Source organism: Acidimicrobiales bacterium (assembly GCA_035547835.1).
Lineage (GTDB): Bacteria > Actinomycetota > Acidimicrobiia > Acidimicrobiales > Iamiaceae > DASZTW01.
In genome coordinates this window covers 173,015-374,769 of the sequence record DASZTW010000007.1, presented here as the reverse complement: position 1 = coordinate 374,769, position 201,755 = coordinate 173,015, and the positions used below count along the sequence as shown (strand labels likewise).

Here is a 201,755-nt window from a genome sequence, read left to right as displayed (position 1 = left end):
CTCCATCCCACCGTTGGAGGTCGACGATCCCGACGGCGATGCCCGGGTGCTGGCGCTCGGCTGGGGCTCGACGTACGGGCCGATCGGTGCCGCGGTCCGCCGGGTACGCCGGGCCGGCTACCCGGTCGCCCAGGCCCACCTGCGCCACCTCAACCCGTTCCCGTCGAACCTGGGCGAGGTGCTGGGCCGCTACGACAAGGTCGTCATCCCCGAGATGAACCTCGGCCAGCTCGCGACGCTGGTCCGCGCACGGTTCCTCGTCGACGCGATCAGCTTCACCCAGGTACGCGGCATGCCGTTCCGTGCCGCCGAGCTCGCCGACATGCTGCAGGGAGTGATCACGCATGACTGATCTGGGGCTGAAGCCGAAGGACTTCAAGACCGACCAGGAAGTGCGCTGGTGCCCGGGCTGCGGCGACTACGCGATCCTGGCCGCCGTGCAGGGCTTCATGCCCGAGCTGGGCGTGCCGCGCGAGAAGATCGTGTTCGTATCGGGCATCGGCTGCTCGTCGCGGTTCCCGTACTACATGAACACCTACGGCATGCACTCGATCCACGGTCGGGCACCGGCGATCGCCACGGGCCTGGCGATGGCCCGCGACGACCTCGACGTGTGGGTCATCACCGGCGACGGCGACGCGCTGTCGATCGGTGGCAACCACCTGATCCACGCGCTGCGCCGCAACATCAACCTGACGATCCTGCTGTTCAACAACCAGATCTACGGCCTCACGAAGGGGCAGTACTCGCCCACGTCGGAGACCGGCAAGGTCACCAAGTCGACGCCGTTCGGGTCGCTCGAGACCCCCTTCAACCCGGTGAGCCTGGCGCTGAGCGCGGAGGCCACCTTCGTGGCCCGCACCCACGACATGGACCGCAAGCACATGCAGGAGATGTTCCGGCGGGCGCACGACCACAAGGGCGCGGCGTTCGTCGAGATCTACCAGAACTGCAACGTGTTCAACGATGCGGCGTTCGAGACGATCACCGGCAAGGCGAACCGCGAGACGATGCTCATCCCGCTCACGCACGGCGAGCCCGTCCGCTTCGGGCCCGACAGTGAGAAGGGGGTCATGCTCGACGGCCAGGGTCATGCGCTGATCGTCGACGTGGCCGACGTCGGCGAGGACAAGATCCTCGTGCACGACGAGTCCCGCCCCGATCCGGCGCTGGCGTTCATGCTGTCGCGCCTCGCACGCGGGCCGTACGAGCCGACCCCCATCGGCGTGTTCCGTGCGGTCGATCGGGTCGACTACGGCACGGCCGTGAACCAACAGCTGGCGGCGGCCCAGCAACAGCGGGGCCCCGGCGATCTCGAGGCGCTGCTGCACTCGCTGCCCACGTGGACGGTCGACTGAAGGGTCGACCTCAGTCGGCGCTGCCGGCGTCGGCGACCACGAGGTCAGACCACCTCGCGAAACACCAGGCCCGTGCGGAGCTTGGGGTGGAAGAACGTCGTCTTCGGCGGCATGCGCTCACCCGTGTGCGCGTTGGTCTGGATCTGGGCGACGGTGGCCGGGCGCAGCAGCACCCCGTACTGCGCGTCTGACCCAGCGACGGCCGCGGCGATCAGGCCGACACCGTGCTGGTAGCGGATCTCGTGGGGCGGGAGGTCGGCCAGCGCGGCATCGAGGCGGCTGGAGTCGAGGTCGGCCACCCCGTCGAACGCCTCGGGCTCTGGCACGAGCAGGCGGGCGCTGCCGTCGGGCCGCACCAAGGCCAGGGCGCCGGCCGCGTCCATCCGGTCGAGGATCTCGTCGTCGACGGGCACGACGTCGCCCAGCGTGAACGACGATTCGAGTGCGGCTTCGAGATCAAACCCATCGGCGAACCCGTCGAGCAGTCGATGGATGGGCCGCACCGTGAGCTCGTCGTCGGCGAGCTCGACCACGAAGCAGAGGAACGCGTCGGCGGGCCCGCCAGGGCCCTCGGTCTCGCGGCGTTCGTCGCGGTACGCGAGCGAGGTCTCGTAGCGGTGGTGGCCGTCGGCGATCACCACCGGGGAGGCGTCGACGGCTTCGCGGATCGCGCCGACGGTGGCCTCGTCGGCAACCCTCCACAGCGTGTGGGTGACCCCCTCGGTGTCCGTGAACTGCAGGTCGGGGTCGCGCTCGATCCGACACGCGTCGGTGAGCCCCTCCGTGAGCGACAACGCCCACACCGGGGAGAGGTTCGCCGAGGTCGCACGAAGCAAGTCGAGACGATCGGACTTGGCCTTCGGCGTGGTGTGCTCGTGAGGCAGGATCTGCCCCTCACCCGGGCGCGACAGCTCGAGGGCGCCCATCACACCCAAGGTGTGGGCGGGACGCTGATGGTCGTCGGAGTAGTCCATCCGGTACACGTAGAAGGAGGGATCGGCGTCGCGGCGCAGGACGCCAGATGCCAGCCATTCCTGGAACGTCGCGGCTGCGGCCTTGTAGCGCCCCGGCCCGTCGGCCTCGTCGGGTAGGTCGATCTGCACCACGTTGTCGGGATGACGGAGGATCAGCGCGGCGCGGTCCGTGGGCGAGATGACGTCGTACGGCGGCGCAGTCACGTCGCCTGCGGGCGCACGGGTGGTGTCGTAACGGACGCCGCAGAACGGTTCGAATCGGGGCACGGGCCATTGCTAGCAGGCCGCATGGTGCGGGCCAACGTGGTGGTCATGCGACGATGAGCCAGTGGTGATCGTGTGCGACCTCGACGGCGTGGTGTGGCTCGCCGACCAGCCCATCGACGGCGCGGCGCAGGCCGTCTCCGCGCTCCGGGCGGCCGGGCACACCGTGGCGTTTGCGTCCAACTTCAGCGACGCGCCGGCGTCGGCGCTGGGCGCCAAGCTCGCCGCGATGGGCATCGAGCCCCGCGAGGACCTCGTGACCTCGCCGATGGCGGCCGCGTCGCTCCTCTCGACCGGTGAGCGGGTGCTGGTCCTCGGTGGGCCCGGCACGCTGGAGGCAGTCGAGCGCGCGGGGGCTTCGGTCGTCGACGCGGTTGCCGTCGCCGAGCCCGAGGGCCCGTTCGACGCGGTGGTGGTCGGCTACCGCCGAGACGTCACGTGGGACCACATCCGCCGAACGTCGACGGCGGTGCGCGAGGGAGCCCGGTTCATCGCCACCGGCACCGACGCCACGTACCCGACGCCACGCGGTCTCGTGCCGGGTAACGGCGCGACGGTCGCCGCGATCTCCACCGCGGCCGGCCGGTCGCCCGTGGTGGCAGGCAAACCGCACGAGCCGATGGCCGGCCTGATCCGGGCGCGCTACGGCCCGACCGGCTGGATGGTCGGCGACCGGCCCGAGACCGACGGTGCGTTCGCCCGCACGTTGGGCTACGGCTGGGCGCTCGTGCTGTCGGGCGTGATCGGCAAGGACGACCTGCCGGTCGACCCCGAGCCCGACACGATCGACCCCTCGCTGACCGACTTCACGGCCCGGGTCCTCGCCGGCGACGCGCCGCCCCCCGGCTGACCCACCGCACCCGGGCCCGGCGAACCCGCCACCCGTCCAGCAACCCGTCCAGGGAGTCTGCATGGTCACCGCAGCGGAGTCCTGACCGGGTGCAAACTTTTGCAAGCACGGGGTCGTGGCCGGTAGCGTCACTGCATGGCCCAGAACGACCTCATCAAGCGATACCTCGACGCGGGGGTGGCGTTCACCGCCCTCACCCAGGCGAAGGCCGAGGGCATCGTGAAGGACCTCGTGAAGACCGGTGAGCTGCAGGCAGGTCAGGCCCAGAAGGCCGCCCAAGAGCTGCTGGACCGGAGCCGGAAGAACACCGAGAAGCTCGTGGAGCAGGTGCGCAAGGAGGTGCGGTCGAGCGTGTCGAGCCTCGGCCTGGCCACCAAGGCCGACATCGCCCGCCTCGAGCGCCAGATCGCGTCGCTGAAGGGCAAGCCCCCGGCCAACAAGGCGCCGGCCAAGAAGGCCACCGCGAAGAAGGCGCCGGCCAAGAAGGCGGCGGCCTCGAAGCGGACGGCGCGCTAACACCTGACTCCCGCCATGGCGGGCGACGCCCGGTCCGGTCGGTGCGGGTGAAGCGGCCGTGAGCGCCCAACCGCGCCGTCGGCTCGACACGGAGCTCGTCCGCCGCGGCCTCGCACCAAGCCGGGCAGCGGCCCGAGCGATGATCGCCGACGGCCGCGTCACGGTGAGCGGAGCACCGTCCTCCAAAGCTGCCCGTCTGGTGGCTGCAGGCGAGCCGGTCCTGGTGGCCGGCCCCGGGCCCCGTTATGTCAGCCGCGGCGGCGAGAAGCTCGCGGCAGCGCTCGAGCAGTTCGGCATCGCCGTCACCGGCACCCGTGCGATCGACGTGGGGTCCTCCACTGGCGGCTTCACCGACTGCCTGCTGCAGTCCGGCGCAACCAGCGTGGTCGCGCTCGACGTCGGCACCCACCAGCTGCACGAGCACCTGCGGAGCGACCCCCGCGTCGAGGTGCACGAGCGCACCAACGTGCGCGACGTCGACCCGGGTGCCTTGGGCGCCCCGTTCGCCGTACTCGTCGCCGACCTGTCCTTCATCTCGCTGACGACGGTCGCGCCGGCGCTGCGGTCGCTTCTCGGTCCCGGTGGTGAAGCTGTGCTGCTCGTGAAGCCGCAGTTCGAGGCTGGACGGGCGATCGTGAGCAAGGGCAGGGGAGTGGTGACCGATCCCGACGTGTGGGCCGACGTGCTCGAGCGGGTCGGAACCCGCTTTGCCGAGCTCGGAGCCGCCATCATGGGGGTCATGAGATCTCCGCTGAGGGGTGCCGACGGCAACGTCGAGTTCCTGCTCTGGCTGCAGCTCCCCGAACCTGGTGCCACGATCCAAGCCCAGCTCACGCCGGGCGATCTGCGGTCGGCCGGGCTGGCCCCCGACGACGGCGACCCGAGGCGACCCCGTGGCTGAGGTCGGTCTGGTCGTCCACCACGAGCGGCCCGCCGCGGCTGACTACGCGCGGGAGGCCCTGACCTGGCTCACCAAGCGGGGTCATGGTGTGCGCCTCCCGGTCGACGACGCGCAGGTGGTCGACCGGCCGGATCTGGCGCGCTCGGGCCTCGACCTGATCGAAGGTCTCGATCTCTGCGTCACGCTCGGGGGCGACGGTACGGTCCTGCGCGCTGTCGAGCTGTTCCGCGAGGCCGGTGTGCCACTGCTCGGGGTCAACGTCGGTCAGCTCGGCTACTTGACCGAGGTCGAGCCCACCGACCTCGAGCATGCGCTCGAGGCGTTCATGGCAGGGGAGCACCGCGTCGAGGAACGGATGTTGCTCGCGGTGCGCGTCGACGCGCCCTCCGGTGCGGTCGACCTCGGTGGCGTCACCCAGTTCGCGCTGAACGAGGTGGTGGTCGAAAAGACGCCCATCGGTCACACGGTGCTGGTCGCGGTCTACTTCGACGGCGAGTTCTTCACGCGGTACGCCGCGGACGGGCTGATCCTCGCGACGCCGACCGGCTCGACCGCTTACTCGTTCTCAGTGCGCGGTCCGATCGTGGCGCCCACCCATCGCGCCACGCTCCTCACGCCGGTGTCCGCCCACATGCTGTTCGACCGGTCGATGGTGTTGGAGCCCGACACGGAGATCCGGCTGGAGGTGGCGGGCCACCGGCCCACGGCCCTGTTCATCGACGGCCGCAACCTCGGCGAGCTGCAAGAAGGCGATGCACTGGTGTGCAAGGCGGCCGACCGTGTTGCCCGGTTCGTCCGCTTCGGTGAGCATGACTTCCACCGCATCCTGAAGGCCAAGTTCGGGCTGAACGACCGTTGAGGACCCGCTGATGCTCGTGGAGCTGGCGGTGCGCGACTTGGGCGTGATCGACGAGCTGCGCCTGATCGTCGGTCCGGGGATGACGGCGCTCACCGGGGAGACCGGTGCGGGCAAGACCATGCTGGTAGAGGCCATCGCGTTGTTGGTGGGTGGTCGGGCCGACAGCGTGCTCGTCCGTCCTGGCGCCGAAGAAGCCACGGTCGAAGGTCGCTTCGCGCTCGACGACGACGACGAGGTGGTGCTCACGCGGCAGATCCCGGCCCAGGGTCGGTCGCGGGCGTACGTCAACGGTCGCATGGCCACCGCCGCGGTGCTGGCCGAGTGGGGAGCGCGCCTGGTCGACCTGCACGGCCAGCACGCGCACCAGTCGCTGCTCGCTGCCGCTGCGCAACGGGCCACGCTCGACGAGTTCGCCGGCGTCGACTCGAGGCCGCTGCACGACGCGCGCGATCGCCTGGCGACCCTCGACGCGGAGCTGGCGACCTTCGGCGGCGACGCAGGTGCACGCGCTCGCGAAGTCGACCTCTTGCGATTCCAACTCGCCGAGCTCCACGAGGCCGCCATCGAAGGTCCCGACGAGGACGACCGGCTCGAGGCCACCGAGGACGGTCTCGCCGACGCGGTGGCACACCGCACGGCTGCAGCCGAGGCGCTGGTGTCACTGGCCGACGACGGAGGCGGGAGCGACCGCTTGAGCGAGGCGTTGCGCGCCATCGACGCCCGCTCGCCCTTCCGCGAGATCGAGGGGCGCCTGCGCGGGCTGGTCGCCGAGCTGGCCGACCTCGCGAGCGAGCTGCGCGCTGCGGCAGAAGCGATCGTCGACGATCCGGAACGGCTGGCCGAGGTTCGTGCTCGGCGCCAACGCCTCCACGAGCTGCGACGCAAGTACGGCACCGCGTCCGTCGAGGGCAGCGCCCACCCGGAACGCACGGGCACGCTGGCCGACACCATCGCGTACGGCGTGGACATCGCTGGTCGCCTCGACGAGCTGGAGCATCACGAGGCACGGGCCGCGGCCCTCGAAGCGTCGCGCGGCCAGGCGGCCGCGGAAGTGGAAGCTGCGGAGACCGCGATCCGCGCCGCGCGCCGCGCGGCAGCCCCGGAGTTGGCGTCGCGGATCCGTGCCGAGTTGCGCGCGCTGGCGATGCCGAAGGTGGAGATCGAGATCGAGGTCGAGGGCCGGGCGGGCGACGACGTGCAGTTCCTCGTCGCGGCCAACCCTGGTACGCCGCCTCTCCCTCTCGCCAAAGTCGCGTCGGGCGGTGAGCTGGCACGCATCATGTTGGCGATCCGGTTGGTCCTCACCAAGGCGCCGCCCACCCTCGTGTTCGACGAAGTCGACGCCGGCATCGGCGGTGAGGCCGCGCGTGCGGTGGGGCGAGCCCTTGCCGAAGTGGGGAGTCGCCACCAGGTGCTCGTCGTGACCCATCTGCCCCAGGTCGCCGCCTGCGCGGACCACCAGGTGCAGGTCACGAAGGACCAGCGCGGCGATCAGACCGCCGCCCAGGCGCGGCCGCTCGACGACGACAGTCGGGTCGGAGAGATCGCCCGAATGTTGTCCGGTGCTTCGGGGAGCAAGACTGCGCACGAACACGCAAGGGAACTCCTTGCGTCTGCCCGACGAGGATCGCGGAAGGAGAGGCGTTGATGTTGTTCCGGCGCGAAGACGCTCCTGACGCGGTCGACCTTCCGATCTTCGGCACGGCGCGGGTCGATCGTCGAACCAAGGATCTGGTGAAGCGGTTGGTGCCTGGGGAGATCGCCGTGATCGACCACGCCGACATCGACCGTGTGGCGGCGGAGACGCTGGTCGAGTCCGGTGTCGTCGCCGTCGTGAACGCGGCTGCGTCGGTGACCGGTCGCTACCCGAACCTCGGACCGCTCCTGATCGTGAACGCAGGCATCGCGCTGCTCGACGGCGTGGGATCCAAGGTGATGGAGCTGGTCGACGACGGTGCCGAGGTCACGATCCTCGGCAACGATCTCGTGGTCGACGGCGCCACTTGCGCGTCGGGCGAGCGCCAGGACGCCGATTCGATCGAGGTCAGCCTCGACGTCGCGCGCCAGCGCGTCAATCGGGAGCTCGAGAAGTTCGCTGCCAACACGCTCGAGTACCTCCGCAAGGAGAAGCACCTGCTGGTCGACGACCTCGACCTGCCCGATGTGCCCGTCGAGTTCCAGAACCGCCATGTGCTCGTGGTCGTGCGCGGCCACGACTACAAGGACGACCTGCGGGTGTTGCAGCGCAGCGGATACCTGGCCGAGATGCAGCCCTTGCTGGTGGGCGTCGACGGCGGTGCCGACGCGTTGCTCGAGATGGGTCGCAAGCCCGATGTCGTGATCGGCGACATGGACTCCGTGTCAGAGGAAGCGCTGCGGTGTGGCGCCGCGCTGGTCGTACACGCGTATCGCGACGGTACCGCTCCGGGGGCCCAGCGCCTCGACGATCTCGGTCTCCGCTACCAGTTGCTGGTGGCCACCGGCACCAGCGAAGACGTCGCCATGCTGCTGGCCGAGAACAAAGGCGCGGAGCTGATCGTGGCCGTGGGGACCCACAACTCGATGGTCGAGTTCCTCGACAAGGGCCGAGCAGGCATGGCCTCCACGTTCCTGGTGCGGATGAAGGTGGGGCCGATCCTCGTCGACGCCAAAGGGGTGAGTCGGCTCTACCAGCATCGGGTCCGCAAGCGCGATCTGACCATGCTCGTGGTGGCGGCGTTCATCGCGCTGTTGGTGATCGTGCTGGTGAGCGAGCCGTTGCGCTTGTTCGTCCGAGGCTTCCTGCTCCAGTTCAAGTGAGGGACGGAACGTCTGCATGATCAACTTGCGCTACCACGTGGTGAGCATCGTCGCGGTCTTCTTGGCGCTCGCCATCGGCATCGCCATGGGCTCGACCGTGATCTCCAAGGCGACGGTCGCCGATCTCCGCACCCGCATCTCCAAAGCCGAGAACGGCATCAGCCAGACGAAGCAGGAGAACTCGCTGCTCCAGAGCCAGCTGAACAGCCTCAACAGCGCGAACGGCAAGGCCATCGACCGGCTCGTGCCGCTCGTGGTCGGCGATCGGCTCACCGATGTCCCGGTCGTGGTGGTGGCCACGCCGGCGGTCGATTCGAGCTATCTCCGTCAGGCGCAGGCGACGCTGGTCGCGGCAGGAGTCCGGCTCGAGGCAACCATCACGATCGACGACCGCCTCGGCGGCATCGGCAGCGATCACGGCAACCGCCAGAAGCTCGCCGATCTCGTGGAGAGCAGTTCGACCACGTCGTCGGGCACGTCCACACCTTCCGCGACCCGGCTCTGGACCCGAACGGCTGACGTGCTCGGCGCCGAGTTGCGAACGATGACACAGGCCCCGCCGCCGCCTGCGGCGCCGGCACCTGGCGACACCACCTCGCCCGACACGTCGTCGACGACCACCACGACTGCGCCAGCCGCGCAATCGTCGTTGCTCGCCGACCTCCAAGAAGCGGGCTTCGTCCATGTCGACCCCACCAACAGCCGGCTCCAGATCGCCCAATTGCTGGCGACGCGCGGCGTGCGCGTCGTCGTGCTCGGCGAGCCGGAGACCCCGCCGGGGTCCGCCACCTCGACGGGGGTCGACGGGCAATTCATCGTCCCCCTGCTGCGCGCGATCACCAGATCGGGCCCGGCACCGCTGGTGGTGGGCTCGTTCGCAGACCCGGACCCCGCCAAGGCCTCGACACCGGACACGGTGCGCGACTGGTTCTTGGGCCCCATCCGTGACGACAAATCGCTCGACGGCCGGCTGTCGACGGTGAACGATCTGGAGCTCTTTGCCGGACAGTTGGCGCTCGTGCTCGCGCTCGCCGACGTCGAGAAGCGGTCCTACGGCCACTACGGCCTCGGCAGCGGCGCGACCGCCCTGGCGCCAACGGGCAGCTGACTGGACGTGGAGCCCGACGATCCGGCCGACGCCGTCGCGTCGGCACTTCCGGCGCCGAGCGAGCTGACCACGACCCCCGACGCCCGAGGCGCGGCCAGGAGCCGCCGCGCAGAGATGGGTCGGGCGGCCGCCACGATCACGTTGTGGAACTCCGTCTCTCGGGTCACCGGCTTCGTGCGCGTCATCGCCATCGCCGGCGCGCTCGGGATCGCGACCTTGGGCGACGCGTACCAGCGAGCGAACGAGGTGTCGAACGTGCTGTTCGAGCTTCTCGCCGGCGGCTTGCTGTTCGCGGTGCTGGTGCCCAGCTTCGTGCAGCTGCTCGGTGACCATGACACCCGCCGGGCGCGCGATCTCGGCAGCGCCCTCGTCGGCCGCGGCCTGGCGGCGCTCAGCGTGGTGGTGGTCGTGGGCATGGCCGGGTCGCACTGGATCATGCGGGTGCTCACCGCCGGCGTGAACGACCCGTCGCGCCCACAGCAGATCGACCTCGGCGCGTTCTTGTTGGTGTTCATCCTCCCGCAGCTGCTGCTGTACGCCTGGGGGTCCGTGGCCAGCGCGGTGCTGCAAGCCGATCACCGCTTCGTGGCCACTTCGATCGCGCCGGTGTTCAACAACATCTTGGTGATCGCCACGATGGTCGCGTTCGCGATCGTGCACGACCCCAGTCGCGGCCTGTCGCTCACCGGCGGGGAGAAAGTGCTCCTTGGCGGTGGGACGCTCGCGGGCACGCTCGTGATGACCGCGGTGCCGTTGTTTGCACTGCGACGGTGCGGGCTCGGCATCGGCGTGCGGTGGCATGCGCCCGATGTCGACCTTCGACCGCTCGCTCGACAAGGTCTGTGGGGCGCGGGCCACATCGGGTTGAACGAGGTGCTGATCGGGGTCACGATCATCCTCGCAGGGCGGGTGGATGGCGGCGTGATCGCCTACCAGACGGCGTTCACGTTCTTCTTGTTGCCACACGCGCTGCTTGCGCACCCGATCTTCACGGCGCTGTTCCCGCGGTTGTCCCGCCAGTCCGCTCCCGACCAACGAGCGCAGTTCGCGGGCGATCTCAGCCTCGGGCTGCGCACCATGCTGGTCCTCTTGCTTCCCGCCGCCGGCTTGATGGGGGCCGCGGCCCCGGCTGCGCTGTCGTTGGTGCGGCTCGGCCAGCTCGACGCGTCGGGCGCCCGGCTGGTTGCGCTGGTGCTCGCCGGCTACCTGGTCGGGCTCGCCGGCTACAGCAGCTACTACCTGCTGACCAGAGCGAGCTACGCGCTCGGCGACGTGCGCCGGCCGACGGTGGTGAACGCCGGTGTCACCAGCGCGTCCATCGTCGGGATGGTCGTCGCCACGTCCCTGGGGCACGGCGTCGCGCTGTTGGTGTCGTTCGGGGTCATCAACGCGGTAGCCGTCACCGCAGGGTCCGTCGCCTTGTTCCTGCTCATCCGTCACGACCTCGCGGTTCCGGTGCCCGTCGCCGCGAGCGTCGGTCGGGCCCTCACAGGTGCACTGATCGCAACCGCTGCTGCGGTCGTCGTCGCGGTATCCATCGGTTGGCGGGGTCGTCTTCATGCGGTCGCAGCGGGCGCGGCCGTGGCAGCACTCGGGCCCGTGCTGTACGTGGGGTTCCTGGTCGTGTCCGGGGCGCCGGAGATCGAGGTCTTCCGACGACGGTTGCCGGCACGGCTGGGCGGGGGGCGCGCGGCGTGAGCATCACACCCTCGAAGCGGCTGGTGGTCGGTGCCGGTGTGGTGGCCACGGTGGCGATCGTCGCGTCGGTGTTCACGAGCCGCACCGCACGCCCCACCGGCGAACCGCTTCGCACCCGTCCCTCCAAGGTGCTGATCTTCGGGATCCCACAGCTGGGGCTCGGTGACGTGCAACCTGACACGATGCCGAACTTGTCTCGCTTGGCGGCCAGCGGCGCCACTGCGGCGTCGAACGTGCGCACCGGCAGCCGCGCGCCCAGCGCGTCGGAGGCGTACGCGACGCTCGGGGCCGGTACGCGGGTGCGGATCGGCTCGCTGGGCACCGAGGCATACGACGCGGCCGAGAGCTACGAGGGGGGTCCCGCAGGACAGGCGCTCGCACGCCGGACCGCGACACCGCTGGACGGCGCCGCGGTCGTCGTGCCGGGCATGCCCGCCCTGGTGGAGAAAGCAGCCGGGCAAGACGACGAGGGGGGCGCGCTCGGCGCCGCGCTGCACGCTGCTGGCCTCCGAACCGGCGCTGTCGGCAACGCCGACTCGCGGACCCTCGACAACGTCTACACGCGGGTTGCGCCGGTGGCCACTGTGGTCGCCACGCCGGACGGGCGGGTGGACGCCGGTGACGTCTCGCGTGACACCGTCCACGCCGACCGCGCCGCGCCGTACGGGCTCACCACCGATGCCGCCGCGTTCACGGCCGCGGTGCGACGGACCCTCGCCCAGGCCGATGTCGTGGTCGCTGATCCCGGCGAGACGCTCCGAGCCAACGCCTACTTGCTCTCGCAGACTCCCCGCGAGGCCAGCGCCAGTCGCAAGGCTGCGCTCGCGCGCACCGACGCGCTGCTCGGCGACGTGGCGCGCCACCTGCCCGCCACGACCCTCTTGTTGGTGGTCGGCATCACACCGCCCAAGTCGGGCTGGCCCCTCGCCCCGATCGTGGCCCACGGAGCGGGCGTGGAACGAGGTCAGCTCGTGTCACCCTCGACCCACCAGCGAGGCCTCGTCACGCTCACCGACATCGCTCCAACAGTGCTGGCGGCGCTCGGCGCCAAACAGCCGGAAGCAATGGTGGGAAGCGCCTTGCGGTACGGCGGCGGGGAACCCGGGTTCACGGCGGCGCGGCAACTGTCCGACGTGTTGGCGACGCGGACGGCGACCGCCGAGCCGATGACCGTGGTGTTCGTGGTCGTCCAAGCGGTGGTCTACCTGGCGGCCGCCGCAGCGTTGCTCTTCCTCGGTGGTTCCGAGCGCCTGGGCCGAGCGTTCATGATCGGCGCGCTGCTCTGCGCGGCGTGGCCGCTCGCCACGTACTGGTTGCGAGTGTGGCCGGCCGCAGTGTCCCGGGGTGCCACGTCGTCCGTGTTGGCGTGGGCGCTCGCGGGTCTGATCGCTTTCGGGGCGAGCCGGTTGCGGCGCCATCCGCTCGATCCGCTGCTGGCGATCTGCGGCGCCACGATCGCCACGTTCCTGCTCGACCTCGCCACCGGTTCGCACCTCCAACTGGGCAGCTTCTTCGGTTACGCGCCGAACACCGCCACCCGGTACACGGGGCTCGGCAACGCGGGCTACGCGCTGCTCGGCGGGGCCACCGTGGTGGGTTGTGCAGCCCTGCTCGATCGGGCAGCCAGTCGGCGCGCCGAAGCATGGATGTCGGCCGCGCTCGTCTGCGTGCTGGTCGTGGTCGCGGACGGCGCCTCGTGGCTCGGCACCGATGTGGGCGGGATTCTGACGCTGATCCCCGTCCTGTCGCTGTTGCTGTGGGTCCTGTCGGGACGGCAACTCCGGCGCCGCACGGTGGGGGTTGCCGTCGGCACCGCCGCGCTGGCCCTGGGCCTGGTGGTGGGGGTGGAGGCACTGCGGCCAGCTGACCAACGAACCCACATCGGGCGGTTCTTCCTCGGCGCCGGGCACGGCAACGGTCAGATGGTGGTGGCGACCCTCCAGGAGAAATGGCGGATGAACGTCGCGGGCAGCTTCAACGCCTGGGCTTGGGTCATCCCGGCGATGGCCGCCTTTGCCTTCTACGTGCTGGTGGTGGCCAAAGGCTGGAGACCGCTGCTGCCAGAAGGGTCGCCCCGTCGCGCGGGCATCGTGGCCGCGATCGCCCTCGCGGTGTTCGGCTGGTTGTCGAACGACTCGGGCATCGTCGTGGCCGCGCTGGTCCTCGTGTACACCGGGCCGTTCTTGTTGCTCCTCGCGCTCGACCGCCCGGACGCGCTGGTCACTGCGCAGCTCGCGCCGAACCGGGAAGTGCCCGCATGACGGTGGTTGCCATCGTGCCGGCCAAGAACCGCGAAGACTCAGTGGCCGCCACCGTCCGCGCGCTCGGAGCGCTGGGGTCCGTCGACCGGGTCCTGGTGGTCGACGACGGGTCGATGGACGGCACCGGTGCGGCCGCGCAGGGAGCCGGCGCGCACGTGCTGCGACTCGCGCGCAACGTCGGCAAGGGGGGCGCGGTGGCGGCTGGCGTCGCGGCTGCACCCGACGCCGACGTCTTCTTGCTCATCGACGCCGACGTGGGCGTCGACGCGTCGCTCGCAGACCGGCTCCTCGAACCGGTGCTCGCCGGGGACGCCGACCTCGTCATCGGCGTGTTGCCACCGGCAGGCCGTCGCGGTGGCTTCGGCAACGTCCGCCGCTTCGCCAGGTGGGGCATCCGGCGCGGCAGCGGGTACGAGGCGAGCGCGCCGTTGTCAGGGCAGCGCGCGGTCCGTGCGGAGCTCCTGCGTGACCTGCACGGCGCCGGTCGATTCGGGCTCGAAGTCGCCATGACGATCGACGCCGTCCGTCGGGGTGCACGCGTCCGTGAGATCGAAGTGGCGATGGAGCACCGCCACACGGGGCGGTCAGCTGCCGGCTTCCGACATCGGGGTGCGCAGGGAGTCGACATCGCGCGGGCGCTGTGGCCGCGACTCGTGTCGCGCCGGGCTCGCCGCATCGGTCTGGCCGGCATCGTCCTCGTCGGCCTTTTCGGGAGCTATGTCACCGGCAGCGCGGCGATCCCTTCGAGCGTGCCACCTGCCGGCGGTGCGTCGAAGGTCATCGTCTTCGGCATCCCGCATGTTGGGTTGGACGACGTCACACCCGAGGTCATGCCGAACTTGTACCGGCTCTCGGAGCGGGGGACGTTCGGCATGGTCACCACCCGCACCGGCGGCAACAGCACCAGCGCGGCTGGCTACGCCACGATCGGAGCCGGCGATCGGGTGGCCGCGAAGTCGGCGAGCGGTTCCGCATACGGACGCAGCGAGATCGTCGAAGGTGATCCGGCCTCGGCGGTGGTGGCGAGGCGCACCGGTGCGGCGCCGCGCGGGGCGGTGTTGGTGCCGACCATGCCGTCCGTGCTCCGCTACGCGGGCTCGCACTTGAACTCGAAGCCCGGTGCCCTCGGCAACGCCCTCCACCGTGCCCACCTGACGACCGCGGTCGTGGCCAACTCCGACACCGTCAATGAGGACGGGACCGTGGCGCGCGCGGCACCCGCTGCTCTTGCGCTGACCACGTCGAGCGGCTCGGTGGACTTCGGCGCCGTCGGGCACGACTTGTTGCAGGCGGCGCCCGCCGATCCTTTCGGGGTGTCGGTCTCGCCTGCCCGCTTCGAGGCAGCGGTCAGGCAGGCGGTGCGGACTTCGGACGTGGTGATCGTCGACCCTGGCGAGACCGAACGGGCGAACGCGTACCAGTCCTCGGCGACCAAGTCCGACGCTGCCTCGGCCCGCGACGCGGCGCTCACGCGGACCGACCGGATCCTCGGGCAAGTGGCCGCGAGGCTGCCCGCCCACACCATGTTGTTGGTGGTCGGCGTCAGCGGGCCCTCCGGCGGCGCGTCGCTCGCACCGCTCGTGGCCAGCGGCGCAGGAACGGTGCCGGGGCGCTTCGAGTCGCCCTCCACCCGCCGCAGCGATCTGGTCACGCTCACCGACCTGGCGCCGACGATCCTCGATGCCCTCGGGGTCGAGATCCCGAAGCCCATGATCGGCCAGGCGCTGCGCTACGCGCACGGCAAGCCCGACCGCGCGTCGATGCAGGCGCAAGACGACCTCGTGCAGCACCGCGACTCGGTGTACACGACCGCGCTCGACACCTTCGTCGGCGTGCAGATCGCGCTGTACCTCGTGGCGTTGGTGGTGCTGTTCCGCCGCGACACGCCCGAAGTGGTGCAGCGCCTGTTCCGCGGCTCGCTGTTGACGGTCGCGGCGTGGCCGATCGCCACGTTCATGCTGCGCGCGATCCCGGCGCTGTACGAGCTCGGCGGTGGCACCCACCTGCTCGTGTGGCTGTTGGCGGCGGGGCTCGCCTGGCTGGCGATGCGCTGGCGCAGCTTCCCCCTCGACCCGCTGTTGGTGGTGAGCACCCTTGGCGTCGGCGTGTTGTGCCTCGACATGGCGCTCGGCGGCCCGTTGCAGGTCTCGAGCCTGCTGGGCTACACGCCAACTGCCGCGGCGCGCTTCGTCGGCATGGGCAACAGCGCGTTCGCCGTGCTGGCCGCCGGCGCGGTCATTGCCTGCGTCGCGCTGGTGGCGAGGAGTGACCGTCCCCGCGACGCCTGGTGGCTCGCTGCAGCGGTTGCGCTGGCGGCTGTCGTGGCCGACGGCGCGCCGTGGCTCGGGTCCGACGTCGGCGGGATCTTGAGCCTGGTGCCCGTGCTCGCAATCGTGTTGTACCTGCTCGGCGGTCGCCAGCTGAGTGTTCGGGTCGTGGCATTGGTGGCCGGGGCCGCCGCACTCGTGCTCGGCGTTGCGGTCGGGTTCGAGGCGCTGCGGGCTCCGGACCAACGCACGCACTTGGGCCGCTTCTTCCTCGGGGGTGAGGGCTCATCGGCGTGGAGCACCATCAGCCGGAAGTGGTCCACGAACATCCGTGTGCTCACGGGCTCGACGTGGAGCTGGCTGATCCCACTGATCGTGGTGTTCCTGCTCGCGGTGCTGGTGGTCGGGCGCGGCTGGCTCCGAGTGGTGCCGAAAGGCTCACCAGAACGGATCGGCCTCGTCGGTCTGCTTCTCCTGGCGTTGCTGGGGTGGGTGGTCAACGACTCCGGCCCAGTGGTCGCGGCGCTCGTGTTGGTCTACACGGGCCCGTACGTGGCCTTGTTGTTCCTCGCTGGTGGACCGGTGGCGCCGGAGTTGCGTGAGCCGTCCGCCGGGCATGCGGCGACCGCGGTGTCGCCATGAGATTGCTGCTCGCCGCACTCCTCGGGCTGGCCGGAGCGATCGCGGCCTGGAAGGCCGCGGCCCCCAACTTCCGGCAGCCGACCTTCTTGCGCCGCAACTACCGCGATGTCGACGTACCCGTGGGTGCGGGCGTGTTGCTCGCGGTCGCCGCGATCGCGGCGGAAGCGCTGTTGAGCCTCGCCGACACGCTGCAGCGCCATCCTTCCGTCGACCGGCCCGCGCGGCTCATGACCTTGCTGGTGGTGGTCGCGTTTGCGCTGCTCGGCTTGATCGACGACCTCGGCGCGCACGGCGACGACCGTGGTTTCGCCGGACACCTCCGCGCGCTCGCGAAGGGCCGCCTGACGACGGGTGGCATCAAGCTGCTCGGTGGCGGCCTGGTTGCGGTGGTCGCAGCGGCCTCGGCCGGCCAACCCGGGCTCGGACGAGTGCTGGTGGGTGCGGCAGTTATCGCGCTGGCCGCGAATCTCGGCAACTTGTTCGACCGGGCGCCGGGGCGCACCATCAAAGTCGGGTTGGTCGCCGCGATCCCACTGCTCGCGCTGGCCAGCGTCACCGACCGCCACGCGCTCAGCGGCGTCGCCGTGATCGTCGGCGCCGCGGTCGGCCTGCTCGGCTTCGACCTCGGTGAGCAGCTCATGTTGGGCGACGCGGGCTCCAACGTGATCGGTGCCGCGCTCGGCCTCGGGTTCGTGCTCACCACCGGTTTCGTGGCCTGGGTGATCGCCGCGATCGTGCTGGCGCTGCTCAATGCGGCCAGCGAGCGGGTGTCGTTCTCTCGGGTCATCGACCGGGTGGCACCGCTGCGCGCGCTCGACCGGCTCGGCCGGCGCCGTTCCTGACCCCGCGCGCATCCCCGGGCTTCGGGAGGGCACGCGGTATGCTGGTGTCCCGTGGCGAAACACATCTTTGTGACAGGTGGCGTCGCGAGTTCGCTGGGGAAGGGCATCACGGCCTCGTCGTTGGGCCTTTTGCTGAAGGCCAGGGGCCTGCGGGTCACGATGCAGAAGCTCGACCCGTACATCAACGTCGACCCGGGCACCATGAACCCGTTCGAACACGGGGAAGTGTTCGTGACCGACGACGGTGGCGAGACCGATCTCGATCTCGGGCATTACGAGCGGTTCATCGACGAGAACCTCACCCGCGACTCCAACGCCACGACCGGCTCGATCTACTCGGCCGTTCTCGCAGCCGAGCGGCGGGGCGAGTACCTGGGCAAGACCGTCCAAGTGATCCCGCACATCACCGACGAGATCAAGCGGCGGATCAACGCGTTGGCCAAAGGCGACGCAGATGTCGTGATCACCGAAGTCGGCGGCACGGTCGGCGACATCGAGATCCTGCCGTTTCTCGAGGCCATCCGGCAGTTCCGTCTGGATGTCGGGCGTGACAACGTCTGCTACGTACACGTCACGCTCGTGCCGTTCATCGGTCCCTCGGGCGAGCAGAAGACCAAGCCCACGCAGCACTCGGTCACCGAGCTGCGCAGCCGCGGCGTGCAGCCCGACGTGATCGTGTGCCGCAGCGAGGCTCCGATCTCCGCCGACCTCAAGGCGAAGATCTCGAACTTGTGCGACGTGCCCGTCGACGGCGTCGTCAACGCGGCCGACGCGCCCAACCTCTACGCCGTGCCGCTCGCCATGCACGACGAGGGGCTCGACGACACCGTCTGCGACCTGCTCCGGCTCGAGACCGACCCGATCGACACCACCGAGTGGCAAGCGCTCATCCAGCGGGTGGAAGCGGCGGACAAGCCCGTTCGCATCGGCATCATCGGCAAGTACGTCAGCCTGATCGACGCGTACCTGTCCGTGGTCGAGGCCACCAAGCACGGCGGGTTCGCGCTCGGGGCCAAGATCGAGCTCGAGTGGATCCAGGCCGAGGACGTGCCCGACTTGATCCCGAGCGGGCAGCTCCGCGAGCTCGACGGGATGATCATTCCCGGCGGGTTCGGCGAGCGCGGGGTCGAGGGCAAGATCCTCGCGGCGGGCTACGCCCGCGAGCACGACATCCCGTGCCTCGGGCTGTGCCTCGGGTTGCACGCCATGACAGTCGATTTCGCCCGCAACGTGCTCGGTCTCGCCGGTGCCCATTCCACGGAGATGGATCCCCAGACGCCGCATCCCGTCATCGACCTGATGGAATCGCAGCGCGCGGTCACCGACAAGGGCGGCACGATGCGGCTCGGGTCCTATGAGGCCCACCTCACGCCCGGTTCGATCGTGGCTGGTGTGTACGGCAGCGAGGTCGTCCACGAGCGGCACCGCCACCGCTGGGAGGTCAACCTCTCGTACCGCGATGCGTTCGAGGCCGCAGGGCTGCGCTGCTCGGGCATGTCACCCGACGGCCGTCTCGTGGAGTTCATCGAGCTCACCGGCCACCCGTATTGGGTGGCCACGCAGGCACACCCGGAGCTGAAGAGCCGCCCGTTGCGTCCGGCCCCGCTGTTTCGCGAGCTGGTCGCGGCCGCCTTGCGCAGGGCCGAGGGCCGCCACCCGCACCTCTTCGAGATGGGGGACCACGCCCGGTCGGAGAGCGCCGAGTCCGAGGGGGCAGGTGCAGCCCCCGCGGCTTCCGCAACGGCCGGCTCGCCCACAACCGGGGCAGCCGACCCTGGCGCGGCGGCGAGCCGCGCGGGCGACGGCGCAATCGACGCGTCGGTCGCCTGACCATGGCCGGCTTCCGCTGGTCCGAGGAGACCGAACTGCACCGGGGGCACGTGATCTCGCTCGTGCAAGTGGGCGTCGAAGGTCCGGCTGGCGAGCGGTTCGATCGAGACGTCGTGCGCCACCCTGGCGCCGTGTCGGTCGTTCCGCTCCACCAAGACGGCACCGTCACGATGGTCCGCCAATACCGCGTTGCCATCGACGGCGACCTGCTGGAGATCCCGGCTGGCAAGCGCGACGTGGCGGGCGAGCCGGCGCAAATCACGGCGCAGCGCGAATTGGCCGAGGAAGTGGGCCTGCGCGCGGGTCGGCTGGTGAAGCTGGCCGAGTTCTACAACTCGCCGGGCTTTTCCGACGAGTACTCCCACGTCTTCCTCGCGACCGAGCTCGAGGAGGTCCCCAGCGAGGCGCAGGGGATCGAAGAGGAGCACATGACGATCGAGCGGGTGGTCCTCGACGAGGTGCCGGCCATGATCGCCGACGGTCGCATCTGTGACGCCAAGTCGATCATCGGCCTCCTCGCGGCCCGCACCGTGGTCGCGGACGTCCACCGTGGCGACGGTGGGCACGCGGGTGGGGGGTCGTGACCACCGATGCCTGGACCTGGTCGCCCCCGGGTTGCGCTGCCGCTCGAAGTCGAGGAGTACCTGACCTGGCTGCGCGTCGAGCGGGGCCGGTCCGCCAACACCTTGGCCGCGTACCGGCGCGATCTGGTGGCCTACTGGACGTGGCTCGCACGCCAGCAGCGGGCCTTGGCCGAGGTCACCGAAGCCGATGTGACCGGGTACGTCGGCTTCCAGAAGGCGCATGGCCGCGCGCCCTCGTCGGTGAAGCGCTCCTTGGTGGCGGTCCGCTCACTGCACCGGTTCCTCGCCATCGAAGGAGCAGCACCGGCGGATCCGGCCGCCGACGTCGAGGTGCCCCGGGTCCCGCAGGGCCTCCCGAAGGCGCTCAGCGAGGAGGAGATCACCTCGTTGATCGACGCGGTGGCGGGCGAGGGCCCGATCGAGCGCCGCGACCGGGCGATCCTCGAAGTGCTGTACGGCACGGGGCTGCGCATCTCGGAGCTCGTGGGGCTGTCGCTCGGCGACGTGAACCTCGACGACGGGGTGCTGCGCGCGTTCGGGAAGGGAGCCAAAGAACGAGTGGTGCCCATCGGCCGAATGGCCCACGACGCACTCGACGCGTGGTTGTCACCCGGCGGCCGGGCCCTCCTCGAGCCGCGTCGGTGGGCGCGGCGCAGCGATGCGGAGGCGATGTTCCTCAACGCCCGCGGCGGCCGCTTGTCGCGCCAAGGCGCCTGGGGGATCGTGCGCAAGTACGGCGCCAAGGCCGGCGTGACGGGACGGCTCACGCCCCACGTGCTGCGCCACTCGTGCGCGACCCACCTGCTCGACCACGGCGCAGACATCCGAACGGTGCAAGAGCTGCTGGGGCATGCCTCGGTATCGACCACCCAGGTGTACACGAAAGTGTCCACCGAGCGGCTCTGGTCGGTGTACCGGGCCGCGCACCCCCGCGCTCACGGGGGCCGCTGACCGGGCGAGAATCGGGGCCGGTGCGGCCGCGTTCCCGACTACCCTGAGCAGATGACCGTGTCCAGCGACGCCGACGAGATCCGCCGCCAGCTCGAAGACGAGCGCGACGACTTGCAGTCGCGTCTCGACGAGTTGAGCCGGACCGAGGTGGCGGGCAGCGAGGGCCCGCTCGCGTACGACGACAACTTCGCCGACTCTGGCCAGGTTGCGGCCGAGCAGGGCGAGAACCAGGCGTTGGCCGGGCAGCTGCGTGAACAGCTCGACGCCGTCGACAAGGCGCTCGCCCGCCTCGCCGACGGGTCGTACGGACGTTGCGAGGTGTGCGGCGAGCCCATTGCCCCGGCCCGCCTCGAGGCGATGCCGGCCGCGACCACTTGCATCAACCACGCCTGAGAGACCGACCGGAGTCGGGGAGCCGTTGGCGCCGCAACTGTTCCACTTGGCGAAACGGTTCGTCGGCTCGCTGATGGCGACCGATCCACCGCCCGCAGATGACGCGTGGGCGCGACGTCACCTCTTGCCAGGCGAGCAGCAGCTGTGGGCTTCCATGCCGGCCGCCGACCGCAGCCATGCCGTGGGTGTCTCGCAGCGGGTGGCGCGCGCGCTCGGTGCGGCGGCGACCCGCCCGGTGCTCGCGGCTGCGCTGTTGCACGATGTCGGCAAGACGGAGGCGGCGCTCGGTACGTTCGGACGGGCCGTGGCCACGGTGCACGCGGCGCTGGCCGGTCCCCGGCGGGCGGGGTCGTGGCGGTCCGCATCCGGCTGGCGGGGTCGGGTGGGACGCTATGTGGCGCACCCCGAGCTCGGCGCCGTGCTGCTCCGGGCGGCAGGGTCCGACCCGCTGACGGTCGCCTGGGCCGCAGAGCACCAGGGACAGGACCGCAGCGGCGTCGTGCCGGCGGAGGTCGCGGCCGCGCTGGCGGCGGCCGACGACGACTGAGGCCCGGCCCGACGCGACATGCGACCCCCGACACCGCCAGGCCGTTTTTCTGGCACGTCTGCTACACCCTGGGAGCTGCAAGCGACGGGTCGAGTGGGGTGTGCGCAGTGAGCAACGAAGCCGAGGGCGAGGCCCGGGAGATGGAGCGACCGACCACGTCGACGCGCGACGTGGGGGAGACGGCCGCCGCGCTGCAGCGCTGGCTGGCCGGCAAGCTCCCCGAGGGCAGCGACCCGGAGCTTGGCGACGTGGTCGTCCCCGAGGGCAACGGCATGTCATCGGAGACGCTGCTGTTCACGGCGTCGTGGCGCCGCGAGGGCAAGCCCGAGTCGCGGCGCTGCGTCGCCCGTATCGAGCCTCCGGATTCAGCTCACCCGGTGTTTCCGTCGTACGACCTCGATCTCCAGTACCGCGTCATGGACCTGGTCGGGCGAGCGACCGCCGTGCCCGTGCCCGAAGTGATGTGGTTCGAGGGCGACCGATCGGTGCTCGGTGTGCCCTTCTTCGTGATGAGCCGCATCGACGGCGAGGTGCCGCGCGACGTGATGCCGTACACGTTCGGCGACAACTTCGTGGCCGACGGCAGCGACGGCGACCGGGCGGCCCTCCAGCGCTCCGCGATCGCCACCTTGGCCGAGATCCACACACTTCGGCCCCACCAGCACGATCTCGGGTTCCTCGCGTACGACGAGCCCGGCGCATCCGCGCTCGAGCGGCATCTGGCCCATTGGCGGGGTTATCACGAGTGGGTCGTGGCGACGCGCCCCTCGCCGCTCTTGGCCGACTGCTTCCGCTGGCTCGAGGACCACTTTCCCGAGGAGACCGGACCCGACGCGTTGTCATGGGGCGACAGCCGGATCGGCAACATGATGTTCGTCGGGACCGACGTCGTCGCGGTGTTCGACTGGGAGATGGCGGGCATCGCTCCGCCCGAGGTCGACGCCGGCTGGATGTCGTACTTGCACCAGTTCTTCCAAGACCTCACGGTCGATGCCGGGATGCCCGGGCTGCCGGGCATGTTCCAACCGAACGAGGTGCGACGCACGTACCAGGAAGTGTCGGGCCGCGAGTTGCACGATCTGCGCTGGTACGTCGCGTACGCCGCGATCCGTCACGGGGTGATCATGCGGCGGGTCACCGAGCGGTCGATCCTGTTCGGCCAGGCCGAGGTCCCTGACGACCTCGACGACCTGATCATGCACCGCCGGACCCTCGAGGGAATGCTCGACGGTTCGTACTGGGCGACGATGGGATGGTGACGAGGGCGATGGCAATGCGGTCGCGCGGTCGCCGCCAGCCGGTGCTCAGCGGTGTCCGCGGGCGTACCAGGCGAGGGATACGACGACCCACAGCCCGCTGACCGCGGCCGGCAGCGGGTAGCCCTTGTGCAGCCACGCCGCGATCACGGCGATCATGGCGAGCGTGTGCAGCACCATCAGCGCACGGCGTCGCTGGCGGACGACCAGCGGCCACTGCATGATGATGACGACCGCCACCACGTAGCCGAGCGCCAGGGCGAGGGTGTCCCTCACGGCGAGGTCACGCGGGAGGCAGCAGGCCGACGGCGGTGACTGCTCGCTCCAACGTGACCGCCGCCGTCTCCCGTGCGCGGTCCGCCCCATCGACCAGGATCTTGGCCACCACCGCGGGATCGGCGGCCAGCTCGGCGTAGCGCGCCTGGATCGGTCGGAGGTACTCGACCACCGCTTCCGCGACGTCGGTCTTCAAAGGCCCGTACTGCTCGTAGCCCGCAGCCAACTCGTCGGGCTTGCCGCCGCGAACCGCGGCGAGGATCGACAACAAGTTCGACACGCCAGGCTTTGCCGCCGGGTCGTAGCGCACCTCGGTGTCCGTGTCGGTGACCGCGCGGCGGATCTTCTTGGTGATCGAGGCGGGGTCCTCGAGCACTTGGATCGTGCCCGCAGGGCTGTCTTCGGACTTCGACATCTTGCGGCTCGGGTCGCTCAGGTCCATTACGCGTGCGCCTGCGGTGCGGATGACGGCCTTCGGGACCGTGAACACCGGGCCGTAACGGCTGTTGAACCGCTCGGCGAGATCGCGGGTGAGCTCGACGTGCTGACGTTGGTCGTCGCCGACCGGCACTTCCTCGGTGTCGTACAACAAGATGTCGGCCGCCATCAGCGTGGGGTACGTGAGCAGGCCACTCGAGACGAAGGTGGCCGACGCCGACTTGTCCTTGAACTGGGTCATCCGGCGCAGCTCGCCGATCGACGCCGTGCACTGCATCAGCCAGGCCAGGGAGGTGTGCTCGGCGACATGGCTCTGCACGAACAACGTGGCCACTTCGGGGTCGATGCCGACGGCCAGCATCAGCGTGGCGAGCTCGAGCGTGCGCCGTCGCAGCTCCGCCGGGTCGATGGGGCGGGTCAGGGCGTGGAGGTCGACCACGCAGTACACCGCGTCGCGGCTCTGGTCGGCCACCCAGTGGCGCAACGCCCCGAGCAGGCTGCCGAGAGTCGCGTCGCCGGTGGGCTGCATGCCCGAGAACACCCGTGTCATGTCCGGCGATCGTACGCGGCGTGCCGGCGGTGCCCGAACGGGTTCTGCGCGGCGCGGGTGGCGGGGGCCACACGGGCAAGCAGCGGTCGGCGCGTAGCCTGACGGCATGACCGGTCGGCCCCAGGTCGTGATCATCGGCGCCGGCTTCGGCGGCTTGGCCTGCGCGGACCGCCTGGCCGGAGCGTCGTTCGACGTGACCGTGGTCGACCGGAACAACTACTCGACGTTCCAGCCGTTGCTGTACCAGGTCGCGACCGGCGGGCTGAACGCTGCGGACGTCGCGTACCCGGTGCGCAGCGCCCTCCGTCGCCGCCCGCGCGTGCGGTTCCGGTGGGCCGACGTCATCGGCGTGGACTGGTCGGCGCGTTCCTTGTCGGTGCGCGACCTCGGCGCCGCGAGCGGAGCGGTCGAGGCATCGCTGCCGTTTGACCACCTCGTCGTCGCGGCAGGCGGTGCAGCCGAGTTCTTCGGCGTCGAAGGCGCCGCCGAACACGCGCTCCCGCTGTACTCGCTCGGCGGGGCCGTGGGCCTCCGCAACCGCGTGCTGCGCCAGTTCGAGCGTGCCGCGGCGTCGCCCGATCGCCTGGGTGCGGGCACCTTGACCGTTGCGGTGGTCGGTGGGGGACCGACGGGCGTCGAGGTGGCCGGCGCCCTGGCGGAGCTCTTCGAGCGGGTGTTCCCGACCGACTACCCGTCACTGGACTTGGCGAAGGCCCGGGTGGTGTTGGTGGAAGCTGCCGACCTGCTTGCCGCGTTCGGCGAGCCGTCGCGACGCCATGCGCGGGACCGGCTGCTCGCCAAAGGCGTCGAAGTCCGGCTCGGTGTCGGGGTGAAGGCGATCCGCGCCGATGGCCTGGCGCTCGACTCGGGTGAAGATCTGGCAGCCGACACGGTGATCTGGGCGGCGGGCGTGCGGGCGGCCCCGGTCGCCGCGCTGCTCGGGCTCGCCAGCGGCAGGGGCGGCCGGGTGGTGGTCGACGAGCGGCTGCGCGTGCCGGACCACGATCACGTGTGGGCGATCGGCGACGTGGCCGAGATCGCCGCAGGCCCGGCCGGCGCCGGTGTCGGCCACCTGCCGGGGTTGGCCCAAGTCGCGTTGCAAGGTGGCAGGTACGTGGCTGCGTCGATCCTGAACGAAGCTGCTGGTCGCCCGCGCCCGGGGCCGTTCCGCTACCACGACAAGGGGATCATGGCGACGATCGGCCGCCGGGCCGCGGTGGTCGAGCTGCCCTCGGGCCTGCGTCTGTCGGGTGGGATCGCATGGTTGGCTTGGCTCGGCCTGCACCTGGTGTTCCTCACGGGACTGCGCAATCGGGTGTCCGTGCTGGTCAACTGGGCGTGGAACTACGTGTGGTGGAATCCCGCTTCGCGGCTGATCCTCGGCGACGCCACGGGCGAGGGCGATGACGCAGCTCGCAGCGCCGGGCACCCGCCGGAGGGCGAAGGCGGGCCTCTGGCATGACTGCTTTCGCGAACTACAACCGTGCAACTAGCATGTGGTCCATGGCGTACGAGGTCCAGACCGCGGTCTTCGCCGGACCGTTCGACCTGCTGTTGCACCTGATCTTGCGCGAGCAGGTCGATCTGTACGAAGTGTCGCTGGTGCGCATCGTCGATGAGTACCTGGCGGCGCTCGACCAGATGGAAGCCCTCGACCTCGAGATCGCCACCGAGTTCCTGCTCATCGCGGCCACGCTCGTCGAGCTGAAGAGCAAGCGCCTCTTGCCCGGCGCCGGCGACCTCGACCTCGATGACGAGCTGTCGCTGTGGGAGGAGCGCGACTTGCTGCTCGCCCGTCTCGTGGAGTGCAAGACCTTCAAGGACGCGGCGGTCGTGCTCGCCAAGCTGGCCGAAGTTGCCGGGCGGTCCGTGCCGCGCATGGTCGGGCTCGACGAGCGCTTCTTGGACCTCACCCCGGACCTGCTTGCCGGCGTCGGGCCCGAGGATCTCCGCGCGGCCTACCTGCGGGCATCGGCACCGAAGCTGCAACCACGCATCGACCTCGACCACGTCGCCCCGATCCGGGCGAGCGTGACCGACGCGGTCATCGAGCTGGCCGACGAGCTGCCTCGCGTGGGCCAGATCACCTTCCGCTCGCTCACCTCGTCGTTCGCCGAGCGGCTCGAAGTCGTGGTGCGCTTCCTGGCCGTCCTCGAGCTGTACAAGCGGGGCCTGGTCGACCTGCACCAGTCGTCGACCTGTGGCGAGCTGTCGATCCAATGGATCGGCGTGGCCGACGACGACGCCTCGGTGCTCGATCTCGCCACGGTCGACGCGTACGACGGCTGAGGGCATGACCATCGACTTGGGCGACCTGCCCGAGCACGAGACCGAGGCGCTACGGGCGATCGAGGCGCTCGTGATGGTGGCCGAGCAACCGGTCGAGCCGCAGCTGCTCGGCCAGCTGATCGAACTTCCGACCAACCGCATCGAGGAGCTGTGCGCGGCGCTGGCCGAGCGCTACGAAGCGCGTGGGCACGGTTTCCAGCTCGTGCGGGTGGCCGGCGGCTACCGCTTCCAGACCCATCCCGACCTGGCACCGTACGTCGAGCGCTATGTGCTCGAGGGTCAGGGTTCTCGCATGTCCGCCGCCGCGCTCGAGACACTGGCCATCGTGGCCTACAAGCAGCCGCTCTCTCGGGCGCAGGTGTCCGCGATCCGCGGCGTCAACGTCGACGGGGTGATGCGCACGCTCCAACAGCGTGGCTACATCGAGGAAGTGGCCCGCGATCCGGGTCCGGGCCAGGCCGTCTTGTACGGCACCACGAGCGCCTTCCTCGAGCGGCTCGGCATCGACGACGTGTCGGACCTTCCGCCCCTGGCCGGGTTCATCCCCGACGCCGACGTCGTCGAGGCGCTCGAGCACGGCTTGCGCGCCGAGCCTCCGGGTGAGCGGCTCTCGGACGACTCGGACGACGGCGGCGATTCGCCCGGCGGCGAGCCGGAGCGGTGATCCGGGCCGAGGGCGGTGGCGCGGAGCGCCTCCAGAAGGTGCTCGCCCGCGCCGGCCTCGGCAGCCGCCGGGCCTGCGAGGAGCTGATCATCGACGGCCGCGTGAAGGTCAATGGCGAGCTGGCCGAGCTCGGTCGGCGGGTCGATGTCGAGCGTGACCGGATCGAGGTCGACGGGGCGCCCGTGTCCGTGCGGTCCGACGACGTCTACTACCTGCTCAACAAACCCGTCGGCGTGGTCACGACCGCCGACGATCCGCAAGGTCGCCCCAAAGTGGTCGACCTCGTTCCCTCCGAGCCGCGCGTCTTCCCGGTCGGTCGTCTCGACTTCGACACCGAAGGCCTGTTGTTGCTCACCAATGACGGTGAGCTCGCCCACCGGCTCACCCACCCGAGCTTCGGCGTCGAAAAGGAGTACCTCGCGCACGTCGACGGCGACCCGAGCCCGTCCGCCTTGCGTCGGCTGCGCGAAGGGGTCGATCTCGATGACGGGCGCACCGCACCTGCGAAAGTCGGCCACCCGGGCCCCGGCATGGTGCGCTTGGTCATCCACGAAGGCCGCAACCGTCAGGTCCGGCGCATGTGCGAGGCCATCGGGTACCCCGTGGTGCGGTTGGTGCGCACGCGCATCGGCTCGGTCACCGACCCGCGGCTCGCGCCAGGGGAGTGGCGGCTCCTCACCGACGAGGAGCGGCGTTCGCTCGAGCGTGCCACGGCCGGGTTGCCCACGCGACCGGGGCGGATTTGGTCGGGCCAGGAGTGGTCAGGCCCTGAGAACCCGGATCGGGGCGGCGAGGAGGACCGGTAGGGTTCCACGGATGCCGAAGTCCGTCCGAGCGCTCCGTGGGGCCACCACCGTCGATCACGACACGCCTGAGGAGATCGAGAAGCGGGTCGTGGCACTGCTGCGCGAGATGTTCGACCGCAACGGCGTCGACCACGACGACCTGGTCAGCATCTTGTTCACTGCCACTGATGACCTGCACTCGACGTTCCCGGCCACGGCGGCCCGCTCGATCGGGCTCGGCGACGTGCCGTTGATCTGCGCCCGCGAGCTCGACATCGAGGGCGGCAAGGCGCGCTGCATCCGGGTGATGGCCCACCTCGAGACGGAGCGGACCCGCAGCGAGCTGCACCACGTGTACCTCGAAGGTGCCCGTGACCTGCGCGACGATCTCCCAGCCTGACGAGCCACGATCGTGAATCTCGACTTGTCCCGGCGCCACGCCAACATCGTCGGCTGTGGTCTGATCGGCGGCTCGATCGGTCTGGCGCTGCGTGCCCGGGGTTGGCACGTGTCCGGCACCGACCTGGATCCAGCGGTCGCCGGCCGGGCACTGGAACTGGGTGCGCTCGACTCGATCGGGAGCGATCCCGACGCGACCATCACGTTCGTCGCGGCCCCGGTCGGGGCCATCCCGGCCCTGGCGAAGGCCAGCCTCGACACGACGCAGGGCGCGGTCACCGACGTCGGCGGGGTGAAAGCGGGGATCGTCGGCGCCGTCGGCGGGGGACGGTTCATCGGCGGCCACCCAATGGCCGGGTCGGAGCAGCTCGGTGTCGACGGTGCCGATCCCGACCTGTTCCAAGGTGCCGTGTGGGTCCTGACCCCGGTCGCGCACACCGACCCGGAGTGCTACGCCTTGGTGCGCTCGGTGGTGAGCGATCTCGGCGCCGAGGTGATCGCGCTGGCGCCCGAACGCCACGACGACCTGGTCGCGGTGGTGTCGCACGTGCCGCACCTGACGGCAACCGCGATGATGCGCCTCGCCGCTGCCCGGGCGGAGGAGCACCAACCCCTCTTGCGGCTCGCGGCGGGTGGGTTCCGCGACATGACCCGGATCGCCGCCGGTAGCCCGTCGATCTGGCCGGACATCTGCGCGGAGAACCGCGACGCGATCTGCACCGTGATCGACAGCCTCATCGCCTCGCTGGGTGAGCTGCGCGACACGGTGGCGAGGTCCGACCGCGACGGCCTCCTCCACGCGCTGACGGAAGCCCAGGCGGCACGGCGCAACCTGCCGTCGCGGGTGAGCGATCTCTCCGAGGTGGCCGAGCTGCGGGTGCCGGTGGCCGACCGCGTCGGGGTCATCGCCGAGGTGACCACGCTTGCCACCGAGCTGGGGGTCAACATCGCCGACGTCGACCTCGCCCATTCGAGCGAAGGCGACGCAGGTGTGGTCGTGGTGCTCGTGGACTCGTCGAAAGCGGAAGCTTTCCGCGAGGGCCTCGTCGAGCTCGGGTACCGTCCGGCACTCCGTTCCTTGGAGTAGCCGCCGATGGATCTCGCCGACCCCACCACGCTGCCGGACCCCTACGAGATCCAGCCGTTCGCCGGCCCGATCGACGCCGTGGTCCGTCCGCCTGGTTCGAAGTCGATCACCAACCGGGCGCTGCTGTGCGCCGCATTCGCCCGGGGCACCACGGAGCTGAGCGGTGTGTTGTGGTCGGACGACACCGAGGCCATGGTGGCGGCGCTCCGCACGCTCGGGATCGACATCGAGGGCGCGCCCGGCGACGACCAGGTGGTCGTGCACGGCGGCGGCGGCGAGCTGGCCCCAGGGCCTCGTGCGCTCGACGGACGGTTGTCCGGCACGACGACCCGGTTCGTCGCCTCGGCATTGGCGCTGGGTCGCGGCACGTACCACCTCGATGCCTCGCCCGCGATGCGAGCCCGGCCGCTCGATGCGACGTTCGACGCGCTGACCCAGCTCGGCGCGTCGGTCGCTCCGGTCGGCGCCGACCCCCTGCCTGCCGCGATCACACCTCCGCGGGAGCCTCGGGGTCCCGCCCGCCTCCGCATGGCCGGTGACGCCACGAGCCAGTCGCTATCAGGTGCGCTGCTGGTGGGACCGTGCCTACCCGGTGGTCTGGTGATCGAGCTCACCACGCCGCTGGTGTCCAGGCCGTACGTCGAGCTCACGCTGGCCGTGATGCGAGCGTTCGGCGCCGAGGTGAACGAGGAACCGGGCGCTCGCTACGTGGTGGCGCCGGGCGGCTACGCGGGCTCGTCCACCGGCAAGTACGACATCGAGCCCGACGCCACCGCGGCCTCGTACTTGTGGTCGGCGGCCGCGCTCACGCGCGGGCGAGTCGTGGTCGAGGGGCTCGGATCGTCGTCGCTGCAGGGCGACGTCGGCTTTGCCGACGTGCTCGGCGCCATGGGCGCCACGGTGGAACGCGAGGGTGGATCCACTGCGGTCTCGCTCGGTGGCGATCTGGCCGGCATCGAAGTCGACATCGGTTCCATGTCGGACACCGCGCAGACACTGGCCGTCGTCGCGGTGCACGCCACCGGTCCCACCCGGATGGACGGCATTGGATTCATCCGTCGCAAGGAGACGGACCGGATCGGCGCGGTCGTGGCGGAGCTGGGGCGCCTTGGTATCACCGCGCACGAGCACGACGACGGATTCACGGTCGAGCCGGGCACGCCGCGACCTGGGGTGGTGCGTACGTACGACGATCACCGCATGGCGATGTCCTTCGCGTTGCTGGGCCTGGTCAGCCCGGGGATCGAGATCGCGGATCCGGGGTGTGTGGCCAAGACGTTCCCCGAGTACTTCGCGGTCCTCGAGTCGCTACGGCCGCCAGGTAGGCTCACGGCCCGATGACCGTCATCTGCATCGACGGCCCCGCCGGGTCGGGGAAGTCGACCGTGGCCAAGGCGGTCGCCGCTCGGCTCGACCTCGCGTACCTGGACACCGGCGCCATGTACCGATCGGTCACGTTCGCGGTCCTGCGGAGAGGCATGGACCCTGCCGACGCCGACGATGTCGCCGCCGTGGCCGAGCAGGTCGAGTTCGACGTGGGCCCCGATCGCGTCACCGTCGAAGGCGTCGACGCAACCACTGCGATCCGGGGACCCGAAGTGACCCGCGCCGTGAGCGCGGTGGCCTCCAACCCGCGAGTGCGCAAAGAGATGCGTCGGCGCCAGCGTGAGTGGATGGCAAGCAAGGGGGGCGGCGTGGCCGAGGGTCGCGACATCGGGTCGGTCGTGTTCCCCGACGCCGATCTGAAGGTGTTTCTCACGGCCGACGCTGGCGTCCGCGCGGCGCGGCGTGCCGGTGAGGTCCGCGACTTGGAGTACGAGACGGTGGCCGCAGATCTCGCTCGCCGCGACGCGCTCGACGAAGGCCGCACCGACTCACCGACCTCCGTCGCCCCCGACGCGGTCGTCATCGACACCACCGACCTCGACGTCGGCGGCGTCGTCGACGCGGTCGTGCGGTTGCTGCCGTGAGCGAGCCGGAGGGCGAGCTCGGCCGGCGTGCGCGACGGGTGCACCAGTCCCGGCCCGCCGACACACCGCCGTCCCGCGGCGAGATGCGGTTCTACACCTTCATCCGGCGCCTGATCTTCGGGCTCTGCCGGCTGTGGTTCCGGCTCGAGATCCGTGGCAGGGAGCACCTTCCCGAGGGGCCGTTCGTACTCGCCCCGATCCACCGGTCGAACCTCGACTTCGCGCTGGTGTCGAGCGTGGTCACCCGCCGCATGCGGTTCCTGGCCAAGGACACGATCTGGAAGGGCGCGTGGGGGCGAATCTGGGATGCGCTGGGTGCCATCCCGGTGCACCGTGGCACACCCGATCGCGACTCACTGAAGGCCTGCGTGGCGGTCGTCGGGGCGGGTGAGCCGCTGGTGCTGTTCCCCGAGGGCACCCGTCAGACCGGTCCGCGCATCCACGAGTGCTTCGACGGAGCGGCCTTCGTGCAGGCCCGCACGGGTGTGCCGATCGTGCCGGTCGGCATCGGCGGTTCCGAAGCGGCGATGCCGAAAGGGTCCAAGTTCCCCAAGCCGCGGCGAGTCGTGGTGGTGATCGGACCGCCGCTGTCCGCGCCCGAGCGCGCGGCGTCGGGCGTGGTGCGCCGCTCATCGGTGCGCCGGCAGACCGAGCTGCTCGCCGCAGCGGTGCAAGCACAGTTCGACGAGGCACAAGCGCTGGCCGGCACGCCGAACACGCCGGAGTCCTAGTGGTGCGTCCCTTGGTCAGTGGAACGTGGTGCCGTGCAGCAGCACGCCGAAGAAGACGGCGGCCAGGGCCGTGAGGCCACCGACCGCTCCGCCGATGGCGAGCGCCTTGCGGTTCGAGGTGCCGGCGTGGACACCCGCCGAGATCCCCGATGCGGCCACGATGACCAGCTTCACGAACAGCGTCGTCCACCAGGCGGTGTCACCTTTGTGCAGGTCGGCTTGCACCGCAACGTTCCAGATGCCTGTCGCGATCAGCGCCGCGAATGCCGGCCAGGCGATGCGCTGAAATGCCCGGGCCGCGGCCTTGGTGGCGTCGGGCCCGAGCTTGCGCATGGCGGGCACCATGCCGGCCAGCGTGATCTGCCCTCCGACCCACACGGTGGCGGCGAGCACGTGGATGAAGACGCGTACGGTCCCGACGTGGATGTCCAACATGGCGCCGGCCGCAGTGGCGAGCTCAAGTGAGGCTCGCGAGCACATCGCTCGCGTGCACGGATCGGTCGTTCAACGCCGGCCGGTCGGGGACCGATCCGCCGAGTGTGAACGTGGCGATTGCATCGATCCCCCCGATGAGCTCGCGGAGGTTGCGCGGCGGCGGGAAGTACTCCTCCTCGTCACGCAAGCGCACTTCTTCGACGCCGTTGGTCGGCGCCAGGCGATCGATCACGGCTTGCACGACCTGCTCGGGGGCCGATGCGCCGGCGGTGACACCGACGGTGCCCGACAAATCGTCGGGAAGCTCCTCAGGGCCGTTGATCCGCAGCACTCGGGGGCAGCCGGCCTCGCGGGCGAGCTTCTCGAGCGCCCTCGTGTTCGAGGAGTTGGCCGAGCCGATGACGACCACGGCATCACAGTGGTGAGCGATCTCGTCGAGCGCGGCTTGGCGGTTGGTGGTGGCGAAGCACAAGTCGCTGCGGTTCGGCATCCACAGTTGCGGGAAGCGGTCGTTGGCCGCGCTGGCGATGCCCGCCCAGTCCCGGTGGCTGAGCGTGGTCTGCGCGACCAGGGCCACCGGTGTCTCGCTTTCGAACTCCGGTAGCGCCTCGACCTCGGCGAGGGTCTCGACGCGGTGGATGGCCTCGGGTGCCTCGGCGATCGTGCCCTCGGCTTCTTCGTGCCCTTCGTGGGCCACGTACACGATCTGGTAGCCCTTGCTCGCACGGGTCTTGACCTCGTGGTGCACCTTGGTGACCAGCGGGCACACGGCGTCGACCACGTAGCCGCCGGCAGCGCGGGCCGCTTCGACGACTTCGGGCGCCGAGCCGTGCGCCGAGAGCATCACGGGCCGGCCGGCGGGTACCTCGCTGATGTCGTCGACGAACACCACGCCCAAGTCGCGGAAGTGCTGCACCACCAGCTGGTTGTGGACGATCTCGTGGTAGCAGTACACGGGCGGGTCGAACGCCCGGACCATCCACGCCAGGGCCTTGATGGCCATCTCCACGCCGGCGCAAAAGCCGCGGGGTGCGGCCAGCAGCACGAGGTCGACATCGGTCACGGCCCTCCACGGTAACGGCGGTCTCAGCCACTTCGCGATTCGGCGATGCGGGCCGGTACCCTTGACGGATGCCCGCGCCCAGCATCGTCGCCGTCGCGGACGGGTCCGCGGCCGCGCGCGCTGGTCTGGCCGTTGGCGACGAGGTCCTCGGCGTCGAGGGCACCAGCCCACGTGACGTGCTCGAGTGGCATCAGCTCGTCGACCGGGCCGACCCCGAACTCGAGATCCGTCGCGGCGGGGTCGATTACACGCTGGTGGTGCCCAAGCCGGAAGGCGAGCCGCTCGGCGCCGAGGTCCACTCCGCCGTGTTCGACCAGGTCCGCACGTGCGACAACCACTGCGAGTTCTGCTTCATCTACCAGCTGCCGAAAGGCTTGCGGCGCAGCTTGTACTTGAAGGACGACGACTACCGGCTGAGCTTCCTGTACGGGAACTTCACCACGCTGACCCGCTTCACCGAGGCCGATCTCGAACGGGTGGTCAGCGAAGGTCTGTCGCCGCTGCACGTGAGCATCCACGCCACCGACCCCGACGTGCGTTCGATGATGCTGCGCAACCGCCGCGGCGCCACGAGCCTTCGGTGGCTGCGTGCGCTGCTCGACGCCGGCGTGGAGGTGCACGGCCAGATCGTCTGCTGCCCGGGCTTGAACGACGGCTCGGTCCTCGACGACACGTTGAGCGGCGTCTTGGACCAGTACCCGGAGCTCGCGACGTTGTGCGTGGTGCCTCTCGGCGTGAGCCGCTTCAACCCCGAGACACGCATGCGGCCGCACACCCGCGACGAGGCGGCGGCTGTCGTGCAGACGGTCCACGACTGGCAAGACGTGTACTTCCGAGCGCTCGGTCGACGGCTGGTGTTCGCCGCCGACGAGTACTACCTGCTGGCCGACCAGCCCTTTCCCTCCGCCGAGACATACGAAGGCTTTCCGATGCACGAGGACGGCGTCGGGATGGCCCGCACGTTCGAAGCGGAGTTCCTGGGCCGGGTCGAGCGCGCCACGGGCGTGCAGACGGGCTTCTTCCACTCGGTCGACGGTGCCCCCGCCGAGGGCTACCGGGCCGCCAGGACCTGCGGCGATGACAGGGCAGTCGAGGGGCTGCGCATCGGCCCGCGGCCCGGCGCGCCGCTCGCGATCCTCACCGGTCCGTACGGCGCCCGCATCCTCGGCCCGCTGATCGACGGCCTCGACCGCGCCGACTTACGGGTCGTGGCCATCGACAACCGGTACTTCGGCGGCAACACCGGCGTGGCGGGCCTGATGGTCGGCGACGACATCGCCCGGGTGTTGGCCGACCAACCGGCCGGTCACCGGTACGTGTTGCCCGACGTCTGCCTCACCGGTGGGCGCTTCCTCGACGGCACCACGCCTGCCGATCTCCCACGGCCGGTCGAGGTCGTGCCCACCGACGGCATCGCGCTGCGCCGCCTGCTGCAACCGGGCTGGACACCCGGCGATGCCTGACCAGCGCGTCCCGGTCGTCGCGATCGTCGGCCGCCCCAACGTCGGCAAGTCCACCTTGATGAACCGGGTGGTCGGCCGACGCGAGGCGATCGTCGAGGAACGACCTGGCGTCACCCGTGACCGCAAAGAGGTCGAGGCCGAGTGGAACGGCCGCGACTTCGTCCTCGTCGACACGGGCGGGTGGCTGCCCGGCGGCGACCACCTCGACGCCAAGGTGTCCCAGCAGTCCGAGCGGGCGGTGCTCGACGCCGACGTGGTGCTGTTCGTGGTCGATGCGTCCATCGGCGTCACCGAAGAAGACGACCGTGCAGCGTCGATGGTGCGTCGGAGCGGCAAACGGGTCCTGTTGCTGGTCAACAAAGTCGACGACACGAACCGCGAACCGCTGATCTGGGACTTCGTGCGCCTCGGGCTCGGCGAGCCGGTGGCGGTCAGTGCGCTGCACGGCCGGGGCACCGGCGACGCGCTCGACGCCCTCGTCGCGCTGCTGCCCGCGCCTGTCGAGGCGCCCGAGCCCGCTGCCGACGGCGAGGCGGCTCGCCGCGCTCGCGACGTCTTGTCGGTGGCGCTGGTCGGGCGCCCCAACGTCGGGAAGTCCACGCTGTTCAACCGGCTCATCGGCGACGAGCGGTCCGTGGTGCACGACATGCCCGGCACCACCCGCGACACGATCGACACGGTCATCGAGACCCCGGGCGGTCCGTTGCGGTTCGTGGACACGGCGGGGATGCGTCGCCGGAGCCGCATCGACCAGGGCACCGAGTACTTCTCGCTGGTCCGGGCCTTGCAGGCCGTCGACTCCGCCGACGTCGCCTTGTTGTTGATCGACGCCACCGAAGGCGTCACCCACCAGGACCAACGGCTGGCGGAACGGGTCGAGGGTGCGGGTTGCCCGGTGATCGTCGTGCTGAACAAGTGGGAGCTGCTCGACGCCGAGGCACGGGCGCTGGTCCAAGCCGACGTCGAGCGCAAGCTCGCGTTCCTGGGACGGGCGGTGGTGGTGAAGACCAGCGCGCTCTCGGGCAAAGGGGTGCACAAAGTGCTGCCTGCGCTGTCAGGCGTGGTCGACGAGTACCGGCGGCGCATCCCCACCCGGCAGGTCAACGAGGTGATCACGCTCGCCCAACAAGCCCACCCGGCTCCTGGCGGAGCGCGGGTGCTGTACGCCACACAGGGCGCCACCGACCCGCCCACCTTCACGCTCTTCGCCAACCGGGAGCTGCCCCGGACGTACCTCCGGTTCCTCGAGAACCGCATCCGCGACGCGTTCGACCTCGGCCAGACGCCGATCAAGTTGCGGGTCCGCAAGCGCACCGACTGACCAGCCCCGCCGACCAGGGCAGGCCAACCAGCCCCGCCCACCACCTCGGGCCGGCACAACCCACCCTGCGGTGAGCAGTTGGGGTCACGGGGGCGCCCTGGGCACGCAACGCTCGGGGCCGGGGGCGGTCTCGTGCCGGCGGTAGCATGGACGGCCTCATGGTGGAACGCCTGATCTTGGCGGCGGTGGCCGTCTCGTGCCTGGCCGCGGTCTTGGTCTGGGGCCGATCCGCCCGCCAGCACCACCGCACGTGGCGCCGCATCGAAGGCGACTTCGGTCCGGCTGCCGAGCCCACGGTGCTCGCGAGGTCGTCGTTCCGCAAGGAGCTGCACGCGACCCTGTTGTACGGCGCCTTGGCGATCTCGTTCGGCATCGGCGCCATCGCCTTGCACCGCTGGACGGTGTCGACGTTCGTGCTCGTCCTGGTGCCCGTGGCGGTCTCGTTGGTGTTCGCCCGCGACTTCGTGCGGGCGGCGCGGCTGTCAGAGGACCGCCTCACGCTCGAGCGGCGCGCCGAAGAGGTCCTGACCCAAGAAGACCTCGCCCCCCGAAGGTGGGCCGCCCGCCTGGCCCCTGAGGAGCTGCCGGTCATCGACGGGTTCGCGATCGGGCGGGTGTACCAGCCGGGCACCGGGATGATGGCCGGCGACTTCTACGACGTGCTGCGCCTGGCCCCGAGCCGCGTGGCAGCGGTGATCGGCGACGTCACCGGGCACGGCATCGACTCGTCGATCACGGCCTTTCAGGCCAAGCACCTGCTGCGCGTGTTCCTGCGCCAGTACCGCGACCCGGCGCAGGCGCTCGAGGAGCTCAACCGCCAGCTGTTCACGTTGGAGCGGGGTGAGGAGTTCATCTCGTGCGCCGTCGTGGTGTTCGACATCACGGCTGGCACGTTGCGCTACGCGTCGGCCGGCCATCCCGCCGCGTGGCTCTGGCACGACCGCGAGGTGCGCCCGCTCCGCTCGACGGGCCCGCTGCTCATGCTCGACCCGGACGGCACGTTCTACAGCCGTGAGATCCCGTTGGAGCCCGGCGACACCACCCTCATGTACACCGATGGGCTCTCCGAGGCCCGCGACGGCGACCAGTTCTTCGGGGAGGAGCGGATCGCCAACACGTTGCGTCGCGACCCCGGAGCCGAGCCGCAAGTGCTGTGCAAGTCGCTGCTCGAAGCTGCCAAGGACTTCTCCAGCGCGGCGCTGAGCGACGACGTGGCGATCATGGTCGTGCGCCGCTCATGAGCACCGACGCGGGCACCAGCGCACAAGTCGGCGGCTCGCACCGCGACCGGTCCTTCGCCGACGCGGCCGATCGCGCGCGGCGCGGCAACTTGGAGCGCGGCGCGGCGAAACTCGAGCTCCAGCACAAGCTGTTCGTCCGCGACCGTCTCGACTTGCTGGTCGACCCCGGGTCCTTCGTCGAGGACGCACTGCTCGCCAATGCCACCGCGCAGGACCTGCCGGCCGACGGCGTGGTGACCGGCGTGGGCCGCATCGAGGGGCGCCCGGTGTGCGTGATGGCCAACGATCCCACCGTGAAGGCCGGGTCCTGGGGCGCACGCACGGTCGAGAAGATCGTCCGTCTCACCGAGCACGCGCTGCGACACGAGCTGCCGATCTTCTGGCTCGTCGACTCGGCTGGCGCCCGGATCACCGACCAGGTGCAGCTGTTCCCGGGGCGTCGCGGTGCCGGGCGGATCTTCTACAACCAAGTGAAGCTCAGCGGGCGGGTGCCGCAGGTGTGCTGCTTGTTCGGACCGTCGGCGGCCGGCGGCGCGTACATCCCGAGCTTCTGCGACATCGTGATCATGGTCGAGGGCAACGCGTCGATGTACCTCGGCTCGCCCCGGATGGCGCAGATGGTGATCGGTGAGCACACCACGCTCGAGGAGATGGGCGGCGCCCGGATGCACGCCACCGTGTCGGGGTGCGGCGACAACTTGGCGGTCGATGACGCCGACGCGATCGCGCAGGCCCGAGCGTGGTTCACGTACTTCCCGCAGTCGTGGCGGGAGCGCCCGCCGGAGTACGCATCGGTTGGGCCCGCGCGCTCCTTCGACACCGACCTCGTGCCGGTCGAGGAGCAGGTCGCGTACGACATGCACCAGGTGATCGACGCGCTCGTCGACGCCGAGAGCTTCTTCGAGTTGAAGGCGTTGTTCGCGCCGGAGTTGATCTGCGGCCTCGGCTTGCTCGACGGCCGCCCCGTCGGCGTCGTGGCGAACAACCCGGCGACGAAAGGCGGGGTGCTGTTCGTCGACTCGGCCGACAAAGCCGCGCGCTTCATCTGGTGTTGCGACGCGTTCAACATCCCGCTGCTGTTCCTCGCCGACGTGCCCGGCTTCATGGTCGGGACGCAAGTGGAGCGCGAGGGCATCATCCGTCACGGCGCCAAGATGGTCACGGCCGTGAGCGAGGCGACGGTGCCCAAGGTGTGCGTCGTGGTCCGCAAGGCGTACGGCGCCGGGTTGTACGCCATGGCCGGGCCTGCGTTCGAGCCCGAAGCCACCATCGCGCTGCCGACCGCGAAGATCGCGGTGATGGGCCCCGAAGCGGCGATCAACGCCGTGTACGCCAACAAGATCGAGGCGATCGACGACCCCGACGAACGGGCCGCCTTCGTGTCGGAGCAGCGCGCGATCTACGAGGAGGACGTCGACTTGTTGCGGCTCGCCTCCGATCTCATCATCGATGCCGTGGTCCAGCCCGCCGACCTCCGCGACGAGCTGATCCGCCGCTTCGAGCTGGCGGCCGGCAAGGACCGCCACTTCTCCGACCGCCGTCACGGCGTCCCACCTGTATGACCACGGCGCGCATGACCGAGGCGCTGCCGACCTCCGTCGACCTCCGCGAGGTCGGCCCTCGCGACGGCCTCCAACCCGAGCGGCCCGTGACCGTCGACCAACGGGTTGCGTTGATCGATGCCTTGGTCGGGGCCGGCGCCACCCACGTCGAAGCCGTGGCGTTCGTGTCGCCCCGTGTGGTGCCCGCGATGGCAGGCGCGGCGGAGGTGCTGGCGCGCATCGCCCGCCCCGAGGGCGTTCGCATCGCCGCCCTGGTGCCGAACGTGCGTGGCGCGGAGTTGGCGCTGGCCGAACAGGTCGACGAGCTCACGGTCACCATCTCGGCGTCCCCTGCCTACAACGAGCGCAACGTCCACATGACGCCCGAGGAGTCCGAGGTGGTGGTGGGGGAGATCGCGGGGCTCGCCGCCGGCTCGTCGGTCCCGGTCGACGCGGTGGTCTCGTGCGCGTTCGGGTCGCCGTACGAGGGCGATCTGCCCCCTGCGCAGGTCGCCGAGCTCGGCAGCCGTCTCCTGGCTGCGGGCTGTGCCTGCGTCACGTACGCCGACACCACTGGCATGGCCACGCCGCGTCGGGTACACGAGCTGCTCGATCGCACCGGATCCGACGTCGGCCTCCACTTGCACGACACCCGGGGCACGGGACTGGTGAACGCGTACGCGGGGCTGCTGCGCGGGGTTCGCCGCTTCGACACGTCGGTCGGGGGGCTCGGCGGGTCGCCGTTCGCAGCCGGGGCCACCGGCAACGTCGCCACCGAGGAGCTGGTCGCCCTGCTCGACGACTTGGGAGTGGCGTCGGGGTTCGACATCGAGCGTCTGTGCGACGCGGCCTCGTTCGCTGGCGAGCTCCTCGGCCACCCCGTGCCCAGCCGGGTGGCGGTCGCGGGCCCTCGCACCCGCCTGGTCACGGCGCAGCACGGCTGAGCCACCATGCCCTGGTGCGACGGTTGCAACCGCTTCTACGACGCCGACTCGGTCACCCCGGCAGGGACGTGCCCCACCTGCGGTGAGCACCTCGATCGGCCGGGCCCTGCCGATCGGGCCGGCGACGGCGACGATGCGAAACGCCCGGTCCCTTGGCACTTCTGGGTCCTCGTCGTCGCGCTCGTCATCTACCTCGGCTGGCGCCTCGTGCAGGGGATCGGTTGGCTCAGCCACCACTTGTGAGGCGGTAAGGTGACCGCCTCACCTCGGGCTGTGGCGCAGTTTGGTTAGCGCGCTTGACTGGGGGTCAAGAGGTCGGAGGTTCGAATCCTCTCAGCCCGACCACACGCAGGTCAGAGCCGGTCCGCAGGGGCCGGCTCTCGCCATTTCGGGCACGGTCGATCCGCGACGGCGCCGTGGCGCGGACATCCCACCTGGTCGGCGCGCCCTGCCGATAGCGTCTCGGGACGAGACGGGTGAGTGCCGGGCGGTCCGGGCCCCGGAGGGACCATTGCCACACACGACACCGCAACGCAGCCTGGACGGTCGCCTCGTCATCGTGCGCGTCATCTCGGTGGCCACCGTCTCGCTGGGCCTCGTCGTCGCGACGGCGGGGGAGCGGCAGTGGGCCTCTGTCCCCCTTGTCGCCCGGCTGGCCGTGCCGACCTCGCTCACCGACCATCGGCTCGCGGCGATGATCATCGGCATCCAGTTCGTGGTGCTCGGTCGCGGCGTGCTGCTCCAGCGCTGGCTGGCACATCGGGCCCTCGCGGTCGTGGTCTTCGTCGGCGCGCTGGTGAACGCCGTCGGCTCGCATCCACACCGGGTGCTCGCCCTCACCGGTCTCGCGATCGGCGTGGTGCTGGTGGCCACACGCGACGCGAGCCCCGTGGAGCCGGATGCAGGTCGGGTGCAGCCGGCACTGGTCGCGGCGCTCGGCATCGTCGTCACGATGGCCGGCGCCACCACCGCGTGGGTTTGGTGGCGCCACCCCGCCACGGGGGGACGCCCGGCCCTCGGGCATGCGGTCCGGGCGGCAGGGGGTGCACTCGTGGGCGCCGACGGCGGGCTCACGCACCTGGCGGGCGGAACGGGGCGCTTGGGTGACCTGCTGTTGGCCAGCACTGCACTGATCGTGTTGGCGGTGTCGGTGGTGATCTTGGCGCCACACGCGGGACCCGAGGTCGACGCGGCCGACTGGCGTCAGGCGGAGGCCCTGGCTGGCGCGCCGAGCGCCGACGGTCTCACTCCGTTCGCGCTCCGCCACGACAAGGTGTATGCGTTCAGTCCCGACGGCCGGGCGGCCATCGGCTACCGGGTGGTGTCGGGCGTCGCCTTGTTCGGCGGCGACCCGGTCGGCGATCCCGCGGCCTTCGACGAGGCCGTCGAGTCGTTCCTCGAGAAGTGCCACGAGAGCGGCTGGCGTCCGGCTGGCATCGGAGCCCGCGGCGACCGTGCCCACCTGTGGCGCGCTCGAGGGCTGGTCACCATCGGGATCGGCGACGAAGCCGCCGTCGACCCTCGGGAGTTCCGCCTCGACACGCCCCGGATGCGCAACGTACGCCAAGCGGTGCAACGGTCCCGCAACTTCGGCGTCACCACCGAGATCCGCCGCGAGGGCGAGGTGCCGTCGGCCGAGCGGGCCGGGCTCCTGGCGCTTGCCCACCGTTTGTGGGGTGGGGAAGGAGAGCGGGGCTTTTCGATGAACCTCGACCACGTGCTCACCGGCGACTGGCCTGAGTGCGTGGTCGTGACCGCTCGCGATGCCGACGGGAACGCGGTCGGTTTCCAACGGTTCGCGCCGACGGGTGGTGGACGGGTGCTGTCGCTCGACACCATGGTCCGGTCGCACGACGCTCCGAACGGCGTGAACGAGCGGATGATCGTCGACGTCATCGAGTGGGCGCGGGCTCGGGGCACCACCTGGGTGTCGATGAACTTCGCGGCGTTCCGCACGTTGTTCGAGACCGAGGATCGCACGATCGTGGAGCGAGTCGGCTACTGGGGCGCCCATCGTCTGGACCGCTACATCAAGGTCGAGTCGTTGTACCGGTTCAACAACAAGTTCCGGCCCGAGTGGGTCCCTCGCAGTGTGGTGCTGCGATCCTGGGTCGACCTCGGCTGGGTGGCGCTGGCGGCCGTGCAGGCCGAGTTCGGCCTCGAGATCCCGTTCGGCTCCGCCGCACTGGCCCGCCGCTCCCGAGAGATCCTTCGCTCGCTGCCGCGGGCTGGTCGATAACGTCGGGCCGATGTGTGGACGATTCGTCTCGGCGGCGCCACCTGACGAGCTCGCCCAGTACTTCTCCGCGCAGCTGGTGGCGGAGCGCGCCCTCGAACCCAGCTACAACGTCGCGCCCACCCGGGACGTCTACGTGGTCACGAGCGACGGCGAGGCCCGCCATCTCGATGCGTTCCACTGGGGGCTCGTGCCGCCGTGGGCGAAGGACCCGTCGGCCGGCAACCGCATGATCAATGCCCGCGCCGAGACGCTCGCCGACAAGCCCGTCTACCGCAAGGCCTTCGCCAAGCGCCGCTGCCTGATCCCCGCCACGGGCTTTTACGAGTGGAAGAAGATCCCGGGTCAGCGCACCAAGCAGCCGATGTTCATCGAGCGGTCCGACGGTGAGCCACTTGCGTTCGCGGGCCTGTGGGAGCGGTGGGCCCCGAAGAAGGCCGACGGCAGCTACGACGAGTCGGCGCGGCTGCGGTCGACCACGATCATCACGTGTGCGCCCAACGAGACCATGGCGCCCATCCACGACCGCATGCCCGTGATCCTTCCGGCCACGGCGTGGGACCGCTGGCTCGACCCCACCTTCGACGACCTCGAGGCGCTCGGTCAGTTCCTGGTGCCGGCCCCACCGGCGCTGCTGGTGGTGCACCCGGTGTCGACGCAAGTCAACAACGTGCGCAACGACGGCGCCGAGCTCATCGACGCCGTCTGACGTTCCCGTTCCGCGCGTGACTTGCGACCGCGACGGTGGGATCTTCTGCGCGGACGCGGGTGTGGCGACCGCGACGGTGGGATCTTCCGCGCGGAAGCGGATGTGGCGACCGCGACGGTGTCAGGTGTCGGCGACCTCGGGGCGTCCGGCCGCCCGCAGGGCCGCACGGAGCTGATCGGCGGCCTTGTCGAGCGCCTCGGGTGCCACGGCCGCGTCGGCGTTGGCGAAGCTCAGCTGGGACTCCGAGTGGAACGGCACCGCGTGCACGTGGACGTGGGGGACTTCGAGCCCTGCGATGATCACCCCCACGCGCGCGGGCCGGAACGCGGCCATCTGGGCACGCCCGACGTGTTGCGTGACGGCCATGAGGTGCGCCACCGCCTCGGGATCGAGGTCGAGCCAGTGGTCGATCTCGCGTCGAGGCACGACGAGCGTGTGACCGGGCGCGAGCGGCGCGATGGTGAGGAACGCCACGCACTGCTCGTCGCGCCAGACGAACCGGCCGGGGAGCTCCCCGTCGATGATGCGGGTGAAGATCGTCGTCATACGGTTTCGGATCGTAGGCTGCCGGCCCGTGGAGCAAGCGACCGCCCTCGACCCGGCCGCCGCGGGCGAGGACCGCATCCTCACCGTCCCGAACTTGATCACGTTCGGGCGGCTGTGCTGCCTGCCGATCTTCTTGTACTTGCTGTTCGGGCGTGACAACCGTGCGGCGGCCGGCTGGCTGCTGGCGGTGCTCGGCATCACCGACTTCGCCGACGGCTACATCGCCCGACACTTCGACCAAGTGTCGACGCTGGGCAAGATCATCGACCCGGTGGCCGACCGCCTGCTGTTCTTCGTAGGGATCAGCGCGATCCTCGTCGACGGCTCGGCGCCGCTGTGGATCGGCATCCTCGTGCTCGCGAGGGAGGCCGCGGTGTCACTGGCCACCTTGGCGCTGGCGGCCCGCGGCGCGCGCCGCATCGACGTCATCTGGTTCGGCAAAGCCGGTACGTTCGCCCTGATGATGGCGTTCCCGTCGTTCCTCGGCAGCCACAGCAGCCTCAGCTATGCCGATGCACTCGGCGTGCTCGCGTGGTGCACGGCCATCCCCGGATTGGTGCTCAGCTACCTCGCTGCGCTGATGTATATCCCACTGGGCCGCAAGGCCCTGGCCGAAGGACGAGCCGCGACTCCATAGGGGGAGAGATGGCAGACCAGATCCCGTTGGTCGACTACCTGGTGCTGGGGGACCAGCCGCACCTCGTGGCTCACGAGTGCACGTCGTGCGGCGCCCGGTACTTCGACCGGCGGAACGCGTGCGCCTCGTGCGAAGGCGACCAGTTCAAGACCGTCGACGTGAGCACGGACGGCGAGGTGCTCGCCTACACGATCGTGGCGTTCGCCGCACCGGGCGTTCCCGTTCCCTATGTGGCGGCCTTGGTCGACTGCGACGGGACGAAGGTTCGCGGCAACCTGCTCAACGTGGAGCCCGACCCCGAGCACGTGTCGCTCGGGATGAGGGTCAAGCTGACCACGACGCTGGTCGGCACCGACAGCGCAGGCACGGAAGCGATCGGCTACGGCTTCGAGCCGGCGGCCTGAAGGGAGCATGACGATGGCTGAAGACGTCTGGATCCTCGGGATCCACATGACCAAGTTCGGCAAGCACCCCGAGCTCGACACCGTCGACCTCGCTGCGGAAGCCGCCCGTGCCGCGCTGGCCGATGGTGGCGTGACCATGAAGCAGATGGGCGTGCTCGCCGCAGGGAACCTGATGGCGGCCGGCGGTGGCATCGGCCAGCAACTCCAAAAGCAGATCGGCCAGACCGGCATCCCCGTGTACAACGTGGCGAACGCGTGCGCCACGGGCGCGACGGCGCTGCGCACGGCGATCATGGCGATCAAGGCCGGCGAGTGCGACATGGGCCTCGCGGTCGGTGTCGAGAAGCTCGCGGGCGCAGGCTTGTTGGCCGGCGGCAGCCGCAAGGCGGACAGCGACACCTGGGAGCCGCACGGTCGGCTTGGTGCGGTGGCCCCCATCGACGGTCGCATCGGCACCGAGACCATGCCCGGTGTGTTCGCGCAGATCGGCATGGAGTACGGCCACAAGTACGGCGGCACGAGCTTCGAGCTGTTCGCCCGCATCAGCGAGAAGAACCACCTGCACAGCACGCTGAACCCGCTGGCGGCTTACAACAAGAAGATGACGCTCGAGCAGATCATGGGCGACGTGATGATCGCTTACCCGAACACCCGGCCGATGTGCTCGGCCAACTGCGACGGCGCGGCGGCAGCGGTGGTGATCAGCGACTCGGCGCTCAAGAAGCTCTCGAAGGAGCAGCAGCGACGTGCCGTGAAGGTGTCCGCGTCGATCCTCACCTCGGACCCTTGGTCCGACGGATGCCAGATCCTGCCCGACGTCAACACGCTCACGAAGCTGGCCGCCAAGCAGGCGTACGAGCAGGCGGGCGTCGGCCCCGAAGACCTCAATCTCGTCGAGTTGCACGACTGCTTCGCGACCGCCGAGCTCGTCCATTACGACAACCTCGGGCTCTGCGAGGAGGGCGGCGCGGTCGACTTCTTCGAGTCGGGCGCGCCGTTCCGCGACGGCAAGACGCCGGTGAACGTGTCCGGCGGCCTCGAGTCGAAGGGCCACCCGATCGCGGCCACGGGCATCGCGAACATCTGGGAGGTCTGCCACCACCTTCGTGGCGAGGCCGGTGACCGTCAGATCGAGGGCGCCAAAGTCGGCCTGGCACACGTGATCGGGCTGGGCTCGGCGTGCGGCGTGCACATCTTGGAGAAGTCCGCCGCTTGACCAACCCGTCGGCCCGAGGATCAACGGACCGGCCGCCGGGCGACGGCGGCTGTCTGACCTAAGGTCGACCCCATGAAGGCCGTGATCATGGCGGGCGGAGAAGGGACCCGTCTCCGCCCGCTCACGTCCAACGTGCCCAAACCGATGCTCCCGCTGGCCAACCGGCCGATGATGGAGCACATCGTGGCGTTGTTGCGCCACCACGGCGTCGACGAGATCGTCGTGACGGTCGCGTACTTGGCGAACGCCATCCGCACGTACTTCGGCGACGGCTCCGAGTTCGGTGTGCGGATGGTGTACGCCATCGAGGAGAACCCGCTCGGCACCGCAGGGTCGGTCCGCAACGCCATGGAGGAGCTCGACGAGCGCTTCTTGGTGATCTCCGGCGACGTCCTCACCGACATCGACCTGACACAGATCGTCGAGTTCCACGACGACCGCGGGGCACTCGCGACGATCGGCCTGGTGGCGGTCGAGAACCCCCTGGAGTTCGGGATCGTCATCACCAACCCCGACGGCAGCATCCAACGGTTCCTGGAGAAGCCCACCTGGGGTCAAGTGTTCTCCGACACGATCAACACCGGCATCTTCGTGCTGGAGCCGCGGATCTTCGAGTACATCGAGGCCGACCGGCCGGTCGACTTCTCGAGTGAGGTGTTCCCGGCGCTGTTGAAGGCCGGCGAGCCGCTGTTCGGGGCGGTCGGCGAGGGTTACTGGGAAGACGTGGGCACGCTCGAGGCGTACGTGAAGGCCCACCAGGACGTGCTCGACGGCAAAGTTCATCTCGATGTGCCGGGCTTCGAGCTCGGGCAGGGGGTGTGGCTCGGAGAGGGGGCCGACGTGCACCCGGAGGCCATCATCGAGGGCAGCGCGGTGATCGGCGACTACTGCCGCGTGGAATCCGGCGCGCGGATCGGTCCGTACACCGTGCTCGGCTCCAACGTGCGGGTGCGGCGAGACGTCGATCTCGAGCGGGCAGTCGTGCACGACAACGCGTATCTCGGAGAGACCGTCCGGCTGCGCGGCTCCGTGGTCGGGCGGGCGTGCGACCTGCGTCGCGGTGCTCGCTGCGACGAGGGAGCGGTGCTCGGCGACGAGTGCTTCGTGGGTGAGAACGCCCACATCGGCACCGGCGTGAAGGTGTACCCGTTCAAGACCGTCGAGGCGGGCGCCACCATCAACTCCTCGATCATCTGGGAATCCAAGGGCGCCCGCTCCCTGTTCGGCCGCCACGGTGTCACCGGTCTGGCCAACGTCGATGTCACGCCCGAGCTCGCCGCGAGGGTCGGCATGGCGTGGGCCACCACGTTGAAGAAGAACGCCACCGTCATCGCGTCGCGCGACTCCAGCCGCTCGGGCCGCATGCTCAAACGTGCGCTGATGACCGGCCTCAACGCGTCGGGTGTCAACGTGCTCGACCTCGAGGTCGCGCCGGTGCCGGTCACCCGGTTCCTGGTGCACCAGCCGCTGCCGTCGGGCGGCGTCACGATCCGTCTGGTCCAAGGCGACACGCAGGCAGTGATCGTGCGCTTCTTCGATGAAGCCGGTCTCGATCTGTCCGAAGACGTCCAGCGCAAGGTGGAACGGCTGTTCAACCGCGAGGACTACCGCCGGGTCCTGCCGGGCGAGATCGGCGACATCGGCTTTCCGCCTCGTGCCCTGGAGCAGTACACCGAGGCGTTGTGCGACACGGTCGACGTGTCGCGGGTCGCCGATGCGGGGCTCAAGCTCGTGGTCGACTACGGCTACGGCTCCACGTCGTTCGTCATGCCCAACGTCTTGGCCAAGTTGGGCGCCGACGTGTTGGGCGTCAACCCGTATGCCGCGACCGTCGGCACGATCGGGTTCGACCGCTTCGAGCACGCCGCGAACGTGGCGAGCGTGGTGCGGGCCTCGGGGGCTCACGTCGGTGCGGTGCTCGACCCCGATGGCGAGCACCTCACGCTGGTCGACGACGAAGGACACATCCTCACCGACACCGAGTCGCTGCTCGCGATGTGCACGCTGGTGTCCGGCCACCTGCTCGGCGACCACGTGGCCGTGCCCGTGTCGACCACTCGCAGTGTCCAGGACCTCGTGAAGCCACGAGGCGTGACCGTGTTGTGGACCAAGACGTCGACGGCGGCACTGATGGCCGCGAGCAGCGAGGAGCGAGTCGGCTTTGCCGCGGGTCCCGAAGGCGGCTTCATCCTGCCCGGCTTCCTGCCCGCTTTCGACGCCGCTGCGGCGCTCGTCAAGCTGCTCGAGTTGCTCGCCAAGGAACAGGTCCGCCTCAGCGAGGTGGTGGCGTCGCTACCTCGCGTGCACATGGTGCACGAGACGGTGGTGACGCCATGGGAACGCAAGGGGCTCGTGATGCGCAGCCTCATGGAGCAGTCGAGCGGCCGACCGATCGACCTGATCGACGGGGTGAAGGTGTGGCACGGCGATGCCTGGGTGCTCACGTTGCCCGACACGGAGGAGCCGGTGACGCACCTTTGGGCCGAAGCCGACTCCGACGCGGAGGCACGACGCCTGGCACAGGAGTACGCGCGCCGCATCCGCCAGCTCGTCCGCTGAGGCGCCGGCAGCCCAGCTCTCTCTACCTCAAGGCGAGGTAGAGGCGGCGCGGGGTCTCGGGGCAGGGCCTCGACAGGTGGGGTAGCGTCGGCGCCATGCACATCCCCGATGACCTTCGGTACTCGTCGGACCACGAATGGGCGCGCCTCGAGGGCAACCGGGTGCGGGTGGGGATCACCGACTACGCACAAGACGCCTTGGGCGACGTGGTCTTCGTGCAGGTTCCCGACGTCGGGGCTTCGGTCGAGGCGGGCGGTGAGATCGGCGAGATCGAGTCCACCAAGTCGGTGTCGGAGCTCTACGCACCCGTCGCGGGGACCGTGGTCGAGGTCAACGCCGACCTCGCGGACACACCCGAGCGCCTGAACGAGGATCCCTACGGCGAAGGCTGGGTGTGCGTGATCGAGGTCGGTGGGCCTGCTGCGGTCGACGGCCTGCTCGACGCGGACGGCTACCGCCAGCTGATCGAGGGGTAGGAGGCCGCGTGTCCGACGTGTACTGCAACAACTGCGGTCATCGGAACCCGCTCGGGTCGAACTTCTGCTCGTCCTGCGGCAAAGCGCTGACCAGCTCCACCTCGGACACGACCGTCACCTTCCAACTCGACCCGAGCGTCGACGACGAGGTGCGGCTCGATCTCGGTGAGGTCCCTCCGGGCGGCGTGCTGGTCGTCACGCGTGGCCCCAACGCCGGCTCTCGTTTCCACCTGGACAAGGATCTGACCACGGTGGGTCGCCACCCCGAGAGCGACATCTTCCTCGATGACGTCACCGTGTCGCGCCGCCACGTCGAGGTGCAGAGGGTGGAGGGCGGCTACCAGGCTCGCGACGTGGGGTCGCTCAACGGCACGTACCTCAACCGCCAGCCGATGGAAGAGGCGGCGATCCGCAACGGCGACGAGCTCCAGGTCGGCAAGTTCAAGCTGGTGTTCTTCGAGGGCGACGCGGGGGGCGACCAGTGACCGACCGGTCCCACCTCTCCATCGGTGAGGTGTTGAGCCTGCTGCAGGACGACTTCCCTGATGTCACCATCTCCAAGATCCGGTTCCTCGAGAGCCAGGGCCTCATGGACCCTGAGCGAACCCCCTCGGGGTACCGGAAGTTCTACGAGGCCGACATCGATCGGCTCCGGTGGGTGCTGCGCCAGCAGCGCGACAACTTCCTGCCCCTGAAAGTGATCAAGGAGCGACTCGACCGCAACGGCGGAACGATCCCGCCCGACGACGACTTCGGTCCCGACCAGCTCGAGCTGATGCCCGAAGAGCGCTTGACGCCGGCCGGCGGTCCCTCCGGCCCGACCACCGGGTCGCAGCCGTTCGTCGATCCCGCAGCGGCCCCGCCGGCTCCGGCTCCGTCGTCTCGCTCGGCACCGCCCGCCGCACCGCCGACCGCGCACGACGAACCGGTCTGGATGCAAGACCACGCACGGCGGGTCGCGGCACGGGGTGGGGACGAAGCCGCGCGCCGTGCCGAACCGGCGGCCACCAGGCCGCCTGCCGCCTCACCATCGACGCCAGTGGGGGCAGAGGTGTCCACCATGAACTTGAATCAGGAGGAGCTGCTGCGGGCTGCCGGCCTCACGGAGGCGCAGCTGCGGTCGCTGGAGCAGTTCGGCCTGGTCAAGGGACGCCAAGTCGGGCCGGAGCTGCTCTACGACGGCGAGACGGTGCTGGTCGCCCAACGCTCGGCGGCGTTCTTGGCGCGCGGCATCGAAGCGCGGCACCTGCGCATGTTCAAAGTCGCGGCCGAGCGCGAGGCCGGGTTCCTCGAGCAGGTGGTCACCCCGCTGCTCAAGCAACGCAACCCGGGCGCACGCCAACAAGCTGTCGACCTGCTCGGGGAGTTGATCGAGCTGGGCGACGCGCTCCACGGAGCGCTGCTGCGCCACTCGCTGCACGACTACCTCCACCCGCCCGTCTGAGGCAAGATCTGGGGTGAGTGGGCGCCCCCCATGGCGGTATGGCGGCAGGGCAGGACGAGCGGACGGCAGCGAGGCGATGGGCATTCATCCGAGGTGGCGGCGGTGGGTCGCGGAGAACCTGGCGATGGGCGCGACGGTGCCCACCTTGGTCGAGGTGCTCGTCGCGCGTGGCGTCGACCCGTTCGAGGCGGCGGCCGAGGTCCGCGAGGCCGACCAGCATCCCTACGTGTTCGGCGCACGCGACGTCCAGGCACAGCGGGCGAAGTTGGCGTCGGTGCTGCGGGCGCAGCAGCAGGTGGCCGCGCTGTCCGGCCATGCGGGCGAGATCGAATGCCGCCCAACCATCGCTGCCGACCTGTTCCTCGAGCGCTACTACTGCCGCAACCAGCCGCTCGTGTTGACCGACATGCTGAACGACTGGCCGGCGATGGCGCACTGGGGGCCGGCGTACTTCAAGAAGGTCGCCGGGGACGCCATCGTCGAGGTGCAACAGGGGCGCGCGTCGGACCCGCTGTACGAGCGCAACCTCGACCACCACCGCACTTCGATGGCGTTGTCGGACTACGTCGACCTGGTCACCTCCGTCGGCGAGAGCAACGACTGCTACATGGTCGCCAACAACAAGAACCTCGACCCCGGCGGCCCGCTGGAGGTGCTGCTCGACGACATCGTGCAGTTCCCGGGGTTGCTCGACCCGGCCAAGGCCAAGGGGCAGGTGTTCCTCTGGTACGGCCCGGCGGGCACGGTGACGCCGCTGCACCACGACGTGGCCAACATCTTGTTGTGCCAGGTCACCGGCCGGAAGGCGATCCGGCTGATCTCGCCGTCGCAGACGCCCTTGCTCTACAACGACATCGGCGTGTTCAGCGCAGTCGACGCCGCGGCCCCCGACCTCGACCGGTTCCCGTCGTACCGGGAGGTGCAGCCGGTGGAGTTCGTGCTCGAGCCCGGCGAGGTGCTGTTCATCCCCGTGGGGTGGTGGCACACGGTCCGCTCGCTCGAGCCGTCCATCTCGGTGTCGTTCACGAACTTCGCGTTCCCGAACACGTTCGAGTGGACGCACCCGACCCGGGAGCAGTGAGGCCCGGCGCCACCTGGATGTGACCCGAGCGGCCTTGTTCGAGCGGGGCGCCGCGGCGACGACGCCCACCGACCTCGGGCGGGTGGGCGGTAGGGTGCAAACCGTGGTCGAGATGGAACTGGTCGGCGTCCGTGTCGAGCTTCCGACGAACACCCCGATCGCGCTCCTCCGCGAGCGTGAGGGTCAACGCAGGATGCTGCCGATCCTCATCGGCGGGCCTGAAGCAGCCGCGATCGCGTTCGCGCTCGACGAGGTCGTGACGCCGCGACCGCTGACCCACGACCTCATGAAGCTCCTGCTCGACGAGCTCGAGACCGCGGTGGAGCGGGTGGTCGTGACGGAGCTCCGAGACGGCACGTTCTATGCCGAACTGGTCCTGCGACGAGCCGACGGCGTGCATGTCGTGTCGAGCCGGCCTTCCGACGCGATCGCACTCGCGGCCCGCACCGGGTCGCCGATCTTCGCCGACGAAGCGGTGATGGACGAGGCCGCATACCTCGCGGCCGACGACGAGGACGAAGAGCCGGAGGAAGCCGAGGAAGTTGTCGAGCAGTTCAAGGACTTTCTCGACTCGGTCAACCCCGAGGACTTCGGAACTGCCTGAGCGCGATCGGGACGTGACCTCCCGTTGACGCCGCGCGCGCGGTGCCGTACGGTTGATGGGTCACAAGCTCGTAGTTTCACTCCTGTCACCCTGAGGCATTCGGGAGCTACCGTGCGCGAAGGATTCAGCGGCCGCCGAGCGGCCGACATCGTCGGCATCACTTACCGCCAACTCGACTACTGGGCACGCACCGATCTCGTCCGTCCGTCGCTTGCCGACGCGCACGGCAGCGGGTCGCGGCGCTCGTACTCCTACCGCGACCTGCTCGAGTTGAAGGTCATCAAGAGCCTGCTCGACGCCGGCATCCGCCTCGAGTCGGTCCGTACCGTCTTCACCATGCTGCGCGACCATCTCGGAGAAGACGTTGCCTCGGCCAACCTCGTCATCGACGGTTCGACTGCCATGCTCGTGCGCGACGAGGAGATCATCGACCTGGTCAAGGAAGGGCAGGGTGTGCTCAACCTGCTGTCGATCGAGTCGGTGAAGGCCCAGCTCGACACCGTGATCGACCTGCGTGAGGCACACGACGGTGAGGCCGACGCGCCGGCACCCACCACCCGCCGCCGCGCCCACGCCTGAGGCAGCCCACGAGCCGTTCCGGGATGACCCGGGGTCGGCCTACGATCGCCGTCCGTGACTGACGACGCGCCTCTCCGCCACTCGCCCCTCGACGCTGCCCACCGAGCGCTCGGCGCCAAGATGGTCCCGTTCGGTGGCTGGGACATGCCGCTGCAGTACGCCGGCGGCACCCTCGCCGAGCATCGCGCCTGTCGGGCGCGTGCCGTCGTGTTCGACGTCAGCCACCTCGGCACCCTCGACGTGTCCGGGCCCGGCAGCCACGACCGGCTGCAGCAGGCGTTCACCAACGACCTCGACAAGGTCGAGGCCGGCCGTGCGCAGTACACGCACCTGCTCGACCCCGACGATGCCTCGGTGCTCGACGACATCATCGTGTGGTGGCTCGACGACGAGTCGTTCCACGTCATGCCGAACGCGTCGAACACCTCGCGCATCCAAGCCGCCCTCGGGGGCGAGGCCCCTGACATCACGGGCACACGAGCGGTGCTGGCACTCCAAGGCCCCTCGGCGCGTGAGCTCCTCCGGCCGGTCGCGCCGGACGCCGCCGACATCGGGCGCTTTCGCGTCGCACGGTTCACGTGGGAGGGGGTCGACGCCATCGTGGCCGGCACCGGCTACACGGGTGAGGACGGCGTCGAGGTCGCCATGCCCGCCGAGGCAGCGCCCGCGTTCTGGGACGCGGTGGTGGCCGCCGGGTTCGAGCCGGCCGGGCTCGGCGCCCGTGACACGCTGCGGCTGGAGGCGGGACTGCCGCTGCACGGCCACGAGCTCGGCGCCGGGATCACCCCGCTGCAGGCCGGACTCGGGTGGGTGGTCAGCTGGACCAAAGGGCCGTTCCGGGGCCGGGAGCCGCTGGAGGCCGAGCGCGAGCGAGGTGTGGCCCGGAAGCTGTGCGGCATGGTGGTCGAAGGCCGTCGTCCCCCTCGCGCCGAGCAGGCCGTGCTGATCGACGGCTCGCCGGTCGGCGTGGTCACCAGCGGCAACTTCTCGCCGACGCTCGAGGCCGGGATCGCGCTGGGGTTCCTTCCGCCGGACACGGCCGAAGGAACCGAGGTCGCCATCGACCTGCGCGGCACCCCGGTGCCCGCCAAGGTCGTGCCGACGCCGTTCGTGGCCAAGCACGCCTGACCCCCGCGCGCCGCCCCGGTGCGTCGCCCAATTCCGGTGGTGTGAGCAGGGAGCCACCGTGTGGGTGGTCAAGTGCTCACAGCACGGGTGGGGGGGACGCGCGGGTGGGTGGTCAAGTGCTCACAGCACGGGTGGGGGGCCGCGCGGGTGGTGGTCAGTCGGCGTAGGCGTCGAGTGGGGGACAGGCGCACACCAGGTTGCGGTCGCCGTAGCCGCCGTCGATGCGGCGGACGGGCGGCCAGTACTTGTGACGTCGCATGCCCGGCAGGGGATACGCGGCTTCCTCGCGGGTGTACGGGTGCGTCCAGTCGCCCGCGAGGCACGCGGCGGTGTGCGGCGCCTGCACCAGCGGGTTGTCGTCGGCAGGCCAGTCGCCGGCGCCCACCCGATCGATCTCGCGGCGGATGGCGATCATCGCGTCGCAGAAGCGGTCGAGCTCGCCGAGATCTTCGGACTCGGTGGGTTCCACCATGAGCGTGCCGGCCACCGGGAAGCTGAGGGTGGGGGCGTGGAAGCCGTAGTCGATGAGCCGCTTGGCGACGTCTTCGGCGGTCACACCGGTGTCCTTGGTGAGGCCGCGGAGGTCGAGGATGCACTCGTGGGCGACCAGGCCGTGGCCGCCCTGGTACAGGACCGGGAAGTGGTCCTGCAGGCGGCGGGCGACGTAGTTGGCGTTCAGAACGGCCAGCCCGCTGGCCCGGGTGAGACCTTCCGCGCCCATCAACCGGATGTACGCCCACGAGATCGGCAAGATGCCGGCGGAGCCCCAAGGCGCGGCCGAGACCGGTCCTGGCCCGGTGGCAGGGCCCGCTTCGGCCACGAGCGGGTGGTTCGGCAGGTACGGCGCGAGGTGGGCGCGCACCGCGACGGGTCCCACGCCGGGCCCGCCGCCCCCGTGGGGGATGCAGAAGGTCTTGTGCAAGTTCAGGTGCGACACGTCGGCGCCGAACTTGCCGGGCTGCGCGAGCCCGACCATGGCGTTGAGGTTGGCGCCGTCGAGGTAGACCTGCCCGCCGGCGTCGTGCACCAGCGCGCAGATCTCGACGATGGCCTCCTCGAACACGCCGTGCGTCGAGGGGTACGTGACCATCAGCGCGGCCACGTCGGCGCGGTGCTCGTCGAGCTTGGCGCGCAGGTCGTCGAGATCGACGTTGCCGTCGTCGTCGCACGCCACCACGACCACGCGCATGCCGGCCATGACGGCGGAGGCGGCGTTGGTGCCATGCGCAGACGACGGGATCAGGCAGACCCTTCGCTCGAGGTCGCCGTTGGCCTGGTGCCAGCCCGTGATGGCGAGCAGGCCTGCCAGCTCACCTTGGGACCCGGCGTTGGGCTGAAGCGACACGGCGTCGTAGCCGGTGACCGCGACCAGCGCGTCGGTGAGCTCGCCGATCAGCGTGCGGTACCCCGCCGCTTGGTCGAGCGGGGCGAACGGGTGGATGGCGGCGAACTCGGGCCACGTCACGGCTTCCATCTCCGCGGTGGCGTTCAGCTTCATGGTGCACGACCCGAGGGGGATCATCGACCGGTCGAGGGCGATGTCCTCGTCGGCCAAGCGGCGCAGGTAGCGCAACATCGCCGTCTCCGAGCGGTGCTGGTGGAACACCGGGTGCGTGAGGAAGGGGCTGGTGCGCCGGTCGGCTCCGTCGAGCGCGTCGGCCGTCGTGGTGTCGAGCGCGTCGACACCGCCACCGGTCTCCACCGCTTCGAGGACACCGAAGGCTTCCCACAGCGCCTCCAGGTGGGCGCGGGTCGTGACTTCGTCCACGGCGATGCCGACGGTGTCCCCGTCGACCAGCCGCACGTTGATGCCGGCCTCCGCGGCGGCCTGCACGAGCGCGGCAGCTCGCCCTGGCGCCGCCACGCAGACCGTGTCGAAGAACCTGGTGTGCCGCACCTCGAAGCCGCCCGCTTCCACACCGGCGGCGCAGACCGTGGCGAGGCGGTGCACCCGCTCGGCGATGGCGGTGAGGCCCTCGGGCCCGTGGTACACGGCGTACATCGACGCCATGACGGCCAGCAGGACCTGCGCGGTGCAGATGTTGGAGGTGGCCTTCTCGCGGCGGATGTGCTGCTCGCGCGTCTGCAGGGCCAACCGGGTGGCGGGCGCTCCTTCGGCATCGACGGACACGCCCACCAGGCGGCCCGGCAGCGACCGCTTCAAGTCGTCGCGGACGGCCATGAAGCCCGCGTGCGGCCCGCCGAAGCCGAGCGGCACCCCGAAGCGCTGCGCGGACCCCACCGCGACGTCGGCGCCGAGCTCACCGGGGGGCGTCAGCAGCGTCAGCGCCAGCAGGTCGGCCGTCACCACCGCCAAGCCGCCGCCGTCTTTCACGGCAGCGATCCACGGCCGCAGGTCGCGCACCGCTCCGGAGCTGCCGGGCAGTGCGAACAGCGCGCCGAACGCCGGCCGGCCCACCAGGGCTGCCAACTCGTCGGGGGAGTGGGCGTCGAGGTCGATCTCCACCAGCTCCAGCCCGAGCGGGGTGGCCCGCGTCTCGACCACGGCCTTCGTCTGGGGGTGACAGTCGGCGTCGAGCACGAAAACGGCATCGTCGGGCGCCTTGGATGCCCGGCGCGTGAGGGTGAGGGCCTCGGCCGCGGCGGTCGCCTCGTCGAGCATCGACGCGTTGGCGACGGGCAGGCCGGTGAGGTCGCCGATCATGGTCTGGAAGTTGAGGAGCGCTTCGAGGCGACCTTGGGAGATCTCGGGCTGGTACGGCGTGTAGGCCGTGTACCAAGCCGGGCTCTCCATCACGTTGCGCAAGATGACCGGCGGGGTGATCGTGTTGCTCCAGCCGAGGCCGATCATCTGCACCATGGGCCGGTTCTGCGCCGCCAGAGCCCGGAGTTCGTCGAGCACCTCTGCCTCGGTGCGCCCGGCCGGCAAGGCGAGCGGGCCCGCGGAGCGGATGTCGCCCGGAACCGCGTCGGCCAAGAGGTCGTCGAGGGTGGCGTAGCCGAGCGCGGCGAGCATCTTCGCTTCGTCCTCGGGCCGCGGCCCGATGTGGCGCTCGGCGAACGGGCTCGCCTGCTCGAGGTCGGCGAGAGGTCGGCGATGGTCGGCCATCGGGGGCTCCGGGTGCGTAGCGGACTTCGGATGGCCTCCCCGCTGTCATCGGCACCTGAGAGGTTCACCCCGGAGGGTTTGCACCTTGGGTGGGGACCCGGCGAACCGGCGACCCGCTTTCCAGCGACACCTCGTCCGTGCGGTTCGGGGGCCTGAGAGATTCCGGGGAGGAACTTGCTCCTTCGGCGCCTCCACGACGCTGTGGAGGACTCTCCCGCACGGCTTCTGCGGCCCCGCCACGCTACACCGTGCCTGCACGCGCCACGCGGTTCACCAGCCTGCCCGGCGCGGCCTCGCAGGTCGCCGACCGCGGGAGTCGGCGATGGCGATAGGTGCGGGAGCCCTCGCCCAGAGGGTCGCGGCCGGACGGGCGCGACGGAGCGCTGAAAGGTCAGCCGGCGTCGGTCGCTTCGCCGCTCCCGGCTGACGCGTCGTCGTGCTCGGCCTGGTGCTTGGCGTAGGCGGCCATGATGGCGTCGGTGGTCTGACCGATGAAGGTGGGGCGGTTGGCAGCCGCCCAGTCGCGCGAGTCGCGCAGCGACCCGGCCGAGCCCTGGAAGCGGGGGAACACCTCGCGGGCCACCAACTCGAAGGAGCGCTTGGTGGCCTCGACGTCGGCCCAGTCGTGGACCATGAACAGCATCGTGCCGAAGCCGCCCGACTGGTCGATCAGCCGCTGGATCTGCGCGGCGACGTCGTCGGGCGTGCCGATCACCGCGAATCCGGCCTCGTTCATCGCGTCGGCGAGCACCTTCGTGTCGTCGCTGTCGGGGGCCAGCGGCAGTGCCGCGACGTTCTTGAAGTAGTCGACCCAGCCGGCCAGCCCGAACTCGACATCGCGGTACGCGTCGGCCTTGGTCGGCGCGCAGTGGATCGGACCCACCAGCCGCCAGTCCTGCCGGCGGACGGAAGTGCCGAACTCCGCGGCACGCTCCTCCATGACGCCCCATGACATGCCGAGCAAGTCGAACCCTTGCGTCTGGGTGGCGCCGATCGACAGCAGCGAGTGCCCGAAGCGGCCTGCCGCGCGGGGGCCCGACGGCGACACCATCGCGGCCACGGCGACCTCGAAGCAGGGCTGGCTGTACGGCCGGAGCTGGAGGCGGGCGTCGCGCAGCGTGAACCAGTCGGTCTCCATCGTGACCGTTTCCCCCGCGAGGAGCCGGGTGATGGCCTCGAGCCCTTCCTCCATGCGGTCGCGCTGGCGAGCGACCTCGATGCCCATCATGTAGGCGTCGCTCGGCAGTGAGCCCGGCCCGCAACCGAGCATCACCCGGCCGCGGGTGAGGTGGTCGAGCAGCACCATGCGATCGGCCAGCATCAGCGGGTGGTGGTAGGGGAGCGAGTTCACCCCTGTACCGAGACGGATGTGGCGGGTGCGCTCGGCGGCCACGGCGATGAACACCTCGGGGGAGGCGATGATCTCGTGGCCCGCCGAGTGGTGCTCGCCGATCCAAGCTTCGTCGTAGCCGACCTTGTCGAGGTGCGCGACGAGGTCGAGGTCGCGCTCGAGGAACAAGGTGGGGTTCGGGCCGGGCGGGTGGAACGGGGCGAGGAAGACACCGAACTTGAGCGGCCAACCGAGATCAGGCATGGCTGGCAGCGTCGTCGGGGCGAAGCCGGTCGTCAAGCGGGGCCGAGCGGTAGGGTGGCGAAGCGCGGCCCGGGCAGGCCGCCAGAGGGGAGGAAGCAATGGCGGAGGCGATTGCGGCGCCCACGCGGGGAGCCGCTGAAGTGGCAGGACCACCGGGCGCTCCGGCAATCGAGCGGCCCGCCTTCGAGATCGTCCCCCGGCGAGGCGTGGTCATCGTTGCGGTGATCTTCGCGTTGTTGGTGTGGGCGATCGCGGCGAACAAGACGTGGCCTGTCGAGCTGGCGCACGTCGGCGGGGGAGCGGCGTGGACGATCCTCGACTTGTTCATGGGCCTGATCATCGGGCCGATCCTGGGCAAGTTGTCGGTGCCGGCGCGCATCGAGCTCACCACCCGCCTGATGCCGAAGCTCCTGCTGATCATGCCGACTGTCGTGACGTTGACCCTCGCCGGCGGCTGGCAGCTCGGCACGATCAAGGGCACCGTCTACTCGGCGTCGCCCGCGCACAGCTGGATCGTGGCGAGCTACATCATCGTGGGGATCATGGCCGTGATCGCCCTGGGGCTGCTGGAGCCGGCGAACGTGGCGGTGCTGTTCGAGCTCAAGAAGCCCCAGCCCAACCCGGAGGTCATCGAGCGGCTGATGAAGCGGTTCATCTTCACGGCCGGCGCGACCGGCCTCATGCAGATCGCCACGCTGGTGATCATGACGAAGGTGGCGGGCTTCCAATGAGCGCCGAGCACGACTCGTTGCCTCCGGTCACCGAGGTCGGGATGGCCTCGCTGGCGCTGATCGTGATCGGCGGGATCTACCTCGCCGCCCACCTGCCCGAGACAGTGCCACTCGCGCCGGCGGTGGGTCTGTTGGTGGCGTCGGCGGTGTTGTTGGCGGTCAATTTGGCGCTGCTCGCTCGCCATCGCGATTTCAACTGGTCGCGTTTCTTCCAAGTGGGCCGTTGGGCCTTGCTGGCGTACTTCATCACGGCAGGGATGATCGAGTACGCGTTCGTGCGAGACCACCTCCGTGGCGGCCCCCTGTGGGTCCTGACTTTGTCGTTGGTGGTCTACGCGGTGCACGTACCCGTGCTCATCGCGTTCACCGTCGCCCGCCACGAGGCGCGCGCGGCCGAGGCGCCGGAGGCGGCTCAGGCGAGTTGACGGGCGATCGTCGCCATGTCGAAGTAGGTCCGGATCCCCACCAGATCGGCCTCGCGGAACTCGAAGAACGACGCGACCCGGCAACGGAACGGCTTGGCGCCGTCGGGCACCTCGTCAACGGTGCCGGTGTACGTGCCGATCAGCCACAGCTCCGCGGCGATGGAGTCGATGGCGTGGTGCAGGGCGATGACTTCCGTGTGGAGATCGGGGAAGGCCTGATGACGCCGGGTGAGGTACCCCCGCACCTGCTCGACGCCCTCGAAGGCCCGCCCGGTGCCTCCGATCAGCTCGTAGCGCGGGTGGGCGAACGTGGCGAGGATGCGGCTGGTGTCCCCGGTGGCCTCGGCGTCGAGGTGCGCTTGAAGCGCCGCTTCGCGCCGGCGGCGCAAGTGCTCGTCGATGGCGACGACAGCCACAGGCCAGGTCAGGAGCCGTCGTCGAGGCAGTCGGGTTCTTCGGTGAGGATCCAGTCGAACAACGGCTGCGCGCCGAACCAGCCGGCGATCGACGATCCGACCTTGCGGTGCGTGTCCTTGGCAACAGCCGGGTCGATCTCGACGGGGTCGCCGGCGGCCATCGCGAGGAGCTCGGCCTCGCAGGTGCGCTCCATGGTGACGAACCAGAACAAGGCTTCGTCGACGGTCTTGCCGACCGTGATCAGGCCGTGGTTTGCCAGCACGGCCGCTTTGGTGTCGCCGACCGCGGCGGCGATCCGCTTGCCTTCCTCGAGGTCGTCGGCCACCCCGCCGTACCCGTCGTACAGGCCGTGGTCCTCGTAGAAGATGCACGCGTCCTGCGTGAGGGCGCGCAGCGGCCGGTGCAGCGACGAGAAGGCCTTGCCGTAGATCGAGTGCGAGTGGGCCGCTGCCACGACGTCCGGCCGTGCGGCGTGGACCTGGGAGTGGATGGCGAAGGCCGCTTGGTTGAGCGGCCAGTTGCCCTCGACGATGTCGCCTTGGTGGTTGACGAGGATCAGGTCGCGGACCCGGATGTGGCGAAAGCTCATCCCGAACGGGTTCACCCAGAAGTGGTCGAGCTGCTCGGGATCACGCGCGGTGATGTGGCCGGCCACCCCTTCGTTGAAACCGAGCCGGCCGAAGATGCGGAACGCGGCCGCGAGGCGCTGCTTGCGGTGGACTCGCTCCTCTTCGGGTGACCGTTCGACGAACGGGTTGAGCGGCTGACGATCGCTGACCATGAGGCCTCCCCTTTGTCGCCCCACCAATCCTACGGTCAGATGAGCAGGCCGTCGTCGACAGCGGCGAGTGAGCCTTCCGCCTCGACCAGTCGCTCGTCGGCGCCAGGCTCGACCTCCACGGGCGCGCGGGCCGGCAGGTACTTGTACGCCACGAACGCCGCCAGCCCCATGAACGCTGCGCCGACGACGACCGCCGTGCGCATACCGTTCAGGAACGCCGTGCTGGCCGCGTCGTGCACTTCCTTCGCCAACCGGAGCCGCTCGGGGTCGGGCTTGCCGTGGGCGGGCCTGGCCCAGTCGCCGACCGCCTTCAGCGCCTTGCCGATCGAGTCGTGAACCTCGGGGCGGAACCGACCCGGCACGCCGTCGGGGACGCGGATCGTCGAGTGGTAGCGAAGGGCGAAGATCGAGCCGATCACGGCCACGCCCAGCGCGCCGCCGGTCTGGCGGGTCGTGTCGTTCACGGCCGAGCCCACGCCGGCCCGGGCGCGTGGCACCGATCCCATGATCGACTCCGTGGCGGGCGCCACCACGAGGCCCATGCCCAGACCGAACACGAACCGCACCGCTCCGCCGCCGATCACCGACGACATCACGGTGTCTGACGCGTACGTGAGCAACACGGATCCCGTGATGACGAGACCGACCACGACCACCCGCTTCGTGCCGATGTGTTCGACCAGCCGGGGCGCTCGAGGCGCCGCGAGCATGATCCCGAACGCCACGGGCGCGGTGAGCATGCCGGCTTCGAGCGGGCTGTACAGCAGCACGAACTGGAAGTACTGGGTCAGCAGGAACGTGGAGCCGAACAGCGCGAAGTACGTCAAGGTGATGGTGGCCGACGCGCCCGAGAAGCGGGGGTTCTTGAAGAAGCTGACGTCGAGCATCGGGTGCGAGGACCGCAGCTCCCAGACCGCGAACGCACCGAGGAGCACCACACCGGCCGCGCCGCCGATGACGACTTCGGGGCTGGTCCAACCCTTGTCCGGAGCTTCGATGATCGCGAACAGGAGCGAGAACAGGCCGAGGACCGACAGCAGCGCGCCGCCCAAGTCGAGCTTCGTCTCGTCGCGATCGCCCGTGTCGGGCACGAGGTAGTGGCCCAACAAGATGGCGGCCGCGCAGAGCGGCACGTTCACCAAGAACACCGACCCCCACCAGAAGTGTCCGAGGAGGAAACCGCCGAGCAGCGGGCCGGTGGCGATCCCGAGTCCCGACACGCCGGCCCAGATGCCGATCGCCCGGGCTCGTTCGGAGGGGTCCGTGAACAAGTTGGTCAGGATCGACAAGGTGCTCGGGAAGATCGCGGCGCCGCCGATGCCTTGCAGCGCCCGCAACGCGATGAGCGTCCACGCGGTTCCAGAGAACGCCGCCAGGCCCGAGAAGAGACCGAACAGGAAGAGGCCGGCGGTGAGCACCCGCTTGCGCCCGAACTTGTCGCCCAATGACCCCGACGTGAGCAACAGGCAGGCGAAGACGATCACGTAGCCGTCGACGATCCACTGCAGCTGCGAGCCCGTGGCACCCACCGTCTCGACGATGTTCGGCAGCGCGACGTTCAGGATGGTGTTATCGATCGAGATGACCGTGAGCGACAGGCACAGCACGCCCAACGACCACCAGCGGCGGGCGTGAACCTGTTCTGCGGTGAGGGTCATGGATGGCACGCCCCGAGGGTGTGGTGTTCGCGCTGGGTGTGGGGCCGCGTGGCGGCCGAAGTCCTCCGACGCTAGTGGCCAGGCCCGTCCGCGACCTCCTGGTCGATGGGGGTGGGCCCGAAGTTGGTGCCGGGATCCGCCGGCTGCGGGGCAGGAGCGTGCACAATTCGTCATATGACGAAAAGCGACGCGGCGACACCGGAGGACACCACCAGCATGGGTTCGACCCGCAGCGCGGCGGGTCGGGATCGATGCCGTTGGTGCGGCCGGCTGCTCCCGACGCCTGCTGGCCGCGGCCGGCCGCGGCGGTACTGCCGCCAAGGCTGTCGCCAACAAGCCCACCTGGCCCGCAAGCTCGCCAACGCCCATGGCCTCGGCGACGACGACGTGATCGTCGACCGGGACGCGCTCGAAGAGCTGCAGGGACTGTTGTACTGCCTGCAGGCGGCGATCGAAGACGTCGACCGGGACCTCGCCGGCACACCCACCAAGGCCGACTATCGCGACGCCGTGCGCTGGCTGCTCGAGAACGGGCGACCGCTCGCATCGACCTGGATCGAGCCCCGCACGACCGCCGATTGATCGCCACCCGAGCATGTATTTCGTCACTTGACGTTACAAGCGAGGGGTGAGCGGTGCGGGGGACTCGACCGGCTTTTCCGTCAAAACGTTCCGATTCGTGCAGAAGTGGTTGCATAGTCGCCACTTCTGCGCGAGGAGTGCGCGAATGCCGGGTCTCAGGGGGATCAGGTCGCCCGAGGTCGCCAGAGGTCGATCCACCTCGGGCCTCGTCGACCACTGGCAAGATTCCGGTTGTCGCGGGGGTGGAGCGGGGACGGCAGCCGGGACTGCCGTCGGTCTTCCGCACGCATAACTTTACGTAACGTAGATTATCGGCGGTGGTGGGAACGGCTGAACGTCCAGCGCTGCGCTGGCGAAGCCGACCAGCGGGGCACGGCTCGGTCGCAGCGCTCCACCTGCGACATCGGTTCCGCCGGCGGGTCGGTCCGAGCCGATCAGCTGGTCTGCTGGATGCGGATGAGGTTGCCGGCGGGGTCCCGCACCGCGCAGTCGCGAAGGCCGTAGGGCTGATCGATCGGCTCCTGGACGATCTCCACGTCGTGACGCTGGATCTCGGCGAACGTCTGATCGAGGTCCTTGGTGGCCAACAGCAACATGGCGTAGGTGCCCTTCGCCATCATGTCGGCGATCATCTGGCGCTCGTCGTCGGTGATGGCCGGGTCGACGGCAGGTGGCGACAGCACGATGTTGACGTCGGGCTGATCGGGCGGGCCGATCGTGATCCAGCGCATGGCCCCTCTGCCGACGTCGAGGCGGACTTCGAACCGGAGGATGTCGCGATAGAACGCGAGCGACGCCTCGGGATCTTCGTGGGGAAGGATGCTCGAGTGGATGGCGATGTCCATGCGCCCGACGCTACGTCCGTCCCTCTGGCCAGACTTCTCGATTCCTGACCGATCCAGCAGTCGCTCGGGCCCGGATCGGGCGGCTGACCTGCTTCACGACGCAGGGCGGGATTCCCTCGCCGTCATGCGCGGCGTTGCGGTACGCGCTCGGCGACATCCCGACGAGCTCGGTGAAGCGGGTGCTGAACGTGCCGAGCGACGAGGAGCCCACGGCGAAGCACACGTCGGTCACGCTCAGCTCCCCCACCCGCAGCAGCGCCATCGCCCGCTCGATGCGTCTCGTCATGAGGTACGAGTACGGGGACTCGCCGTAGGCCTTGCGGAACTCCCGGCTCAGATGACCGGCTGACATGTGGGCTCCTCGGGCCAGCGCCTCGACGTCGAGCGGCTGGGCGTACTCGCGGTCGATGCGGTCGCGCACGCGTCGGAGCCACACGAGTTGTGCCCGGCGACGTTCGTCCCGGGCGGGGTGGGTCACCCCCCGATCGTGCCATGTGCCGTCCACGAGGCCGGTGCCCTGCGCGGGATCTCACAATGAACCCACGCGGGACCGGGGCCGGCAGCACCGCCGGCGGATGCGGCGGCAACGCCCCTGCCGGGTCAGGGCATGGCACCTGTCACGCGGCCCATCGGGACGGAATAGCGACCTGTTGGGTCGGGTTTTCCCCAGTCACCTTTACCCTGACATAACCCCGTCGCGGGACGGGCGAGATCGGGAGGACCGACCTGACCATGGCAGAGCTCACGACACAGACGTATCCCGTCCTGCCGCTCCACACCGGAGTCGTGCTCCCCCAGATGGTGGTCACCATCGCGCTCGAGAGCGCGGAGGCCAAGGCCGCCGCGGCATCGGCCGGCGAGGGAGGCCACCTTCTGTTGGTGCCGAAGACCGACGACCGCTATGCCGCGGTCGGTGTGATCGCGTCGATCGAGTCCACGGTCACGCTCCGCAACGGCCAGCGCGCGGTGGTCGTCCGAGCGCTGCATCGCGCCCGCGTCGGCGTGGGGGTCATCGGCACCGGCGACGGTCTCTGGTTGGAGGCCTCGCCAATCGACGACCCCGAACCCACCTCGCACCATCGCGAGCTGGCTGGCGAGCTGCGCGCCACCCTGCGCGCCCTGTTCGACAGCATCGGCAACCCGCGCCTGATCGACCTGCTCGCTGGCGTCGACGAGCCCGGCGCGCTCGCCGATTCGGCAGGCTGGTGGCCCGACCTGAGCATCGAGCGCAAGGTCGAGCTGCTGGAAGCCGTCGACCTGACGGACCGCCTCGAGCTGGTCACCGATTGGGCCAAAGAGGCCCTGGCGGAACGCGAGCTGGCCGAGAAGATCAGCAGCGATGTCCGCGACGGGATGGAAAAGACCCAGCGCGACTTCCTGCTCCGCCAACAGCTCGACGCGATCCGCAAGGAGCTGGGCGACGACGACAGCGAAGGCGACGCCGCGAGTTACCGCGAGCGGCTGGCCGGCCTCGAACTGCCGGAAGCCACCCACAAGGCCATCGAGCGAGAGCTCGACCGGCTCGAGCGCACGAACCCGCAAGCCGTCGAGCACGGCTGGATCCGCACGTGGTTGGAGACCATCTTCGACTTGCCGTGGAACGTGGTCACCGATGACCAGCTCGACCTGCACCACGCGCGCGGGATCCTCGATGCCGACCACACCGGCCTCGACGACGTGAAGGATCGCATCGTCGAGGAGCTGGCCGTCCGGAAGCTGCGCCGCGAGCGGGCCGGCGAGTTGGAGGCCGAAGCACCACGGGCCACCATCTTGGCCCTCGTCGGGCCCCCCGGGGTCGGCAAGACCAGCCTCGGGCGGTCCATCGCCCGCGCCTTGGGCCGCGAGTTCGTCCGGGTCGCTCTCGGTGGCGTGCGCGACGAGGCCGAGATCCGGGGCCACCGCCGCACGTACGTCGGCGCGCAGCCGGGACGCATCGTCCGGGCCCTCACCGAGGCCGGGACCATGAACCCGGTCTTCCTGCTCGACGAACTGGACAAGGTCGGCAACGACTGGCGCGGCGACCCTGCTGCCGCCCTGCTCGAGGTCCTCGACCCCGCGCAGAACCACTCGTTCCGCGACCATTACCTCGAAGTCGACCTCGACTTGTCCGACGTGTTGTTCATCGCGACGGCCAACGTCCTCGAGACCATCCCCGCTCCCCTGCTCGACCGGCTCGAGATCGTGCAGCTCGACGGCTACACCGAAGACGAGAAGGTCGCCATCGCCCGCGATCACCTGTTGGCGCGGGTCAACGGCAGAAGTGGCCTGAAACCCGGGGAAGTCGAGGTCACCGACGCGGCTTTGCACCGCATCGTCGACGGCTACACCCGCGAAGCGGGCGTGCGTGGCCTCGAGCGCCAGCTCGGCAAGGTCATCCGCAAGGCCGCCACGACCATCGCCAGCGACGTCGAGGGTGACGACGACGGCGCCAGGTCGCTCACCGTCACCATCGACGCGGGCGAGGTCACCAGCTACCTCGGTCGGCCGCGGTTCCACGCCGAGGAGATCGCGGAGCGCACGGCGACCCCCGGCGTGGCGACCGGCCTCGCGGTCACCGGTGCCGGTGGCGACGTGTTGTTCGTCGAAGCCACCGCGCTGCCCGGCGGCGACCAGCCCGGCGGTGAGCCGGGCCTCACCGTCACCGGCCAGCTCGGTGACGTCATGCGGGAGTCGGCTCGGATCGCGCTGTCGTACGTGCGCAGCCACCGCGACGCGATCGGCCTCGCTGAAGGTGCGGACCGCAAGCCGGTGCACATCCACTTCCCCGCCGGTGCCGTCCCGAAAGACGGTCCGTCGGCGGGCATCACGATGACCACCGCCTTGGCGAGCCTGCTCAGCGGCCGCCCGGTTCGACCCGAAGTGGGCATGACCGGTGAGGTCACGCTCCAGGGCCGGGTGCTGCCGATCGGCGGGCTCAAGCAGAAGGTCCTCGCGGCACACCGTGCCGGGCTCACGGAAGTGATCCTGCCGGCCCGCAACGAGGGCGACTTGGAGGATCTGCCGAGCGAGGTTCGCGACGCCATGACCTTCCACCCGGTCCACGACGTGGCCGACGTCCTCCGCCTCGCCCTCGCGGCGCAGGTGGATGCCGACCCCACGCTGTCGACCGCCGCCTGACTGCCGTCCCGCGGTCGCGAGCCTCCCCCATCTCGCGGCTGCGGGGCGGCCAGGGCGTCAGTCCGGCGTGGGATCCAGGAGCCGCTCGCGGGTCGCGTAGTGCACCAAGGCGACGCGCGAGGAAATGCCGAGCCGTCGGTAGATGTGGCTCAAGTGGGTGGTCACCGTCCGCGGGCTGACGAAGAGCCGCTTGGCGACCTCGGCGTTCGTGAGGCCCGTTGCCACCAGGCGGACGACTTCGAGCTCGCGGACCGTCAGAGCGGTTCCGGTCTCCACCCGTGCCCTGCCCCGCGAGGGAACGACGCCGTGTTCCCGCAGCAGCGACCGGGCGCGTTCGGCGTCGGCTGCCGCACCCAGCCGTTCGAACCCGGCGAGCGCAGCCTTTCCTGCCGCGGCTGCAGACACCGGGTCCCTGTCGTGGGTGGCGCCGGCCTCGAACAGCCGACACCGAGCAGCGGCATACGGCATCTTCGCCGCCTCGTAGCCGTCGGCGAGGGCGCGAAACGCATCCGCTGACCACCCCGAAGGGTCGAGGCGAGCGCGGATCCACCGTGCCGTCAGGCCGGCGAACGGGTGCGGGCCACGGACGTTTTCGAGGCGGCCGGCCAGCACCGCCGCCGGATCCTCCTCGCCCCGAGCGAGGTGCAGATCCGCGGCGACGGCAAGCGCCACCAGTGGGGTCCAGCCGAACACCCACTCCACCAGTCGCCCACCGAGCGACGGGGCGTCAGCCGCCCGATCGGTCGCCAGCAGCAGCTCCGCCTCTGCGAGATCGACGAACCCGCCAGCATTGCGATCGTCGCCGTGCGCGGCTTTGCCGGAAGCCGCCAGGGTCAAGGCGGCCTGGGCGTCCTCGTACTTTCCGAGACGGGTCAACACCATGGCCCAGATGGCTGCGAGCACCGGCAGTGCGCGCCGGCTCTCGAGCTCACGCGCGAGGCGCACGCTGTCGTCCGCCAAGTCGACGGCTTCGCTCCACTCACCCCCCAGCAGGAGTCCGAGCGCGAGACGGCCGCGCGGGCGCAGCTCGAGCAGCGGGGCCCCGACGCGGCGAGCCAACGCCAGGCTCGTCCTGCTCACCCTGACGAGGGTGTCGACGTCGGCCACGGTGGCCGCCAGGAGCCCCTGTTGACCCAGGACGTGCTGCTCGATGAGGGGGTCACCGGCGGCGTTCGCGACGACCAGCGCCCGGTCGAGCGTCGCGTGGCTCGCTTCGTACTCACCGTCGGCGATCTCCTGGCCTGCGACGGCCACCAACGCCCGCGCCGTGACGCTCGGCGAGTGGACGGCGCTGGAAAGCGACGACAGGGCGGGCACGTGTCGGCGGACTTCCTCGCGGTCGCCCTGCCGCAACGCGAACGAGACCCGCGTCAGCAGGACTTCCGCTTGCTCCGGCGAGGGGGCTTCGGTGGCCAAGACCGACATGGCGTGGCGGAGGGTCCGCTCGGCCGATGCGAACTCGGCCTGTTCCCACTGGACGAGCGCGAGGCGCCGCAGGGCGCCCGCGCGGGCAACTCGTTCACCGATGTGGCGCGGTGCCGCCGCGGCTCGGAAGTCGCGCGCCGCGCCGAGCAGATCACCCGCGCGTTCGCGCGCGTCGGCCAGGTCGACCAGCAAGTCGGGGTCGGCTCGGCGACGGTCGTGACGGGCGCGGGATTGGTAGGCCTCGAGGTGGGCTACCGCCTGTTCTGGATGGCCGAGCTGAAGTTCCCGGGCTGCGAGCGCTCGCCGTGCGTGCAGCGCTTCTTCGACGCGGCACAGTGGACCAGCGCCGACTTGGTGCTCGGCGAGATGCGGACTGTCCGGGTCCACCGCGGCGAGCGCCCGGGCGAGCGCCAGATGGCGTCGGCGCGTGGCCACCAGCCCCAGTTCGGCCGCGGCCGCCTCACGCAGCAGATCGTGCGCCAGGTGTCGAACGGCGCCGGGCCCCGAATCGACCACGACGAGCGAGCGGCGGCACAGCCGCTCGACCGCGGCTGCTTGCTCGACAGGGGTGACCTCAGCAGCCTCCGTCAGCACCGCGCTCGCCACGCCTTCGGGCGCGACCGCCAACAACGACACGAGCAGGTCCTCGTCGTCGGGCAAGGTGGCGAGCCGCGCGCGCAAGTGAGCCCGGACTTCCTCGGGCACGGGTGGCGGGACGGGACCGGCCAGCTCGTAACGCCCGTTTCGCTCGGCGAGTTGGCCGAAGTCGGCCATCGTGCGGACGAGCGACTCGAGAAGGAAGGGAACCGCACCACCGCGGGCGACGGCCGCCTCGACCACCGCGGGGTGCGCCGGTGCCCGCAGCACCGCCTCGACGAAGGCCGGCAGCGTGGTTGGCGCGAGCGGGCCGAGCGCACAGTGCGACACGTGCCACTCCGAGCTCTGCAACCCTTCGAGCAGCGCCGTCGCAGTGAGCAGTGACGCACTCCCAGGATCTGGAACCGGCCGCGCCCCGACGACGACCAGCAGGGGCACCTCCCGAGTCGCCCGGGTGAGGTGGTGGACCAGCTCCCACGTGGGCCGGTCCGCGAGATGGAGATCGTCGATCAGGAGTGCCACCGGCTGGCGCTCGGCGATCCGCCACAACAGCTGTGCGAGCCCGTCGACGAGCCGGGCACGCTCGAGTTGGGGATCGTTCAGTGGTGGCGGCGTCTCGAGGCCGAGACTCGACAGCACTGCGCCGACATGTGACAGCCCGGCTCCCAGGTGCAGCCGCTCGCTCGCGGTCAGGTCGTGCAGGAAGGGAGCCAACGCCTGGGTGACCGGCGCGAACGCAAGCTGCTGGCCGATCACGTGACCTGCGCCGCGCAACACCGCGAAGCCGGCCGCGGCAGCCTCCGCGAGCACCTCGCCGGCAAGGCGAGACTTGCCGATCCCGCCCTGCCCGGTGATGAGCGCGATACCCGGATGGCCCGCCTCGACCGCCGCGACCAGCGCCCGGAGCGAACGGACCTCGGCGTCGCGTCCGATCAAGTCGGTCGGGCTCGACCTGTCCCCTGTCGCCGCGGTGGACCCACTCTGCACACTCACCGTGTTGCGAGGATACGTAGGTCGTCGGATACCGCGCCGGTCCGTCCGGTCCCATGCTGGTCACAGACGATGCGAAAGGCGGTCAGAGGAGTGGGCGGAACATCTCGGCGGGGGCGGTGGGCGCTGTGGTTCGTGGCGATGTTGGCGGTGGCAGGGCTCGTCGCCAGCGGCTGCAGCAGCGGAGGTAGCTCGAAGGCGGAGACCACCACAGGTGGGAGCGGTGATTCGGGGAGTGGGGCGGCACCCGCCGAGATCGCGCATCGAGCAACGTTCGAGATCGACGGCGCCGACATGGCGTACTCGTTCCCGGAGCCCACCGCCCCCTCCGGCAACGTCACCGTCACGTTCGTCAACAAGGACAAGGCACTCCCGCACCAGGCACAGCTCTTCGTGCTCCACCCGGGGGTGACGGTGGATCAGTTCACCAAGGCACTGCTGTCGCCAGCCGGCGAAGGTGCCGTCGTACCGCTTGCGGACCCTGCGGGTGGACCGAACGCCGTGGGTCCAGGTGAGCGCTCCAGCGTCGTGGTCGACTTGAAGCCCGGTGCGACGTACATGGTCGTGTGCGCCCTCCCCGCGGCCGACGGCAAGCCGCACTACGCACACGGCATGATCGGTCAGTTCACTGTGAGCTCGACCTCAGGAGGTGCCGCCGCGCCGAAGGCTGCGTCGACGATCACCTTGTCGGACTTCGCCTTCCACGTGCCCGAGGGCATCGACTGGTCGAACCCTGTGGCCGTCGTCAACCACGGCTCTGAACCCCACGAGCTGGCCATCTTGGCTCCAGCCCAGGGCAAGACGGTGAGCGACGTGGAGCAGGCCCTCGAGACGGAGCTGCAGGGCCCACCGCCGTTCACCGAGCACGGGGGCGTCGGCGCCATTCCGCCGGGGATGACCCAAGTGTTCACACCCCAGCTCAAACCGGGCTCGTACCTGCTGGCGTGCTTTGTGGTCGACCCCAAGACGATGAAGCCGCACTACATGCTCGGGATGGTCCGCCCGTTCACGGTCGCCTGACCTGCTGCACGGAGGGCGGGTCGTTCGGCCCTGGCCTCCTGGTGTCGCCTTCCCGCCGGCGCCCAGCAGGCCAGGGCAACCCGCGCCCGAGCCCCTCAGAGGGCGACGGCCACGTACTTGGGGCTGAGGTACTCGTGGATGCCCTCGTGGCCGCCTTCGCGGCCGTAGCCGGACTCCTTCACCCCGCCGAACGGGGCAGCAGGGTTCGACACCAGGCCTTGGTTCAGGCCGACCATGCCGACCTCGAGCGCCTCTGACACGCGCACCGCCCGCTCCATGTCGCGGGTGAACAGGTACGCCACCAGGCCGTAGGGGGTGTCGTTGGCTGCGGCGACCGCTTCCTCGTCGGCGCGGAACGTGACGATCGGCGCGACCGGCCCGAAGATCTCTTCGGTGAGCACCCCGGACCCCGGTGCGACGCCCGACAAGACGGTGGGCTCGTAGAACCAGCCGGGCCCGTCGGGCACGGAGCCGCCCACCGCGGCCGTCGCGCCGCGGGACAGCGCGTCGCGGACCAGCCCTTCGACCTTGTCGCGGGCCTTCTGCTCGATCAGCGGTCCGACGTCGACACCGGTTTCGGTGCCCCGCCCGACGCGCAGCGCCTTGAACCGTGCGACGAGGCGCTCCGTGAACGCCGAGGCCACGGACTCGTGGATGTGGAATCGGTTTGCCGATGTGCAGGCCTCGCCCATGTTCCGCATCTTGGCGACCATGGCGGCGTCGACGGCCGCGTCGAGGTCGGCGTCGGGGAAGACGACGAACGGCGCGTTCCCGCCGAGCTCCATCGAGACCCGCAACAGCCCGCCTGCCGCGGCGCGGGCCAGCGCTTTGCCGACCTCGGTCGAGCCCGTGAACGACAACTTGCGCAGGCGCCGGTCGGCCAGCAGCGGCTCGGACACCCGCGAGGCCGACGAGCTCGTCACCACGTTGAGCACGCCGGGCGGCAGCCCGCACGCCTCGAAGATCGCAGCGAGCGCAAGGGTCGACAGCGGCGTGAGCTGCGCGGGCTTCACGACCATCGTGCAGCCGGCCGCGATGGCGGGGCCGATCTTGCGGGTGGCCATCGCCATCGGAAAGTTCCACGGCGTGATGAAAAGGCACGGCCCCACCGGCTGGTGCATCACCAACAAGCGGCCCGAACCTCCCGGCGCGACCGTGTAGCGACCATCGATGCGTACCGCCTCCTCACTGAACCACCGCAGGAACTCTGCTCCGTAGCTGATCTCAGCGAGCGACTGGTCGATCGGCTTTCCCATCTCGAGGGTCATCAACAAGGCGAGCTCATCGGCGCGGGCGGTCACCGCATCGAACGTCCGGCGGAGGATGTCGCTTCGCTCGCGCGGCGCGGTGGCGGCCCACTCGGCCTGCGCCGCAACTGCCGCGTCGAGCGCCGCCGTCGCGTCGTCGGCCGTCGCGTCGGCCACTTGCCGGAGCGGGGCACCGGTCGCCGGGTCGTCCACGGGGAACTCGCCCCGGCCCGTGGCGGCGCGCCACTCCCCCGCCACGTAGAGCCCGGTGGGCGCCAGATCGAGCGCAGCTTGCTCCCGCTCGTCGGTCACTGTGCGCGCCATGGCGACTCCTCTCACGTGTTCCAACGTCGACCGTAGCCACGGAAGGTCGCTGACCGGAGGCTGACGCCCCGTCAGGCCCTTGCACGGGGCACCCCGTGTCGATGAACCTTCTCCGATGAACGACGCAGCCGTGTCATCGTCGCCCGTCTTGCTGGTCAAGCCCGGCACCAGCTGGCCCGACGTCTACGCCCGTGCGCGGGCCGCCGCGCCCGAGGCCTTCGACATCGCCCGGGTGCGCAACTACTGGGGCGGTGAATGGCGCGACGCCGGCCAACCCCAACGTGCCGCGTCACCGGTCGACCGCTCGGCCATCGTCGGTCCGCCGATGCTGAGCGCGCAGGAAGCTGCCGAAGCCCTGCAGGCGTGCGTCGCCGATCACGACGAGTGGGCGACGGTCCCGCTCGACGAGCGCAAGCGTCGGGTCCGCGCCGCGATCGACGGACTGGAGGCCAACCGCGAGCTGCTTGCCCTGCTGCTGGTGTGGGAGATCGGCAAGACGTGGGCACAAGCCCTCGACTCGGTGGATCGCACCATCAGCGGCGCGGCCTGGTACGTCGACCAGATCGACAGCATGCTCGAGGACCGGCGCGCGCTCGCCGGGCCGGTGTCCAACATCGCATCGTGGAACTATCCGCTCTCGGTCCTGGTCCATTCGATGCTGGTGCAGGCGCTGGCCGGCAACGCCGTGATCGCCAAGTCACCGACCGACGGCGGCGTCTGCGCTCTCACGCTCTCGGTCGCCCTGGCCGCACGTGAGGGCCTGCCGTTCAGCCTCGTGAGCGGGGCGGGACGGGAGCTGTCGCCGGTCCTGGTCAACTCGCCCGAGATCGGCTGCCTGGCGTTTGTCGGCGGGCGTGACACGGGCGGCCAGATCGCCACCCAGCTCGTCGATACGAACAAGCGCCACATGCTCGAGCAGGAAGGCCTCAACACCTGGGGCATCTGGGAATACACGGATTGGGACGCCCTCGCGACGCACTTCCGCAAGGGCTTCGCGTACGCCAAGCAGCGTTGCACGGCATATCCCCGCTACGTGGTCCAGCGGAAGCTGTTCGACGAGTTCCTCGCCATGTACCTGCCGGTGCTCGGCGAGTTGCGCTTCGGCCACCCCTTCGCCGTGGCCCATCCCGACGACGACCTGCCCGCGCTCGACTTCGGCCCGGTGATCAACGCCGCCAAGGCAGCGGACCTCAACGCCAAAGTCGACGACGCGATCGATCGGGGCGGCATGCCGCTGTACCGGGGCAAGCTCACCGACGGCTGGTTCTTGCCGGGCCAGGACACCTCGTCGTACGTGGCACCGGTCGCGATCCTCGACCCGCCGCGCTCGTCGCCGCTGTACCACGCCGAGCCCTTCGGCCCGGTCGACACCGTCATCGTGGTCGACACCGAGGCCGAGTTGCTCGCCGGCATGAACGCGTCGAACGGTGCGCTGGTCGCGTCCCTCGCCTGCGACGACGCCAACTTGGCCAAACGCCTGGCCGGCGAGCTGCAAGCTTTCAAGGTCGGGGTCAACAAGCCACGCTCGCGTGGCGACCGCGAAGAGCCGTTCGGTGGTCGCGGGGCGTCGTGGAAAGGCGCGTTTGTGGGTGGCGAGCTGCTGGTGCACGCGGTCACGGAAGGTCCGGCCGACGAGCGCCTGCACGGCAACTTCCCGAACTACCACCGCTACCCCGACACCTGACGCATCGGCGCCATTGAACCGGCGGGACGGACCGTCGGCTGCATCTGGCGTGGCGCATGCCGTGGCGGCTGCCACCTGACGGCGGCGTCAGTAGAGTCGGCGCATGCTGGTCGACGACATCAACTTGTCCGAGCTCGAGTTCTGGGAGCTGCCGTGGGCCGAGCGTGACGCCGCGTTCGCGACGTTGCGCCGCGAGCGCCCGACCGCCTTCTTCGAGGAGCCCGAGCTCGAGGGGATGCCGCGTGGGCCGGGCTACTACGCGATCTGCCGCCACGCCGACGTGATCGAGATGAGCCGCCGACCGGAGCTGTTCTGCTCGGGCAAAGGCGCCACCGCGGTGATCGACATGCCGGAGTTCATGCTCGAGTTCTTCGGCGGCATGATCAACATGGACGACCCCAAGCACGCCCGGCAGCGCAAGATCGTGTCGGCCTCGTTCACGCCCCGGATGCTGGCCCGGGCCATGGACGACGTCGTGGCGATCACCCATCAAGTGCTCGACAGCGTCGACGCGAAACCCCGCGTCGACCTGGTGCAGGAGATATCCGCCAAGCTCCCGCTGGTCTTCATCTGCAACATGATGGGGATCCCTGCCACCGAGCACCAGCGGGTCTTCGAGGCCTCCAACATCATCTTGTCGATGGGCGATCCCGAGTACGTCCCCGACGACGTGAACCCCATCCAGGCGTTCATGGAAGCGGGCGGCGACTTGAACCAGCTCATGGTCAGCCTTGCCGCCGAGCGCATGGAGCATCCCACCGACGACCTCACGTCCGCCCTGATCCACGCGGAGATCGACGGCGAACGGCTCACCCACGAGGAGCTGGCGTCGTTCTTCATCTTGTTGGTCGTGGCGGGCAACGAGACCACCCGGAACGCGATCTCCCACGGGGTGTGGCTGTTCGACCAGCATCCGGATCAGCGCAAGATCTGGCTCGACGACCTCGACGAGGTCACGCCCACGGCGGTCGAGGAGATCGTTCGCTACGCCACACCGGTCATCAACATGCGCCGCACGGTCACCGGCGATGTCGAGGTCGGCGGCCAGCAGTACCACGAGGGCGACAAGGTCCTGCTGTACTACAACTCCGCCAACCGCGATGAAGCCGTGTTCGAGGACCCCGACCGGTTCGACGTGCGGCGCAACCCCAACCCGCACGTCGGCTTCGGCGGGCCCGGCCCGCACTTCTGCCTCGGTGCACACCTCGCCCGCCGCGAGATCACGGTGATGCTCCAGGAGCTGTACCGCCGCTACCCGGACCTCCACGTCACCGGCGAGCCCGAGCAGCTCCGGTCGAGCTTCATCAACGGGATCAAGCACCTCGAGGTCGCGCTGGCCTGATCAGCCTCCGTGGCCTCGGCCGCCGGCGCCCGAGCACGAGGCCCGCCCACCCCTCTGCGCGCTGCTCCAGCAGGACCGAGTAGCCACAGGCCCGGTACGCCCCCTCCACCTCGGCGCACCGATCGGCGAGGAACCCTCCGAGCACGACCCGGCCGCCGGATCTGGTGTGCTGTGCGACCTCGGCGGCGAGCCCGATCAGCGCGCCAGCCCCGATGTTGGCGACGACGAGGTCGTAGCGGGCGGCGACCTGGTCGAGTCCACCGACGATCGCGGTCAGGCGATCCTCGACGTGGTTCAGCGCCGCATTCGATCGAGTCACCTCGACGGCGTCGGGGTCGATGTCGACGGCCGTGGCTTCCGCAGCACCCGACACGAGGGCCGCGATGGCCACCACGCCGGATCCCGAACCGACGTCGAGCACCGTCGATGCGGTCGTGACGTACGGCAGCATCCCTTCGACGGCCAGCACGGTGGTCGGATGGCCGCCATGCCCGAACGTGCGGCCAGGGTCGAGACGTACGGTCTGCAACGTCGTCGCGCCGGCGCCCGGGGCCAGCCACGCCGGCACCACCACGATGCGATCGGCGATCACCACCGACCTCGCGTGCCGCCGCCACTCGTCGAGCCACCGCTCGTCGCCCACCACCTGGAGGTCGACCCACGCGCCAGCGGCACCAAGTTCTCGTGCGGCGGTGTCGGCTGCCTCCCCGCCCTCGAAACCGGCTTCGAGGACCACCGCTGTCTGGTCGTGTTCCATCTCGCGCACCGCGGCGGGCCCGTGGCGCCAGATGACATCGGTGGCCCATCCGCCACGCTCGGCGGGCACGCGGACGGTCAACTGCCACCAGCGGCGCGGGACACCTGGGAAGGTGGCGGGTGCGGGTTCCATGCGAAGTTCCCTGCGATCGGGCCGGTTCGAGCGCTCGGCAGCACGAAGTAGGGTGAGAACCCTATGTCCCGCAGGATCGAAGTCGAGCTCACCAGTTCCCGCGACGACGGAACCTGGACTTGGCGGGCAGCTGGCGCACGCCAGCCGCGAGGCGTGGTCGAGGGCGCCTTGGTGCCGGCCGGCGCCAGTGTGGGCGAGGTCCTGCGAGCCGATGTCGACATCGACATCGAGGGTGTCGCCATCCTCGCCCTGCACGCCGGACCGGCACGCCAGCGCAAAGAACCTGAACGACTCGAGCTGCTGGGCTCTGGCAACGACGAGCCGCTGGTGACGACCAAGCTCGCCGGGCGGCGCGGCGGTGGGCGCGACCGGCGCGGATCCGATCGTGACCGGGGCGACCGGCGTGGCCAGGACGGGCGTGAGCGCGGCCCAGGTCGCCGACCCGACGAACGAGGCGACCGGCGCGAGCGCGGCGAGCGACGGACGGACCGTGGCGACCGCCGGGAGGGCCCGCGCCGCGAGCGGCGGCCGCAAACAGAGCCGTCGGCGGTCCCCGCACGACCCAAGGCCAAGCGCCTCCGGCCCGGTCGGTCGCACCGCAAGGAGATCCTCGCCGGTTTGCCCGCCGAACAACAGCCGGTCGCCGAGCAGGTGCTCCGCGGCGGCATCCCGGCGGTCCGCCAGGCGATCGAGAAGCAGAACGAGCAGGCCCGCACTGAGGGCCGGCCCGAGGTCCAGCCGGGGCCGATCCTGGCGCTGGCGGAGGATCTCGTTCCTCGCCTTCGCGTCGCAGAGTGGCACGACCGCGCCGAGGCCGCGGTCGAGAGCCTCGACGAAGTCGATTTGCGCGACTTGCGGTCTGTCGTGGTCGCGGCGGAGGACAACGCCCGCGACCCCGGGGCCCGCGCGCTGGCCGACAAGCTCCGCGACGGCCTGAACCACCGGCTCGAGCAGGAGCAGCAGCGGTGGCTGACCGACCTGGCCCAGCTGCTCGACGAAGGCCGGACCGTCCGGGCCCTTCGGCTCAGCTCCCGACCGCCGAAGGCCGGCGCGCCGTTGCCTGCCGATCTCGCGACCCGGCTGACCGAGTCCGCGACCGCCGCCCTCACCACCGACGTGGCGCAGGACCGCTGGGCCGCGCTGCTCGACGCCCTGTCGTTCTCACCCGTGCGCCGCCAGGTGCAACCCGCGGAGATCCCCGCGCAGCCCAACGAAGAGCTGCTCACCGTCGTCCGCAAGGTGGCCAGCCGCCTGCCGGAGCTGGCCGCCCGATTCGGCGTGACCGCACCGGCCGAAACCCCGCGAGCCCCTGGGGGGCGGAGCCGTGGGCGCTCCCGCGCCGGCGGTGGCGCGCCCGCTGCTCGTACCCCCGCCGCTCCCACCGGTGCCCCGCGCATCCCTCCCCCGCCACCGCTCGACGGCGGCGCGCGAAGCTCGTCATCGAGTGAGGAGACTCCCCCTGCAGAGGCGCCGGTGGCCGAGGCAGCCCCTGTCGAGGAAGCCCCCGCCGATGCGGCATCCGAGGCGGCGGGCCCGGCGACTTCCTGACCGGGCGCGCACCCCGGGTAGGGTGCCGACCCATGGTCGAATACGAACTGCAAGGTCACATCGCCGTCATCACGATCAACCGCCCCGAGGCGCGCAACGCGGTGAACGGTGCGGTCGCGACGGGCATCGAAGAGGCGATCGACAAGCTCGAGGCCGACGCCAACGCCTGGATCGGAATCCTCACCGGCGCACGCACCGAGAAGGGCTACATCTTCTGTGCCGGCGCCGACCTCAAGGAGATCAACTCCGGTAACGCGGGCGGCCTCCAGACCAGGCGCGGGGGGTTCGGCGGCATCACCCAGCGGGAGCGGGCCAAGCCGATCATCGCAGCGGTCGATGGCCCAGCGCTCGCCGGCGGCACCGAGATCGTGCTGTCCACCGACCTCGTCGTCGCCTCCGACACCGCCACCTTCGGGATCCCCGAGGTGAAGCGCGCCCTGGTCGCCGGCGCCGGCGGTCTGTTCCGCCTGCCACGCAAGATCCCGCGCAACATCGCCATGGAAGCCGCGCTGACCGGCGACCCCATCTCGGCCGAGCGGGCCGCGCACTTCGGCCTGGTCAACGTGCTGTGCAAGGAAGGTGAAGCGCTCGAGAAGGCCAAGGAGCTAGCGGCCCGGGTGACCGCCAACGCGCCGCTCGCCGTGCAGGAGAGCCGCAAGATCGTGCTCGCGGCCACCGACGAGCCGGACGAGGTCGGCTGGAAGCTCTCGGGCGAAGGCATGATGCGGATGATGCAGACCGAGGACATCGGCGAGGGCCTCACTGCGTTCATCGAGAAGCGCGCCCCGGAGTGGAAGGGCCGCTGACCGTCCCCGGACCGGCCCCGTTCGCTCAGGCGATCGTGTCGAGCACGCCGTGCTCGTGCAGGAACTCGGCGAGGCCCGGCACGAGCTGCAGCCCGGCGATCTCACCCAGCGGCACCCAGCGGGCCTCCGCAGCGTCGGACCCGGCCACCGGGTCACGTCCTTCCAACAGCGTGACCCAGAAGTCCAAGATCACGTAGTGGCTGGTGGGCTCGATCACCTCGGTCCAGCCCACCAGCGCACCACAGACCCCTTCGAGCCCGGTCTCTTCGGCCAGCTCGCGCACGACCGCCTCGACGATGCTCTCGCCGACTTCGAGTCGCCCGCCGGGAACCGACCATGCGCCTGCGGCCGGCCCGTGACCCCGGCGCACCATGAGCAGGCGCTCGTCATCGACAACCACCGCGCCGACGGCGAGCTGCGGCACGGGCGGCGCGCTCACGGCGTCGCCTGCTCGTCGTCATCGGAGCTGTCGGGCAGGGCGCGGTGGACCCGGATCGCGCGGGCGGTCAGCCCGTAGCGCTCGAAGAAGTTCTTCCCGATGCGGTTGCCGGGAAGTACCGCTGCGTCGATCCCCGCACACCCAGCCGAGCCGGCCCACGCCACCAGCAGGTCCATCATGGCTTCGCCCACCCCCATGCCACGTGCGCCGGGCTCGACGTAGAGCTCGTCGATGACCGCCAGCGCCACGCCGTCGCGCCCGACCTCGATCCTGGCGACCGCCAGGCCGACGATCACGTCATCGAGGGTGCCGCACCACACTCCGGCGCCGGTCGCGTCGTCGAGGGCATCGCGCAGCCGCTGGTCGTGTGGGGGCGCCGGTGCGTCGCGCGACACCCACATCTCGCCGCCGCGTGCCGGGGCGAGCTCACCGCGGCTGGCCGCCACCAGTTCGGCCAGACGTGCCACATCGGCCGTGGTGCCGGGCCGGGCGCCCTCGGTGACCATCGACGAGCGTGTCAGCTCACGCGGACTGGAGCTGTGCGATCTTGCCGAGGACCGTCTTGCGTCCGCGGTGGCTGGCCTCGTACCTGCGGACGGCCTCGAGCTCTCCGTCGGCGAGGCCTTCGAGGCGTGGCACCACCTGTGATGCAGCGAGTCCGTCGTAGTCGGGGATCGCCAGCGTGTCGACGGCGGGAGCGTCGTCATCGGTGGCAGCGCCGTCGGCAGACGGCGCCGGGGTGGCCGGAGCGGCGGCTTCGCTGGCGGCAGGCGCGGTGTCGGGTGCCGGCCACAAGCCCAACTCGCCGAGAGCGGCCACCGCCTGCTCCTGCACGGCGCCGAAGCGCTTCTGTGCTTCGCTCTTGCCGGTGTTGACCGCGAACTGGCCGACCATCCTTGCCATGTTGACCTGGTTGTCGACTTGGCCGCGCCCGCGCTCGGCGAGCTTCGGGAGCACTTCGCGGGCTTCGAGGAGGAAGCCGAGCGGGGCGTAGACGAACAGGTCCAGGGCCCTGTCGGCGGGCGTCTTGTTGTCAGTCACAGACGCAATGATGACCGATGGCCCAGGCCGGCGAAAAGTGGACGAACCACTCACTTGCCTCGCGAACCCGCCGCAGGGCGGTCGGTCTGGACGACAAGGACATCACACGGGGCATGGTGTGCGACTCGGCTTGCCACGCTCCCCAGCAGGAAGTGCGCCGGTGAGCCGAGGCCTTTCGAACCGACGACGATGAGCTCCGCATCGAACTCCTCGGCCACCTCCAAGATCGCGGTGGCGGGATCCCCCTTCTCCGCGCGAACGATCACTCGACTCGCGCCTTGTTCACGCGCTACTTCTCGGCCTTTGGCGGCAAGGCCCTCTGCCTGCGCGACGTCGGTGAGCATCCACCTGATGTCGTCGGGAAGCCGGTCAGGGTTCGCTGCCGGCTCGGCAGCGGGTTCATAGGCACTGACCACCACCACCGTGCCGTGGTCCGCCGCCGCCAGCTGGGCGGCTTGCAGCACCGCTGCCTGTGCCGTCTCCGAACCGTCCGTCCCGACGACCACTGTCGTGTAGGTCACCCTCGCCCTCCTTTGGAACCGCGCTCAGACGCAGTCCGTGCAGTACTGCAACTTCGCATCAGCGAGCTGACTGGGGTGTTTCACCAAGAAGCACGATTGGCACACGAACTCGCCGGGCTTCTTCGGTTGCACGCGCCCGGTGCCCTCGGCACGGTCGTCACTGCTGCCAGCGTCGTCCTCCTCGTCGTCCTCTTCGTCGTCGGTCGCCGCGATCCGATCCCGCAAGATGGTGTCGAGGTCCTCCTCGACGTCGTCGGCGTCGATGTCGTCTTCGTCTTCGTCTTCGTCGCCCGAGCCGCGGTGACGTGAGGTGGTGGGCGCCGGGCCCGCCTCGTCCTCGTCCCCGCCGCCTTCCTCGACGTCGACGGCAGCGTCGTCTTCGTCACCCTCTGGGACCGTGAGGTCGTCGTCGTCGAGATCCTCGACGTCCTCCTCATCGAGGTCGTCGAGATCTTCGTCGTCCAGGTCTTCGTCGAGTTCGTCGTCGAGCTGGTCGTCGCTCAGTTCGTCGTCAGCCATTTCGTCCTTTGTCTTCGGGCTGAGCCCTGGTGACGTTTCGGGGGATCAGAGGTGGCGGCACAGGTCCGCGGCCGGATCATACGCAAGCGCGGGCACCGTGCAACGCCACATCCGCCCGACCTGACGTGATGGTCGTCACGGCCGGGGTGGCAGATCAGCCAGCTGTGGTCGTGCTGGTCGACTCGCCAGGCACGAGGCCCGCAGCGGAATCGGCCCCTGGGCTGTTCAGCAACTCGACGCTGTTGATCTTCCAGTCGCCGTTCACCTTCACGAGGTGGATGTCGAAGCGCAAGGTGTCCGGGATGGGCTGGGGGTTGCTGTTGTTGGTGTACGTGACGTCGACGACCGAGAAGACTTCGCCGCTCGAGCTGTTGAAGTTCTGCACGAACAGGTCTTTGATCTCGCCCCGGATCTGCGCACGGCCCGACCGAAGCGAATCGCGTGCGGACTTGGGCATGTCCTTGGTCGGCCAGTCCTGCGCGAACTGACCGGTGGCGAGATCGTTGATCTGGTTGAAGATGCGGTCGATGCTCTCTGGGTCGTAGTTCGTGAAATTGGAGGCGAAGGATCGGGCGACGGCCGACATCTCCTTCACGTCCTTCGACCCTGCCGACAGGACGACTTTGCGGGTACGGGAGTGGCCCCACCCGAAACCCCAAGCCAGGGCGAACACCATGGCGATCACGGCGAGCAGCGCGGTGATGCCGACAAGCAAGTTGTAGGACCGTCGGTCGACCACCGCAGCGACCTCGGCGCTGCCCGGCGGCCGGGGTGGAGCGGGTGACGAGCCCGCGGCCGAAACGTCGGTGCCTCGGCGCTCCTCGCTGCGGGATCGGGACCGGATCGAGGACAAGTCGTCGGAACGCCGCCGTTGCCGAGGCCCAGCTCCCCCGACGACCTTCACGTCGTCCGGGGTCTCCTCGTCGTCAGGTGCCATGAACCCTCAGTCTCTCCAGCGATAGCGGAAGTACGGCACCGCGATCACCAACAGGCCGATGGTGACGATACCGAGCAGGAGCAGCGCAAGATCCGCGCCACCGCTCGTGGCACGGGGCGCCGGCGCACCGGTCTGGATCGAAGCCAGCGCCGCCGGGGTGGCGCTGCTCGCCCCAGCCGGGCCCGTGAGAGCTGCCTTGGGCGCTTCCGCGTCGGCTTCGGTGGGCTGGATCACCTGCGCGCCGTACAGGGGCTTGAAGCCGGCTTGGCTCACGGCCGGAGCGCCGTTGCCGTACACGTTGCGGCACGCCGCCCCCATCTTGATCGGCGACACCGGCAACTTCGTCGAGTACGACGCCGCCGGTGGTTGCGCAGGTGGGATCAAGGTCCGGACCCGCAGCCACGTCTGGTCGTCGCGGGTCGGCGCGTTGAGACCCAAGTCCTTCGCGTAGCCCTGCGGGGAGATCTTGTCGACCAACCCGAAGAACTGGAGGTTCAGCCGCAGCCCCGTCGACAGGTTGGCCAGCGTGCTGCCCTGCAGGAACTGGCTGAGGTCGGCGACGTCGGAGAGGATGCAGGTGAGGTTGGTGCGGTTTGCCTGGATCACGCTGTCGCCGACGGTGCCGAGGCTCGTGAGGTCGTCGAACAGCTTGACCAAGTCGTAGCGACGGTTGGCGAGCAGCTGGGTGAGGGCGTGGGTGCGCTCGAGTCCCGACTGGAGCTGCGCGCCGCTGTCGGCCAGCCCGTTCAACAAGGTGGGCGAGGTGGCCAGGAGCTGACGGAACGAATCTTGATGTTGCAGGTACGCGTGGGAGAGCGTCGTCAACGAGTCGACGATCGACTTGAGATCGTCGGCTCGGCCGCTCAATCCCACCGCGGTCTCGTGGATCAGCTGGTTCAGGTCGCCGGTCGGGAGGTTGTCGAGCAGCCCACGCACGTCGTCGAGCACCTGACCGACATCGGGCGGGACGGCGTCGGTCTTGGCAATGGGGATGTCGGCGCCGTTGGGCAGTTCGCCTCTGCCGCCATCGGTCGTGGTGAGGTCGATGCGCTGCTCACCCACGGGGCTCGAGCGGATCACCCGTGCCACGACGTCGGCCGGCACGTGGGTGCCCTTGTCGAAGGACATCGAGACCTTCACGCCGTTCTCGCCGAGCTTGATCGACGTGATCTCCCCCACCGGCACACCCTGCAGGCTGACGAGGAAGTGGGGGTGCAGGCCGCCGGCCGACGGGAACGTGGCGACCGCCTTGCGGTGGTGCTCGAGCGGGTTGCCGAAGAGGTCGACGATCCCGTACAGGACCAAGAGGACCGCGACGATCAAGAACGCGGCCAAGTTGATGGCGATGCGACGGGAGATCACTTGGTGGCTCCCTGATATGGCCCGCAGCTGTTCACGGGATCGTTGGGATCTTCGCCGCCGCCGGGAAGGCCGCAGATCACGAAGTCGTTCATGGTCTGCGCGAAGTCCTGGCCGTCGACGCCCTTGATCAGCGTCTGGTTGTGGGCGGGCAGGTACTTCAAGATGTTGCCGAGGGCGTCTTGTTGCTTGGCGACCTCGTCGGTGAGCACCCGCAAGGTGTGCGTCTGGAGGACGATCCGATCGAAGTTGTCGCGGATGAGGCTGGTGCTCTGGCGGGCCAAGTTGTTGAGCGATGACAGCAGATCGAGGAAGTGGTTCGACTGGTCCGACAGGATCTGGGTGGTCTGTGCGAGGTTGGTCAACAGCTGGGCATTGGCCGCGGAGTTGGGCGCGAGCGAGTCCGTCAACGTCTTGACGTCGTGAACGAGGTTGGTGATCGTGCCTGTGCGCGTCACGTAGCCCTTGGCCACGGTGTCGAAGTCGTCGAGGATCTGGCGGAGCTGCGGTCCGCGCCCACCGAACGCCTTGGCGCCCTCGTCGATGAGGACGGCGATCTGGTCAGCGGACAGGGCGGCGAACAGGTCGGTCCCCGAGGAGACCAGCTCCTCGACGTCGGGGACGGCGACACCCGAGAGCTCCTGCCCGTCGTGCAACAGCTCTGAGCCGGCGCCGTTGGCCGGCACCAGCTCCACGAACTTCTCGCCCAGTGGAGTGGAGCGGCGGATGCGGACGCTCACGTCAGCAGGCACCTTCGCCGACTTCTTGACCGACAACGTGAGGCGGGCCTTGGTCTGGGTCTTGTCGAGCGAGATCCTGGTGACGTTGCCGATAGGGATGTCGGAGATCTCGACCGGCGCTCCGCTCGCCATGTCACCCACCCCACCGTTGCCGCCGCTCGGATCGTCGCCGATCGTCGCGTACACCTTCACGGTGGCCGGACCACCCATCGGCCAGCACGCGGTCAGCCCGACGCACGCGAGCAAGAGGACCACGAGGGTCGCCAGCGGGCGCAACCGCCGCAGGCGGTGCAGGTCGGGTCGGCGCATCACGAGCCCCCCAGCGTGCCGAGGGCGTTGACGAGGGAGTCGGTCAGGCCTTCCAGCGCCAAGTTCGAGCTGGTACCGGTGAGCAGCGGGCGCGCGGTGCGCAGCAGCGCGTCGGGCGCCAGCGAGCCGGCGCGGATCTGGTTCAACTTGTCAGGGATCTGCGCGACCGGAAGCTTGCCGAGCGCCAGGATCTGCTCTGGCGTGAGGGTCATCAGCGCCTGGAGCTGGTCGGAGCTCAGCGAGCTGATCACTGGCATGACGTCGTTGGTCAGGTGCGACAAGGCGTCGCGCTGATCGGCGTTGAGGCCGAGCGACGACAGGTCCAGGCCCGAGGTGGCCGACGCGCTTGCTCTCGCGGGCGAGGTGGTGGAGGCAGCCGGGGTCGACGTGGTCGCCGCAGCCGTCGTGCTCGCCGGCTGGGTGCCGTTGACGCCGGGCAGCTTGCCGAGGAGGCCCGGGATCTGGCTGATGATCGAGTTGAACGGTGACGTGGCGGGGTCGGAGCAGGTCGCGATCTGCAACCGGCGGCACAGCCCAGAGATCCGGTCGCGAAGGCGGTAGGCGATGATTTCGCTGGTGTAGCCGGCGCTGACCTGGGTGTTGAGCGTCAGCGCGTTGTGCTGCGAGTCGTATGCGCGGCCAGCCGCGTCGAACAGGCGAACGGTCGAGCTGAACAGGACTTGGAGCGAGTCGAAGTTCCGGTCGACGGTGCGGGTCACGTGGGTGAGCTGCTCGACATCGAACGGCAGCTTCGCGGCGTGCTGCTGGAGCAGGTCGGTGACCTCCGAAGCCAGCGCATCGGTGTTGGTGATCGTCGTGTTCAAGTTGCCCTGGTTGTCGGACAGCACACCGGCCAGCAGGTTGTAGTCACTGATCAGCTTCTGGATCTCACCTGTGTGCCCCTGGAGCGCGGTGGTCAGCGTGCTGAGCGAATCGAGGATGTCGCCCAGCTCACCGCTCTTGTCGGCCAACAGCTGCAAGGTGCCGGCGCCGCTGTCGATCAGCCGGTTCAGCGACTCACCCTGGCCCGCGAGCAGGCTCGACAGGCTGGTGACCAAGTTCGAGGCGGTCTTCGGGTCGATGGAACCCGTGAAGTCCTGCAAGCTCCGCAACAGCTCGTCGAACTCGGCGGGGACCTTCGTGTGGCGGATCTCATCGCCTGCTTGCAGCGCCGGGCCTCCGGTGTAGACGGGGGCCAGCTGGACGTAGCGCTCACCGAGCAGCGAGGCGGGCACCAGGGCGGCCGTCGCGTCGGCCGGCACCTTGGTGCCGGACTTGACGCGCAACGTCACCACGACCTGGTCGCCGACGTTGCGGATCTTGGTGACCTGCCCGACGGAAATGCCTTGGACCCGGACGGTGGAGTTCGGGTACAGGCCGATGGCCCGCGAGAACGTGGCAGTGACGTCGTAGCCCTTCGGCGGCGAGCTCAGCGAACAGGCCGGCACCAACGCGGCCACGACGACGACGAACAGCGCGATGGCGAGCCGCGTCGCGCCGCGGTGTCGCCGTGCACGAGTGCCCCGATGGTGGGAGCGCGTCACAGAAGCGGTCATGGCGTGAGCATCGGGGCGTAAGCAGCGGACAAGGGAACGGCGGAGCCGTTGATCTTTGCGCTGGCGGCGCCGCCGGTGGCATTGGACTGCACGCCGCCGGGCACGGGCCCGGTCCGCTGGTTGCACGGCAGCGGGTCGTTGCCGACGGCCAAGTCGAGGGCGCGGTCGATCAGGCCGCACGCCCCGTACAGCGCGTCAGGGTCGGCAGGGCCGAGGAGCTGCGCGTAGATGTTGGCCCAATGGTTCGAGTAGTCGTCGGCGCCCGAGTAGCCGACCGACGCGAAGCCCTTGATCGCGTCCGAGAGGAACGACACCGACTCGGCCAGGTCGCCCTGATGGCGGCTCAAGATCACCAGGTCGTTGTGCAGCTCGTCGAGCACGTTGTCGAGGTCAGGGCGGTTCTCCTTGACCAGCTTGGTGAGCCGCTGCGTGGTGTCGGCGGTGCTCGCCAGCAAGGTGGCGAGCTCGTCGCGGCGCTCGACGAGCAGCGTCGCCACCCTGTCGAGTTGCTGCACGGCACCGACGAGATCCTGGTCCCGGTCGGCGAGCGTGGAGGTGAGCGTGCGGGCCGAGTCGATGAGCTGGCGGGCCTCACCCTGGCGGGAGTTCACCACCGTGGTAAGGCGGTCGAGGCCGTCGAGCAGCTGCGCGACCTCGTCGTGCTTGCCCTGCGAGACCGCCGTCAAGTTGGCCATGAGCTGGTTGAGGCCCTTGGCATCGCTCTTTTCGAGCAGCGGTGTGCTGATGTCCTGCAGGTCGAGCAGGTCGATGGGCGTCTCCGTCTTGGTGATGACCGCACCCGACTTCAGCAGGTGGCTCCAATCGTTGCCGGTCACCAACGTCACGGACTTCGAGCCGAGCAGGGTGTCGACTTGGATCGCGGCGCGGGTGTCGACCGGCAGCTCGGTGCCGTTGTCGACCTTCAGCTTGATGCGCACTTTCGAGCCGTGGGCCTTCACCGACGCGACGGTGCCGACATCGATCCCCGACACCTTCACACGGTTGTTCGGCTGGATCCCGGCTGCGTCGGAGAAGTCGCCGTAGACCGTGTACTGCGACTTGAAGAAGCCGCCGTTCAGCAGCAGCGCCGCACCCGTGCCGACCACGATGAACAGCACCACGAGGCCGCCGATGATGTACGGGTTCCGCTCGGTGAACGCCTTCACCGGGCTCCTCCCGCGACGGCGCCGACCACCTGGCCGAGACCGATGGAGTCGCTCGACCCGCTCGACTTCGCCGCCGCGCCGGCTGAGCTGCTGGGCAGCGCCGATGACAGCAGGTCGGCCATCGTGCACGGCGCGCTGACGAGCGCTCCCTTCGGGCTGTCACCCGCGATGCACGTCACGATGGATCGAACTTGGAACCACTGCCCGCTGCGGGAGATCCGGAAGTAGCCGAGCGCGCCTTGCGGCAGCGTCGACAGGCCGGCATCGAGGTCGGAGTGGTGCTTCGCAAGGGTGTTCACGATGGTCTGCAGGTTCGTGATCGCCTGCGTGAAATCGCCCTCGTTCTTGTTCAGCAGCGACTGGACCTGCTGGTTCAAGGTGGTGAAGTCATCGAGCAGCGAGGTGATCGTGTTGCTGTTGTCGGCAAGCGTGCCGCTGAGGTTGCGCAAGTTCTCGATGGTGGCCACCAGGTCCTGGTTCCGTGACGCCAGCGAACCCACCACCGTGTGCAAGTTGTCGATCACCGTGCCGACGTCGGTGTCGAGACCACCCACGGTGTTGGCGATCTTCGAGGCGTTGGTGAGCAGGTCGCGCACCCGCACGTCGTTGCCGTCGAGGGCCTGGTTGAGCGCGTCGACGAACTGGTTGGCCTTCTCCGGGTCGATGGCCTGCAGGACGGGTCCGACGGTGTTCAGGAACTGGCCGATCTCGGCCGAGCTCACTTCGTTGGTGCAGCGGCCACCCGAGTGGGCATTGCGGCACGACGACAGCGTGCTACCGCCTTTCAAGGCGGGACCGGAGGTCGGTGGGTACAAGTAGAGGTACTTCTGGCCGAGCAGGTTGCGCCAGCGCACGGCGACTTGCGTGCCTTTGCGCAGCTTCACGTTGGACTTCACCTGGAACGTGACCACCGCGTGGCCGTGGTCGAGCTTGATGCTGGTGACCTTGCCCACCTCGACACCGGCGATCTTCACGGAGTCGTTGTCGAGCAATCCCGTGACATCAGAGAGCTGGGCCTTGTACGAGTGCGTCTTTTCGAGGAAGTGGATGTTGCCGATCAGCGAGATCAGATAGAGGAGCACTGCCAGGCAGGCCATGGCGTAGACGACCAGCCGCAGGCCGATGCGGCCGGTGTGACCCACCAAGGCCTTGCGGATGCGGCTCAGGATCCTCACGAGCCACCGCCGAGCAGGCGCGAGATGAAGCTCGACAACGGTGCCGGCTTGCTTTGATCGGGTGTGCCGATCGCGCCGTACACCTTGTCTTGGAAGTTCGGTGCCGTCGCCTGCAACGACGTGGAGGGCGATGCCGTAGCGGCCGGCGCCGACACCGCAGGGGCGACGGTCGTCGGGTTGGCGTACGCGCTGCAGTCGATCTTGCCGCCCGACGCGGTGGCCAGCAGTCCGAGGAGCTGGTTCTGGAGCGCTTCGATCGGCGCCTCGGGCGGGCCGATCACGCCGCACAGCAGCGTGGCGATGTCCTTGAAGTCGGCGATCTGCTTGAAGTAGGCGAACTTCGTGCCGTCCGGGAGGGTGTCCTCGCTGGCGCCACTGCCGAACTTGTACAAGTAGCGCGACAGCCCGTAGATCGTCTGGCCGATCTGGTCGTGCTGCGCGAGGACGACCCGCGAGATGTTGTCGCCATTGGCCAAGATGCGGTCGAGGTCGGGACGGTTCACCGAGATGAGGCTGGCCAGGTCGTTGGCGAACGGCCGGAAGGTGGTGAGGGCCTTTTCGAACTGGGCCCGCGCATCGTTGAAGGTGGGCAGGGCGACGTTGAGGTCGTTGCTGATCGTGTTGAGTGCCGGGCCGAGGTTCTTGATCGACGACTGGAACCGGGCGAACGCGTCGAGCGCCTGGAGCTGCGCGTCGATCGTCTGACCGAACGAGTTGGCGGCCTGCACGCCGACTTCGAGGTTCTGGGCGATCTTGTCGCCCTCGCCGCGGTTGAACCGGGCGAGCTCGTTGATCAGCGTCTTGAGGTCGTCGGTGTTGATGCCGCTCAGCAGCGTGTTGGCCGTCCCGATGAGCTGCTCGACCTCTTCGCCGGAGCTGGTGGCCGCCAAGTGCGATCCGTTGCCGAGCCAGGGCTGATCATGGCGCCCGTCTTGGGCCTGGAGGTCGACGAACTTGTCGCCGAAGAAGGTGTTCGGCGCGATGACCGCCTTCACGTTCGAGGGGATCTTGCGGTTCTTGCCGATCGCGAGCTTGATCTGCACGCGGTGGTCGTCGAGGAGCTTGATGCTCTTGACCTTGCCGACCGTGACGCCGAGGTACTTGACGTCGCTCCCCTTCTTCAGCGCCTGGCTGGCGCGGGGAAAGGTGCCCGACACGATCATGTCGTCGCTGAAGTAGCCGTAGACGCCGCGCAGCGCGACAGTCACACCGGCCACGACCAGCACCGTCACGGCCAGTGCGGCGATCACGCGATACGCCTTGCGAAGGTCGCTGCCGCCCCTCATGTGTGGATCCCGAAGACTCGGAACGCCGGCATCCAACCCACGATGCGCGCCGTCTCGGTGTTGCCCCAGAACACGATCGACAAGAGCAGGTTCAACAGCGTTACGACGATGATCGACAAGCGGATCGCGCGGCCGGCGGCCTGACCCACCGCAGCCGGTCCGCCGTTCGCGTAGTAGCCGTAGTAGCAGTGGATCAGCGTCACCGCCACGGCGAACAACATCGCTTTGAGGAACGAGTAGAAGATGTCCTGGGCCGGCAAGAAGTAGCGGAAGTAGTGGTTGTACTGGCCCGCTGACAGGTGGAACACCACTTTGGTGACGATCAGCTTGGTGGCGAGGTAGCTGGAGAACAGCGCAGCCAGGTACAGCGGGATCATCGTGATGATCGACGCCCACACGCGGGTGGTCACCAGGTACACGAAGCTGTCGACGCTCATGACCTCGAGCGCGTCGATCTCGTCGGAGATCCGCATGGCACCGAGCTGGGCGGTGAACCCTGCGCCCACCTGCGCCGCCAGCGCCACGCCCGCGATCAGGGGCGTGATCTCCCGGGTGTTGGCGACGGCTGAGATGATGCCGGTGTAGGCCTCGGCGCCGATCTGTTGGAGTGCGGCGAAGCCCTGGAGGCCGACTTCGGTGCCCGTGAAGAACGCCATGAAGACGATCACGAAGAACATGCCGCCGCCGACGATCAAGGCACCCGCCCCGATGGTCATGTCGGCGATGAGGTTGACGATCTCCTTGCGATATCGCAGTCCCCGGGGCAGCGACTTGAGGATCCGGCCGTAGAACACGAAGTGGTCGTAGACCTGTGCCAGCGGGCCGGCCGCTCGCTCGACGGGCCGGGCGACACGACCGACGACCTTCGACTCCGCCTCCCGGAAGGCCGCGCGGGGCGGCTCCGGTGGCAGGAGCGGTTCTTCGGTCGTCAGCGCCACGTCAGGCCAGCTTCTGCGGGACGAAGTTGAAGTAGATGGCCGTGAGCACGAAGTTCACGAAGAACAGCAGCACGAACGTGACGACCACGGCCTGGTTCACCGCGTCGCCGACACCCTTGGGACCGCCCTTGCAGGTCAGCCCCTTGTAACAGGCCACCACGCCCGCGATGAAGCCGAAGATGGCGGCTTTGATCAGCGCCATCCACAGGTCCGCGAGCTGCGACAGCTCGTTGAAGGAGGCGAAGAAGCTCGAGGAGGTGACGCCGATGATGTTCACGCCGAAGAACCAGCCGCCAGCCAGACCTGCCGCCGTGGTGACGGCGTCGAGCAGCACGGCGATGACCACAGCGGCCCAGATGCGGGGCATCACCAGACGCTGGATCGGGTTGACGGCCATCACGCGCATCGCGTCGATCTCGTCACGGATCTTGCGCGCGCCGAGGTCGGCCGTCATGGCGGAACCACCGGCGCCGGCGATGAGCAGGGCCGTCGCGATCGGGGCCTGCTCACGAACGCACGCCAGGACCATGGCCGAGCCCAGGTGCGCGCTGGCGCCGAGTTGATTGAGGAGGTCGCCGACCTCGAGGGAGATCACCATGCCGAAGGGGATGGAGATCAAGATCACCGGCAGCGTGGTGACCTTCGCGATGAACCAGCATTGGTCGAGGAACTCGGCCACCGGCCAGGGTCGTGAGATCGTCTGGCGGACGGCCTCCAGGCCGATCCCGCCCATCGTCCCGGTTTCCCGGAGCAGGTTCTTGACCCTGGAGACGCCAGGGATCGCAACTGCCACGGCTACACCGTCATGATGCCCCGAGCCTCTGACTCCTTGCGGACCTCCTCCGCACGGGCCAGCGACCGGGCCACCAGCTCCCGCTCGACATCCGTCTCGTCGGTCGCGAGCTCATCCATACCGATCGGTCCTGCCGCTCGACCCGCGAGGAACTGTCGGATGATGGGGTCGTCGCTCGCCACCATCTCGTCCTTGGTGGCGAAGCGCACGAGGCCCGACCGGAAGAGCACACCGATGTAGTCGGCGGTCCGCATCACCGACGGGATGTTGTGGGTGATGATGAAGAAGGTCGCGTTGACCTCTTCTTGGAGCAGCCGCGTGAGCTCGTCGAGGTAGGACACACGCACCGGGTCCAGCCCGGAGTCGGGCTCGTCGAAGAACACGATCTCGGGGTCGAGCACGAGGGCCCTCGCCAGCCCCGCGCGCTTGCGCATGCCGCCGGAGATCTCGCCGGGCAGCTTCTTCATGTGATCGAGCAGGCCGACGAGGCTGGCCTTCTCCATCACCACTTCGCGGATGTCCTTCTCGCTCTTCTTCGTGTGCTCGCGCAGCGGGAACGCAATGTTGTCGTAGAGGTTGAGGGATCCGAACAGGGCGCCGTCCTGGAAGAGCACCCCGAACTTGCGGCGCACGCGGTACATGTCCTTCTCCCGCATGCGGACGGTCTCTTCGCCGTCGACCCAGATCTCACCCCGATCGGGACGCAGCAGCCCGATGATGTTCTTGAGGAGGACCGACTTGCCCGTGCCGGACGGGCCCATGATGGCGCTGATCTTGCCGCGAGGGATGTCGAAGCTGATGTCCTGGAGCACCGTGTGCGAACCGAAGGACTTGGTGACCCCTCGGAGCGAGATGATTGCGTCGGTTGTGGTGTCGCTCACGTTCGGGTTCACCCCCGCGGGCACGATTGGGAGCGGAGACCCGGGTCCCCTACCTGACCTGTGCCCGACTTGTTCCGGTTGCAACGGATTCGCCGCCCCGGAACCGTAGCAATGTCGCACCGCACCCATGAGCATTCGCCGTGTGGCCCGGCGAACCTTCCACTGCGGCGAGGCCGTGGGCCCACCCCCGCGCTGGCGCGGGGCTCAAAACTGGCATCGGGGGCCGGATGACCCGACCCCCGATGACCCGCAGTCTCCGCCCGCGGGCGCGCCACGTGGCTCAGAAGCGCTGACGGAAGGCGAGCACACCCTCGACGTAAGCCACCGTGTCGTTGTACATCCCCCGGCTCGTGACCGAGTCGAAGCCCTGGTAGTAGGACGCGACCGCGGTCCGTACGTCGCCGCCTGCCCGCCCCAGGAGATAGTGCAGGTACTTGGCCGACATGCGGATGTTGTCGTTGGGGCTCCAGGGGTTCATCGGCAGGCCGATCATGGCGGAGACAAACGCCGTCGTGTTCGGCATGAACTGGCAGATACCGATCGCTCCGGTGCTCGACACGACCGCCGGCTGCCAGCCCGACTCGAGCCAGCACAGGCCCTCGATCAAGTCGAGTGGCACGCCGTAGTACGAGGCCCACTTCTGGAAGATCGGGTGGTACTGCGCATACCGGGCAGGGTCGTTGCGCAGACGGGACGGCAAGCCGCTGCCGACGGTGTAAGAGATCGGCACGCCCGTTCCCGCCGAGCTCACGCTCTGGCCCGGGATGGTGAGGCGCTTGCCGGCGTACACGACATCGGGGTTGTGGATCCCGTTGGCGGCGGCGAGGGCCGAGACCGACACCCCGAAGCGGTGGGCGATCGTCGACAGGTTGTCGCCCGGTGCCACCAGGTAGCTGCCGCCACCCCCTCCCGCGCTGCCGGACCCGCTCGGGATGGTGAGGTACGTCCCGGCATAAATGCGGTCGACGTCGGAGATGCCGTTGGCCGTGGCCAGTGCACGCACCGAGGTCCCGAAGCGAGCGGCGACGTCGCTCAGGGTGTCGCCGCGGCGCACGAGGTAGCGGCTTGCGTCTGCTGCCGCCACACCTGCGGGGGCCAGCACGGCGAGCACGGTCGTGACCACGACCAGTGCCACCGCCATACGCCGCCCGGCGCGTTTGTATCGAGGTGAAGTAGACGTTGACAGCGACACGCGAAGAACCTCCCGGGTTCTCCGCCCGCCAGGACGCCAGACCGTAGAGCCTCGATCCGGGTACGCGCAAGCGCGAGGCGAAGATTTCTCGATCTCCACCTCAGCATCACTGATACTCCATCTCTAGTGGAGAATTACATCATTGTAATCTCTACTAGAGGTTCATGCAAGATCCCCGCCTCAGGTTCCCTTCCCGCGCGCCGCACCGCGGCGCTCCGGGGCCAGGCGTTCGAGCACCGGAGTTGCGCGCAGGTCGACCTGTTGCATGGCCGCGGCCACCGCATGGTGGCCTGCCTGGTCCCGGATCAAGCGCCACATGTCCTGCGCGACGGCTCGGTAGCTGGGGTGGCCCTCAGCGCCGGAACGCAGCTCGATCAGGTGCAGCGCGGCGCGGGCGTTGAGATCCAGCACGAAACGCACTCGGTAGGCGAGTGGCAGCGCGTAGGCCGCTTCCTCCGGGAACGACACGTGCAGGGCCTCATACAGCGCGGCGCCTCGCTCCATCGACTGGTCAAAGGGTGCCCGATGGCCGGCGGCGTCGATGGCATCGGGTCGCTCGAAGCCGTGTCGCGGGCTGAGACGCTGCCACTCCAACGTGAGCATCCGGTGCCGTTGCAGGTCGCGGAAGGCTCCATAGTCAGCCACCACGTCGAAGCGGTAGTGCAGGCGTTCGAGTGCCCGGCCGGGCTTGTGGCGCCGGTTGACCCGCTCCCCCACGTATGCCTCGATCACGGCGCGCCGCTCGTCGATGGTGAGGCGGTGGGCGCGTGCTTCCAGATCGGCCTGCGACAGATGCGACGACGCGAACGCGATCGCCGCCACCAGCTTCACTTCGCCGTCGGGGTCGAAGTCGACGAGGCGCACACCCTGCTCGCCTGGGGTGCCTTCATCGGGAAACATCGCCGCCACGACGTCCTCGGTGGCTTGACGTGTGTCGTGCAAGTACTCGCTCCACCGACCGCCACGTTCGGGCAGGTCGACTCGCTTCAGGAACGACGGGATCACCTTGCGGAGCTCGATCAGCATGAGCTCGCAGTAGCGCCGGGCCTCAGGGAGCGGGTGCGCCCTCATCCGGAGCAGCAGCTGCTCGTACGCCTGACCCGTGCCGTAGATCCCGACGTTCGACAGCGATGCCCCGGGCAACAATCCCCTCAAGGAGTCGAACGCCTTCGCCCGGATCGCCTGGCGATGCACGAAGTCGGACTCCCCGGGTTCTTTGGGGAACTCCGCTCGGAAGAACTCCTGCATCGGTGCGAGGAGCTGCGCGTACGTGTCGAACATGCGATCCATGTCGCCCACGTAGCGGGTGCCGAGCGGTGAGGCCAGCACAGCCGGGTCTCGATAGAAGCGGTACCGGCCACCGAGGCGGGCGTCGTAAGCGATGTAGCGAGTGGACTGCTCGAGGTACGACATGAGCCGCCCCCACTCCAGCACCTTCGTGAGCAAGTTCGATGCCTGCTCACAGGCGAGATGCACGCCGCCGAGCTGCGCCACCGAGTCGTCGCCGTACTCGAGGAACACACGGTCGTACAGCTCTTCGGCCCGTCGCAGCCCGACAGTGGCATCGACTCCCTGGTCGCCGCTGATGTCGAGGTCGCCTACGAACTCATCGAGGAAGAGGCGACGGAGGCTCTTCGGTGAGCGGGCGTACCGGGCGAAGAGCGCGCCCTTCACGACTTCGGGGAGGTTCACGAGCGCGAACACCGGGCCGTCGAGGTTCGTGAAGTACCGCCGGAGGACTTCGGCTTCTTCTGCGGTGTACTCCTCGGCGACGTAGACAGCCACGGCGGCCGACTTTACGATCTGCCCCTCACCAGCCCGCGGATCCGGCCCCGGTCTGATTGGCCGAGTTCCGTCAGTTGACGGAATCGCCGAACGAGGAGCGTGCCGCGGCGAGGACGTCGGGCCGGCACCACAAGTCGACGATGGTCATCGCCATGGCTTTGGCGCCGTCGAGCACGGCCGCGTCGGCCCGCTCAGACCCAGTCCAGGTGGCGAACTCCTCGGTGTGGATCGACACACCCGACGGCGCAACGCCGATCATCGGGTGGATCGACGGCACCAGATGACTGACGTTGCCCATGTCGGTGCTGCCGACCACCCGGGCGGCCCCGGAGGGATCGACCACGGTCCGGCCCAGACGTGCTGCGTTGGCGACGTAGCAGTCGACCATCGGCGGGTTGTCGACCATGTCGTCGTACGGCGGATAGATCCACCTGTGTTCCATCGTGCAGCCGGCCGCGTCGGCGCCGGCCTGCAGGCAGGCAAGCACCCGCTCCTTCAAGGGGTGAAGTGTGGCGACCAGCGGCGAGCGCACGAACCAGTGGGCGGCGGCACGCTCCGGCACGACGTTCGCTGCGGTGCCGGCCTCGGTGAAGATCCCGTGGACCCGCTCGCCCGGCTCGATGTGCTGGCGGAGCGCGGCGACGTTCAGGTAGCCGAGCACTGCTGCGTCGAGTGCGTTGCGTCCCAGGTGCGGTGCCGCTGCCGCGTGCGACGCCCGGCCGTGGTACGTGACCTCGAGCTGGTGGACGGCGATGGTGTCCATGCGCGTCAGGTCGGCATCCGCCGGGTGGATCATCATCGCGGCGTCGACCCCCTCGAGGGCGCCCTTGTCGACCATCAGCTGCTTGCCCCCGCCTCCCTCCTCCGCCGGAGTGCCGAGGATCACGACCCGCCCGCCCGCGCGGGACGCCACCGCGGCGGCAGCCAGTCCCGCCCCCACTCCCGCGGTCCCGATCACATTGTGGCCGCACGCGTGACCGATGCCAGGGAGGGCGTCGTACTCGCACAGCACGGCGACCGAAGGGCCCGTCTCGCCAGCCCGGGAGCGGAACGCGGTGGGCAGGCCGAACGCACCGCGATCCACTTCGAGCCCGTCCCCCTCGAGCAGATCAGTCAAGACGTCGTGTGCGTGGTGCTCGTCGAAACCGAGCTCAGGATGCGCGTGCAGCTCCCGGGCTGCGGCGCGCAACTTCTCGGCTCGCTCGTCGACCGCGGCGCACACCCGGTGCTTGAGCTGCTCGATGTCGATGCCGGTCACGACACGCTCTCGCTGTGGCGCAGCACGATCTTGCCGAGTTGCTGTCCGGCCCGGAGCCGTTCGAGGGCGGCGGGATACTCGTCGATGCCGAGCACCTCGTCGACCACCACGGCAAGGCCCTGTTCGACCATGGCGGTCACCTGGGCGAACTCCTCGTAGCTGCCCATGGTGGACCCGATGATCTCGAACTGCTTGAAGAACAGGCGAGGCAACGAGAGGGTGACGTCCTGGCCCGACGTGCCGCCGCAGACCACCATCCGCCCGCCGGGCTTCAGCGCTTTGACCGAACGATCCCACGTGGCCGGCCCGACGCTCTCGACCACGACGTCGGCTCGCACGGGCCAGTCGGCGTCGGACCGGAAGCCGCCTTCGGCTCCGAGGTCCGTGGCCCGTGTGAGCTTCGTGTCGGACGTCGAGGTCACGAACACCCGGGCACCGAGATGCGCGCCGAGCGCCAGCGCGGCCGACGCCACACCCCCGCCGATGCCGACGACCAGCAGGGTCTCGCCGGCGCGCAGTCGCGCCCGACGCAACATCCGCCAGGCCGTGAGGTGGCACAGCGGGTAGGCCGCAGCTTCCTCCCAACCGACCATGGCGGGCTTGGCCACGATGTTGCGCGCCGGGACCACGACGCCCTCGGCGTGGCCACCCCACCGTTGTTCGCCCAGGATCTGCAAGCTGCGCCCGAGCGGTGCGTCGTTGCCGTACGCCACGATGTCGGCCACCGACGACACGGCCGGGTTGATCACCACCTCGTCGCCGATGGCGATGCCGTCGACCCCCGGACCTACGGCTTCGACGACACCGGCCACGTCGCACCCGGGGACGTGCGGCAAGTGCGGCCGCGGCTGGCCGGACATCACCCACAAGTCCATGTGGTTGAGCGCCGACGTGACGGGTCGGACCTGCACTTCCCCCGTTGCGGGCCCGGGCAGTTCGATAGAGCCGCGGCGGTATGTGCCGGGCGACTCGTCCAGGATCCACGCGTCCATGGCAACGGACGGTAGCGGAGGGCAGACGACCCGCCCGCGCTCAGAGGTAGCCGACCAGCGCGTCGGGCAGGACGGTCAAGGAGGCAGCTGTGGCGCGCCCGAGCCGCTCGCCGTCGAGCCAGATGTCGAGGGGGCGAGCGAAGTCGAGGTCGACGCTCGCCATTCGGCGCACCGTGATGGAGGGGTGCGGCAGGTGCGTGCCGGTCGGCAGACGGGAGCGCGCCTTGAGGCGGTCGTTCAGGTGGAGGTTCGCCTCGAGCACGTCGACGAGGCCGTCGTCGGGGTGCGATCGGGGCGCGACGTCCCAACGCCCCAACCACTCGGCGTTCATCGCCGCGACCACCGGACCGCGCCACCAACCTCGCCGAGCCACGAAGTGGGCGACGAACACGCGCTCTTGCCCGTCGATCGTCGCTTTCACCGCATCCAGTGGCAGGCGCATGACCACGCCGTCGGGTCGCGCGTGACTCGGCATGGGCGCACCCATCGTGCGGGCGAGATCGCCCGCACGGAGCGCCAGGGGCGGCGGCGGCGTGCCGCGCAACAGCGCGTCCTCGACGGCCAGCCGGGCGGACCGATCGTCGGTGACCACCACGGCCTCGGCTGGCACCTCGGCGACCGCGCTCCCCCACGGCTCGCCTCTGCGAATCGTCATTCGGGCTCGCTCCCGGCATCGGGCTCATCGTCGTGCGCGCCGCCGGGGAGCGCGACGGCGGCAGCCACGACCCCGCGGAACAGGCGGCGGCTGGCTTCCCGGGCTGCGTCGCGGGTGGAGGCGTCGGGTGCGACCTCGCCGACTTGGCGGAGCAAGTCGATCAGCTGCTTCATGTTGCGGACGAAGTCACCGGGCGACAGCTCGTCGTGCTCGAGGACCTGTTCGAGCGGTGCGCCCTTCGCCCAGGCGCGGGTGGCGGCGACCAGAGTGGCATCCGGTGGTCGGGTGGCGGGGAGGTCGCGCGTGAGCTCCTCAGCGACCAGCGCCTTGGCCCGCGCTTCGATCTCGCCGTAGCGGTCACGCAAGCGTGCGTTCGGAAAGCGGGGCGGCGCGGGCGGCACCCGCGATCGGTGCTCATAAGTGAGGCATGAAGCGAGGCCGGCGAGGTCGTCGGCATCGAGACCATCGAGCATGCCGTCGGTGAGGACCTCGCAGACCAGCAGATCCGACTCGTGGTACAAGCGACGCAGCAGCTCGCCCCGCTCCGTGAGCTGCCACCCCTCGGCGAACCCCCGCGCCACCATGATCTCGAGAACCCGGTCGAAGCGAGCTGACAGCGACTGGTGGTGTCCGCCCACGCGCCGGTCGAGGTCGGCCAGCTCGCGCCGGAGCCGATCGCCGCGCTCCAACGCTCGGAGGTGCCGGCCGCGGTCGGGGCAACGGGCCACCGGATGGTCCAGCTGGTCTTCGTGGCTGCGTCGATGATGGGCGCCACGGCCCTTCCCGCCGTACGGACGCGGACCGCCCCGCCGGCCCGAGCGCACCCGGGCGCGGCGCAGTTCATCGGCAGCCTCCCGGCAGAAGCTGGCGCTGTGCGGCCGGTAAGGGGTGGGCAGGGTGATCTCCCCGATCACATCGGGCAGCCGATCGAAGTCGTCGGCGGTCAAGTTGCGCACGCGTCCCTGGGTGGTGACCGCGCGCAGCTTGACCGCGCCGCCCGATCGAAAGCCCACGCTCAGCACGGCGAGGCGTCCGTGCGGCGCTGCAGCGCGAAAGACGTCGCCGGGCTTCATCCGCGCGATCGCGTCGACGATGTGGGCCGGGGTCGCGCCACGGTGGTCTCCCGCGGCCTCCACAACCAGGCGTCGGTACTCCTCGACGTCGCCTCGATCGCATTGGGCCTCGGCATCGGCCCGGGCGAGCAAGCGGGTGAGATCCGCGCGTCGGGCTTCGAGCTGCACCACCGTTGTGTCGGCTTGGAACTGCGCGAACGACGAGTTCACCAGACGGTGGGCTTCGCCACGGTCGTAGCGACGTACGAGGTTGGCGGCCATGTTGTAGGTGGGACGGAACGCCGATCGCAGCTCGAACTCACGACTCGACGCGAGCGCGGCGACCTGGCCGAAGCCGACGAACGGTGACCACAGCACGAGCGCGTGACCCACGTCGTCGATCCCACGCCGCCCGGCACGGCCGGTGAGCTGCGTGTACTCCGCTGGGGTGAGGAACTCGTGGGTCTCACCAGTGAACTTGGTGAGCGCCTCGATCACCACGGAGCGGGCCGGCATGTTGATGCCGAGCGCGAGGGTCTCGGTGGCGAACACCGCTTTCGCCAGACCTTGCACGAAGCAGCTCTCGACCGCTTCCTTGAAGGCCGGCACCATGCCCGCGTGGTGAGCGGCGATGCCCTGTTCGAGACCGTGCAGCCAACGGTCGTAGCCAAGTACGTCGAGGTCGTGATCCGACAGGTGGGCGGTGGCGGACTCGACCAGCGCCCGGATGCGTCGCCGCTCGTCGGGGGAAGTCAGTCGCACGCCCGCGTCGACCACCGAGCGGGCGGCCTCGTCGCAACCGTTACGGCTGAACACGAAGTAGATCGCCGGCAAGAGGTCGCGGTCGTCGAGGTGTTCCACCACTTCGAGGCGGCGGGGCGTGCGGAAGCGATGCCGGGGCCGACCGCGCGTGCCACGTGGGCCTCGCAGGCGGTCGGAGTCGTACTCGGTGCCGTGCGGGTTCGGCCGGCCGTCGACCAGGGTCGGCACTTGTTGCAGAGAGTCGGCGAGCCGGTCGGCCACCAAGTAGTGGTTGTACAGGGCGACCGGTCGCCGCCACTCGGTGACCACGTCGGTCGGGCCCCGCACCGTCTCGATCCACGCGGCCAGACGGTCGGCGTTGGAGATCGTGGCGGAAAGGCAGACCAACCGGATCGACGGTGGTGCGTGGATGATGACTTCCTCCCACACCGGGCCGCGGTAGGCGTCCTGCAGGTAGTGGACCTCGTCGAGCACCACGAACTCGAGGCCGTCGAGGTTCGATGACCCGGCGTAGATCATGTTGCGCAGGACCTCAGTGGTCATGACCACTACGTCCGCGTCGCCCCGAATGGCGTTGTCACCGGTGAGCAGACCGACACGGTCCGCGCCGAGTACCGCGCGCAAGTCCGCGAACTTCTGGTTCGACAGGGCTTTGATCGGCGTGGTGTAGAAGACCTTTCCGCCCGCGTTCAGGGCGACGTCGATGGCGTGCTCGGCCACCACCGTCTTGCCCGCACCGGTGGGTGCGGCGACCAGCACCGAGCGCCCGGCGTCGATCGCCGCGAACGCCGTCTCCTGGAAGGGGTCGAGTGCGAAGTCGTGACGGAAGCGGTTGACCGGTGCCATCACCGGCCGGCTCTCGCCTGACGGCGTTGCACCAACAGCCCGATCGCGGCCGACCCGAAGTAGAAGACCCACAGCGGGACGGCGAGGAAGAACATCGAGAACGGATCAGAGCTCGGCGTGATCAATGCCGCCAGGATCGCAATGACCACCAAGCCATACCGCCATTGGCGGAACAAGGTCTGCGGACGGACCAGGCCGACCCCCTGGGCCGTGATCAAGATGATCGGGAACTGAAACGCGGCCCCGTAGATCAACATCATGTACAGGATCAGGCGTAGGTACTTCGAAGCGCTGTAACCGGTGACGAACCCGCTCCCGGCCACGTTCCCGAGCCACTGCAAGGCGACGGGGAGGGTGTAGTACGCCACGATCGCGCCGCCGGCGAACAGCACCGAGCCTGCGCCGACGAAGACCAGCGCGTAGCGCTTCTCGTTCTTGTAGAGCCCGGGGGCCACGAAACGCCAGAGCTGCCACAAGATGACGGGCATCGCCACCAGCAAGCCGAGGTAGCTGGACACCCGAACCCGGAGCAGAAGGCCTTCGAGAGGGTCGGTGAACAGCAGCTTGCCGCCGGTGATCGAGTTCTTGCAGTCGTTCCCGTGGCACAGTTCGCGCAGCGGGTGGATCAGCCAGTGGATCACCGGGTCGAACAGGAACCAGCCGGCCACCACGCCGATGGCCACGGCGACGAAGGCCTTGAGGAGGCGGCCGCGCAGTTCGACCAGATGCTCTCGCAAGGTCATCTCACCGGCCGGCGTCGACGGCTCAGCGTCGGGGGCGCGACGGCGGGCCCACTGCGGAATGACGGAGCTCATCGATGGCAAGGCGAGCGCGCGATGTCAGTGGAAGCCAGGCCGGTCGGCCTCGCTGGTCGCGGACGGGAACACCCATGGCGGGAGCGGGCCAGCCGCGGAAGGTCCACGGTCGGAGTTCGGTGTGCCGGCGGGTCGCGGCTGGGGCGGTGCTTCGTTGAGCTCGGGTGCGACGCCCCCCAGTTCGTCCGTGGCGACGGGCGCGTCGGGCGCGACCTCATCGGTCGGCGACTCGACGGCTCCGTTCTCCGACGCGGCTGGCGAGGACGGCGGCACGGATGGAGACGACGCCGCTTGCTCCCCCAACGACAGCTCCCGCTGGAAGGTCTTCATGGGCTCGTCGAGCACTTGGCGGAGCTCGCTCTGGAACCCACCCGACATCCGGCGCGCGGTGCCGAGCCACTCGCCCAGCTTGCGGGCCACTTCCGGTAGCTTGTCAGGCCCGAGCAGCACCAGCGCGAACACGAGGACCACGAGGATCTTCTCGGGACCCAGGTTGAAACCCACGATGGCAGCCTACTGGCGGTCGTCGAGCCGCCTGGCCGACGCGCGCAGCGCCTGGTCGACTCGGTCGAGCGCCTGGCGTCGCCGCGCCACCCGCGCCACCGCCTCCCCGACCGCCGACTCGTGGCGGTCGAAGCGCCGCGCCGCCCACCAGCCGACCCCGGCCGCCAGCACCACCACGATGGTCGGGATCCACCACCACAGAGCCATCTCGGTCACCTCAGGGCCCGCGTCGCCGTCGAGTGCCCGCCTGGGACTTTCAGCGGACCTCGACCCTCGGCCGACTGCTCGACAGGGTGTCCAGCGACCACGTCGACCGGCTGGTCGCAGCGATCACAAGAAGCCGACCCGGCTGATCGGCCACACCTTGATGAAGGCACGCCCCACGATGCTGCTCTTGTGAATCGGTCCGAAGCAGCGGCTGTCAGTGGAGTTCGTGCGGTTGTCGCCCATGACGAAGACATCACCCTTGGGGATCTGGTACGTGGCCGGGAACGCGGCGCACGACAGCACCAGGCTCGGCTTGCCGTGCGTGTAGGACTCCTTGAGGCGCTTCCCGTTGACATAGACCGCACCATCGCGGAACGCAATGGTGTCGCCGGGCAGCGCGATGACCCGTTTGATGAGGTCCTTGATCTTGTCGGACTCCGTGCAACTCGCCCACTCCGGCACGTCCGCGCCTTTGCAGGTGGGCCGGTCGAACACGACGATGTCGCCGTGGTGCACGCCGTGCGCCTTGTAGCTGAGCTTGTTGACCAGCACGCGGTCGTTGATCTTGAGGGTCGGCTCCATCGACCCAGACGGGATGTAGTACGCCTGGAACAAGAAGGCCCGGACCACCACGACCACGATCACGGCGCCGACCACGACGATCCCCCACTCGGCGATGGCTCGCTGGGTTCGGCTCATCCGGTGCTTCTGCGGCGTGCCGCCGGACGTGCTGCCGGCTCCGTCCGCCGGAGCGTCGGGGTCCTGGCCGGGCTCGTGGGGTTGGTCGGTGCCCGCGAAGTCAGTCACGATCGGAGGACGCTATCGCGTCGTCATAGCGGCGAAGTACCCGCGCGGCCGCCTCCGCGGCGACGTGCGGGCTGCCGAGACGGTCGTCGATGTCGACCACCGTGGCGTCCGGCCCGAGCGTCAGCAGGAGGCGCTCGAGCCAGGGTCGTGCCGTCACCGCCAGCACCACCCGGAGCGAGCCGTCGGGCCGCTCCTCGAACGCATCGGCTGGGTAGTTCTCCACCACCCACCGCACCTGCGGCGACAGATCGAGCGTGACGCGGGGCATGTCGGGGCTGGGGTTGAACACCACCCCCGGGGCGAACTCGGCCGGGATCTCGAAGTCCTCGTCGAGCACTCGGCTGCTGCTGATCCGGTCCAGCCGGAACACCCGCTCGCCGTTGGCGAGGCGGCAGTGGCCCGACACGTACCAGTTCCCTTCGTCGGACCACATGCGCCACGGCTCGACGACCCGCGTCGTGCGTTCGTCGCGCCCGAAGGAGAAGTACTCGATCTCGAGCGGGTGCTGCTCGCTGATGGCCCGTTGCACCGCGTCGAACGCCTCCGTGGGCGCGTCGCCGAGGTCGACGTCGAGATCCTGCGGGTCGAGCCCGAGGACCGTCGCGACTTTGGCGAGGCCGGTCGCCAGCGGGCCATCGGGGTCGGCCCCGGGGAGCGAGCGCGCTGCGGCGCCAGCCGCCACCACCGCCAGCCCTTCGGGGTTGGTCAACCGCAAGGGTCGGTCGAACATTCGGGGGTACGTGACCCACACGCGCTCGTCGTCGAAGATCACCTCGATCAGCTCGTCCGGCGAATAGGGCGGGAGACCCACGAACGAAGCGACGTTGAGGTCTTGCAGAAGGCCGGCGCGCTCGAGTCCGAAACGAGCGGCCACGTCGTCGATCAGAGGGCCGTCATTCGCCGCGATCCACGGAAGGACGGTGAGGATGCGTGCGAGTCGGTCCGATGCCGTTGGCCGTGTCATGGGCCGGCTTCGATCTCGCGCAGCCAATCGGCAACCGCCGCGCGCAGCTCCGGGGGCGACAGCACTTCGGCGTGTTCGAGGAAGCCCAGCACGAACGAACGAAACCCGTCGGGGTTGCGCACTTCCATCCGCAACACCACCGAGCCGTCCGGCCGTGTGGTCTCGACCGCTTCGGGACCGAGCTGTTGGACGGCAAGCGGCGCCTCGGCGGCGTCGACCGCGAAGCGCGCTTCCATCGCGGACCCCTCTCCCACCAGCCACGGTTCGAGCGCCGGCGCCACCCCACCATCGGCGGGTCGCTCGAACGCGCCGGGCTCCCCCACGAGGCGGGCCTCGCCTTCGACCCGGTCGAGACGGAAGACCCGGTCGGCGTCGCGGGAGCGGTCGAAGCCCGTGACGTACCAACGACCGCTGTCGTTGACCAACCGATGCGGCTCCACTTCGCGATCGGTGTCGTGGTAGCGGAACGCCACCGCTTGACGAGCTCGAATGGCACCGAACAACGTCACGACGGCGGGGTCGGCAACCAGCGGCTGGACCGCCGCGGTGGCGTCGCCGGTGCCGTCCTCGGCCACGGTGCCCCCCAACTTCCACAGCGCTTCGAGGCCACGGAGCCCTTCGAGGCGAACGAGCGACGTCGCCAAGTGGAGCGCGGCGAGCTCCTCGCGGGTCAGGCCCGGGTCGGGCAGGTAGTACTCATCCTTGAGGATCCGGTAGCCGTCGATGGTGCGCCGACCGACCGCGACGGACTCGATCCGCAGCGGCACGCCGAGCTCCCGCAAGTCGTCCTTGTCGCGCTCGAATTGGCGGCGCGCGCTGGCCGCGTCGTCGGGATAGCCCTCGAGGCGGTGGCGCAGGTCGGTCCAGGTCAGTGGATGCTCGGCGTCGAGCAAGATCGCGGTGAGGTTCATCAACCGCTCGAACTTGTCGACCCGCTCAGCCATCGCTTCCTCCGCCGTCAGCCGGCCAGCCTAGGTGGGGACGGCCGACGCGAGGTGGAGACCCACCGAACCGCACACTGCGAAGAACTCGGGTTCCTGCTCGGGCCCGCGGCCCATGGTCGTCACGTGCAAGCCGTGGCGGTCGAGCAACGCCGCGACATCGGGGGGTTCGACCGCCACGATGTCATGCCGGCCGTCGCCCACCCCCGCGAGGTCACCCACGATCGCCGGTGGGACGGGCACCTCGACAGCGCTGCGAACCAGGTCGAGCACCGTCGCCGCATGGTGGCTGAGACCGACGTGGCGAGCGCGTGCATCGCTCGACGAGTACCGGGCGCAGAACACGGGGCGGCCCCTCAGTGCGGCGACCGCGTCGAGCGCGGGTGCGGCCTCGATCGCCGTGGTGCCGAGCCGTGTTCCCGTGCCCACCACCCCCGGACCCATCGCGACCACGACCGCATCGGCACCGTGGCGGGCAGCCGCCACGAGGGCCGACGGCACGTTGACGGCCTCGAGGTCCCCACCGAAGGCGTGACCCGCCGTGACCGTGAGGTCAACCAAGCCGAGCGAGCGCAGCTGGACCACCAGGTCGCTCAAGGCGAGTGGCAGCGCGGCGCCGTCGGTCATCACGTACGCCAAGCGAGCGTCGGGTCGAGCGTCGTGGAAGGCAGCGGCGATGGTGGGCACCTGGCTGTGCAACGTGCCGACGGCAACCGGGAGCCCGTCGAGGTGCGGGCGCCGACCTGTCCCACTTGCATCGGGGGGCTCGTGCTCGTCCACCGCGCCCGTGTCGACCTGCAGCCCGGTGTAGCGAAGCTTGATGATGTGGCCGGGCCCGGGCTGCACCCAGCCTGGTTGGTCGAGGTCGCACACCACCACGTGCCATCCGCCGGTGCCGAGGCCCAACTCGACCGCAGTGGTGTTCAACAGCACCCGGTGCCCCGGTGTGACAGGACCGCTCACGTCGACGAGGGCGTAAGCACGGTCTGAGGCCATCGCCGGGTGGCCGGTGGGCAGCGGCGGGTCGAACTCCACTTCATAGCGACCGAGGCCCGGTCGTTCCGAGAGCAAGGCCACGACGCGGCCGGTGCGGTAGGACGGCATCGTGCGATCGGCCCGCGGGCGCTACAGCGACGCGATCAGCTTCTCGACCCGCTCATCGTGGGAGCGGAACGGGTCCTTGCAGAGCACGGTCCGCTGGGCCTGGTCGTTGAGCTTCAAGTGGACCCAGTCGACCGTGTAATCGCGCTTGCGCTCCTTGGCACGGCGGATGAACTCGCCCCGCAGGCGGGCCCGCGTGGTGCTCGGTGGCTCGTCGATGGCCAGCTCGATCTCCTCGTCGGTCACCATCCGTTCCATCAGGCCGCGTTCCTGCATGCGGTGGAACAAGCCGCGCTCACGGTTCACGTCGTGGTACTGCAAGTCGAGCAACGCCACCTTCGGGTCGCTCAAGTGCAGACCGTGACGCTCGCGGTAGGCCTCGACGAGCTTGTACTTCGCCACCCAGTCACACTCGCGCTCGAGCGACAGCGGGTCGCGCTCGATGCTCGTGAGGCAGTGCTCCCACATCTTCAAGGCCTGCATCTCGAGCGGCGCCAAGCCGCGCTGGTCTGCGAAGCGCTGGGCCCGTTGGAAATACTCGGATTGGATCTCCCACGCACTCGCTTCGCGACCGTTCGCGAGACGGACCCGGCGGGTGCAGGTGATGTCGTGGCTGATCTCACGGATGGCCCGGATGGGATTCTCGAGCGTCATGTCGCGCAGCACGACGTTCGGTTCCTCCAGCATGCGCAACAAGATGCTGGCTGCCCCGACCTTCAAGAACGTGGCGTACTCGCTCATGTTGGAGTCGCCCACGATGACATGGAGCCGCCGGTAGCGCTCGGCGTCGGCGTGGGGCTCGTCGCGGGTGTTGATGATCGGCCGGCTGCGGGTGGTGGCGGACGAGACACCCTCCCAGATGTGCTCGGCGCGCTGGCTGATCGAGTACATCGCGCCCCGCGCGGTCTGCAGCACCTTCCCCGCGCCGGCATAGATCTGGCGGCTCACCAGGAACGGGATCATGACTTCGGCGTAGTGCGAGAAGTCGTCACGGCGGCTGGTGAGGTAGTTCTCGTGACACCCGTAGGAGTTGCCCGCAGAGTCGGTGTTGTTCTTGAAGAGGTAGATCGTGCCGCGGATGCCTTCCTCTCGCAGACGTTGCTCGGCGCTCGACAGCAGCTGCTCGAGGATGCGCTCACCAGCCTTGTCGTGGACCACGAGGTCGTGGATGGAGTCACACTCGGGTGTGGCGTACTCGGGGTGTGAGCCGACGTCGAGGTAGAGGCGGGCGCCGTTGGCCAGGAAGACGTTGCTCGAACGCCCCCACGACACCACGCGGCGAAACAGGTACCGGGCCACCTCATCGGGGCTCAGTCGCCGTTGGCCCCGCAGGGTGCACGTGACCCCGTATTCGTTCTCGAGGCCGAAGATCCGGCGTTCCATGTCCCGAACGCTACCGGCCGGGGTGTCGCACGGGTCGCCATACCGCCCCTACCGGGTGACGACCCCGGTCAGCCGGTGACGGCCGTCGAGGAGGTGGTGCCCGCTTTCGTCGTCGTCGGCGTGGGGGTCGCGGTCGTGGTGGTGCGGTCCGAACTGTCCGAACGGTCGCCGCTGGCGCTGCTGCTCCCGCTGTCAGTCGCCCTGGACAGATCCTCGCTGGCGTCGTCGAGGGCCTGGCACTCCGACGACTTCGACCACTCCTTGTCGAGGATGCGACCGGCCTGTGGGTACTTGTCGGTCAAGTTGCCGATGACGCCGCTGAACACGTTGCCGATCCGGCCGAAGTCGTCGGCCGTCCGATCGAGTAGGTCGACGACCGCCTGCGCGTCGTGGCCGTCGGTTGCCTCGGCCCGTGCCTCGTCGCGCTGCATGATCGAGGTCAGGTTCTCGAGCTGCGTGATCAGGTCGCCGGCGAGGAGGTCACCTTGGTCGATGTCGGGAACCCCGGCCGCGGCGAGGCCCCGCACCAATCGCTGCAGCCCGCGGCGCGCGAGCCCGAGGTAGCCGATCAAGCGGGTGCGGACCCCGGCCGTGTCCTTCGGGTTGCCGAGGTCGGGGTTCACGATCAGCTTCAGCGTGCCGAGGAACTGGCGAGCCGCCGCGCACATGTCGTCTTGCCAGTCCGCGGCCCCGACCCTCGGCAGCGACGCGAGATCGACGTGGGAAGCCGCGGCGGCTGTCGTCGTCGTGGCGGCGGTCGAGCCGACCGCGAGACCAGTGCCGCCCGAGCTGCATCCGGCGGCGAGCAGAGCCGTCGCCAACAGGCCGGCACCCAACACGATCACCGACTGCGCCGGACCGCCACGACGCACTGAGGTCATGCATCAGCCTCCGGTGCGGCGTCCCCGCCGGGTTCGGTCGTCTCCGAGGCCTGGCCCTCACCTGCTGCACCGCCGCCGACCGGGCCACCGAGCAGGTCGGCCACCTCGGCGTCGTCGAGGCGGCGAAACGCTCGCCGTTCCGCCCCTCGTTCCAAGACGGCGACTTCGAAGTCGCCGGCGTCGAGCTGGCGAGCCGGGCCGGCGAGCGCCTCGGCCGCGAGCCGCACGGCAGCCTGGAGGTCGAGCGCCTCGGCCCAACCCTGTTGGACCCGCGCCGTCACGGCGTCGGCCTCGCCACCAAGGACGCAAAATCCCCCCTCGTCCATGACCGTCCCGTCGTACAAGATGTGGAAGAGCTGATCGGCGGCTGGGGTGGCCTGGACCTCGGCGACGAGGATCTCCACCTCCAGCGGCTTCATCTCGTGCGTGAAGATCTGGCCGAGCATCTGCGCGTAGGCGTTCGCCAGACTCCGCGCGTCGACGTCCTCACGGCTGAACGAGAACCCCTTCAAGTCGGCGTGGCGCACCCCGGCGATGCGGAGCTGATCGAACTCGTTGTAACGACCGACGCCCGCGAACCCGATCCGGTCGTAGATCTCCGCCACCTTGCGCAACGTGTCGGACGTGTTCTCGGCGCAGATCACCACGCCACCGGCACACGACAACGCAACCAGCGCGCGACCCCGGGCGATGCCCTTGCGGGCGTAGTCGGCGCGGTCCTTCATCACCTGTTCCGGCGCGACGTAGAACGGCATGCTCATGACGGTGATCCCTCGCTGCTGTCCGCGCCGGGTGACGACTCGAGCTGATCGATCAACCCGCGGAAGCGCTCTTCCACTTCGGCCTCGGGCGCTCGACGGAAGCCGTCGGCAGTGATCGTGGCGACCGTCGGGAAGATGCGCCGGACGAGGTCGGGACCACCGGTGGCCGAGTCCTCGTCGGCGGCCTGGAACAGCGCCGAGACGGCGAGATCGATCGCCGCTTCACGTTCGAGCCCCTCGCGCCAGCCGAGCTTCACCACGGTCGCCGCGTGCAGGCTGCCCGACCCGGTGGCGGCTCGGTCGTGCTCCTCGTAGCGACCGCCGGTCACGTCGTACTGGAACAGCCGACCTTGCTGGCGGAGGGTGTCGAATCCCGCAAACAGCGGCACGACGGCCAGGCCTTGCATGGCCGCGGGGAGGTTGTTGCGGACCATCTGGCTGAGCTGATTGGCCTTGCCTTCGAGGCTCAGCTGGGAGCCCTCGACCTTCTCGTAGTGTTCCAACTGGAGCTGGAAGATCTTGACCATCTCCATGGCGGGGCCGGCGGCGCCGGCGATGGCCACACCCGAGTGGCGGTCCGCCGGAAACACCTTTTCGATCCGCCGATGGCTGATCAGGTTGCCCGAAGTGGCCCGACGGTCGCCGGCCATGATCACGCCGTCGACGTAGCGCATCGCCACGACCGTGGTGCCGTGCGTGACGGCCAGGTCACCTCGCAGCGCCTCGTGCGCAAGAGCAGGTCTGCGCCCGGTGCGTGCAGCTAGGGAGGCGAAGTCGGGGCCCGGGTCCTGGCCCGGTGGAAACACGGGAAGCGTCACAAGGGGTGAGGCTAGGCCAGGTCGGGACGAGAACGCGCCGGTCGCCCGGTCACGTGGCACCGGGCGACCGACGACAGGTGGACTGCGGTCTCAGGCTGCGTTGCCGCCTGCCTGCATGATCTGGCTGTAGATCTTCTGCAGCTGTTGGTGCAGCTCGTTCAAGGCGGTGGTGGTCTTGTCGAGCGCCGACTTGCAGTCAGGCCACACCTGCTCCCGGAAGTTGCCGGCCAAGCCTCCGTCCCACACGGTGGGCGTCGCGAGGTGCTCGCCATTTGTCTTGAGCGAGGTGACGGTCTGCTCGAGGCCACCATTGATGATCGACTGGATGTTGGTGATGGCCGTCTTGGCCTCGGGCGTGATGAGAACGCGGTCCGTGGACATGTGAGCTCCTTGCGTGGGGTCGGGCCGGCCCCGGTTTCCCATCCGCCTGGCTGGATAAACCTGGCGCTTGCCCACGCACCGTGTCCCCCGCACCGCGTCCCGCGATCTGACTAGCGTCCATCGCTGCCCATGAAGATCGTCCGCGCGACCTCCGATTCTGCCGTCGATCTCGATGTCCGGCTGCGCCGGCCGGAAGTCACCGTCTTCGATCTCGCCACCGCGCTCCACCCCACGAGCTCCAGCGCGCCGCCCCCTCCGTCGTTGCTCGTCGACGGCATCTCGGCTCCCGGCGACCTGACGCTCGAGGAGGCCGGCGTGCACGATGGCTCGATCGTCAGCGACCCCGGGCACCCCCCGGCGCTGCCACGTGCGGTGAGCGGTGGTCTGCTCGAGCTCGTGGTGATCGCCGGTGTGGATGCCGGAAAGCGGTTCGCGCTCGACCCCGGTTCGCACGTGATCGGCCGTGGTGAGCAGTGCGACGTGCGCCTCACGTCGCCGACCGTGTCGCGGCGACAGTGCTGCATCGACGTCGACCCCTCGGGCGCGATCGAAGTCCACCACCTCTCGGGCACGGTTCCGACCCATGTCGACGGCAGCCAGGTGGAGATCTCCGTGACCACCAGCCCCGGTGCCCTCATCGAGGTGGGTGCGGTGGCGCTGACGACCGAGTGGCCTCGCACCGACGACGCGCCGGCCCATCTCGACCGCTTTCGTTCGAAGGCCGCCGCACTGCCGCTGAACCGCCCGCCGCGGTTCGCTCCTCCACCCCCGATCGAGCCGCTCACCGTGCCCGTGCCGCCCGAGAGGGCGAACAAGGCGCCGTTCAACCTCGCAGCGCTCGCCGCCCCCGTGGCGATGGGCGTCGTCATGTACGCCGCGATGCACAGCGTCATGTACTTGATGTTCACCGCGCTGAGCCCCGTGATGATGCTGGGGAACTGGTGGGAGACCCGTCACCGGTCGAGGCGCACGCTGCGCAAGGGCACGCGCACGTTCAACGAGCAGCTCGAGCAGTTCAGCACCGGCTTGGACGATGCCGCGCAGCGCGAGCAGGCCCGACTGCGCACCGACCACCCGCACCCGGGCGAGGTCGTGCGGCGCGCGGTGCTGCCGAGCATCCGGCTGTGGGAGCGCCGTTCGGAGCACGCCGACTTCCTCACCCTCAGCCTTGGCCTCGCGGATCTTCCCTGGGCGCCACCGCTGGTCGACCGCGGCGGGCAACACGACCTCGCACCCGCGGTTGCCGCAGCGCTCGGCCGCCACACCTCGTTGCGCCAAGTGCCACTGGTCGTCGACCTCGACGACGGAGGCGTGATCGGGATCGTCGGACCCCGGGCCTCCGCTCTGGCTGTCGGCCGGCAATTGTTGTGCCAGGCGGCGGTGCACCATGGCCCTGCGGACCTGCACATCGCGGTGATCGCACCATCGGAAGGCGGCAAGGCCTGGCAGTGGGCCAAATGGCTGCCCCACACCGTCGACTTGCGGCCCTCGGCCGGCGAGCAACGGCTCCTGGCCGGGAATCCGATCGACGCTGCGCAACTCGTGGAGGGTCTCCTGGCCGATGCCCCCGCGACCGACCGGGCCGGAATCTCCTTCGGCACCGATGAGGCCACCGGGCCCACGACGCTGTTCGTCGTCGACGGCGACGAGTTGCTCGTCGGCCGCAACAGCCCCACGCGCCAGGCGCTGCGAGGCGCGGCGGGTCCGGCAGCCGGGATCGTGTTGGCAGCCACCGCCGACCGGCTACCGGCGGTCTGCACGGCCATCCTCACCGTCGACGAATGGGGCATCGCCGAACTCACCGAGCCGCGGCGCAGCGGCGACCACGCGGTGGAGCTCCTCGCGGCCGGCATGTCCGATGACGAGGCCCGGGTGGTGGCATCGTCGCTCGGCCGCTTCGAGGACCCAGAGGTCAAAGTCGTCGGCGGGAGCCTTCCGGACCTGGTCCCCCTCGTCGACCTGCTCGACTTCGACGCGATCACGGTCGCCGACGTCGAGCGGCGATGGCAGGCCAACCAGGGTTTCCACCTCCGCGCACCGATCGGCGCTGGCGAGCGTGCGGCCTTCGTGCTCGACTGGGATCGCCACGGTCCACACGGCCTCGTCGGCGGCACCACCGGCTCCGGCAAGAGCGAGCTGCTGAAGACGCTCGTCGCCGCCTTCGCCGCCACGTACTCGCCCCAAGACCTCACGTTCGGCTTGTTCGACTTCAAGGGCGGCTCGACGTTCACCGAGCTCGGTTCACTGCCTCACACCGTCGGCATGGCCAGCGACCTCGACCTCCACCTCGCGCGCCGGGCGCTGCGCTGCCTGCGTGCCGAGTTGCTCCAGCGTGAGCGTGCGTTCGACCACGCCGGCGTGAAGGACCTCGCCGACTACCGCACCCGTCGCGACGCCGGCGCGCCCGAGCTGGCCGGCCTGCCTCCTATCCCGCGCCTCATCGTGATCATCGACGAGTTCGCCGCCATGGCCTCGGAGCTGGCCGAGGAGATCGGCGCGCTGACCGACCTCACGGCGAGGGGGCGCTCGCTCGGCGTGCACCTGCTGCTCGCCACCCAGAAGCCCTCGACGGCGGTCAACGCCGAGATCCGCACCAACACCCGGCTGCGCATCTCGCTGCAGGTCGAGGACGGCCAGGACTCCACCGACGTCATCGGTATCCCGGACGCAGCCGCCATCCGGCAAAAGGGCCGCGGCTTCTTCCGCGTGGGCCAAGGCGAGATCCTCCCGATCCAGAGCGCGCTGGCGTCGGGTCGCACCGCAACCGAGACCGGCCCACCCGTCGACGTCGCGCCCTTCGTGTTCGGTCGCTCGCCGAGGGGCGAGGCACCGGCCCGACCCCGGGAGGAGCCCACCGGACCCAACGACCTCGAGACGTTGGTGGCGGCCATCGGCGCGGCGCACCGAGCGTCGGGCGCGCCGAATCCCCGCAAACCCTGGCCGGATCCCCTCCCGGAGCGGCTGACGCTCGACGACCTCGCGGACCTCAGGCCGGCCGATTCGCCGAGCTCCCCCGACGACCTGTCCGTCGCGCTGGCCGACAACCCCGAGGCCCAGCGCCGCTACCCGATCTCGTGGCCGATGCACGAAGGGAACCTGCTCCTGTACGGGGTAACCGGCTCAGGCACCACCACGACGCTCGCGTCGCTCGGCGTCGAGTTCGCACGGACGCGGTCAGCTGACCGCGGGCACCTGTACGTGCTCGACTTCGCCGCAGGCGGGCTCGATGCGCTCGCCGGCCTCCCCCACTGCGGCGCGGTGGTGAGCGCCACCGACCGCGAGCGCCAGATCCGCCTGATCCGCTTTCTTCGCGCCGAGCTCGATCGCCGGCGCGACCTGTCGCCGTCGAGCCGCGCGGACGAGCCGCGCATCTTGGTCCTCGTCGACAACGTCGAAGGGTTCCGTGCGGCGTACGACGATCCCGACGGCGCGGCCGAGCTCGACCGCTTCGCCCGCCTCTTCGCCGACGGGCCCGAAGTCGGGATCGTCGTCGCGATGACTTCCACGAGGATCGGCGGCGTGCCGCACACCTTGGCGACCGCCACCCCACACAAGTGGCTCTTCCGCCTCGCTGACCCCACCGACTACAGCGCGTTCGCGATCAGCCGCAAGCAGGTCCCCACATTCGTGCCCGGCCGGTTCCTCGTGGCCGCCGATGGGATCGAGGCCCACGTCGCCCTCCCTGGCGACGACCTCGCGGCCGAGGTCGATCGAAGCGCCCACGCGGCCGGCAGCGAGCACGGCGGCCCGCGGCGGATCCAGACGCTGCCCGCGAACGTGGACCACGACGAGGTGCGGGGCACCAGCACCGTGGGCGCCGAGCAGTGGTCACTCGCAGTCGGTCGGCGCGACACCGATCTCGGCCCGGCCACGCTGACGCTGTACGAGCACGAGCACGGGCTGGTCGCAGGCCCGGCGCGGTCGGGGCGCAGCACTGCGCTGTTGACGCTGGCGTCGAGCGCCCGTGATGCCGCGCCGTCGACCACTGTGCTCGCCGTCGCAACCCGCCGCTCTCCGCTGCGCGAGAGCCCCTTGGTCGACTCGGTGGTCACCACCGCCGACGCCATCGGCGAAGTGGTCGATCGGGTTCTGGCGACGAGCGGCCCCACGCTCGTGCTCGTCGACGACGCGGACACGCTCGACGACGCCGACGGTCGCCTCGCCCAACTGCTCGCCAACGCGCGTCCCGACGTCCATGTGGTGATCGCCGGGCGTAACGACGTCTTGCGATCGCTGTTCGGTCACTGGACCCAGACCGTGCGACGCTCGAAGGCAGGAGTGCTCCTCCAACCCGATCCCGATCTCGACGGCGACCTCTTGGGCGCGCGGCTCCCTCGCAAGCAGCACGTGGCCATGGGAGTCGGACGCGGTTACGTGATCAGCGACGCGACGGCCACGCTCGTGCAAGTGGCCGAACCGCTGCGGGTCGCGGAACACGGGGCCTGAGCACCCGAGCCGTCCGGGGGACGCCGCAGCGGCAAGCAGCGCCCGACGACCATCGGCCGCAACTCCGTGGCTGGCGCGCGCCCGCCCGTTGGCGTCCGTGGGCGCGTCATCGCAGCACCCACGTGGCCGAGTGAGCTACTGGCCGCCCTTTTGGACGTAGCTCTTGACGAACTCCTCGGCGTTGGTCTCGAGGACGTCGTCGATCTCGTCGAGGAGATCGTCCATCTCGGCCTTGAGCTTCTCGCCCTGCTCGGAGCGGGCAGGTGCCTCCTCGACCGTCTCTTCCTGACGAGCCGGTGCGGGTCGGCGGATCTGTTCACGTTCTGCCATGGTGGTTCCTGTCGATCAGATGGGGAGTGCCCCTGGGGTGATCCTAGGGGTCGGTCGGCGCTGCGCCACGCCACCCGACCCCGAGGCCTGATCGAGCGGCTCAGGCGCCGAGCCGCTCGATCAGCTCCGCAGGAGTGTCACAGGCGGCGACCAGGTCACCGACTTGGGCTTCGGTACCGCGTCCCGGCTCCATCATCGGCACGCGACGCAATGGATCAAGACCGACGTCGAACACCATGGAGTCCCAGTTCGCCGCGATGATGGCTGGCGCCCACTTCTTCAGGCACGTGCCGCGGAACCAGGCGCGGGTGTCCGGGGGCGGGAAGGTGGTGGCGCGCTCGATCTCATCGGGTTGTGCGATCCGCGCGAGCCCCACCCGAGCGGCCAAGCTCCGCTCCGGCCGGAGATCGTGGTACTGGAGCGCGAGGCCCGCCACCCGTGGGTCGTCCCACCCGACACCGTGGCGGTCCTGGTAAGCCTCGAGCAGGCGCTTCTTGGCAACCCAGTCGACACGATCTGCCGCTCGCTCGGGATCGGCCTCGAGCGCGGCGAGCACCGACTCCCACGCCACCAGCACCTCTTTCCCTGTCTCCTCACCCACCGCGGCGAGGCCGTGTGACGCGGCGTATCGCTGGGCCGCGTCGAGGTAGGCCCACTGCAAGTCGAGCGCAGTGATGGTCGACCCGTCCACGAGCTCGAGCGGGTGGCGCAAGCCGAGATCGTGCGACACCCGTCGGATGGCCTGCACGGGGCTGCGGAACGTCATGTCATCGGGCGTGGCGTCGTCTTCCACCATCGCCAACACGATGGCCGTCGTACCGACCTTCAAGAACGTGGCGGTTTCCGACAAGTTGGCGTCGCCGCAGATGACGTGCAGGCGCCGGTACTTCTGTGCGTCGGCGTGCGGCTCGTCGCGGGTGTTGACGATCGGCCGCTTCAGCGTGGTCTCCAAGCCGACCTCGGCCTCGAAGAAGTCGGCGCGCTGCGTGAGCTGGTACGGGATGTCGCGGCTCGAGGCACCTGCCAGCTCGGTTCCGACCTTTCCGGCCCCGCAGTACACCTGACGGCTGACGAAGTGCGCGGTGGCATGGGTGACGATGCGGTGGAAGGGCACCGAACGGTCCATCAAGTAGTTCTCGTGGCAGCCGTAGGAGTTGCCCTTGCCGTCGGAGTTGTTCTTGTAGATGACGATCTCCTGGCCCGGTGGGAGGACCCGCCGCGCCGCCTCCATCGACCGCACGAGGATGGTTTCCGCAGCGCGGTCCCACACCACCACCGATCGAGCGTCAGCGCACTCGGGGGTGGAGAGCTCGGGGTGCGCGTGGTCGACGTAGTACCGCGCGCCGTTGGTGAGCACGGCGTTCACCAAGTGGGTCTCGACCTCGGGCGCCAACGTACCGGCGGGGCTGGCGCCCCGCGCGTCGTTCGCCGGGTTCTCGTCCTCGAAGTCCCACCCGACGCGATCGGCCCCTTCGAGCTCGCCCAGGTAGGCGTTGATCAGCAACGACGACGCGGCGATCGGGTTGGACTCCGCCACCCCTCGAAGGACGATGCCGTACTCCGTCTCGATCCCGCAGTACTTGTGGGTTGCCACGAGCGGGACCCTATCGGCACCACCTCGGGCGAGCCTCCCGCAAACCTCGTGCCCGAACCCGACCGGGGAAGGACGGGTCGCCACGGCGACCACATCCCCACCCGGTTCGGGGTGAGAGGGACGAGCGGCCTCCGCTACAGATACTGGCCGGTGGCCACCCGTTCGATCGCGCGGCCGCCCTTGGTCTTGGGCTCGTCGCGGTCGGCGATGAGGGTGCGCACGTACACGATGCGCTCGCCCTTCTTGCCGGAGATCTTGGCCCAGTCGTCGGGGTTCGTGGTGTTCGGGAGGTCTTCTTGCTCCTTGAACTCCTGGTGGATCGACTGCACGAGGTCGTCGAGTCGGATGCCGCGGTTGCCCGAGGCGAGCAAGCGTTTGATGGCCAGCTTCTTCGAACGCCGCACGATGTTGTCGATCATGGCGCCGGAGGAGAAGTCCTTGAAGAACATGACCTCCTTGTCGCCGTCTTGGTACGTGACCTCGAGGAACCGGTTCTGATCGTCTTCCCGGTACATCTCGGCAACGGTCTCTTCGATCATCGCCTGCACCGCCTTGGCGGGATCGCCACCGCCGAGCGCGCCGACTTCCTCGGCGTCGAGAGGTAGGTCAGGGGTCAGGTAGCGGGCGAAGATCTGTTCGGCCGCGCGGGCGTCGGGCCGCTCGATCTTGATCTTCACGTCGAGCCGACCGGGGCGCAGGATGGCCGGGTCGATCAGGTCCTCCCGGTTCGACGCGCCGATCACGATCACGTTGCGGAGCGACTCGACACCGTCGATCTCGGCGAGCAGCTGCGGGACGATCGTGGACTCCATGTCGGAGCTGATCCCGCTGCCGCGGGTGCGGAACATGGAGTCCATCTCGTCGAAGAACACGATGACCGGCCAGCCCTCTTCGGACTTCTCGCGGGCCCGTTGGAACACCAGGCGGATCTGGCGCTCGGTCTCGCCGACGTACTTGTTGAGGAGCTCTGGGCCTTTGATGTTGATGAAGTAGCTGCGGGCCTCGCCCCCGCCGGTCTGCTCGGCAACCTTCTGGGCGAGCGAGTTGGCCACGGCTTTGGCGATGAGCGTCTTGCCACAACCAGGGGGCCCGTACAACAAGATGCCCTTGGGGGCCGGCAGCTTGTGCTCGGAGTACAGATCGGCGTGGAGGAACGGGAGCTCCACCGCGTCGGCGATCTGCTCGATCTGCTCGTCGAGACCGCCGATGTCGGCGTAGGAGATGTCGGGCACCTCCTCGAGCACGAGGTCCTCAACCTCGGGTCGTGGCAGACGCTCGAGCAACAGACCCGACCGGCTGTCCATCATCAGCGTGTCACCCGGCCGCAGCGTGCCGGCCGCCAGCTCGGGTAGCAGCTCGCACACCCGCTCCTCATCGGCGCGCCCGGTGATCAGCGCGCGCCCACCCGGGAGGATCTCCTTCAAGGTGACGACCTCGCCCGTGACCTCTGGCGAGCGCGCCAACACGACGTTGAGCGAATCGTTGAGCACGACTTCCGAACCGCGGACCAGCGTCTCCGCGAGCTCGGGCAGGACCGCCACCCGCATCTTGCGCCCCCCGGAGAAGACGTCGACCGTGCCGTCGTCGTTCGTGGCCAGCAACGTGCCGTACGCCGATGGCGGCTGGGTCAGCTTGTCGACTTCCTCCCGCAGCGCGGCGATGTGCTCGCGCGCCTCGCGAAGGGTGTAGGTGAGCTTCTCGTTGTGGGAGACGGCTTGGGCGAGCTGACCTTTCGTCTCGAGGAGGCGTTCCTCGAGCGTGCGGACCCGCTTGGGTGCTTCTTGCAGCCGCCGCCGCAGGACGAGCACCTCGTCCTCGAGGGACTCCAAGCGATCGTGGGCGTCGTCCCACTCCTCCGTGGACGGGTCGTGGGGGTCGGCGGGTCGGTCGTCACCGTGGGAGTCGATGCCAACCACCTCCTCGGTCGGGCGACCCGCGCCCGGCGTCCTGCCCGGTACGCGAACCGCGGCTCGACGCGGACCCTACACGCGGCGTCGCGCCGTTCCACGCACCCTTTCCGAACTGCTCCGTGTGACTCGGGACACCTCGGTTGGCTCCGGACCGGAGCCGCCCAATAGCGTGGACTGCGCACCTTGCTCACTACACTTGCCAAGCCGGATCGTCCGGTGCGGGGGACACAGGAGAGGCTTCGAGAAGATGAAGGTCTGGATCGACCAGGATCTCTGCACTGGCGACGGTCTCTGTGAGGAGATCTGCCCCGACGTCTTCACGCTCCTCGACGACGGCCTCGCCTACGTGAAGCAGGACGGCGAGCCCCTCTCGGACCCGGGCGGCGCCGCCAGCCAAGCCACCGTGCCGAACGGGTTGGAGGATTCGGTGGTCGAGGCCTCTGAGGAGTGCCCCGGGGAGTGCATCTTCATCGAGAACGACTGAACGGTCGCCCGCCACCGGGCACCAGCACCCGACGGAGAGGCCCGCAGGGCCTCTCTTTCGCGTCCGGGCGGCGCCAGGTCGCGGCCGGGGCTCCTCAGCCCGCCACGCAGCTCCCCGTGTCGACTTCACTCGACGACGCGGTGCCGAGCATGGCCCGCAACTCCGACGTGGCCAGCGCGTACGCCACCCCCGGCCGGTCGGGTGCGATGGCGAACGCGACGCCGACCACCTGACCCGCCGGGGTCACCAGCGCGGCACCCGAGTCGCCCGGCGCGAGCTCGCTGGCGAGGTACAGGACCCGTCTCGTCGTGCGTCCCTGGCTGTAGATGTCAGAGCCGGAGACCGTGGTGACCTGATCGACGCGGAACGGCGAGATCGTGAGCGGCCCGCCGTGAGGATGGCCGAACACCCCGCCCGTCATGCCCTCTTGGGAGTCGAGCAGGGGCAGCGCAGGCTGGTCGAGCCCCTCGACACGCAGCAAGGCGAGATCTCGTTTCGGGTCAAAGGCCACCGGCACGGCACGCAGTTCCTCGCCGTTGTCGCGCAACACGTACGTGCGGTTCTCGCCGGCCACGACGTGGGCGTTGGTGGCCACGATGTCCGGGGCGACCACGAACCCACTCCCCTCCTGCTCCAGGCCACACGCCGGCCCCAGCACCTTGACCGTCGACGCCGCGATCCGATCGGCCTGCGTCTCGGTGAGACCGCTCGCCGATGGCGCAGGGCCCACGCGCGGGGCGGGACGCAGCGCGTCGAACACGTCGGGGTAGCCGGCGCCGAGGAGGCGCCGCATCGAGCGCGCGGTGTCGGGTGACTGCGGGAGGAAGCGGTGGACTTCCCGCACGATCGCCGAGTTGCGCGTCTCGCGGGCACTCCAGCCCGGGATCGAGGCCATGGCGGGGGCCAGCACCCAGATCGCCAGCAGCACGCCGAGCACACCGCCGACCGCGCCCAGCACGTGGTCGATCCGTCGGAGCCGGCGCGTGCGGATGGCGAGGTGCAGGCGCTGTCCGACCACCAAGCCGAGCGCTTGGCCCACCAACCCGCCAAAGGCGAGGATGCCGACCGCCACGAGGAGCAGGGCGTCGGGTTGGAGGTCGGTGCGCAGCTCGCGCAGCGTGAACGGCAAGAACCGCGAGACGATGAAGACACCTATGAGGAGACCGAGCCACGACGTGGCGCGCATCAACAGGCCGAGCCGGTAGCCGCCCGTTGCCGCCGCGGCAGCCGCGGCGACGAGGATCACGTCGAGCGAGCTCACCGGCGGTGAAAGTACTCAGTCAGGTCGTCACTCTTCGGGCATGGGTCAAGAACCCGGTGTGGGCGACCATCCGGTGGTCGGGCCGAACCGCATGACCTTCGACGTGCCAGGTGCGGTGGAGGACTTCGAGGGTCCCGGCGAGCGCGAAGCCGGCCCCGGCCAGGCCGTCGCGCAGCTGGGACACCTGAATGATCGACGGGGTGTAGGCGACGAGGATGCCGCCGGGTCGCAGCGCGCGCTCCGCGTGCTTCACGACCTGCCACGGCTCGGGCAGGTCGAGCACCACCCGATCGAGATCGGTCTCGTCGATGCCCTCGTAGCAGTCGCGCGTCTCGACCGAGTAGCGCGACATCGCATCGTCGCCGAGGAAGCCCTGCACGTTGGTGCGTGCCCGGTTGGCGAAGTCGTCGCGCAGCTCGTAGCCGGTGACGACGGCGCCGGCGCGCAGCATGGCCATCGACAGCGCGCCGGATCCCACCCCGGACTCGAGCACCCGGACACCCGGCGAGATGTCGGCGAGCATCAAGATCGGTCCGAGATCCTTCGGATAGATCACCTGGGCGCCGCGGGGCATCTTGAGCACGAAGTCGTCGAGCGTGGGACGGAAGACGACGAAGCGTGCGCCCCGCGTGGAGCGCACGGTGATGCCTTCGTCGCGCCCGATCAGCTCCTCATGCGCCAGGTAGCCGGCGTGGGAGTGGAACTCACCGCCCTCCGCGAGCGTGATCAGGTAACGACGGCGCTTGTCGTCGATCAGCAGCACCTTGTCGCCGACGCCGAGCGGGCGCACGGCGCGACCCGGACTGCTCGGTTCCGCCGGCTCGTCGCCCGCCGTCTGGTCCGAGGTCATCGCGTGCTCCCCTTCTGCTTCGTCGTGAGGCGAACCGGCTCGGCCGCGGACGCGGTCTCCACCAGCCGGCAGAAGGCGCAGATCGTGCCCGTCGTGGGCCCACCGCAACGACCGCAACGCTCGACCGTGCCCAACTCCGCTGCCGTGTCGACGCGAAACCGTTTGACCGCACGTGCGAGAAAGTTGAAGTAGAACGCGTGCTTCGTGCCGGGCGACGCCGCCTCCACCGTGTTCAACGCCTCCTTGTAGCGGAGGTGGCGATTGCCTGCCGCCATCGGGCATTCCTCGACCTGGTAGTCGATCCCGCGGATCACGCAGTACGCGGCGGTCTCGCGCTCGCCCAAGCGAACGAGCGGCTTGACTTTGGCGGGATGGCCCGGGCCGGCGGGCAGCTTCGGGAGCTGGCGACCGAGATACTCGGTGTCCCACCGCAGTGTGTTGCCGAACAGCACCGCCGCCTCATCGTCGAGGTTGTGACCCGTTGCCACCGCCTCGAACCCGCCGTCGAGCGCCGCGCGGTCGAACAAGTGACGCTTCGACAAGCCACAAGCCGAACAGGGCACGCGGCGCGTGGCGGCTGCAGCCGTGGGGACGTCGTAGCCATGGTCGGCCCGGAGGTCGACCTCTCTCAGGTCCACCCCGCGGCTCGCCGCGAAGGCGCGGGCGTAGCGGCCGGATTCGTCGCTGTAGTCGCCGATGCCCAGCCCGAGGTACAAGCCGACCGCGTCGTAGCCGAGGTCGAGGAGCAGGTCCCACAGCGCGAGCGAGTCCTTGCCGCCGGAGACCGCCACCAGCACCCGCTCCCCCGGTCGGAGCATCTCGAAGTCTTCGATGGTCCGCCCGACCTGGCGTCGCGCGAAGTCGACGAAGTGGTCACCGCAGAAGTTCGCGTTGGCCCGCCGCACGTCGATCAAGGCAGGCCCACGACACACACGGCACTTCACCGGACCTGGCCCCCCGCTCCCCCGGAGATCACCGGGCGGATCTCGACCGTGCCCTCGTCGGGCAGCTGTGCGTCGCCGGGCACGAGCACACCATCGCGGATGACGAGCACCGCATCGCGGTGCAGCTCGAGGCGGCCGAGCAGCGACGTGACCGACACCGGTCCTTCTACTTCGAGCTCGCGCCGGGGGTTGCGCAGGACGACCTTCACGCCTCCATGATGGCCCAGGCGCGTGGCCACTCCGGCGCCCCGCCGGTTTCGGGCGTCGTCAGCCGGCGGCCGCCTTCGCGGCGCGACGTGCCTGGCGCTTCGACGACTCCGGGCCCTTTGCCTTGGCGGCTTTGGCGCCGGCCTTGGCCGCCGCCTGGCGACGGGCGAAGTCACGACGCGATTCGGTGGTGTGGCGGATCGTCACCGCTTCACCGGGGCGCAGCGCCTCGCTGTAGACGACCTCCTCGTTGCGCTTGGCCAAGCGCGACAAGGTGCGGGCGCCGTACCAGCCAATGGCAGCGAAGGTCCAAAAGCCGCCTTGTTGGCGGGCGCGGCGCATGACGTTGCGCCGGCCGATCGCGACGAGGCGGGCTTTGCGGGACAGACCCGTGGAGCTGGCCATCTTGGTTGGTCAGACCCGGCGGATCTCGACGATCGTCGTGCGCTTCTTGCCGCGCTTGCGGCCGAACACGAACGCGACGAGCACCACGCCGACGGCCAGGGCCGCGCCCACCGCCACGATCGTTCCCTTGGCTGCCTCGGTGGTCTGGTCGACCTCGCCGCGCAGCTCGTTGAACTTCGCCTCGATGTCGCGTGGCTCGATCCGTCGTGGGGTCGTCACCGGCGCGACGGATGGTTCGCTCTTGTTGGTGGATCCCTTCACGACCGGTTCCTCCGCTCCTTGGGCTGGCGGGCGATGGCCATCACCGCCAGGGCGGCCAGCAATCCAGCCACCGCCAGGGTGATCACGTACGGCAGCCAGGACAGGTGACCCGTGAAATGCGAGCCGGTCTCTGTCTGCAGCACCCGGAGGCCACCGATCAGCAGGAGGATCACGCCGATCCCCAAGCAGAGCATGGCCGGCACGCCGAACGCGACGAACTTGCCGAGACGCTTGAGCGGATCGACGGTCTCCTGCTTGCCGTAGTCGATCAGCAGCTGCCAGAGCTCTTTGGCGACATCAGGAACGCTCTTGGGCTCGCCTTGGGCGGCCGTCGCGTTCTTCGGCGGTCGTTCTGCGGCCACGCCGCGTCCTTTCGTCGGCATCTCGGTCCGGCCCGATGGGGTCCTTTGCTACTGGCCATGGCCGGCACGCGCAAGCATCGTGGACCCCTTCTGGGTGGTCGGTCAGCTGCGGAAGGCCTGATCGAGGGTGGTGCGCAGCTCGTCGCACGCCACCGTGACCTCGTGAAGGCGGTGTTCGACCGACGGCGCCTCGAGGAGCCGCTGGCGGTCGAACGGCCCGAGCGGGGCCACGCTCGCCAGTCGGTGCGATGCCGGTCCCGGATCGTCGGGGACCTCGAACGTCGTCGACCGCACGGCCTGCCCGAGCTCGGTCGCCATCGCCAGCACTCGGCGAACCGCGGTGGTGGTCGACCGGAGCAGCCCCTCCACCCCCGGCCCGGGGGTCGGGTCCGGCCACTCCGCGACCTCAGCCCACGGGTGCGGGTCATCGTCGAGCCAGCGCTCCACACGGATGCGCCGATCGCCCACCACGAGCAGGAACCATCGGCCCCCTCCCAGCTCCCTCGCTTCGACGATCCTCGCGATGGTCCCGGCCGCCGTGCGGGTCTCACCGCCGCCGACTTCGCTGCCTCGTTCGATGAGCGCGATCCCGAACTCGGGCCGGCCTTCCAAGCAGCGAGCCACGAGCACCTGGTAACGCGGCTCGAACACCTGCAACGGGATGGCCTCACCTGGGAACAGCACGGTCCCCAAGGGGAACATCGCCAGGCGCTCGGTGGTCACCGGACCGGACCCGGGCCGATCTTCGCCAAGGTCACCCCGGCCGGGTAACCGACCAGGTCGAGGCCGAGGTCCTGCTCGGCCGCCGCTTGCGTCGGCGTCTTGGGCTTGCCGTTGGTGAGGTACGAGAACGTCAGCAACGACCCTGGCACGGTGTTCACGAACCCGGTGAGGGAGCTCACGTCGTCGAGCGTCCCGGTCTTGGCGCGCAGACGGTCAGCGACGGGGGTGCCGCGCCACCGGCCGGCGAGGGTGCCGGACCTGCCGGCCACCGCCAGCCCTGCAGACAGCTGCGACATCGCCCCTTCTTCTTGGAGCAGGGCGACCAATGTGTTGCAGGTCACGCGGTTGCCCCGGTCGAGCCCCGACCCGTCGACTTGCACCGTGCCGGTGAGTGGGATGCCCCGGCTCGTGAGGTCCGCGCGGAGCGCGGCGAGCCCGGCCTGCGTGGTGCCGCCGCCGCCGCTGCGCACCCCGACTTCTTTGAGCAGGAGCTCCGCGGTCTGGTTGTCGCTCTCGCTGAGCATCTCGCGCAACATGGTGGTGATCGGCACGGAATCGAGGTGGGCCACTTCGGTCGCGCCCGCGGGGTGCAGCCCCGACGCCGACCCGCCCGTGACGGCGACACCGCGCTGGCCGAGCAACAAGATGAGGGCGTCGGCTGCGCTGCGGGCCGGGTCCGGTGCCGCAGCCAACCGCTCATCAGGGTCGGCCTTGCTCGGAAAGGTGGCCCAGCCGTCGTTCACCGTGAGCGCGGACAGGGGGCCGCTCTGATGCTCGGTGAGGTAGTTCGGCTGCCAAGTGGGCACCGCGCGCAGCTCGTCGTAACGGTGATCGTCGCCCACGACCCGTCCCTCCACCCGGTGGATGCCTGCGGCCACCAGCGAGTCGGCGAGCTGCTCCAGGCGCGTGGCGAGCGTGGGGTCGACGAGGCGTTCCCGGTACGGGTCGGTGGTCAGCAAGGGGTCACCGCCACCCACGAGGTACAGGTCGCCGTGCACGACACCGGCAGCGTCAGGCCGTGCCGTCGACAGCACTTGCGTGCGCAGCCGCGTGGTGGGGCCGATCCGGTCGAGCACGGCGGTGGCCGTGAGCAGCTTCTCGTTCGAGGCCGGAAGCAGTGCCGCGTCGCCCGCGTGCGAGTACACGACCCGGTCACCGGCCTTCACGACCAGGCAGGTGGCAGGTTGGGAGCGGGCGACGACTTGGTCGAGTTGCGTGCGCAACGCCCCGTCTGCGGCCATCGACTCGACCAAACCCGGAGTGCGGCGGGCGGACAAGACGGGCGTCGACAGCGTTCCGCCGCCGGTGGTGGCCCCCGATGCCCGCAGCCCCATCGTGGTGACGCCGCCCACTCCGCACGCGACCAGGGCCATGAGGAACAGCAACGGCAGCAGGAAGCGGCGCATGACGCGGCGGAGCTCAGGCCAGTCCGCGCCGCCGCAGCCAGGCGGCCCGGCGCCACAGGTGGCCGAGCGCGGTCACCGCGCGGTTCGATGACGGGTATGCGAGCCGACCGGCTTTGCGGGTCTGTGCCACCGCGGCGTTGTCGGGATCGCCGACCGCCAGCTCGGTGGCGAGCAGGACGGGTTTGCCCGTGGCGTCGGAAACCTCCGCCGCGGTGGTCGCGAAGCGCCCGTCTTGGCGCTCGTGGTACGCCACGATCCGCTCCAACCCGTAGTCGGGATAGAACGGCCCCTCCCGTTCAAGGCGTCCCTGGTTGGCCTGGATGCCCATGCCGAGCAGCACCACCGAGTCGATCTCGCGATGCGAGGCCACCATCTCCAACACGGTCGGGATGGTGTCGCGGGTCTCGCCGCCGGCCAGGTCGATCGGGTTGTTCCGGCTCCAACGAGGTGGCAGCTCCCCGTCGAGTCGGTCGCGCAGATCGTCGGGCAGCGGCGCGAGCTGCAATGGCGATCCCGCGATGGCATCGGCGGTGACCACGCCCCACCCGCCGGCAGTGCTGACCACTGCAACCCTCGGCCCGCTCGGCAGCGGCTGGGTCGCAAACGTCGCCGCAGCCTCGTACGCCTCCTCGATGGAGGCGGCACGAGTGACGCCCGCTTGGCGACACATGCCGTCAAAGACCCGGTCGTCGGTCGCCAGCGACCCGGTGTGGGAAGCGGCAGCCCGCGCCCCGCCTGAGGTCGCGCCCCCCTTGACCAGCACCAGCGGCATCGTGGCTGCGACGCGGTGCAGACGTTCGTACAGGGCCCGACCGTCGGTCACGCCCTCGACGTAGGCCAGGCCCACCGAGGTCGCCTCGTCGGAAGCGAAGTAGTCGAGGAAGTCCGGCACGCCGAGCATCGCCGCGTTGCCCGCGCTGACCGCACGACTCACCCCGACCCCGGACTGCCGCGCGTAGTTCATGAACGACGACACGAAGTTGCCCGACTGGCTGGCGATCCCGATGTGGCCCGTCGGCGGGTACGGCGCCACGATCTGCGCACACAGCGACGACGGCGTCGAGACCAGCCCTTGACCGTTCGGGCCGACCACGACCATGCCGAGCTCCTTGGCCAACGCCACCAGGTCGGCCTCGGCGCGACGACCATCGGCACCCGCCTCGCCGTAGCCGGCCGACGCGACGAACGCCGCTCGGATCCCCTTGCGGGCACACGAGCGGAGGATGTCGGGGTTCGCCGGCGCCGGCGTGCACAAGAAGACGAGATCGACCCGCCCCTCGGGCAGCTCGTCGATCGACGCCAACGTCGGGCGGCCGAGCACGTCGACCCCCTCACGGTTCGTGGCGTAGACGTCGCCGCGGTAGCCACAAGCGAGGATGTTGTGGAGCGCCACGAAGCCGAACTTGCCCGGGTGCGTCGACGCACCCGCCACCACCACGCCGCGCGGGTCGAACAGCGCTTGGAAGTGGGCCTTGCCGATCGGTCGTTCGGTCACGACGCCACCTCCACCAGGGCGTCGACCGCGACGGGACGGCCGTCGACGACGATCAGCGGATTCACGTCGACCGACACGACGTCGGGCCGGGCCTCCGCCAACTTCGAGAGCCCCACGAGGACGTCGACGACTGCTGACCGATCGACCGCAGGTTCGCCGCGGAAGGGTCCGAGCAGCCGCTGGGTGGCCAAGTCGTCGATCATCTCTTCGGCGTCGACGGCGTGGAGCGGCACGAGCCGGAGTACGACGTCGGCAAGCGCCTCGGCGAAGATGCCCCCGACCCCGAGCAGCACCGTCGGGCCGAACTGCGGGTCACGGGCGAGCCCCGCGATCAGCTCCCGGTTCCCAGAGACCATGGGGGCCACCAACACGCCGACCTCGCCATCGTCGGGGCGCGCGGCAGCCAGCAGCTCCGCGGCCGCCACGCGGACGGCGTCGACCTCGCCGAGGCGGAGGCGCACCAGGCCGCGCTCGGTCTTGTGGGCGATCCCGTCACCGCACAGCTTCAACACGACCGGCATCCCGACCTCTGGCGCCGCGGCCGCGGCCTCCTCGGCGGTGTGGACCAGGCGCTCCTCCAAGACGGCCACGCCATGTTCGGCGAGCAGCGATTTCGACGCGGCCTCGGACAAGGTCCGCGTGGATGGGGGCGCGTCGGCGACGTCAACTGGATCTGGCACGGCTGCCTACCCTACTGAGCATGGACATCGTGGCTGCCGTCTTCATCGAGGGGATCGACGTTCGGCAGGTCGCCGGGCCGTCCACCCGCATCGACCTGACCGGGGTGCACTTCTCGGCGGCAGCGCCGCAGCCGGTGCCCGTGACCATCGAGCCACACCTCGTCGTGCTCGTCCGCTGCGCGCCGACGGAGTCGGGCAACGGGGCGCTCGAAGTCGTGTACCGCCGGGGCGACGAGCAGATCGCCCGCAACGTGCAGCCGTTGCAGGTGGAACCCGGCAAGTTCTCCTACCGGCTGGTCCGGGGCGAGATGGAGTTCGACGAGTACGGCACGGTGGAGGCGCATTGCACGGTCGACCGCGGCCCCACCACCGTGGTGCCGTTCACCTTGTTGCCACCCGCGAGCTGACCAGCCGGCGGGTCGATCCGTGCAGGTCGGCCGGCCACGCGGGCGACCGGGCCCGTGAAAGGCCCCACTAGTGTGGCCGCGTCGCCCACGCGCAGGAGCACTGCCCACATGACCGACCCCGACCTCGAGCAGCGGGCCATCAACGTGATCCGCGGGCTGGCCATGGACGCACCCGAGAAGGCCAAGTCCGGTCATCAGGGGACGGCGATGGCGCTCGCGCCGCTGGCGCACGTGCTGTGGACCCGCGTCATGAACTACGACGCCGCACACCCCGACTGGCCCAACCGCGACCGGTTCGTCCTGTCCAACGGGCACGCGTCGATCCTGCTGTACTCCATGCTCCACCTCACCGGGTTCGGGCTCACCCTCGATGACCTGCGCCAGTTCCGCCAGTGGGGATCGCTCACACCGGGGCACCCCGAAGCCCGCCACACCAAGGGCGTCGAGGTCACCACCGGCCCGCTCGGCCAAGGCGTGGCCAACGGTGTCGGTCTGGGCCTCGCCGAGCGGGTCCTCAGAGCGCGGTTCGGTCCGGAGCTCGTCGACCACCACACGTTCGTGATCTGCGGCGACGGCTGCCTGGAGGAAGGCATCAGCCACGAGGCGGCTTCGCTGGCGGGCCACTTGGGCCTCGGCCGACTCGTCTATGTCTACGACGACAATCACGTGACGATCGACGGGCCCACCGAGCTCGCGCTCTCCGACGATCCCGTGCGGCGCTTCGAAGCGTACGGCTGGGACGTCGACTTCGTAGGTGAGGCCGCCAACGACCTCGACGTGCTCCAGGCCGCCCTCGAGCGTGCCAAAGGCGTCGAGGACAAGCCGTCGCTCATCGTGGTGCGCAGCCACATCGCGTACCCGTCGCCGAAGTTCACCGACGACCCCAGAGCGCACGGCAACCCGTTCGACGCGGAATCGATCCGCCACACGAAGGAGGTCATGGGGCTGCCCCCGGACGCCACCTTCTACGTGCCCGACGACGTGCTCGACTTCTACCGTGGCGCCGGCTCGCGCGGTGCCTCCACACGTGAGGCCTGGGAGCGGCGCCTCGCCTCCTGGTCGGGCGACCGCCAGGTCTGGGACGCTGCGTGGGCGGGCAGCGGCGTGCAGGGCTGGGAAGCGAAGCTGCCCACCTTCGAGGCCGGCAAGCAGATCGCCACGCGCGCGGCCAGCGGCGACGTGCTCAACGCGCTCACCGACGTCGTGCCAGGTCTGGTGGTGGGCGCGGCCGACCTCACCGGCAACACCGGCGTGAAGCTGAGCGACGGGACCGCCCAGTCCGCCGAGACGCCTGGCGGCCGCCAGGTGCACTACGGCATTCGGGAACACGCGATGGGCGGCGTCATGAACGGCCTGGCCGCCCACGGAGGCGTGCTCCCGGTCGGCGGCACCTTCTTCGTGTTCAGCGACTACATGCGCCCCGCGGTGCGACTCGCCGCGCTCAGCCAGGAACATGTCGTCTACTCCTGGTCCCACGACTCGGTTGGCGTCGGCGAGGACGGCCCCACGCACCAGCCCGTGGAGCATCTTGCGTCGATGCGTGCCATGCCCGGTTTGCGGGTGATCCGTCCGGCCGACGCGAACGAGACGGCCGTCGCTTGGCGCATCGCGGTGGAGCACGACGGCCCGACCGCCCTCGTCCTCAGCCGCCAAGGTGTGCCGGTCCTCGACGGCACCGCCGGCAACGGCGGCCTGCGGCGCGGCGCGTACGTCCTCGCCACCCACGGCCCGGATCGCGAGCAAGCTGATCTGGTGCTGATCGGGACCGGCTCGGAAGTCCAGCTCTGCGTCGACGCATCGCAACGACTCGCCGCCGACGGGTTGCGGGTGCAGGTCGTGTCGATGCCGTGCTGGGAGCTGTTCGAGGAGCAAGACGACGCGTACCAGGAGCAGGTCATCCCCTCGCACGTCCCCATCCTCGCCGTCGAGGCCGGCGTCAGCTTCGGCTGGGACCGCTGGGCCGACGCGTGCGTAGCCCTCGACCGCTTCGGCGCCTCGGCCCCCGGCGACGTCGCCCTGGCCGAGTTCGGATTCACCGTCGACAACGTCGTGGCGCGGTCCCGAGAGCTGCTGCGCGACCTGGCCACCGACGCGCCCTGACCATCGCATCGCCCACGGAGGTACCATGACCCGGCTGCAAGATCTCCACGAACAGTTCGACCAGAGCCCCTGGCTCGACAACCTTCGCCGGGGCTGGATCACCGGAGGTCAACTCCAGCAGATGATCGACGGCGGCGTGCGCGGCATCACGTCGAACCCCACGATCTTCCAGAAGGCGATCGAAGGTGGTGACGCGTACGACCAGCAGTTCACCTCACTGGTCCGCGACGGGATGTCGATCGAGGACGCGTACTGGCAACTCGTCACGAAGGACATCGAGGACGCGCTGTCGCTCCTGAGGCCCGTGTACGACGACAGCGATGGCGTCGACGGCTTCGTGTCGATCGAAGTCGCACCGTCCCTGGCCCGCGACACACCCGCCACGATCGAGGCCGCCCGCGCGTTCCACCAGCAGATCGACGAGCCCAACTTGTACGTGAAGATCCCGGGCACCGCCGAAGGCGTCCCCGCCATCGAGGCGATGCTGCGAGAAGGCCGCAGCATCAACATCACCTTGCTGTTCAGCTTGAGCCGGTACGCCGAGGTGATCGAGGCGTACCTCTCCGCCCTGGAGGCTCGGGTGGCGGCCGGCGAGGACGTGTCACGGGTCCGGAGCGTGGCCTCGTTCTTCGTCAGCCGGGTGGACACGGAGACGGATCGGCGACTCGACGAGATCGGCACGCCCGGGGCGCTCGCGCTCAAGGGCACCGCTGCGGTCGCCAACGCCCAAGCGGCCTACGCGCTCTTTGCCGAGCAGTTCAGCGGCCCCCGCTGGGAAGCGCTGGCGGCGAAAGGCGCCAAGCCGCAGCGTCCGCTGTGGGCATCGACGTCGACGAAGAACCCCTCGTACCCCGACACGATGTACGTCGACCGCCTGATCGGACCGGAGACGGTGAACACGCTGCCCGAGGCCACGATCGACGCGTTCGAGGACCACGGCGCGCTCGCCCGCACCGTCGACGCGGATCCCGCCGACGCCCGTGCCGCCCTCGACAAGCTCGCGTCGGTCGGCGTGGAGCTCGAGGACGTCGCCCGCACGCTCGAAGACGAGGGCGTCGCCTCGTTCAGCAAGTCGTTCGACGAGCTGCTGACCAGCCTCACCACCAAGGCCAACAGCCTCCAGGCCGGCGGGGCCTGAAGGACCTGCCGATGGGACTGCCGGGTGACGTGGAGGTCACCGACGACGTCCCCGGTGCCTTTGCGGCCCGGGTCGTCCGCGCCTTTCAGAGCCGACCGTCCGACCCGTTCACGATCGCGCTGTCCGGCGGAACGACGGCTCGGCGCTGCTACGAGCGCCTCGCGACGGACGGCGCGACGGCCATCGACTGGTGGAAGGTCGACTTCTACTGGGGCGACGAGCGGTGCGTGCCGCACGACGACCCCGACTCGAACTACCGCCTCGCCCGTGAGGCCCTCCTCGACCGGGTCGGCGCCGCCAACGCCACGCACCTGATGCGTTGCGGCGACGGTCCGGACGACTACCAGCTCCGCATCGGAGCCCTGGGCCAGCTCGACTTCATCCACCTCGGCGTGGGCCCCGATGGGCACACCGCATCGCTGTTCCCGCACTCCACCGGGCTCGAGGCCGATCCCGGCCGTCTGGTGACGATGAACGACGACCCGTTCGGCCACAACCCACACCCGCGCATGACGCTGACCTTCGGTGGCATCGCCCGCGGACGCGTCGTGGTGCTGACGGTCGAAGGCGAGGAGAAGGCCGCGGCGCTCGGTCGGATCAGCGCGGGCGAAGACCTGCCCGCGGCCCGCGTGCGCGCCGACCGGGTCCTGTGGCTGGTCGATCCAGCTGCGGCAGCCCGCTTGTAGCCAGCGACCTGCCGCCGGCCGCCGGTAGCGGCGGGCGCGCCCGGCGAGCACCCATCCGGAGGGTTTGGGCACCGTCAGTGGTGGGCAGGCTACATTGGCGTTGCGGGCCATTTCGAGGCGCGAGCGCGTCTCTCACATCAATCCACCACGTCGCGGTCCCTCATGCGCTTCCTCCATCGCCCGTTCGGTCGCAAACCCACTGCGTTTGGTGCGGCCAGCATGTTGGTCGCCTCGGCCATCGCCCTCACCTTCGGTCACGGCCACAGCCCCAATCGCCTCGATCTGTTCAGCGGCAACGCGTGGCTCGCCAGCAACAAGCGTGGTCAGGTCGTGCGCGTGAACGGCGCCACGGGCAAACCCGATGCCGGCGTCGACGTCGGCAAGAAGGGCCAGCTGCAGATCGTCCAGGACGGCGATTTCGTCGTGGTGCGCGATGCCTCGGGCAACGTGCGGCGCATCGACACCCGGAACTTGGCGGCGGGCACGGCCCAGTCGTACGGCAGCGCGGCGTTCACCGTGGTCGTCGGCGGCGGCCACGCGTACGCAGTCGACCAGGGCAAGGGGGAGGTCCGCTCACTCGACGGGCAGACGTTGCGACCGCAGGGGCGGGTGGTGGACCTCGGCGGATCAATCAGCTCGATCATCGTCGACGACACCGGCACCGCATGGGCCGCCGTGCCGGCCAAGGGTTCGATCGTGTCGATCAGGGCGGCGCGCATTGCCGGCACGCACCACTACGGCCAGCTCGGTGACCAAGCGCACCTCACCCGCTCGGGGTCGCTGATCGTCGTGGTCGACGAGACCAGCGGGAAGGTCGGCACCGTCGGCGACGGTGACGTGCACCTGGTCGCCACCGGGGTCACGGGCGAGGTCCTGGCCGCACCCTCCGATCGCACAGGGCCCGTGTACCTCGTCGCACCCGGCGCGCGTCGCCTCATCAAGTACGAACCGAACAGCGAGCAGGTGAGCGACGTCCGCGCACCCGAGCTCGCCGGACACGACCTCGGTGCACCCCAGCAGGTGGGCGGGCAGGTGTACTTGCCCGACTACTCGACCGGCGGCCTCGTCCAGATCGACACCAGCACGGGCGGCCTGCGAGCACGGATCCCCTTCCTCGACCGTGCCGGGCGCTTCGACCTGTTCGTGGCCAATGGCAACCTGTGGGCCAACGACGCCGACGGCTCACAAGCCCTGGTGATCGACCAGCACGGGAACCGTCACTCGATCTCGAAGTACCACGACAACCTTCCTGGTCTGGCACCAGCACCCACGTCCGTCACCCCACCCAGCCCGCAGCCCGTGTACCTCGGCGGGCCCAGCTCCGGTCCGCCTGCGCCCACGCCGCTGCCGACGCCCGGGCCCACCCGCACGGGGTCCAACCAGCCGTTGCCGACCCTGCCCACCCACCAACCGCCCGGCACGCCGACGGTCACGGCCAACGCCGGCGATGCCAACGTCAGCGCCACCTGGTCGGTGGCCACCAACGGCGCGATCCTCACGGGTTACACGGTCACGCTCGACCCGGCTCCCCCCAAGGGATCAGCCGTTCGACGCGTGGCTGCGACCTCGGCATCCACGTCGTTCGCGCACCTGAAGAACGGCACGACGTACACCGTCACGGTCGTGGCCAACACCAGCAGCGGCGACAGCCCGGCTGGCCAGTCGGCGCCCGTGACCCCCCGCGCCGGCGTCCCCCACAAACCGGTCATCCAGCAAGCCGCGGCGGGCGATGGCGCCATCCACGTCACGTGGAGCCAACCAACCGGGTCCACGACGGAGCCCGCGAGCGCCGTCACCGGCTACACGTTGACGGCCACCCCGGCAGCCGGCGGCAGTGGATCGGTCACCGCCACCGCGTCCACCAGTCCCGCCGCGATCGCCAACCTTGCCAACGGGACTGCCTACCGGGTCACGATCACCGCCAATGCGGCCAACGGCACCTCGGCCACCTCCGACCCCTCGGCCGCGGTGACCCCCATCGGCAAACCGGCCGCGCCCACGGTGACGGCCACCGCATCGAAGCCCAACGGCAACACGGCGTCGGTCACCTTGCAGATCCGGGCAAGTGGCAACGGCGGAAGCCCCATCACCAAGTACCGCCTGACGGGCGCCGGCACACCGAACGTGGTGGCGGCCGGGCCAAAGGGAAACGCCAACCTCCGCGTCACGGTGGCCGCCGGCCAGAAGTACACGTGGACCGCGTCAGCGGTCAACGCGGCCGGCCAAGGACCTGCAGGGTCGGCGTCGGCCAACGTCGACCAGCCGGGCCCGGCGCCCGGGACCACCATCACCATCGGCTTCAAGGGCCGGGGGTTCTCGTGGATCGGGCCGAGAACGGGTCAGAAGTGGGCCTCCGGCGGCGGCACGCACGTCTACTACAACTACTTCCAGATGAACGGTGGCGCGAGCACCGTCAACTGGCTCGGCGGCTGCCGGGCCGCCGGCAACAACTCACAGCACACCGGCGCAAGTTGGACGGCGTCGATCCCCTCGGCGGGGCGCTGGAAGATCGAGGTTCGGGTCCCCGGCGGCGCGAATGACCCCCGTGGCGACACCGGGCTGGTCAACGGCACCCGCTACACCCTTCCCAACGGGTCGAGCGTGGTCACCGGCGGCGGGCCCGGTTGGCTCAACCTCGGCACCGTGAAGCTCGGTGCGGGCAGCAACACGGTGCGGGTCAGCGACAACAACACCATCTTCAACTGCAGCGGCCAGAACGTCGCCGTGTATCTCGCGATCTCCGACGCCCGCTTCGTCTACGTGGGGTCGTGAGCATCCCGCGGCCCCCCACCTCGCCCCGAACCTGAAGGCCCACGCGCTCCCATGCCCGAGTACGCACCGTCTGCCCCCCACCACTCGTCTGCCGGCGACCGGTCTGCCTGGTTCGCCGACCGATTCCGCCTGGTGGCCGACAGCGTCCAGGACGTGATCCGGGGCAAACCCGACGTCGTCGCCCTTGCGCTCGTGTGCATGTTCGCCGAGGGCCACCTCCTGCTCGAGGACGTGCCGGGGGTGGGCAAGACCTCGCTCGCTCGCGCCATCGCCTCGACGATCGACGCGTCGTGGCACCGGATCCAGTTCACCCCCGACCTGCTGCCGTCCGATGTCACCGGCGTGTCGATCTGGAACCAGGGGACGCGCGAGTTCGAGTTCCACCCCGGACCCGTGTTCGCCAACGTGGTACTGGCCGACGAGATCAACCGCGCGTCGCCCAAGACCCAGTCCGCCTTGCTCGAGGTGATGGAGGAACGGCAGGTCACGGTCGAGTCCGCCTCGCGCGCCGTGCCGCGCCCGTTCATGGTGATCGCCACCCAGAACCCCGTCGACATGGACGGCACGTATCGCCTCCCGGAAGCGCAGCTCGATCGCTTCTTGTTGCGCGCCTCGGTCGGCTATCCCAGCCACGCGGCCGAGATCGAGGTGCTCGATGGCCAACAAGGCGGCCGGTCACCGCTCGATCAGGTCACGCCGGTGCTGTCCATTGACGACGTGCGCCTCATGACGAGGGTGGCCAACGAGGTCTATGTCGCCCCCGCGGTCCGGAGCTACCTCGTGACGCTCGTGGCCGGCACCCGCGAGCTGCCCGAGGTGCGCCTCGGTGCGAGCCCCCGCGGATCGCTCGCCCTGATGCGGGCCTGCCGTGCCCGTGCCGCCGCAGACGGGCGCGACTACGTCGTGCCCGAAGACGCCAAGGCGCTGGCCGCTGCGGTGCTCGCCCACCGGATGCTGTTGCAGCCCCAAGCCGAGCTCCAGGGTGTGACCACCCAACAGTTGATCGACGCGGTCGTGGAGAAGGTCCCGACTCCACAGGCGGCCGGGCGCGCTTGACCCCGGTGGTCCGGTGATCACCAAGGCGGGTGCTGCCGTCCTCAGCGGCTCGGTGGCGCTGTACCTCGCCGGGTGGATCCTCGGATGGACCCCGCTCGTCGCGATCGCGGCGGTGGGCCTGCTCGCCGCCGCCAGCGCCGTCGTCTGGGTGCTGCGCCGCCACGATCTCGAAGTCGCCAGGGAGCTCACCAGCAGCCGGGTCGCCCGGGGCGACGCCGCCCGGGCCACGCTGCGGATCCGCAACCGTTCGACGTGGCCCAGCCCGCGCATGTTGGCCGAGGACCGTGTCGGTGCCCAACGGGTGCCGATCATGGTGCCGCGGTTGGCCGGTCGGGCGACCGCCACGATCGAGGTGCCGCTGCCCACCGATCGGCGTGGCGTGCACCAGATCGGACCGCTGCGGGTCGAGCACGCCGATCCCTTCGGGTTGGTGCGCCGGGATCAGGCACTCGGCGGCGAAGCCACGTTGTGGGTCCGGCCCCGACTCCACCCGCTGCCCCTGTTGCCCACACGCCGGTCGCCGAGCCTCGAAGGACCGATGGCCGACACGGTTCCCACCGGCAGCATCACGTTCCATGCGTTGCGCGAGTACGTGCGCGGCGACGATCTGCGCCACATCCACTGGCGGTCCACCGCCAAGACCGGCACGTTGATGGTCCGCGAGCACGTCGACACCAGCAGGCCGGACACCACCGTCCTGCTCGACTTGTCGCCGGCTGCCTACGACGCCGAGCAGTTCGAGGAAGCCGTCGATGTCACCGCATCGGTGCTGTCGTCGGTCGCGCTCGCCGGATTCCCTGCGCGCCTCGCGTCGACCCGGCGGCTCGAGGTGGGCGACGGCACGACGTGGGTATCCCCCGATGCCTTTCTCGACGAGCTCGCCGCGGTGCAGCCGACCGAGGGACATGCCCTCGCGCGGTCCCTCGACGACCTCCGCCGAGGACGGGGATCCGGCACGCTCGTGGTCGTGACCGGCTCGGTCGCCGATGCGGCCCGCGGGCGCTTGGCGGGCTTGCGGAGCTCGTTCGACCGCGTCGTCTACGTCGTCGTGCGTCCCGGCGCGACGAGCGTGCTGCCCCGGCGGCCGGGCGTGGTCGAGGCCCAAGGCGCCGACGGCGCGGCGATCGCCGCCGCCTGGGCCGAAGTGGCGGTGCGGTGATGGCATCGACCTCCACGGTGAGCGGGCCGGCGTCCGAGCCACCAAGGCGCTCGGCGGGCGCGGCCGAAGGGCGGCGGGCCGGCGCCAGCACGTTCCTGGTCATCGTCGCCTCCGCGGCTGCCGGCCTCGCCATGACCCCGGTCTTCGGAGCCCGCCCCTTGTGGCGACCTGTGCTCATCGGAGCGATCGTGCCCGCCACGGTCATCGCGCTGCTGCGACCGCCCCGTGTCCGTCTGCTGGTCAGTTCGACCGTGGCTGCTGCGGCCGCAGCCGTCGCATCGGGGCCGGCCGTGTTCCGCTCGACGACGGCCGCGGCGATCTTTCCGACCGGTGCCACGCTCCACGCGCTCGGCGACGGCTTCCAGAACGGCTGGGCTCGCATCCTCACCGCCGCACTCCCGGCCGACCCGTCGCCGGCCCTGCTGTTCGTGCCCTTCGGGCTCGCGGCACTGTCAGGGTGGATCGGTACCGAGCTCGCGCACCGGACCAGGTCGTCGGTGGCGCCGACGGTCCCTCCGGTGCTCGCGCTCGTCACCACGCAGGCCTTCGTCATCGCCACCGGCACGTGGTCGCGGACCGCCGTGGTCGTCACCGTCCTCGCAGCGGCGGCGATCGTCCTCGTCCGCTCTCTGCCCCAGCCTTCGAGCGCTGCGGGGCTGCCGGTCTTCGCGGCCAGGCGGCTCCTGCGGGGGGTCCCGGCCGCCGTCGCCCTCGCACTCGTCGCCGTGCTGGCCGCGCCGCACCTTCCAGGTGCAGCGCGCGCCAACCCGGTCGACCCCCGCGAGCACCGGCGCCTGGACCCGCCGCCCCAGTCGGCCATCAACCCGCTGACGCAGCTCTCCTTGCGGATCGAACAACCCGACCCGGTGCTGTTCACGTTCCGTGCAGACGGCGACCCGCCGCCGCGGCTGCGTCAAGTCGTGCTCGACCGCTACGACGGCACGGAGTGGTCGACGGCGGCCGACTACGTGGCCGCGGGCCAACGCCTCCCGCCGGGTCCGCATCTGTCGGTGGCGCGGCGGGACGTGACGCTCACCATCCGCGTCGGCAAGCTCGACGGGATCTGGTTGCCGATCCCCGACGGCGCGGCCGCACTGTCGGGGATCCCGGCCGCCTGGGACGGGATCCACCAGGTCGCCGCGGTCGCCAAGGGTGAGGTCACCGCCCGCCGCTACACCGTCCAGGCCAGCGTCCCGGAGCCCACGGCTGCCCAGATCCAGACCGCGCCAGTGACGCGCGACGCCGCCGACCTGAGGCTGCCCCAACCCGTCCCGAGCGCACTCGGCCAGCTCGCCCAAGTCGCCGTGCGCGGCGCCAACTCGCCGGCCGAGCGGGCCAAGGCACTGCAGCTGTACCTTCAGGCCCGCTTCCGGCTGCCCAAGCCCGGCACGGGCGCGCCGAGCGGCCACGCGTACGGGAACCTCACGTACCTCGTCGACCAGGCCCGTGGCGACTTCCTCGGTACGCCGGAGCAGTTCGCTGCCACTTACGCCGTCATGGCGCGCTCGATCGGTCTGCCGACCCGGGTCGTGGTCGGGTTCCACACACCCCAGCCCGACGCCGGCGGGATGTACCGGGTCCGGGCCGGCGACGCGACAGCCTGGCCCGAGGTCGACCTCCAAGGAGTCGGCTGGACCGCGTTCGACCCCGACCCGGGCCCCGCGAAGACCGCGAGCCAACGTCAGACCGACCCGCCAGGCGCGCACGACGCGTCCGATGCGGTCCACACCAACCAAGGCGACACGAGCACTGCCAAGCGCACGCCGGCTACGCCGCATCGCAGATCGCTCCGGTCGCACGGATCCAGTTGGTGGTGGGCCCTGGTCGCGCTGGGGGCGCTCGTGGTCGCGGCGCTCGGCCTGCTCGGTGGCCGGCTCGCGGTGCGCCGGAGACGAGCCATCCGCCGGCGCCGGCACCGCGACCCGCTCGTGCAACTGCGAGGGGCCTGGCAGGAGGTGACCGAGGCCCTGCGCCGCGACGGGATCGAGGTACCGCCCTCCACTGGCGCCGCCGCGCTGCAGGCCACGGCGTCGGCCAACCTCCCACCGGAGAGCGGACGTCCCGTGGCGGACTTCGCCGACCTGGTCAACCGCACGATGTTCCGCCGCGGCGGCCCGTCGCCCGCCGACGCCGCCGAGGCGTGGACCCACGTCGACGCCTACCACGCCGCCCGCCGCCATTCACGCGGCGGCACCACCCGACACCGCCACAACCCCGCCGAGCTGTGAGCAGTTGACCACCTCCCAGGTGGTCAACTGCTCACAGCAGGGGGGTTCTGCGGGGGCTACGGCGTGGGGGCCCTTTGGACCTTGGCCGCCGGGATGCACGCTTGGCCGAGCTGGTGGGGCTCGGCGTTGATGTCACGGAACCCGATGAGGATGAAGCAGTACTGCGTGCCCGGGACGAGGCCCACGATGTGCGTGTGGTCGCGGGCGTCAGTCTGGATCGACCCGCGGTCGGCGACCTGCGGATCCGCGGTCACCACGTACTGCGCTTTGGTGTTGGTGTCCTTCCACGTCAGCCGCACACCTGTGCCGTTGGCGTCTCGCACCGCCTTGAACGGCGCCACCGAATGCCACACGGTCGCCACCTTGCGGGCGGTGGTCGGGACCGGCTTGTTGCCCTTGTCGCGGAACAACAAGAGACCGCCCACCACGAGCCCGACGACCACCACTGCGCCAATCCCTGCAACGAGCCAACGGCGGCTGTTCGCTTCCTCGTCGCCGCCGTCGCTGGTCGCTGGCTCGCCCCGTGGGCGCTGACGGCCGACGACGACGGTGTCGCTGCCTTGATAGGAGCCCGGCCGGGCCCAGGGGCTGGCGCCACCCGCGCCGGCATGCGTGGCACCGGCCTCTTGGGCGCCAGTGGGCGTCGGGGTGCCGGCACCGCTGCCAGCGGACGCCGCCGCGGCAGCGACGGGCGGTTGATCAGCAGCGACGGGCGGTTGATCAGCAGCGACGGGCGGTGGATCAGCAGCGACGGGCGGTCCAGCTGGCAGTGGGAGCCCTGGCGATGCCACCGAGGACCGGCCGGGCCGCACGGTCGGCGTGTCCACCGTGCCCACGAGAGAGGTGTCATCGCCGGTGGCACCCGACGGCACAGGCCGTGCCTCCGCACCGGTCCCGGCGCCCGGCGGGCTCGGAGGTGCCACCCGATCGCCCCACACCACTTCGGTGACCGGGAGGCCGACCGTCCGTTGCGCCTCCTGGAGCGCCTCGCCGAACGCCAGCGCGCCGGGGTAGCGATCCTCGGGTCGCTTGGCCATCGCCGTCTCGAGCGCCGCCTCGAGCGCGGCGGGAATGTCGGGCCGACCGATCCTCGGCACGGGAGCCGACAGGATGCGGCGCAACAGACCGAGCACCGAGCCATCGTCTTCCACCCAGAACGGCGGCCGACCCGAGAGCAGCGTGTACAGGGTGGAGGCCAGCGAATACACATCGGACGCGGTGGTCGTCGGCTCGTTGTCGATGACTTCCGGAGGTGCGTGGTCAGGTGTCAGCGCGCCGAGGGTGACGGATTCCTGCCGCCCGCGATCGACCACCGCGATCCCGAAGTCGGCCAGCGCGGGTTCTCCATAGGCCGACATCAAGATGTTCCCCGGCTTGACGTCACGGTGGAGGATCCCGTGACGGTGCGCCGTCTCGAGCGCACCCGCCATTTTGATGCCGATGTCCAACACGTCAGGGACCGGCAGAGGCCCTTGGCTCACCAGACGGTCGGCGGTCGAGCCCGACAGGAACGGCATGGCGAGATAGGCCTGACCGTCGCTGGTGAAGCCGGCATCGAGGACCGTGACGATGTACGGATGCCCGGTGAGCCGACCGGTCGCCTGGATCTCACGGGTGAAGCGCTGCTGCGACCGATGGTCGGTGAGGTCGACCGTGAGCACTTTCACGGCGACCGTGCGGTCGTAGGCTGGCTGGTACGCCTCGTACACCTGGCTGAACCCGCCGTGCGCGAGCTGCCGGCGGAGCTCGTAGCCGGGGATGCGTTGGTTGCCTTGAGGAAAAGAAGTGCCGGGCGTGGCCACCAGTCGAAGGTCTCCAGATGCGCTGCGGGCCAGACCAGTCTGCCTCAGGCAGTGGCCAGGCCAGCGCCGTTCGTCGCCGTGACGGCCCTTCGGCCGATCAGGTGGCGGCGGCCAGCCCGCCGCCGGGCGCCGCCGACAGGTGACGCAGTGCGACCGCCGCGTGCAGCGCGACGCCGAGCGGGAGGGCCGCCTCGTCGAGCTGCATCAGGTTCGAATGGTTCGAGGGCGCCGTGGCGGGATCCATGCCGGGTGGGCAGGCGCCGAGAAACACCATGCAGCCCGGGACGCGGTCGAGGACCTCGCCGAAGTCCTCCGCGCCCATGACCGGATTGGGCACCGGGATCGCGACCCGCTTGTCACCGAGGAGGTCACGGGCGACCTCGGCCACGCCCTGCACGAACCCCCCGTGGTTCGACGTCACGCGGTAACCCGCGTCGATCACCACCTCGGCGGTGGCCCCATGCGCGGCAGCGACCCCCGACGCCACTTCGCCGACCAGGCGGTGTGCGTGGTCGCGGGCCTTGTTCGACGTCGCTCGTATCGTGCCGCGGATCCGCGCATCGGGGGGGATCACGTTGGTGGTGGTGCCTGCGTGCAGCTCGCACACCGAGATGATCACGGGGTCGAACACGTCGACTCGCCGGGTGACCGCGGCCTGCAGCGCCATGACGATCTCGCAGGCGATCGGAATCGGGTCGAGCGCCTGGTGGGGCAGCGAGCCGTGCCCACCCCGCCCGTGGACCGTCACGGTGAACTCGTCGGCCGACGCGAGCATGGTGCCGCCCTTGCCGACCACGAAACCGGTCGGCGCCGACGGGGTGATGTGGATCGCGAACGCGCCGGTGATCGTGGGGTCCCTCGTGCCGTCGGGCAGGTCGAGCAGGCCTTCGGAGATCATCAGCGAGGCGCCGTTGAACCCCTCCTCCCCTGGCTGGAACATGGCCATCACGCGACCGTGCAGCTCGTCACGCCGGCCTGCCAGGACATGCAGGGCACCGACGAGCATGGCGGTGTGGGCGTCATGCCCGCACGCGTGCATGCGACCGTCGAGCTCCGAGGCGAAGTCGAGGCCCGTGTCCTCCTGCAGCGGGAGTGCATCCATGTCGCCGCGCAACACGATCGTCGGACCGGCGTGGGCGCCCTCCAGGGTCGCGATCACCGACGTCGTCCGCTCACCGGTACCGACCTCGAGGGGCAGCCCTTGGAGCGCCTCGAGCACCGCAGCCTGGGTCTCGGGCAACTGCAGGCCGAGCTCCGGTCGGCGGTGCAGTTTGCGTCGCAGCGCGGTCACGTCGCCCGCGGCCGCTTCCGCACCGTCGAGAATCGATTGCATCGCAGCCGTGATCGCCATGGCGGCACGGTACTGCGCCGCCCAGGCGTCGGTGCCCCGCGCTCAGCCCGCCGGGCCGGAGCGCGTGCGGCGGGTGCCGTCCGGCGTCGAGGGCAGCGGTGCCGACGACGTGCGCGGGCTGCCGGCCGGACGACCGGATCGGCCACGCGACACCTCGACCGCCTCCGCGAGGGCTGCGGCGGCGCGACGCAGCGATCCCGGCGTGAGCGCGGCGTAGCCCAGCACCAGGGCGGGTGGTCCGGGCTTCATGCGGTACCGGGCCAGCGAGCGCACTTCGACTCCTGCGGCCCGCGCCGCCGCCACGACCGCCGCTTCTTCCACGTCGTCGGGCAGCGTCACGACGACGTGGAGCCCGGCCGAGGCCCCGAGTACTTCCGAGTCAGGCAGCCGGCGACGGATCGCGGCCACCAGCGCGTCGCGGCGCCGCCGGTACTCCGATCGGGTGCGACGCAGGTGTCGGTCGAGCCCGCCGTCGCGCAGGAACTCGCCCAAGGCCACTTGGGCGGGAACGGCCGGCGACAGATCGTCGACCCACCGGAGGTCGGCGAGCTCGGCGATCCACTGGTCGGGACCCACGAGCCACCCGAGCCGCAACCCCGGCGCGAGGCTCTTCGACAGCGAGCCGCCGTGCATCACCCGCTCGGGCGCCAGCGGTTGCAGCGAGCCGACGGGGGCCCGGTCATAGCGGTACTCGGCGTCGTAGTCGTCTTCGATCACGACCCCGTCGACCTCCCGCGCCCAAGCCACCAGCTGCTGACGGCGCTCGGGTGCGAGGACGACCCCAGTCGGGAACTGGTGCGCCGGCGTCACGAGCACCGCCCGGCACTTGGCAGCACGCAGCGCCGCCGTGTCGATCCCGCCGTCGTCGACCGCGACCCCCTTGACCCGGAGGCCATTGGCCTCCAGCAAGGTGCGCTGGTTGTACGAGCCAGGGTCCTCCACCGCGATCGTGTCGGTCCCCCGCCGCACCAGCCAGCGCGCGATCAACGCGAGCCCGTGGGCCAACCCGCTGCAGATCAGCACGCCGTCCGGTGTGGCCGTGACCCGCCGGACGCGGCCCAGATAGGCCAGGACCGCGTCGCGGGTGGAGGCGAGGCCGCGCGGGTCGCCGTAGCCCAGATCGGTCCACGGGAGACCCCGCAGCCCCCGCCGCGCGCTGGCGAGCCACTCTTGTTGGGGGTAGCGCGACAGATCTGGTTGACCGGGCCGGAGATCCCATCTCGGTCCAGGTGTGCGCGCCAGCGAGGCAGCGGGCGGCTCGGGAACGCCTCGCGCCGCGTCGGCCACGCGGGTGCCGGAGCCGGGCCTCGAGTCGAGCCACGCTTCGGCGACCAACTCCTCGTACGCGTCGACCACGACCCCACGCGAGACCCCGAGATCGGCTGCCAGGCGCCTCGAAGGCGGGAGCGCCGTGCCTGGCCGCAGCCGACCGCTCACGATGCCATCGCGAAGCGCCGTCTCCAGTTGGCGGTGGAGCGGGACGCTGCTCGATCGATCGAGCGGCACCAGGAGCTCAAGGGAAGAATTGGTCCTCTCTTCACGCACCGTTGTGGACCCTACCCTCGGTCCATCAGGCCCGTACCTTGCAGCCATGGAGAAAGAACGCCTGCTCGGCTACAGCGCGGCCGTGTGCTCGACCCTCATGGTGGGTATCGCCGTCGCGGGCATGGTGTGGCTGAACGACTACCCGGTTCTCGGTGGGCAGGCGGCGCGCTACGGCTTGGCCGGAGCCCTGCTGGTGGGCGCGGCCGGCGTCCTCGGCAAGCCGCTCCCCCGCCCCACTTGGCGCGAGGCCGGCTACCTCGGTCTGCTCGCGGCCACCGGACTGGTCGGCTTCAACTTGTTCCTCGCCGCATCGCTCCACCACGCTGAGCCCGCGGTGCCCGGCCTCACCGTCGGCGCGGTGCCGGTGGTGGTCGCGCTGCTCGCCCCGCTGGTGGCACGACGCCGACCCGCTCCCCACCGTCTTGTCGGCGCGGCCGTGGTGGTGGCCGGCGGCGCCGTCGTACAGGGCGCGGGGCACACCGACGGTACCGGCATCGCGCTCGCGCTCGCCACGATGGCGTGTGAAGTGGCGTTCACGCTGTTGGCCGTGCCGGTCCTGCCCCGGCTCGGACCGTGGGCCGTGTCGGCTTGGACGTGCCTGCTCGCTGCTCCCGTGCTCGGCATCGCCGCGCTCGTCGCTGATGGCGCGCACAGCCTCCCGGTCCCGACCGGGTCACAGCTGGCGATGATCCTCTTTCTCGCGATCGGATCGACCATGGTCGGCTTCGTGGCCTGGTACAGCGCGGTGGCTCGCATCGGCGCCGACCTGGCTGCGCTGGTGTCCGGCGGCGTTCCCGTGGTGACGCTCGCCGGTGGCGTGCTGCTCGGCACCGGCACGCTCTCTGCGGCAGGCCTCCTCGGCGCCGCGATCGTGACGGCCGGCCTGCTGGTCGGACTACGGCCATCGATCGCGTCGCCGCGGCGCCGGTGGGCCCGGGCGCTCGGGGCAGCGGGTCGCACCTGGCTCGACTTCCTGGAGCGCGAGCTTTCCGGGGCGCGCCGATAAGGTCGACCCATGCGTGCTGACGACCTGCTGGCTCTGGCGCCCGACGAGCTGTTGCGCCGGGCCCGCGAGGTCCGCGACGCCGTCTACGGCACCCGGGTCACGTACTCGCCAAAGGTGTTCATCCCGCTCACCAAGCTGTGCCGCGACCGCTGCGGCTACTGCACGTTCGCGCAGCCACCGGCTCGCCTCGAGTCCCCCTACCTCTCACCCGAGCAGGTGCTGGCCATCGCCAAGGGTGGCGCCGCGCACGGCTGCCACGAAGCGCTGTTCACGCTCGGCGAGCGCCCCGAGGAGCGGTATCCCGTCGCCGCGGAGTGGTTGGCTGCCAACGGCTACTCCTCCACGATCGACTACATCGCGGCCATGGCCCGCCTCGTCCTCGAGGAGACGGGCCTGCTGCCCCACGGCAACGCCGGTGCGCTGTACGTCGACGAGCTCGCGGCGCTGCGATCGGTCGCCCCCTCGCAAGGCATGATGATCGAGAGTCTGAACGGCGATCTCGCCTGCCACCGGGGCTCGCCCGACAAGGAACCCGCCCGGCGGCTTGCCACGCTCGAGGCCGCGGGCGAGCTGCGGATCCCGTTCACCACCGGCATCCTCGTCGGCATCGGTGAGCGCCGCGACGACCGCGTCGCCGCGCTCGAAGCCATCGCGGCGTCGCATCGCCGCCACGGTCACGTGCAAGAAGTCATCGTGCAGAACTTCCTGCCGAAGGCCGGCACGAGCATGCACAGCGCTTCCCCGTGTCCGCCCGACGAGTTCCTCGACGCCATCGCGCTGGCGCGCCTGATCCTGCCGGCCGAGATCCACCTCCAAGCCCCGCCCAACCTGTCCGACGACTTCGGCATCCTGCTCGATGCCGGGATCGACGACTGGGGCGGGGTGTCGCCGGTGACGGCCGACCACGTCAACCCTGAACGCCCCTGGCCCGCACTCGACCGGCTGCGCGAGGCCACCGAAGCGCGTGGCCACACGCTCGCGCCACGCCTCACCGCCCACCGCGAGTTCGTGCTGGCACCCGACAGGTGGTTCGACGAGGGTCTGCGCTTCGCCGTCATGGACCGTTCCGATGCCGATGGGCTGGCCCGCGACGACCCCGGGTCGTTCTACCCGGAGCGGATCCAAGAGGCGGTCGACGCCGGCACGGGCGCTGAGGTCGTCCAGATCGGCCGGCGCAACACCAGTTGGTACTCGGGTGGCCAGGGCCACCCGCCGTCCCTCATCCCGGCCACTCCGTCCGCGCGAGGGGCCGTCCGCGAAGTGCTCGACGGGGTGCTCCTCGGCCAGGAACCCGGGGTCGAGGAGTTGGTGGCGCTGTTCCGTGCCCGCGGCCCCGAGGTCGCCGCCGTCGCCGATGTGGCCGACGAGCTGCGCCGGGCGACCGTGGGCGACGTCGTCACGTACGTGCACAACCGCAACATCAACTACACGAACGTCTGCACGTTCAAGTGCAAGTTCTGCGGGTTCTCGAAAGGTCCGTTGTCGCTCAACTTGCGGGGCACCCCATACCTGCTCACGCTCGACGACATCGCGGGCCGTGCAGCCGAAGCGGCCGCCATGGGCGCCACCGAGGTCTGCCTCCAAGGTGGCATCCACCCGAAGTTCGATGGTGACTACTACCTCGACGTGACCAAGGCCGTGAAGGCCGCTGCACCCGCCATCCACGTTCACGGCTTCACGGCCTTGGAAGTCACCGAAGGCGCCCGACGCCTCGGCGAGCCGCTGGCGGAATATCTGCGGCGCCTCAAGGACGCCGGGCTCGCCACCTTGCCAGGCACCGCCGCCGAGATCCTCGACGACGACATCCGCGCGGTCCTGTGCCCCGACAAGGTGAACACCGAGGAGTGGCTCTTCGCCCACCGCACCGCGCACGAGATCGGTCTCCGCTCGAACATCACGATCATGTACGGCTCGGTGGAGCAACCCGTCCACTGGGCGCGCCACTTCGTGCGCACGCGCGACCTGCAGCGCGAGACCGGCGGCTTCACCGAAGTCGTCCCTCTCCCCTTCGTGCACATGGCGGCACCGATCTACCTCCAGCGCAAAGCACGCCGCGGCCCCACCTTCCGTGAGACCTTGCTGATGCACGCCGTGGCCCGCATCGCCTACCACGGCCTGATCGACAACGTGCAGGTGTCGTGGGTCAAGCACGGCATCGAAGCCTCACGGCAGTTGCTGCAAGCCGGCGCCAACGACCTGGGCGGGACGTTGATCGACGAGAACATCTCCCGCGCGGCGGGCGCATCGCACGGCCAGGCCATGGACGAGTCCGCGTTCCAGGCGCTGGTGGAGCCACTCGGCCGGCCCCTCGAGCAGCGCTCGACCCTGTATGGACGACCAGCCTCCGCCCACTGACCGTCCGCCGGTTGCCTGCGCCATCTGCGGGATGGAGCCCGGCCCGGGCGAAGGCGACCCGCCACTGGCCTGGTCCTCCGAAGCCGGCCCCGACGGCCTTCGTTGGGCGTGCCCGGTGTGCACGCGCGACCACGTCCGCTCCATCGAAGGCAAGCTCCAGCAGGACTGGTGGGACCTCGACGCCTGATCGGCGGTGGCGTCCGCCGTCAGCTTCGCCCGCAGGCTGCGCGCGGGGACTCGGCGGTCATGCCAACCTTGAGCCACCATGACGAACGTCGGAACCACGCCCGGACGTCGGACCACCGGCGACACAAAGCTCGATGCCGACCTCGAGAGCCTGCTCGACGATCTGCAAGTCCGCACCCACCGTGACCTCGTCTTCCAGATCTTCAGTGACGGTGCGAGGTTGGCCACCGACGGTGCGACTCGGCTCGACCTCAAGATCTCGGCTGCCGCGCTCAATGAGATGCGAGCCGCGTTCGAGATGTTCGCGCCGTGGCGGGCGTACCCGAAGGTCACCATCTTCGGGTCGGCCCGCACCAAGCCCGCCGACCCGCTCTACACCCACACCCGCGACGTGGCACGCGAACTCGCGCAGCGCGGGTGGATGGTCGTCACCGGCGCGGGACCCGGGATCATGGAGGCCGGCATGGAAGGGGCGGGCCGCGACCACTCGCTCGGGGTGAGCATCCGCCTCCCGTTCGAGGACTCGGCCAACGACGTGATCGAAGGCGACCACAAGCTCGTCTCCATGAAGTACTTCTTCACCCGCAAGCTCATGCTGATGAAGGAATCGAGCGGGTTCATCGCGCTGCCCGGCGGGTTCGGCACGCTCGACGAGACCTTCGAGCTGTTCACGCTCCAACAGACGGGCAAGGCCGTGCCCGCACCCACCGTGCTCCTCGACACACCACACGGGGGGTACTGGAACGCGCTGCAGCACTTCATCGACCGGAACTTGGTGCCCGCCGGCCTGATCAGCCCGGAGGACACGAGCCTCTACCTGATCACCGACGATGTCGTAGCGGCGCGTGAGGAGATCCTCGGCTTCTACCGCAACTACCAGTCGATTCGATGGGTGGGTGATCGCCTGGTCGTCCGCATCAAGGCCGAGCCAACCGACAAGGAGATCACCGAGCTGAACGAACGCTTCTCGCACCTGTGCGCGAGCGGCCACATCGCGCGCAGCCAGCCGTTGGCCGCCGAGCGTTCGAGTGACGACAGCCTCGACTTGGCCCGCGTGGTGCTGCGGTACGACCACCGCAAGATCAGCGCGCTGCGCGGCTTGATCGACGCGCTGAACGCCCTCGACTCCGCGCCGACCACCGAGGCTGCTCCGCCACCGCCGGACTGAGTCCCCCCGATGGCCGCCCTGTCGGCGTGGTCAGCCGCCCGCAGGCTCCACGTCATCGGGTTCGCGCAGCAGGTTGACCGCCTTGTCGACCGCGCGACGGGCACGAGTGAGGCGCCGCTCGTCGACCGGCAGCTCCGTCCCACCCGCGTCGATCGACTCGCGCAGCCGCACAATGGCGAGATCGGCAAGCTCCTCGGCGATCCCCTCGAGGCGCGTGCGAATGTCGTCGAACTCACCAGCCATGCCGGCATGGTGCCAGACCCACGCTACGTTGACCGAGATGACCCGCGACAGGTGCCGCCGATCGGGTTACGACGGCGACGTGGTGACACCCCTGTGGTGACCCGCCTGCCCGACCTCTCGGATCCCCACGAGTGGATCTCCTTCGAGGATCCTGACGAAGAGCGCACCTGGGTCTTCGATCTCACCTTCCTCACGAGCAACTGGTCGTGCATCTACGGCCGTGGCTGCCAAGGTGTCCTCACCGGGCCCGCGCCCGAACTGGAACAGGGATGCTGCTCCTATGGTGCCCATTTCGTCGACGACGCCGACCGCGAGCGCGTCATCCGGCACAGCGAGCGCCTCGATTCCGGCCAGTGGCAGCACCGTGCCGAAGCGGCGCGCCGGGGTGGCCCTACCAAGGTCGACAAGTCCAGCGACGCGGTGACCCGTCTCGTCGACGACGCGTGCATCTTCTTGAACCGGCCGGGCTTCCCCGGCGGTGCCGGCTGCGCGCTCCATCGCGCCGCGCTCGAGGCGGGCGAATCCTTCATCGAGTGGAAGCCCGAAGTGTGCTGGCAGCTTCCGCTGCGCCGTCACGACGACACCGACCAGCACGGGTATGTCACCTCGACCGTTCGCGAATGGAAACGCCGCGATTGGGGCGAGGGCGGCGACGACTTCCACTGGTGGTGCACGGAGTCGGGCGAGGCGTTCGTCGGCGAGCAGCCGGTGTACCTGACCCTCCGTGACGAGCTGGTCGAGTTGTGCGGACCTGCGCCGTACGAGCTGTTGGTGCGCCACATCGAGTCCCGCATCGCTGCCGCGACTGACCCCGCCGACCCCGGCCCACGCATGGCAGAGGTGTTCCTCCCTCACCCGGCCGTCCGCAAAGGCTGACCGCCACGGCGACAAGCAGCGGCTGCCCACTGCCCGCCCCCTCTGACGGCGGGATCACTCAGAGCTCGAGGCTGGCGCGGTCGAGACCGCCGTCGATCTCGATCAGCTTGCCGGTCAGGTACGAACCCGCCGGCGACACCAGGAACACCACTCCTGCGGCGATGTCCTCGGGCCGACCAAGGCGCCCGAGCAGGGTCGCCGCCTCCATGGCCGTGCGCGTGGCTTCGTCGTCGAGCACCAGTTGCAGCGCAGAGGTGGCCACGGAGCCGACCGCGATGCCATTCACCCTGATGGCGGGGGCAAGGTCGGCGGCGGTCATGCGCGTCCAGTGGCTCAAGGCGGCTTTCGCCGTGCCGTACGCGACCATGCCCCGACCGGCGACCCGGCCGATGGCCGACGAGACCGTGACCACCGACGGCCCGCGCCCCGCGGCGATCCCTTCTGGCCCGGCCGTCTCGGCCGACGCCTGCAAGTACGGGAGCGCCGCGCGGGTCAGCGCGTGCGCGGTGCCGACGTTCCACTCGAACGCTCGACGCAGGTAGCCCGAGGAGGTGTCCGCGAACGGACGGGGCATGGTGCCGCCCGCGTTGTTGACCACGATGTCGAGGTGCCCGAAGGCGTCGACCGCTGCCGCTGCAAGATCGGCAACCGTGTCGAGGTCGGACAAGTCGGCCGTGACCACGTGAGCGTGCCGACCGGCGTCCTCGATCTGGTGCGCAACCGACACGAGGTCCGACGTGGTGCGCGCCGAGATGACCACGTCGGCGCCCGCTTGTGCGAGCGCCACTGCGGTCGCCGCCCCGATGCCGCGGCTCGCGCCGGTGACGATCGCGACCTGGTCGGTGAGGCGAAAGCGGTCGAGGATCACGATCAGGACTGCTCCGGCGGCCGGGGCTCGCGCCACATGAGTCGCAGCACGGGCCCGTCGGCGAGGCGGACCTCGTCGGTCACCACGAACCCGAGTCGCTCGTAGAAGGGCACGTTGCGAATCGAGCTCGACTCCAGGTAGGCGGGGACACCGGTCTGGTCGCACCGTTCGAGCACCGGGCCCAGCGCAACCCGGCCCCGGCCGCGTCCCCGCAACTCCGGCCGCGTGCCGATGGCCCCGAGGTAGAAGTGCGGCTCGGTCGGATGGCGCGCTTCCACTTCCTGCAGCGCGGTGCCCACCAGCTCGGCCCGCTCGCCGATCACTTCCACGAAGAACTGGCCGAGAGCCTCCAGGGCCCCGTCGTCGAGCAGCGCGACGTCGGGTGGCGACCACAGCGCCACCGACGCGCGGTCATCGGTGGCATACGCGTGGCCGCGCCGGCGCGAGGCGTCGACGAACGGTGCGAAGAAGCCGACCAGGGCCTGCTCCCGTTCGGGGACGCTCAACTCCGGACACATCCAGGTGAACATCGGGTCGTCGGCAAACGCCGCCGCCAACACGCCCGTCGCCGGTTCGGCTTCGGTTTGCAGCAGGTGGTGGGGCGTGATCTCGGGGGTCCCGGTCGGGTGGGCAACAACCATCTCGGCGCAGGGCCTACACCCCGCCGACGACCAGCGCCAGCCGCGACCGTCCCGAGCCGCCGGCGGGGTGTTCAGCGGCGGTTCGCCCGGCGGCGGTCCTGCTCGGACAGCAGTCGCTTGCGGATGCGCACGGCGCCGGGGGTTACCTCGACGAGCTCGTCGGCGCTGATCCACTCGATCGCGGTCTCGAGCGTGTGCAGCCGAGGCGGGGCCAACTTGATGGCGTCGTCGTGTGTGTGGGTGCGGATGTTGGTCTTCTGCTTCTCGCGGCACACGTTGACCACCATCTCCTCGCCGCGTGCGCTCTCTCCCACCACCATGCCTTCGTAGACCGGCGTGCCGGGCTCGACGAAGAGCTCGCCGCGGGCTTGGAGGTTGTCGAGCGCATGGCCGGTCGCGACGCCGGCACGGTCGGAGATCATGGCGCCGCCGCTGCGGTGCGGCAGATCGCCCGCCCACGGCATCCAGCCGGCGTGGTGTGTGTGCAGCAACGCCGTCCCCCGGGTGGCGGTGAGCAACTGCGACCGGAAGCCGATCAGACCGCGAGCGGGCGCCTCGAACATCATCACGGTGCGGCCCGGGTCGCCAGGGGTGAGGTCGCGCACCTGGCCCTTGCGGGGCGCAAGCGCCTGTGTGACCGTGCCGACGTGCTCGTCGGGGACGTCGATCACGCCGCGCTCGAGCGGCTCGGACCGCACGCCGTCGACGTCCGTGATCACGACTTCCGGCCGGCTCACCTGGAGCTCGTAGCTCTCCCGACGCATGGACTCGATGAGCACGGCGAGCTGGAGCTCCCCACGCCCGGCGACTTCGATCACGTCGGGCGACCCGGTGTCGGCGAGGCGGATCGACACGTTGCCCAGCACTTCACGGTCGAGGCGGTCGCGCAGGTGGCGCGACGTGAGATAACGACCTTCCCGGCCCGCCATCGGCGACGTGTTCACGCCGAACGTCATGCTGATGACCGGCTCGTCGACCTCGAGGCGCCGCAGCGGTTCGAGGACGGTGGGATCGGCGAGCGTGTCACCGACCTCGACCTCCGGGAAGCCGGCCACCACGAACAAGTCGCCCGCCACGGTCTCCTCGACATCCTCCCGTCCGACGCCCGTGAAGGCCATGAGTGAGCTGAGCCGGCGTACCACGGGGGCCTCGCCCTCGGCGGTCTCCTCGTCGAGCAACGCCACCTGCTGGCCCTTGCGGAGCCGCCCGCGCACCACCCGACCGACCGCGAGGCGGCCGAGGTAGTCGGACGCGTCGAGGTTCGTGACCAGCGCCTGCAACGGGCCGTCCGGGTCACCGGAGGGCGCGGGCACCACCTTCAAGATCGCTTCGAACAGCGGCGCGAGGTCGGCGGTCTCGGGTGGCACCCCGAGGCCTTCCATCGCCCGGCCCTCGCGTGCCACGGCGGCGATCACGGGAAAGTCGATGTCGTGATCCTCCGCGCCCAGATCGAAGAACAGTTCGTAGACCTGGTCGAGCACCACTTCCGCCTGCGCGTCGGACCGGTCGACCTTGTTGATCACCACGACGGTCGGCAACTTGCGGTCCAAGGCCTTCTGCAGGACGTAGCGGGTCTGTGGCAGCGGCCCCTCGGCAGCGTCGACCAGCAACAACACACCGTCGACGAGCGCCAGCGCCCGCTCGACCTCGCCGCCGAAATCGGCGTGCCCCGGCGTGTCGACCAGGTTGATGCGCACGCCCCGCCAGGTGACGGCGGCAGCTTTGGCCAGAATCGTGATGCCGCGCTCGCGCTCTTGGTCCATCGAGTCGAGGACGCGGTCCTCCACTTCCTGGTGCTCGCGGAACGCGCCGGTCTGGCGCAGCATCGCGTCGATCAAGGTGGTCTTGCCGTGGTCGACGTGGGCAACGATGGCGACGTTGCGGATGTCGGCGGGTGCGGGGGAGCTCAACGTGTGGTCCGGTCTGGTCGTGGGGGCCGCTCGCGCAAGTGCGAAAGCGGGCAGTTGAGACTACCGGTGCGGACCCCCGAGCCCGAACCGCCGCGCGACGGCACCCGGCGGCGGTTGTGGCACATGTCATGCGTGGGACGACGCGGCTGCTAGCAACACAGGTGGTGCAACGGCCCTCCCTCGATCTCGTCCGCTCGCGGCTCGACCCCCGCCGCCAGGCGATCCTCGCCACCGCGGCCGTCACCGGCGTGTTGGTCGGCCTGGCGATCGCGGCCTTCGACAAGATCACCGGCGACGTTCTGCTCGGCCGCCTCTTCCGCGCGTCGTTGCCGGTGCAGGCACTCACGCCGGTGGTCGGATTGCTCGTGGCAGCCCTCGCGCTGCGTTACCTGGCCGGTGGCGCATCGCCGTCGACATCCGACGAGTACGTGCGCTTCTACCACGACCGCAACCGTCGCTTCGACCTCCGGCCCATGGCCGGCCGCGTGATCGCATCGATCGCGACGCTCGGCTCCGGTGGCGCGCTCGGGTTCGAAGGTCCCTCGATCTACATCGGAGCCGGCATCGGCTCCGCGCTGCAACGCCGCTTGTCGCGGCTGTTCCGGCGCGACGAGGCCAAGGCGCTGTTGATCGCCGGCGCCGCGGGCGGTGTGGCAGCCATCTTCAAGGCACCGGCGACCGGTGTGTTGTTCGCGCTCGAAGTCCCTTACCGCGACGGCATCACGCCGAGGGGCATGCTGTCCGCGTTGGTCGCCGGCGCAACGAGCTACCTCACCTATGCCGCGTTGATCGGCACCGAGCCACTGTTCCGCCTCTCCACGAGAGGCAGCACCACCTTCCGCCTGCAGGAGCTCGCCGGCGCGCTGGTGGTGGGCCTGCTCGCCGGGCTGGGCGCGCGTGCGTTCGCGATCGGGGTCCGCTGGAGCAAGTCGGCGGCCAACCGGGCGCCCGCCTGGGCCCGGGTGGTGCTGGCGGGCGCGGGGTTGGCCGGCCTGGTGCTCGCGACCCACGCCATGTACGACCAGGCGCTGAGCCTCGGCCCCGGCTACCGCACCTTCGCCTGGATGTCGAGCCCCGATCGGGCGTTGTGGCTGGTCGCCGCCCTGTTCGCCTTCCGGTTCGGCGCGGCACTGCTCACGCTCGGCGGCGGCGGCTCCGGCGGGCTGTTCATCCCGTTGGTGATGCAAGGCGCATTGCTGGGCCGGTTCGTCGCGGGGGCGTACGACGGCCTCGGGCTCTCCGCGGCCGGCCATGTCGAGGCGTCATCCTCGCTGTTCCCGGTGCTCGGCATCGCGTCGTTCCTCGGGGCCGGCTACCGCACGCCACTCGCCGCGGTCATGTTCGTGGCCGAGTCCACCGGCGACGCGGTGTTCGTGGTACCAGCGCTGGTGGCCGCGGCGATCTCACAGCTCGTGATGGGCCACGAGACCGTGTCGTCAACACAGGCCGAGTCTCGCACCGGCGCGCTCGAGCGGCGCCTCCCGCTGCCGGTGTCGAGCGTGCTGCGAGCCGACGTGCTGACGGTTCCACCGGACGCCACCGTCGCCGAGTTCGTCTGGGTGCACCTGGTGGGGAACCGCCAGCGGTCCGTGCCCGTCGTCGACGGGTCGACCTATGTCGGGATGTGCGGGATGGAGGAGGTCGCGATGATCGAACGCGGCGCGTGGGACGACACCACCGTGGCCGACATCATGCGCACCGACCTGCCCGTCGGCGTGCCGTCGTGGACCATCCGTGACGCACTCCAAGCCCTCGAGCGCGCCGACGTCGACTGCCTGGGGGTGGTGGGCCCTGACGGGACGTTCGCCGGCGAGCTGCGGACCTCGGAGATCATGAAGCTCGCGGAGATCCTCAGCGAAACCGAGTGACGGGCGCGGACCCTACCTGCGTGACGGGCACGGCGCGACGGCCTCAGCTGGAAGCCTCAGTCGGTCCAGCCCTCGTCCGCCGCGATGGCGTCGTCGTGCATGCACCACGAGGCGTGGTCGTGGCCAGGCTGACGTCCACACTCCGGGCAGGTCTCTTCCTCCCGGTCCAGCAACGCGTCGAACACCGGGTCACCGGATTGTTTGAGCGCACGCGCTTCTTCGAAGCGCCGGTGACGACCCTTCTTCACGGGCCCACTCCCACTCTTCGTACGGTCCGACGACTCAGTGTATCGTCCCACGCACCTGACCACGCGCCAGGGTGCGCGCCCGGCCCTACCATGCCCGGATGCAACGAGCGTGGTGGCGGGACGCCGTCTTCTACCAGATCTACCCGCGCAGCTTCGCCGACGCGAACCGCGATGGAGTGGGCGACCTCGAAGGGATCCGCCACCACCTCGACCACCTGGTCTGGCTGGGCGTGGACGCCATCTGGCTGTCGCCGTTCTATCGGTCGCCGCAGCGTGACTTCGGCTACGACGTGGCCGACCACTGTGCTGTGGACCCGCTGTTCGGCACGTTGGAGGACTTCGACCGGCTGCTGACCGACGCGCACGCCCGGGGCATCCGGGTCATCGTGGACTGGGTCCCGAACCACGTGTCGAACGAGCATCCCTGGTTCGAAGATGCCCGTACGGGCAAGGACCGGCCCCACCGCGACTGGTTCGTCTGGCGCGACGGCACACCCGACGAGCCGCCCAACAACTGGATCGCCGCCTTCCCTCCCGACAGCCGTGCCTGGTCGTTCGACGCCGCCAGTGACCAGTGGTTCTTGCACCTGTTCCTGCCCACGCAACCCGACCTGGACTGGGACAACCCGGCCGTCGAGTCGGCCATGCACGACGTCCTCCGCTTCTGGCTCGACCGAGGTGTCGACGGCTTCCGCGCCGACGTCCTCCACGCCATCGCCAAGCCCGAGGGGCTGCCCGATGCCCCACCTGAGTACGAGGGCATCCCGTACTGCGCGCTGAACGACATCCCCTCGGTGCACCCGCGGCTGCGCAAGATCCGGGCCGTGCTCGACGAGTACGGGGACGACCGCATGATGATCGGCGAGGTGTACCTGCTCGAGACCCGCCAGATCGCGCCGTACTACGGCACGCCCGAAGATCCCGAGCTCCACTTGTCCTTCCTGATGCCGCTGATGCACACGCCCTGGACCGCCGAGGGCTTCGCCGCGCGCATGGACGAAGTGGCAGCCGAGCTCGAGCCCCGTGACGCGTGGCCGGTGTGGGTGTTGTCGAGCCACGACGCGGTCCGCCACCCCACCCGGATCGACCGGTACCTCACGACCTGGGCCGGGGCAGCCGGCGCGGCGCGCGTGGATCCAGCGGCGACGGAGCGCCGGGCCCGGGCCGCCGCCGTGCTGCTGTTGACGCAGCGCGGCACGCCGTTCTTGTACCAAGGCGAGGAGCTCGGTCTCGCCGAAGCGACCATCCCGCCCGACCAGGTGCAGGACCCCGGCGGCCGCGACGGCTGCCGGGCCCCGGTGCCGTGGAGCGAGCAGCCCGGTCACGGTTGGGAGCGCCCGTGGCTCCCGTTGCCGCCCGATGCCCGACGGCGCAACGCCGCGAGCGAGCGCGCGGACCCGTCCTCCACGTTGCACTTCTACCGGCGCCTGATCGCCTTGCGCCGGGCCACGCCGGCGTTGCGCGAAGGCGCGAGCACGCGGATCGACGCGCCCGACGGTGTGCTGGCGTGGCGCCGCGAGCACCCGCTCGGTGATCGCCTGGTGCTGGTGAACTTCACCGGCGCCGAGGTCGACCTTCCGGCCCTCGACGGCGCTTGGTGCGTCGAGCTCGACACGACCGCTGCTGAAGGCCAGGCCGCGGGCGTGACGGTGCCGTCTCGCCTGGGACCCGACCAAGCGTTGGTGCTCGCGCCCCGCTGACACCCAGACCAGGCGGGCTCGCGGCGCGGCGGTGCGTCAGAGCGGGCGACGGCTGCGAGCCTCGAGCACGAGGCTGCCGTGATCGAACGCGAGCGCTGCCGATCCGTCGACGAGCTGTTCGACGACCGAACCGACCAACTCCGCCCGCCAGCCGCTGGCCAGGCGCGAGCTGCGGTCGCCGGACACCAGCAGTTCGATGTCGGTGCGAGTGGCCACCAGCGCGGTGTCGAGCTCCAGTTGGTGCGCGACTTGGCTCACCCACGCGGCGAGCAGCGACACGACGGGGCGGAGCCGGGAATCGACGTTGGGACTGCGACCCTCGGGCCTCGGCGGCACCGGCGCCTCCATCCCCCGCTCGATGGCCGAGAACAGCTCTTGGCCGAGGCGCCCCTTCACCGCCCGGCCGTCCAGCCCACGCACCTTGCCGAGGCCCTCGACCGACGAGGGCGGCCGCTGGGCGATGGACAGCAGCGCCAGGTCGGACAAGACGAACCGTGTCGGCTGGTCGACCTCGGCCGCTCGCTCTTCGCGCCAGGCAGCCACAGCTTGCGCCACTGCGGCCGCGCGGCCGCGCAGCGTTCGGCCGTCTTTGACCCGGAGCCACGCTGCTTCCGGGTCGCGACTCGGCAGGGGCTTCGTGCGGAACAGTTCGCACTCGTCGAGTGCCCACTGGAGCCGCCCGCGGCGCTCGAGGTCGGCGCGCAGCGCTGCTTCGAGGTCGAGCAGATGGGCAACGTCGGACGCCGCGTACGACAACTGGTCCGTGGCCAGGGGGCGGTGGAGCCAATCGGTGAGGCGATCGGCCTTCGGCACGCGGACGCCCAACATCCGCTCGACCAGGCTGCTCAGCGACGGGCTCGACATGCCCGCGAAGCCAGCCGCGATCTGCGTGTCGAACAGCGACGAAGGGATCGAGCCGCACGCGAGGTGCAGCACTTCGAGGTCCTGGGCCGCGGCGTGCATGACCGCCGTGCCGGGCCCTTCGAGCAGCGAGGCCAGCGGCGCGATGTCGACCGCGGTCGGGTCGACCAACACGTTGCCGTCCCCCCAGTTCAGCTGCACGAGTGCCAGGCGGGGCCAGTACGTCTTCTCGCGATGGAACTCGGTGTCGACTGCGTACGCCGGTGCGGCGGCGGCCGCCGCGACGACCTCAGCCAGGCCTTCCGGAGTGTCGATCCAGGCTGCGTCGGGCGCGCGGGCGGTCAAGCGTTGGCTTCGCCGCGGTCGACGGGTTGTCCGGCGTCGATCCATGCCATGGTGCCGCCGGCGACGTTCACTGCGTCGACGCCCTGCGCGCGCAGGAACTCGGCGGCTTGGCGGCTCCGACCCCCGCCCTTGCAGATCACATAGACCGTCTGGTCGGCCGGCACATCGTCGAGGCGATCAGGGACGGTTCCGAGCGGGATCAGCTCCGCACCCGGTACCCGGCCAGCAGCGAACTCGGCAGGCTCACGCACGTCGATGAGCGGCGCACCCTCCGCACGGCGCGCAGCCAGCTCGGCAACGTCGATTTCGGGAACCTGCACGGAGACCTCCGTAGTCGTGGGCGAGGCCACGATACCCCCGACCCCACCGACGACCTGCTGCGTACGAGGTCACCGGCCGGCGATTCCGCCGTACGTGCTCTCCGGTCCGGCGCCGTCGGCGGGGCCACTGGCGCCACCGCCCGCGGCGGCCGCGCACGCCGCGAGGTCGGCGGCGAACTGCTCGGCCACCTCGGCGTGGTACGGCGACAACATCACGTGGAGGCCGCCCTGCTGGCGATCCATGCGCCAACCCCGCCCATACATGCCCGCTGCGATGGCGTCGAGGCGGCCGAGGTCGTCGGTGAACTCGAACAGCGACAGGTCTGGCTCGTGCGTGATCCGCAGACCCGGCACGGCCTCCACCGCGGCGCGGAACGCGGCGGTGGCATCGCGCAGCACCCGCGCCTTGGCCACGTAGCCCTCGACACCGAGGTGGCGGACCGCAAACCACGCCGCTGCGATGGGCGGCGCAGGGCGGGTGCCGGCGGGGCCCGACGACGCGTACGTCCCGCCCGGCCAGCGGTCGTACCAGAAGTGCTGGAAGCGGAGCAGGCCGGGGTCGCGGTACAGGATGACCGACGCCCCCTTGAAGCTGTACCCGTACTTGTGCAGGTCAGCAGACAGCGAGGTCACCCCCGGCACCCGCAAGTCCCAGGGTGGGACGTCGGCGCCGGCGCGCGCCCAGAAGGGCAGCAGCCAGCCGCCAAGGCAGGCGTCGACGTGGCACAACGACCCCTTGGCCGCGGCCAGCGCTGCCACGCCCGCGACGTCGTCGATCACGCCGTGCGGGTAGCACGGCGCCGACGCCACGACGAGCCCCGTGCGGTCGTCGATCACCCCCTCGAGCGCCCCAAGGTCGACCCGCCCGTCTGCGCCGACCGGCGCGAACCGCTGCTCGATGTCGAGGTAGTGGGCGGCCTTGGCGAACGCGGGGTGCGCCGTCTCGGGCGTCACCAGCACCGGCTCCGCGATGCCGCGCTCCTCGCGCGCCTGGTCCCGGGCCACTTGCACGGCGCAAAAGATGCTCTGCGTGCCACCCGCGGTGAGCGCACCGGCGTCGGCGGGGGCGCCGAGCAGGTCGGCGGCCATGGCGATCAACTCGACTTCCATGCGCAACAGGCTCGGGTACGCGAACGGGTTGAGGGCGTTGTCGTGCTGGTACGAGTGGCCGACGGCCTCGAGGAGCTCTTCGTGCTCCTCGTCGCCGCTGTTGTAGACGAGCGAGAACGCCCGCCCGCCCCGCCAGTCGAGGTCGTCGGCGCGGAGGTCGGCCAGCTCAGCGACCAGCGCGGCCGCGGGGGTGCCCTGCGAGGGGAGGGTCAGATCCTCAGACATCCGCCGTCACCTCGTCGTGGAAGTCGGCCGGTGGCCAGGCCGGATCGAGCTGGCGCAGGAACTGCGCACAACGATCCTGCTCGTCGGTCTCGCCGATCGCGCCCGCTGCGTCGGCCAGGCCGGCGAGGCAGCGCAGGAACCCGCGATTCTCGGGATGGCTCCAGCGGACGTAGCCCGACCCGCGCCACCCGGCGGCACGGCAGCGGTCGAGGCCTCGGTGGTACCCCACGCGATAGGCGGCGTAGCGCTCGATCTCGTCACGACCTTGCCGGCCGAGGCGTGCCCAGCCATCGAGGTAGCGCGGCCACTGCGCGACGACCGCCGCAACCGCCGCGCGACGTTCCCCCTCCGGCGACTCGATGGCGGAACGCAGGGCGTCACGGGCGGCCGCGGGCTCGGCGTCGAGGACCGTCTCGGGCGGCCCCGACGGCGTGAACGTGATCGATTGGTCGGCCATGGCCGCACCCTACCGAGCACGCCGCGGCCAGCCGGACCCCCGCGAGCGGGCCCGCCTGTCGCCGGCTCAGCTGAGTGGCCCGCCAGACTCCCCCGGCGACGCCGGCGCGGCCGGTTGCACGACCGCGCCGGCACGGTCCGCCGTCTCGCCGGCGTCCTCACCCGCGAGGTCAGCTGGCGCGGGATGCTCCTCCTCACCGGCGATCTCACGCACGCGGTCGAGCAGGAACTTCAGGCGGCTGGCGGGCTCGGGCGTTGACGTCACCGGGAGCGGCGGCGCCGCGCGGCCTTCGAGGTAATCGTTGGCCGCCAGGTAGGCCACGCTGATCAGCTCCGCCGTGTGGGTGAGATCGCGGTAGGAGAGGTTCGGGGTCTCACCGGTCGGCAGCACGGTCACCTTCACTTGCCCCGAGATGGCGGCCAGGTCCCGCCGGAAGCGGTTGCGCCGCGCGATCCAGTAGGCCTGCACCGCCACGTCGAGCGGGCGGCGCGGCTCGGGGCGGGGCCGGCCGAACGAGCCCACATGCAGCACGTAGACGTGCGTCGCGCCCAGCTCGACCGCGCGGACGACGGGCACATCGTTGACGATGCCGCCGTCGAGGTAGCGCACGCCGTCGATGGTGACCGCCGGCAAGACCGCGGGGATGGCCGCGGATGCCAGCAACGGCTCGACCAGCGAGCCCGAGGAGAACCAGTGCTCGGCGGCCGCGTCGATGTCGGTGGCCACGCACTCGAAGGGGACTTGGAGCGCCTCGAAGGTCATCACCGGCAAGATCGACTCGATCACCCGGCGAAGGCCGTCGTTGTCGTGGATCGCCTCGCCGCGAAGTGCCAGCTGCACGGTGCTCGGGAGCAGGCCGGCCGGGAAGATGTCGTCGTCGTCGAGGCTGAGCCACAGGTCCTGCAAGCGACCGACCATGCCGAGGCTCGGGTCTGCCGCCACGGCCGCGCCGTTGAGCGCTCCCACGGAGCAGCCCACGACGAGATCGGGTTTGATGCGGTGCTCGAGCAACGCGCGCAACATGCCGATCTGGAGCGCGCCACGGTTGCCGCCGCCGGACAGCACGAACGCGGTCTTGTCTGGTCGCCGCCACCGGCGGCGGATCGGTTCGAGCACGCGGTGGACCTCGCTGGGCGGATCGGACCGGGGGTGAGGTTACCGTCCCGCCGCGCGGCCCCCCGCTCGCCCCACCGCCCGTCGAACGAGGTCGGCGAAGGGCCCGGGGTGGGTCAGGTGGGCGCCGTGGTCGGCACCTTCGATCACGGCCGGCTCGGCGTCCGCCAGCGTGGCGAGCAGGCGCTGCGCGCCAGCGAGGTGGCGCGCCGATGTCGCGCTGCCCCATGCCACCACGACGGGCACGGCCACGTCTGCCAGGTCGACCACGACATCGGGCGTGCGCATCGATCGGCCGTCGGCCAGCAGCGCAGGGCCCTCGGCGCGCCGATCTGCCCTGGTCCGGGTCGGCAACCGCTCCCATCGGCGGTCGCCGATCATGCGCCGCATGAAGCGCTCGGCCTGACCCGCGGGATCGAGGGGGATGCCCCGATCGAGCGCGAGCGGGCTCGGGTCGTCGAGGGGAGCCTCGGTGGTCTGGTCCTCCCCGGCCCGCCACGCGCGCGGGACCGGCGCTTCGTACACAAAGACTGATGGCACCAGGTCTGGGCGCAGCAGTGCCGCAGCCAGCGACAAGGTGCCGCCGAAGCTGTGGCCGGCGAGCACGGCGGGCCGGTCACCGATCACCGCGAGGAGATCGTCGATCTGGGTCGCGAGGCCGCCCACCCCCGCCTCGCGCGACCGGCCGTACCCGCGACGGTCGTAACGGACGACGTCGAGGTCATCGAGCCGCCGGGCCACCTTGGCGAAACTGGTGGAGCGGTCCATCGTGCCGTGCACCAGCACGACCCGAGGGGCACTTGGCCGGGTTGGGACCTGCTCCACGACGTAGAGGCTGTCGGGGCCGCCGCCGGCGGTCGCCTCGTGGGTCACTCGAGTCGGTGCGGCACTGGGCAATCGTGTCGCGGCATCGGCGGGCCTCAGTTCCGCGGCACGTCCTTCCAGGGCACGTCCTTGTCGGTCCGCACGTCGCCGGGCAGACCGAGCACCCGCTCACCGAGGATGTTCTTCATCACCTCGGTGGTGCCACCCTCGATCGAGTTGGCACGAGCCCGCAGGAACACCTTCTGGGTGGGCGCACTGAAGTCCATGGCGATGTCGGGCTGTTTCATCGCGTAGCTGTCGTAGAGCATCCCGTCGGCGCCGAGCAGGTCGACGGCGAGCTCGAGGATCTCCTTGTTCAAGTCGGCCATCGCGGCCTTGCCGATCGACCCTTCTGGGCCGGGCGTCCCGCGGCGCCGCCCTTGCGCGGCCCGCAAGTTGGTGAGGCGCAGGATCTCGGCGCGGATCCACAGCGACATGAGCCGGTCGCGCCGGGCAGGGTCGTCGTGGCCGCCGTCGCGCCAAGCTTGGACGGCCTTGGCGATCACCCCTGACCCACGGGGCGGGACGGTGCCGCCGATGGACACCCGCTCGTTCATCAAGGTGGTGATCGCCACGCGCCAACCCTCGCCCACCTCGCCGAGGCGGTACGTGTCGGGCGTGCGGGCATCGGTGAAGTACACCTCGTTGAACTCGGCTTCACCGGTCATCTGGCGCAGCGGCCGGACCTCGACGCCCGGCTGGTCGAAGTCGATGACGAAGTACGTCAGGCCCTTGTGCTTTGGCTGATCCGGGTCGGTGCGGGCCACGAGCATCCCCCACCGGGCCAAGTGCGCCATGGTGGTCCAGACCTTCTGCCCGTTGACCACCCACTCGTCGCCGTCGCGGACGGCCCGGGTGGCCAGGCTCGCCACGTCGCTGCCGGCACCGGGCTCGGAGAAGAGTTGGCACCACACCTCTTCGCCGGTGAACAGCGGACGCAGCCACTGCTTGCGCTGGTCGGGTGTGGCACACGCGGCGATGGTGGGCGCCCCCATGCCGTAGCCGATCGGGTTCGACGTGCCCGGGTGCGGTGCGCCGGCGCGGCCCAACCGGTCGAGGACGACCTTCTGGTGGCGGGGCTCGATCCCGAGGCCGCCGTCGCCTTCGTCGAAGTGGACCCACGCCAGGCCGAGGTCGAACTGCGCGCCGAGGAACGTGACCCGATCGGTCTCCCGCGGCGGGTGCTGCTCGAGCAGCTGATCGATCAGGGCGTGCACCCGCTGCTCGTCGACGTCCGTCGACGCAGGGCTGTCTTCGACAACGGTCATGGCTACCTCGCGTGCGCTGGTGGGCGCCGGCAGCATACTTGACCCCCCGGTCAAGTCCGGAAGTCGAAAGTGGCCGGCCGCCAGGTCAGTTCAACCGGGCCCGCAGCTGCGTGGCCTGACGGCGCAAGTCCGCCGCGGCGTCAGGGTGGGCATCGGCGAGCGCCTCGTACAACGCCGCCGCCGACCCGAAACGGCCCCCCTCGCCGAGCGCGTCGGCCAGGCGCCGGCGACCCCGCGGGTCGAGCACCTGGGGAACTTGCGCGCGCAGTTCCATCGCGGTCAGCGCCTGCTGGCGCTCACCGCGCAGCTGGAAGCTCCGCTCGAGGTTGGCGAGGATCCTCGCGACGATCACGCGGGGAGCGACCGGCCGGAGCCAGCGCTCGTCGAACGCCACCCGCCGCCCGCCGTGCAGCCGCTGGACGATCGCGGCGCACTCCTCGTTCGACCGCACCGCGCCACCTGCGAACGGGTCACGCACCTGTCCGGTGACGTCGAGCAGGACGAAGTGGCCTGGCATCCCGACACCGTCGAACGGCACGTCGACGCGACGGCCGACTTCGATGACCACGACCGCCAACGTGATCGGCATCCCGAGGCGCCGTTCGAGCACGCGGTCGAGCAGCGAGTTCTCCGGCGCGTAGTAATCGTCGGCGTCGCCCCCGAAGCCACCGTGGTCGAACACGGCCCGGCACACGCCGTCTGGTGATCGGTCCGTGACGTTGCCGGCCACCTCGTCGAGCACCCCGAACGCGCCCGCGTCGTCGACGATCGGCTGGAAGCACGCAGACAGCGCGAGACAGATCCGATCGAGTCGGAGGTCGTCGGCTGGTCGGTTCACCAAGTCGACGAACGCGTCATACGACACGCCGAGAACTCTACCGGCCCCGTCCGGCTGGTCGGGCGCTCGTCCCCGCGCGGCCGGGTCGACGGCAAGGGGCCGACGACTAGGGTCCCGCGCCATGGCTCCCGATGAGACGAACCCGGCCGCCGACGAGCACCCCTGGTGGCCCGGCGCGCGAGCGGCGGCACAACCCGACGCCCCCGCGCAGATCATGGCGGACACGGGCGACATCACGACGTACGCCGAGCTCCACGCCGGCGCCAACCGCCTCGCCCGGTGGCTCCAAGGGCAGGGCCTCCAGCCTGGTGACCACGTCGCGTTCTGCATGGAGAACCATCCGCGCTACCTCGAGGTGGCCTGGGGATGTGACTACGCCGGCCTCGTCTTCACGGCGATCAGCTCCCGGCTGACGGCCGAAGAGGCCGCGTACATCATCGGTGACTGCGGTGCCCGCGCGTACGTGACCAGCCGCTACCTGGCCCACCAGGCGGCCGAGCTGGTGCCGCTGACCGGTGAGCTCCCCCGCCTCATGCTCGACGGCATCATCGCCGGCTACGACTCCTACGAGGACTCGGTCGACGGCCTCGACAGCAGCGACCTCGACCACTACGTCGAAGGCGTCGACATGCTGTACAGCTCGGGCACCACCGGCCGTCCCAAAGGCGTTGACCTGCCGTTGCCGGCGGGCGAGATGGGCTCGCCGAACGCGCTGGTCCTGTTGACCAGCATGCTGTTCGGCTTCCAACCAGGGTCCATCTACCTGTCGCCCGCGCCGCTGTACCACGCCGCACCGCTGCGGTTCTGCATGTCGGCCCAGCGCGCCGGCGGCACCGTGATCGTGATGACCCGATTCGACCCCGAGCAGTACCTCGCGCTGATCGACCGCTACAAGGTCACGCAGACGCAGGTGGTGCCCACCATGTTCATCCGCCTCCTCAAGCTGCCCGAGGAGGTGCGCAGCCGCTACGAGGTGTCGAGCCTGACCCACGTGGTGCACGCCGCAGCACCCTGCCCGGTCGAGGCCAAGCAGGCGATGATCGAGTGGTGGGGTCCGATCATCCACGAGTACTACGCCGGCACCGAGGGCAACGGGTTCGTCTATTGCAACAGCGAGCAGTGGCTCGCACACCCCGGCACCGTCGGCACCGCCCTCCAGGGACAGATCCACATCTGCGGCCCCGACGGTGAGGAGGTCGCGGCGGGCGAGGCCGGCACGATCTACTTCGGCGGCGGCGAGTTCCGATACCACAACGACGACGCCAAGACCGCCGAGTCCCGTAACCCGAGCCACCCCGAGTGGTCGACGCTCGGCGACATCGGCTACCTCGACGCTGACGGCTTCCTCTACCTCACCGACCGCAAGGCCCACATGATCATCTCGGGCGGCGTGAACATCTACCCCCAGGAGGCCGAGAACCTCCTCGCGCTGCACCCCAAGGTCGACGACGTCGCGGTGATCGGGGTGCCCAACGAGGAGATGGGCGAAGAAGTCAAAGCGGTGGTCCAAGTCGCCCCGGGTGTGGACGCCAACCAGGACCTCGCCGACGAGTTGATCGCGTACTGCCGCGAGCACCTCGCGCACTACAAGTGTCCTCGCACGATCGACTTCGACCCCGAGCTGCCGCGCCACCCCACGGGGAAGCTCTACAAGCGCCTCGTCCGCGACCGTTTCTGGCCTGACGCCGCTGCGCCAGCTGCGGGAGCCTGAGGACGTGCCGGCCAGCCGCTGGACGTTCCTCGACCATCCCGGCACGCTCGCGTTCGCCCACCGCGGCGGCGCGAGCGACGCGCCCGAGAACACGATGCCCGCGTTCGAGGCGGCAGTGTCGCTCGGCTACCGCTACCTCGAGACCGACGTGCACCTCACCGCCGACGGGGTGCTGCTGGCCTTCCACGACGACCGCCTCGACCGCGTCACCGACCGCACCGGCACCATCGCCGAGCTGCCTTACGCCACGGTCGCCGAGGCGCGCGTCGACGGCCGCGAACCCATCCCGTTGATGGAAGACCTGCTGGGCGCCTGGCCCGACGTGCGCATCAACATCGACCCCAAGCACGACGAGACCGTCGAACCGCTGGCCGAGGTCATCCGCCGCACCGGGAGCGTCGAGCGGGTGTGCATCGGTTCGTTCTCCGACAAGCGCCTCGCCCAGATCCGCGAACTGCTCGGACCTGAGCTGTGCACGTCGCTCGGCCCGCGCGGCGTGGCCCGCCTGCGCGGCGCTTCCTTCCACCTTCCCGCAGGAGCGTTCGATGCGGGCTGCGTGCAGGTCCCGCACCGCGCCAAGGGCCTCACGATCGTCGACCAGCGCTTCGTCGACACGGCCCATGCCCGCGACCTGCAAGTCCACGTGTGGACCATCGACGACCCCACTGAGATGGTGGAGCTGCTCGACCTCGGCGTCGACGGCTTGATGACCGACCGCCCGACCGTCCTGCGCGACGTGCTCGAGCGCCGCGGCGACTGGACCCCCCGCCCCTGAACAAGTCGCCTTCTGCCCGCAAAATCCCACCATCGCGGTCGCTCTTCACGCGCAGCAGGGTGGGATCAGGGGAGCAGGACGTTGGGGTTGAGGATGCCTGCGGGGTCGAGCGCCGACTTGATCGCCCGGAACGCGGCCAGCTCCTCGGGCGAGCGGTTCAGCGTCAGCCACCGCCGTTTCGCGGTGCCGATGCCGTGCTCGGCGGAGATGCTGCCGCCGAGGCCGGCCACCAGCCGCAGCACGGCGTCGTCGACGCGCTCGTCGTCGGGCTCGACACCGGTGACGTTCACGTGGACGTTGCCGTCGGCTGCGTGGCCGAACAACCACACCTGTGCCGTGCCGGCCACGGCCGTCACTGCGCCCGTCACCCGCTCGAGGAACTCGACGAGGGTCGCCGCCGGGAGCGTGACGTCCAGCTTGTGGGGTGCGCCCAACGTGCCGATCGCCTCCGTGTGGCCCTCGCGCCAGTGCCACAGCTCGGCGCGCCGGGCGCGCTCCTCGGCGACCGCCACGTCGACGACCCCGTCGAGTGCGTCGACGGCCGCGGCCAGCTCGTCGGTCGAGTCGAGGAGCCCCGCGCAGCCGACCACCAGCGCGGCCGGAGGGATGGCCTCGAACGGCGGGCGGTGACCGCTGACGCGTGCCACGAGCTCGAGCCCGGGTGCCAGCACCAGCTCGCACGCTTCGAGCGATGGGAGCGAACGGCGCAAGGCCCCCGCGGCCACCAGAGCGAGGGCCACCGACGTGAAGCCCACCATGGCCACCACCCGTGCGGGCGCCGGCGGATGCAACCGGAGGCGCGCCCTGGTGACGATGCCGAGCGTGCCTTCCGAGCCGCACAACAGGCCGGCCAGGTCGTAGCCGGTGTTGTCCTTCATGAGCCCACCGAGGTGCGACACGACCGAACCGTCGCCCAGCACCGCCTCGACGCCGAGCAGTTGGTGGCGCGTGCCGCCGTAGCGCAGCAAGTGGAGGCCGCCGGCGTTGGTGGCGATGGTGCCGCCGATCGACGCGGAGTCCCGCGCGGCGAAGTCGATGCCGTACATCCACCCGGCCGCGAACGCGGCGTGCTGCACAGACGCCACCGGCGCCCCGGCCTCGGCGGTGAGCTGCCCGGCTGTGTCGTCGACCGGTTCGACCGTGCTCAACCGGTGCGTGCTGATCACGACTTCCCCCGCCAGCGGGACGGAGCCGCCGACGAGACCGGTCCGCCCGCCTTGGGGCACCAAGGCGACGGCCTCGGCGGCGCACACCGACACGACCGCGGCGATCTCGGCGGTGTTGCCGGGCCGGACGACGGCCGGTGTGGCGCCCCGGAACCGGCCGGTCCAGTCGACCGCGTACGTCGCGGTCAGGTCCGCGTCGGTGAGGAAGTTGGCCGCGCCGACGATGTCGCGCAGGGCGCGGGCGACGTCGGGCGGCAGCGACGGCGGCACGGCAGGAGGTCAGGCCTCCGGATCCGCGAACTGCGGCTCGCGCTGCTCGAAGTAGGCAGTGACGGCCTCGACCTGGTTCGGCGAGCCGATCAGCTGACCCATCTCGATGGACTCGGCGACGAGCGACTCGGCCAGCGGCCGCTGATCGACGTCGTGGAGCAGACGCTTCCCGGCCCGGATCGCGTGGGGGTTCTTGCCGGCGATCTCGTGTGCGAGCGCGAGCGCGTCGGTGCGAGGGTCATCGGACGTGCGGGTGGCGAGCCCGAGCTCCACGGCTTCGGTACCGCTGACGATCCGACCGGTCCACGTCAGCTCTTTGGCGACGTCGAGGCCGACGTGGCGGACGAGTTGCGGAACACCGGTCATGTCGGGCACCAGCCCCCAGCGGATCTCCAGCACGGAGAACTTGGCATCGGGGGCGGTGATGCGGATGTCGGCCGCCATGGCGATCTGGAACCCACCGCCGAGGGCGTGGCCGTGCACGGCGGCGATGACCGGCACCGGTAGCTCGGCCCATCCCCACGCGGCCTGCTGCGGCCGGTTGGTGATGCGGCCGTCGTCGCGCGCGCCGAGCTCGCGGGGAAGCCGGGGCTTGCCCGCTCCTTCTGCTCTCGGCGGAGCGTCGGAGCCCGCCATCGCCTGGAAGCTCGAAAAGTCCAGGCCGGCACAGAACGACACGCCTTCGCCGGAGAGCACGACCGCCCGCACCGACGGGTCGGCGGCCAGCTCATCGCTCGCCACGACGAGCGCCTCGAACATCGCGGGATCCAGCGCGTTGCGCTTGTCGGGGCGATTCATCCGGACGTCGGCCACCCCGCCGTCCATGGTCACGGTCACGCGATCGCTCATGGACAGAGTCTGCACCGCGTGGACCGCGGTCGCGCCACGCGCGGGCCGCGCCCGCCACGACGGGTCCTGCGTTCGGCATACTGCGGCCATGTCTCCCCGCTCCTTCCTGCTCGACGACCGACTCGCCGCCTACGTCGGCGCGCATGCCGCGCAGCCCGACCAGGTGCTGCGCGACCTCGCCGAGGAGACCGCCGCGCTCGGGCCGATCTCAGGGATGCAGATCGGCCCCGACCAAGGGGCGTTCATGACGCTGCTGGTGCGCCTGGTCGGCGCCACCAACGCCGTCGAGGTTGGCACGTTCACCGGCTACTCGTCGATCTGCATCGCCCGCGGTCTGGCCGACGGCGGCCACTTGCTGTGCTGCGACGTGAGCGAGGAGTTCACCGCGATGGCGCGCAAGTACTGGGGTGTGGCCGGCGTCGGTGATCGGATCGAGCTCCGCATCGCTCCCGCCATCGACACCTTGCGTGCGCTCCCGACCGATCCGGTCGTCGACTTCGCGTTCGTCGACGCGGACAAGACCGGCTACCTCGACTACTACGAGGAGTTGGTGCCGCGCCTGCGTCCCGGCGGCCTGCTCGTGGCCGACAACGTGCTCCAGAACGGGAACGCCGCGGCACCGCCGGCCGACGATGACCACGAATCCGTCGCAGCGATTCGCGCCTTCAACGACCATGTCACCGCGGACGAGCGGATGGAATCGGTGCTGCTCCCGCTCGCCGACGGCCTCACCCTGGCGCGCCGTCGCTGACGCTGGCCGAGTCGGTCCCTCGGGCCGCTCCGTCCGATCTCGCCCGCCCGGGTCCGCGATCAGGCCTGCTGCACCGCGGGGGTCAGGCCGGTTGGGCCTGGCGATCGGCCACCAACCGCGGTCGCCGCGGTTCGCCACGACCTGGCGACACGGCAACCGCCCCAATAGCCGCAGCCCGACCGTCCGCGCCGGGCACCTGCCCGGCTGGGGGCGGGGCGCCCGCCGGTGCGGAAGCCACCGCCGGCTCCTGCGCGACCGCGGGCACGGCTGGTTGGGTCCCGGTGTCGGCCGGGGCGCGCACGCCTACGGCTTCGGCCCTGCGCAGGCACTCGGCTGCCTCTTCGGGGCGGCCGAGCACGGTGAGTACCACGCTCAGGTTGTGGTCGCACTCCCCCACGCTGCGGCGGGCGCCGGCCTGCGCGAACGCCTTGCGGGCATCGAGCAGCCGGGCCGCGGCTTCCTCGGGCCTGCCCATGTCATGGAACACGACGCCGAGGTTCTGGTCGCAGGCCGCCGCTTCGGCGCCATGGCCTACTGCCGCGAAGATGCGGCGAGCTTCTTGGAGGTACTCCGCGGCGTCGTCGAGCTGGCCGAGGTCGTGGAGCAACAAGCCCGTGTTGTGCGAGCACGCCGCGACGCCTTCCCGGTCGCGCGCTTCGAGGAACTGCTTGCGGACGGCCACGAGCTGGTCGATCGCGCCGTGCACGTCGCCGAGCTCGGCTTGGAAGATCGCCAGGTCGTGATCGATCGTGGGCAGCAGCTCGGTGTGACCGGCCGCCGCGTAGGTGGAGCGGGCGGATTCGAGGCAGGTACGTGCGGCGGACGCATAGCCGAGGGCCCGCAACGCCTCTGCGAGCGTGACGTCGACCCCAGCCAGGGTGACGTCCCCGGCCCCTGCCGCCTCGAGGCTCTCCCGTGCGCCGCGCAGCCGCGGCACGGCCTCGCCGCTGCGACCGATCAGGACCAGCGCCAGTCCGGCGATGCGCAGCGCTCGAGCTGCGGCGACGCAACGACCGGCACCGATCAGCTCCCGGCAGGCCGCGAATGCGGGACCCGCGGCGCGCTCGGGCTCGTCGGCATCGCGCCGGTGCGCGGCCAGCGCCAGGAGGGCCAGACCCCGCTCCTCGCCCGGCGGCAAGTCGGAGATCGTCCGGCGCTCCGCAGGCGAACCGCCGCGAGCAGGTCGCACGGCCGTCGCTCGTGGGTCGGTCATCGGACGCCTCGGGGGCACGGGGTCGTCGTCGGCATCGGCGGGCCAACCTACCGCGCCGGCGGTGCCGGCTCCCAGCGCGCACCGTGACGGACGACCCGGGTCGGCGCGGGTGGTAGACCGAGCGCGTGCCGCACCGCCCCCGTCTCGCCGTCGTCGGCCGGCAAGGCTCGGGCAAGGGAACGCAGGCGGCCCGACTCGCCGAGCGCCTGCAGCTCACCCACGTCTCCACCGGCGACCTCTTGCGGGCAGCCATCGCCGCGCAGAGTGATCTCGGCCGCCGTGTGGCCGCCACGGTGGAGCGAGGCGCGCTCGTCGACGATGACGTGATGTTGGAGCTGATCAGCGAACAAGCGCGGGCCGGCGACTGGGCGCGGGGCGGTGTCGTACTCGACGGCTACCCCCGCACGGTCCGCCAGGCCGAGACGTTCCTCCGGGCGCTGCCGGACGTCGGGCTCGACCTCGCGATCGAGCTGCAGGTGCCGGTCGACGACGTGCTGGCGCGCATGGCCCGGCGACGGGTGTGCCCGGTCTGCGGGACGGTGGTCACCGTTGACGACCCGTCGGTCGCGGAGGTGCCATGCCCGCTCGGGCACGGGCCTGCCGTGCGACGCGACGATGACCTTCCCGACGCGATCGAGCGTCGCCTGGCGATCTATGAGCGCGAGACCGGCCCGCTGTTGCACTGGCTCGCCGCGCGCAGCCTGCTGGCCGAGATCGACGGCACCGGCAGCCCCGACGAGGTCGCAGAGCGTGTGCACGCCACCGTGACCAGCCGATTGGCGGCTGGCGCCCCCCACCCGAAGTGACAAGGAGCCGATGGATGACTGACGCCTGCACCGTGTGGTTCAACCCGCGCTGCTCCAAGTGCCGCCAGACCCGCGACCTGCTCGCCGAGCGCGACGCGCCGGCCGAATACCGGGAATACCTGGCCGACGCGCCCACGCGCGCGGAGCTCACGACGTTGATGCGCCAACTCGGCATCGACGATCCGCGGGCGATGATGCGCACCGGCGAGGCCGTGTATGCGGAGCAAGGCCTCGACGCGGTGTCGGGATCCGCGCTGCTCGACGCGATCGTCGAGCACCCGATCCTGCTGGAGCGGCCCATCGTGGTGCTCGGTGATCGGGCCGTGATCGCCCGCCCGCCCGAGCGGGTCCAAGAGCTGCTCGGCTGACAGTGAGGATCGGCGTGGGCTGTCGCGATCGCTTGCTGCGCCACGGATTCTGGATCGTCGAACGAAGGTTGACCCGCGGGTCAATCGGAGCGGCTATAACGTACGCACTTGCCCGGCAGTGAAGCCGGTCACAGCTGCGCTCCATCGGGCTGACCGGTCCCAGCACCACAACATCACCGCAGAAATGACCTCAGGGGGATCCATGAGAAGCACCGCCAACCGCGTCCGTCGCTTCGGCACGTTCTTCACGATGGTCGCTGTGGGCCTGCTCTTCGTCGCCTCGTGCGGCGGCAAGGGCGGCGGCAGCAGCAGCTCGAGCGTCGACCTCTTCAAGCAGGGCAAGGGGGCGTTCCTCGGTGTCGACATCCGCCCCTCCCCTAAGACGCCGGGCGAACCCGACGCCGGGCTCACGCCGGTTCGCGGCGGCACCGTCACGTACGGCCTCGAGGCCGAGGACGAGGGTGGCTACTGCCTGCCCGAAGCCCAGGCCGACATCTCCGGTGAGCAGATCATCCGCAGCGTGTACGACACGCTCACAGCGCCGGGCGCCGACGGCCAGTACCACCCGTTCCTGGCCTCCAAGGTCACCCATTCCGACGACTACAAGACGTGGACCATCACGCCGCGCGCCGGTGTGAAGTTCAGCGACGGCACGCCGCTCACCGCGCAGGTCATCAAGGACAACCTCGACGCGTACCGCGGCGCGCTGCCCGCCCGCCACCCGCTGCTGTTCATCTTCACGTTCAAGAACATCGCCACCACCGCCGTGCAGGGCAACGACGTCGTGGTCACCATGCACCAGCCGTGGGTCCGCTTCGACGCCGCCCTCTTCGGCCAGGCCCGCGTGGGGATCATGGGCGAGAAGCAGCTCAACGCCGACCCCAGCTCGTGCGCCAAGGACCTGGTGGGCACCGGCCCGTTCATCTTGCAGCAGTGGGTGCCGAACGACCACTACACGATGGTCCGCAACCCGAACTACTGGCTCAAGGACGCCAACGGCCAGCAGCTCCCCTACCTCGACAAGATCATCTACAAGCCGATCCCCGATGGCCCGACCCGCCTCAGCAACCTCGAGGCCGGCTCGATCAACGCCATGCACACCTCCAGCGGTGCGTCGATCCAGAAGCTCCGGTCGGACGCCGACGCCGGCAAGGTCAACATGATCACGAGCGTGCACGACACCGAGATCGGCCATTTCATGTTCAACACCGCGAAGGCGCCGTTCAACGACCTCGAGACGCGCCAAGCCGTGTCCATGGCCATCAACCGTGAGAAGGCCAACGAGCTCGTCGGCGACGGTGTGCCGCCGCTCGGCCAGAGCGCCTTCCCGCCCGGGCAGAAGGGCTACCACGACACCGGCTACCCGAAGTACGACCCCGCGGCCGCCAAGGCGCTGGTCGCCAAGCTGAAGCAGGAAGGCAAGCCGACCAGCTTCCAGATCAGCGCCACGCCCGACTCCGAGACCGTGCGCACCGCCCAGCTCGCCCAGGCCGACCTCCAAAAGGTCGGTTTCAAGGTGACGATCACCACGCTGGAGCAGGCGAAGCTGATCAACAACGCCATCTCCGGTGACTTCCAGATGGTCACGTGGCGCAACTACGGCGGCACCAACCCCGACAACCAGTACGTCTGGTGGTACGGCAACGGCAACCCCGTGAACTTCGCCCGCTACAACGACCCGGTCATCAACTGCCTGCTCGACGTCGGCCGCTCGGCCATGGACGTCACGGGCTGCTTGAAGCCGGGGAGTGACGCGGTGAAGGCAGACCCGAAGATCGCCAACATCGATCCGAAGGACGAGAACGCCGTGTACGGCGCCATCAACGACCGGTTCGCCACCCAGGCGTACTACGTGTGGGGCGCTTACTCACCGTGGACCATCGCCACGGCCACCAACGTGCACGGCATCCTCGGGCCTCCGCTGCCCGACGGCACCAAGCCGTGGTACGGCCTGTTGAACGGCGACTCTCCGGCCGGTTTGTGGGTGTCCAAGTGACACCCACGGCGGGCCCCGGGCGAGGGGGCGGGTAGGTCACTCGATGGTCGTCTTCTACGCCAGGAAGGTCATCACACTCATCGCCGTACTCATCCTGGTCACGTTCTTCAGCTTCCTGCTGGTCTCGTTCCTGCCGGGCAAGCCGGAGAAGCTGCTGGTGCCGGTGCAGACCACCGGCGAGAACGCGCACACGATCGTGGCGTACCAACAGGAGATCCGCCACGACCTCCACGAGGACAAGCCGCTCCTGCAGCGCTACGGCTACTGGTTGAAGGACTTCGTCCACGGCGACCTCGGCTACTACTACCTCGGCATCGGCAACAAGCGGCCGGTGTCGGAGTCGGTCAGCAGGGCGTTCCCGATCTCGCTGCAGCTGCTCGTGTGGTCGCAGCTCCTCGCGCTCGGGATCGCCATACCGCTCGGTGTGTTCGCCGCGCACCGCGCGGGCAAGCGGGCTGACCGGATCACCAACGGCGTGCTGTTCGCGGGGTTGGCGATACCCAACTTCGCCCTCGCGCTCGTGCTCGTGTACTTCTTCGGCGTCAAGCTGAAATGGACCTACGTCAGCGACTACCACGGCATAGGCCAGGGCATCGGCCCCTACGTCAAGTCGATGATCATCCCGGTGATCTCGCTCGCGGTCGCGCAGATCGCGGTGTACCAGCGGCTGTTGCGGACCGACATGATCCAGACCCTGCGCGAGGACTTCGTGCTGGTGGCCAAAGCCAAGGGCATGTCGTCGAAACGGGTGCTGTGGCGCCACGCCCTGCGCCCCTCGAGCCTCACCTTGCTCACCGTCGCGGGGTTGAACGTCGGCACGCTGATCGGCGGCGCCATCGTGATCGAGGTGCTATTCCGTCTCAACGGCATGGGCTTCCTGCTCGGCGACGCGATCAGCCGGCGCCAGTACGTGGCGGTGCAGAGCCTCGTCGCGCTCATCGCGGCCGTCTACGTGGTCGTGATCTTCATCATCGACATCTTGTACAGCGTGCTCGACCCGAGGATTCGCAATGTCCGACCTGCGCACTGACGCCGGCACCGACCCCGCGGTCCTGCTCGCCGCGCCCGCGCCCGAGATCCGCGCACTGGACCGCAAGAAGTTCTCATGGGGCTTCTGGCTGGCCGCCGGTTGGCTCGTCCTGATCGTCGGGCTCGCGCTGCTGGCGCCGGTCCTGCCGATGCCGGCGCTCAGCGACACGAGCCTGGCGGTCAAGAACCTCGGCCCGTTCCGCGATCTCGGCCACCTCCTCGGCGGCGATGCGAGCGGCGGCGACCTGCTGTCACAGGTCATCTGGGGCGCCCGCACCTCGCTGGCGATCTCAGTCGTGGCCGTCGTCGCCGGCACCCTCATCGGCGGCCTGATGGGCCTGGTGGCCGGGTACTTCCGGGGTACCACTGACACGGTCCTCACCGGCATCGCCGACGCGGTCCTCGCGTTCCCGGCGCTGGTGCTCGCGCTGGCACTCGCCACGTTCCTGCGCGGGGGCCAGAGCGGCGGGTCCGGTGGCAACGGGCTGCCGCAGCAGGTCGTGCTGATGTTGGCCCTGGGCATCGTGTCGATCCCGATCCTGGCCCGCATCACCCGCGCGTCCGCGCTGACGTGGAGCGAGCGCGAGTTCGTGCTCGCCGCCAAAGCCCAAGGCGCCACCAACATGCGGATCCTGTTCCGGGAGGTGTTGCCCAACGTGTGGCCCTCCATGGCGTCGATCGCGCTGCTCGGCGTGGCCGTGGCGATCATCGCCGAGGGTGGGTTGAGCATCATCGGTGCCGGCATCACCCCTTCGACCGGCATCACGTCATGGGGGGCGGTGATCGCGGGCGGCCAGACCACCTTCCGCGACAACCCCTACACGGTGTTCATGCCGTCCGCCGCCATGTTCTTGACCGTGTTCGCGCTCAACTTCATGGGCGACGCGATCCAGGAGCACTTCGAAGTCCGGGAGAGCGCGCTGTGAGCCCCGCCGAGACGGCCGACATCGTCGAGCCGAGCGCCGACACCGACCAGTCCGAGGGTCCCCTGCTGCTGGTCGAGGACCTCCACACCACCTTCCGGGTGCCCGCCGGCACGGTGCGCGCCGTCGACGGCGTGTCGCTGCGACTCGAGCGCGGCCGCACTCTCGGCATCGTGGGCGAGTCCGGCTCGGGCAAGTCCGTGCTCAGCCGTTCGATCATGGGTCTCACCCCCGCCAACGCGGTGCGCAGCGGCAGCGTGAAGTTCGACGGCGTGGAGCTCCTCGGCAAACCCGAGGACGAGCTCCGCGATTACTGGGGCACGCAGATCTCGATGGTCTTCCAGGACCCCATGACCGCGCTCAACCCGGTCATGCGCGTCGGGAACCAGATCACCGAGCCGCTGCGGGTCCACCTCGGGATGAGCCGGGCCGACGCCACTGCGACGGCGATCCGCCTGATCGAGTCGGTCGGCATCCCCGAGCCCACCCGGCGGCTGCGCCAATACCCCCACGAGATGTCGGGTGGCATGCGCCAGCGGATCATGATCGCCATCGCGCTGGCCTGCGGCCCCCGCCTGTTGCTGGCCGACGAGCCCACCACCGCGCTCGACGTCACCGTGCAGGCGCAGATCCTCGATCTCCTGCAGGCACAACAGCAGGACCGCTTCATGGCGATGGTCCTGGTCACCCACGACCTCGGCGTGGTCGCCGGGCGGGCCGACGAGATCGCCGTGATGTACGCCGGGCGAGTGGTCGAACGAGCAGCGACCACCAGCCTGTTCCGCCACACCCGGCACCCGTACACCGAAGCGTTGCTGCGGTCGATTCCCCGGCTCGAGAACCCCAGCCACACCCGCCTCGCCGCCATCACGGGTCGGCCGCCGAACCTGCTCGACCCCCCACCAGGCTGCAAGTTCGCAGCCCGATGCCCGTATGTCCGCGACCGGTGCCGGGCTCAGGAACCACCCCTGCTCGACGACGGCAACGGCCACGAGTACCGCTGCTGGTTCCCCGTCGACCTCGACGCCCGCGACGTCGCCGGCGTGGCGATCGGCGAGACCGTCACCGACACCATCCAGATCGCCACGACCGTCGAAGCGCAAGAGCAGGCCGCCGCCGAGATCGGGGCCACCACCCCCGATGCCAACGGCGGACCACCGGACGCGCAGGGCCGCGAACCCGACGGGGCGGACGAGCCCGGGCCCACCGCCGAGCCCGCGGAGCCGACCGAGCCCGCCGGCGTGGCGCGGAGCGAAGGCGAGGAACCAACGCGGGCCGAGGCACCCGGCGAGGCTGCTGCGGGCACGCCAACCGCGGGCGTCATGGCCGACGCGGCGGCACCGGCCGACGGTGGCGCAGACCCGACCGCGAGACACTTGCCGCGCGTGCGGATCCGGCGGCGAGCCACGCCGCTGCGCGTGCGCCAACCAACGGAACACGAGGACGGCGACTGATGGCCGGCACCGGAACCGCCCACCTGCGCGACGCGGACGACGTTCTGTTGCGCGTCGAGGATCTCGTCGTCGAATTCCCAGCCGGGCGCGGCCGCAAGGTCCACGCCGTCACGGGCATCAGCATCGACGTCCGCGAGGGCGAGACGCTGGGGCTCGTCGGCGAGTCCGGCTGCGGCAAGTCCACCACGGGCCGGGCCATCATGCAGCTGCCGGCACCCAAGAGCGGCCGGGTCGTGTTCGAGGGTCGTGACATCGCCGGCGCCAAGGGCAAGGTCCTGCGCCATGTCCGCACGCGGATGCAGATGATCTTCCAGGACCCGATCTCGTCGCTCAACCCGCGCCGCAAGGTCGAGACCATCGTCCGAGAAGGTCTCGACATCTGGAAGATCGGCGACAACAAGTCCCGTGACGCCAAGGTCGCCGAGCTCCTCGACGTGGTGGGCCTCGACCCCGACGTCACCCGTGGTCGGCGCCCGTTCCAGTTCTCCGGCGGGCAGTGCCAGCGCATCTCGATCGCCCGCGCGGTGGCCACCGAACCCAAGCTGATCATCTGCGACGAGCCGGTCTCCGCGCTCGATGTGTCGGTCCAGGCGCAGATCCTCAACCTGCTCGAGGACATGAAGGCCCGCTACGGGCTCACGATGATCTTCATCGCCCACGACCTCGCCGTGGTGAAGAACATCAGCGACCGGGTGGCCGTCATGTACCTCGGGAAGCTGTGCGAGGTCGGCGCGCCCGACACCTTGTACGCCGCGCCCGCGCACCCCTACACCGCGGCGCTGCTCGGCGCGATCCCGGTACCGGACCCGGAGATCCGACCGGAAGACCGGCCCACGATCGGCGGCGAGATCCCCTCCCCGTTGCAGCCACCGTCCGGTTGCCGGTTCCGCACCCGGTGCGACCGGGCCCAGGACCTCTGCGCCGAACGGGAACCGGAGGTCCGCGAGGTGGCCGACGAGCATTACGTGGCCTGCCACTTCCCGCTCGTCGGCGAGCAGGCGGTGCCGGTGGAGATCAACGGCGCGGCGGCCAGCCCCACTCCGGCCTGACGCTTCGGTGCGGGTGGGTCACGCCGGCGTGACCGTGTCGGCGGCCCGCCAGCAGTACCAGGCGGCCAAGCTCCGATAGGGGCGAAGCTCGTCGCCGAGCGGCTCGAGCTCCTTGGCATCGGGCATCGCGGCCAGGCCGAACGCCCGGGCGTACCCGGCCCGCACGCCGTAGTCGCCGGTCGGCCACACGTCGAGCCGGCGCAAGTTGAAGATCAGGAACATCTGCGCGGTCCACCGACCGATGCCTCGCACTTGCGTCAAGTGGTCGATCACGTCCTCGTCGGCCAGGCGACCGATGCGCTCGAGCGACACGTCGCCGACGGTCACCCGCTGGGCGAGGTCATGCACCGAGGCGGCCTTGCTGCCCGACAGCCCGGCGACGCGAAGGTCGTCGAACGGCACCGCCGCGACGGCTTCCGGGGTGAACGGACCGTCGACCAGCGCCCGGACCCGGCCCCAGATGGTGCGGGCAGCGTTGCCGTGGAGCTGCTGGAACACGATGGCGTTGGCAAGCGACTCGAACCGGTCGCCGCTCCGTTCCGGCCGTCCGAGCCGCACCGGGCCGTGCGTGTCGATCAGGTCAGCGAACACCGCGCTCTGCGCCGCCAGGGCGGCGGTGGCGGCGCGCAAGCCGACGCGGGACGTGGAAGTGCCGGATGCCATGGCGGGCAAGCTACCGGCCGCGGGCGCCGACCGACCGGGGGTTCGCGCCGTCTGGCGGCCGTGGGGCACCCCGTGTGCCATCCTGGCCAGATGGCCCAGCCCCCCGAAATGCAGATCGACCTCGACACCGTCTACGAGGTCACCCTCGACACCGACCGCGGTCGCATCGTGATGGAGCTCGACCCGCAGCTCGCGCCCAACACCGTCAACAACTTCGTGAGCCTCGCCCGCGACGGCTTCTACACCGGTCTCACGTTCCACCGTGTGGTGCCCGAGTTCGTCATCCAAGGCGGCGACCCCGACGGCACGGGACGCGGCGGCCCTGGCTACCGCTTCGCCGACGAGCCCGTGAAGACCGAGTACGTGCTGGGCGCAGTGGCCATGGCGAACGCCGGGCCCGACACCAACGGCTCGCAGTTCTTCATCTGCATCGACGACTGCCAGCAGAAGCTCGCCAAGAGCTACAACCTGTTCGGCCACGTGACCGAAGGGGTCGACGTCGCCCAGGCGGTGCAGGTCGGCGACAAGATGAACACGGTCACCATCACCGAGCGAGCCCGCGGCTGACCTTGACCACCGGCTGAGCGTCGCTATCGGCCGCCCTGCGGCTCTCCGCCACGTCCACCGTCGGCTTCGCCATCGTCGTCGTCCCCAGGGAGGCGATCCCGCACGGATCGCTCGGCGGCCAGCGCGGCTTCGATCTCGGCCATGAGGTCATGGCCGCCGAGGCCGACCTCGATCGCCACCCACCCGGTCTTCGAGAACGGGTAACCGAAGATCGGCACGCCCACCGCGGCGGCCAAGGCGATCACCAGGGCCGGCACGTAACTCGACGACGGCCAGGCGTTCTTCACGAGCAGGAACGTGAAGCACACGACGAACAGCACGGTCAGGATCAGGCACAAGTTGATCAGGTAGGAACCCAAGAACGCGCCTTCCACGCGCTCGAACTCCCATCCGCAGCCCGGGCACCGCTTGCGCAGGTGGAACCAGTCCTGCATCACGTGCGGGGCGCCGCACCGGGCGCAACGAAGGCGGAGCGCCCGCCAGGCGAGCGTGCGAGGACGAGCGACCGCTACGGGCTGCTCCGACATCGCGATCACGGTACCGCCGCTCAGGCGCTCAGCGGTTCTCGAACTGCGGCGGTCGTCGCTCGAGGAAGGAACGGAGCGCTTCGGGGTGGTCTTCGGTGAAGGTGGCCACGATCTGCGTGCGGTTCTCCAGGTCGATTCCCGCAGTCAAGCTCGGGACCTCGAGCTGCGACCACATCACCTCCTTGGTCATCCACACGCCGAACGGGCTGTTCGCCACGATCAGATCAGCCAGGCCCAACGCGGCGTCCAGCACCTCTCCGTCGCCCACCACCTTGCTCACCAAGCCGATGCGCTCGGCCTCGTCCGCTTGCACGAACCGCCCGGTCAGCAAGAGCTCGAACGCCTTGGAGGCCCCGATGAGGCGTGGCAGCAACCAGCTCACCCCGATGTCGCAACCGGACAGCCCGATGCGCACGAACGCCACGTTGAACTTGGCCGACGCGGCCGCCACCCGCACGTCGCTGGCGAGCGCCAGCGCGAAACCACCGCCGGCCGCCGCTCCGTTCACCGCCGCGATCACCGGCTGACGCAGGCCCCGCAGTTTCGGCACCAGCGAGGCGATGTGCTGCTGCACCGTGAGACGAGCCTGGGGGCTGTTGGAAGTGTCGCCGCCGGGCGGCACGCCGTAGCCGGTGAGGTCGAGCCCGGCACAGAACCCCCGCCCGGCGCCCGTCAGCACCACCACCCGGCACTCCCGGTCCGCGCGGATCGTGTCGAGGGCGGCGTGGAGCTCCTCGACCAGCTCCGCGGTCATGGCGTTGAGGCGATCTGGGCGGTCGAGGGTCACCAACGTGACCCCCGGACGGGGCTGTTCGACACGAACGGTGGCCATCGGGACTCCCTGGCGGTCGGCGGCAGGCGCTGGATGGCTCAGCTTGGCCCACACGTCCGACCGGATGCGAAGCTCCGGGCATGGACTTCTCCCTCCCCGCGATCTGCAACGCGGTCGCCAACGCCTACCCCGACCGCGAGTGCCTGGTTTTCCGGGGGCGGCGCTTCACCTGGGCCGACACCGTGGACCGTGCACGTCGCCTGGCGGTCATCCTGGCAGCGGAGGGCCTCGGGATCCACGGGACGCTCGACACCACCAGCTATGCGTCGCCCCACGACCAGGTCGCCCTCTACCTGCTGAACGGGAACGAGTACCTCGAAGGGATGCTCGGCTCGTATTGGGCCCGCACCGCACCCGTGAACATCAACTACCGGTACGTGGCCGAGGAGCTGTCGTACGTCCTGCGGGACTCCGGCGCCGCCGCGATCCTCTACCACGGCCGATACGCCGACACGCTCCGCGAAGTGTTGCCAGACCTGCCGTCGCTGCGCCTGCTGCTCCGGGTCGACGACGGCTCGGGCGACGAGCTGCTCCCCGGCGCGGTCGACTACGAGGCCGCGCTCGTCGCCGCCGATCCCGACGAGGCCCGCGACGACTGGTCGCCCGACGACCTCTACATCCTCTACACGGGCGGCACCACCGGCTACCCCAAGGGAGTGCTGTGGCGCCAGAGCGACTTCCTCGTCGGCTGCACCGGGCTGCGACGGCGCGACGGCAGCGACTTCGGATCGCTCGACGAGCTGGTGGAGCGGGCCGCCCGCGGGGAGCGCCTCCGCACCCTGCCGGCACCGCCCCTCATGCACGGCGCAGCCCACTGGAACGCGCTGTCGACCTGGTGCTCAGGCGGCACGGTGGTCATGCAGGACGACGTCGTGCGCCTCGACCCCGCCGACGTGCTCGACACCTGCGAGCGCGAGCAGGTGACGTCGCTGCTCATCGTCGGCGACGCGTTCGCGCGGCCGCTGCTCGACGAGCAGCACCGCAAACCACGCGACTTGTCGCGCTTGCGCTTCTTGATCACCGGCGGGGCCATCCTCTCCGCGGCCGCCAAGGCGCAGTTCCTCGAGGCGGTGCCCGACCTCCAGATCATCGACGTGTACGGGTCGTCGGAGTCCGGTCGCCAAGCCGTTGCACGCAGCGCCACCGGCACTGATAACGGTGGCGCCGGGTTCGCCAGAGAGGACACGGCGGTGGTGTTGTCCGCCGACCTCGACCGGGTGCTGTCGCCCGGCGACGATGAGGTGGGCTGGCTGGCACAGGGCGGGCGGGTGCCGTTGGGCTACCTGGGTGATCCCGACAAGTCCGCCCGGACCTTCCCCACCGTCGGCGGTGTGCGCTACTCGGTGCCGGGCGACCGTGCGCGGCTCCGGCGTGACGGCACGGTCGAGATGCTCGGTCGCGATTCGGTCACCATCAACTCCGGCGGGGAGAAGATCTTCGCCGAGGAGGTCGAGAACGCGCTCAAGCACCACCGTGACGTCTACGACGTCCTCGTGGTCGGCCGGGAGAGCGCGCGTTGGGGGCAGGAGGTCGTGGCGGTCGTGCAGGTCCGCGTGGGCCGCAACCCCGCCGACGATGACCTGTCGGCCGCGGCGGCGTCACATGTCGCCCGCTACAAGCTCCCGAAGGCCTACGTCCGTGTTCCCCACATCGTCCGCAGTCCGAGCGGCAAACCCGATTACACGTGGGCGCGCGGCGTCGCTACGGACGGTGTTTCGGAGGCCACCCACGCGAACGACTGACAGGGGCTGATGAACCTCCAGATGGCATCGAGGTGGCAGTGAAGCCACCGTGAGGAGTAAGGTCGGATCCGATATCGAACAATCGTTCGGAGCACCGTGGCCGAAGCACATCGGATCCGACCCCCTTTTGCCATCGACCTGCGTGCGACGTTGGTCGGGCTGCAGCGCGGCGCCGATGACCCCACGCTCCACCTCGCTCGCGACGGCAGCGCCTGGCGCGCCAGCCGCACGCCCGACGGCCCCGCCACCCTCCACCTGGTGCCCGACGGCCTCGACTTCACCGCCAGGGCGTGGGGACCCGGCGCGGAGTGGGCCATCGCCCAGGCACCGGCCCTGATCGGGTGCCACGACACCACCGGTCCCGACTTCGACGACGGCGACGATCCCGTCATCTCCCGCTTGCGCCGGCGCCTTCCGGGCCTCCGCTTCGGGCGCACCGACCACATCTTCGAGGCACTCCTGCCGGCGATCCTCGAGCATCAAGTGACCACGTTCGAGGCCGGCCGGGCCTACCGCCAGGTGGTGCGCGATTTCGGTGAGCCGGCGCCCGGCCCCGCCGACCTGGTCGTGCCGCCGGACCCCGACCGGCTCGCCACCGTCCCGTACTACGACCTGCACATCAGGGGCGTCGAGCAGGACCACGCCGACCACTTGCTGCGGATCTGCGCGCACGCCCGCCGCCTCCCCGCCCTGTTGGCGTTGTCGAGCGCCGACGCCCAGACCCGGCTTCGTGACCTTCCCGGGGTGACCCGGTCGACCGCCGCCGAAGTTGCCGCCGTGGCCATGGGCGACCCCGATGCGGTGCCACTCGACGACCACAGCCTCCCCTCGTTGGTCTCCTGGTTCCTCACCGGTGACACCGACGCTGACGAGCATCGGATGCTCGAGCTGCTCGAGCCGTGGCGCGGCCAGCGGGCTCGGGTCATCCGCCTCTTCCAAGCAAGCGGCATGCGGCCGCCTCGGCACGCGCCGCACCGCGCGCCGAGAACGGCGAGCACGGCGATCTCATCCAGCAGCCCACGCTGAACACGCCGCTGCCAGGCCGCGGTCAGTCTTTGGTGGCCACCGCGTTCGGCGTCACGTTCATCTTCGGCTCGTAGGCCTCGACGTGCACGTCGTGCTGTTCGCCGCCGAGCGTGGCCCGCAGGTCGCTCCGGCAGCGATCGCACGGTCCCGGGAAACGCTGGGTGGCCGTCGCCCCGCAGCGGGGGCACACGACCTCGAGATCGGCGGTGACATCGGCACCGAGCGCGGCGTTGACCATGGCCCCAGAGTGGCACGAGCCGGCTGTCCCGCGGGGGACCCCGACGACGCGTCGACGACCAGGCCCGCGAGACCCCTCGATGGCGGCGGCGGCCACCAGAATTCGGGCCGGACAACGACCCGCCACGCCGTAGCGTTGATCCGATGCGGTTGCTGCGCGAGCGCTGGTTCGCCCTCCTGGTCGGCGGCGTCGCGATCGACGCCGCGGGCAGCTGGGCCGCGCTCATCGCGCTGTGGGGTTTCGCGGCGTACAAGTTCGACGCCGGCCCCTCACAGATCGCCATCCTCGGCCTGTCGTGGGCCGCGCCTGCGGCGCTGATCGGGCCGTTCGCCGGCGTCCCGATCGACCGGCTCGGGCCCCGCAAGGTCCTGATCGGCGCGCAGATCATCGGTGCGGCATCCGCGCTGGCGATGATCGGAGCCCACACGTGGAGCCACTTGGTCTACGTCGGGATCGGCACCGGCGTGGCGAAGGCGTTCGTGTACCCCGCAGCTGATGCGCTCCCGCCGCGGCTCGTCGACGAGGACGATCTGCTGACCGCCAACTCACTGCTCGGCGCCGCCACGGACTCCGCCATCGTGTTCGGTCCCCTGCTCGCCGCCGGTGCCATCGCCGTGGCCGGCCTGCGGGGCGCGTTCGTGATCGACGCCGCCACGTACCTGGTCGGCATGCTCGCCGTGATCCCGCTGCAGCTTCGGCCGGTGCCGGTCGACCCGGCGCGTGCCGAAGCGATCGGGATCGCCGACGTGTCGGGCGCCAAGGGCGTGTTCCGGGAGATCGGCGACGGCATCCGGACCGCCCGCGACACCCCCATGTTGCGATGGACGCTCACGCTGTCGATCGCCGTGTTCCTGACCTGGGGCACGTTCGTGGTGGTCGAACCGCTGTACGCCCGCGACGTGCTGCACACGACGCCGACGATGTTCGCGTTCTTCCAGGCGGCCTTCGGGACGGCGTTGGTGGTCACCGGGCTGTTGGTCCCGCGCCTCGGCGACCGTGCGACGTCGACCGCGGTGCTGGCCGCCACGGTGACCTTGTCGGGTGTCACCGCGGCGCTGTACGTGGGCACCCACGCCTTGCCGGCGGCCTTCGCCGGCGTGGCGCTGTGGGGCGTCGACGTCGGCTTCTTCGCCGCGCCCTCGCGCACGTTGCTGCAACGCCACTCCCCGACGGTGCTGCACGGCCGGGTCCTCGCCCTCAACCGCACGCTGCACAACATGGCCGACGTCGTGTCGTTGCCCCTGGCCGGCCTCGTCATGGGCGTTGCAGGGCCGCAGGGCACGGGTCTCGCCGTCGGCGCCATGGCACTGGTGGCGGGTCTGGTCGGCTACCGCTTGCGCCCCCGTCCACAGGTTGACCCTGTGGACAACGCGCGAAAGACACAGGGTTCTCCCTCTTCCCTCCCACAGGCGCTGGTCCCTACGGTGGACACATGCCCGCCTACCGCATCGTCCTCCGCGACCACGCGGTAGAAGTGATCGACGGCGTCGACGCCTACCAGCAAGAAGGCCAGCTCACCACGTTCTTCCGCACCGGTGCGGGGCGTCAGGCCATCGACTCTTGGAGCACGCGAGTGGCGAGCTTCCGGACTTCGACCGTGCTGGCCATCCGTCGCGTCGAACTGGATGTCGACGGGCTCGCGGACGGCACCAAGACCGTGCTCGACGGCACTCGCACACCGGTCGAGCGCTGGACGGCCGCGGGCTGATCTCGACCCCGTCAGCCGGGCGAGGCGGCTGGGGCGGGATAGAACATCACGGCTTCATGCTCGAAGTAGTCGCCGTCGTCAGCAACGACCTGGTGGGCACCGGGTCGGAGCGCGGACAGCTCGGTGACCACGTCCTCGCAGATCCCCTTGTGCGTCACGTACGTGCTCGTCCAGGCCAAGAAGATGGCGTGATCACCAGCCAGGGCCACGGCTTGCTTCGCAAAGGTGGCCGGTGACGCTTCGTCGACCCGCTTCTTGTAGTCGACCCAGTCGACGAGGGCGGGCGACGCCAGGTGGGGATACGTGGCCATCCGGAACGAGGACGGCAGCACCCGGCGCAGCGAGGGCCCGAGCTGGTCGGGGCAGGTCAGCACGAGGTCGCCGGGATGGCCGGTGGCCTGGATGCCGGCCGCCGCGACGCCCGCCTCCGTGCGGGTGTGGGTGACCGCCACACGCACGGTGCCGACCACGCCGAGCAACAGGACCACGGCCAGCACGCCGCGCCGGATGCCCGGTGCGCCGATCCGCGAGACGCCCAGGGCCGCGAGCAGCAGGAACAGCGGCACCCACACCGCGTTGTAGCGGCTGGCGAACCCGCTGCCGGTGGCCCACATCGCCGCCATGGCCACCGCCAACGTCAGCACGATCAGCAGCGCCGGGACACGGCCCTGTTGTCGTGAGCGGAAGTCGAGCTCGACCCGGTAGCGGTCGACGGCGGCGCCGAACAGCCCGAGCAACACCAAGATGACCAAGGACCAGCCGAGCACGAGGTTGTCGCCCTTGGCGCCGCCCCCGATGTCGGCCACCGACACGGCGACCACCTCGGTGGGCACGGACGGCTTGGCCCACGGGGTGCCGGTGTGCGCCGACTGGTACAGGAGGCTGCTCACCCATGGCAGGAACAGCACCCCCCCGGCCACGATTGACCCGATGACCCCGAGCGTCGCGTTGCGCTCTCCCGTGCGCTGCTGGCGGTGCATCGACCAGGCGTGGATGACCAAGAGCACGCCGGCCGCGGCGAGGAACCACATCGCCCAGTAGTGGCTCCACAGCAACGCAGCCGACAGCAGGGCCACCGCCACACGGCGCCACCACGTCGGCCGTTCGAGCGCGTCGGTGCCCACCAGCCACAGCGCGAGCACCAGCGCCATGACCAGGGAGTACATGCGGGCTTCGCTGCTGTAGCGCACGGCAAAGGGGCACACAGCGGCGATGGCGACCGCGATCCAGGCCACGCGGCGACCGCCGAGGCGCTTCGCCGCCAGCCACACCAGCGGCAGCAACAGCACACCGAACATGCCCGACAAGGCCCGCACCGACGTGTTGGTGCTCCCGAACACGTCGATCCATCCGTGCAGCATCCAGTAGTAGAGCGGGGGGTGGCCGTCATGGCGCAGCCAGGGCCCGATGCGGCCAAGCGGGAGGCGAGAGATGTCGACGGTCAACGCCTCGTCGAGCCACAGCGAGGAGCGGGCCACGAACCGGAGCGCCACGCCCACCGCGAGCACTGCGACGAGCCCGAGGCGGTCGAGCCACACCCCGAGCGGCCCCGATTCGGGCATTTCCGCAACACCGACCTCCGGCGGATCGGGGGCGACGCTCGTCTGAGGCACGGCGTGTCAACTTACTGCCCAACCAGGCGTGCGAGGAGCCGTCGGGCGGGCGCTCGCGATGCCACCGCGCACAAGTGTCGCCGGTAGGGTGGTGAGCCGTGCATCGGGCGCTGGCGGACCTTCCGCCGATGCCGCCAAACCGACGAGCCCTGCGAGCAGCACATGGCCGAAGCCGCCTTGGAGACGACGTCCGCGCCCCAACCCGAAGGGCGCGACGGCGTCGTCATCATCGGGGCCGGCCCGGCCGGCCTCACCGCCGCCTACCAACTCCACAAGCACGACGTGGCCTCCACGGTGCTCGAAGCCGGCGACCAGGTCGGCGGTATCTCTCGCACCGCACAGCGCGACGGCTGGCGCTTCGACATCGGCGGTCACCGCTTCTTCACCAAAGTCGAACAGGTCGAGGACCTCTGGCACGAGATCCTCCCCGACGAAGACTTCCTCATGCGGCCCCGCAAGAGTCGCATCTACTACAAGGGCCACTACCTCGACTACCCGCTCCGCGCGTTCAACGCGTTGCGCAACGTCGGGATCCTCGAGGCCGCCGGCTACGTGCTGTCCTACGCGTGGGCCCGGGTGCGGCCGCCGAAGGACCAGACCAACTACGAAGGCTGGTTGGTCGCGCGCTTCGGCTGGCGGCTGTACCGAGCCCTGTTCAAGACCTACACCGAGAAGCTCTGGGGTGTGCCGGTGAGCGAGATGCCGGCGGACTGGGCGGCGCAGCGCGTGAAGGGCCTGTCGCTCGGCAACGCGATCCTGAACGCCTTGCGTCCGAGGCGGAACCAAAAGGACATCACCTCGCTGATCGAGGAGTTCCAGTACCCGAAGTACGGCCCGGGGATGATGTGGGAGGTCTGCCACGACAAGGTCGTGGCCCAAGGCTCGCAGGTGCGGCTGGAGACCACGGTCACCAAGGTTTGCCACGAAGGCGGCCGGGCCACGAGCGTGGTTGCCGTCGACCGGTCGGGCAACATCAGCGAACACCCGTGCACCCACGTGATCTCGTCGATGCCGATCTCGGAACTGCTCGAGGCGATGGATCCATCGGTGCCCGACGACGTGAAGGCCGCAGCCGCCGATCTGCGCTACCGCGACTACCTGATCGTCGCACTTGTGTTGCCCGATGAGGCCGTCGAGTTCGACGACAACTGGATCTACATCCACGACCCCAGCGTGCGCACCATGCGGATCCAGAACTTCGGGTCGTGGTCGCCGTACATGGTGAAGCCCGGGCGCAACACCCTCGGCCTCGAGTACACGGTGTGGGAAGGCGACGACGAGTGGTCGGCCCCCGACGAGGTGCTGATCGAGCGGGCCAAAGGTGAGCTCCAGCGCCTCGGCCTCGTGGGCGACCACGAGGTCGAGGAGGGCTACGTGGTGCGCCAGGCCAAGGCGTACCCGATCTACGACGACCGGTACCGGGCCAACGTCGACGTGCTGCGCGCTTGGCTGGCGGACCACGCGGCGAACGTCCATCCGGTCGGCCGCAACGGGATGTTCCGGTACAACAACCAGGACCACTCGATGTTCACTGCCATGTTGACGGTCGAGAACATCACGACGGGCACCAACCACGACGTGTGGGAGGTGAACGTCGAGGAGGAGTACCACGAGGAGAAGGTCCCCGTGACACACCGCCCGCCGGGCAGCCACGGCACCGGACGCGACGCCCCGGTGCTCCCACGCGAGGTCCTCGACCGCGCCGCCCAGTCCCGCGACCGCTGACCCCACCGAGCCACACACCCACCCCCACCCCAACCCCCAACCCGGTCCCCGTCCCCCAACCCGGTCCCCGTGCTGTGAGCACTTGACCACCTGGTGGGTGGCTGGCTGCTCACAGCAGGACATGATGGCGCCACCCAACCCCGTGCTGTGAGCACTTGACCACCTGGTGGGTGGCTGGCTGCTCACAGCAGGGATCAGGGGGCGGGGCGAGGGTGGGGACCGAGACCGGGACCGAGACCGAGACGGAGGCGGACGAGCTCGCGTACCGCCCGTGCGATCACCCTCGGCGACCCACCTGACGCCTCGCCAGCGACGCGGGGCAGATGGCGGACCGGGCGCTGCTCGATGGTGCAGCCGGCGCGGTCCAGGCGCCACAGCAGCTCGGCCGAGACCACCGCCCCGGTCGACTCCAGCGGTCCGATGCGGGCGAGGTCCGCAGTGCGGAGCAGCTTGAACGCGCAGTCGACGTCGCGGATGCGCAAGCCGAACAAGGCGTCCACGATCGCCGTCCACGCATGCCCGGTCCAGCGTCGGAGCGGCGGATCGCCGCGGACGGCCCGATAGCCGATCACTGCGTCCGCGTACGCGGCCCGTTCCACGAACCCGGGCAGGTCGGCGAAGTCGAACTGACCATCGGCGTCGGTGAAGAAGACGTGCTCGAAGCGCGCTGCGCCGAAGCCCGTTCGCAACGCCGCGCCATAGCCCTGGTTGTGGTCGTGGCGGACCAGCCGGACCCTGTCGTCGCGCTCCGCCCACGCTGCGACGAAGTCGGCCGTGCCGTCGGTGGATCCGTCGTCGACGACGATGACCTCGAACTCCGCGAGGCCCAGTTGCCGCAGTTGGTCGAGCAACGCGCCCACCACACGGTCGATGTTGCCCGCTTCGTTCCACGCGGGCAGGAATGCCGACAGCGTGCGGGGGCGCCTCATGCGACGGCCTGCTTCGTGTCGGCCGGGTTCGGTGCGGGCGCGCCCGGCGTGCCGAGCGGCGCCGCGAACATCGCCACGGTTGCCGTGTTCCACCGGGTGGCGAGCGGGGCGTACTGGACGAGCACGGGCCAGAGCGGATCGTGCTCGTCGACGAGGTGGTTCGTCACGATCGTCTGGGGGCTGAAGCCTTGCAGGAGCGGGGTCGGGTCGACGGGGGCTCGCCGGATCGCCTGCACTGTGGGCGCGAACGATGCCAGGCGCTCCAGGGCGCGGCCGTGCGCCGACACGCGAAGGCCCTCGTTGCGCATACCGCGGACGAGTGCCGCTTGGAGCTTGCGGTAGCGGGCCTCCTCGACCCGGCTGAGCCCGCGGTACAGCAGTAGCCGCTGCGCGCCGGGGGGCACCGCCTGCAGCGCCAGGTCACCCGAGCCGAACCAGACGATGGTGCGGACCGACGGCTGGTTGCGGTAGCGACGGTGGGTGCCGACCTGGTGCGCCATGACATCCTCGTCGACATAGAAGCCCACCCCCGCCCGCACCAACGTGACCAACACCGACGGTTCGACCGCGTAGCCGCCGATGTCGAAGCGCTGGTGGATCAGCACCGGCCCACGGCCACGTAACTTCCACGCCGCGCTGGCGGCGGCCCGGGAGGGCGTGCGTGCCCACGGGATCGATCCGCTCCCCGCGTCGGAGCCGCCGAACGCTCCCACGACACCGACCACCCCCACGACCGCCGCAACACCCGCCGCGGCGAGTCGAAGCGTCGGTCCGAGCGACGGACGGTGGCGGCGCGCCCAGCGTGCAAGGCGAGGCACCGCGATCAGCGCCAGTTGCAGCCAGCAGAACAGGGCGATCGGCCACAGCCATCGGACGTACGAGTCGATCGAGTCGTACGGGGAAGCGGCTTGTGACGCCGACGCGATCGCAGCCGCGACCGCCACCAACGCGGTCGCACAACCCGCCACCGACGTCGACCGGTCGTCGGAGCGGCCGGCCCACACCCCTGCGAGCAGCAAGATGACGACCACGCCGAGCGCAACGTCGCCAACGGTGGCGCCCGTCTCGAAGCCCCGTACCTGCCCGAGGCGCACCGTCTCGAAGGTCGGACGGTCCCAGCCAGGTGGGAACCAGCCGGGCGGGAGGGCCACCACCGCGGCCACCGTGCGCACCCCTCGCGAGAGCCCGATCGGGTGCGGGCCGCCGTGGCCTCGCGCGTCGACCAGCGCGCTCACGTTCCCGGGGTGCCCAGTGGCCTGCTGCCAGATCGGGGGGAACCACACGACGGCGGTCAACCCGGCGGCCACGACGATCCACCGGCCCAAACTCGGCCCCCGGACGCGAACCGCGGACCGCGAGTCCGAGAGGACATCGGCGCTCGCCCGGCGCCTCGGCACCACCGCGGCGCCGGCAATAGCCGCGAGCACGATGACCGGCACGAGGATCACGTACGACAGGTGGAGTTGGAGGGCGAGGGAGCCCGCCAACGCCATCACGGGCAGCGCGCTCCAGTCACCGTCGACCACTGACCACGCAGCAAACAACAGCGCGCAGAACGGCAGCGTGGCGGCATGGGGGTTCCACGGGTCGTACAGCTGCGGCGCGCCCATCGACCACTCGAGCCCGGCGACTGCGGCCGCCGATGCCAGCGCGAACACCGACCCGGCTCGTCGGCGGGCGAGCCAGACGACGGTCACCACCGCGACGACGTTGACGGCCGCGGTCCCGATGGCCGTGCCCGGCGCGACTCCGAGGACCCGGACGGGCACCGCCAGCAAGTAGAAGAGCATCGGACCCGGGTGGTTGAACTGCGTCCCGGACCAGCCCGAGCCCGACGACCAGGTGCCCAGCAGCGGCGGATGAGCGGAGAACACGTCGAGGGCCCGGAGCGTGAACAGTGCGTCGTCGGATGCCGGGTACCAGTGGTCGGCCACGGCGCGGCCCGCCGCGACGGCGATCGGCACCGCCACCAACGCGAGCGCCAACACGAACCACACTCGATCCGCACGATCGCGAGACGGGACCGGCGGATCCTCGATCGGCCTCATCGGCGAACCCGATCCGACCTCGCGCGGTGCCGGACGGCCCACTCGAACGGCTCGACGAGCGTGCACGCGGCCGCGAGCGCCAGCAGCGGCATGGCGGGGTCCTTGAAGCGAGCGTCGCCGAAGAAGCACAGCGGAACAGCCAGCAGCACCGCAGTGATCGCGACGAGCGCCTGCCCGTCGCGGTGCCCGTACAGCAACAACGCAGACCCGACGATCCCCAAGCCGAGAATCACGGCGCCGTAGTCGTCAGCGATGCGGCTGAGCGAGTTCCAGGTGGCGTCCGGCATCCAGTGGTCGGTGCGGTACGACGTGACGCCGAGCAGGCCGTCGTGATCGTGCTGGAACATGAAATAGAGGCGCCGCCACGTCAGCCAGGGCTCGCGCGACAAGTGGCCGGCGATCCACTTGCGGGCCCGCGCCTGGGTCTGGCGGTCGTGCGCGATCTCACCGGCCGGCCCTTGCATCACGCCTTGTTTGGTGGCGCACTCCATGGTCAAGCGGAAAGCGCCGGTCGCGCCTGGGCTGTGCCCGATGCAAAGGTTGTCGCCGGTGTTGGTCGAGATCGGGACGAACGCGTGCATCCGGATCGCGTTGCGGACGGTCCAGGCACCCATCACCACCACGAGCACGCCGATGGCGACCCCTGCTGCTCGCAGGAAGGCCGCGCGGTTGCCCCACGCCCGCCACCACAAGGCGAGGACGACGACGAGGACCGGCAGCGAGATCGGCCGGACCATGACGCCGAGTGCGAACAGCACCGAGAACGCCACCAGCCGGCCGCTCGACAGCGGCACCCGGCTGGGCCGCCACCACAACACGGCCAGCGCGCCGGTCAGCAAGGCGATGCACAGCGTCTCGGACAGCATCGCCGCGGTCAGGAAGATCAGATTCGGGTACAACGCCACCAACAGCGCGCCGAACACGCCGGCGGCCGCCGAGCGCACCCGCCATCCGATCACGCCGACAGCCCCGACGCTCGCTGCGCCCAGCAGGGCTTGGACGTACGCCATGAGCCGGACAGGATCACCGACGACCGGGTTGTGATCGGCGATCCACGTGACGATCCCGAAGAACCACGGAAACCCCGGCGGGTAGTAGGCGGTCGCCTTGGCGGTGAACGGTTCGACGTAGCCGTAGCCGTGGGCGATGGCCTGCGCGGATCGGAGGTAGCGAGCGGGGTCGAACAGCCCGATCGGCGTCTTTGACGCGTATACGGCCCACCACAATCGCAAGATCAAGGCGACCAGCACGACCCCGGCGAGGCCGATCCAGAACCATCTCGGCGCGCGCTCCGCGCCGGGCCCGCCGGTACTGGCACGGACTTGCGCGCCAGTCTGGAAGGTCGTTGTCAACGGTGCCGGAGCCGGCCCAGGCGGTTGCGGATCCCCCAGCGGGTGGCCAAGGCCAGCGATTCGACCATGATCGCGGCCGACATCTTCGACGTGCCGCGCACCCGGTCGGTGAACGTGATCGGCACTTCTTCGACCTGGCAGTGGTGGTCGACGAGCCGTGCCGCAACTTCCATCTGGAAGGCGTAGCCGTTGGCGCGGGTGGTGTCGAAGCGGATCTCGCGAAGCGTTGTTGCCTTGTACGCGCGAAACCCCGAGGTGGCATCGCGCACCGGCAAGCCGAGCAGCAGCGTGGTGTAGCGGTTGCCCCACCGCGACAGCAGGCGGCGCCGGAGCGGCCAGTGCGGGGTGGCGCCGCCCGGCACATAGCGCGAGCCGATCGCGACGTCGGCCCCCTGGTCGAGACGGGCACGGAGGTCGGCGATGGAACCGGGGTCGTGCGACAGGTCCGCGTCCATCTGGATGATCTGGTCGTAGCCGCGGTCAAGGGCCACCGCGAAGCCGGCGCGGTAGGCGTTGCCGAGCCCGTCTTTCACCGCACGACGCAACACCTCTACCCGGCCGACGTCGTCGGCCAGCTTCTCGGCGAGGTCGGCGGTGCCGTCGGGGCTGTTGTCGTCGACGATCAAGACGTCGACGTCGGGCGCAGCGGCGCGCACGGCGCGCAGGAACGGCTCGATGTTCTCTCGTTCCTGGAACGTCGGGACGACGACGACCGTCGATGCCGGGCTGGGCGCAGACGTCACGTCGGGCGTGGGCATCGGAGCGACATTACCGGACCACCCCGGCAGCCCAGGTGCTGGGCGGGTCAGCGGCAGCGACGCCAGAGCTCGAACAGCGGCTCTGCGCGGTCGGTTCGATGCCCGTACGAGCCGAGCAGGCAGAACCGCGTGCGCACCACGTAGTTCGGGACGTTCGAGCCGTAGTTCCTCGACGTGTTGGGCTCGTCCCAGTTCGACCAGACGCCCGAGAGGATCAACCAGTCGGCCGAAGCGACGTCGTGCGCCAGCCGGGAGCCGGGATCGGAGTCGAACGGGTCCATCTCGATGAAGTACGTCGCCGGCTTCAGCTTCGGATACAAGAAGTAGAAGAACGCGTCGCTGTAGGGCGTGCGGCGCAAGTCGATCGGTCCGACGAACAGCCGCTGACCGGCCTTCGGGTCGCGGCGGTCGAGGTCGCGCAACAGCGCGTTGGCGGCGGAAGCGATCTGCGCCGATCCGTAGTAGACGACCCGCCCGTCGCGGTGCACCGGGTAGCCGAAGACGTTGCGGCCGAAGCTCTGCTCGCTGAGATCGACGTAGCTGCGAAGGGTGAAGTGCGGGATCACGCCGCCCAGCACCACGACGATCACCGCTGCGCCGAGCGCCCTGCCCACTTGGAGCTTCCGCTGCTCCCCGCCGCGTCCCCGCCGGGCGCGGAGGACTTCTGTGACCGCCACCGGCACCAGCGCGAGGGGCACGCAACTGACCCAGGCGAAATGCGCGGTGTCGGGACGCTGCACGGCTTGGGTCAGCATGCCGACGCCGAAGAGGCCCGCCGCGAGCAGGATCCGCGCGCGCACGTCTCGCTGGTCGCGGCGGTACGCCCACAGCCCGACCGCGCCGACGAACAGTGCGGACAGCGGCCCGAGGAAGAACCACAAGAAGACCTGGTTCGATGCGTGGAGCGCCGGAAGCGGCCAACCGGGCCGTTGGAGACCGGCCGCTCGTTGGAGGAACCCGTCGAGGTGGCTCCACGACGGCGGCACCGGCAGCGAGCGCCCGGCGCGCAGCCGGAAGACCGGATCGATGACCATGCCCTGGAACGAGTGGCCCGGCCCGGCGAGCGCCACATGGACCGCCATCGGTGCCACGCCCACCAGCGCGCCGACCACCAAGGTGCGCACTCGACGGCGGCTGAGGCCCCACGCCGCGCCACCGAGCCCGAGGGCCACGGCCAAGATGAGGTCGGGCCGGAACAGCAGCGCGAACCCGCCGAGCAGGCCACCGGCGAACAACATGCGGCGGATGTGTTGCTCCACGCGCTCGTCGGTCGCGGCAGCCGCATCGCCGCAGCCATCCGCGCGTGCGACGGCTCGGTGCGCCCCGAGCGCCGTCCAGACACCCCAGACCCCCAGGGCCACCGCCCCGTTCCACGCCATCGCCGTGAGGCCGACCGGCGAGATGATGATGACGAGCGACGTGAGGCCGCACACGAGCGCCAGCCAGCGGCCCCACCGCCGGGCGATCGCGTAGACGCCGAACACGATGCCCATGTGCTGGAGCAGGCCGAACCACCGCTCGGTGGCCAGCGAGGCGCCGAACACCTTGTACGCGCCCGCCAGCGCCCACAGGCTCCCGGGCCCGTACAGATGGAGGAAGTCGCGGTTCGGGACCGCCCCGTGCAGGACCAACTCGGGGAAGGTCAACATGAACCCTTCCTCCATCGGCGGTCCCTGGTAGCGCAACAGCCCGCGCAACGGCAGCGCGAACGCCGCCACCAACACCGTGACCGCGGCAACGTCGGCCCACCTGCCGCGCTCGATCGTCTGGCCCGCGCCGGAACCGTCGCCCGCGGGCGACAGCTCAGCGGTTGGGGATTCCGTGTCGGGCCGTTCGGGCAACCGGCGCATGCTACCGGCGCGCTCTCGCCGCACTGGCGACACGATCCCGCACGTGCACGGCGCGGCGCTCAGCGTGCGCGGTGCAGCAGCGGCCGCTCCACCACGAACCAACTGACCGTCGCCACGACCACGGTCACCACCAGCACCACGGCGAGCGTCGCGGGGAACGAGCCGGTGAACACCTTCTGGTCTCGCAGCCGCAGCCAGTCGAACAGGACCAGCTCTTGCCACAAGTAGATCCCGTACGAGACTCGCCCCAACGCCCGGAGCGGCGGGCTGGCGAACAGGCGGGCAACCCATCCTGTGCCGGGTGGGGCGAGCATGGCCGGCAGGAGCGCGAACACGGCCGTGCCGCCGTAGAACCACTGGCGCGCCATCTGCTGGTGGTTCGTGTACAGGACCTGGTTGGGGTGCAGGCCGGCCCAGTGGATCGCCCCGTAGAAGCACGCGGCAGCGGCCGTCCAGCAGGCAACCGGCAGCCAGGGCGCGGCCATCCCCGGCAAGTGGGTGCGGCCGCGGGCGACGAGCTCGACGCTGATCACGGCCAGGGCCATGCCGAACGCGAAGTGGTCGAGTTGGTTGAACACCCACGACGACCGCGCCGCGACTTGGGATGCGTTGAGCGCAGCGTGCGCCATCCACACGCGCCACGCCTGGGCGACGGCCACGAGCACCACGAGCCCGACCGCTTCCGCTCGCCAGCGGTGCGCCGGCGCGGCCGACGTCGTGAGACGGCGGATCAGCAGCGCCCAGAAGGGCAAGGCGAGATAGAAGACGACCTCGGCCGCGAGCGTCCACGCCTGACCGAGGGGGTGGAAGGTGACCCCACCTGTGCTGGTGGCCGGCGGTCCGAACACCGTGTCGGGCCACCAGGTGTGCAGCAGCAGGATCTGCGCGAGCAGACCTCGCACGCCGTTGGCCAGCTCGCGCGTCTGCAACAACACGACGACGAGCACGACCCAGTAAGCGGGATAGATGCGGGCCACGCGTCGCCGTGCGTAGCGGGCCATGTCGGGACCCGGTCGCGCCGTTCGCCGGGCGGCGACGAACGGGCGGTACAACAAGAATCCCGACAGCACGAAGAAGATCGGCACGCCCACGTCGAGGCGCGCCAGCGCGGCGCCGAGCGCGCCGTGGCCGTTGAAGCCCGTGGCGAACGAGACGTGGGTGACCAACACCGCCAGCGCAGCCATCGCGCGGTACCCGTCGAGGGCCGGCAACTGGAGGCGCCCACCAGTCCCCGCAGATGCGGTGGCCTGCTCCTGATCGGGTGGACGCCCGGCCGGACGGGACTCGGCTGCGGGCGTCGTCATCCGGGCCGATCGTAGACAGGCGAGCCCATCGGGCACGGGAGCGGTCCCGTATGCTCGCACGACCATGCGACGTGCGTTCCGGCCCTCCGCGCTGCGCGCTGTGGGGCTCGCAGCGCTGGTGGCCGCGCCGTTCGTGGTGACGGCAGTGGCGCTGCGCGGCCGTCACTGGTGGCCGACCGGCGACTTGGCACAGGCCGAGATGCGGGTGCGCAGCTTGTGGAGCCACCCGCCGCTGATCGGCGCGGCCGGGCGGATCGGCACGATCGCCGAGCGCGGCAGCCACCCGGGACCGCTCGCGTACTGGGCGCTGTGGCCGGTGTACCGCCTCTTCGGCGCCACACCCTGGGCGCTCGAGACGTCCGTCCTGACCTTGCACGCGCTCGGCGCGGCGGCGACCATCGCCGCGGCTCGGCGCGTCGCCGGGTGGGTCGGCATGCTCGGGGCGACGCTCGTCGTTGTCGGTCTCATCCACGGCTTCGGGATCGCCACGCTGATCGAGCCGTGGAACCCCTTCCTCCCCTTGCTGTGGTTCGCCGCGACGACGGCGCTGGCGTGGGCGGTCATCGCCGGGGACCGGCAGATGTGGCCCGCGCTGGTGGCCACGGCCACGTTCTGCGTGCAGTGCCACGTGGGCTACTTGGCGCCGGTGGGCGCACTCGGCGTCGTGGCCCTGGCCTTCACCGTGTGGCCCCGCCGGGCCGGCTGGTGGCGACCCGTCACCGTCGCCGCCGGCGTGGGGGTCGTGCTGTGGATCCCGCCGATCGTCGACCAGGCGGTGCACCACCCCGGAAACCTGCACATCTTGTTGGACTACTTCCGGCACCCACCGGAAGCCGCGATCGGCCCGGTGACGGGTCTGGCCGACGTGCTCCGGTTGTTGAACCCCCTGGGTGGCTGGCTGACCAGCCGCGCCGGCCTGCACACCAGCGTGATGCCGGGCTTGGCGCTGCTCGTGGTCTGGGCGGTCGCGGCGGCCCTCAGCTGGCTGCGGCGCGCGCGCCATCCCGAGCTGTTCGCCCTCCATGTGACGGTGCTGGCGGCTGTCGTGTCCACCTGGCTCGCGGTCTCGCGGATCTTCGGCCAGCTCTTCGCGTACTTGGTGATGTGGGTCTGGGTGGTGACCGCCACGATGGTCGCCGCCACCGTCGCCACCGCGATCGCGCTGGTGGCCGAGGCCCGACTTCCTGCTCGCGCCGAGCAGCTGCGACCTGCGCTGGTGGGTTCCGGGGTCGTGGTCGTGGTGGTGGCGGTGACGACCTCGTCGTGGTCGGCCGCTTTCGTCCGCCCGCCCTACGAGCCGTACTCGCGGCAGATGGCCACGTTGGTGCCACCGGTGGTCCGCCAGCTCGACCGGTCCGGCCGCTACCAGGTCACGTTCGACGACCCGATCAGCCTCGGCGGCGACGCGTACGGCCTCATCCTCGAGTTGGAGCGGCGCGGGTTCACCGCTGGCGCGCCACCGATCCAGCGCGTCGCTGTCGAGGCCCACCGCGTGCTGCGCCGTTCGCAGGCGACCGCGGTGCTGGCCGTCGTGTCCGGACCGCGGATCGCCACGTGGAAAGCAAAGCCCGGCGCCCGGCTGCTGGTGCAGGTCGACCCTCGGAGCTCGGCCCAGCGTCGGCGCTACGCGCGGCTGCGCGCCCGCGCGATTGTCGAGCTGCGTGCCGCCGGCCTCGCGCGGCTCGTGCCCCAAGTCGACCAGTCGCTGTGGGCGATCGCCAACGACGTGCACGTGCCGAGGTCCGTCATCGCCGCCATTGGCCCGATGATCGCCATGGGATTGCCCACTGCCGTCCTCGAGCTTCCTGCCGATGCAGCCCAGGGCTGAGCCCGACCTGCGCCGTGCCGGTCGCCCGGCGCCACTCAGGCGTGGTGGGGCGCAGCTGCCGCTCGGGGCGTTCGCGCTCGCGGCGGGCACGCTGGTCGGCTGGGTGTGGTGGATGGGGCGCGGTTTCGGGATCTTCTCCGACGAGTGGAACATCGCGATCCTCGCCAACCGCGGTGATCTCCTCCAACCGTTCAACGGGCACCTGTCCCTCGTGCCCCAAGCCGTGTACCTGGCGCTGACCCGCTCGGTGGGGCTCGGACACTACGGCCCGTACCGAGCGATCGGGCTCGTGGCCTATGTGGCGCTCGCGGCGGCGGCGGGCTGGCACGCGGCGCGACGAGCCACCCCTGCGATCGGCGCGCTCGTGGGCATCACGCTGCTGTGGAGCGCCGCCGCCAAGCTCACGCTGTTGTTCCCGCTCCTCATCAACTTCACGGTGCCCGCCGCCTGCGGCTGCGGCATCTGGCTGGCGCTCGATCACACGCGCGACCCGGGTCGGCCGGGGCCTGCTGCGCTCGTGGTCGGTCCGTTGCTGTTGGCGGTGGCGCTCGCGAGCTCGGCCGTCGGCGTCGTGGTCGCGGTGGCCGTCGCCGTCGAGTTGGTATGGCGTTGGTCGCGACGCGACCTCGGGCTCGCAACGGTCGCGGCGCATGCCGTGCCGGTGGCAGTGTGGTTGGCGTGGTGGATCGGCTTTCACACCACGACGGCGCAGCCTGGTGGCGCGGGCTCACTGCTGCACTTCGCCGGGACCGAGGTGCTCGCGTCGTTCGCCGCGCTGTGCGCGGGGTGGACGCCAGGCGGGTGGGCGCTGCTCGTGGCCTTTGTGGCGCTGGTCGCCGCGTCGGTGACCCGCTGGCACACCTTCGGGCCGCGTGCGGCGTCGACCTTGACCGCGTTCGTGTCCTTCGTCGCGTTGACCGCGATCGGGCGCGAGGGGATCGGCGCGAGCGGTGTACCGCTCCCCCGCATCGCGCCCGCCACCGACCGCTATCTCTTCCTCAACTCGGTGTTCCTCCTCAGCGCCGCGGCTGCCATGGCAGGACCGATCTGGGCAGGGCGGGAGACGTCCGGCGCCCGCAGACGCCGCACGGGCAGACCCGCACCGCTCGCTGCCGGCGCCGGGCTGGTCGTGGTGTTCGTGCTCCTGGTGGCCAACGGGTGGCACCTGGTCGATGACGTGCGCACGTATCGCCACGACCAGCTCGCGTACCAGGCGGCATCCCGCACGGCGACGCTCGGCGTACGGCTCGCCGGTGACCGAGCGAGACGCAGCCGGGTGGTGCCGATAAACTTCGTGCCGGTCACCACCGGTGGCTACCTCGACTTGATCCGCCGTGTGGGCGCACCGCCGCTCCCCCACGACACCAGCAACCTCGGCCTGCCCGCTGACCGACGCCGAGCCGACCAGTCGCTCATCGCCGATCTGGGCATCCGCCTCCGTGCCGCCGGCGCGTGCCCGATGGGCAGTTCGGCCTCGACCAGCACGGTCGAGGCAACGGTGACCGTGCCACCCGGGACGACACTCGTCGTGCACGCGGGTGCCGGCAAGGCAGCCGTCACGCTCCGGCGCCTCGCCGGGGCGGGGGCCGCATCGCCCATCGGCACGGTGCCGGCCGGCGCCACCGCCACCCTGGCATTGCCGGCCGGACCCGGCGCCGACCTCCGGTGGGCCGCACACGCCGAGGGCGCGGGCGCGACGATCACGCGGTGCGGGTGATCTCCAACGCGTCGGGCGCCGCCAGCCGCCGTGGACGCGCTCGCAAGCGACGCTCGACCAGTCGGTAGGACACCTCGCTGGCCACCACGGTGAGCACCAGCGCCAGCACAAGGCGGGGTAGCGGCCGCCATCGCGAGTGCGTCGCCAGCGTCGTGAAGATCGGCAAGTGCCACAAGTACAACGAGTACGAGCGCTCCCCGATCCACACGAGCGGCCGCAGGGACAGCAGGCGCCCCAGCCCCCACTCCGGCTCCACGGTCACGGCGGTGATGACCGCGGTCGACGCCGCCGCCACCAACACGAAGCCGCCCCGGTAGAGCCAG

The 201,755-nt window shown here is 70.1% G+C and carries 184 protein-coding genes, 1 tRNA gene, 1 pseudogene and 1 riboswitch (1 of these 187 cut by a window edge); of the genes and pseudogenes, 92 read left to right on the top strand and 94 right to left on the bottom strand.

Annotation, left to right across the window (positions count from 1 at the left end):
• A partial coding sequence (locus tag VHA73_08770; protein HVX18113.1) for a 2-oxoglutarate ferredoxin oxidoreductase subunit alpha occupies nt 1-352 on the top strand: 352 nt, incomplete at its 5' end.
• Nucleotides 345-1,358 carry a 2-oxoacid:ferredoxin oxidoreductase subunit beta gene (locus VHA73_08765; GenBank protein ID HVX18112.1) on the top strand — a complete coding sequence of 338 codons (1,014 nt, stop codon included), beginning with the start codon at nt 345-347 and terminating at the stop codon, nt 1,356-1,358. The genes VHA73_08770 and VHA73_08765, both read left to right, overlap by 8 nt.
• A gap of 44 nt (nt 1,359-1,402) precedes the next feature.
• Here the strand turns inward: VHA73_08765 and VHA73_08760 are convergent, their stop codons facing one another.
• Entirely contained in the window at nt 1,403-2,599 is a 1,197-nt protein-coding gene (locus tag VHA73_08760; protein ID HVX18111.1) for a DUF1015 domain-containing protein, read from the bottom strand.
• Between the two features lie 61 nt (nt 2,600-2,660).
• On the opposite strand from VHA73_08760, the gene VHA73_08755 reads away from it, so the two are divergent.
• The 17 genes and pseudogenes from VHA73_08755 to VHA73_08675 all read left to right on the top strand — a co-directional run bounded on the left by VHA73_08755 (nt 2,661) and on the right by VHA73_08675 (nt 22,903).
• The gene (locus VHA73_08755; protein ID HVX18110.1) at nt 2,661-3,446 is read left to right on the top strand and encodes an HAD-IIA family hydrolase; all 786 of its coding nucleotides are present in this window, start codon (nt 2,661-2,663) and stop codon (nt 3,444-3,446) included.
• Nucleotides 3,447-3,581: 135 nt separating this feature from the next.
• Nucleotides 3,582-3,962, top strand: coding sequence for a hypothetical protein (locus VHA73_08750; GenBank protein HVX18109.1), 381 nt, complete (start codon nt 3,582-3,584; stop codon nt 3,960-3,962).
• Nucleotides 3,963-4,020: 58 nt separating this feature from the next.
• Nucleotides 4,021-4,863 (top strand): TlyA family RNA methyltransferase, encoded by an 843-nt coding sequence (locus tag VHA73_08745; protein HVX18108.1) that lies wholly within the window; start codon nt 4,021-4,023, stop codon nt 4,861-4,863.
• Entirely contained in the window at nt 4,856-5,722 is an 867-nt protein-coding gene (locus VHA73_08740) for an NAD(+)/NADH kinase (GenBank protein HVX18107.1), read from the top strand. The genes VHA73_08745 and VHA73_08740 overlap by 8 nt, the downstream gene beginning before the upstream one ends.
• Nucleotides 5,723-5,732: 10 nt before the next feature.
• Entirely contained in the window at nt 5,733-7,370 is a 1,638-nt protein-coding gene (gene recN / locus VHA73_08735; GenBank protein HVX18106.1) for a DNA repair protein RecN, read from the top strand.
• Nucleotides 7,370-8,521 (top strand): putative cytokinetic ring protein SteA, encoded by a 1,152-nt coding sequence (gene steA, locus VHA73_08730; GenBank protein ID HVX18105.1) that lies wholly within the window; start codon nt 7,370-7,372, stop codon nt 8,519-8,521. Before recN ends, steA begins: the two co-directional genes overlap by 1 nt.
• A gap of 16 nt (nt 8,522-8,537) precedes the next feature.
• Nucleotides 8,538-9,629 carry a copper transporter gene (locus VHA73_08725; protein ID HVX18104.1) on the top strand — a complete coding sequence of 364 codons (1,092 nt, stop codon included), beginning with the start codon at nt 8,538-8,540 and terminating at the stop codon, nt 9,627-9,629.
• Between the two features lie 6 nt (nt 9,630-9,635).
• Nucleotides 9,636-11,327, top strand: a complete 1,692-nt coding sequence (locus VHA73_08720; protein HVX18103.1) for a lipid II flippase MurJ — start codon at nt 9,636-9,638, stop codon at nt 11,325-11,327.
• Nucleotides 11,324-13,588: a hypothetical protein gene (locus VHA73_08715; GenBank protein HVX18102.1), complete on the top strand. Its 2,265-nt coding sequence runs from the start codon at nt 11,324-11,326 to the stop codon at nt 13,586-13,588. The genes VHA73_08720 and VHA73_08715 overlap by 4 nt, the downstream gene beginning before the upstream one ends.
• A complete protein-coding gene (locus tag VHA73_08710) occupies nt 13,585-16,497 on the top strand; it encodes a glycosyltransferase (GenBank protein HVX18101.1) in 2,913 nt (970 codons plus the stop codon). Before VHA73_08715 ends, VHA73_08710 begins: the two co-directional genes overlap by 4 nt.
• Entirely contained in the window at nt 16,494-17,339 is an 846-nt protein-coding gene (locus VHA73_08705) for a hypothetical protein (GenBank protein HVX18100.1), read from the top strand. The genes VHA73_08710 and VHA73_08705 overlap by 4 nt, the downstream gene beginning before the upstream one ends.
• A gap of 51 nt (nt 17,340-17,390) precedes the next feature.
• Nucleotides 17,391-19,169 (top strand): CTP synthase, encoded by a 1,779-nt coding sequence (locus VHA73_08700; protein ID HVX18099.1) that lies wholly within the window; start codon nt 17,391-17,393, stop codon nt 19,167-19,169.
• A gap of 2 nt (nt 19,170-19,171) precedes the next feature.
• Nucleotides 19,172-19,753 carry an NUDIX hydrolase gene (locus tag VHA73_08695; protein HVX18098.1) on the top strand — a complete coding sequence of 194 codons (582 nt, stop codon included), beginning with the start codon at nt 19,172-19,174 and terminating at the stop codon, nt 19,751-19,753.
• 57 nt (nt 19,754-19,810) lie between these two features.
• Nucleotides 19,811-20,704: pseudogene (xerD, locus tag VHA73_08690) on the top strand (site-specific tyrosine recombinase XerD).
• A 51-nt stretch (nt 20,705-20,755) separates the two neighbouring features.
• A complete protein-coding gene (locus VHA73_08685; protein HVX18097.1) occupies nt 20,756-21,097 on the top strand; it encodes a TraR/DksA C4-type zinc finger protein in 342 nt (113 codons plus the stop codon).
• A gap of 25 nt (nt 21,098-21,122) precedes the next feature.
• The gene (locus VHA73_08680) at nt 21,123-21,644 is read left to right on the top strand and encodes a hypothetical protein (GenBank protein ID HVX18096.1); all 522 of its coding nucleotides are present in this window, start codon (nt 21,123-21,125) and stop codon (nt 21,642-21,644) included.
• 107 nt (nt 21,645-21,751) lie between these two features.
• Nucleotides 21,752-22,903 (top strand): phosphotransferase family protein, encoded by a 1,152-nt coding sequence (locus VHA73_08675; protein HVX18095.1) that lies wholly within the window; start codon nt 21,752-21,754, stop codon nt 22,901-22,903.
• 45 nt (nt 22,904-22,948) lie between these two features.
• Here the strand turns inward: VHA73_08675 and VHA73_08670 are convergent, their stop codons facing one another.
• The gene (locus VHA73_08670) at nt 22,949-23,176 is read right to left on the bottom strand and encodes a hypothetical protein (protein ID HVX18094.1); all 228 of its coding nucleotides are present in this window, start codon (nt 23,174-23,176) and stop codon (nt 22,949-22,951) included.
• 7 nt (nt 23,177-23,183) lie between these two features.
• A complete protein-coding gene (gene trpS, locus VHA73_08665) occupies nt 23,184-24,164 on the bottom strand; it encodes a tryptophan--tRNA ligase (GenBank protein HVX18093.1) in 981 nt (326 codons plus the stop codon).
• A gap of 106 nt (nt 24,165-24,270) precedes the next feature.
• Here trpS and VHA73_08660 point away from each other — a divergent pair, with 106 nt between their 5' ends.
• From VHA73_08660 to VHA73_08620, 9 genes are read left to right on the top strand one after another with little or no spacing between them, the layout of a single operon-like run.
• Nucleotides 24,271-25,626 carry an NAD(P)/FAD-dependent oxidoreductase gene (locus VHA73_08660; GenBank protein HVX18092.1) on the top strand — a complete coding sequence of 452 codons (1,356 nt, stop codon included), beginning with the start codon at nt 24,271-24,273 and terminating at the stop codon, nt 25,624-25,626.
• A gap of 41 nt (nt 25,627-25,667) precedes the next feature.
• Complete coding sequence (locus VHA73_08655; protein HVX18091.1) at nt 25,668-26,453, top strand: ScpA family protein; 786 nt, start codon at nt 25,668-25,670, stop codon at nt 26,451-26,453.
• A gap of 4 nt (nt 26,454-26,457) precedes the next feature.
• Nucleotides 26,458-27,117 (top strand): SMC-Scp complex subunit ScpB, encoded by a 660-nt coding sequence (scpB, locus tag VHA73_08650; protein ID HVX18090.1) that lies wholly within the window; start codon nt 26,458-26,460, stop codon nt 27,115-27,117.
• Nucleotides 27,114-27,923 carry a pseudouridine synthase gene (locus VHA73_08645; GenBank protein ID HVX18089.1) on the top strand — a complete coding sequence of 270 codons (810 nt, stop codon included), beginning with the start codon at nt 27,114-27,116 and terminating at the stop codon, nt 27,921-27,923. Before scpB ends, VHA73_08645 begins: the two co-directional genes overlap by 4 nt.
• Before the next feature lie 10 nt (nt 27,924-27,933).
• Nucleotides 27,934-28,302: a chorismate mutase gene (gene aroH / locus VHA73_08640; GenBank protein HVX18088.1), complete on the top strand. Its 369-nt coding sequence runs from the start codon at nt 27,934-27,936 to the stop codon at nt 28,300-28,302.
• A gap of 12 nt (nt 28,303-28,314) precedes the next feature.
• On the top strand, nt 28,315-29,388 hold the full coding sequence (locus tag VHA73_08635) for a prephenate dehydrogenase/arogenate dehydrogenase family protein (protein ID HVX18087.1): 1,074 nt from the start codon (nt 28,315-28,317) through the stop codon (nt 29,386-29,388).
• 6 nt (nt 29,389-29,394) lie between these two features.
• A complete protein-coding gene (aroA, locus tag VHA73_08630; protein ID HVX18086.1) occupies nt 29,395-30,729 on the top strand; it encodes a 3-phosphoshikimate 1-carboxyvinyltransferase in 1,335 nt (444 codons plus the stop codon).
• A complete protein-coding gene (gene cmk / locus VHA73_08625; protein ID HVX18085.1) occupies nt 30,726-31,358 on the top strand; it encodes a (d)CMP kinase in 633 nt (210 codons plus the stop codon). Before aroA ends, cmk begins: the two co-directional genes overlap by 4 nt.
• Entirely contained in the window at nt 31,355-32,089 is a 735-nt protein-coding gene (locus tag VHA73_08620) for a lysophospholipid acyltransferase family protein (protein HVX18084.1), read from the top strand. The genes cmk and VHA73_08620 overlap by 4 nt, the downstream gene beginning before the upstream one ends.
• A 15-nt stretch (nt 32,090-32,104) precedes the next feature.
• Here the strand turns inward: VHA73_08620 and VHA73_08615 are convergent, their stop codons facing one another.
• Both VHA73_08615 and ispH read right to left on the bottom strand, forming a co-directional pair.
• Nucleotides 32,105-32,569, bottom strand: a complete 465-nt coding sequence (locus VHA73_08615) for a hypothetical protein (protein ID HVX18083.1) — start codon at nt 32,567-32,569, stop codon at nt 32,105-32,107.
• Complete coding sequence (gene ispH, locus VHA73_08610; GenBank protein HVX18082.1) at nt 32,547-33,587, bottom strand: 4-hydroxy-3-methylbut-2-enyl diphosphate reductase; 1,041 nt, start codon at nt 33,585-33,587, stop codon at nt 32,547-32,549. The genes VHA73_08615 and ispH overlap by 23 nt, the downstream gene beginning before the upstream one ends.
• 68 nt (nt 33,588-33,655) lie before the next feature.
• Between ispH and VHA73_08605 the strand changes: the two genes are divergently transcribed.
• The 9 genes from VHA73_08605 to VHA73_08565 all read left to right on the top strand — a co-directional run bounded on the left by VHA73_08605 (nt 33,656) and on the right by VHA73_08565 (nt 43,042).
• Complete coding sequence (locus VHA73_08605) at nt 33,656-35,050, top strand: DUF512 domain-containing protein (GenBank protein HVX18081.1); 1,395 nt, start codon at nt 33,656-33,658, stop codon at nt 35,048-35,050.
• Entirely contained in the window at nt 35,043-36,371 is a 1,329-nt protein-coding gene (der, locus tag VHA73_08600; GenBank protein HVX18080.1) for a ribosome biogenesis GTPase Der, read from the top strand. Before VHA73_08605 ends, der begins: the two co-directional genes overlap by 8 nt.
• A gap of 158 nt (nt 36,372-36,529) precedes the next feature.
• Entirely contained in the window at nt 36,530-37,612 is a 1,083-nt protein-coding gene (locus tag VHA73_08595; protein HVX18079.1) for a PP2C family protein-serine/threonine phosphatase, read from the top strand.
• Complete coding sequence (locus tag VHA73_08590; protein ID HVX18078.1) at nt 37,609-39,174, top strand: acyl-CoA carboxylase subunit beta; 1,566 nt, start codon at nt 37,609-37,611, stop codon at nt 39,172-39,174. Before VHA73_08595 ends, VHA73_08590 begins: the two co-directional genes overlap by 4 nt.
• Nucleotides 39,171-40,097 (top strand): hydroxymethylglutaryl-CoA lyase, encoded by a 927-nt coding sequence (locus VHA73_08585; GenBank protein HVX18077.1) that lies wholly within the window; start codon nt 39,171-39,173, stop codon nt 40,095-40,097. The genes VHA73_08590 and VHA73_08585 overlap by 4 nt, the downstream gene beginning before the upstream one ends.
• Nucleotides 40,098-40,103: 6 nt before the next feature.
• On the top strand, nt 40,104-40,340 hold the full coding sequence (locus tag VHA73_08580; GenBank protein ID HVX18076.1) for a hypothetical protein: 237 nt from the start codon (nt 40,104-40,106) through the stop codon (nt 40,338-40,340).
• A gap of 24 nt (nt 40,341-40,364) precedes the next feature.
• Nucleotides 40,365-40,442, top strand: a tRNA-Pro gene (locus VHA73_08575).
• A 214-nt stretch (nt 40,443-40,656) separates the two neighbouring features.
• Complete coding sequence (locus VHA73_08570) at nt 40,657-42,336, top strand: phosphatidylglycerol lysyltransferase domain-containing protein (protein HVX18075.1); 1,680 nt, start codon at nt 40,657-40,659, stop codon at nt 42,334-42,336.
• 10 nt (nt 42,337-42,346) lie between these two features.
• Nucleotides 42,347-43,042, top strand: a complete 696-nt coding sequence (locus VHA73_08565) for an SOS response-associated peptidase (GenBank protein HVX18074.1) — start codon at nt 42,347-42,349, stop codon at nt 43,040-43,042.
• Nucleotides 43,043-43,162: 120 nt separating this feature from the next.
• Here the strand turns inward: VHA73_08565 and VHA73_08560 are convergent, their stop codons facing one another.
• Nucleotides 43,163-43,588, bottom strand: coding sequence for an HIT family protein (locus tag VHA73_08560; GenBank protein ID HVX18073.1), 426 nt, complete (start codon nt 43,586-43,588; stop codon nt 43,163-43,165).
• A 28-nt stretch (nt 43,589-43,616) separates the two neighbouring features.
• Between VHA73_08560 and VHA73_08555 the strand changes: the two genes are divergently transcribed.
• From VHA73_08555 to gcvT, 11 genes are all read left to right on the top strand, one after another.
• Nucleotides 43,617-44,225, top strand: a complete 609-nt coding sequence (locus tag VHA73_08555) for a CDP-alcohol phosphatidyltransferase family protein (protein HVX18072.1) — start codon at nt 43,617-43,619, stop codon at nt 44,223-44,225.
• Between the two features lie 8 nt (nt 44,226-44,233).
• The gene (locus VHA73_08550) at nt 44,234-44,629 is read left to right on the top strand and encodes an OB-fold domain-containing protein (protein HVX18071.1); all 396 of its coding nucleotides are present in this window, start codon (nt 44,234-44,236) and stop codon (nt 44,627-44,629) included.
• A gap of 13 nt (nt 44,630-44,642) precedes the next feature.
• Nucleotides 44,643-45,845, top strand: a complete 1,203-nt coding sequence (locus tag VHA73_08545; protein ID HVX18070.1) for a thiolase family protein — start codon at nt 44,643-44,645, stop codon at nt 45,843-45,845.
• 72 nt (nt 45,846-45,917) lie between these two features.
• The gene (locus tag VHA73_08540) at nt 45,918-48,404 is read left to right on the top strand and encodes a sugar phosphate nucleotidyltransferase (GenBank protein HVX18069.1); all 2,487 of its coding nucleotides are present in this window, start codon (nt 45,918-45,920) and stop codon (nt 48,402-48,404) included.
• A 95-nt stretch (nt 48,405-48,499) separates the two neighbouring features.
• Nucleotides 48,500-48,880 (top strand): glycine cleavage system protein GcvH, encoded by a 381-nt coding sequence (gcvH, locus tag VHA73_08535; GenBank protein ID HVX18068.1) that lies wholly within the window; start codon nt 48,500-48,502, stop codon nt 48,878-48,880.
• A gap of 8 nt (nt 48,881-48,888) precedes the next feature.
• On the top strand, nt 48,889-49,365 hold the full coding sequence (locus VHA73_08530; protein HVX18067.1) for an FHA domain-containing protein: 477 nt from the start codon (nt 48,889-48,891) through the stop codon (nt 49,363-49,365).
• A complete protein-coding gene (locus VHA73_08525; protein HVX18066.1) occupies nt 49,362-50,324 on the top strand; it encodes a MerR family transcriptional regulator in 963 nt (320 codons plus the stop codon). The genes VHA73_08530 and VHA73_08525 overlap by 4 nt, the downstream gene beginning before the upstream one ends.
• Nucleotides 50,325-50,448: 124 nt before the next feature.
• Nucleotides 50,449-51,405 carry a cupin-like domain-containing protein gene (locus VHA73_08520; protein ID HVX18065.1) on the top strand — a complete coding sequence of 319 codons (957 nt, stop codon included), beginning with the start codon at nt 50,449-50,451 and terminating at the stop codon, nt 51,403-51,405.
• Between the two features lie 112 nt (nt 51,406-51,517).
• Nucleotides 51,518-52,009 (top strand): bifunctional nuclease family protein, encoded by a 492-nt coding sequence (locus tag VHA73_08515; protein HVX18064.1) that lies wholly within the window; start codon nt 51,518-51,520, stop codon nt 52,007-52,009.
• 111 nt (nt 52,010-52,120) lie between these two features.
• Nucleotides 52,121-52,588 (top strand): MerR family transcriptional regulator, encoded by a 468-nt coding sequence (locus tag VHA73_08510; GenBank protein ID HVX18063.1) that lies wholly within the window; start codon nt 52,121-52,123, stop codon nt 52,586-52,588.
• A gap of 54 nt (nt 52,589-52,642) precedes the next feature.
• On the top strand, nt 52,643-53,716 hold the full coding sequence (gcvT, locus tag VHA73_08505; GenBank protein ID HVX18062.1) for a glycine cleavage system aminomethyltransferase GcvT: 1,074 nt from the start codon (nt 52,643-52,645) through the stop codon (nt 53,714-53,716).
• Nucleotides 53,717-53,870: 154 nt separating this feature from the next.
• Here gcvT and gcvP read toward each other — a convergent pair whose 3' ends face one another.
• Nucleotides 53,871-56,786 (bottom strand): aminomethyl-transferring glycine dehydrogenase, encoded by a 2,916-nt coding sequence (gene gcvP, locus VHA73_08500; protein HVX18061.1) that lies wholly within the window; start codon nt 56,784-56,786, stop codon nt 53,871-53,873.
• Between the two features lie 130 nt (nt 56,787-56,916).
• Nucleotides 56,917-57,013: riboswitch (glycine riboswitch) on the bottom strand.
• A gap of 164 nt (nt 57,014-57,177) precedes the next feature.
• Complete coding sequence (locus tag VHA73_08495) at nt 57,178-58,380, bottom strand: LLM class flavin-dependent oxidoreductase (GenBank protein ID HVX18060.1); 1,203 nt, start codon at nt 58,378-58,380, stop codon at nt 57,178-57,180.
• A 140-nt stretch (nt 58,381-58,520) separates the two neighbouring features.
• Between VHA73_08495 and VHA73_08490 the strand changes: the two genes are divergently transcribed.
• Both VHA73_08490 and VHA73_08485 read left to right on the top strand, forming a co-directional pair.
• Nucleotides 58,521-59,111: a hypothetical protein gene (locus tag VHA73_08490; GenBank protein HVX18059.1), complete on the top strand. Its 591-nt coding sequence runs from the start codon at nt 58,521-58,523 to the stop codon at nt 59,109-59,111.
• Entirely contained in the window at nt 59,108-59,536 is a 429-nt protein-coding gene (locus tag VHA73_08485) for a hypothetical protein (GenBank protein HVX18058.1), read from the top strand. The genes VHA73_08490 and VHA73_08485 overlap by 4 nt, the downstream gene beginning before the upstream one ends.
• On the opposite strand, the gene VHA73_08480 is transcribed toward VHA73_08485, so the two are convergent.
• Genes VHA73_08480 through VHA73_08470 form a run of 3 tightly spaced genes read right to left on the bottom strand, consistent with a single transcriptional unit; the run spans nt 59,524 to nt 62,392 of the window.
• On the bottom strand, nt 59,524-59,952 hold the full coding sequence (locus VHA73_08480) for an ester cyclase (GenBank protein ID HVX18057.1): 429 nt from the start codon (nt 59,950-59,952) through the stop codon (nt 59,524-59,526). The two genes, VHA73_08485 and VHA73_08480, sit on opposite strands and share 13 nt — an antisense overlap.
• 8 nt (nt 59,953-59,960) lie before the next feature.
• Nucleotides 59,961-60,734, bottom strand: coding sequence for a class II aldolase/adducin family protein (locus tag VHA73_08475; GenBank protein HVX18056.1), 774 nt, complete (start codon nt 60,732-60,734; stop codon nt 59,961-59,963).
• A 35-nt stretch (nt 60,735-60,769) separates the two neighbouring features.
• A complete protein-coding gene (locus VHA73_08470) occupies nt 60,770-62,392 on the bottom strand; it encodes an MFS transporter (GenBank protein ID HVX18055.1) in 1,623 nt (540 codons plus the stop codon).
• Between the two features lie 174 nt (nt 62,393-62,566).
• Between VHA73_08470 and VHA73_08465 the strand changes: the two genes are divergently transcribed.
• Nucleotides 62,567-62,974 (top strand): hypothetical protein, encoded by a 408-nt coding sequence (locus VHA73_08465; protein HVX18054.1) that lies wholly within the window; start codon nt 62,567-62,569, stop codon nt 62,972-62,974.
• 434 nt (nt 62,975-63,408) lie between these two features.
• Here the strand turns inward: VHA73_08465 and VHA73_08460 are convergent, their stop codons facing one another.
• On the bottom strand, nt 63,409-63,819 hold the full coding sequence (locus VHA73_08460) for a VOC family protein (protein HVX18053.1): 411 nt from the start codon (nt 63,817-63,819) through the stop codon (nt 63,409-63,411).
• A gap of 10 nt (nt 63,820-63,829) precedes the next feature.
• Nucleotides 63,830-64,297, bottom strand: coding sequence for a helix-turn-helix transcriptional regulator (locus VHA73_08455; GenBank protein HVX18052.1), 468 nt, complete (start codon nt 64,295-64,297; stop codon nt 63,830-63,832).
• Nucleotides 64,298-64,551: 254 nt separating this feature from the next.
• Here VHA73_08455 and lon point away from each other — a divergent pair, with 254 nt between their 5' ends.
• Nucleotides 64,552-66,936, top strand: a complete 2,385-nt coding sequence (lon, locus tag VHA73_08450; GenBank protein ID HVX18051.1) for an endopeptidase La — start codon at nt 64,552-64,554, stop codon at nt 66,934-66,936.
• Nucleotides 66,937-66,993: 57 nt separating this feature from the next.
• Here the strand turns inward: lon and VHA73_08445 are convergent, their stop codons facing one another.
• Nucleotides 66,994-69,894 carry an AAA family ATPase gene (locus VHA73_08445; protein ID HVX18050.1) on the bottom strand — a complete coding sequence of 967 codons (2,901 nt, stop codon included), beginning with the start codon at nt 69,892-69,894 and terminating at the stop codon, nt 66,994-66,996.
• A 147-nt stretch (nt 69,895-70,041) separates the two neighbouring features.
• Here VHA73_08445 and VHA73_08440 point away from each other — a divergent pair, with 147 nt between their 5' ends.
• Complete coding sequence (locus tag VHA73_08440) at nt 70,042-70,968, top strand: hypothetical protein (GenBank protein HVX18049.1); 927 nt, start codon at nt 70,042-70,044, stop codon at nt 70,966-70,968.
• 95 nt (nt 70,969-71,063) lie between these two features.
• On the opposite strand, the gene VHA73_08435 is transcribed toward VHA73_08440, so the two are convergent.
• Nucleotides 71,064-72,539, bottom strand: a complete 1,476-nt coding sequence (locus VHA73_08435; GenBank protein HVX18048.1) for an NAD-dependent succinate-semialdehyde dehydrogenase — start codon at nt 72,537-72,539, stop codon at nt 71,064-71,066.
• 115 nt (nt 72,540-72,654) lie between these two features.
• Between VHA73_08435 and VHA73_08430 the strand changes: the two genes are divergently transcribed.
• The gene (locus tag VHA73_08430) at nt 72,655-74,223 is read left to right on the top strand and encodes an aldehyde dehydrogenase family protein (GenBank protein HVX18047.1); all 1,569 of its coding nucleotides are present in this window, start codon (nt 72,655-72,657) and stop codon (nt 74,221-74,223) included.
• Between the two features lie 103 nt (nt 74,224-74,326).
• Nucleotides 74,327-75,565 (top strand): cytochrome P450, encoded by a 1,239-nt coding sequence (locus VHA73_08425; GenBank protein HVX18046.1) that lies wholly within the window; start codon nt 74,327-74,329, stop codon nt 75,563-75,565.
• Here VHA73_08425 and VHA73_08420 read toward each other — a convergent pair.
• Entirely contained in the window at nt 75,537-76,454 is a 918-nt protein-coding gene (locus VHA73_08420) for a 50S ribosomal protein L11 methyltransferase (GenBank protein HVX18045.1), read from the bottom strand. The two genes, VHA73_08425 and VHA73_08420, sit on opposite strands and share 29 nt — an antisense overlap.
• Nucleotides 76,455-76,517: 63 nt before the next feature.
• On the opposite strand from VHA73_08420, the gene VHA73_08415 reads away from it, so the two are divergent.
• Together VHA73_08415 and VHA73_08410 are read left to right on the top strand one after the other, a co-directional pair.
• Nucleotides 76,518-78,002, top strand: coding sequence for a hypothetical protein (locus tag VHA73_08415; protein HVX18044.1), 1,485 nt, complete (start codon nt 76,518-76,520; stop codon nt 78,000-78,002).
• A gap of 32 nt (nt 78,003-78,034) precedes the next feature.
• Nucleotides 78,035-78,808 (top strand): crotonase/enoyl-CoA hydratase family protein, encoded by a 774-nt coding sequence (locus VHA73_08410; protein ID HVX18043.1) that lies wholly within the window; start codon nt 78,035-78,037, stop codon nt 78,806-78,808.
• 25 nt (nt 78,809-78,833) lie between these two features.
• On the opposite strand, the gene VHA73_08405 is transcribed toward VHA73_08410, so the two are convergent.
• From VHA73_08405 to VHA73_08245, 33 genes are all read right to left on the bottom strand, one after another.
• Nucleotides 78,834-79,247 carry an NUDIX hydrolase gene (locus VHA73_08405; GenBank protein HVX18042.1) on the bottom strand — a complete coding sequence of 138 codons (414 nt, stop codon included), beginning with the start codon at nt 79,245-79,247 and terminating at the stop codon, nt 78,834-78,836.
• The gene (locus VHA73_08400) at nt 79,244-79,753 is read right to left on the bottom strand and encodes a GNAT family N-acetyltransferase (protein HVX18041.1); all 510 of its coding nucleotides are present in this window, start codon (nt 79,751-79,753) and stop codon (nt 79,244-79,246) included. The genes VHA73_08405 and VHA73_08400 overlap by 4 nt, the downstream gene beginning before the upstream one ends.
• A gap of 16 nt (nt 79,754-79,769) precedes the next feature.
• Nucleotides 79,770-80,288 (bottom strand): hypothetical protein, encoded by a 519-nt coding sequence (locus VHA73_08395; protein ID HVX18040.1) that lies wholly within the window; start codon nt 80,286-80,288, stop codon nt 79,770-79,772.
• Nucleotides 80,289-80,338: 50 nt separating this feature from the next.
• Nucleotides 80,339-80,809, bottom strand: a complete 471-nt coding sequence (locus tag VHA73_08390) for a universal stress protein (protein HVX18039.1) — start codon at nt 80,807-80,809, stop codon at nt 80,339-80,341.
• Between the two features lie 24 nt (nt 80,810-80,833).
• Nucleotides 80,834-81,328, bottom strand: a complete 495-nt coding sequence (locus VHA73_08385) for a DUF4193 family protein (protein HVX18038.1) — start codon at nt 81,326-81,328, stop codon at nt 80,834-80,836.
• 154 nt (nt 81,329-81,482) lie between these two features.
• On the bottom strand, nt 81,483-82,265 hold the full coding sequence (locus tag VHA73_08380) for a hypothetical protein (protein HVX18037.1): 783 nt from the start codon (nt 82,263-82,265) through the stop codon (nt 81,483-81,485).
• Between the two features lie 6 nt (nt 82,266-82,271).
• On the bottom strand, nt 82,272-83,627 hold the full coding sequence (locus VHA73_08375) for an MlaD family protein (GenBank protein ID HVX18036.1): 1,356 nt from the start codon (nt 83,625-83,627) through the stop codon (nt 82,272-82,274).
• Nucleotides 83,624-84,673 (bottom strand): MlaD family protein, encoded by a 1,050-nt coding sequence (locus VHA73_08370; protein HVX18035.1) that lies wholly within the window; start codon nt 84,671-84,673, stop codon nt 83,624-83,626. Before VHA73_08370 ends, VHA73_08375 begins: the two co-directional genes overlap by 4 nt.
• Nucleotides 84,673-86,229, bottom strand: a complete 1,557-nt coding sequence (locus VHA73_08365; GenBank protein HVX18034.1) for an MlaD family protein — start codon at nt 86,227-86,229, stop codon at nt 84,673-84,675. Before VHA73_08365 ends, VHA73_08370 begins: the two co-directional genes overlap by 1 nt.
• Nucleotides 86,226-87,395, bottom strand: coding sequence for an MCE family protein (locus VHA73_08360; GenBank protein HVX18033.1), 1,170 nt, complete (start codon nt 87,393-87,395; stop codon nt 86,226-86,228). Before VHA73_08360 ends, VHA73_08365 begins: the two co-directional genes overlap by 4 nt.
• Nucleotides 87,392-88,570, bottom strand: a complete 1,179-nt coding sequence (locus VHA73_08355; protein HVX18032.1) for an MlaD family protein — start codon at nt 88,568-88,570, stop codon at nt 87,392-87,394. Before VHA73_08355 ends, VHA73_08360 begins: the two co-directional genes overlap by 4 nt.
• Complete coding sequence (locus tag VHA73_08350) at nt 88,567-89,856, bottom strand: MlaD family protein (GenBank protein ID HVX18031.1); 1,290 nt, start codon at nt 89,854-89,856, stop codon at nt 88,567-88,569. The genes VHA73_08355 and VHA73_08350 overlap by 4 nt, the downstream gene beginning before the upstream one ends.
• Complete coding sequence (locus VHA73_08345) at nt 89,853-90,794, bottom strand: ABC transporter permease (GenBank protein ID HVX18030.1); 942 nt, start codon at nt 90,792-90,794, stop codon at nt 89,853-89,855. The genes VHA73_08350 and VHA73_08345 overlap by 4 nt, the downstream gene beginning before the upstream one ends.
• Before the next feature lies 1 nt (nt 90,795).
• Complete coding sequence (locus tag VHA73_08340) at nt 90,796-91,587, bottom strand: ABC transporter permease (protein ID HVX18029.1); 792 nt, start codon at nt 91,585-91,587, stop codon at nt 90,796-90,798.
• 2 nt (nt 91,588-91,589) lie between these two features.
• Nucleotides 91,590-92,468 carry an ABC transporter ATP-binding protein gene (locus VHA73_08335; protein HVX18028.1) on the bottom strand — a complete coding sequence of 293 codons (879 nt, stop codon included), beginning with the start codon at nt 92,466-92,468 and terminating at the stop codon, nt 91,590-91,592.
• 280 nt (nt 92,469-92,748) lie between these two features.
• Nucleotides 92,749-93,609: a LysM peptidoglycan-binding domain-containing protein gene (locus tag VHA73_08330; protein ID HVX18027.1), complete on the bottom strand. Its 861-nt coding sequence runs from the start codon at nt 93,607-93,609 to the stop codon at nt 92,749-92,751.
• A 231-nt stretch (nt 93,610-93,840) separates the two neighbouring features.
• Complete coding sequence (locus tag VHA73_08325; protein ID HVX18026.1) at nt 93,841-95,445, bottom strand: FAD-dependent thymidylate synthase; 1,605 nt, start codon at nt 95,443-95,445, stop codon at nt 93,841-93,843.
• A gap of 70 nt (nt 95,446-95,515) precedes the next feature.
• Nucleotides 95,516-96,703: a M20 family metallopeptidase gene (locus tag VHA73_08320; protein HVX18025.1), complete on the bottom strand. Its 1,188-nt coding sequence runs from the start codon at nt 96,701-96,703 to the stop codon at nt 95,516-95,518.
• Nucleotides 96,700-97,695 (bottom strand): zinc-binding dehydrogenase, encoded by a 996-nt coding sequence (locus VHA73_08315; protein ID HVX18024.1) that lies wholly within the window; start codon nt 97,693-97,695, stop codon nt 96,700-96,702. Before VHA73_08315 ends, VHA73_08320 begins: the two co-directional genes overlap by 4 nt.
• Before the next feature lie 40 nt (nt 97,696-97,735).
• Nucleotides 97,736-98,350 carry a hypothetical protein gene (locus VHA73_08310; protein ID HVX18023.1) on the bottom strand — a complete coding sequence of 205 codons (615 nt, stop codon included), beginning with the start codon at nt 98,348-98,350 and terminating at the stop codon, nt 97,736-97,738.
• Nucleotides 98,347-101,010: a DEAD/DEAH box helicase gene (locus VHA73_08305; protein HVX18022.1), complete on the bottom strand. Its 2,664-nt coding sequence runs from the start codon at nt 101,008-101,010 to the stop codon at nt 98,347-98,349. The genes VHA73_08310 and VHA73_08305 overlap by 4 nt, the downstream gene beginning before the upstream one ends.
• Nucleotides 101,010-101,825, bottom strand: coding sequence for a twin-arginine translocase subunit TatC (tatC, locus tag VHA73_08300; protein ID HVX18021.1), 816 nt, complete (start codon nt 101,823-101,825; stop codon nt 101,010-101,012). The genes VHA73_08305 and tatC overlap by 1 nt, the downstream gene beginning before the upstream one ends.
• 24 nt (nt 101,826-101,849) lie before the next feature.
• Nucleotides 101,850-102,329, bottom strand: coding sequence for a twin-arginine translocase TatA/TatE family subunit (locus VHA73_08295; protein HVX18020.1), 480 nt, complete (start codon nt 102,327-102,329; stop codon nt 101,850-101,852).
• Between the two features lie 9 nt (nt 102,330-102,338).
• Nucleotides 102,339-102,536, bottom strand: a complete 198-nt coding sequence (locus tag VHA73_08290) for a hypothetical protein (GenBank protein ID HVX18019.1) — start codon at nt 102,534-102,536, stop codon at nt 102,339-102,341.
• 123 nt (nt 102,537-102,659) lie between these two features.
• Entirely contained in the window at nt 102,660-103,343 is a 684-nt protein-coding gene (gene lepB, locus VHA73_08285; GenBank protein HVX18018.1) for a signal peptidase I, read from the bottom strand.
• A complete protein-coding gene (locus tag VHA73_08280) occupies nt 103,336-104,307 on the bottom strand; it encodes a WYL domain-containing protein (GenBank protein ID HVX18017.1) in 972 nt (323 codons plus the stop codon). The genes lepB and VHA73_08280 overlap by 8 nt, the downstream gene beginning before the upstream one ends.
• On the bottom strand, nt 104,304-105,251 hold the full coding sequence (locus tag VHA73_08275; protein HVX18016.1) for a WYL domain-containing protein: 948 nt from the start codon (nt 105,249-105,251) through the stop codon (nt 104,304-104,306). The genes VHA73_08280 and VHA73_08275 overlap by 4 nt, the downstream gene beginning before the upstream one ends.
• Before the next feature lie 27 nt (nt 105,252-105,278).
• The gene (locus VHA73_08270; protein ID HVX18015.1) at nt 105,279-106,352 is read right to left on the bottom strand and encodes a DUF3866 family protein; all 1,074 of its coding nucleotides are present in this window, start codon (nt 106,350-106,352) and stop codon (nt 105,279-105,281) included.
• Nucleotides 106,353-106,373: 21 nt separating this feature from the next.
• The gene (pafA, locus tag VHA73_08265; protein ID HVX18014.1) at nt 106,374-107,732 is read right to left on the bottom strand and encodes a Pup--protein ligase; all 1,359 of its coding nucleotides are present in this window, start codon (nt 107,730-107,732) and stop codon (nt 106,374-106,376) included.
• 68 nt (nt 107,733-107,800) lie between these two features.
• A complete protein-coding gene (locus VHA73_08260) occupies nt 107,801-108,613 on the bottom strand; it encodes a hypothetical protein (protein ID HVX18013.1) in 813 nt (270 codons plus the stop codon).
• Nucleotides 108,610-109,368, bottom strand: a complete 759-nt coding sequence (gene prcA, locus VHA73_08255) for a proteasome subunit alpha (GenBank protein HVX18012.1) — start codon at nt 109,366-109,368, stop codon at nt 108,610-108,612. Before prcA ends, VHA73_08260 begins: the two co-directional genes overlap by 4 nt.
• Nucleotides 109,369-109,370: 2 nt before the next feature.
• Nucleotides 109,371-110,192, bottom strand: coding sequence for a proteasome subunit beta (gene prcB, locus VHA73_08250; protein ID HVX18011.1), 822 nt, complete (start codon nt 110,190-110,192; stop codon nt 109,371-109,373).
• A 90-nt stretch (nt 110,193-110,282) separates the two neighbouring features.
• Entirely contained in the window at nt 110,283-110,573 is a 291-nt protein-coding gene (locus tag VHA73_08245; protein HVX18010.1) for a hypothetical protein, read from the bottom strand.
• Nucleotides 110,574-110,702: 129 nt separating this feature from the next.
• On the opposite strand from VHA73_08245, the gene VHA73_08240 reads away from it, so the two are divergent.
• A complete protein-coding gene (locus tag VHA73_08240; protein HVX18009.1) occupies nt 110,703-115,019 on the top strand; it encodes an FtsK/SpoIIIE domain-containing protein in 4,317 nt (1,438 codons plus the stop codon).
• 135 nt (nt 115,020-115,154) lie between these two features.
• Here VHA73_08240 and VHA73_08235 read toward each other — a convergent pair whose 3' ends face one another.
• The 3 genes from VHA73_08235 to arc form a co-directional block, all read right to left on the bottom strand.
• Nucleotides 115,155-115,349, bottom strand: coding sequence for a ubiquitin-like protein Pup (locus VHA73_08235; GenBank protein ID HVX18008.1), 195 nt, complete (start codon nt 115,347-115,349; stop codon nt 115,155-115,157).
• A 100-nt stretch (nt 115,350-115,449) separates the two neighbouring features.
• Entirely contained in the window at nt 115,450-116,943 is a 1,494-nt protein-coding gene (dop, locus tag VHA73_08230; protein ID HVX18007.1) for a depupylase/deamidase Dop, read from the bottom strand.
• Nucleotides 116,944-117,077: 134 nt separating this feature from the next.
• Nucleotides 117,078-118,859, bottom strand: a complete 1,782-nt coding sequence (gene arc, locus VHA73_08225; GenBank protein ID HVX18006.1) for a proteasome ATPase — start codon at nt 118,857-118,859, stop codon at nt 117,078-117,080.
• A gap of 241 nt (nt 118,860-119,100) precedes the next feature.
• Here arc and VHA73_08220 point away from each other — a divergent pair, with 241 nt between their 5' ends.
• Nucleotides 119,101-119,337, top strand: coding sequence for a ferredoxin (locus tag VHA73_08220; protein ID HVX18005.1), 237 nt, complete (start codon nt 119,101-119,103; stop codon nt 119,335-119,337).
• A gap of 94 nt (nt 119,338-119,431) precedes the next feature.
• Here the strand turns inward: VHA73_08220 and VHA73_08215 are convergent, their stop codons facing one another.
• From VHA73_08215 to VHA73_08165, 11 genes are all read right to left on the bottom strand, one after another.
• Nucleotides 119,432-120,598, bottom strand: a complete 1,167-nt coding sequence (locus tag VHA73_08215; protein ID HVX18004.1) for a MarP family serine protease — start codon at nt 120,596-120,598, stop codon at nt 119,432-119,434.
• Between the two features lie 19 nt (nt 120,599-120,617).
• Nucleotides 120,618-121,448, bottom strand: coding sequence for a tRNA (adenine-N1)-methyltransferase (locus VHA73_08210; GenBank protein ID HVX18003.1), 831 nt, complete (start codon nt 121,446-121,448; stop codon nt 120,618-120,620).
• Nucleotides 121,445-122,353 carry a tRNA(Ile)-lysidine synthetase gene (locus VHA73_08205; protein HVX18002.1) on the bottom strand — a complete coding sequence of 303 codons (909 nt, stop codon included), beginning with the start codon at nt 122,351-122,353 and terminating at the stop codon, nt 121,445-121,447. Before VHA73_08205 ends, VHA73_08210 begins: the two co-directional genes overlap by 4 nt.
• A gap of 35 nt (nt 122,354-122,388) precedes the next feature.
• Complete coding sequence (locus VHA73_08200; GenBank protein ID HVX18001.1) at nt 122,389-122,601, bottom strand: thiamine biosynthesis protein ThiS; 213 nt, start codon at nt 122,599-122,601, stop codon at nt 122,389-122,391.
• 58 nt (nt 122,602-122,659) lie between these two features.
• Nucleotides 122,660-123,004, bottom strand: a complete 345-nt coding sequence (locus tag VHA73_08195) for a hypothetical protein (GenBank protein HVX18000.1) — start codon at nt 123,002-123,004, stop codon at nt 122,660-122,662.
• 9 nt (nt 123,005-123,013) lie between these two features.
• Entirely contained in the window at nt 123,014-123,265 is a 252-nt protein-coding gene (locus VHA73_08190; GenBank protein HVX17999.1) for a hypothetical protein, read from the bottom strand.
• Complete coding sequence (locus VHA73_08185; GenBank protein HVX17998.1) at nt 123,262-123,627, bottom strand: hypothetical protein; 366 nt, start codon at nt 123,625-123,627, stop codon at nt 123,262-123,264. Before VHA73_08185 ends, VHA73_08190 begins: the two co-directional genes overlap by 4 nt.
• 102 nt (nt 123,628-123,729) lie before the next feature.
• Nucleotides 123,730-124,350, bottom strand: a complete 621-nt coding sequence (locus VHA73_08180; protein HVX17997.1) for an LON peptidase substrate-binding domain-containing protein — start codon at nt 124,348-124,350, stop codon at nt 123,730-123,732.
• On the bottom strand, nt 124,347-125,756 hold the full coding sequence (dacB, locus tag VHA73_08175) for a D-alanyl-D-alanine carboxypeptidase/D-alanyl-D-alanine-endopeptidase (GenBank protein HVX17996.1): 1,410 nt from the start codon (nt 125,754-125,756) through the stop codon (nt 124,347-124,349). Before dacB ends, VHA73_08180 begins: the two co-directional genes overlap by 4 nt.
• 13 nt (nt 125,757-125,769) lie before the next feature.
• Complete coding sequence (locus tag VHA73_08170) at nt 125,770-127,251, bottom strand: CoA-binding protein (GenBank protein ID HVX17995.1); 1,482 nt, start codon at nt 127,249-127,251, stop codon at nt 125,770-125,772.
• Nucleotides 127,248-127,931 (bottom strand): acetate--CoA ligase family protein, encoded by a 684-nt coding sequence (locus tag VHA73_08165; GenBank protein ID HVX17994.1) that lies wholly within the window; start codon nt 127,929-127,931, stop codon nt 127,248-127,250. Before VHA73_08165 ends, VHA73_08170 begins: the two co-directional genes overlap by 4 nt.
• A gap of 20 nt (nt 127,932-127,951) precedes the next feature.
• Here VHA73_08165 and VHA73_08160 point away from each other — a divergent pair, with 20 nt between their 5' ends.
• The 8 genes from VHA73_08160 to VHA73_08125 all read left to right on the top strand — a co-directional run bounded on the left by VHA73_08160 (nt 127,952) and on the right by VHA73_08125 (nt 139,477).
• On the top strand, nt 127,952-128,338 hold the full coding sequence (locus VHA73_08160; GenBank protein HVX17993.1) for a hypothetical protein: 387 nt from the start codon (nt 127,952-127,954) through the stop codon (nt 128,336-128,338).
• Nucleotides 128,339-128,446: 108 nt separating this feature from the next.
• Complete coding sequence (gene tkt / locus VHA73_08155; GenBank protein ID HVX17992.1) at nt 128,447-130,438, top strand: transketolase; 1,992 nt, start codon at nt 128,447-128,449, stop codon at nt 130,436-130,438.
• Between the two features lie 25 nt (nt 130,439-130,463).
• The gene (gene tal, locus VHA73_08150) at nt 130,464-131,576 is read left to right on the top strand and encodes a transaldolase (protein HVX17991.1); all 1,113 of its coding nucleotides are present in this window, start codon (nt 130,464-130,466) and stop codon (nt 131,574-131,576) included.
• An 11-nt stretch (nt 131,577-131,587) separates the two neighbouring features.
• Nucleotides 131,588-132,262: a 6-phosphogluconolactonase gene (pgl, locus tag VHA73_08145; GenBank protein ID HVX17990.1), complete on the top strand. Its 675-nt coding sequence runs from the start codon at nt 131,588-131,590 to the stop codon at nt 132,260-132,262.
• 162 nt (nt 132,263-132,424) lie between these two features.
• Nucleotides 132,425-135,034 carry a fibronectin type III domain-containing protein gene (locus VHA73_08140; GenBank protein HVX17989.1) on the top strand — a complete coding sequence of 870 codons (2,610 nt, stop codon included), beginning with the start codon at nt 132,425-132,427 and terminating at the stop codon, nt 135,032-135,034.
• A gap of 51 nt (nt 135,035-135,085) precedes the next feature.
• Complete coding sequence (locus VHA73_08135; GenBank protein ID HVX17988.1) at nt 135,086-136,090, top strand: MoxR family ATPase; 1,005 nt, start codon at nt 135,086-135,088, stop codon at nt 136,088-136,090.
• Nucleotides 136,091-136,103: 13 nt separating this feature from the next.
• The gene (locus VHA73_08130; GenBank protein HVX17987.1) at nt 136,104-137,249 is read left to right on the top strand and encodes a DUF58 domain-containing protein; all 1,146 of its coding nucleotides are present in this window, start codon (nt 136,104-136,106) and stop codon (nt 137,247-137,249) included.
• The gene (locus VHA73_08125) at nt 137,249-139,477 is read left to right on the top strand and encodes a transglutaminaseTgpA domain-containing protein (protein HVX17986.1); all 2,229 of its coding nucleotides are present in this window, start codon (nt 137,249-137,251) and stop codon (nt 139,475-139,477) included. Before VHA73_08130 ends, VHA73_08125 begins: the two co-directional genes overlap by 1 nt.
• A gap of 56 nt (nt 139,478-139,533) precedes the next feature.
• On the opposite strand, the gene VHA73_08120 is transcribed toward VHA73_08125, so the two are convergent.
• From VHA73_08120 to VHA73_08110, 3 genes are all read right to left on the bottom strand, one after another.
• Complete coding sequence (locus VHA73_08120) at nt 139,534-141,279, bottom strand: serine/threonine-protein kinase (protein ID HVX17985.1); 1,746 nt, start codon at nt 141,277-141,279, stop codon at nt 139,534-139,536.
• A 97-nt stretch (nt 141,280-141,376) separates the two neighbouring features.
• A complete protein-coding gene (locus tag VHA73_08115; GenBank protein HVX17984.1) occupies nt 141,377-142,630 on the bottom strand; it encodes a M20 family metallopeptidase in 1,254 nt (417 codons plus the stop codon).
• Between the two features lie 42 nt (nt 142,631-142,672).
• Nucleotides 142,673-144,175, bottom strand: coding sequence for a PLP-dependent aminotransferase family protein (locus tag VHA73_08110; protein ID HVX17983.1), 1,503 nt, complete (start codon nt 144,173-144,175; stop codon nt 142,673-142,675).
• 46 nt (nt 144,176-144,221) lie between these two features.
• Here VHA73_08110 and VHA73_08105 point away from each other — a divergent pair, with 46 nt between their 5' ends.
• The 4 genes from VHA73_08105 (at nt 144,222) to VHA73_08090 (ending at nt 148,890) form a co-directional block, all read left to right on the top strand.
• Nucleotides 144,222-145,181 carry a DMT family transporter gene (locus VHA73_08105; GenBank protein HVX17982.1) on the top strand — a complete coding sequence of 320 codons (960 nt, stop codon included), beginning with the start codon at nt 144,222-144,224 and terminating at the stop codon, nt 145,179-145,181.
• A 9-nt stretch (nt 145,182-145,190) separates the two neighbouring features.
• Entirely contained in the window at nt 145,191-147,536 is a 2,346-nt protein-coding gene (gene cofH / locus VHA73_08100) for a 5-amino-6-(D-ribitylamino)uracil--L-tyrosine 4-hydroxyphenyl transferase CofH (GenBank protein ID HVX17981.1), read from the top strand.
• 31 nt (nt 147,537-147,567) lie between these two features.
• On the top strand, nt 147,568-147,723 hold the full coding sequence (locus VHA73_08095; protein HVX17980.1) for a hypothetical protein: 156 nt from the start codon (nt 147,568-147,570) through the stop codon (nt 147,721-147,723).
• A 78-nt stretch (nt 147,724-147,801) separates the two neighbouring features.
• Nucleotides 147,802-148,890, top strand: coding sequence for a TIGR00730 family Rossman fold protein (locus tag VHA73_08090; protein HVX17979.1), 1,089 nt, complete (start codon nt 147,802-147,804; stop codon nt 148,888-148,890).
• Between the two features lie 30 nt (nt 148,891-148,920).
• Here the strand turns inward: VHA73_08090 and VHA73_08085 are convergent, their stop codons facing one another.
• Nucleotides 148,921-149,133, bottom strand: coding sequence for a hypothetical protein (locus tag VHA73_08085; GenBank protein ID HVX17978.1), 213 nt, complete (start codon nt 149,131-149,133; stop codon nt 148,921-148,923).
• Between the two features lie 96 nt (nt 149,134-149,229).
• Between VHA73_08085 and VHA73_08080 the strand changes: the two genes are divergently transcribed.
• Complete coding sequence (locus VHA73_08080; protein HVX17977.1) at nt 149,230-150,009, top strand: hypothetical protein; 780 nt, start codon at nt 149,230-149,232, stop codon at nt 150,007-150,009.
• A gap of 58 nt (nt 150,010-150,067) precedes the next feature.
• Here the strand turns inward: VHA73_08080 and VHA73_08075 are convergent, their stop codons facing one another.
• The 3 genes from VHA73_08075 to typA form a co-directional block, all read right to left on the bottom strand.
• The gene (locus tag VHA73_08075; GenBank protein ID HVX17976.1) at nt 150,068-150,913 is read right to left on the bottom strand and encodes an SDR family oxidoreductase; all 846 of its coding nucleotides are present in this window, start codon (nt 150,911-150,913) and stop codon (nt 150,068-150,070) included.
• On the bottom strand, nt 150,880-151,518 hold the full coding sequence (locus VHA73_08070; protein HVX17975.1) for a GNAT family N-acetyltransferase: 639 nt from the start codon (nt 151,516-151,518) through the stop codon (nt 150,880-150,882). Before VHA73_08070 ends, VHA73_08075 begins: the two co-directional genes overlap by 34 nt.
• Before the next feature lie 71 nt (nt 151,519-151,589).
• Entirely contained in the window at nt 151,590-153,428 is a 1,839-nt protein-coding gene (gene typA, locus VHA73_08065) for a translational GTPase TypA (protein ID HVX17974.1), read from the bottom strand.
• 164 nt (nt 153,429-153,592) lie between these two features.
• Between typA and VHA73_08060 the strand changes: the two genes are divergently transcribed.
• Entirely contained in the window at nt 153,593-155,296 is a 1,704-nt protein-coding gene (locus VHA73_08060) for a chloride channel protein (protein ID HVX17973.1), read from the top strand.
• Between the two features lie 56 nt (nt 155,297-155,352).
• On the opposite strand, the gene VHA73_08055 is transcribed toward VHA73_08060, so the two are convergent.
• Nucleotides 155,353-155,544, bottom strand: coding sequence for a hypothetical protein (locus tag VHA73_08055; protein ID HVX17972.1), 192 nt, complete (start codon nt 155,542-155,544; stop codon nt 155,353-155,355).
• Nucleotides 155,545-155,642: 98 nt separating this feature from the next.
• Between VHA73_08055 and VHA73_08050 the strand changes: the two genes are divergently transcribed.
• Nucleotides 155,643-157,244: an alpha-amylase family glycosyl hydrolase gene (locus VHA73_08050; GenBank protein ID HVX17971.1), complete on the top strand. Its 1,602-nt coding sequence runs from the start codon at nt 155,643-155,645 to the stop codon at nt 157,242-157,244.
• 36 nt (nt 157,245-157,280) lie between these two features.
• Here VHA73_08050 and VHA73_08045 read toward each other — a convergent pair whose 3' ends face one another.
• The 8 genes from VHA73_08045 to VHA73_08010 form a co-directional block, all read right to left on the bottom strand.
• Nucleotides 157,281-158,450 (bottom strand): HRDC domain-containing protein, encoded by a 1,170-nt coding sequence (locus VHA73_08045; protein ID HVX17970.1) that lies wholly within the window; start codon nt 158,448-158,450, stop codon nt 157,281-157,283.
• Nucleotides 158,447-158,770, bottom strand: a complete 324-nt coding sequence (locus tag VHA73_08040) for a rhodanese-like domain-containing protein (protein HVX17969.1) — start codon at nt 158,768-158,770, stop codon at nt 158,447-158,449. The genes VHA73_08045 and VHA73_08040 overlap by 4 nt, the downstream gene beginning before the upstream one ends.
• Before the next feature lie 69 nt (nt 158,771-158,839).
• On the bottom strand, nt 158,840-160,105 hold the full coding sequence (locus tag VHA73_08035) for an aminotransferase class V-fold PLP-dependent enzyme (GenBank protein HVX17968.1): 1,266 nt from the start codon (nt 160,103-160,105) through the stop codon (nt 158,840-158,842).
• Nucleotides 160,098-160,562 (bottom strand): DUF3151 family protein, encoded by a 465-nt coding sequence (locus tag VHA73_08030; protein HVX17967.1) that lies wholly within the window; start codon nt 160,560-160,562, stop codon nt 160,098-160,100. The genes VHA73_08035 and VHA73_08030 overlap by 8 nt, the downstream gene beginning before the upstream one ends.
• A 66-nt stretch (nt 160,563-160,628) precedes the next feature.
• The gene (locus VHA73_08025; protein ID HVX17966.1) at nt 160,629-161,678 is read right to left on the bottom strand and encodes a patatin-like phospholipase family protein; all 1,050 of its coding nucleotides are present in this window, start codon (nt 161,676-161,678) and stop codon (nt 160,629-160,631) included.
• A 39-nt stretch (nt 161,679-161,717) separates the two neighbouring features.
• Entirely contained in the window at nt 161,718-162,548 is an 831-nt protein-coding gene (locus tag VHA73_08020) for an alpha/beta hydrolase (GenBank protein ID HVX17965.1), read from the bottom strand.
• Nucleotides 162,549-162,595: 47 nt separating this feature from the next.
• The gene (locus VHA73_08015; GenBank protein HVX17964.1) at nt 162,596-163,807 is read right to left on the bottom strand and encodes an acyl-CoA dehydrogenase family protein; all 1,212 of its coding nucleotides are present in this window, start codon (nt 163,805-163,807) and stop codon (nt 162,596-162,598) included.
• A gap of 85 nt (nt 163,808-163,892) precedes the next feature.
• Nucleotides 163,893-164,672, bottom strand: coding sequence for a transglutaminase-like domain-containing protein (locus VHA73_08010; protein ID HVX17963.1), 780 nt, complete (start codon nt 164,670-164,672; stop codon nt 163,893-163,895).
• 94 nt (nt 164,673-164,766) lie between these two features.
• Here VHA73_08010 and VHA73_08005 point away from each other — a divergent pair, with 94 nt between their 5' ends.
• Both VHA73_08005 and VHA73_08000 read left to right on the top strand, forming a co-directional pair.
• Nucleotides 164,767-166,356 carry an AMP-binding protein gene (locus VHA73_08005; GenBank protein HVX17962.1) on the top strand — a complete coding sequence of 530 codons (1,590 nt, stop codon included), beginning with the start codon at nt 164,767-164,769 and terminating at the stop codon, nt 166,354-166,356.
• Between the two features lie 4 nt (nt 166,357-166,360).
• Nucleotides 166,361-167,131 carry a glycerophosphodiester phosphodiesterase gene (locus VHA73_08000; protein ID HVX17961.1) on the top strand — a complete coding sequence of 257 codons (771 nt, stop codon included), beginning with the start codon at nt 166,361-166,363 and terminating at the stop codon, nt 167,129-167,131.
• Nucleotides 167,132-167,196: 65 nt separating this feature from the next.
• Here the strand turns inward: VHA73_08000 and VHA73_07995 are convergent, their stop codons facing one another.
• Both VHA73_07995 and VHA73_07990 read right to left on the bottom strand, forming a co-directional pair.
• Complete coding sequence (locus tag VHA73_07995) at nt 167,197-168,567, bottom strand: FAD-binding oxidoreductase (protein HVX17960.1); 1,371 nt, start codon at nt 168,565-168,567, stop codon at nt 167,197-167,199.
• 9 nt (nt 168,568-168,576) lie between these two features.
• Entirely contained in the window at nt 168,577-169,416 is an 840-nt protein-coding gene (locus VHA73_07990; GenBank protein ID HVX17959.1) for a crotonase/enoyl-CoA hydratase family protein, read from the bottom strand.
• 88 nt (nt 169,417-169,504) lie between these two features.
• Between VHA73_07990 and VHA73_07985 the strand changes: the two genes are divergently transcribed.
• A complete protein-coding gene (locus tag VHA73_07985) occupies nt 169,505-170,167 on the top strand; it encodes an O-methyltransferase (protein HVX17958.1) in 663 nt (220 codons plus the stop codon).
• 82 nt (nt 170,168-170,249) lie between these two features.
• On the opposite strand, the gene VHA73_07980 is transcribed toward VHA73_07985, so the two are convergent.
• Nucleotides 170,250-171,380: a tetratricopeptide repeat protein gene (locus VHA73_07980; protein HVX17957.1), complete on the bottom strand. Its 1,131-nt coding sequence runs from the start codon at nt 171,378-171,380 to the stop codon at nt 170,250-170,252.
• 125 nt (nt 171,381-171,505) lie between these two features.
• Between VHA73_07980 and VHA73_07975 the strand changes: the two genes are divergently transcribed.
• From VHA73_07975 to VHA73_07945, 7 genes are all read left to right on the top strand, one after another.
• The gene (locus VHA73_07975) at nt 171,506-172,186 is read left to right on the top strand and encodes a nucleoside monophosphate kinase (protein ID HVX17956.1); all 681 of its coding nucleotides are present in this window, start codon (nt 171,506-171,508) and stop codon (nt 172,184-172,186) included.
• 14 nt (nt 172,187-172,200) lie between these two features.
• Nucleotides 172,201-172,554: an arsenate reductase (glutaredoxin) gene (arsC, locus tag VHA73_07970; protein ID HVX17955.1), complete on the top strand. Its 354-nt coding sequence runs from the start codon at nt 172,201-172,203 to the stop codon at nt 172,552-172,554.
• Nucleotides 172,555-172,756: 202 nt separating this feature from the next.
• Nucleotides 172,757-174,550, top strand: coding sequence for an ABC transporter substrate-binding protein (locus VHA73_07965; GenBank protein HVX17954.1), 1,794 nt, complete (start codon nt 172,757-172,759; stop codon nt 174,548-174,550).
• A 43-nt stretch (nt 174,551-174,593) separates the two neighbouring features.
• Nucleotides 174,594-175,580, top strand: coding sequence for an ABC transporter permease (locus tag VHA73_07960; protein ID HVX17953.1), 987 nt, complete (start codon nt 174,594-174,596; stop codon nt 175,578-175,580).
• Nucleotides 175,561-176,505, top strand: a complete 945-nt coding sequence (locus tag VHA73_07955) for an ABC transporter permease (protein ID HVX17952.1) — start codon at nt 175,561-175,563, stop codon at nt 176,503-176,505. The genes VHA73_07960 and VHA73_07955 overlap by 20 nt, the downstream gene beginning before the upstream one ends.
• Nucleotides 176,502-177,956 carry an ABC transporter ATP-binding protein gene (locus VHA73_07950; GenBank protein ID HVX17951.1) on the top strand — a complete coding sequence of 485 codons (1,455 nt, stop codon included), beginning with the start codon at nt 176,502-176,504 and terminating at the stop codon, nt 177,954-177,956. Before VHA73_07955 ends, VHA73_07950 begins: the two co-directional genes overlap by 4 nt.
• Nucleotides 177,956-179,005 (top strand): oligopeptide/dipeptide ABC transporter ATP-binding protein, encoded by a 1,050-nt coding sequence (locus VHA73_07945; protein HVX17950.1) that lies wholly within the window; start codon nt 177,956-177,958, stop codon nt 179,003-179,005. The genes VHA73_07950 and VHA73_07945 overlap by 1 nt, the downstream gene beginning before the upstream one ends.
• Before the next feature lie 18 nt (nt 179,006-179,023).
• Here VHA73_07945 and VHA73_07940 read toward each other — a convergent pair whose 3' ends face one another.
• Nucleotides 179,024-179,668, bottom strand: coding sequence for a hypothetical protein (locus VHA73_07940; GenBank protein HVX17949.1), 645 nt, complete (start codon nt 179,666-179,668; stop codon nt 179,024-179,026).
• A 90-nt stretch (nt 179,669-179,758) separates the two neighbouring features.
• Between VHA73_07940 and VHA73_07935 the strand changes: the two genes are divergently transcribed.
• Nucleotides 179,759-180,235, top strand: a complete 477-nt coding sequence (locus VHA73_07935) for a peptidylprolyl isomerase (GenBank protein ID HVX17948.1) — start codon at nt 179,759-179,761, stop codon at nt 180,233-180,235.
• A gap of 23 nt (nt 180,236-180,258) precedes the next feature.
• Here VHA73_07935 and VHA73_07930 read toward each other — a convergent pair whose 3' ends face one another.
• Both VHA73_07930 and VHA73_07925 read right to left on the bottom strand, forming a co-directional pair.
• On the bottom strand, nt 180,259-180,762 hold the full coding sequence (locus VHA73_07930) for a DUF983 domain-containing protein (protein ID HVX17947.1): 504 nt from the start codon (nt 180,760-180,762) through the stop codon (nt 180,259-180,261).
• Between the two features lie 28 nt (nt 180,763-180,790).
• Nucleotides 180,791-181,594, bottom strand: coding sequence for an enoyl-CoA hydratase-related protein (locus tag VHA73_07925; protein ID HVX17946.1), 804 nt, complete (start codon nt 181,592-181,594; stop codon nt 180,791-180,793).
• An 80-nt stretch (nt 181,595-181,674) separates the two neighbouring features.
• On the opposite strand from VHA73_07925, the gene VHA73_07920 reads away from it, so the two are divergent.
• Complete coding sequence (locus VHA73_07920) at nt 181,675-183,336, top strand: AMP-binding protein (protein HVX17945.1); 1,662 nt, start codon at nt 181,675-181,677, stop codon at nt 183,334-183,336.
• A 96-nt stretch (nt 183,337-183,432) separates the two neighbouring features.
• Entirely contained in the window at nt 183,433-184,362 is a 930-nt protein-coding gene (locus VHA73_07915; protein HVX17944.1) for a hypothetical protein, read from the top strand.
• Nucleotides 184,363-184,384: 22 nt separating this feature from the next.
• On the opposite strand, the gene VHA73_07910 is transcribed toward VHA73_07915, so the two are convergent.
• Nucleotides 184,385-184,600 carry a hypothetical protein gene (locus VHA73_07910; GenBank protein HVX17943.1) on the bottom strand — a complete coding sequence of 72 codons (216 nt, stop codon included), beginning with the start codon at nt 184,598-184,600 and terminating at the stop codon, nt 184,385-184,387.
• A 143-nt stretch (nt 184,601-184,743) separates the two neighbouring features.
• On the opposite strand from VHA73_07910, the gene VHA73_07905 reads away from it, so the two are divergent.
• Both VHA73_07905 and VHA73_07900 read left to right on the top strand, forming a co-directional pair.
• The gene (locus VHA73_07905) at nt 184,744-186,072 is read left to right on the top strand and encodes an MFS transporter (GenBank protein HVX17942.1); all 1,329 of its coding nucleotides are present in this window, start codon (nt 184,744-184,746) and stop codon (nt 186,070-186,072) included.
• The gene (locus tag VHA73_07900) at nt 186,033-186,308 is read left to right on the top strand and encodes a hypothetical protein (GenBank protein HVX17941.1); all 276 of its coding nucleotides are present in this window, start codon (nt 186,033-186,035) and stop codon (nt 186,306-186,308) included. Before VHA73_07905 ends, VHA73_07900 begins: the two co-directional genes overlap by 40 nt.
• An 11-nt stretch (nt 186,309-186,319) precedes the next feature.
• Here VHA73_07900 and VHA73_07895 read toward each other — a convergent pair whose 3' ends face one another.
• Entirely contained in the window at nt 186,320-187,921 is a 1,602-nt protein-coding gene (locus VHA73_07895; protein HVX17940.1) for a glycosyltransferase family 39 protein, read from the bottom strand.
• A gap of 162 nt (nt 187,922-188,083) precedes the next feature.
• Between VHA73_07895 and VHA73_07890 the strand changes: the two genes are divergently transcribed.
• A complete protein-coding gene (locus VHA73_07890; protein HVX17939.1) occupies nt 188,084-189,646 on the top strand; it encodes an NAD(P)/FAD-dependent oxidoreductase in 1,563 nt (520 codons plus the stop codon).
• Nucleotides 189,647-189,840: 194 nt separating this feature from the next.
• On the opposite strand, the gene VHA73_07885 is transcribed toward VHA73_07890, so the two are convergent.
• The 6 genes from VHA73_07885 to VHA73_07860 all read right to left on the bottom strand — a co-directional run bounded on the left by VHA73_07885 (nt 189,841) and on the right by VHA73_07860 (nt 197,887).
• Complete coding sequence (locus VHA73_07885; GenBank protein ID HVX17938.1) at nt 189,841-190,575, bottom strand: glycosyltransferase family 2 protein; 735 nt, start codon at nt 190,573-190,575, stop codon at nt 189,841-189,843.
• Nucleotides 190,572-192,623 carry a hypothetical protein gene (locus tag VHA73_07880; protein ID HVX17937.1) on the bottom strand — a complete coding sequence of 684 codons (2,052 nt, stop codon included), beginning with the start codon at nt 192,621-192,623 and terminating at the stop codon, nt 190,572-190,574. The genes VHA73_07885 and VHA73_07880 overlap by 4 nt, the downstream gene beginning before the upstream one ends.
• A complete protein-coding gene (locus VHA73_07875; protein ID HVX17936.1) occupies nt 192,620-193,975 on the bottom strand; it encodes a hypothetical protein in 1,356 nt (451 codons plus the stop codon). The genes VHA73_07880 and VHA73_07875 overlap by 4 nt, the downstream gene beginning before the upstream one ends.
• Nucleotides 193,972-194,733 (bottom strand): polyprenol monophosphomannose synthase, encoded by a 762-nt coding sequence (locus tag VHA73_07870; GenBank protein HVX17935.1) that lies wholly within the window; start codon nt 194,731-194,733, stop codon nt 193,972-193,974. Before VHA73_07870 ends, VHA73_07875 begins: the two co-directional genes overlap by 4 nt.
• 47 nt (nt 194,734-194,780) lie before the next feature.
• Nucleotides 194,781-196,574 carry a hypothetical protein gene (locus VHA73_07865; GenBank protein HVX17934.1) on the bottom strand — a complete coding sequence of 598 codons (1,794 nt, stop codon included), beginning with the start codon at nt 196,572-196,574 and terminating at the stop codon, nt 194,781-194,783.
• 68 nt (nt 196,575-196,642) lie between these two features.
• Nucleotides 196,643-197,887, bottom strand: coding sequence for an acyltransferase (locus VHA73_07860; GenBank protein HVX17933.1), 1,245 nt, complete (start codon nt 197,885-197,887; stop codon nt 196,643-196,645).
• Nucleotides 197,888-197,951: 64 nt separating this feature from the next.
• On the opposite strand from VHA73_07860, the gene VHA73_07855 reads away from it, so the two are divergent.
• Together VHA73_07855 and VHA73_07850 are read left to right on the top strand one after the other, a co-directional pair.
• Nucleotides 197,952-199,715 carry a hypothetical protein gene (locus tag VHA73_07855; protein HVX17932.1) on the top strand — a complete coding sequence of 588 codons (1,764 nt, stop codon included), beginning with the start codon at nt 197,952-197,954 and terminating at the stop codon, nt 199,713-199,715.
• Entirely contained in the window at nt 199,699-201,432 is a 1,734-nt protein-coding gene (locus VHA73_07850; GenBank protein ID HVX17931.1) for a hypothetical protein, read from the top strand. The genes VHA73_07855 and VHA73_07850 overlap by 17 nt, the downstream gene beginning before the upstream one ends.
• Here the strand turns inward: VHA73_07850 and VHA73_07845 are convergent.
• Nucleotides 201,416-201,755 carry the final stretch of an acyltransferase gene (locus VHA73_07845; GenBank protein HVX17930.1) on the bottom strand. Its footprint extends 878 nt past the window's final position, so the window shows 340 of its 1,218 coding nt (coding positions 879-1,218); its start codon lies beyond the right edge, outside the window; the stop codon is at nt 201,416-201,418. The genes VHA73_07850 and VHA73_07845 overlap by 17 nt on opposite strands.

Excerpts from the sequence above, each read along its gene's own strand:
- VHA73_08765 (HVX18112.1), top strand. The coding sequence starts at position 345 with ATGACTGATCTGGGGCTGAAGCCGAAGGACTTCAAGACCGACCAGGAA.
- VHA73_08750 (HVX18109.1), top strand. The coding sequence starts at position 3,582 with ATGGCCCAGAACGACCTCATCAAGCGATACCTCGACGCGGGGGTGGCG.
- recN (HVX18106.1), top strand. The coding sequence starts at position 5,733 with ATGCTCGTGGAGCTGGCGGTGCGCGACTTGGGCGTGATCGACGAGCTG.
- steA (HVX18105.1), top strand. The coding sequence starts at position 7,370 with ATGTTGTTCCGGCGCGAAGACGCTCCTGACGCGGTCGACCTTCCGATC.
- VHA73_08725 (HVX18104.1), top strand. The coding sequence starts at position 8,538 with ATGATCAACTTGCGCTACCACGTGGTGAGCATCGTCGCGGTCTTCTTG.
- VHA73_08710 (HVX18101.1), top strand. The coding sequence starts at position 13,585 with ATGACGGTGGTTGCCATCGTGCCGGCCAAGAACCGCGAAGACTCAGTG.
- VHA73_08705 (HVX18100.1), top strand. The coding sequence starts at position 16,494 with ATGAGATTGCTGCTCGCCGCACTCCTCGGGCTGGCCGGAGCGATCGCG.
- VHA73_08695 (HVX18098.1), top strand. The coding sequence starts at position 19,172 with ATGGCCGGCTTCCGCTGGTCCGAGGAGACCGAACTGCACCGGGGGCAC.
- VHA73_08685 (HVX18097.1), top strand. The coding sequence starts at position 20,756 with ATGACCGTGTCCAGCGACGCCGACGAGATCCGCCGCCAGCTCGAAGAC.
- trpS (HVX18093.1), bottom strand. The coding sequence starts at position 24,164 with ATGACACGGGTGTTCTCGGGCATGCAGCCCACCGGCGACGCGACTCTC.
- VHA73_08660 (HVX18092.1), top strand. The coding sequence starts at position 24,271 with ATGACCGGTCGGCCCCAGGTCGTGATCATCGGCGCCGGCTTCGGCGGC.
- VHA73_08655 (HVX18091.1), top strand. The coding sequence starts at position 25,668 with ATGGCGTACGAGGTCCAGACCGCGGTCTTCGCCGGACCGTTCGACCTG.
- scpB (HVX18090.1), top strand. The coding sequence starts at position 26,458 with ATGACCATCGACTTGGGCGACCTGCCCGAGCACGAGACCGAGGCGCTA.
- aroH (HVX18088.1), top strand. The coding sequence starts at position 27,934 with ATGCCGAAGTCCGTCCGAGCGCTCCGTGGGGCCACCACCGTCGATCAC.
- aroA (HVX18086.1), top strand. The coding sequence starts at position 29,395 with ATGGATCTCGCCGACCCCACCACGCTGCCGGACCCCTACGAGATCCAG.
- cmk (HVX18085.1), top strand. The coding sequence starts at position 30,726 with ATGACCGTCATCTGCATCGACGGCCCCGCCGGGTCGGGGAAGTCGACC.
- VHA73_08615 (HVX18083.1), bottom strand. The coding sequence starts at position 32,569 with ATGTGCTCGCGAGCCTCACTTGAGCTCGCCACTGCGGCCGGCGCCATG.
- VHA73_08605 (HVX18081.1), top strand. The coding sequence starts at position 33,656 with ATGCCCGCGCCCAGCATCGTCGCCGTCGCGGACGGGTCCGCGGCCGCG.
- der (HVX18080.1), top strand. The coding sequence starts at position 35,043 with ATGCCTGACCAGCGCGTCCCGGTCGTCGCGATCGTCGGCCGCCCCAAC.
- VHA73_08595 (HVX18079.1), top strand. The coding sequence starts at position 36,530 with ATGGTGGAACGCCTGATCTTGGCGGCGGTGGCCGTCTCGTGCCTGGCC.
- VHA73_08590 (HVX18078.1), top strand. The coding sequence starts at position 37,609 with ATGAGCACCGACGCGGGCACCAGCGCACAAGTCGGCGGCTCGCACCGC.
- VHA73_08585 (HVX18077.1), top strand. The coding sequence starts at position 39,171 with ATGACCACGGCGCGCATGACCGAGGCGCTGCCGACCTCCGTCGACCTC.
- VHA73_08580 (HVX18076.1), top strand. The coding sequence starts at position 40,104 with ATGCCCTGGTGCGACGGTTGCAACCGCTTCTACGACGCCGACTCGGTC.
- VHA73_08565 (HVX18074.1), top strand. The coding sequence starts at position 42,347 with ATGTGTGGACGATTCGTCTCGGCGGCGCCACCTGACGAGCTCGCCCAG.
- VHA73_08560 (HVX18073.1), bottom strand. The coding sequence starts at position 43,588 with ATGACGACGATCTTCACCCGCATCATCGACGGGGAGCTCCCCGGCCGG.
- VHA73_08550 (HVX18071.1), top strand. The coding sequence starts at position 44,234 with ATGGCAGACCAGATCCCGTTGGTCGACTACCTGGTGCTGGGGGACCAG.
- VHA73_08545 (HVX18070.1), top strand. The coding sequence starts at position 44,643 with ATGGCTGAAGACGTCTGGATCCTCGGGATCCACATGACCAAGTTCGGC.
- VHA73_08540 (HVX18069.1), top strand. The coding sequence starts at position 45,918 with ATGAAGGCCGTGATCATGGCGGGCGGAGAAGGGACCCGTCTCCGCCCG.
- gcvH (HVX18068.1), top strand. The coding sequence starts at position 48,500 with ATGCACATCCCCGATGACCTTCGGTACTCGTCGGACCACGAATGGGCG.
- VHA73_08520 (HVX18065.1), top strand. The coding sequence starts at position 50,449 with ATGGGCGCGACGGTGCCCACCTTGGTCGAGGTGCTCGTCGCGCGTGGC.
- VHA73_08515 (HVX18064.1), top strand. The coding sequence starts at position 51,518 with ATGGAACTGGTCGGCGTCCGTGTCGAGCTTCCGACGAACACCCCGATC.
- gcvP (HVX18061.1), bottom strand. The coding sequence starts at position 56,786 with ATGGCCGACCATCGCCGACCTCTCGCCGACCTCGAGCAGGCGAGCCCG.
- VHA73_08495 (HVX18060.1), bottom strand. The coding sequence starts at position 58,380 with ATGCCTGATCTCGGTTGGCCGCTCAAGTTCGGTGTCTTCCTCGCCCCG.
- VHA73_08485 (HVX18058.1), top strand. The coding sequence starts at position 59,108 with ATGAGCGCCGAGCACGACTCGTTGCCTCCGGTCACCGAGGTCGGGATG.
- VHA73_08475 (HVX18056.1), bottom strand. The coding sequence starts at position 60,734 with ATGGTCAGCGATCGTCAGCCGCTCAACCCGTTCGTCGAACGGTCACCC.
- VHA73_08470 (HVX18055.1), bottom strand. The coding sequence starts at position 62,392 with ATGACCCTCACCGCAGAACAGGTTCACGCCCGCCGCTGGTGGTCGTTG.
- VHA73_08465 (HVX18054.1), top strand. The coding sequence starts at position 62,567 with ATGACGAAAAGCGACGCGGCGACACCGGAGGACACCACCAGCATGGGT.
- VHA73_08460 (HVX18053.1), bottom strand. The coding sequence starts at position 63,819 with ATGGACATCGCCATCCACTCGAGCATCCTTCCCCACGAAGATCCCGAG.
- lon (HVX18051.1), top strand. The coding sequence starts at position 64,552 with ATGGCAGAGCTCACGACACAGACGTATCCCGTCCTGCCGCTCCACACC.
- VHA73_08435 (HVX18048.1), bottom strand. The coding sequence starts at position 72,539 with ATGGCGCGCACAGTGACCGACGAGCGGGAGCAAGCTGCGCTCGATCTG.
- VHA73_08430 (HVX18047.1), top strand. The coding sequence starts at position 72,655 with ATGAACGACGCAGCCGTGTCATCGTCGCCCGTCTTGCTGGTCAAGCCC.
- VHA73_08425 (HVX18046.1), top strand. The coding sequence starts at position 74,327 with ATGCTGGTCGACGACATCAACTTGTCCGAGCTCGAGTTCTGGGAGCTG.
- VHA73_08420 (HVX18045.1), bottom strand. The coding sequence starts at position 76,454 with ATGGAACCCGCACCCGCCACCTTCCCAGGTGTCCCGCGCCGCTGGTGG.
- VHA73_08415 (HVX18044.1), top strand. The coding sequence starts at position 76,518 with ATGTCCCGCAGGATCGAAGTCGAGCTCACCAGTTCCCGCGACGACGGA.
- VHA73_08410 (HVX18043.1), top strand. The coding sequence starts at position 78,035 with ATGGTCGAATACGAACTGCAAGGTCACATCGCCGTCATCACGATCAAC.
- VHA73_08400 (HVX18041.1), bottom strand. The coding sequence starts at position 79,753 with ATGGTCACCGAGGGCGCCCGGCCCGGCACCACGGCCGATGTGGCACGT.
- VHA73_08385 (HVX18038.1), bottom strand. The coding sequence starts at position 81,328 with ATGGCTGACGACGAACTGAGCGACGACCAGCTCGACGACGAACTCGAC.
- VHA73_08380 (HVX18037.1), bottom strand. The coding sequence starts at position 82,265 with ATGGCACCTGACGACGAGGAGACCCCGGACGACGTGAAGGTCGTCGGG.
- VHA73_08370 (HVX18035.1), bottom strand. The coding sequence starts at position 84,673 with ATGCGCCGACCCGACCTGCACCGCCTGCGGCGGTTGCGCCCGCTGGCG.
- VHA73_08365 (HVX18034.1), bottom strand. The coding sequence starts at position 86,229 with ATGACCGCTTCTGTGACGCGCTCCCACCATCGGGGCACTCGTGCACGG.
- VHA73_08350 (HVX18031.1), bottom strand. The coding sequence starts at position 89,856 with ATGAGGGGCGGCAGCGACCTTCGCAAGGCGTATCGCGTGATCGCCGCA.
- VHA73_08330 (HVX18027.1), bottom strand. The coding sequence starts at position 93,609 with ATGGCGGTGGCACTGGTCGTGGTCACGACCGTGCTCGCCGTGCTGGCC.
- VHA73_08315 (HVX18024.1), bottom strand. The coding sequence starts at position 97,695 with ATGGACGCGTGGATCCTGGACGAGTCGCCCGGCACATACCGCCGCGGC.
- VHA73_08310 (HVX18023.1), bottom strand. The coding sequence starts at position 98,350 with ATGACGATTCGCAGAGGCGAGCCGTGGGGGAGCGCGGTCGCCGAGGTG.
- VHA73_08305 (HVX18022.1), bottom strand. The coding sequence starts at position 101,010 with ATGGCACCGGTCAACCGCTTCCGTCACGACTTCGCACTCGACCCCTTC.
- tatC (HVX18021.1), bottom strand. The coding sequence starts at position 101,825 with ATGAGCTCCGTCATTCCGCAGTGGGCCCGCCGTCGCGCCCCCGACGCT.
- VHA73_08290 (HVX18019.1), bottom strand. The coding sequence starts at position 102,536 with ATGGCTCTGTGGTGGTGGATCCCGACCATCGTGGTGGTGCTGGCGGCC.
- VHA73_08280 (HVX18017.1), bottom strand. The coding sequence starts at position 104,307 with ATGACACGGCCAACGGCATCGGACCGACTCGCACGCATCCTCACCGTC.
- VHA73_08275 (HVX18016.1), bottom strand. The coding sequence starts at position 105,251 with ATGGCTGAGCGGGTCGACAAGTTCGAGCGGTTGATGAACCTCACCGCG.
- VHA73_08270 (HVX18015.1), bottom strand. The coding sequence starts at position 106,352 with ATGCCGTCCTACCGCACCGGCCGCGTCGTGGCCTTGCTCTCGGAACGA.
- pafA (HVX18014.1), bottom strand. The coding sequence starts at position 107,732 with ATGGAACGCCGGATCTTCGGCCTCGAGAACGAATACGGGGTCACGTGC.
- VHA73_08260 (HVX18013.1), bottom strand. The coding sequence starts at position 108,613 with ATGACCTCAGTGCGTCGTGGCGGTCCGGCGCAGTCGGTGATCGTGTTG.
- prcA (HVX18012.1), bottom strand. The coding sequence starts at position 109,368 with ATGCCGTTCTACGTCGCGCCGGAACAGGTGATGAAGGACCGCGCCGAC.
- VHA73_08245 (HVX18010.1), bottom strand. The coding sequence starts at position 110,573 with ATGTCCACGGACCGCGTTCTCATCACGCCCGAGGCCAAGACGGCCATC.
- VHA73_08240 (HVX18009.1), top strand. The coding sequence starts at position 110,703 with ATGAAGATCGTCCGCGCGACCTCCGATTCTGCCGTCGATCTCGATGTC.
- VHA73_08235 (HVX18008.1), bottom strand. The coding sequence starts at position 115,349 with ATGGCAGAACGTGAACAGATCCGCCGACCCGCACCGGCTCGTCAGGAA.
- VHA73_08220 (HVX18005.1), top strand. The coding sequence starts at position 119,101 with ATGAAGGTCTGGATCGACCAGGATCTCTGCACTGGCGACGGTCTCTGT.
- VHA73_08210 (HVX18003.1), bottom strand. The coding sequence starts at position 121,448 with ATGACCTCGGACCAGACGGCGGGCGACGAGCCGGCGGAACCGAGCAGT.
- VHA73_08195 (HVX18000.1), bottom strand. The coding sequence starts at position 123,004 with ATGGCCAGCTCCACGGGTCTGTCCCGCAAAGCCCGCCTCGTCGCGATC.
- dacB (HVX17996.1), bottom strand. The coding sequence starts at position 125,756 with ATGCGCCGCTTCCTGCTGCCGTTGCTGTTCCTCATGGCCCTGGTCGCG.
- VHA73_08160 (HVX17993.1), top strand. The coding sequence starts at position 127,952 with ATGGACATCGTGGCTGCCGTCTTCATCGAGGGGATCGACGTTCGGCAG.
- tkt (HVX17992.1), top strand. The coding sequence starts at position 128,447 with ATGACCGACCCCGACCTCGAGCAGCGGGCCATCAACGTGATCCGCGGG.
- tal (HVX17991.1), top strand. The coding sequence starts at position 130,464 with ATGACCCGGCTGCAAGATCTCCACGAACAGTTCGACCAGAGCCCCTGG.
- pgl (HVX17990.1), top strand. The coding sequence starts at position 131,588 with ATGGGACTGCCGGGTGACGTGGAGGTCACCGACGACGTCCCCGGTGCC.
- VHA73_08140 (HVX17989.1), top strand. The coding sequence starts at position 132,425 with ATGCGCTTCCTCCATCGCCCGTTCGGTCGCAAACCCACTGCGTTTGGT.
- VHA73_08135 (HVX17988.1), top strand. The coding sequence starts at position 135,086 with ATGCCCGAGTACGCACCGTCTGCCCCCCACCACTCGTCTGCCGGCGAC.
- VHA73_08125 (HVX17986.1), top strand. The coding sequence starts at position 137,249 with ATGGCATCGACCTCCACGGTGAGCGGGCCGGCGTCCGAGCCACCAAGG.
- VHA73_08115 (HVX17984.1), bottom strand. The coding sequence starts at position 142,630 with ATGGCGATCACGGCTGCGATGCAATCGATTCTCGACGGTGCGGAAGCG.
- VHA73_08105 (HVX17982.1), top strand. The coding sequence starts at position 144,222 with ATGGAGAAAGAACGCCTGCTCGGCTACAGCGCGGCCGTGTGCTCGACC.
- cofH (HVX17981.1), top strand. The coding sequence starts at position 145,191 with ATGCGTGCTGACGACCTGCTGGCTCTGGCGCCCGACGAGCTGTTGCGC.
- VHA73_08095 (HVX17980.1), top strand. The coding sequence starts at position 147,568 with ATGGAGCCCGGCCCGGGCGAAGGCGACCCGCCACTGGCCTGGTCCTCC.
- VHA73_08090 (HVX17979.1), top strand. The coding sequence starts at position 147,802 with ATGACGAACGTCGGAACCACGCCCGGACGTCGGACCACCGGCGACACA.
- VHA73_08085 (HVX17978.1), bottom strand. The coding sequence starts at position 149,133 with ATGGCTGGTGAGTTCGACGACATTCGCACGCGCCTCGAGGGGATCGCC.
- VHA73_08070 (HVX17975.1), bottom strand. The coding sequence starts at position 151,518 with ATGGTTGTTGCCCACCCGACCGGGACCCCCGAGATCACGCCCCACCAC.
- VHA73_08050 (HVX17971.1), top strand. The coding sequence starts at position 155,643 with ATGCAACGAGCGTGGTGGCGGGACGCCGTCTTCTACCAGATCTACCCG.
- VHA73_08035 (HVX17968.1), bottom strand. The coding sequence starts at position 160,105 with ATGTCTGAGGATCTGACCCTCCCCTCGCAGGGCACCCCCGCGGCCGCG.
- VHA73_08030 (HVX17967.1), bottom strand. The coding sequence starts at position 160,562 with ATGGCCGACCAATCGATCACGTTCACGCCGTCGGGGCCGCCCGAGACG.
- VHA73_08015 (HVX17964.1), bottom strand. The coding sequence starts at position 163,807 with ATGACCGTTGTCGAAGACAGCCCTGCGTCGACGGACGTCGACGAGCAG.
- VHA73_08005 (HVX17962.1), top strand. The coding sequence starts at position 164,767 with ATGGCTCCCGATGAGACGAACCCGGCCGCCGACGAGCACCCCTGGTGG.
- VHA73_07990 (HVX17959.1), bottom strand. The coding sequence starts at position 169,416 with ATGAGCGATCGCGTGACCGTGACCATGGACGGCGGGGTGGCCGACGTC.
- VHA73_07985 (HVX17958.1), top strand. The coding sequence starts at position 169,505 with ATGTCTCCCCGCTCCTTCCTGCTCGACGACCGACTCGCCGCCTACGTC.
- VHA73_07980 (HVX17957.1), bottom strand. The coding sequence starts at position 171,380 with ATGACCGACCCACGAGCGACGGCCGTGCGACCTGCTCGCGGCGGTTCG.
- arsC (HVX17955.1), top strand. The coding sequence starts at position 172,201 with ATGACTGACGCCTGCACCGTGTGGTTCAACCCGCGCTGCTCCAAGTGC.
- VHA73_07965 (HVX17954.1), top strand. The coding sequence starts at position 172,757 with ATGAGAAGCACCGCCAACCGCGTCCGTCGCTTCGGCACGTTCTTCACG.
- VHA73_07960 (HVX17953.1), top strand. The coding sequence starts at position 174,594 with ATGGTCGTCTTCTACGCCAGGAAGGTCATCACACTCATCGCCGTACTC.
- VHA73_07955 (HVX17952.1), top strand. The coding sequence starts at position 175,561 with ATGTCCGACCTGCGCACTGACGCCGGCACCGACCCCGCGGTCCTGCTC.
- VHA73_07945 (HVX17950.1), top strand. The coding sequence starts at position 177,956 with ATGGCCGGCACCGGAACCGCCCACCTGCGCGACGCGGACGACGTTCTG.
- VHA73_07940 (HVX17949.1), bottom strand. The coding sequence starts at position 179,668 with ATGGCATCCGGCACTTCCACGTCCCGCGTCGGCTTGCGCGCCGCCACC.
- VHA73_07935 (HVX17948.1), top strand. The coding sequence starts at position 179,759 with ATGGCCCAGCCCCCCGAAATGCAGATCGACCTCGACACCGTCTACGAG.
- VHA73_07930 (HVX17947.1), bottom strand. The coding sequence starts at position 180,762 with ATGTCGGAGCAGCCCGTAGCGGTCGCTCGTCCTCGCACGCTCGCCTGG.
- VHA73_07925 (HVX17946.1), bottom strand. The coding sequence starts at position 181,594 with ATGGCCACCGTTCGTGTCGAACAGCCCCGTCCGGGGGTCACGTTGGTG.
- VHA73_07920 (HVX17945.1), top strand. The coding sequence starts at position 181,675 with ATGGACTTCTCCCTCCCCGCGATCTGCAACGCGGTCGCCAACGCCTAC.
- VHA73_07910 (HVX17943.1), bottom strand. The coding sequence starts at position 184,600 with ATGGTCAACGCCGCGCTCGGTGCCGATGTCACCGCCGATCTCGAGGTC.
- VHA73_07905 (HVX17942.1), top strand. The coding sequence starts at position 184,744 with ATGCGGTTGCTGCGCGAGCGCTGGTTCGCCCTCCTGGTCGGCGGCGTC.
- VHA73_07900 (HVX17941.1), top strand. The coding sequence starts at position 186,033 with ATGCCCGCCTACCGCATCGTCCTCCGCGACCACGCGGTAGAAGTGATC.
- VHA73_07890 (HVX17939.1), top strand. The coding sequence starts at position 188,084 with ATGGCCGAAGCCGCCTTGGAGACGACGTCCGCGCCCCAACCCGAAGGG.
- VHA73_07885 (HVX17938.1), bottom strand. The coding sequence starts at position 190,575 with ATGAGGCGCCCCCGCACGCTGTCGGCATTCCTGCCCGCGTGGAACGAA.
- VHA73_07880 (HVX17937.1), bottom strand. The coding sequence starts at position 192,623 with ATGAGGCCGATCGAGGATCCGCCGGTCCCGTCTCGCGATCGTGCGGAT.
- VHA73_07870 (HVX17935.1), bottom strand. The coding sequence starts at position 194,733 with ATGCCCACGCCCGACGTGACGTCTGCGCCCAGCCCGGCATCGACGGTC.
- VHA73_07860 (HVX17933.1), bottom strand. The coding sequence starts at position 197,887 with ATGACGACGCCCGCAGCCGAGTCCCGTCCGGCCGGGCGTCCACCCGAT.
- VHA73_07855 (HVX17932.1), top strand. The coding sequence starts at position 197,952 with ATGCGACGTGCGTTCCGGCCCTCCGCGCTGCGCGCTGTGGGGCTCGCA.
- VHA73_07850 (HVX17931.1), top strand. The coding sequence starts at position 199,699 with ATGCAGCCCAGGGCTGAGCCCGACCTGCGCCGTGCCGGTCGCCCGGCG.